The 230,686-nt window shown below is 48.7% G+C and carries 219 protein-coding genes, 6 tRNA genes, 1 other RNA gene, 1 pseudogene and 1 riboswitch (1 of these 228 cut by a window edge); of the genes and pseudogenes, 147 read left to right on the top strand and 80 right to left on the bottom strand.

Annotated elements, in window-relative coordinates:
- A protein-coding gene (locus tag G441_RS0106910; protein ID WP_026375672.1) for a GGDEF domain-containing protein crosses the window boundary here: on the bottom strand, nt 1–834 show its 5' portion. Its footprint begins 57 nt before the window's first position; the window shows 834 of its 891 coding nt (coding positions 1–834); it begins with the start codon at nt 832–834; its stop codon lies beyond the left edge, outside the window.
- Between the two features lie 114 nt (nt 835–948).
- Here G441_RS0106910 and G441_RS0106905 point away from each other — a divergent pair, with 114 nt between their 5' ends.
- Both G441_RS0106905 and G441_RS0106900 read left to right on the top strand, forming a co-directional pair.
- Complete coding sequence (locus G441_RS0106905; protein WP_026375671.1) at nt 949–2,919, top strand: monovalent cation:proton antiporter family protein; 1,971 nt, start codon at nt 949–951, stop codon at nt 2,917–2,919.
- 1 nt (nt 2,920) lies between these two features.
- Complete coding sequence (locus G441_RS0106900; RefSeq protein ID WP_026375670.1) at nt 2,921–3,298, top strand: VOC family protein; 378 nt, start codon at nt 2,921–2,923, stop codon at nt 3,296–3,298.
- 7 nt (nt 3,299–3,305) lie between these two features.
- On the opposite strand, the gene G441_RS0106895 is transcribed toward G441_RS0106900, so the two are convergent.
- On the bottom strand, nt 3,306–3,539 hold the full coding sequence (locus tag G441_RS0106895) for a hypothetical protein (RefSeq protein WP_026375669.1): 234 nt from the start codon (nt 3,537–3,539) through the stop codon (nt 3,306–3,308).
- A gap of 195 nt (nt 3,540–3,734) precedes the next feature.
- Between G441_RS0106895 and tadA the strand changes: the two genes are divergently transcribed.
- Entirely contained in the window at nt 3,735–4,250 is a 516-nt protein-coding gene (gene tadA / locus G441_RS0106890; protein ID WP_034474650.1) for a tRNA adenosine(34) deaminase TadA, read from the top strand.
- Here tadA and G441_RS19825 read toward each other — a convergent pair.
- Both G441_RS19825 and mltF read right to left on the bottom strand, forming a co-directional pair.
- Nucleotides 4,247–4,399 (bottom strand): hypothetical protein, encoded by a 153-nt coding sequence (locus tag G441_RS19825; protein WP_169726056.1) that lies wholly within the window; start codon nt 4,397–4,399, stop codon nt 4,247–4,249. The two genes, tadA and G441_RS19825, sit on opposite strands and share 4 nt — an antisense overlap.
- A gap of 122 nt (nt 4,400–4,521) precedes the next feature.
- Complete coding sequence (gene mltF / locus G441_RS0106880; protein ID WP_084407291.1) at nt 4,522–5,925, bottom strand: membrane-bound lytic murein transglycosylase MltF; 1,404 nt, start codon at nt 5,923–5,925, stop codon at nt 4,522–4,524.
- A 170-nt stretch (nt 5,926–6,095) separates the two neighbouring features.
- Here mltF and purL point away from each other — a divergent pair, with 170 nt between their 5' ends.
- Entirely contained in the window at nt 6,096–9,989 is a 3,894-nt protein-coding gene (purL, locus tag G441_RS0106875; protein ID WP_026375666.1) for a phosphoribosylformylglycinamidine synthase, read from the top strand.
- A gap of 222 nt (nt 9,990–10,211) precedes the next feature.
- A complete protein-coding gene (locus G441_RS19820; protein WP_169726055.1) occupies nt 10,212–10,379 on the top strand; it encodes a hypothetical protein in 168 nt (55 codons plus the stop codon).
- Here G441_RS19820 and smrA read toward each other — a convergent pair.
- Entirely contained in the window at nt 10,351–10,938 is a 588-nt protein-coding gene (gene smrA / locus G441_RS0106870) for a DNA endonuclease SmrA (protein WP_026375665.1), read from the bottom strand. The two genes, G441_RS19820 and smrA, sit on opposite strands and share 29 nt — an antisense overlap.
- 75 nt (nt 10,939–11,013) lie before the next feature.
- Between smrA and G441_RS0106865 the strand changes: the two genes are divergently transcribed.
- The 5 genes from G441_RS0106865 (at nt 11,014) to G441_RS0106845 (ending at nt 17,578) form a co-directional block, all read left to right on the top strand.
- On the top strand, nt 11,014–12,921 hold the full coding sequence (locus G441_RS0106865; protein ID WP_034474649.1) for a M1 family metallopeptidase: 1,908 nt from the start codon (nt 11,014–11,016) through the stop codon (nt 12,919–12,921).
- A 36-nt stretch (nt 12,922–12,957) separates the two neighbouring features.
- Complete coding sequence (locus G441_RS0106860) at nt 12,958–14,799, top strand: M2 family metallopeptidase (RefSeq protein WP_026375663.1); 1,842 nt, start codon at nt 12,958–12,960, stop codon at nt 14,797–14,799.
- 113 nt (nt 14,800–14,912) lie between these two features.
- Nucleotides 14,913–15,341: an IS200/IS605 family transposase gene (gene tnpA, locus G441_RS19505; protein WP_026375662.1), complete on the top strand. Its 429-nt coding sequence runs from the start codon at nt 14,913–14,915 to the stop codon at nt 15,339–15,341.
- Between the two features lie 195 nt (nt 15,342–15,536).
- The gene (locus tag G441_RS0106850) at nt 15,537–16,739 is read left to right on the top strand and encodes an NHL repeat-containing protein (RefSeq protein WP_026375661.1); all 1,203 of its coding nucleotides are present in this window, start codon (nt 15,537–15,539) and stop codon (nt 16,737–16,739) included.
- Entirely contained in the window at nt 16,739–17,578 is an 840-nt protein-coding gene (locus tag G441_RS0106845; RefSeq protein WP_240485094.1) for a sulfite exporter TauE/SafE family protein, read from the top strand. The genes G441_RS0106850 and G441_RS0106845 overlap by 1 nt, the downstream gene beginning before the upstream one ends.
- Before the next feature lie 13 nt (nt 17,579–17,591).
- Here G441_RS0106845 and G441_RS0106840 read toward each other — a convergent pair.
- Together G441_RS0106840 and G441_RS0106835 are read right to left on the bottom strand one after the other, a co-directional pair.
- Nucleotides 17,592–17,667 (bottom strand) — tRNA-Arg (locus tag G441_RS0106840).
- A 46-nt stretch (nt 17,668–17,713) separates the two neighbouring features.
- The gene (locus G441_RS0106835; protein WP_051275396.1) at nt 17,714–18,952 is read right to left on the bottom strand and encodes a flagellar assembly protein T N-terminal domain-containing protein; all 1,239 of its coding nucleotides are present in this window, start codon (nt 18,950–18,952) and stop codon (nt 17,714–17,716) included.
- A 142-nt stretch (nt 18,953–19,094) separates the two neighbouring features.
- On the opposite strand from G441_RS0106835, the gene G441_RS0106830 reads away from it, so the two are divergent.
- On the top strand, nt 19,095–19,544 hold the full coding sequence (locus tag G441_RS0106830) for an LPP20 family lipoprotein (protein WP_084407296.1): 450 nt from the start codon (nt 19,095–19,097) through the stop codon (nt 19,542–19,544).
- A 25-nt stretch (nt 19,545–19,569) separates the two neighbouring features.
- Here G441_RS0106830 and G441_RS0106825 read toward each other — a convergent pair whose 3' ends face one another.
- From G441_RS0106825 to flgA, 3 genes are all read right to left on the bottom strand, one after another.
- Nucleotides 19,570–19,995 carry a flagella synthesis protein FlgN gene (locus G441_RS0106825; RefSeq protein WP_026375657.1) on the bottom strand — a complete coding sequence of 142 codons (426 nt, stop codon included), beginning with the start codon at nt 19,993–19,995 and terminating at the stop codon, nt 19,570–19,572.
- A 54-nt stretch (nt 19,996–20,049) separates the two neighbouring features.
- Nucleotides 20,050–20,379 carry a flagellar biosynthesis anti-sigma factor FlgM gene (flgM, locus tag G441_RS0106820; RefSeq protein ID WP_026375656.1) on the bottom strand — a complete coding sequence of 110 codons (330 nt, stop codon included), beginning with the start codon at nt 20,377–20,379 and terminating at the stop codon, nt 20,050–20,052.
- Nucleotides 20,380–20,498: 119 nt separating this feature from the next.
- A complete protein-coding gene (flgA, locus tag G441_RS0106815) occupies nt 20,499–21,233 on the bottom strand; it encodes a flagellar basal body P-ring formation chaperone FlgA (protein WP_026375655.1) in 735 nt (244 codons plus the stop codon).
- 187 nt (nt 21,234–21,420) lie between these two features.
- Between flgA and G441_RS0106810 the strand changes: the two genes are divergently transcribed.
- The 13 genes from G441_RS0106810 (at nt 21,421) to flgL (ending at nt 34,059) form a co-directional block, all read left to right on the top strand.
- The gene (locus tag G441_RS0106810; protein ID WP_026375654.1) at nt 21,421–22,341 is read left to right on the top strand and encodes a chemotaxis protein CheV; all 921 of its coding nucleotides are present in this window, start codon (nt 21,421–21,423) and stop codon (nt 22,339–22,341) included.
- Nucleotides 22,342–22,362: 21 nt separating this feature from the next.
- Entirely contained in the window at nt 22,363–23,208 is an 846-nt protein-coding gene (locus tag G441_RS0106805) for a CheR family methyltransferase (RefSeq protein ID WP_051275414.1), read from the top strand.
- A 97-nt stretch (nt 23,209–23,305) separates the two neighbouring features.
- On the top strand, nt 23,306–23,710 hold the full coding sequence (flgB, locus tag G441_RS0106800; RefSeq protein WP_026375652.1) for a flagellar basal body rod protein FlgB: 405 nt from the start codon (nt 23,306–23,308) through the stop codon (nt 23,708–23,710).
- Nucleotides 23,707–24,129: a flagellar basal body rod protein FlgC gene (gene flgC / locus G441_RS0106795; RefSeq protein WP_026375651.1), complete on the top strand. Its 423-nt coding sequence runs from the start codon at nt 23,707–23,709 to the stop codon at nt 24,127–24,129. Before flgB ends, flgC begins: the two co-directional genes overlap by 4 nt.
- A gap of 15 nt (nt 24,130–24,144) precedes the next feature.
- Nucleotides 24,145–24,828, top strand: coding sequence for a flagellar hook assembly protein FlgD (locus G441_RS0106790; RefSeq protein ID WP_026375650.1), 684 nt, complete (start codon nt 24,145–24,147; stop codon nt 24,826–24,828).
- 15 nt (nt 24,829–24,843) lie between these two features.
- Nucleotides 24,844–26,223 carry a flagellar hook protein FlgE gene (gene flgE, locus G441_RS0106785; protein ID WP_026375649.1) on the top strand — a complete coding sequence of 460 codons (1,380 nt, stop codon included), beginning with the start codon at nt 24,844–24,846 and terminating at the stop codon, nt 26,221–26,223.
- Nucleotides 26,224–26,345: 122 nt separating this feature from the next.
- The gene (gene flgF / locus G441_RS0106780) at nt 26,346–27,089 is read left to right on the top strand and encodes a flagellar basal-body rod protein FlgF (protein WP_026375648.1); all 744 of its coding nucleotides are present in this window, start codon (nt 26,346–26,348) and stop codon (nt 27,087–27,089) included.
- A gap of 33 nt (nt 27,090–27,122) precedes the next feature.
- Nucleotides 27,123–27,911 (top strand): flagellar basal-body rod protein FlgG, encoded by a 789-nt coding sequence (flgG, locus tag G441_RS0106775; RefSeq protein WP_026375647.1) that lies wholly within the window; start codon nt 27,123–27,125, stop codon nt 27,909–27,911.
- Nucleotides 27,912–27,933: 22 nt separating this feature from the next.
- A complete protein-coding gene (gene flgH / locus G441_RS0106770) occupies nt 27,934–28,623 on the top strand; it encodes a flagellar basal body L-ring protein FlgH (protein ID WP_034474684.1) in 690 nt (229 codons plus the stop codon).
- A gap of 20 nt (nt 28,624–28,643) precedes the next feature.
- Nucleotides 28,644–29,738, top strand: a complete 1,095-nt coding sequence (locus G441_RS0106765; RefSeq protein ID WP_026375645.1) for a flagellar basal body P-ring protein FlgI — start codon at nt 28,644–28,646, stop codon at nt 29,736–29,738.
- Nucleotides 29,738–30,703, top strand: a complete 966-nt coding sequence (flgJ, locus tag G441_RS0106760) for a flagellar assembly peptidoglycan hydrolase FlgJ (RefSeq protein ID WP_034474644.1) — start codon at nt 29,738–29,740, stop codon at nt 30,701–30,703. The genes G441_RS0106765 and flgJ overlap by 1 nt, the downstream gene beginning before the upstream one ends.
- Nucleotides 30,700–32,829, top strand: a complete 2,130-nt coding sequence (gene flgK / locus G441_RS0106755) for a flagellar hook-associated protein FlgK (protein WP_026375643.1) — start codon at nt 30,700–30,702, stop codon at nt 32,827–32,829. Before flgJ ends, flgK begins: the two co-directional genes overlap by 4 nt.
- 6 nt (nt 32,830–32,835) lie before the next feature.
- Nucleotides 32,836–34,059: a flagellar hook-associated protein FlgL gene (flgL, locus tag G441_RS0106750; RefSeq protein WP_026375642.1), complete on the top strand. Its 1,224-nt coding sequence runs from the start codon at nt 32,836–32,838 to the stop codon at nt 34,057–34,059.
- Here flgL and G441_RS0106745 read toward each other — a convergent pair.
- Nucleotides 34,046–35,005, bottom strand: coding sequence for a hypothetical protein (locus G441_RS0106745; protein WP_026375641.1), 960 nt, complete (start codon nt 35,003–35,005; stop codon nt 34,046–34,048). The genes flgL and G441_RS0106745 overlap by 14 nt on opposite strands.
- Before the next feature lie 260 nt (nt 35,006–35,265).
- Between G441_RS0106745 and G441_RS0106740 the strand changes: the two genes are divergently transcribed.
- From G441_RS0106740 to G441_RS19225, 26 genes are all read left to right on the top strand, one after another.
- Entirely contained in the window at nt 35,266–36,090 is an 825-nt protein-coding gene (locus G441_RS0106740; protein WP_026375640.1) for a flagellin N-terminal helical domain-containing protein, read from the top strand.
- 365 nt (nt 36,091–36,455) lie between these two features.
- The gene (locus G441_RS0106730) at nt 36,456–37,283 is read left to right on the top strand and encodes a flagellin N-terminal helical domain-containing protein (RefSeq protein ID WP_026375638.1); all 828 of its coding nucleotides are present in this window, start codon (nt 36,456–36,458) and stop codon (nt 37,281–37,283) included.
- A gap of 484 nt (nt 37,284–37,767) precedes the next feature.
- A complete protein-coding gene (locus tag G441_RS0106725) occupies nt 37,768–38,595 on the top strand; it encodes a flagellin N-terminal helical domain-containing protein (RefSeq protein ID WP_026375637.1) in 828 nt (275 codons plus the stop codon).
- 667 nt (nt 38,596–39,262) lie between these two features.
- The gene (locus G441_RS0106720; protein WP_026375636.1) at nt 39,263–40,087 is read left to right on the top strand and encodes a flagellin N-terminal helical domain-containing protein; all 825 of its coding nucleotides are present in this window, start codon (nt 39,263–39,265) and stop codon (nt 40,085–40,087) included.
- 98 nt (nt 40,088–40,185) lie between these two features.
- A complete protein-coding gene (locus G441_RS0106715; RefSeq protein WP_026375635.1) occupies nt 40,186–40,617 on the top strand; it encodes a flagellar protein FlaG in 432 nt (143 codons plus the stop codon).
- Nucleotides 40,618–40,638: 21 nt separating this feature from the next.
- Nucleotides 40,639–42,084, top strand: a complete 1,446-nt coding sequence (fliD, locus tag G441_RS0106710) for a flagellar filament capping protein FliD (protein WP_026375634.1) — start codon at nt 40,639–40,641, stop codon at nt 42,082–42,084.
- A gap of 15 nt (nt 42,085–42,099) precedes the next feature.
- Nucleotides 42,100–42,531 (top strand): flagellar export chaperone FliS, encoded by a 432-nt coding sequence (gene fliS / locus G441_RS0106705; RefSeq protein ID WP_026375633.1) that lies wholly within the window; start codon nt 42,100–42,102, stop codon nt 42,529–42,531.
- Nucleotides 42,528–42,857, top strand: a complete 330-nt coding sequence (locus tag G441_RS0106700) for a hypothetical protein (RefSeq protein ID WP_026375632.1) — start codon at nt 42,528–42,530, stop codon at nt 42,855–42,857. Before fliS ends, G441_RS0106700 begins: the two co-directional genes overlap by 4 nt.
- Nucleotides 42,847–46,365: a 6-hydroxymethylpterin diphosphokinase MptE-like protein gene (locus tag G441_RS18135; protein ID WP_051275394.1), complete on the top strand. Its 3,519-nt coding sequence runs from the start codon at nt 42,847–42,849 to the stop codon at nt 46,363–46,365. Before G441_RS0106700 ends, G441_RS18135 begins: the two co-directional genes overlap by 11 nt.
- A complete protein-coding gene (gene pseB / locus G441_RS0106690; protein WP_026375631.1) occupies nt 46,358–47,356 on the top strand; it encodes a UDP-N-acetylglucosamine 4,6-dehydratase (inverting) in 999 nt (332 codons plus the stop codon). Before G441_RS18135 ends, pseB begins: the two co-directional genes overlap by 8 nt.
- Nucleotides 47,353–48,498, top strand: coding sequence for a UDP-4-amino-4,6-dideoxy-N-acetyl-beta-L-altrosamine transaminase (gene pseC / locus G441_RS0106685; RefSeq protein WP_026375630.1), 1,146 nt, complete (start codon nt 47,353–47,355; stop codon nt 48,496–48,498). Before pseB ends, pseC begins: the two co-directional genes overlap by 4 nt.
- Complete coding sequence (gene pseF, locus G441_RS0106680) at nt 48,495–49,196, top strand: pseudaminic acid cytidylyltransferase (protein ID WP_026375629.1); 702 nt, start codon at nt 48,495–48,497, stop codon at nt 49,194–49,196. Before pseC ends, pseF begins: the two co-directional genes overlap by 4 nt.
- Nucleotides 49,189–50,142 carry a glycosyltransferase family 9 protein gene (locus G441_RS18130; protein ID WP_051275393.1) on the top strand — a complete coding sequence of 318 codons (954 nt, stop codon included), beginning with the start codon at nt 49,189–49,191 and terminating at the stop codon, nt 50,140–50,142. The genes pseF and G441_RS18130 overlap by 8 nt, the downstream gene beginning before the upstream one ends.
- The gene (pseI, locus tag G441_RS0106670; RefSeq protein WP_051275392.1) at nt 50,139–51,194 is read left to right on the top strand and encodes a pseudaminic acid synthase; all 1,056 of its coding nucleotides are present in this window, start codon (nt 50,139–50,141) and stop codon (nt 51,192–51,194) included. Before G441_RS18130 ends, pseI begins: the two co-directional genes overlap by 4 nt.
- Nucleotides 51,195–51,200: 6 nt before the next feature.
- Complete coding sequence (gene pseG, locus G441_RS18125) at nt 51,201–52,235, top strand: UDP-2,4-diacetamido-2,4,6-trideoxy-beta-L-altropyranose hydrolase (RefSeq protein ID WP_156896299.1); 1,035 nt, start codon at nt 51,201–51,203, stop codon at nt 52,233–52,235.
- Entirely contained in the window at nt 52,228–52,794 is a 567-nt protein-coding gene (locus G441_RS0106660; RefSeq protein WP_026375627.1) for a GNAT family N-acetyltransferase, read from the top strand. Before pseG ends, G441_RS0106660 begins: the two co-directional genes overlap by 8 nt.
- Nucleotides 52,791–53,030 (top strand): acyl carrier protein, encoded by a 240-nt coding sequence (locus tag G441_RS0106655; protein ID WP_026375626.1) that lies wholly within the window; start codon nt 52,791–52,793, stop codon nt 53,028–53,030. The genes G441_RS0106660 and G441_RS0106655 overlap by 4 nt, the downstream gene beginning before the upstream one ends.
- Nucleotides 53,030–53,758, top strand: coding sequence for an SDR family NAD(P)-dependent oxidoreductase (locus G441_RS0106650; protein ID WP_026375625.1), 729 nt, complete (start codon nt 53,030–53,032; stop codon nt 53,756–53,758). Before G441_RS0106655 ends, G441_RS0106650 begins: the two co-directional genes overlap by 1 nt.
- A gap of 9 nt (nt 53,759–53,767) precedes the next feature.
- The gene (locus G441_RS18120; protein ID WP_034474642.1) at nt 53,768–55,135 is read left to right on the top strand and encodes an AMP-binding protein; all 1,368 of its coding nucleotides are present in this window, start codon (nt 53,768–53,770) and stop codon (nt 55,133–55,135) included.
- Nucleotides 55,132–56,232, top strand: coding sequence for a LuxE/PaaK family acyltransferase (locus tag G441_RS0106640; protein ID WP_051275391.1), 1,101 nt, complete (start codon nt 55,132–55,134; stop codon nt 56,230–56,232). The genes G441_RS18120 and G441_RS0106640 overlap by 4 nt, the downstream gene beginning before the upstream one ends.
- Complete coding sequence (locus tag G441_RS0106635) at nt 56,229–57,392, top strand: acyl-CoA reductase (protein ID WP_026375623.1); 1,164 nt, start codon at nt 56,229–56,231, stop codon at nt 57,390–57,392. The genes G441_RS0106640 and G441_RS0106635 overlap by 4 nt, the downstream gene beginning before the upstream one ends.
- Nucleotides 57,338–59,512: an HAD family hydrolase gene (locus tag G441_RS0106630; RefSeq protein WP_084407290.1), complete on the top strand. Its 2,175-nt coding sequence runs from the start codon at nt 57,338–57,340 to the stop codon at nt 59,510–59,512. The genes G441_RS0106635 and G441_RS0106630 overlap by 55 nt, the downstream gene beginning before the upstream one ends.
- A gap of 37 nt (nt 59,513–59,549) precedes the next feature.
- Nucleotides 59,550–60,683 carry a glycosyltransferase gene (locus G441_RS19230; protein WP_026375621.1) on the top strand — a complete coding sequence of 378 codons (1,134 nt, stop codon included), beginning with the start codon at nt 59,550–59,552 and terminating at the stop codon, nt 60,681–60,683.
- Nucleotides 60,683–62,134: a hypothetical protein gene (locus G441_RS0106620; protein WP_026375620.1), complete on the top strand. Its 1,452-nt coding sequence runs from the start codon at nt 60,683–60,685 to the stop codon at nt 62,132–62,134. Before G441_RS19230 ends, G441_RS0106620 begins: the two co-directional genes overlap by 1 nt.
- Before the next feature lie 77 nt (nt 62,135–62,211).
- Nucleotides 62,212–62,967, top strand: coding sequence for a phytanoyl-CoA dioxygenase family protein (locus G441_RS0106615; RefSeq protein WP_026375619.1), 756 nt, complete (start codon nt 62,212–62,214; stop codon nt 62,965–62,967).
- 25 nt (nt 62,968–62,992) lie between these two features.
- Nucleotides 62,993–63,967, top strand: a complete 975-nt coding sequence (locus G441_RS19225) for a GSCFA domain-containing protein (RefSeq protein ID WP_169726054.1) — start codon at nt 62,993–62,995, stop codon at nt 63,965–63,967.
- Nucleotides 63,968–63,982: 15 nt separating this feature from the next.
- On the opposite strand, the gene G441_RS0106605 is transcribed toward G441_RS19225, so the two are convergent.
- From G441_RS0106605 to G441_RS0106545, 13 genes are all read right to left on the bottom strand, one after another.
- The gene (locus G441_RS0106605; protein WP_026375617.1) at nt 63,983–64,771 is read right to left on the bottom strand and encodes a class I SAM-dependent methyltransferase; all 789 of its coding nucleotides are present in this window, start codon (nt 64,769–64,771) and stop codon (nt 63,983–63,985) included.
- Entirely contained in the window at nt 64,768–66,060 is a 1,293-nt protein-coding gene (locus tag G441_RS0106600) for a hypothetical protein (RefSeq protein ID WP_026375616.1), read from the bottom strand. The genes G441_RS0106605 and G441_RS0106600 overlap by 4 nt, the downstream gene beginning before the upstream one ends.
- A 65-nt stretch (nt 66,061–66,125) precedes the next feature.
- On the bottom strand, nt 66,126–66,911 hold the full coding sequence (locus tag G441_RS18105; protein WP_051275390.1) for an HpcH/HpaI aldolase family protein: 786 nt from the start codon (nt 66,909–66,911) through the stop codon (nt 66,126–66,128).
- A gap of 31 nt (nt 66,912–66,942) precedes the next feature.
- The gene (locus G441_RS0106590) at nt 66,943–67,704 is read right to left on the bottom strand and encodes a 3-deoxy-manno-octulosonate cytidylyltransferase (protein ID WP_026375615.1); all 762 of its coding nucleotides are present in this window, start codon (nt 67,702–67,704) and stop codon (nt 66,943–66,945) included.
- Nucleotides 67,701–68,384 carry an FkbM family methyltransferase gene (locus G441_RS0106585; RefSeq protein ID WP_034474640.1) on the bottom strand — a complete coding sequence of 228 codons (684 nt, stop codon included), beginning with the start codon at nt 68,382–68,384 and terminating at the stop codon, nt 67,701–67,703. The genes G441_RS0106590 and G441_RS0106585 overlap by 4 nt, the downstream gene beginning before the upstream one ends.
- Nucleotides 68,381–69,193 carry a hypothetical protein gene (locus tag G441_RS0106580; RefSeq protein ID WP_026375613.1) on the bottom strand — a complete coding sequence of 271 codons (813 nt, stop codon included), beginning with the start codon at nt 69,191–69,193 and terminating at the stop codon, nt 68,381–68,383. Before G441_RS0106580 ends, G441_RS0106585 begins: the two co-directional genes overlap by 4 nt.
- Nucleotides 69,186–69,992, bottom strand: a complete 807-nt coding sequence (locus G441_RS0106575; protein ID WP_026375612.1) for an HAD family hydrolase — start codon at nt 69,990–69,992, stop codon at nt 69,186–69,188. The genes G441_RS0106580 and G441_RS0106575 overlap by 8 nt, the downstream gene beginning before the upstream one ends.
- Complete coding sequence (locus G441_RS18100; protein ID WP_338028391.1) at nt 69,989–70,594, bottom strand: fumarylacetoacetate hydrolase family protein; 606 nt, start codon at nt 70,592–70,594, stop codon at nt 69,989–69,991. Before G441_RS18100 ends, G441_RS0106575 begins: the two co-directional genes overlap by 4 nt.
- 23 nt (nt 70,595–70,617) lie before the next feature.
- On the bottom strand, nt 70,618–71,595 hold the full coding sequence (locus tag G441_RS0106565; protein WP_026375611.1) for a phosphoglycerate dehydrogenase: 978 nt from the start codon (nt 71,593–71,595) through the stop codon (nt 70,618–70,620).
- Between the two features lie 68 nt (nt 71,596–71,663).
- Nucleotides 71,664–72,179 carry a D-glycero-alpha-D-manno-heptose-1,7-bisphosphate 7-phosphatase gene (locus G441_RS0106560; RefSeq protein ID WP_026375610.1) on the bottom strand — a complete coding sequence of 172 codons (516 nt, stop codon included), beginning with the start codon at nt 72,177–72,179 and terminating at the stop codon, nt 71,664–71,666.
- Nucleotides 72,172–72,888 (bottom strand): acylneuraminate cytidylyltransferase family protein, encoded by a 717-nt coding sequence (locus tag G441_RS0106555; protein WP_026375609.1) that lies wholly within the window; start codon nt 72,886–72,888, stop codon nt 72,172–72,174. The genes G441_RS0106560 and G441_RS0106555 overlap by 8 nt, the downstream gene beginning before the upstream one ends.
- Nucleotides 72,885–73,826, bottom strand: coding sequence for a dihydrodipicolinate synthase family protein (locus G441_RS0106550; RefSeq protein ID WP_026375608.1), 942 nt, complete (start codon nt 73,824–73,826; stop codon nt 72,885–72,887). Before G441_RS0106550 ends, G441_RS0106555 begins: the two co-directional genes overlap by 4 nt.
- Nucleotides 73,823–75,340, bottom strand: a complete 1,518-nt coding sequence (locus G441_RS0106545; RefSeq protein ID WP_026375607.1) for an N-acetylneuraminate synthase family protein — start codon at nt 75,338–75,340, stop codon at nt 73,823–73,825. The genes G441_RS0106550 and G441_RS0106545 overlap by 4 nt, the downstream gene beginning before the upstream one ends.
- A gap of 430 nt (nt 75,341–75,770) precedes the next feature.
- Between G441_RS0106545 and G441_RS0106540 the strand changes: the two genes are divergently transcribed.
- Nucleotides 75,771–76,571 (top strand): flagellin N-terminal helical domain-containing protein, encoded by an 801-nt coding sequence (locus G441_RS0106540; protein ID WP_026375606.1) that lies wholly within the window; start codon nt 75,771–75,773, stop codon nt 76,569–76,571.
- Nucleotides 76,572–76,612: 41 nt separating this feature from the next.
- Here G441_RS0106540 and G441_RS0106535 read toward each other — a convergent pair whose 3' ends face one another.
- The gene (locus G441_RS0106535) at nt 76,613–77,926 is read right to left on the bottom strand and encodes an IS4 family transposase (protein ID WP_026375605.1); all 1,314 of its coding nucleotides are present in this window, start codon (nt 77,924–77,926) and stop codon (nt 76,613–76,615) included.
- A gap of 289 nt (nt 77,927–78,215) precedes the next feature.
- Between G441_RS0106535 and G441_RS0106530 the strand changes: the two genes are divergently transcribed.
- The 35 genes from G441_RS0106530 to G441_RS0106360 all read left to right on the top strand — a co-directional run bounded on the left by G441_RS0106530 (nt 78,216) and on the right by G441_RS0106360 (nt 114,336).
- Complete coding sequence (locus tag G441_RS0106530; protein ID WP_026375604.1) at nt 78,216–79,652, top strand: sigma-54 dependent transcriptional regulator; 1,437 nt, start codon at nt 78,216–78,218, stop codon at nt 79,650–79,652.
- Nucleotides 79,653–79,808: 156 nt separating this feature from the next.
- Nucleotides 79,809–80,990: a sensor histidine kinase gene (locus G441_RS18095; RefSeq protein WP_051275388.1), complete on the top strand. Its 1,182-nt coding sequence runs from the start codon at nt 79,809–79,811 to the stop codon at nt 80,988–80,990.
- Entirely contained in the window at nt 80,990–82,336 is a 1,347-nt protein-coding gene (locus tag G441_RS0106520) for a sigma-54-dependent transcriptional regulator (RefSeq protein WP_026375603.1), read from the top strand. Before G441_RS18095 ends, G441_RS0106520 begins: the two co-directional genes overlap by 1 nt.
- Before the next feature lie 182 nt (nt 82,337–82,518).
- Entirely contained in the window at nt 82,519–82,854 is a 336-nt protein-coding gene (gene fliE / locus G441_RS0106515; RefSeq protein ID WP_026375602.1) for a flagellar hook-basal body complex protein FliE, read from the top strand.
- A gap of 19 nt (nt 82,855–82,873) precedes the next feature.
- On the top strand, nt 82,874–84,574 hold the full coding sequence (fliF, locus tag G441_RS0106510; RefSeq protein WP_026375601.1) for a flagellar basal-body MS-ring/collar protein FliF: 1,701 nt from the start codon (nt 82,874–82,876) through the stop codon (nt 84,572–84,574).
- A gap of 11 nt (nt 84,575–84,585) precedes the next feature.
- Nucleotides 84,586–85,626, top strand: coding sequence for a flagellar motor switch protein FliG (gene fliG / locus G441_RS0106505; RefSeq protein WP_026375600.1), 1,041 nt, complete (start codon nt 84,586–84,588; stop codon nt 85,624–85,626).
- 41 nt (nt 85,627–85,667) lie between these two features.
- Nucleotides 85,668–86,435: a flagellar assembly protein FliH gene (fliH, locus tag G441_RS0106500; RefSeq protein WP_026375599.1), complete on the top strand. Its 768-nt coding sequence runs from the start codon at nt 85,668–85,670 to the stop codon at nt 86,433–86,435.
- Nucleotides 86,436–86,443: 8 nt separating this feature from the next.
- Nucleotides 86,444–87,775 carry a flagellar protein export ATPase FliI gene (gene fliI / locus G441_RS0106495; protein ID WP_026375598.1) on the top strand — a complete coding sequence of 444 codons (1,332 nt, stop codon included), beginning with the start codon at nt 86,444–86,446 and terminating at the stop codon, nt 87,773–87,775.
- Between the two features lie 3 nt (nt 87,776–87,778).
- Nucleotides 87,779–88,213: a flagellar export protein FliJ gene (gene fliJ / locus G441_RS0106490; protein ID WP_026375597.1), complete on the top strand. Its 435-nt coding sequence runs from the start codon at nt 87,779–87,781 to the stop codon at nt 88,211–88,213.
- A gap of 119 nt (nt 88,214–88,332) precedes the next feature.
- Complete coding sequence (locus G441_RS19220; RefSeq protein ID WP_026375596.1) at nt 88,333–90,507, top strand: flagellar hook-length control protein FliK; 2,175 nt, start codon at nt 88,333–88,335, stop codon at nt 90,505–90,507.
- An 82-nt stretch (nt 90,508–90,589) separates the two neighbouring features.
- Nucleotides 90,590–91,117 (top strand): flagellar basal body-associated protein FliL, encoded by a 528-nt coding sequence (gene fliL, locus G441_RS0106480; protein ID WP_026375595.1) that lies wholly within the window; start codon nt 90,590–90,592, stop codon nt 91,115–91,117.
- Nucleotides 91,118–91,133: 16 nt separating this feature from the next.
- Complete coding sequence (gene fliM / locus G441_RS0106475; RefSeq protein ID WP_026375594.1) at nt 91,134–92,201, top strand: flagellar motor switch protein FliM; 1,068 nt, start codon at nt 91,134–91,136, stop codon at nt 92,199–92,201.
- 52 nt (nt 92,202–92,253) lie between these two features.
- Complete coding sequence (gene fliN / locus G441_RS0106470) at nt 92,254–92,676, top strand: flagellar motor switch protein FliN (RefSeq protein WP_026375593.1); 423 nt, start codon at nt 92,254–92,256, stop codon at nt 92,674–92,676.
- Complete coding sequence (gene fliO / locus G441_RS0106465) at nt 92,636–93,121, top strand: flagellar biosynthetic protein FliO (RefSeq protein WP_084407289.1); 486 nt, start codon at nt 92,636–92,638, stop codon at nt 93,119–93,121. Before fliN ends, fliO begins: the two co-directional genes overlap by 41 nt.
- The gene (gene fliP / locus G441_RS0106460; protein ID WP_026375591.1) at nt 93,118–93,873 is read left to right on the top strand and encodes a flagellar type III secretion system pore protein FliP; all 756 of its coding nucleotides are present in this window, start codon (nt 93,118–93,120) and stop codon (nt 93,871–93,873) included. Before fliO ends, fliP begins: the two co-directional genes overlap by 4 nt.
- A 10-nt stretch (nt 93,874–93,883) precedes the next feature.
- Nucleotides 93,884–94,153, top strand: a complete 270-nt coding sequence (gene fliQ / locus G441_RS0106455) for a flagellar biosynthesis protein FliQ (RefSeq protein ID WP_026375590.1) — start codon at nt 93,884–93,886, stop codon at nt 94,151–94,153.
- A gap of 48 nt (nt 94,154–94,201) precedes the next feature.
- A complete protein-coding gene (fliR, locus tag G441_RS0106450; protein ID WP_051275412.1) occupies nt 94,202–94,939 on the top strand; it encodes a flagellar biosynthetic protein FliR in 738 nt (245 codons plus the stop codon).
- A gap of 12 nt (nt 94,940–94,951) precedes the next feature.
- Nucleotides 94,952–96,079 (top strand): flagellar biosynthesis protein FlhB, encoded by a 1,128-nt coding sequence (gene flhB, locus G441_RS0106445; RefSeq protein WP_026375588.1) that lies wholly within the window; start codon nt 94,952–94,954, stop codon nt 96,077–96,079.
- A gap of 75 nt (nt 96,080–96,154) precedes the next feature.
- A complete protein-coding gene (flhA, locus tag G441_RS0106440) occupies nt 96,155–98,254 on the top strand; it encodes a flagellar biosynthesis protein FlhA (RefSeq protein WP_026375587.1) in 2,100 nt (699 codons plus the stop codon).
- A 34-nt stretch (nt 98,255–98,288) separates the two neighbouring features.
- The gene (gene flhF / locus G441_RS0106435) at nt 98,289–99,713 is read left to right on the top strand and encodes a flagellar biosynthesis GTPase FlhF (RefSeq protein WP_026375586.1); all 1,425 of its coding nucleotides are present in this window, start codon (nt 98,289–98,291) and stop codon (nt 99,711–99,713) included.
- Nucleotides 99,710–100,576 carry a MinD/ParA family protein gene (locus tag G441_RS0106430; RefSeq protein ID WP_026375585.1) on the top strand — a complete coding sequence of 289 codons (867 nt, stop codon included), beginning with the start codon at nt 99,710–99,712 and terminating at the stop codon, nt 100,574–100,576. Before flhF ends, G441_RS0106430 begins: the two co-directional genes overlap by 4 nt.
- On the top strand, nt 100,573–101,301 hold the full coding sequence (locus tag G441_RS0106425) for an RNA polymerase sigma factor FliA (RefSeq protein WP_026375584.1): 729 nt from the start codon (nt 100,573–100,575) through the stop codon (nt 101,299–101,301). The genes G441_RS0106430 and G441_RS0106425 overlap by 4 nt, the downstream gene beginning before the upstream one ends.
- A 40-nt stretch (nt 101,302–101,341) precedes the next feature.
- Nucleotides 101,342–101,725, top strand: a complete 384-nt coding sequence (cheY, locus tag G441_RS0106420; RefSeq protein ID WP_026375583.1) for a chemotaxis response regulator CheY — start codon at nt 101,342–101,344, stop codon at nt 101,723–101,725.
- A gap of 35 nt (nt 101,726–101,760) precedes the next feature.
- Nucleotides 101,761–102,507, top strand: coding sequence for a protein phosphatase CheZ (locus tag G441_RS0106415; RefSeq protein ID WP_026375582.1), 747 nt, complete (start codon nt 101,761–101,763; stop codon nt 102,505–102,507).
- Nucleotides 102,508–102,520: 13 nt separating this feature from the next.
- On the top strand, nt 102,521–104,779 hold the full coding sequence (locus G441_RS0106410) for a chemotaxis protein CheA (RefSeq protein ID WP_026375581.1): 2,259 nt from the start codon (nt 102,521–102,523) through the stop codon (nt 104,777–104,779).
- An 8-nt stretch (nt 104,780–104,787) separates the two neighbouring features.
- A complete protein-coding gene (locus G441_RS0106405) occupies nt 104,788–105,924 on the top strand; it encodes a protein-glutamate methylesterase/protein-glutamine glutaminase (protein ID WP_026375580.1) in 1,137 nt (378 codons plus the stop codon).
- A gap of 45 nt (nt 105,925–105,969) precedes the next feature.
- The gene (locus G441_RS0106400) at nt 105,970–106,743 is read left to right on the top strand and encodes a ParA family protein (protein WP_026375579.1); all 774 of its coding nucleotides are present in this window, start codon (nt 105,970–105,972) and stop codon (nt 106,741–106,743) included.
- Nucleotides 106,740–107,462 carry a chemotaxis protein CheW gene (locus G441_RS0106395; protein ID WP_026375578.1) on the top strand — a complete coding sequence of 241 codons (723 nt, stop codon included), beginning with the start codon at nt 106,740–106,742 and terminating at the stop codon, nt 107,460–107,462. The genes G441_RS0106400 and G441_RS0106395 overlap by 4 nt, the downstream gene beginning before the upstream one ends.
- Before the next feature lie 26 nt (nt 107,463–107,488).
- Nucleotides 107,489–107,983, top strand: a complete 495-nt coding sequence (locus tag G441_RS0106390) for a chemotaxis protein CheW (protein ID WP_026375577.1) — start codon at nt 107,489–107,491, stop codon at nt 107,981–107,983.
- Nucleotides 107,984–108,075: 92 nt separating this feature from the next.
- The gene (locus tag G441_RS18085; RefSeq protein ID WP_084407288.1) at nt 108,076–108,516 is read left to right on the top strand and encodes a DUF2802 domain-containing protein; all 441 of its coding nucleotides are present in this window, start codon (nt 108,076–108,078) and stop codon (nt 108,514–108,516) included.
- Between the two features lie 111 nt (nt 108,517–108,627).
- Nucleotides 108,628–109,554, top strand: a complete 927-nt coding sequence (gene metA / locus G441_RS0106380) for a homoserine O-acetyltransferase MetA (RefSeq protein ID WP_026375576.1) — start codon at nt 108,628–108,630, stop codon at nt 109,552–109,554.
- A gap of 29 nt (nt 109,555–109,583) precedes the next feature.
- Complete coding sequence (locus tag G441_RS0106375; RefSeq protein WP_026375575.1) at nt 109,584–110,639, top strand: homocysteine S-methyltransferase family protein; 1,056 nt, start codon at nt 109,584–109,586, stop codon at nt 110,637–110,639.
- 12 nt (nt 110,640–110,651) lie between these two features.
- Entirely contained in the window at nt 110,652–113,273 is a 2,622-nt protein-coding gene (gene metH / locus G441_RS0106370) for a methionine synthase (protein WP_026375574.1), read from the top strand.
- Between the two features lie 9 nt (nt 113,274–113,282).
- Nucleotides 113,283–113,771 carry a WbuC family cupin fold metalloprotein gene (locus tag G441_RS0106365; RefSeq protein WP_026375573.1) on the top strand — a complete coding sequence of 163 codons (489 nt, stop codon included), beginning with the start codon at nt 113,283–113,285 and terminating at the stop codon, nt 113,769–113,771.
- A complete protein-coding gene (locus G441_RS0106360) occupies nt 113,752–114,336 on the top strand; it encodes a DUF938 domain-containing protein (protein ID WP_026375572.1) in 585 nt (194 codons plus the stop codon). Before G441_RS0106365 ends, G441_RS0106360 begins: the two co-directional genes overlap by 20 nt.
- Here the strand turns inward: G441_RS0106360 and G441_RS0106355 are convergent.
- Nucleotides 114,316–115,482, bottom strand: a complete 1,167-nt coding sequence (locus G441_RS0106355; RefSeq protein WP_026375571.1) for a GNAT family N-acetyltransferase — start codon at nt 115,480–115,482, stop codon at nt 114,316–114,318. The genes G441_RS0106360 and G441_RS0106355 overlap by 21 nt on opposite strands.
- A 35-nt stretch (nt 115,483–115,517) precedes the next feature.
- Between G441_RS0106355 and G441_RS0106350 the strand changes: the two genes are divergently transcribed.
- The 5 genes from G441_RS0106350 (at nt 115,518) to G441_RS0106330 (ending at nt 119,423) form a co-directional block, all read left to right on the top strand.
- Entirely contained in the window at nt 115,518–115,967 is a 450-nt protein-coding gene (locus tag G441_RS0106350; protein ID WP_026375570.1) for a regulatory protein RecX, read from the top strand.
- A gap of 182 nt (nt 115,968–116,149) precedes the next feature.
- Entirely contained in the window at nt 116,150–118,747 is a 2,598-nt protein-coding gene (alaS, locus tag G441_RS0106345) for an alanine--tRNA ligase (protein ID WP_026375569.1), read from the top strand.
- A gap of 124 nt (nt 118,748–118,871) precedes the next feature.
- The gene (gene csrA / locus G441_RS0106340; RefSeq protein ID WP_026375568.1) at nt 118,872–119,090 is read left to right on the top strand and encodes a carbon storage regulator CsrA; all 219 of its coding nucleotides are present in this window, start codon (nt 118,872–118,874) and stop codon (nt 119,088–119,090) included.
- A 153-nt stretch (nt 119,091–119,243) separates the two neighbouring features.
- A tRNA-Ser gene (locus G441_RS0106335) sits at nt 119,244–119,334 on the top strand.
- Nucleotides 119,335–119,346: 12 nt separating this feature from the next.
- A tRNA-Arg gene (locus G441_RS0106330) sits at nt 119,347–119,423 on the top strand.
- 213 nt (nt 119,424–119,636) lie between these two features.
- Here G441_RS0106330 and G441_RS20005 read toward each other — a convergent pair.
- Nucleotides 119,637–119,759, bottom strand: coding sequence for a hypothetical protein (locus tag G441_RS20005; protein WP_276201938.1), 123 nt, complete (start codon nt 119,757–119,759; stop codon nt 119,637–119,639).
- A gap of 50 nt (nt 119,760–119,809) precedes the next feature.
- A complete protein-coding gene (locus G441_RS20000; RefSeq protein WP_276201938.1) occupies nt 119,810–119,932 on the bottom strand; it encodes a hypothetical protein in 123 nt (40 codons plus the stop codon).
- A gap of 182 nt (nt 119,933–120,114) precedes the next feature.
- On the opposite strand from G441_RS20000, the gene G441_RS0106315 reads away from it, so the two are divergent.
- The 5 genes from G441_RS0106315 to G441_RS0106295 are packed head-to-tail and all read left to right on the top strand — an operon-like array spanning nt 120,115 to nt 124,438.
- Nucleotides 120,115–120,390, top strand: a complete 276-nt coding sequence (locus tag G441_RS0106315; protein WP_026375567.1) for an OadG family protein — start codon at nt 120,115–120,117, stop codon at nt 120,388–120,390.
- Between the two features lie 21 nt (nt 120,391–120,411).
- Complete coding sequence (gene oadA / locus G441_RS0106310; protein ID WP_026375566.1) at nt 120,412–122,205, top strand: sodium-extruding oxaloacetate decarboxylase subunit alpha; 1,794 nt, start codon at nt 120,412–120,414, stop codon at nt 122,203–122,205.
- A 6-nt stretch (nt 122,206–122,211) separates the two neighbouring features.
- The gene (locus G441_RS0106305; protein ID WP_026375565.1) at nt 122,212–123,339 is read left to right on the top strand and encodes a sodium ion-translocating decarboxylase subunit beta; all 1,128 of its coding nucleotides are present in this window, start codon (nt 122,212–122,214) and stop codon (nt 123,337–123,339) included.
- 39 nt (nt 123,340–123,378) lie between these two features.
- Nucleotides 123,379–124,215, top strand: a complete 837-nt coding sequence (locus tag G441_RS0106300) for an alpha/beta fold hydrolase (RefSeq protein WP_026375564.1) — start codon at nt 123,379–123,381, stop codon at nt 124,213–124,215.
- Between the two features lie 13 nt (nt 124,216–124,228).
- Nucleotides 124,229–124,438, top strand: a complete 210-nt coding sequence (locus G441_RS0106295; RefSeq protein WP_026375563.1) for a DUF7661 family protein — start codon at nt 124,229–124,231, stop codon at nt 124,436–124,438.
- A gap of 27 nt (nt 124,439–124,465) precedes the next feature.
- Here the strand turns inward: G441_RS0106295 and G441_RS0106290 are convergent, their stop codons facing one another.
- Genes G441_RS0106290 through pspF form a run of 6 tightly spaced genes read right to left on the bottom strand, consistent with a single transcriptional unit; the run spans nt 124,466 to nt 130,875 of the window.
- Nucleotides 124,466–125,248, bottom strand: coding sequence for an ATP-binding cassette domain-containing protein (locus tag G441_RS0106290; RefSeq protein ID WP_026375562.1), 783 nt, complete (start codon nt 125,246–125,248; stop codon nt 124,466–124,468).
- A complete protein-coding gene (locus tag G441_RS0106285) occupies nt 125,245–126,240 on the bottom strand; it encodes an oligopeptide/dipeptide ABC transporter ATP-binding protein (RefSeq protein ID WP_026375561.1) in 996 nt (331 codons plus the stop codon). Before G441_RS0106285 ends, G441_RS0106290 begins: the two co-directional genes overlap by 4 nt.
- Nucleotides 126,240–127,133 carry an ABC transporter permease subunit gene (locus G441_RS0106280; RefSeq protein WP_026375560.1) on the bottom strand — a complete coding sequence of 298 codons (894 nt, stop codon included), beginning with the start codon at nt 127,131–127,133 and terminating at the stop codon, nt 126,240–126,242. Before G441_RS0106280 ends, G441_RS0106285 begins: the two co-directional genes overlap by 1 nt.
- A complete protein-coding gene (locus G441_RS0106275) occupies nt 127,120–128,151 on the bottom strand; it encodes an ABC transporter permease (RefSeq protein WP_026375559.1) in 1,032 nt (343 codons plus the stop codon). Before G441_RS0106275 ends, G441_RS0106280 begins: the two co-directional genes overlap by 14 nt.
- Nucleotides 128,148–129,797, bottom strand: a complete 1,650-nt coding sequence (gene sapA, locus G441_RS0106270; RefSeq protein ID WP_051275411.1) for an ABC transporter substrate-binding protein SapA — start codon at nt 129,795–129,797, stop codon at nt 128,148–128,150. The genes G441_RS0106275 and sapA overlap by 4 nt, the downstream gene beginning before the upstream one ends.
- Nucleotides 129,790–130,875 (bottom strand): phage shock protein operon transcriptional activator, encoded by a 1,086-nt coding sequence (pspF, locus tag G441_RS0106265; protein WP_026375557.1) that lies wholly within the window; start codon nt 130,873–130,875, stop codon nt 129,790–129,792. The genes sapA and pspF overlap by 8 nt, the downstream gene beginning before the upstream one ends.
- Nucleotides 130,876–131,077: 202 nt before the next feature.
- On the opposite strand from pspF, the gene pspA reads away from it, so the two are divergent.
- The 5 genes from pspA (at nt 131,078) to maiA (ending at nt 134,882) form a co-directional block, all read left to right on the top strand.
- Nucleotides 131,078–131,758, top strand: coding sequence for a phage shock protein PspA (gene pspA / locus G441_RS0106260; protein WP_026375556.1), 681 nt, complete (start codon nt 131,078–131,080; stop codon nt 131,756–131,758).
- Nucleotides 131,759–131,806: 48 nt separating this feature from the next.
- A complete protein-coding gene (gene pspB, locus G441_RS0106255; RefSeq protein ID WP_026375555.1) occupies nt 131,807–132,046 on the top strand; it encodes an envelope stress response membrane protein PspB in 240 nt (79 codons plus the stop codon).
- Entirely contained in the window at nt 132,043–132,489 is a 447-nt protein-coding gene (gene pspC, locus G441_RS0106250) for an envelope stress response membrane protein PspC (RefSeq protein WP_026375554.1), read from the top strand. The genes pspB and pspC overlap by 4 nt, the downstream gene beginning before the upstream one ends.
- A 163-nt stretch (nt 132,490–132,652) precedes the next feature.
- Nucleotides 132,653–134,209 carry a transcriptional regulator TyrR gene (tyrR, locus tag G441_RS0106245; protein ID WP_026375553.1) on the top strand — a complete coding sequence of 519 codons (1,557 nt, stop codon included), beginning with the start codon at nt 132,653–132,655 and terminating at the stop codon, nt 134,207–134,209.
- Between the two features lie 19 nt (nt 134,210–134,228).
- The gene (gene maiA / locus G441_RS0106240) at nt 134,229–134,882 is read left to right on the top strand and encodes a maleylacetoacetate isomerase (protein ID WP_026375552.1); all 654 of its coding nucleotides are present in this window, start codon (nt 134,229–134,231) and stop codon (nt 134,880–134,882) included.
- A gap of 11 nt (nt 134,883–134,893) precedes the next feature.
- Here maiA and G441_RS0106235 read toward each other — a convergent pair whose 3' ends face one another.
- The gene (locus G441_RS0106235; RefSeq protein WP_026375551.1) at nt 134,894–135,361 is read right to left on the bottom strand and encodes an Lrp/AsnC family transcriptional regulator; all 468 of its coding nucleotides are present in this window, start codon (nt 135,359–135,361) and stop codon (nt 134,894–134,896) included.
- A 209-nt stretch (nt 135,362–135,570) separates the two neighbouring features.
- On the opposite strand from G441_RS0106235, the gene G441_RS0106230 reads away from it, so the two are divergent.
- Both G441_RS0106230 and ffs read left to right on the top strand, forming a co-directional pair.
- Nucleotides 135,571–136,626 (top strand): Glu/Leu/Phe/Val dehydrogenase dimerization domain-containing protein, encoded by a 1,056-nt coding sequence (locus G441_RS0106230; protein WP_026375550.1) that lies wholly within the window; start codon nt 135,571–135,573, stop codon nt 136,624–136,626.
- Nucleotides 136,627–136,722: 96 nt separating this feature from the next.
- An RNA gene (gene ffs / locus G441_RS19500) (signal recognition particle sRNA small type) lies at nt 136,723–136,819 on the top strand.
- Between the two features lie 22 nt (nt 136,820–136,841).
- On the opposite strand, the gene G441_RS0106225 is transcribed toward ffs, so the two are convergent.
- A complete protein-coding gene (locus tag G441_RS0106225; protein WP_026375549.1) occupies nt 136,842–137,099 on the bottom strand; it encodes a late competence development ComFB family protein in 258 nt (85 codons plus the stop codon).
- Nucleotides 137,100–137,221: 122 nt separating this feature from the next.
- Between G441_RS0106225 and G441_RS0106220 the strand changes: the two genes are divergently transcribed.
- The 10 genes from G441_RS0106220 (at nt 137,222) to G441_RS0106175 (ending at nt 149,351) form a co-directional block, all read left to right on the top strand.
- A complete protein-coding gene (locus G441_RS0106220) occupies nt 137,222–138,319 on the top strand; it encodes a tryptophan 2,3-dioxygenase family protein (RefSeq protein ID WP_026375548.1) in 1,098 nt (365 codons plus the stop codon).
- Nucleotides 138,320–138,530: 211 nt separating this feature from the next.
- Nucleotides 138,531–141,386: a TonB-dependent receptor domain-containing protein gene (locus G441_RS0106215; RefSeq protein ID WP_026375547.1), complete on the top strand. Its 2,856-nt coding sequence runs from the start codon at nt 138,531–138,533 to the stop codon at nt 141,384–141,386.
- A gap of 60 nt (nt 141,387–141,446) precedes the next feature.
- Entirely contained in the window at nt 141,447–142,367 is a 921-nt protein-coding gene (locus tag G441_RS0106210) for a class I SAM-dependent methyltransferase (RefSeq protein WP_026375546.1), read from the top strand.
- A 2-nt stretch (nt 142,368–142,369) separates the two neighbouring features.
- On the top strand, nt 142,370–144,166 hold the full coding sequence (locus G441_RS19215) for a tetratricopeptide repeat protein (RefSeq protein WP_026375545.1): 1,797 nt from the start codon (nt 142,370–142,372) through the stop codon (nt 144,164–144,166).
- A gap of 242 nt (nt 144,167–144,408) precedes the next feature.
- The gene (locus G441_RS0106200; protein WP_026375544.1) at nt 144,409–145,173 is read left to right on the top strand and encodes a DUF3450 domain-containing protein; all 765 of its coding nucleotides are present in this window, start codon (nt 144,409–144,411) and stop codon (nt 145,171–145,173) included.
- A gap of 6 nt (nt 145,174–145,179) precedes the next feature.
- Entirely contained in the window at nt 145,180–146,538 is a 1,359-nt protein-coding gene (locus G441_RS0106195) for a MotA/TolQ/ExbB proton channel family protein (protein ID WP_026375543.1), read from the top strand.
- A 1-nt stretch (nt 146,539) separates the two neighbouring features.
- The gene (locus tag G441_RS0106190; protein WP_026375542.1) at nt 146,540–147,064 is read left to right on the top strand and encodes a MotA/TolQ/ExbB proton channel family protein; all 525 of its coding nucleotides are present in this window, start codon (nt 146,540–146,542) and stop codon (nt 147,062–147,064) included.
- A gap of 12 nt (nt 147,065–147,076) precedes the next feature.
- A complete protein-coding gene (locus tag G441_RS0106185) occupies nt 147,077–147,475 on the top strand; it encodes an ExbD/TolR family protein (RefSeq protein WP_026375541.1) in 399 nt (132 codons plus the stop codon).
- A 2-nt stretch (nt 147,476–147,477) separates the two neighbouring features.
- Nucleotides 147,478–148,092: an energy transducer TonB gene (locus G441_RS0106180; RefSeq protein ID WP_026375540.1), complete on the top strand. Its 615-nt coding sequence runs from the start codon at nt 147,478–147,480 to the stop codon at nt 148,090–148,092.
- A complete protein-coding gene (locus G441_RS0106175; RefSeq protein ID WP_026375539.1) occupies nt 148,092–149,351 on the top strand; it encodes a hypothetical protein in 1,260 nt (419 codons plus the stop codon). Before G441_RS0106180 ends, G441_RS0106175 begins: the two co-directional genes overlap by 1 nt.
- Nucleotides 149,352–149,377: 26 nt before the next feature.
- Here G441_RS0106175 and G441_RS0106170 read toward each other — a convergent pair whose 3' ends face one another.
- The gene (locus G441_RS0106170) at nt 149,378–151,510 is read right to left on the bottom strand and encodes a tRNA(Met) cytidine acetyltransferase TmcA domain-containing protein (protein WP_026375538.1); all 2,133 of its coding nucleotides are present in this window, start codon (nt 151,508–151,510) and stop codon (nt 149,378–149,380) included.
- 81 nt (nt 151,511–151,591) lie between these two features.
- Between G441_RS0106170 and G441_RS0106165 the strand changes: the two genes are divergently transcribed.
- Nucleotides 151,592–152,005 carry an acyl-CoA thioesterase gene (locus G441_RS0106165; RefSeq protein WP_026375537.1) on the top strand — a complete coding sequence of 138 codons (414 nt, stop codon included), beginning with the start codon at nt 151,592–151,594 and terminating at the stop codon, nt 152,003–152,005.
- A 6-nt stretch (nt 152,006–152,011) separates the two neighbouring features.
- On the opposite strand, the gene G441_RS0106160 is transcribed toward G441_RS0106165, so the two are convergent.
- Nucleotides 152,012–153,703: a tetratricopeptide repeat-containing sulfotransferase family protein gene (locus tag G441_RS0106160; protein ID WP_026375536.1), complete on the bottom strand. Its 1,692-nt coding sequence runs from the start codon at nt 153,701–153,703 to the stop codon at nt 152,012–152,014.
- Nucleotides 153,704–153,836: 133 nt separating this feature from the next.
- On the opposite strand from G441_RS0106160, the gene G441_RS0106155 reads away from it, so the two are divergent.
- From G441_RS0106155 to rimI, 9 genes are all read left to right on the top strand, one after another.
- Entirely contained in the window at nt 153,837–154,319 is a 483-nt protein-coding gene (locus G441_RS0106155) for an RNA polymerase sigma factor (protein ID WP_026375535.1), read from the top strand.
- A gap of 6 nt (nt 154,320–154,325) precedes the next feature.
- Nucleotides 154,326–154,907, top strand: a complete 582-nt coding sequence (locus G441_RS0106150; protein WP_026375534.1) for a hypothetical protein — start codon at nt 154,326–154,328, stop codon at nt 154,905–154,907.
- A 27-nt stretch (nt 154,908–154,934) separates the two neighbouring features.
- Nucleotides 154,935–155,044, top strand: a riboswitch (TPP riboswitch).
- A 49-nt stretch (nt 155,045–155,093) separates the two neighbouring features.
- Nucleotides 155,094–157,157, top strand: a complete 2,064-nt coding sequence (locus tag G441_RS0106145) for a TonB-dependent receptor (RefSeq protein WP_026375533.1) — start codon at nt 155,094–155,096, stop codon at nt 157,155–157,157.
- A gap of 11 nt (nt 157,158–157,168) precedes the next feature.
- On the top strand, nt 157,169–157,417 hold the full coding sequence (locus tag G441_RS0106140; RefSeq protein ID WP_026375532.1) for a YkoF family thiamine/hydroxymethylpyrimidine-binding protein: 249 nt from the start codon (nt 157,169–157,171) through the stop codon (nt 157,415–157,417).
- 11 nt (nt 157,418–157,428) lie between these two features.
- Entirely contained in the window at nt 157,429–158,022 is a 594-nt protein-coding gene (gene pnuC, locus G441_RS0106135) for a nicotinamide riboside transporter PnuC (protein ID WP_034474637.1), read from the top strand.
- Between the two features lie 7 nt (nt 158,023–158,029).
- Nucleotides 158,030–158,809 (top strand): phosphotransferase, encoded by a 780-nt coding sequence (locus G441_RS0106130; RefSeq protein ID WP_026375530.1) that lies wholly within the window; start codon nt 158,030–158,032, stop codon nt 158,807–158,809.
- A gap of 90 nt (nt 158,810–158,899) precedes the next feature.
- Nucleotides 158,900–158,976 (top strand) — tRNA-Trp (locus tag G441_RS0106125).
- Nucleotides 158,977–159,029: 53 nt separating this feature from the next.
- Nucleotides 159,030–159,404: a DNA polymerase III subunit psi gene (locus G441_RS0106120; protein ID WP_034474636.1), complete on the top strand. Its 375-nt coding sequence runs from the start codon at nt 159,030–159,032 to the stop codon at nt 159,402–159,404.
- On the top strand, nt 159,401–159,859 hold the full coding sequence (gene rimI / locus G441_RS0106115) for a ribosomal protein S18-alanine N-acetyltransferase (protein WP_026375528.1): 459 nt from the start codon (nt 159,401–159,403) through the stop codon (nt 159,857–159,859). The genes G441_RS0106120 and rimI overlap by 4 nt, the downstream gene beginning before the upstream one ends.
- 9 nt (nt 159,860–159,868) lie before the next feature.
- Here the strand turns inward: rimI and G441_RS0106110 are convergent, their stop codons facing one another.
- Nucleotides 159,869–160,105, bottom strand: a complete 237-nt coding sequence (locus G441_RS0106110; protein ID WP_026375527.1) for a helix-turn-helix domain-containing protein — start codon at nt 160,103–160,105, stop codon at nt 159,869–159,871.
- 204 nt (nt 160,106–160,309) lie between these two features.
- Between G441_RS0106110 and prfC the strand changes: the two genes are divergently transcribed.
- The 4 genes from prfC (at nt 160,310) to lysS (ending at nt 166,429) form a co-directional block, all read left to right on the top strand.
- Nucleotides 160,310–161,890 (top strand): peptide chain release factor 3, encoded by a 1,581-nt coding sequence (gene prfC / locus G441_RS0106105; protein WP_026375526.1) that lies wholly within the window; start codon nt 160,310–160,312, stop codon nt 161,888–161,890.
- Between the two features lie 14 nt (nt 161,891–161,904).
- Nucleotides 161,905–163,641 carry an arginine--tRNA ligase gene (gene argS / locus G441_RS0106100; RefSeq protein WP_026375525.1) on the top strand — a complete coding sequence of 579 codons (1,737 nt, stop codon included), beginning with the start codon at nt 161,905–161,907 and terminating at the stop codon, nt 163,639–163,641.
- A 127-nt stretch (nt 163,642–163,768) separates the two neighbouring features.
- Nucleotides 163,769–164,867 (top strand): peptide chain release factor 2 gene (gene prfB, locus G441_RS0106095; protein ID WP_156896298.1). Its coding sequence is split into 2 segments (ribosomal slippage): nt 163,769–163,843 and nt 163,845–164,867, totalling 1,098 coding nucleotides; the frame shifts between segments, so codons are not numbered across the junction.
- Between the two features lie 20 nt (nt 164,868–164,887).
- Nucleotides 164,888–166,429, top strand: coding sequence for a lysine--tRNA ligase (lysS, locus tag G441_RS0106090; RefSeq protein WP_026375523.1), 1,542 nt, complete (start codon nt 164,888–164,890; stop codon nt 166,427–166,429).
- Here the strand turns inward: lysS and G441_RS0106085 are convergent.
- Genes G441_RS0106085 through G441_RS0106075 form a run of 3 tightly spaced genes read right to left on the bottom strand, consistent with a single transcriptional unit; the run spans nt 166,426 to nt 168,604 of the window.
- Nucleotides 166,426–167,331: a ketopantoate reductase family protein gene (locus G441_RS0106085; protein WP_026375522.1), complete on the bottom strand. Its 906-nt coding sequence runs from the start codon at nt 167,329–167,331 to the stop codon at nt 166,426–166,428. The two genes, lysS and G441_RS0106085, sit on opposite strands and share 4 nt — an antisense overlap.
- A complete protein-coding gene (locus G441_RS0106080) occupies nt 167,325–168,041 on the bottom strand; it encodes a TIGR01621 family pseudouridine synthase (protein ID WP_205622162.1) in 717 nt (238 codons plus the stop codon). Before G441_RS0106080 ends, G441_RS0106085 begins: the two co-directional genes overlap by 7 nt.
- Complete coding sequence (locus tag G441_RS0106075; protein WP_026375520.1) at nt 168,038–168,604, bottom strand: Hpt domain-containing protein; 567 nt, start codon at nt 168,602–168,604, stop codon at nt 168,038–168,040. The genes G441_RS0106080 and G441_RS0106075 overlap by 4 nt, the downstream gene beginning before the upstream one ends.
- A gap of 159 nt (nt 168,605–168,763) precedes the next feature.
- On the opposite strand from G441_RS0106075, the gene G441_RS0106070 reads away from it, so the two are divergent.
- The 3 genes from G441_RS0106070 (at nt 168,764) to G441_RS0106060 (ending at nt 174,040) form a co-directional block, all read left to right on the top strand.
- Nucleotides 168,764–171,589, top strand: a complete 2,826-nt coding sequence (locus tag G441_RS0106070; RefSeq protein WP_420806146.1) for a M16 family metallopeptidase — start codon at nt 168,764–168,766, stop codon at nt 171,587–171,589.
- 105 nt (nt 171,590–171,694) lie between these two features.
- Nucleotides 171,695–173,308 (top strand): glutamate--cysteine ligase, encoded by a 1,614-nt coding sequence (gene gshA, locus G441_RS0106065; protein WP_026375518.1) that lies wholly within the window; start codon nt 171,695–171,697, stop codon nt 173,306–173,308.
- 87 nt (nt 173,309–173,395) lie between these two features.
- Entirely contained in the window at nt 173,396–174,040 is a 645-nt protein-coding gene (locus G441_RS0106060) for a transglycosylase SLT domain-containing protein (RefSeq protein WP_026375517.1), read from the top strand.
- A gap of 41 nt (nt 174,041–174,081) precedes the next feature.
- On the opposite strand, the gene G441_RS0106055 is transcribed toward G441_RS0106060, so the two are convergent.
- The gene (locus G441_RS0106055) at nt 174,082–175,305 is read right to left on the bottom strand and encodes an FAD-dependent oxidoreductase (RefSeq protein ID WP_026375516.1); all 1,224 of its coding nucleotides are present in this window, start codon (nt 175,303–175,305) and stop codon (nt 174,082–174,084) included.
- A gap of 96 nt (nt 175,306–175,401) precedes the next feature.
- Nucleotides 175,402–175,938 carry an endonuclease SmrB gene (smrB, locus tag G441_RS0106050; RefSeq protein WP_026375515.1) on the bottom strand — a complete coding sequence of 179 codons (537 nt, stop codon included), beginning with the start codon at nt 175,936–175,938 and terminating at the stop codon, nt 175,402–175,404.
- Nucleotides 175,939–176,091: 153 nt separating this feature from the next.
- Here smrB and prmB point away from each other — a divergent pair, with 153 nt between their 5' ends.
- Genes prmB through G441_RS19210 form a run of 4 tightly spaced genes read left to right on the top strand, consistent with a single transcriptional unit; the run spans nt 176,092 to nt 180,305 of the window.
- On the top strand, nt 176,092–177,018 hold the full coding sequence (gene prmB / locus G441_RS0106045) for a 50S ribosomal protein L3 N(5)-glutamine methyltransferase (RefSeq protein WP_026375514.1): 927 nt from the start codon (nt 176,092–176,094) through the stop codon (nt 177,016–177,018).
- 24 nt (nt 177,019–177,042) lie between these two features.
- Entirely contained in the window at nt 177,043–178,140 is a 1,098-nt protein-coding gene (gene aroC / locus G441_RS0106040; RefSeq protein WP_026375513.1) for a chorismate synthase, read from the top strand.
- A 30-nt stretch (nt 178,141–178,170) separates the two neighbouring features.
- On the top strand, nt 178,171–179,343 hold the full coding sequence (locus G441_RS0106035; RefSeq protein WP_026375512.1) for an MFS transporter: 1,173 nt from the start codon (nt 178,171–178,173) through the stop codon (nt 179,341–179,343).
- A 59-nt stretch (nt 179,344–179,402) separates the two neighbouring features.
- The gene (locus G441_RS19210; RefSeq protein ID WP_169726053.1) at nt 179,403–180,305 is read left to right on the top strand and encodes a TolB family protein; all 903 of its coding nucleotides are present in this window, start codon (nt 179,403–179,405) and stop codon (nt 180,303–180,305) included.
- Here G441_RS19210 and G441_RS0106025 read toward each other — a convergent pair whose 3' ends face one another.
- The 4 genes from G441_RS0106025 to G441_RS0106010 all read right to left on the bottom strand — a co-directional run bounded on the left by G441_RS0106025 (nt 180,306) and on the right by G441_RS0106010 (nt 185,804).
- Nucleotides 180,306–181,832, bottom strand: a complete 1,527-nt coding sequence (locus G441_RS0106025) for a SpoVR family protein (RefSeq protein WP_026375511.1) — start codon at nt 181,830–181,832, stop codon at nt 180,306–180,308. It lies immediately after the preceding gene.
- Complete coding sequence (locus G441_RS0106020) at nt 181,832–183,118, bottom strand: YeaH/YhbH family protein (RefSeq protein ID WP_026375510.1); 1,287 nt, start codon at nt 183,116–183,118, stop codon at nt 181,832–181,834. Before G441_RS0106020 ends, G441_RS0106025 begins: the two co-directional genes overlap by 1 nt.
- A gap of 18 nt (nt 183,119–183,136) precedes the next feature.
- Entirely contained in the window at nt 183,137–185,059 is a 1,923-nt protein-coding gene (locus G441_RS0106015; RefSeq protein WP_026375509.1) for a PrkA family serine protein kinase, read from the bottom strand.
- 160 nt (nt 185,060–185,219) lie between these two features.
- Nucleotides 185,220–185,804, bottom strand: coding sequence for a superoxide dismutase (locus tag G441_RS0106010; protein ID WP_026375508.1), 585 nt, complete (start codon nt 185,802–185,804; stop codon nt 185,220–185,222).
- Between the two features lie 264 nt (nt 185,805–186,068).
- On the opposite strand from G441_RS0106010, the gene G441_RS0106005 reads away from it, so the two are divergent.
- A complete protein-coding gene (locus G441_RS0106005; protein WP_026375507.1) occupies nt 186,069–186,407 on the top strand; it encodes a Grx4 family monothiol glutaredoxin in 339 nt (112 codons plus the stop codon).
- A 69-nt stretch (nt 186,408–186,476) separates the two neighbouring features.
- Here G441_RS0106005 and G441_RS0106000 read toward each other — a convergent pair whose 3' ends face one another.
- Nucleotides 186,477–186,671, bottom strand: a complete 195-nt coding sequence (locus G441_RS0106000; RefSeq protein ID WP_026375506.1) for a (2Fe-2S)-binding protein — start codon at nt 186,669–186,671, stop codon at nt 186,477–186,479.
- Between the two features lie 214 nt (nt 186,672–186,885).
- Between G441_RS0106000 and G441_RS0105995 the strand changes: the two genes are divergently transcribed.
- Nucleotides 186,886–187,491 (top strand): peroxiredoxin, encoded by a 606-nt coding sequence (locus tag G441_RS0105995; protein WP_026375505.1) that lies wholly within the window; start codon nt 186,886–186,888, stop codon nt 187,489–187,491.
- Nucleotides 187,492–187,543: 52 nt separating this feature from the next.
- On the opposite strand, the gene rnt is transcribed toward G441_RS0105995, so the two are convergent.
- Complete coding sequence (gene rnt / locus G441_RS0105990) at nt 187,544–188,158, bottom strand: ribonuclease T (protein WP_240485093.1); 615 nt, start codon at nt 188,156–188,158, stop codon at nt 187,544–187,546.
- 166 nt (nt 188,159–188,324) lie between these two features.
- Between rnt and G441_RS0105985 the strand changes: the two genes are divergently transcribed.
- Entirely contained in the window at nt 188,325–189,200 is an 876-nt protein-coding gene (locus G441_RS0105985; protein WP_051275410.1) for a flagellar protein MotY, read from the top strand.
- Here G441_RS0105985 and glpQ read toward each other — a convergent pair.
- The 4 genes and pseudogenes from glpQ to G441_RS18070 form a co-directional block, all read right to left on the bottom strand.
- On the bottom strand, nt 189,197–190,180 hold the full coding sequence (gene glpQ / locus G441_RS0105980) for a glycerophosphodiester phosphodiesterase (protein ID WP_026375502.1): 984 nt from the start codon (nt 190,178–190,180) through the stop codon (nt 189,197–189,199). The genes G441_RS0105985 and glpQ overlap by 4 nt on opposite strands.
- A gap of 5 nt (nt 190,181–190,185) precedes the next feature.
- Complete coding sequence (gloA, locus tag G441_RS0105975) at nt 190,186–190,572, bottom strand: lactoylglutathione lyase (protein ID WP_026375501.1); 387 nt, start codon at nt 190,570–190,572, stop codon at nt 190,186–190,188.
- Between the two features lie 98 nt (nt 190,573–190,670).
- Nucleotides 190,671–191,903, bottom strand: coding sequence for a sodium:proton antiporter NhaD (gene nhaD / locus G441_RS0105970; RefSeq protein ID WP_205622161.1), 1,233 nt, complete (start codon nt 191,901–191,903; stop codon nt 190,671–190,673).
- Between the two features lie 129 nt (nt 191,904–192,032).
- A pseudogene (locus G441_RS18070) lies at nt 192,033–192,293 on the bottom strand (endonuclease III); the annotation flags it as partial.
- Between the two features lie 264 nt (nt 192,294–192,557).
- Between G441_RS18070 and G441_RS19205 the strand changes: the two are divergent.
- Nucleotides 192,558–194,003 carry an alpha/beta hydrolase-fold protein gene (locus G441_RS19205; protein WP_051275384.1) on the top strand — a complete coding sequence of 482 codons (1,446 nt, stop codon included), beginning with the start codon at nt 192,558–192,560 and terminating at the stop codon, nt 194,001–194,003.
- A 47-nt stretch (nt 194,004–194,050) separates the two neighbouring features.
- Here the strand turns inward: G441_RS19205 and nth are convergent, their stop codons facing one another.
- From nth to G441_RS0105915, 9 genes are all read right to left on the bottom strand, one after another.
- Nucleotides 194,051–194,683, bottom strand: a complete 633-nt coding sequence (gene nth, locus G441_RS0105955; protein ID WP_026375498.1) for an endonuclease III — start codon at nt 194,681–194,683, stop codon at nt 194,051–194,053.
- Nucleotides 194,684–194,697: 14 nt separating this feature from the next.
- Complete coding sequence (locus G441_RS0105950; RefSeq protein WP_034474633.1) at nt 194,698–195,402, bottom strand: electron transport complex subunit E; 705 nt, start codon at nt 195,400–195,402, stop codon at nt 194,698–194,700.
- Entirely contained in the window at nt 195,392–196,054 is a 663-nt protein-coding gene (gene rsxG, locus G441_RS0105945) for an electron transport complex subunit RsxG (RefSeq protein WP_026375496.1), read from the bottom strand. Before rsxG ends, G441_RS0105950 begins: the two co-directional genes overlap by 11 nt.
- Nucleotides 196,051–197,130 (bottom strand): electron transport complex subunit RsxD, encoded by a 1,080-nt coding sequence (gene rsxD, locus G441_RS0105940; RefSeq protein ID WP_026375495.1) that lies wholly within the window; start codon nt 197,128–197,130, stop codon nt 196,051–196,053. Before rsxD ends, rsxG begins: the two co-directional genes overlap by 4 nt.
- Nucleotides 197,127–199,160 carry an electron transport complex subunit RsxC gene (gene rsxC, locus G441_RS18060; protein WP_034474662.1) on the bottom strand — a complete coding sequence of 678 codons (2,034 nt, stop codon included), beginning with the start codon at nt 199,158–199,160 and terminating at the stop codon, nt 197,127–197,129. Before rsxC ends, rsxD begins: the two co-directional genes overlap by 4 nt.
- Before the next feature lies 1 nt (nt 199,161).
- The gene (gene rsxB, locus G441_RS0105930; protein WP_026375494.1) at nt 199,162–199,728 is read right to left on the bottom strand and encodes an electron transport complex subunit RsxB; all 567 of its coding nucleotides are present in this window, start codon (nt 199,726–199,728) and stop codon (nt 199,162–199,164) included.
- Nucleotides 199,728–200,309 carry an electron transport complex subunit RsxA gene (rsxA, locus tag G441_RS0105925; RefSeq protein WP_026375493.1) on the bottom strand — a complete coding sequence of 194 codons (582 nt, stop codon included), beginning with the start codon at nt 200,307–200,309 and terminating at the stop codon, nt 199,728–199,730. Before rsxA ends, rsxB begins: the two co-directional genes overlap by 1 nt.
- 136 nt (nt 200,310–200,445) lie before the next feature.
- Nucleotides 200,446–200,522: transfer RNA gene (locus G441_RS0105920), tRNA-Asn, on the bottom strand.
- A 25-nt stretch (nt 200,523–200,547) separates the two neighbouring features.
- A tRNA-Asn gene (locus G441_RS0105915) sits at nt 200,548–200,624 on the bottom strand.
- 897 nt (nt 200,625–201,521) lie between these two features.
- Here G441_RS0105915 and G441_RS0105910 point away from each other — a divergent pair.
- From G441_RS0105910 to G441_RS0105900, 3 genes are all read left to right on the top strand, one after another.
- Entirely contained in the window at nt 201,522–202,937 is a 1,416-nt protein-coding gene (locus G441_RS0105910) for an MATE family efflux transporter (RefSeq protein ID WP_026375492.1), read from the top strand.
- Nucleotides 202,937–204,949: an excinuclease ABC subunit UvrB gene (gene uvrB / locus G441_RS0105905; protein WP_026375491.1), complete on the top strand. Its 2,013-nt coding sequence runs from the start codon at nt 202,937–202,939 to the stop codon at nt 204,947–204,949. The genes G441_RS0105910 and uvrB overlap by 1 nt, the downstream gene beginning before the upstream one ends.
- A gap of 127 nt (nt 204,950–205,076) precedes the next feature.
- Nucleotides 205,077–206,000: a LysR family transcriptional regulator gene (locus G441_RS0105900; protein ID WP_026375490.1), complete on the top strand. Its 924-nt coding sequence runs from the start codon at nt 205,077–205,079 to the stop codon at nt 205,998–206,000.
- Nucleotides 206,001–206,006: 6 nt separating this feature from the next.
- Here the strand turns inward: G441_RS0105900 and queC are convergent, their stop codons facing one another.
- Nucleotides 206,007–206,663 (bottom strand): 7-cyano-7-deazaguanine synthase QueC, encoded by a 657-nt coding sequence (queC, locus tag G441_RS0105895; RefSeq protein ID WP_026375489.1) that lies wholly within the window; start codon nt 206,661–206,663, stop codon nt 206,007–206,009.
- A 100-nt stretch (nt 206,664–206,763) separates the two neighbouring features.
- Between queC and queE the strand changes: the two genes are divergently transcribed.
- The 3 genes from queE to G441_RS0105880 are packed head-to-tail and all read left to right on the top strand — an operon-like array spanning nt 206,764 to nt 208,740.
- Nucleotides 206,764–207,444 carry a 7-carboxy-7-deazaguanine synthase QueE gene (queE, locus tag G441_RS0105890; RefSeq protein ID WP_026375488.1) on the top strand — a complete coding sequence of 227 codons (681 nt, stop codon included), beginning with the start codon at nt 206,764–206,766 and terminating at the stop codon, nt 207,442–207,444.
- A gap of 1 nt (nt 207,445) precedes the next feature.
- On the top strand, nt 207,446–207,880 hold the full coding sequence (locus tag G441_RS0105885; protein ID WP_026375487.1) for a hypothetical protein: 435 nt from the start codon (nt 207,446–207,448) through the stop codon (nt 207,878–207,880).
- Nucleotides 207,877–208,740 (top strand): type 2 periplasmic-binding domain-containing protein, encoded by an 864-nt coding sequence (locus tag G441_RS0105880; protein ID WP_034474630.1) that lies wholly within the window; start codon nt 207,877–207,879, stop codon nt 208,738–208,740. Before G441_RS0105885 ends, G441_RS0105880 begins: the two co-directional genes overlap by 4 nt.
- 113 nt (nt 208,741–208,853) lie before the next feature.
- Here the strand turns inward: G441_RS0105880 and asnB are convergent, their stop codons facing one another.
- The 15 genes from asnB to G441_RS0105805 form a co-directional block, all read right to left on the bottom strand.
- The gene (gene asnB / locus G441_RS0105875) at nt 208,854–210,521 is read right to left on the bottom strand and encodes an asparagine synthase B (protein ID WP_026375485.1); all 1,668 of its coding nucleotides are present in this window, start codon (nt 210,519–210,521) and stop codon (nt 208,854–208,856) included.
- Between the two features lie 220 nt (nt 210,522–210,741).
- Nucleotides 210,742–212,466, bottom strand: coding sequence for an SLC13 family permease (locus tag G441_RS0105870; protein WP_026375484.1), 1,725 nt, complete (start codon nt 212,464–212,466; stop codon nt 210,742–210,744).
- A gap of 32 nt (nt 212,467–212,498) precedes the next feature.
- Nucleotides 212,499–213,908, bottom strand: a complete 1,410-nt coding sequence (gene cysN / locus G441_RS0105865) for a sulfate adenylyltransferase subunit CysN (protein ID WP_026375483.1) — start codon at nt 213,906–213,908, stop codon at nt 212,499–212,501.
- Nucleotides 213,905–214,699 carry a 3'(2'),5'-bisphosphate nucleotidase CysQ gene (gene cysQ / locus G441_RS0105860; protein WP_034474629.1) on the bottom strand — a complete coding sequence of 265 codons (795 nt, stop codon included), beginning with the start codon at nt 214,697–214,699 and terminating at the stop codon, nt 213,905–213,907. The genes cysN and cysQ overlap by 4 nt, the downstream gene beginning before the upstream one ends.
- Nucleotides 214,699–215,295 (bottom strand): adenylyl-sulfate kinase, encoded by a 597-nt coding sequence (gene cysC / locus G441_RS0105855; protein WP_026375481.1) that lies wholly within the window; start codon nt 215,293–215,295, stop codon nt 214,699–214,701. The genes cysQ and cysC overlap by 1 nt, the downstream gene beginning before the upstream one ends.
- Nucleotides 215,295–216,209, bottom strand: coding sequence for a sulfate adenylyltransferase subunit CysD (gene cysD / locus G441_RS0105850; RefSeq protein ID WP_026375480.1), 915 nt, complete (start codon nt 216,207–216,209; stop codon nt 215,295–215,297). The genes cysC and cysD overlap by 1 nt, the downstream gene beginning before the upstream one ends.
- A gap of 105 nt (nt 216,210–216,314) precedes the next feature.
- Complete coding sequence (gene putP / locus G441_RS0105845; RefSeq protein ID WP_026375479.1) at nt 216,315–217,841, bottom strand: sodium/proline symporter PutP; 1,527 nt, start codon at nt 217,839–217,841, stop codon at nt 216,315–216,317.
- 92 nt (nt 217,842–217,933) lie between these two features.
- Nucleotides 217,934–218,641 carry a DUF3379 family protein gene (locus tag G441_RS0105840; RefSeq protein WP_026375478.1) on the bottom strand — a complete coding sequence of 236 codons (708 nt, stop codon included), beginning with the start codon at nt 218,639–218,641 and terminating at the stop codon, nt 217,934–217,936.
- Entirely contained in the window at nt 218,634–219,146 is a 513-nt protein-coding gene (locus tag G441_RS0105835; protein WP_240485092.1) for a sigma-70 family RNA polymerase sigma factor, read from the bottom strand. Before G441_RS0105835 ends, G441_RS0105840 begins: the two co-directional genes overlap by 8 nt.
- A 110-nt stretch (nt 219,147–219,256) precedes the next feature.
- Nucleotides 219,257–220,948 (bottom strand): BatD family protein, encoded by a 1,692-nt coding sequence (locus G441_RS0105830; RefSeq protein WP_034474625.1) that lies wholly within the window; start codon nt 220,946–220,948, stop codon nt 219,257–219,259.
- On the bottom strand, nt 220,948–222,771 hold the full coding sequence (locus tag G441_RS0105825; RefSeq protein ID WP_026375475.1) for a vWA domain-containing protein: 1,824 nt from the start codon (nt 222,769–222,771) through the stop codon (nt 220,948–220,950). Before G441_RS0105825 ends, G441_RS0105830 begins: the two co-directional genes overlap by 1 nt.
- Complete coding sequence (locus tag G441_RS0105820; protein ID WP_026375474.1) at nt 222,764–223,783, bottom strand: vWA domain-containing protein; 1,020 nt, start codon at nt 223,781–223,783, stop codon at nt 222,764–222,766. Before G441_RS0105820 ends, G441_RS0105825 begins: the two co-directional genes overlap by 8 nt.
- A complete protein-coding gene (locus tag G441_RS18055) occupies nt 223,776–224,267 on the bottom strand; it encodes a DUF4381 domain-containing protein (protein ID WP_051275383.1) in 492 nt (163 codons plus the stop codon). The genes G441_RS0105820 and G441_RS18055 overlap by 8 nt, the downstream gene beginning before the upstream one ends.
- Before the next feature lie 2 nt (nt 224,268–224,269).
- A complete protein-coding gene (locus tag G441_RS0105810; protein ID WP_026375473.1) occupies nt 224,270–225,229 on the bottom strand; it encodes a DUF58 domain-containing protein in 960 nt (319 codons plus the stop codon).
- A gap of 15 nt (nt 225,230–225,244) precedes the next feature.
- A complete protein-coding gene (locus G441_RS0105805; protein ID WP_026375472.1) occupies nt 225,245–226,201 on the bottom strand; it encodes an AAA family ATPase in 957 nt (318 codons plus the stop codon).
- Nucleotides 226,202–226,544: 343 nt separating this feature from the next.
- Between G441_RS0105805 and fadI the strand changes: the two genes are divergently transcribed.
- From fadI to G441_RS0105790, 3 genes are all read left to right on the top strand, one after another.
- The gene (fadI, locus tag G441_RS0105800; protein WP_026375471.1) at nt 226,545–227,855 is read left to right on the top strand and encodes an acetyl-CoA C-acyltransferase FadI; all 1,311 of its coding nucleotides are present in this window, start codon (nt 226,545–226,547) and stop codon (nt 227,853–227,855) included.
- 1 nt (nt 227,856) lies between these two features.
- The gene (gene fadJ / locus G441_RS0105795; RefSeq protein WP_026375470.1) at nt 227,857–230,001 is read left to right on the top strand and encodes a fatty acid oxidation complex subunit alpha FadJ; all 2,145 of its coding nucleotides are present in this window, start codon (nt 227,857–227,859) and stop codon (nt 229,999–230,001) included.
- A gap of 156 nt (nt 230,002–230,157) precedes the next feature.
- A complete protein-coding gene (locus G441_RS0105790) occupies nt 230,158–230,355 on the top strand; it encodes a hypothetical protein (protein WP_026375469.1) in 198 nt (65 codons plus the stop codon).
- A gap of 56 nt (nt 230,356–230,411) precedes the next feature.
- On the opposite strand, the gene G441_RS0105785 is transcribed toward G441_RS0105790, so the two are convergent.
- The coding region (locus G441_RS0105785; protein ID WP_026375468.1) for an integrase core domain-containing protein at nt 230,412–230,686 on the bottom strand (275 nt) is incomplete at its 5' end.

The following is a 230,686-nucleotide window of genomic DNA, read 5'->3' as shown; positions in this document are numbered from 1 at the left end:
CGCGCGCTCAAACAAAGAGCATGCGTCATCCTCTGCGTCCGCAATGGTGCTACCGATACTGCACGAGATAAAGTGTTTGTTTAGGATAGGTGACTGTCCCATTGCATGTGTGATGCGTCTTGATATCAGCGCATTTGTCTCAACTGTGCTACCCGGCAGCAAACAGCAAAATTCATCGCCACCAAAACGGAATGCATAATCAGCCTCACGCAGACAGTCACGCAGAACGTTTGCCATTGCGACCAGCACCTGATCGCCTTCCTGATGCCCAAAGGTATCGTTTACTGCTTTGAATTTATCCAGATCAATCACCAGAATGCCTAGACTCTGGCGCTGTCGTTCACACAGGCTGAGCATATGTGTCAGTGTCTCTTCATAGCCACTGCGGTTACCCAGTCCGGTCAGCATGTCTCTGGTCGCAGCCTGCCTCGCGTGATGATAGGCAAGGGCATGCTGTAATGCCTGCGCAAAGTGAGCATGAAGTTGCTGTAATATCTGCTGATGGCGATACCCCAGGTCCTGTTCAAAATGGTATGTCACTGATGCCACGGCTCCACCTTCCGGCCCGCAGGTGAGAGTAAATGGATAGTCCAGCCCTTCAACTTCCCCGATGGAAAATTTTCCCTGCTGGTATTGCACAGTCAAACTGGCCAGAGGGACATATTGACGCATGGACTCATAGCACAGTGTGCATAGTTTTCTAAGCTCAATAGTCGATAGCATAACGCTTAAGAAACCATTGGCCTGAGCATCGGTTAATGTGTATTGATCGGTATTGAGATCAAAAAAGCCCGGCTCGACTGTGCTATCGTAGTTGTGAACAGAGTAATCCAATGCTTTCTCCCGCCAAATTCTTGGCACCAGACGATGCCTATCGCTATTGTCAGGGGATAATGCAAATGGCGTGCCGACACGTTTTCTAAAATCTGAAACGACCTGAAGGATAACATGACCAGCGTATTCACCAGTTTTGTCGCGCTGATGGCCACCGCCGTGCTGATGGTATGGCTGTTTCGTCGTCTCAATCTTCCCGCTATTCTCGCGTATCTTGTATCTGGCGTGTTATTAGGCCCGGATTTACTGTCTGTATTTACTCACCCTGAAGACATGCACTTAATCGCTGAAATTGGCATTGTGTTTCTGCTGTTTTCACTGGGACTTGAGTTCTCACTGCCGAAAATGATTGCCATGCGACATCTGGTATTTGGTGTCGGCCTTGGACAAATGCTCCTAACTACCGGTTTTTTCATGCTAATCGCCATGTTAGCCGGATTACCACTTGCTCAAGCCTTTGTCATTGGCGGCATGTTAGCGCTGTCGTCAACGGCTATTGTGATTAAACAAGCGGGAGAATTAGGCATCATCAATACACCCCGCTCGCAGATGGCAGTGAGTATTCTGTTGTTTCAGGATCTGGCCGTGGTGCCGTTTCTGATAGTTATTCCACTGCTGGCTGATGGCAACGACGGTAGCCTGCTAGCCGCAATAAGTATTGCAACGCTGAAAGGTGTTCTGGTCGTTGTGATACTGATGTCGATTGGTAAATGGCTGCTGCCTCGGGTCTTTATCGAAGTGGCTAACACTCGTACCGACGAATTATTTGTCTTGACCACCATCGTTGTCGCGTTGCTGGCTGCCGGCCTGACTTATGCATTTGGCCTCTCGATGGCACTTGGCGCGTTTTTGGCAGGTATGATGCTCAGTGAAAGTCAGTATCGTCATCAACTAGAAGCGGATATTCGCCCTTTCAGAGATATTCTGATGGGATTGTTTTTTGCCACGGTGGGCATGCAGCTGCAACTAGACGTGCTCTTAGGACAGTTCCATTGGGTTGTAATGGGATTGCTGGTGTTACTGGTGGTCAAGGTTCTGCTCGTCAGATTTGCGGCCTGGCTGGTTAAAGCACCTGCTACTGATGCCTGGGCAACAGGCTTTAAGGTGTGTCAGATGGGCGAGTTTAGTTTTGTGATTGGCGCGCTGGCTGTCGACACTCAGGTGCTGACCTCGTCCCAGGTGTCGCTACTGGTGAGCATTGGTGTGTTAAGTATGGCGGTGACGCCAAGTTTAATCACACACAGCCTCAAACTGGCAAAGCACGTGGTTAAGCAGCCTGAGCCTGACGCGACACCACCACTGCAAGACGGCACTGGCAAGACGCTCGATAATCATGTGCTTATTCTTGGCTTTGGTCGGGTTGGTCAGTCTGTTGCGCGCATGCTGCATCTGGAGAATATTCACTATGCCGCAATTGATGCTGACCCGGTGCGGGTGTTAGAAAGCCGAAATGCAGGCGAGCAGGTATTTTTTGGTGACGCTGGCAAAAAAGATATTCTGCATAGCGCGGGTATAGCGTCGGCGCGGTTGGTGCTGATAACGTTCGATCAGACCGATAAAGTGGTGACGGTGATCAATACCATAAAGTCGATCAATGATGCGTTGCCAGTGGTGGTCAGAACCCGCAAAGATTATCAGTTAGAGCAGATATACGACGCCGGGGCAGTGCAGGTTGTACCTGAGATTCTGGAGGGAAGCCTGATGCTGGTCTCACAGGTACTACACTATTCGGGCGTGCCTATGTCGCGGATTTTAAAACGCGTCAGAGATGAACGAAAAGGACATTACGGACATATGCATGGCTTTTATCCGGGAGAAACCACGGAAATCAGCTATGGCACACGCGACAAACTGGAATTTATGCACGCCGTTGCTATCACCGACGATGCGTTTGCGAAAAATAAATCATTGCAACAATTGGATTTACTTAGCCGTCGTATATTTGTGAAAGAGATCCGTCGCGGCAGTGATGTCATTGATGCGGCAGACACGGAAACAGTGTTACAAACGGGCGATATATTGGTGATATCCGGGAAACCGCGTCGCATCGAGCGAGTCGAACGGTTTTTATTAGAGGGCGATTAGTATGACAACTCCCGCTATTCAACGTATCGGACAGATTGCGATTACCGTAAGCGATGTTAGCCAAGCGCTTGGTTTTTATGAAGGGATCCTCGGACTTACATTACTATTTCAGCCCTCCGACGAGTTAGCTTTCCTGCAATGCGACAGCGTAAGGATAATGCTAAGCACCCCTCAGGGAGCAGGTGAGGTCGGTAAAAATTCGATCACGTATTTCGTTACCACCGCGGTAGAGAGTGTCTATGAAAATGCCATACATTCAGGTGCCACCCCGGAGCGTGAACCGCAGCTCACGGCAAAAATGTCAGACCATGAGCTGTGGATAGGTTTTATTAGAGACCCTGATGGAAACCTTATTGGTTTAATGGAAGAAAAGCGTTAGCGTGTCTTCAAGCAACGCGGTCGTTTTCCAAATCGTCAAATTTTTTCTTTAAATCGTATTTTTCGTCGGTGACGATTTTTTCCAGTATTTCAATACGTTCTTGCAAGGCATCAATGTGACGCTGCATGGCCTCTGTCTGCTGCAGATATTCCGCATCGTGTTTGTTTTTTTTCCTGCCTCCAGTCACTTGTACAATTGCCCAGGCGATAATGGCGACGATAGCAACGGGTGTCCAACTCATGATGGGTTCCTTATTTTGTGTTTAAAACCCTTATTCACTTAAGTGTAAGGTGTTATTCGACTTTTGACTTGCAATTTAACTGCCAAAATTAAAAGTCATATAAAACATATGGTTACGCTTGGTGAGAATGATAAACCTGACACTTAGTGGGCAATTTCGTAAAATCTTGCGGTTTTTCACTAAGTGTCTCAGTTAATGAACGTTGCAGACGAAGACCAAAAATGGATGCGGCATGCGATGGAACTGGCGCAACAGGCTGCCGAAGTAGGCGAGGTGCCGGTAGGAGCTGTGGTGGTGTACAATGGTGAGATGATTGGCCAGGGGTTCAATCACCCCATTGGTCGTCACGATCCGTCTGCGCATGCCGAAATGTTGGCGTTGAGAGATGCTGCTGTTCGGGTTGGTAATTATCGTCTGCTCGGTGCGACGCTCTACGTAACGCTAGAGCCCTGTCCTATGTGTGCGGGATTATTGGTGCATAGCCGTATCCAGCGGTTAGTCTTTGGTGCGAGCGATGCAAAAACGGGTGCCATTGAGAGTGCAATGCGACTGCTTGAACACCCCTCGCATAATCACAAAGTGGAGGTGATGGGCGGTGTTCTGGCAGAGCAATGTGGAAAGTTACTGAGTGACTTCTTTCGTGCCCGTCGTGCGCAGATAAAAGCCGAAAAAGCGCTGCGAAAACAGCCTGACGGTTTACAGGGTGACTAGCAGGCTTTAGCCCACTGTTCAGACAGTTCAAGTAGCTGCTGTTGACGTCTGCGCTGTTGTATTTTCTGATGTAAACGCTTAAGCATAAGGCGTCTACGGGTTGGGTTATTATTCAGTCTTTGTTGCCTGACTGTCGGTCGTCGTTTCATTCTCACTCCTTGTTGTCGTGTTTTTATTAGACCTGCTAATGTACCGTATTTGTTCAACACTTCCGTGAATTAATTGTGACAGTGAGTAACAAATTCAATAGAGAGGTAAGTAATAAATACGCTTAGTCAGTCGCTTCAATTGACGCTGGCTGTTCGAGCTGCTCGGGGTTTTCATCCAGCCACACCAGGGTGTCATAGTAGCGACGTATGTTATCTACGTAGGTAACGGCCTCATCGCCCCTGGCGTAACCATAGCGTGTGGTGCGGTAATGTTTTTTCTGTCTCAACAATGGTAGATGCTGTTTCACATCTATCCACATGTCCGGGTTGCCGCCGTAGCGTTGAGTCAGTACTCGCGCGTCTTCGAGGTGACCCAGGCCGATGTTGTACGCGGCCATCGCCAGCCATATTCTGTCGGGGGCTTCAATTCGATCGGGAATACGTCTTAGCAGACTGGCAAAATACTCTGCACCGCCTCGAATGCTTTGTTCTGCGTCCAAACGTGAGGTCACATCCCAGTCTTTGGCGGTTGCCAGTGTCAGCATCATCATGCCTCGTACCCCCGTCGGTGATTTTGCTCTGGGGTCCCAATGACTTTCCTGGTAACTCATCGCGGCAATAAGCCGCCAGTCCAAATCCTGTGCGTAAGCCTGAAACAGTGCTTTGTATTCCGGCAAAACCGTTTTGGCGGCTTTAATAAATTCACGGGTATCGACGTAATTGAACTGTCGAATATGCCCAAAGTACTTGTCCTCTAATGCAGCCAATTGGCCATTATTCTGAATAATACCGAAGTATTCGACCAACGCGGCAAGCAACGCGTCGTTATGGTCGTCACTGAGCATCCAGGCTACGCCCTGCTCAGGGGCAATGGTAAAGCCAATACTAAGGTCGGGATAACGTCGTCTCATTACCGCGAGTATATTAGAGTCAGCAATGGTGTAGTCCAACTCACCGGTCGCTACCAGTTCCAGCAATTCCTCGGGGTCCATATTTTCGGTTTCACGCCAGTTCAATGAGCTCAATTCTGACTGATGACTCCGCAGAGTCTCTGCGTGACTACTCTCGGCCACTACGATGAGTTCACCCGTGAGGTCTTCAACCCGACGCGGACGATCAGCTCCCTGCTTGAATACCAATTTCTGGCTGACGTCCTGGTAGGCAGGCCCGAAGCGATACTGTTGCTGTCGTTCTGGTGTCATCGAAATACCGGCGGCAACTAAATCAATATGTCCGTTTTGCACCTGTGGAAACAGTTCGCCAAGATTGTAATAAGCAAAGACTTCCAGTCGCACACCAAGATAATCCGCAAACCCTGCAGCGAGTTCGTACTCAAACCCTTCTGGACCTGTCGCACCATTGTAATAGGTGCTGCGGCCAAACTGTGTGCCGACTTTCAATACGCCAGTATCGATGATCCGCTGTAGGTGATTTTGTTGTGAAGGCGTTGTGCACGCAACGAGCGCACCGACGCTAATCATCAGCGTAAAAATAAGGCGTTTAGATGAGGGGAGCGAAAACTTCATGTCGCCATTGTGAACAAATCTTTGAAAATACGCTAGTCCATCGCTGCATCGCACGAGCAAATCGACTATGGCGTTGTCCCAACACCGTGTTTTGCTCTATAATCCGCGGCCTGAATCGTCCTTCACCTTCGATGACCCGCCTGCGGTTGTCATAACCCGGTACATTGCACATGTTAGTTCTTCGCGGCGCACCTGCTCTTACTGAATTTTCTCATAAACAACTCCAGCAAAAACTGCAGCAGCTTGGCATCCCAGCTGACGATTTGTTTGCGGAATACATGCATTTTGTTGATGTGGCGTCGCCGCTGAGTGAGCAGCAACACAACGTTCTGGAAAAGTTACTAACCTACGGCCCGAAGATGACAAGTGGCGACCCGAAAGGCTCGTTGCTATTGGTTACGCCTCGCCCAGGGACAATATCTCCCTGGTCTTCAAAAGCGACGGATATCGCGCATATATGCGGTCTGGCAAATATTAATAGAATCGAACGGGGTGTTGCTTATTACCTGCCGCTCTCAGAGCAGCATGATGAGTCCACGTTTAAAAAGATCTGTGCGTTGATACACGATCGCATGACCGAGTCAGTCTTTACGGACAGTCGCGATGCACAACAACTTTTCCATGCCAGCGAAGCCAACAGGTTCAGCAGCGTGGATATCCTCGGTGGGGGCAAGGCAGCACTGGAAGAGGCGAACAGCCGTCTCGGCCTGGCATTAGCAGATGATGAAATTGACTATCTGGTCACAAGTTTTAGCACGCTAAATCGCAACCCTAATGATGTTGAACTGTATATGTTCGCTCAGGCTAACTCCGAACATTGCCGTCACAAAATTTTCAATGCCGATTGGACAATTGATGGCGCTCTACAGCCTAAATCGTTGTTCAAAATGATTAAGAACACCTATGAGCATTGCAGTGATTACGTGCACTCAGCATATAAAGACAATGCCGCAGTGATGGAAGGTCACGCAGCAGGCCGTTTCTTTCCGTCGCCGGATACCCTTGAATATCGCTATCACTGTGAAGACATCGACATTCTGATGAAGGTTGAAACCCATAACCACCCGACCGCAATCTCTCCATTCCCGGGAGCGGCAACCGGCTCCGGCGGTGAAATACGTGATGAAGGCGCAACCGGACGAGGTGCCAAGCCTAAAGCCGGGTTGGTCGGTTTTAGCGTCTCTAACCTCAATATCCCCGGTTTCGAACAGCCTTGGGAACAGCCCTACGGTAAACCGGACCGCATAGTCAGTGCGTTAGACATTATGTTAGATGGTCCGTTGGGAGGGGCTGCGTTCAATAATGAATTTGGGCGTCCGGCGCTGCTAGGGTACTTCAGAACCTATGAGCAGCAGGTGAACAGTTTTAATGGTGTCGAAGTCCGTGGCTACCATAAGCCTATTATGTTGGCTGGAGGTATCGGTAATATCCGTAAGCAGCATACTCAAAAGGGAGAGATTACGGTCGGTGCAAAGCTGATTGTACTGGGCGGCCCGGCGATGAATATCGGCCTGGGTGGTGGTGCAGCGTCATCAATGACATCAGGCCAGTCAAGTGAAGATTTAGATTTTGCGTCAGTACAGCGTGATAACCCCGAGATAGAACGCCGCTGCCAGGAAGTGATTGATAAATGCTGGCAAATGGGCGAGAACAATCCTATTCAGTTTATACATGATGTCGGTGCAGGCGGACTTTCCAATGCCTTCCCGGAACTGGTCAACGATGGCGGTCGTGGCGGCGTGTTCGAACTTCGTAATGTGCCAAATGATGAGCCAGGCATGACACCATTGGAGATCTGGTGTAACGAGTCTCAGGAACGCTATGTGCTTTCTGTGGCACCAGAAAACCTGGACCTGTTTGAATCGATATGTGCCCGCGAGCGTGCGCCTTTCGCGGTTATTGGCGAAGCGACCGAACAGCGCCACCTTAGTCTGACGGATGCGCAGTTTGATAATAAACCTATCGATATGCCGCTCGATGTCTTGCTGGGCAAACCGCCAAAAATGCATCGTCAGGTTGAATCGGCCTCGGCGCAGGGGGATACGTTGGACCTAAGCAATGTCGATATTGACGAGGCCGCGGAAAGGATTTTGCGTCTACCTGCGGTGGCGGAAAAAACGTTTCTGATCACCATTGGTGACCGCTCGGTAACAGGTATGGTATGCCGTGACCAGATGGTTGGCCCTTGGCAGATCCCTGTCGCCGATGTCGCCGTAACGGCTGCCGCATTTGATACCTATCACGGCGAAGCAATGTCGATGGGCGAGCGCACGCCGGTTGCCCTGTTAAATCATGCTGCTTCAGCCAGGCTTGCCGTGGGTGAAGCACTGACTAATATTGCGGCTGCCAGCATTGGCGATATCAAGCGTATAAAATTGTCTGCCAACTGGATGGCCGCGGCTGGTCATCCCGGAGAAGATGCAGGTTTATATGAAGCGGTTAAAGCCGTAGGGGAGGAGCTGTGTCCCGCATTGGATCTGACCATACCGGTTGGTAAAGATTCAATGTCAATGAAAACACGCTGGCAGGATGGCGACCAGGACAAATCTGTCACTGCACCCTTGTCACTGGTTATTTCTGCGTTTGGTGCGGTAAAGGATATCCGCAAAACCCTGACGCCGCAGCTTCGCACTGACAAAGGCGATACCAGTTTATTATTGATCGACCTAGGGCAGGCTAAGAATCGTATGGGGGCGAGTTGCCTTGCTCAAGTTTATCAGCAGCTTGGTACGGACACGCCGGATGTGGATAGTCCTGCTGTTCTGCGTGGGTTTTATGAGGTGATTCAATCGCTTAACGCAGATGGGAAATTGCTTGCTTACCACGACCGCTCAGATGGTGGCTTGTTTGTCACTGTGGTTGAAATGGCATTTGCCGGACATGTTGGTCTCAACATCAACCTTGATACCTGTCATGGTGACAATTTATCGGTCTTGTTTAACGAAGAGCTCGGTGCCGTTGTGCAGGTACGTAATGAAGATCTTCAGGCGGTACTCGATAGGTTAAATAGCCATGGCCTGAGTGCGATGACGCATCAAATAGGTTCGCCGACAGATGACGATACGATTACATTTACTCGTGGTGGCCAGACTGTATTGAGCAGTACTCGAGCACACTGGCGTAAGGTGTGGGCAGAGACCACCTATCACATGCAGGCGTTACGTGATAATCCAGAGTGTGCAGAGCAGGAGTTTGCTGCCAAGCAGGATGTCAACGATCCTGGTCTTAGCGCATCCCTCACCTTTGACCCCGCAGAGGATATTGCGGCGCCCTATATCGCCAAAGGCGTTGCACCGAAAATTGCAATACTGCGTGAACAGGGCGTGAATTCTCACGTTGAGATGGCCGCAGCATTCGATCGCGCTGGTTTTTCCGCCATTGATGTACACATGAGCGATGTTCTTGCCGGGCGCGTTACGCTGGATCACTTCCAGGCACTGGTGGCTTGTGGTGGTTTTTCCTACGGCGATGTATTAGGTGCCGGTGAGGGTTGGGCAAAGTCGATTTTATTCAATGACAGGGTCAGAGAGCAGTTCGCTGAATTTTTTGCCCGTCCCGATACGTTATCTCTCGGTGTGTGTAATGGTTGCCAGATGATGTCAAACCTGAAGTCGCTTATCCCGGGTGCTGACCATTGGCCACATTTCGTGAACAATCTGTCCGCTCGCTTTGAAGCACGGGTAGCACTGGTTGAAGTGGCTGACTCTCCATCCCTGGTGTTGCAAGGTATGCAAGGCTCAATCATGCCAATTGCGGTAAGTCACGGCGAGGGGCGCGCCGAATTTGCCGATTCGGCACAACGCAAAACGCTCGGTAATAACAAGCAAATCGCGCTGCAGTATGTTGATAATTATCATCGCGTTACAGAGCAGTACCCCGCCAACCCGAACGGAACTCAGGATGGTATCACTGGACTCACATCTGTGGATGGTCGCGCTACCATTATGATGCCGCACCCAGAGCGTGTATTCAGGACAGTGGCTAACAGCTGGCATCCGGATGAATGGGGAGAAGATAGCCCTTGGATGCGCATGTTCAGAAACGCCCGTAAAGCGCTGAGCTAATGACCATTTTACCCGATAAACTGACGTCAAGGATTTGACGTCTGTAGGTAAATATTTGAGCACTTGACTTGTCAAGTGCTTTTTTTGTATTTAATATCAACACCTTCAACCGGTCATCCGACCATGGACGCGTTGCAAGCAAGAATAAATGGGTAGAGAGCAGCGACGAATTTTCGACGCGCGCTTTAACTAAAAACAATAAAAAAAGACAAGAGAGTTAGCATGCACCGTTCATCACGTGGGTTTGGCCTTACCGGAGTGGCCATTGCCGTTATCGTCATGATTATTACTGCAGTATTCAGTACGTCTGCAAAGTCATCATCACATATCGAGTTCGAAAAGTTGATTGCCTCTAGTGGCGTTACCGCTTGCTGTGAAGTTCGCGATTAAGCAGTTTTTCTTCACTGCTCTTTTTCAGTAATACATACACTGCGCCATAGCCGCCGTGGATCTTGAGCGCACTATGAAATGCGATAACGGCATCCATTTGCCGTAGCCAACGATTCACGTAGCTTTTCATGAAACCTGCGAAGGGTTTACTGTTTATCCCTAAACCGTGGCGAATCAACAATGTTCGCACACCTTTTTTGTGACATTGGTTGATGGTGTCAAACACCTGTTGTCTGGCTTGCTCAAAAGAAAGCGATTGTAGATTGAGAGTCGAATCAATCTGATACTTCCCTAAGCGCAGGTTTTTAAATACGCCATGCTGTACGCCATCTTTCTTAAAACTCAACTCATCCATGGGATCGACAGGTGTAACCGCTTCGACACTTAAAAAGTTGGGATCTTTATTATGTAATCGCTGCGCGGATTCACGTCTGCGTCTGGCCGTCTCTTCATCCATTTGGCTGCTGCGTATGGTGACTTTTGGGTCGTCCTGACGCAGAGGTTTCACGTCCCCCATCTCCTGCCAGAAGAGGTCACGTTCACTTGTACTATTGGCCATACACGCGTCCTTTAGTGGTAACTTAACCGACGTTTACCTGTTACTATGAGCGAATAATAACAAAAGGATCACCTCATGCGCTTTCCCCTTTTATTTTTTATTACCGTGTTTACTTTGCAAGCGTGCCAGCCATCAACCCAATCCGTTTCAGAACAAACGCAAGCGGCCGCTGATGGGGCTGATGCTGAGCAAGTATCAAACAGCGATTCGTTTTATTACAGCAATGATTATCATTCGTTTGCCAACCCTGAGCAGGTATTGGTGACACACTTGGACTGGGACGTTACAGTTGATTTTGATGCGCGTAAATTGCAAGCCGTTGCACATCTGCAATACGAAAAGGTAGATCCAGCAGCAACAACTCTGATTGTTGATACGCGAGCACTGCAGGTGTCAAAAATCGAGGCAAACGACCAGCAGCTCGATTTTACGCTGGCAGAGCCCGATGAAAATTTAGGGACGGCATTGCACATTTCATTGCCTGAACAGGGCAGTGTTGTGTCAATCCATTACAGCACATCGCCAGATGCCTCGGGCGTACAGTGGCTGACGCCGGAGCAGACGGCCAGTAAAACATCGCCGTTTTTGTTCACCCAGGCACAGGCTATTCACGCACGCAGCTTTATTCCGATACAGGACTCGCCTGGTGTAAGGATTACCTACTCCGCGACGGTAAGAACGCCGGAAAACTTACTTGCGGTGATGAGCGCAAGAAACGAGCCTGATACTGCGCGTGACGGCGTTTATGAGTTCACTATGCCACAGCCCATTCCTTCTTATTTGATCGCACTGGCGGTTGGTAATCTGGAATTTAAAGCCATGGGGGAGCGTACCGGGGTTTATGCTGAGCCGCCTTTGCTTGACGCTGCGGCGAAGGAGTTTGAAGACACAGAAGCAATGTTGATAGCGACCGAAAATAAGTACGGGGCGTACGCATGGGAACGCTATGACTTGCTTATTTTACCACCATCCTTTCCGTTTGGAGGAATGGAAAATCCGCGCCTCTCATTTATTACGCCGACCGTCATTGCCGGTGATAAAAGCCTGGTGGCATTGATTGCCCACGAGCTTGCTCATTCCTGGTCTGGCAATACGGTAACGAATGCCACATGGCGGGATCTGTGGTTAAACGAAGGTTTTACCACTTATCTAACCTACCGAATTATGGAAATGATATATGGTGAAGACCGTTACCGTATGGAAGCCGTACTTGGCATGCAGGATCTGCAACAGGATCTACAGACATTGTCGGCAGGCGATCAGATCATGGCCATAGACTTACGCGGGCGCGATGCGGATGACGTATTCAGTAATATCCCGTATGAAAAAGGCGCGCTGTTTTTGCGGGACCTGGAGCAAACGGTTGGTCGTGAGGCGTTTGATCAGTTTTTATTGGAATACTTTGATGCCTTTGCCTTCAAAAGCATCACCACTGACCAGTTTCTTGACTACCTGCAACAAACGCTCGCCGCTCAGTACCCTGACAAGGTCGACATGCAGCGCATAGAGCAGTGGATATTGAAGCCTGGCTTGCCGGCCAATGTGCCGGTCGTTGAATCAGATGCATTTTCCAGCATTGATCATCAGCGACAGCAATTTTTGCAGGGCGAAATCAGAGCCGCAGATATTAAGGTAGGCAACTGGACGTATCATCAATGGAATTATTTCCTGCGCGGTCTTCCTGAGTCATTGAGTATCGACCAAATGAGTGCGCTTGATAGCGCATTTAACCTGACGCAAGTCAGCAATAATGAAATTGCGCATACATGGCTGTTACTGGCCATTCAGAAACAGTATCAACCTGCTTATGAACGCCTGTATAACTACCTGACCGGCATCGGTCGTAACAAATTAGTCAGGCCGCTGTATGCTGAATTAGCGAAGACGGAGCAGGGCAAAGCGTTTGCAAAACGCGCCTTTGAAGAAGCGAAATCGGGTTACCATCCACTGACAATCAAAGCCAATCAGGACTTTGTTAATTAGAATAAAAATAACACGCAGAAGTAAGTGAGGAAAAATATGAGTCATTCAAAAACGGTGTCGGCGCTTTGTACTGCAGTCGCGCTTGCCATCACAGGTTGTGCGCAGGAACAGGCGCAACAAGCACCTGCAACGATAGCCTCTGAGGCCCAGTCGCTGACGGCGCAGGATGCTAAAAACTTCGTCGAAGAAGCCCAGTCAGAACTGGCAAAATTGCAGTATCCAGCAGCGCAAGCAGCCTGGGTGTATCAAACGTATATCAATCAGGACTCCGCGGCGGTCAGCGCCTATTTATCAGAGAAGTTAACCAGCCGCGCATCTGAGCTGGCGAAACAGGCCGCGACGTTCAATGACGTCGATGTAGATGCAGACACACGGCGTAAACTGGACTTAATGCGTTATGGTTTGGTCCTGCCAGCACCGCAGGATCCTGCCAAATCCGAGCGGCTTGCCGAGCTCGGTGCTGAGCTTGAAGGTTTATATGGAAGCGGGCGTTATTGTCGAGATGATAACACCTGCTGGCGCCTGACCGACATGTCGGCCAAGATGGCCACTGAACGTGATGCAGACTTACTACTGGAAATGTGGCAGGGATGGCGTGAGGTCTCTGTGCCGATGAAAGCGCTGTACGAAGAGCAGGTGACACTGGCCAATCAGGGAGCACAGGAGCTTGGTTTTGGCGATGTCAGTGATATCTGGCGTGGCAGCTATGACATGCCTGCCGATGATTTTGGCAATGAGCTAGACAGACTGTGGGGGCAGGTAAAACCCTTCTACGATGCTCTGCATTGTCATGTCAGGGCCGAGTTAGGCGAGCATTATGGGGAAGACGTGGTTCCACAGGATAAACCCATTCCTGCGCATCTGTTGGGCAATATGTGGGCACAGACCTGGGGAAATATCTATGACCTGGTTAAGCCTGAGCAGGAGCTGGATGTTATCGACGTTACTCAGGCATTGGCCGAGCACGATTATGATGAGATTAAAATGGTCAGGCAGGCCGAGTCATTCTTCTCATCACTTGGCTTTGAGCCGCTACCAGAGACGTTTTGGCAGCGCAGTCAGTTCCAACAGCCTGCCGATCGTGACGTCGTCTGTCATGCATCCGCATGGAATATAGATAGTAAAGACGACCTACGCATTAAAATGTGTATTCAGAAAACCGGTGAAGAGTTTGCCACTATTCACCATGAACTGGGTCATAACTACTATCAACGCGCTTACAATACGTTACCGATGTTGTATCAGGGGTCAGCGAATGATGGTTTTCACGAGGCCATAGGCGACACTATTTCACTGTCTATTACGCCCAAGTATTTACAACAGATTGGGCTGGTCGACAGTGTGCCTGATGCGTCAAATGACATTGGTATGCTGCTTAAGCTGGCTCTGGACAAAATTGCGTTTGTGCCCTTTGGCTTGCTTGTAGACCAGTGGCGTTGGAAGGTGTTTTCAGGTGAAATTTCACCTGCTGATTACAACAAAGCATGGTGGGAATTACGTGAAAAGTATCAGGGCGTTATGGCGCCGATAGAGCGTGATGCGGATGCGTTTGATCCTGGTGCTAAATACCACGTGCCAGCGAATACTCCCTATACGCGCTACTTCCTGGCGCATATTCTGCAGTTCCAATTCCATCGCGCCTTGTGCGAAATTGCCGGTGATGATGGCCCGGTTCACCGCTGCTCTATTTACGGCAGCGAAAAGGCGGGTAACGCGCTGAATGCCATGCTGGAAATGGGCATGAGTCAACCTTGGCAGAATGCACTGGAGACCATGACGGGCAGTCGCCAGATGGACGCGACGGCGATCCTTGATTATTTTGCACCGTTAAAAGACTGGCTTGATGAGCAAAATCAAAACCGCCAGTGTGGCTGGTAAGTCAAATAAAGGCGCTGTTATTCAGCGCCTTTTTTACGTAGACGGTCGCGTAGCGACAGAACACCACGGGTTTACCCGTGGATGAATGAGTCCGACGACTGTATGCTGCTGCTATGGAAGTCAGAGTCTCATCACATGGTTTATACCGACTTCAGTATCACGTAGTTTGGGTCACCAAATACAGGCGTCGGATACTGAAGCCTTTCGTTGTGGAGTATTTGCGCAAGGTGTTGCCGAAGCTGCTGCGAAGTATGCCCGGCGTAACGATAGAGCAGATGGGCTTTGATAATGATCACATGCACTTAGTGATGGTCATACCCCCCAAGTATTCTATCGCGGAGGTGATGGGTGAGCTCAAAGCCCGCTCTGCGTCAAATATGAGAAAAACGTTCAATTGGCTGTCCAAGGTTTATTGGAAAGAGAACGTTGTGTGGTCGACGGGCTACTTTGTTAGCAGCGTAGGCTTAGACGAGCACACAATACGTAACTACGTTGAGCATCAAGGTCGAAAGGATTCAGGTCAGCTCCGAATGGAGCTGTAGCGGTAAGAACCCCGGGCATGCCCGGGGGAATCTATATCGGTTTGTGAACACAGTGCGGATTGGCGACGTATTGTGTTGGGTAATAAAATTCCGTCGCAGAAATTCGCTAATTAATCGTAATGTTTTGCAACATATTGGGGGCGTGCATAGCATACTGCTCCTGGTTTTTGGTAATCGTAAAAAGGAGTGGATGCAATGCACCGCATCAGTAAACTTGCGTGTCTGGCAATAGCCTTTTCAGGAACGGCTTTTGCTGAGACTAAAGTCGATTCAACACCGGCGCTCATTGACGTGCCAACCTATAAGAATTCCGACCAGCCTATGCCTAGATTTGCGGTCGATGCCAGTTGGCCAACGTTGCCTGAAACCTGGTTATTGGGACAGACCAGCGGTCTGTCGGTAGACAAATACGATCACATCTGGATCCTGCAGCGCCCCAACTCTCTGGGAGGGTTAGATAAAGGGTTAGTTGCTGATCCGCCCACGGCTGTGTGCTGCGAACCCGCGCCACATATTATTCGTTTTAAACCAGATGGCACCGTGGACAAAGCATGGGGTGGGCCATCTCACGCACCTGACATTGACGGTGTTAACCAGTGGCCAGTCAATGTCCATGGACTTTACGTCGACAGTAAGGATAGCGTGTGGATTGCAGGAAACGGCAAAGATGACCATGTCGTTCTCAACTTTACCTTTGACGGTGAATTTCTCAATGCCATCGGTAAGCGCGGCGATACACGCGGTAACATGGACACCTCAACACTGGGTAATCCATCAGATATTTACCACGACCCAATGCATGATGAGGTGGTCATTTCCGACGGCTATATCAATGCGCGTCTGGCCTCATTTGCGACAGACAATCGTCAGGCAACCCATATCCTCGGTGCATATGGTAACCAACCAACCGGGCCCGTAAGAGAAGGGGATTTCGATCAGTCTCAGGCGGCTCAGCCTCAGCAGCAAGGGGTTGACGTTGAAAATCCGCTTTTCGGAAATATTGTGCATTGTGTGAACCAGGCATCGGATGGATTAATCTACGTATGTGACCGACGCAATAACCGTGTACAGATTTTCAAACGAGGTGTCGATGGTGAAATAGCCTTTGCGGAAAACCTGGTAGTGCGGGGCGAAACTGGCGGTTTGGGCACCGCCACAGACGTGGCGTTTTCACCGGATGAGAAGTATTTATATGTTGCCGATATGATGAATGGCAGAGTCTGGATATATCTTCGTGATTCGTTAACCCTGCTTGGCTCTTTTGGTAGAAATGGCCGCTATCCCGGTCAGTTTACCTGGCTGCATAGCGTCGATACCGATAGTCACGGGAACATATATACCACCGAGGTGAATACTGGACGTAGGGTTCAGAAATTCAGCTTCTTAGGTGTTTATTAGTGACATTGTTAACTGCTGATGTGCTTTGGCTGCTTGCGGCGATGCTGGCGGCCGGCGCATTTGCCGGTCTTACCGCCGGTCTGTTTGGCGTCGGTGGTGGATTTGTTGTCGTGCCCGTTCTGCTGTTCATCTTTGAACGAGCCGGAGTGGACGCGAGTATCGCAGTGCACCTGGCGATTGGCACGTCATTGGCGACAATTATTTTTACGTCTTTGCGCGCCATGCGTTCGCATGCCAAACGAGGCTCGGTAGATTTCGCTGTGTTGAAAGGGTGGGCGCTGTGGATTGTCGCCGGGGTTCTGATTGGTTTGGTGATCGCCGCTGATGCACCGGCATCGGCGTTGATAGGGATATTCGGGACAGGTGTACTCATACTGTCATTGCACTTCCTGTTCCCTCACTGGCTGGCAGACAAGCGCGTCAGCCGTGATATGCCGCAAGGCGGAATAAAGGTCCTGATAGCCACGTTTCTGGGCGCAGTATCGGCCTTATTGGGGATCGGTGGCGGTACGATTGCGGTGTTGACGATGACCATGTCAGGTCGGCCGATTCATCAAGCCGTTGGTACGGCGTCGGGTTTTGGCGCACTTATCGCCATTCCCGGCACACTCGGTTTTATCTTTATCGGTTGGAATGCGCTAAATCTGCCACTCGCGTCGATTGGCTATGTAAATCTCATTGGCTGGTTAGGTATCAGTGCTATCGCTTTGCTGACGGCACCGCTGGGAGCAAGACTGGCCCACGCATTAAACCCCGATAAACTTAAACGGGCGTTTGGTGTGTACTTGTTACTGGTAGGCGGGGTGATGCTGCAGAAGAGTCTTGGGTTCTCGTTCTAACACTTTATTAGACTGGCGTCCCCACCGCGACTCGAACGCAGATCTAAAGCTTAGGAGGCTCTTGTTTTATCCAGTTAAACTATGGGGACTGACCGCGCGGTAGATTATTACCTAGCAAACGGTGCAATAAAACCCCTAACGTCTGGCGACGTAGTCGTTTGGCTGAATATTGCCCAATAACATACCATCAGCAGGGACAACTGTTGCACTATCAGTAAAGGCGCTTGTAACAACAAGTGGGGTTGGTGCCAATACGTACTGCTGATGTCGATTGCCAAGTGGGTCATAAAACTGGTGCATTTGAAACAGCGTCAGTTCATCGCCTTCCTGTACGCCCTGGCTGGTGCCAATATTGACATGTAAGGTGTTATTTTCCACCATGATGACTTTTCCGAAAGCGGGCATGCAGCTAATGTTTTCATCGACTTTCTGCATGACATCCTGAAGCATTTCACTGATTAGGGTGCCATAGGATGATTTCCAGAATCTGGCACTGTTGGTATCGACCTGCTCTCTGTAGTCAAAGTCCCATGTTGTACTATCAGCGAAGGTCTGTTCAAACACTATGGCACCGGTAAGGCCATCCATTAACGCCACATTCAGCGCAAAATGCCGAACATAGTTGTCACCCTGCCAGAATTGCCATGCGGAACTTTGTTCTTGTTCAAGGCTAAGGTCGGCAATATACGCAGCTAATACAAACTGGCTATTTGTTTTGTTCGCCAGCATCACACTCTGCTGTGCGTTTGTTAAGGTTTGCCACTGCAGGTAATAAGGTTCAACCTGCTTTATCCGGCCATGGTTGCTGTATTGAACAAATTCGTCCTGCATTAACATAGCAAGCGACCTGCCAAGATGATGTATGCCGCCTGCGGCAGCCTGTTGCCGGTTGCGAATCGGATACCAGGTAGTCACGATAGACTTTTGATAATCTGATGCGTCGCACTGAGAGCTCTGTGGGAATATATCTGCCCTGATCGTGACCGTCACGACATCACCGCTATAGACCTCATCAATCAATTCCAATTGATTCACTTCACCTGTGGCGCGGATTTCTAGTCTGTCATTGCGCAACAGACCGTTTGTCATTTGTTGAACACTTTTAACGCTCGCACCGGCGAACAACAACGCTTGCTTTATGGCTTCGCGGGTGGCCTGCTGGCGAGCCAGTTGTTTATTGCCCTGGTCAATCACTGCCTGCCCTGACGCCTCAAACCAAACGGCGTACAGGGGCAAACTGTACAAGGTGCCGAGCAACATCAATATGTGGCAAATTTTTGCAATCACAGGATCATTACCCTCTTTCTTTATCCGGTTACGTAGCAAGCTGTCAGAATACTGACGCGAAAAAAACGTGTATGTCTGGTTTAGCATTTTTTATACCAGTCATGTGGTTTAAAAGAGGAAACCGCGAGAAGCAACGTTGTGGATCGTTATTTGCTTAGCATCCCACTAGCTAAGAACAACTGATTGGTTTATGACGCTGATGAACATGAAAATGACATCTTCACTCCGTATGGCGAGTCTCACCTTTGTGCTACTAATGTTGAGCGCATGCTCAAGCATATTCGACAAACAGGTTGAATGGGAAACCGTGGAGCCGGAGCACTACCCTGTGTTACATGCTGTTGGATACGCACCTATTGACGCACAGCATGGTAGTAACGAAAGCAGCAAAGCGCTGATGGCAATCAAAGCATCAAAATTGGATGCTTACAGGGAATTGACCGAACAGGTGTATGGACAACGGGTGGATGGCAACCAGTCGCTTGCCAGTCTGGTGTTGACTAATACGGAATTGAAGGCGTCAGTGGAAGGTGTAATACGCGGGGCTCGCGTCATTAAAACATATCCAGTAGGAGAAGATACCTATGCCACTGAGCTAGAACTTGATTTCGCTCGCGTGTATGACATCTATTTGTCAACGTCTAAACCAAAGCGGATCAAGCAAGTTCGTTATTACTAAGAGCAGGTGAAAATTTCTCTCAGCGTCAGGCGCTAACGCCTTTTCCGGGGCTACCCGGTCTGGGCTTGCCTGATTTGTCATAAGTGAGCGATTCTTTTGCTCGCAACTCAATTAATGTATTGCGCAAATGTTCAAGCTTCAGCTGCCCCTGTTCTATGGCAGTAGTGTTTATTTCCGTACGGAATTTGCATTGTTCAAGAAGATCTCTTGCCTCAGAAATGTATTGCTCGGCTTCTGGGTCAATCGGTTTGTCTGGGGATGATGAGAAAAGCTGGTTTATCTTTTCGTCGGTTTCGCGAATTTTGTCGAGCAGGACTTCTTTGTTTTTGACCAGGGTCAGGAGCGCTTCTGCGTCCCGACCACTGATAAGATGCAATTCAGTTTCAAGTAACTCTTTTAGGTCGCTCAGATGCTCAGTTTGCGTCTTTGCTGCCTGTACCAGCTCTTTCATAGTGAATATTGAGGTAATTCCTGTTAGCCGGCTAATATTGCAATGGATGAGATGTTAGCGCTTGACGCCAAAAATCTCCGCTTCCAGCTTGGCAATTTTCTTAGCCAGTGCTTCAGGGTTAACACGATATTCACCATTCTGAATGGCTTTTTTGAGTTTATCCACTTTTTCTTGATTAACCGGTGCATCCGAGCCTTTCTTTTGCACCTGATTTAGCTGCTGAGCAGACTGCGTCAAGGAAACAGAATCCTGTCTGGGCGCCTGCGTCTGCGCTGCTTGTGTGCTCTTGGCAGCTGCTTGTTGAGCCTGCTGCTGATTGAGCTTTTGATTGTCGACGGGAGGTTTATTGATGTTCCCGCCGTTATTGATATTGTTTACCATAATTTTTTCACTACCAGAATTACCTCAACTAGTGTATCGGCATGGTGTTAACAGACTTTAGCAAATTTTTTTATTTGACTCACTAAATGTTTGGTTGCGTTGAGGAGTGGTGAAAGCTTACGCTAGATATTAACAGAGACTTCGCCACTGCTAGCCACTTTTGCATGTACCAGTTTGTTTGAGCGTAGGTTCCTGACACGAATTGTTTCGCCCAGATTACCATCCTGTTCAGCCACACCGCTGGTTTTGATATTCAGACCTCCAGTCTCTGCACTGATAACAACACTGTCGCCTTTGCAGACGAAACATAGCATTGCAGGTGACAACGCCTGGCCTGGGCGAACTCTGCGCTTTATGCGCGCGCCAATCAGCGAACTAACATCATCAAAGGTGCTGGTCCGCAACTGTCTTTTGTCAATATCGGCGAGCTGCAGATTATCTGCAGTTAATATGGCACCTGGACTGAGCACATCGGCAATAATCACAACTTGCTGAGTGCGGGTGATTCGTACAGGAATAAACAGATACCAGTCGGAGCTGAGGCAATCTGCTCTGACACTGATATTAGATTGCGTGCTCAGTTCAGTCATGGGGGTGAGCTCAACACCGGCTGGGCAATCTGGTATGTCGATTCGTTCATCAATTGGTGAGACATCAACAGCGACGGTTTCTCCGCTGTCGCGAATGATGGCGTCGCTAATGTATTGTTCAACCTGCTGTTGCAGTGCTTGGTGGTCAAGTTTTTGTGCTTGAGTTGTGCTCGCAAATGCCGATACTGGAACCACTGTAAGTGACGTGATGGCACAAAGTGCATTGAGTATTTGCCGAGTGAGTAATTTACTGGTTAAACTTTTCATATCACTTATCACCATATTGTCTATGCTTTAGTCAGATGGTTGCCGGTTATGCTGCCTGTTGTGCGTCAAAAAACTGACGACTGCCAGGGTAAACATAATTAATCCGGCTATAAGCGCCTGTTTTAGCGCATGTTGTGCTATAACAACGCAACAAGCGTGCCGAATATAATCAGTTCAGAGGTGAGATATGTCAGGTATCATGGATTCAGTTAATCAACGAACGCAGCTGGTGGGTCAGAACCGCCTTGAATTACTGCTGTTCCGCCTGAATGGACGCCAGCGCTTTGGTATTAACGTATTTAAAGTGCGAGAAGTATTGCAATGTCCGCAACTCACCTCAATGCCGAAGCTTAACCGCCTGGTGCGTGGAGTAGCCCATATTCGTGGTCAAACTATCTCAGTCATCGATCTGAGCATGGCTACCGGTGGCAAACGCATCGAAGATTTAAGTACAGCATTTATCATTATCGCTGAGTACAATCGCAGCGTGCAGGGCTTTCTGGTGGGGGCTGTCGAGCGGATCGTCAATACCAATTGGGATGCCATCATGCCGCCGCCTCAGGGCACCGGACGTGCAAGCTACCTGACGGCAGTGACAGAAATCGATAATGAGCTTATCGAGATTCTGGATGTTGAAAAGATCCTCAATGAAATCTCTCCGCTTAACACCGATGTCAGTGAAGACGTTGCGGGCACACTCTCCGTGGCTGGCAGTGAAGATAAGATTATTTTCATTGCCGACGATTCATCTGTTGCCCGTGGTCAGGTTAAAAAGGCTCTGACCACGCTAGGGCTGGAAATCGAAATGGCGAAGAACGGCCTGGAAGCATTAAACCGACTTAAAGAATTAGCTGCGCCTACTGGCGATGTGACAGATAAAGTGGGGGTGTTGGTATCGGATATCGAAATGCCAGAGATGGATGGCTACACGCTTACCGCAGAGATTAAAAATACGCCAGAGTTGAAAAATTTGCATGTCATTTTGCATACCTCTCTAAGCGGTGTGTTTAATCAGGCCATGGTACAAAAAGTTGGGGCGGATGACTTTATCGCAAAGTTTCATCCAGATGAACTGGCTACCGCTGTTCAAAAATGGCTGGGTGACTAACGGGCAGGAGTGTCATTGGTTGTGAATACTGTTGCGGACAAAGAAGTGTCCGCCGATGCGTACCTTAAGTTCAGCCAATTCCTTGAACAACAATGCGGCATCGTGCTGGGCTTAAATAAGCAATATTTGGTGCGTAGCCGCCTATCTCCACTGCTCAATCGGTTCGGCTTTCGACGCATGAACGATCTGATTGACAAAGCCGTGGGTCATACGGATCGGCAGCTTAGACAAGCGGTTATCGATGCGATGACAACCAATGAAACACTGTGGTTCAGAGACAACTATCCGTTCGACCTGTTGAAACAGAGCTTGTTTGAGGAATTGTCCAAGCGCAATCGTAAGATTCGGATTTGGAGCGCCGCTTGCTCGTCAGGACAAGAGCCTTATTCGATTGCGATGGCTGCCTATGAATATAAACAGACCAACCCGGGAGCATTCAGAGCCGGGCTCGAGATTGTCGCAACCGATCTGTCAGCAGATATGCTGCAGCGATGTCAACACGCCGAGTACGATACGTTGTCGATGGTCCGAGGACTGTCTGAAGAGCGAAAGAAACGGTTTTTTGAGCCAGCATCCGACGGCATGATGCGGGTCATAAAGCCGATTCGAGACATGGTAGCTTTCAGCCAGATAAACCTGATGGACAGCTACAGTTCGTTAGGTAGGTTTGACATGGTTTTTTGCCGCAATGTGCTGATTTACTTTTCTGCTGAGTTGAAAAAACAGATACTGCAACAAATTGCCGCTGCGCTGCAAAATGACGGCATTCTGTTCCTTGGCGCGTCTGAGTCCATCTCCTCCGTCAGCGAACAATTCAGTATGGTAAGGTGCAGTCCCGGCCTTTACTACGTGAAGAAAAATCAATAAAAACAATGTGTTAATAAATCCTTTCAGAAGATACTCTTGATATCCAATTAAGACTGGCACAGGCATTGCTAAATATCCTTCGTCACAGGAGGAAAACATGGCAATCAGTCTCGACAAACTTGTTGGATTTCATCACAAAGCGTTGACCATCCGCACTGAACGTATGGAAGTCATCGCGGGCAATCTGGCTAATGCCAATACGCCTGGCTATAAAGCCAAAGACATTGATTTCCAGAAAGCTATGGCATCTGCACGAACAGAGCAATCGCAGTCGTTGAGCCGCACCCATGAGAAGCATTTTGCCGGCAGAACCCAACCTGGTTTTGAGGCGGACTACCGCGTGCCAGACCAGCCCGACACCGGCGACGGTAACACCGTAGACGCACAGACTGAACGTAACGCATTTCTCGACAACGGCATGCGCTATCAAGCTGGATTGCAATTCCTGAATGGCAAAATTAAAGGTATGAAAAAAGCACTTAGCGGAGGGCAAGGGCAATGAGTTTGTTTAACGTTATGGAAATTTCTTCCACGGGTATGCGTGCCGAGAGTGTGCGTCTGAACACTACTGCCAGCAATATTGCCAACGCGAACAGTGTTAGCAGCAGTTACGAGCAAACCTACAAGGCTCGTCACCCCGTCTTTGCTGCGGAGTTGCAGCGTGCAACAGATAATCAGATGGCCGGTGCAGGTGTGAAAGTGCTGGGTATTGTCGAATCGCAGAAGCCCCTGCAGATTGAGTATGCACCGGGTAATCCCATGGCCGATGAAAACGGATACATCTATAAACCCAACGTTAATATCGTTGAGGAAATGGCGGACATGATGTCAGCCTCTAAAGCATATGAAACCAATATACAGGTTGCCGATACCACTAAACGTATTTTTAGACGCGTGTTGCAACTTGGTCAGGGTCAATAATCGAGGGTTAGGCGGATGACGCAGGTACAAAACAACGGTCTCGCCCGTGATCTCTACTGGCAGCCCGAGAGCACGCCGGTCGATGACGGTAGCAATCAGAAGTTATCCCAGGAAGATTTCTTTGCGCTGTTGACCGAACAACTTTCTAATCAGGATCCGACCAAACCGGTAGACAACGATCAGATGGTATCGCAGATGACGCAGTTCACTACTGCCGATGGCATCACGCAGTTGAATGAGCAATTCAAATCGTTTGCAACATCAATGACGTCTAATCAGGCGTTACAGGCATCCAGTCTGATTGGTCAGAACGTTCTGATTGCCGGTGATGTGGCACACATGAGTGAAGCGGGAGAAGGCGTGTCTGGAGTGATCATCAGTGACTCGTCTGTGCAAAACCTGGAAATCACGGTTGAAAATCAACGTGGTGAAATCGTTAAAGTGATCAAAGCCGGCACACAGCCTGCGGGCAACATTGAATTCAATTGGGATGGCACAGATGCATACGGCAATGCTATGCCGCCCGGCAACTACGTAGTGAAAACAAACGGCAATGTGAAGGGCGAAGAAACATCTTTGCCAATAGCCGTCAATCGTCACGTTGCCAGTGTGAGCCTGGCCGGTAGCCAGGGAATAGTTTTGAACCTTCAGGGTGACAAGAGCGTGATGCTGAATGATGTCATCCAAATAAGCGGTTAACAGGAGAGAGTAGCGATGTCTTTTAACATAGCATTAAGTGGTGTATCCGCCGCACAAAAAGATCTGGACGTCACAGCGAATAATATCGCCAATGTGAATACGGTAGGTTTTAAAGAATCACGGGCTGAATTCGGCGATGTGTTTGCCGCTTCTCTACTAGCTGGTGGTCGCACCAAAGTAGGTGACGGTGTCCTTACTCAAGATGTAGCCCAGCAATTTAGCCAGGGTAGTTTGCAGTTCACCAATAATTCACTGGATTTGGCGATTACCGGCAATGGCTTTTTCGCTACTACGCCGGACCTGGCATCCAGAGAGTTCAGCTATACTCGAGCTGGTCAGTTTAAGCTAAATGAAGACAACTTTGTGGTGAATTCAAACGGCGATTATCTGATGGGATTTCCGGTAAATGATGACGGCACCTCAGCTTCAGTGGCACTGAGTACGACCGTACCAGTGCGTATTCCAGACTCATCTGGTTCGCCACAACAAACGACAGAAGTGTCACCGCGCTTCAATCTGCCAGCCGGTGATGAGGCAAAGGATTTGGACCTGTTTGCGCCAAATGATCCGCTGACGTACAACGCTGCAACGTCTATCACTGTATATGACTCACTGGGTGATTCCCATGTCCTTACCTATTATTTTATAAAAGATGACGCAGCAACCAATGAATGGGTTGCCGTTACTTATGTGGATGATCAGCCACTCGCGACGAGCGGTGACACTGTGGGTACACCTCCAACAACCGGGCCCAACGTCGTCGGTGAGACTGCGCTTGCGGCAGGCGTTCCTGGTTTCCGTCTAACGTTCAGCTCTGGCGGGGATTTCTTAGGTATTGAAAACTCTGACGGCACCTCTAGCCCTCTTGGTGATGTGACAAGCGAAGCGCTTGGCGCAGGTATACTTATTAATGGTTCTGACCCAACACAGACCTTGACCACTAATTTTGCTCTGGATGCGACGAATGCAACACCCGAAGAGCCAACTCAGTTTGCCTCAGCCTTCGAAGTGACATCGCTTGAACAGGATGGTCTGCCAGTCGGGCGACTAACAGGGATTGATATTGGGCCTGACGGTTTAGTACGAGCGACGTTCTCTAACGGTACATCAGAGCCTGTAGTCAGGGTCGCGTTGGCACGTTTTTCAAACGAACAGGGTCTAACGCAGCAGAGTAATACCCAGTGGAAAGAGAGTATTTTGTCTGGTGAAGCGCTGGCCGGAGAGGCGACTACCGGAACATTTGGTGATATCAATTCATCAGCACTGGAGCAGGCAAATGTGAACCTGACCACTGAATTGATAGATATGATTATTGCTCAGCGTAATTTCCAGGCTAACTCGCGAGCGCTGGAGGTAAATAATCAGCTTAATCAGACTGTTCTGAATATCCGATAGAACAGTTAGTTATCTCTCTATGTGAAAGGTCGCTACTGCGACCTTTTTTCTTAATATCATGTTGTATCTGGCAAGGTTATTGCAGTCCTTTATGTAACGTTAATAACTGTCAATTGATTGTCATGGATAAACTGCTTTATATCGCTGCCAGTGGTGCCAAACAGGATTTGTTGGGAACTACCATCCGAGCGAATAATCTAGCCAATGCACAAACCATTGGCTTTAAAGCCCAGCTTGAACAAACACGCGCGATGCCAGCATTTGGTGATGGCTTACCTACGCGAGTTTTTTCAATGACGGAAAGTCCGACCAATAATTACGAAGGCGGCCCGATGGTGCGCACCGACCGCGAGCTGGATGTTGCCATTCAGGGTGATGGCTGGTTTGCGGTGCAGGATAAACAGGGTAACGAAGCCTACACGAGACGAGGCGGTTTTCAGCTTAGTGAAGATGGCATGCTGGAAGACGGGTTAGGCAATCCAGTGCTTGGTGGGGCCGGTCCCATCTTTCTTCCCCAGCCAGTATCTAATGTCAATATCGCCACCGACGGCACTATTTCCATACGCCCGCTAGGCGCGCCTGAGACTGTTTTGGCCGAAGTTGGACAGTTAAAAATGGTCAATCCTGATCCGGCCAACATGACGCGTGGTCTGGATGGCTTATACCGGATGGAAGACGGCAGTCTGGCCAATGAGGACGTCAATGTGCGTCTTCAGACCGGCATGCTGGAGGGCAGCAACGTCAATGCTGTTGACGAAATGGTCAATATGATTCATCTGCAGCGTCACTATGAAATGCAAATTAAGCTAATGAAAAAAGCGGACACGTTGGTGATGCGCAGCAACATGTTATTGCGCATTTTGTAACGCAGTAACAAAAACGGTTATAGGAGTACTCTTATGCATTCAGCGTTATGGATCAGTAAGACAGGTCTTGATGCGGCACAAACCGATGTGTCTGTCATCTCTAACAATCTGGCCAATGCCAGCACGGTAGGGTTTAAGAAAGATCGGGCGATTTTTGAAGATCTTCTCTATCAAAACATCAATCAACCGGGTGGACGGTCTTCTGCAGATACGGAGTTACCATCAGGCTTGATGATTGGTGCGGGTTCTAAGGTTGTTGCCACGCAGAAATCCCACACTCAGGGTAACATGCTCACCACGGATAATGCCCTCGATTTGTCTATTCAGGGTAAAGGCTATTTCGAAATTCAGTTGCCTGATGGGACCCCGGCATATACCCGAAATGGTCAATTTACGCTGAATGAAGAAGGGCAAATTGTCACGCCAGGCGCAGGTTTTCTGCTTCAACCTACGATCACCATCCCTGAAGATGCACAACAAATTACCATTTCTCAGGAAGGTGAAGTGTCCGTGTCGATTCGTGGCCAGGTTGAACCCCAACAGCTTGGGCAAATTAATATTGCTGACTTTATTAATCCTACCGGCCTGCAACCGATGGGACAAAATCTTTATATCGAAACTGCAGTAAGCGGTGCGCCTATTCAGGGGATCCCAGGTTTAGAGGGGTTGGGCTCGATCGTCCAGGGCGCACTTGAGACTTCAAACGTCAATGTGACCGAAGAACTCGTCAATCTGATTGAAAGTCAGCGTTTGTACGAGATGAACTCCAAAGTGATTTCATCCGTCGACCAAATGCTTGGACAGGTTATCCAACAGCTCTAATTTGGGGGCGATCGTGACTATGATGACTAACGTGATACGGATAATAGGGCTCGGGCTAGTAACCTTGATCAGTGGGTGCATGAGCACAGCTCAGCAAGGCCCCTCGCCCAACGATCCCTTTTACGCGCCAGCCATTCCTGATTTGCCGCGGCAAAAAATTGCCGAGGACGGTTCGCTTTTTCAGTCTGATATGGCAAACAGCCTGTATTCTGACGTCAAAGCCCGTCGAATCGGTGACATTATAACGGTCAACTTGCGCGAGAATACAACAGCATCAAAATCGGCCGGCACCTCGACCAGTCGCGATACGTCAGTAGATCTGCAGCCAATCACTGGGCTTGGTGGACTGCCTATCAACATCGGCAATGATTCTGTGCAACTGGGCATTGAATCCAGTAATGACTATAGCGGTGACGCGGCAGCTAATCAGAGCAATAACCTGTTCGGTAACATTTCCGTCACCGTCATTGATGTATTGCCGAATCAAAATTTGCTAATTCGCGGAGAAAAATGGATCACGCTGAACAACGGGGATGAATATATTCGTCTGACCGGTGTTATCAGGCCGCAGGACGTCAGCCCCAGTAACGAAATTTTATCCAGCAAAGTCGCCAATGCGCGCATCGAATACAGTGGCACCGGCAGTTTTGCTCAAGCGCAGCAAAAAGGCTGGTTGGCACGCTTCTTCTCGTCTGAATGGTGGCCGTTGTGAGTAGAAAACAAGCACTTAGCATTTTTGTCGTTTTCAATCTGCTGCTGGCATCCACAGCCTTTGCCCAGCGGATTAAAGACGTCGCAACGATTCAGGGCGTGAGAGACAACCAACTGGTTGGCTATGGGCTGGTTGTGGGCCTGCCGGGAACCGGAGAGCAGAGCCCTTTCACCGAACAAAGCTTTCGTACTATGTTGGCGAACTTCGGTATTGCCCTGGATCCGAATCAAAAGCCGAAGATATCCAATGTTGCAGCGGTTGCTGTGCATGCAAAGTTGCCACCATTTGTAAAACCGGGGCAGCGTATTGACGTAACGGTGTCCTCAGTAGGCGAAGCGGAAAGTCTGGTGGGGGGCACCCTGCTACAGACCATGCTGAAAGGCCTTGATGGCAATGTGTACGCCGTTGCGCAAGGTTCACTGGTCGTCAGTGGTTTTGGCGCTGAGGGCGGTGACGGCTCGCGGGTGATTGTGAACACGCCGACAGTAGGTCGTATCGCAAACGGCGCGCTGGTGGAGCGTGCGGTGCCGAGCGGCTTCATGCAGAATGACTTTCTCACGCTGAACCTTAACTACCCAGACTTTTCCACGGCAAAGGCACTTGCCGATACGATTAATCTGCGTCTTGGCGCCGATCCAAACAAAGGAATGGCCATTGCGACACCGATTGATGCTGCGTCAATCCGCGTATCAGCGCCGCGAGACGTAGGCCAGCGCGTTGGGTTTTTGGCGACGCTGGAAAATTTTGAATTCACTCCGGCGAAAGCGTCGGCCAGAGTGGTCATTAACAGTCGTACAGGCACCATCGTCATTGGTCAGGATGTAAGGCTACTGCCCGCTGCCATTACACATGGCGGTTTGACTGTCACCATTTCTGAAAACCAGACCGTGTCTCAGCCTAGTGCACTTGCCGAGGGAGACACGGTGGTCACGACCCAGTCAATTATTGATGTCAATCTGGATGATACTCGAATGTTTAAGTTTGATCCGGGGATCACATTGGATCAACTCGTGCGTGCGGTCAATGAAGTAGGCGCTGCTCCCGGCGACCTGATGGCAATACTCGAGGCTCTGCGTGAAGCAGGCGCGTTGCAAGGCGAATTGGTGATTATCTGATGGATAGCGATCTGCAAAGCGGTCATATCAAAAGTCAGCTAGAGATGACTCGCAACTATCATGATCTGGGCAGTGTAGACAAACTCCGTCAGGCTGCGTTGAGTGGTGATAAAGGGGCTCTCAGGGAGGCTGCGCAGCAATTTGAAGCAGTATTCGTCAATATGCTGCTCAAATCTATGCGTAAAGCTCAAGACGCGCTGGCAGATGAAGACAGTCCGTTTAATAGTGAACAGGTTAAGTTTTATCGCGACATGCACGACCAACAGCTTGCCACTGATTTATCCTCTAAAGGATCGCTGGGTCTGGCTGACATTATTGTGCAGCAGTTAAGTCATGACAAAGATGGGTACCTGCCTGCTACGGCAATTCGTAATGATGCAAACCTTGCTGATATCAGGCATCGTCGAACTGAATTATCTCCACTAGATGGCGTTGAAAGGCAGATTCAACGCTCAAAAACAGTTACACAGCCTGGCATCAAACAGGCGGCATTTGAAGAACCACAACATTTTGTCAATGCGCTCTACCCTATCGCCGAGAAAGTCGGCCAACAATATGGGCTGGACGCGAAGGCAATGATTGCCCAGGCGGCGGTCGAGACGGGGTGGGGGCGCTATCTCATTCATGACGGTCAGGGCAATAACAGCCACAACCTGTTTGGTATCAAAGCGGACAACCGCTGGCAGGGTGAAAAAGTCGTGGTTGATACGCTCGAATATCAGGGCGGTATTGCCAATCGTCAGCGTGCACCTTTCAGAGCGTACGGATCCTTTTTGGAGTCGATGCGTGACTATGCGCAATTTATTACTGGCAGCCAGCGCTATGAACAGGCGTTAGAGAATGCCGGTGATGCGCAAAAGTATGTTGAGTCACTTCAGCAAGCCGGTTACGCCACCGATCCTAATTATGCGAGTAAAATTAAGACCATTCTTAATGGTGCATTAATGCGAGGGCTGACTGAATGATCAAGTCCGCAGATCTGTTCTCCATTGCGACTAGCGGTCTGAATGCCAGTAACAGGCTTCTGGATACTGCCAGTAACAACATTGCCAACGTCAACACCGAAGGTTACGTGCGAGAGCGTACCACCTTTACCAGTCAGCTTTCCGGCGGCGTCGATGGTGGGGTCACCGAACGCATCATCAGTACCTTTGCCCAAAATCAGCTGCGTCGGGATACCACACAGCTTGGCGAATACACTGCCTATTACAATAACGCTTCGCGCCTGGATGACTTACTGGCAAGCGAAGCGAACGGCTTATCGACGGGGATGAGCCGATTTTTTAGCGCGATACAAACTGCAAATGACGACCCTACAAACCGCGCGGCGCGAAGCCTGGTGATTGGCGAGGCAGAGAACCTGTTAAGTCAGATGACTTCGCTTGATAGCTTTATGGCTGTGCGCGAAAAAGAGCTGAATCTGGAAATGGATGCGCTCATAGACAGGGCGAACTCATTGATCAGTACCATTGCCGAGCTGAATAACTCTATAAAAACCGTGCGCGGGGCCAATCGCGACGAAGTGCCGGGCGCGCTGATGAATGAGCGAGATAGTGCCATTTTGGAATTAGCCAGTCTCGTTTCAATTGAAACCCGTCCCAGTGGCAATAATGATGGTTCAGTACTGGTAAATTTAACAAGTGGCGAGTCTCTAGTATTGCAGGATGGCAGTTTCAACGCATTTCAGCAAAGCGGCGATCCAGACCTCAATTTTAAAACCCTGCAGCTGCGCAGCAGCGGCAAGCCAACGACGATAAATCTTGATGAAGGCAACGTCGGTGGTGAACTCGGCGGATTATATCGCTACCGAAACGAAATTCTGGCACCCAATCGTCGTGAGCTGGGACAGCTTGCTTTTTCCTTCGCAGAAGAGATTAACCGACAAAACAGACTCGGCATGGATTTGGACCAACAGCTGGGCAGTAACCTTTTCCGTCTGCCAGAATTTCAGTCTCTAAACTATGCGGACAACAGTGATGCAACGTTAATTGTCAACGGCCGTATAGAAGAAGGAGAGGGTAATCAGATCACTAGTGCAGATTTGCAAATTACCATTGACGCTGTCACTGCAGGTGCACCACCTACGGTTGACATCACGGTTGCCCTTCTTAATGCGGATGGTTCACAGGTGTTGGACGCAAATGGCACTGCCATTACCCAGACGTATACGGGCGTTGACGCTGCCTCTGGTTCGTTTACCCCCGTGTTAGGTGGCGTTGAGATAGAATTACCAGATGGTACCGGTTATGCAGTGGGTGACCAGTTTTTATTGCAGCCAACTCGCAACACTATAGATAAACTTGCGATGGCCACCACCCGTCCGGAAGACCTGGCGATGGCCTCTCCTTTGCGTATTGACCCTTCACTTAATAATCTGGGAGATGCGGCGTTAATCGGCACCTCTGTGACCAATACAACGGTGGATAACACCTTCGCAGACTCCGCGGCATCCGCGTTTAATGGCAGCGGTGGTATACACGGTCCAGGCGCAGCGCCAGGCGGTGGTGTAGGCGCTCCTGCAGAGATACGCTTTACCGCGGCCGATGAATTTGAAGTTCGAGACAGTGCTGGCACGGTGATCACCACCGTGAGTGGTGTGACTAATCTGAATAACCTGATGTCACAGGCAGCGGCTACTGGTGGCTGGCCCGCAGCGTTTAGCGGGCTGGATAACTATCCGGGATTTGACTTTAGTTTACAGGGCTCGCCCCGAGCGGGAGACAGCTTCTCGATTGGCTATAATACCGATGGATTGGACGATAACCGCAACGGGCTGGGGCTATCAGCGCTTCATGAGCAGGCAACCGTGCTGTCGAGTAACAATGGTTCAACAGCCCGGGTAAGCTTTTTTGAAGCCTATGCCGATATAGTGGGAGAGGTTGGCGAAAAGACTGCGTCTGCCGAAATATCATTGCGTGCATCAGAGGCGATGGAAGTGCAATCCCGAGACTGGTTTGAGTCTATTTCCGGTGTAAGCCTGGACGAGGAAGCGGCGAACCTTGTTCGTTATCAGCAAACGTATGCAGCAGCAGCGCGTATCCTGACAACAGCACGAGAATTGTTCGACACCATACTGGCAGCAGCGAGGTAATAATACGTGAGAGTATCAACGGGCCAATTATTTGACAGGAACATTCAATCCATAATGGATAACCAGTCTGGCTTGTCTAATATTCAGCAGCAGTTGGCAACCGGTAAGAAATTGCTGCGCCCTTCTGATGATCCCGTAGGCGCTACAAAGGTTGTAAGACTGACCGAGGAGCTTGCACAGCTTAAGCAGTATCAGCGTAATAACGACTTACTGCGTAATAGTCTTGAAGAGCAGGAAGCGGTACTGCGGAATATCAATAACGCGGTGAGTCGCGCCAGAACGCTCGCTATTCAGGCGGGTAATGGTGTGTATTCTGATGAGGATAGACGAGCCATCAGCATCGAAGTTGCACAGATAAGAGATGAAGTGTTCGACTTAATGAATGCGCAAAACGCCAACGGAGAGTATATCTTTGCAGGTTTTCAATCTAATTCTCAGGCATTTGCATTTAACCCATCAGCGTCAGGTAAAAAGTACACCTTTGACGGTGATACCGGAAATAACGAAATTCAGGTGTCTAATACGGTCAGCCTGGGGGCAACAACGTCAGGGTTTGAGATATTTGAAAATGTGCTGGCGCGGCTGGATGCACCGATTACGGCAAGCACAGGAGTGACCAGCGCCAGTGTCAAAGTTACCCAGCAGGACAAATTCGATCAGTTTCACAACAATAATTATGACGCTATCACGGCGGCAAATAATCAGTTCAGAGCCACGATTCTTGCTGGTAATCAGGTACAAATTACCAATGTTGCATCGGGAGCAGTACTTGCCACACAGGATTTTCAGTCTGGGCAGCCGTTCAGCTTTAACGGTTTGAGCTTTACGATTGAAGGCGCAGTTGGCAACACTGTGGACTTCACCCTGTCTACACCTGAAAAGAAAAACGTTGCAGAAACCCTAAACGACCTTGTTAACGTGTTGACCAACAACTTTCCGGGTCAGCAGAATTTCGATGATGGCCTGGCAGACGCTCTGGTGGGCATGGACAATGCACTAGTAGCCATTCAGAACGAAACGTCATCCATTGGTGGACGTCTGAATGTAGCCGAATCCATCTATGAAGCGAATCTGGATATTGAAATCGCCAATAAAAAGTCGCTCTCTACCATTCAGGATGTTGATTACGCTGAGGCGTCCGCTGAGTTTTCTAAACAGGAAACCGCATTAAATGCTGCGCTGGCCACTTTTCCACAGATATCTAATCTGTCGCTGTTTAATTATATTTAATCAGGTTGAGCAACGTATCACGCTGGTAACTGGCCAGATATATACTGGATTTGTGGTCCTCATGAGACGAGTAATAGCTTATCCAGATTTTATCTCCAATAGAGACGATCCCCGGATAGCTATTGTCCCCTGATGAGGGCAATGTATCGATAATACCAACAGTGCGTGCTGCTATGTTAAGTTCATAGAGTACTGTGCGAGGGCCTTTCCTCTGCCAGTCTCTGCCGACCACAATCGCTTGACGATCGCTAAGTGGGTAAATCACCGGGCAGCCAATGTAAGTACCAAGATCGTGCCATTGCCAGCGCTGATAGGGAGGTGCAGCAATCCCTAACTTTGCGGACCCCGTATCAGCATCTCGCCTGACCAGCGCAATCATAGTTCCCTTTGCGTCGAACATAATGTCACTTTCATTAGGATAGCCCACGCCATGGGTCGCTAACCCTAGCAGATCGCGTTTTTCACACTCAAAGGTACGCCTGGGGTCGCCAGCGAACAGGTGTAATGATTCATCTGTCGCGCAATATGCCAGGCCATATGCCCGACCCTTGTAAAATCTCTGACGCCACAGCCAGTGAAATGGCGCTCCAAAAAAACGAGGCGATGACCAGCTTTGTCCAGTCCTACTGAACCAATTAATGTTGCGACTGACGCGCTTACCAGTTTGACGGTCTTTCAGTCTTGCGTATGCATACAGCAGCAGTTTTCCGTCAGGCGTAACGGTAAGCTTGGGATCACGAAGATCGGTATTAGGCATGTGTAGTCTGCCGTGGCTAAGTATTTCGCCGCATTGATCCAGGCACAGTATCCGAATGGTGCCATCTTCGCTGATGTGCGTTCGCGCTTCCCTAAAGCAGCAGAATAGGTTGCCTTGATAAAAACACAGATCGGTAAAGGCATTGTGGGCCGCCTTTGACCATAGACGGGTGACTTTTTTTATACGCATTCAGGGCACCTCATAAATATCTAAAAACTTTTATTTGTCAATACATTACTCCTATCTTCCAGCCCCTATCAAGATGTCTCGTTTAGTTATTCGGCAAATTTTTGTTAAAGGGAATTTGAAAAGCGTCGATAAATTTATTCGAGAGAGCCAGTAACAGTCATTTGTTACGACAAATCACTGTTTCTATTAGTGTTTTGAACCTCCGCCTTTGGTTTGGCGGATGCCAGCGAGTGCTGGGCTGAGAGTGTAGGAGAGATACCATGAGTGTATTCGTCAATACCAATGTGTCTGCGATCAATGCGCAGCGTCAACTGTTTGATTCATCAAACGCATTAAGTGTTTCATTCGAACGTTTATCATCAGGATTCCGTATCAATCGTGCAGCAGATGACGCTGCAGGTTTACAGATCTCTGACCGCCTTACTACCCAAATCCAGGGCCTGAATCAAGCTGTTCGCAACGCAAATGATGCGATTTCGCTGGTACAAACGGCGGAGGGGGCGTTGGCTGAAACAACAAATTCGCTACAACGTATTCGTCAGCTTGCTGTGCAGTCTCAGAACGGCATTAACAGCTCCGCTGACCGCACCGCTCTGCAGCAGGAGGTGACAGCGTTAATATCTGAGCTGTCGAGGATTGGTGCTGATACACAGTTCGGCGGAACTAATATTTTGAGTGGAACATATTCGTCAAAATTTTTGGTCGGCGCTAACGCCGGTCAAAATATCTCGGTGAATCTATCTCGGCCGGGCGGCTTTGGTGCCTCTGGCCTGAGTGTTGGAACCGTTGATGTATCCACCGCTGGAGGTGCAAGTGCTGCATTAGCTACTCTGGATACTGCGATTTCTGCGGTAGGAGCACAACGTGCCGAACTGGGTGCGTTGCAGAACCGATTCCAGTCGACCATACGAAATCTGTCGAACATCTCTGAGAATGTTTCAGGCGCTCGTTCACGTATTCGTGATACTGATTTTGCAGTGGAAACCGCAAACCTGACCCGTAACCAGATTGTTCAGCAGGCGTCACTGACGGTCCTTTCACAGGCCAATCAGCGTCCACAGTCTGCACTACAGCTGCTGGGATAATCAGTAAACTATTCTCTGCTTTCAGGCGCCAGGAGGTAGTGAGAAACATGGTCGTCTGAAAACAGAATGTGAGAGTTTCGCTCACTCTCTCCTAACGTAGAGCGGTTGGCCGAAGTCATGCTTCGGCCTTTTTATTTTCTATATATTACAAACACTTAAAATATTTATCCAAAATCTCCTAAAGAATTTCTGTAGTTCTATCGATAAATTTAACAAAGGCACTGTGCGAAGAATAGAAAAAGCAAGGCACAGGCTGAATAGCGGCAGCGAAGAATAATAAAAGCAAGGCCAGCCGTGTACCGATAGACGTCAATAAAACCAATAATATGTCATCGGTTGTTGCATAAATCGTTAGGAGTAAAAACATGTCATTGTTCGTCAACACGAATGTGTCGGCGTTGAATGCTACGCGTCAGTTGTTCACTTCAAATAACAACCTGAGCACAGCGTTCGAGCGCTTGTCATCCGGCTTCCGTATCAACGGAGCCAAAGACGATGCAGCCGGCCTGCAAATATCTAACCGCCTGACTACTCAGGTAAATGGTCTCAACATGGCAGTGCGTAATGCCAACGACGGAATTTCACTATCGCAAACCGTCGAAGGAGCACTCGCCGAAACCACCAACGCGTTACAGCGTATTAGGGTCCTTGCAGTACAAGCCCAGAACGGGATTAACGGCTCTGCTGACCGACTTGCACTGCAAAAAGAAGTGGCGGCACTCAAGGAAGAAATAAGCAGAATTGCCACGACTACACAGTTTGGGGGCGTGGACGTTCTAACCGGCGTATACAGCTCAGCATTCCTGGTAGGTGCAAATCCTGGTCAAACCATTAGTGTTAATATCTCTAGAACAGGTGGTTACGGCGCCTCAGGTTTGGGTGTCGGTCAGGTCTCTGTGGAGACTGTAGCCGAAGCGTCTAGAGCTATGTCGCTAGTACTCGGTGCGATCTCCATTATTGATGCGAAACGCGCTGACCTGGGTGCGATTCAAAACCGCTTTCAGTCTACTATCCGCAACCTTAGTAGTATTGCTGAAAACGTATCGGCGGCAAGATCGCGCATACGTGACACCGATTTTGCCGTCGAAACGGCAGAACTGACCCGTTGGCAGATCGTTCAACAGGCCAGTATTACAGTGCTGGGTCAGGCTAATCAGCGTCCGCAATCAGCACTGCAGCTTCTGCAGGGCTAACAGACTGAGGTAACAATGAAAAATCAGACGCAACTCTGTGGGGCAGGCTGTGAGCTGAGAGAAATGACAAGATAAAAAAATCGGTCGGATTGCAAAATGTGGGGGCAGGCTGCAACCGACCGAGAGAACGACAAGTTTTAGCACAAGACAGGTTACGACAATAAAGCTATAACGCAGCGAACCAGGCTTTTTTGTTATCGTGCAATATAAGCGCTCAGGCCTTTTTGCATGATAACAGCCGACTGACGGAACTAACGCCAGGAGGTAGTGAGAGGTATTGAGGTTTGGCCATCAATTCCGCTCGTCGGCTCGAGCTTTCGCCCACTCTAGTATAGCGTTTGCCGGCAACGTGCCTCAGCAAAACTACCAGTCAGAATCCTGACTAGCACAATAGGGTTAGCACGTATCGTGCCAACTTAATGTTAATGACGCAGTGAACGGCATACAAAAATAATAACTTGCCGCAGCTGGTTAGGAGAATGATATGAGTTTATTCGTTAATACCAATGTGTCGTCGTTGAATGCAACGCGGCAATTATTTACCTCTAATAACAATTTAAGTACCGCCTTTGAGCGATTGTCCTCCGGTTTTCGTATCAATGGTGCTAAAGATGACGCGGCGGGTCTGCAGATATCAAACCGTCTGACAACGCAAATCAATGGTCTAAACATGGCGGTTAGAAATGCCAACGATGGTATTTCATTGGCGCAAACCGTAGAAGGTGCGCTGGCGGAGACGACCAATGCCCTGCAACGTATAAGAGTGCTCGCCGTGCAGGCTCAGAACGGCATTAATGGGTCAACAGACCGGTTAGCTTTGCAGAAGGAGGTTGCGGCGCTTAAATCCGAAATCAGCCGTATTGCCTCAACTACCCAATTTGGTGGCGTTGATGTGCTTACTGGGGGATACAGCTCAGCCTTCTTGGTTGGTGCTAATCCGGGACAAACGATTAGTGTGAATATTTCTCGCGCCGGCGGTTTTGGTGCGTCAGGCCTCAGCATTGCCGATCTCTCGGTTGCAACGGTTGGGCAAGCATCTGCCGCGATGGTGGCGGTGTCTGAGGCAATCTCCGTAATTGATGCCAAACGAGCCGACTTAGGTGCTGTTCAAAATCGATTCCAATCAACAATTCGAAACCTGAGCAGTATCTCCGAGAACGTATCGGCGGCAAGATCGCGCATACGTGACACGGACTTTGCCGTTGAAACGGCAGAATTAACCCGCTGGCAGATCATACAGCAGGCGAGTATTACTGTCTTGGGACAGGCAAATCAGCGTCCACAGTCAGCACTGCAACTATTACAAGGATAATGAAATCTAGAGGGTAGGAGATGAGAGGCCGACCCAAGACCCTGCAAAAATGTAGGGTGCCAACGCCAGGGAAGGCGTTATACTATGGCGAGAGGGAAAACGCCGACTAACAAGGCCGAGAGTGTAGAAGTATGGTTGAGAGGCCAGTATTCATTCTGCAACCCTGCCAGCCGGACAGAAACTTTATTTGCTCGTTCTCCTAACGTGAGCAAGTTGGTCGGGTCATTTGACCCGGCCTTTTTTATGCTCGCCGTTTACGCACAGAAAGTAAAGCATTTTGCGTGCCAATATTTTAAATTTATTTTCCGCCGTCAAATATCCGCCAAGTCATCTTGCTACTCGTATCCGTTACCGACGAACCCCTTTATCTTTATGCTTTGCATCACTGCCCGCATTGCGTCAATTCGTTGACGAAATGTTTTTCTAAAAAAATTAAAAAAAATTCTAAAGATTGTTTAGTCGCTGTCGATACCTTTAGCTGAGAGGAATTTTATCCGTTGCTTTTACAGCGTGTGAGAGCGCAAGCGACGGGGTCGACTTTGAAGTCAGGTAGAGGTGCCGGTCTTCAAAAAATGAGGCAACCGACGTGGTCATGCCACTGACGTTGAAAAGAGGCGAACTGCTCGATGGTGTTAAGAAGCCAGAGTCAGTTCTCAGGAGGTATATTATGTCTTTATTTGTAAACACTAATGTTTCGTCATTGAATGCGCAGCGTCAGCTGTTTAATTCAGGACAAGCATTAAATACATCTTTCGAGAGATTGTCATCTGGCTTCCGTATCAACCGTGCTGCGGATGATGCCGCTGGTCTGCAAATCTCTGATCGTTTGACAACACAGTTCCAGGGTTTGAATCAGGCGGTTAGAAACGCTAATGATGCAATTTCACTGGTGCAAACTGCTGAAGGTGCATTATCGGAAACTACCAGTTCGCTGCAGCGTATTCGCCAACTGGCCGTGCAGTCACAGAATGGAATTAACAGTTCTGCTGACCGGACGGCTCTCCAACAGGAAGTGGACGCACTAGTTTCTGAACTGTCAAGAATTGGTACTGATACTCAGTTTGGTGGCACAGACATTCTTACCGGTAGTTATTCTGCAAAATTCCTGGTTGGTGCAAATGCTAACCAGAACATTTCTGTAAATCTATCGCGTCCGGGTGGCTTTGGTGCTTCTGGTTTGTCTGTAGGTACCGTTGATATTTCTACCGCTGGCGGTGCAAGTGCCGCTCTGGCAACAATTGATACCGCTATTTCTGCAGTCGGTGCGCAGCGTGCTGAACTTGGTGCATTGCAGAACCGGTTCCAGTCAACCATCCGTAACTTAAGCAACGTTGCTGAAAACGTAGCGGGTGCACGTTCGCAGATCCGTGACACTGACTTCGCAACAGAAACGGCTGAACTGACCCGTAACCAGATCGTTCAGCAGGCGTCACTGTCCGTATTAAGTCAGGCTAACCAGCGTCCACAGTCGGCGTTGTCATTGCTTGGATAAGTTCAATAACGCGTGACAACCTCAAAAGAGGTTAACTATGCTATTGGATGGCTACTATACTATTGGTAGCCATCCGCTCGTTTTAGTGGAGGTGAAAGATGGACATAGATTTTTCACAGATTGGCCAGAATGTTGCAGCGCAAGTGGCAGCGCAAAATGCGTCGCAGAATACTTCGCGAAGTGAGCAGCCTGAAAAGATGACTGCTCAGACTGGCGACAATAATGAGCAAAAAAGTAGTCAAGGCCCGCAAAATGTAGCCGATATAGTAACAGAGCGTAATGTTTCTGACGGCGAAATTGAAACGGCCGTGGCAGATATAAGCGACTTTGTTCAAGCACAGAACAGGCAGCTTTCGTTTTCAATAGATGAGGACAGCCGCCGCTCAGTGGTTAAAGTGACCGACTCTGAATCCGGTGAGGTGATAAGACAAATACCTTCAGAAGAAGTGTTGGCCTTATCTGAACGGATTAAAGAGTTGCAGTCGGATGTTGGTGCAGCAGTGGGAGTACTGTTTAACCGACAAGCGTAATTATTATTGTAGGGGTTCGTCATGACCATTCAGTCATTAGGTGTTGGATCAGGGCTCGCGTTAGATGACCTGGTCACTCAGCTCATTCAGGCAGAGAGAAAGCCCAAGGAAGATCGTCTGAACGCGCGAGAGGAAACACTTGATAACACGATATCTGGGCTAGGCAAGCTCAAGTCGAAATTAGAAGACTTTCTTGATTCCGTGGACGAACTCAGAAACGATTCGAACCTACAGGGTCGTGAACCGACCATTACTAACCCCGATGAAAATACCGAACCGTTTACCGCCGAAGCCTCTAATAGCGCGGTAAAAGGCGACTATGAGATTGCCGTAACCAAGCTTGCAAGTGGTAGTCGCTTTGAAACTGCAGATGGCGCGTTTGCCAGTAATACATCAGAAGTGCTCAGTACGGGCGACGGAAATGGTAACCTTACTTTCTCTATCGGTGCGACAGGTGATACCTTTTCTATCGCCGTGACAGAAGGCATGACACTACAGCAAGTTCGCAATGCGGTGAATAACGCGACCGATAACTTTGGCGTAAACGCCAGTATCATTAACACTGGCACTGTTGGTGGCGGGGCTAAGCTTGTTTTTACGTCTTCAACTACTGGCACTGGCAACGATTTATCGGTTACGAACGATAATGCTGCTCTGGATCCGGTATCGACCAATCTTACTACTGCGAAAAACGCGCAGAATGCGCAAGCCATCATTGACGGTATCGTTGTGGAAAGCGAGACCAATACCTTTGAAAACACTATCGAAAATGTTTCTTTCGAAGCGCAAGATATTTCCATTCAGGGCGCAAACGGGGTGTTAGCACCGGACGGCAATAATTACGAAACGTCCACGCTTAGTATCGGTTTTGATAAAGAAGGATTAGATAAAAAAATCCGCGATTTCGTTGACGACTTCAATAGCTTGTCTAAAGAAATCGCCAGTTTAACGCGATACGGTACGACAGAACTTGAAGAGGATGGTGTATTAGCGGGTGATTCGCTCGTTAGGGGAATCCAGTCCGGTTTAGCGAATATTATCAGTTCTAGCAATGACAACTCTGCGCTGGGCAGTTTGTTCGCTATTGGTGTTGAATTAAACTCGGACGGTGAACTTGAAATCAGCAATACAGATTTTGGACTCGGAACGGGTGAATCTCGACTCAAAGACGCGCTAGAAGATAACTTCGATGATGTTGCCGCACTTTTCACGGACAATGATAAAGGAATCGCTTCACGCCTTTATGAATACGTACGAGAGTTTACTCGGTTCAGTGGCATATTGTCTGTGCGAGAACGTTCTGCCAAAGACGACAAAGATCAACTCGCCTCAGAACGAGAACAGTTTGAGCTTCGTATGTTGAGTTATGAACAGTTATTAAAAGATAAATACACCAACTTAGACCAAACGGTAGCAAGGTTAAACCAGACCGGTAACGCGCTTTTCGCTTCATTAAATGGTTTGTAAGAGGACGATAATTCCATGTCATTAAAAGGTATTCAGGCTTACAAAAACGGCAACCTCAAGCAGCAGATAGCCTCTGCCGATCCGCATAAACTCACGCTCATGTTGATGCAAGGCGCACTCGACCGTATGGCCTACGCAAAAGGCTGCATTGAGCGAAAAGACTTTGAGACAAAAGCCGAGCATATGTCAAGAGCTTCGGCTATCCTTATGAATCTCAGAGATACATTGGACTTTGAAGTTGAAAGTGAAGTAACAGATAACTTGTTTGCACTTTACGATTATATGATACAGCGTCTTACAGATGCTAGCATTCAGAATAACTTGAACATAATGGATGAAGTTATTAATCTATTATCACCAATAAAACATGCTTGGGAGCAAATTCCTGAGGACGCAAAGCAACAAGCCTATGAAGCCCAAAGGCAGAGAAAGCAAGCCGCTGTGTGAATTCCAGAAATCTTCAGCTGAACCACCCTCACACTCCTGATACGCTTCGGACGCTAAATAGCGAGTTGCTCTCATTGCTCGATGCTGATGTGCTGGACGAAGCGAAACTTTTAGCTGTCGTTACTGAACGTGACGATTTCATCAAAACTTACCTTGCTGCAGTCGACGACGTTGAGTGCAAAGACTTCGTAAAATGTGAGCTAATAACAAACAAAAAAATCACTGAGGTGGTATGTTCCTTGCGTAAAGAATCACTTTCCAAAATTTACGACCTCATAAAGGGCCGCAAAGCAGTAGAAAAATATAAGAAAAAAAATGTTGAATAGCATTAGCTCACATCTAGCAGATGAAGAAGAACAGCAAAGATTAGACCTGAAACTTGCTCAGCAGATTGAAAAGCTTAGGAAGATTAATTTAAATGCTTTTCAACGTTATATTCCTTCACTCATTGACTCTTTAGAAAACTCGAAAAGTAGAGAGTTGTCATTATTTATCAATAAGTTTGAACAAGTAAATATTGTTAATGTCGGGACTGGACGACCTCTTTATGGCCTACATCCTGATGAGGAGATAGCGAAGCACGTTGCTCTATTTTTGAGAGATATGCGTCCTCAAGGGTTTAGTGAAAGCGATGTTGTTTGTGATGCCGACACTAAAAAAGTTGACCTTCTTGTGATAATGGGAATCGGGTTGGGTCAGCACATATATGCATTACTTGAAGAAATGACACCTTCTATCGTGATTATCTATGAACCTGAGTATCAATATTTCGGATGTTCTTTTCTAGGGAACAACTGGAGAGAGATCCTTGATTTTGCTTATAAAAATCAGATAAAGATTTTTTTTCAGTTGGGAAAAGATGGAAGGGATATTATATCGGATATTGAAAAGTTGAAAAGTCAATTTGGCATTTCTTCATATAGCATCTACAAGCATTATAACCATCCGGTTTTCGATTCTATAACAAAGCAGTTTACTCATTTAAGTTATGAAAAATTGAAAAAAACGGGTTTTTCAACTCTTCATCAGAGTTATGTAGAGGATGCAATAACTCGATGGATGCCGCCAAATGATAAAAGTGAGTACAGCGAGGTTGATAAGAATAAAAGATTTGAAAAAAGCCTTAAAGCTTTCAAAAAGTACTTCCCAGAAATTCACGCTGAATTTAAGGAGTACGTTCCACAAAAATGGTTCCCTGTTGTTGGTACTAATGGTGAAATAAACGTTTTCAATGCGAAGAATAACGTTTTTTTATACTCGGATTCTCCTGTAGAAGACTGTAATCTGAGTTATCAGCAATTCTGCAAGAATCCGAATAAGGACGGTCTGGTACTTGCCTATGAGGGAGAAAAACTGAAACACTATGAGCATTATAAGTTTCTGAAGTCCACTCAAGCGTTATTAGACTCTGATGAGGAGGGCGAGGCTGCGCTGCCCAAAGGTTCTATCAAGGCCATTATCGTGTTTGGCGTTGGTGTTGGCTATCAAATTGAGAAGCTCATACTGGGAAGAGATGTACAAAATATTTTCATTTGTGAGCCAAATAGAGATTTTTTCTACTGTTCACTTTTTTCTATAGACTGGAGCAAAATCCTAAAAAGTGTCGATAAGAAAAAGTTTAGGATGTACATAAATATTGGTGATGACGGTACTCATTTATTCCGCGACCTTCTCTCTCAGTTTTATTCTATTGGGCCTTATATCTTAAGCGAAACCTTCTTCTTCCAAACTTATTACAATGCAAAATTAACTGACGCGATCCGTCAGCTGAGGGAGCAGCTTCAAGTCGTGATATCAATGGGGGAGTATTTCGATCACGCTCGTTACGGTATCGCCCACACGTTAAAAAGTCTTGCTGCGTGTACGCCATATCTCAGGAATAATGCAGAACGTTATCTGACTCAAGTCCAAAAGGAGACGCCGGTATTCATTGTGGGTAATGGACCATCTTTAGATTACACAATTGAAGCATTGTTAGAATACAAGGACAGAGCAATAATTGTTTCGTGCGGAACCGCTCTTGATGCTCTTTACAGAGCAGGAATAAAACCGGATTTTCATGCCGAAATTGAGCAAAATCGTTCGACATTCGACTGGGTCTCTCGAGTCGGAGACTTTGACTTCTTAAAAAGTCTCAGTGTCATTTCCTGCAATGGCCTGCATCCTGACACCATGGGGTTGTTCAATGATGTCTATCTGTCGTTTAAAGAAGGTGAGTCATCCACTGTATCCACGCTAAATGTCTTAGGTGACCAAACATTCCACACGCTTAAATATGCATTCCCCACGGTATCAAACTTTGCCTTCAATCTTTTTTGCCAGCTTGGTTTTTCAGAAATTTATCTGTTTGGTGTGGACTTGGGTTTTAGAGAGGAGTCCTATCACCATAGCAAGAACTCCGGGTATTACAGTAGCTCAGGTGATCCCATCTATGATTATTCCCAAGCATCTAATAATGCTATTAAGGCAGTGGGTAATTTTGGCGGCGAGCTGTATACAAAGTATGAATTTAAGGTATCAAAAGAGATTATTGAGCAGTCCATAAAAAATTACAGCTTAGATTGCTATAACGTAAGTGACGGAGTGAAAATCCGTGGAGCAACGCCGTTAAGGGATGAAAATTTGCTTATTCTTTGTTCTGAAGAGCAAAAAATCGATACAGTTGCAGCGATTAAGGAGCAGGCCTATCAGAGGGTAGATGGAGAGGCATTTAAACGAAAGTTTGATGGCAAATATTCAGGTGAAGTGATATGCCAGGAAATCGAAGGATTGATAGTCAACGCGCAGAAAGCGTCAGACTATGAGATATCGCTCGACCAATTGGTAGAAGAAAACAAACGTAAAATATTTTCCTCTTATGAGAGAGGTAATTCGCTTTTATTTTACTATCTCTACGGGACAACAAACTATGCCAATGTGATATTAACCAGGCTGGCACGTAAGGAAAAGGACGTCACTTCTCCCGGCAATTTGAAGACCGTCAGGGAGGAAATTCTGACTGAATGGCGCAACACACTAGGGAAAATAAGATATCTGGTGACCGAGAGGCAGTATGAACTAGAGTCTTCTACTGCCTTCTCAGGAAAAAGTATCTATTCTATTCTGCGATACAAATTACACGAAAAAACATTGAACGTTGTGTCTTCCCATTCGGACTTCAATGACGCGATGCGCACTATCGTGTCTTTAAACACGCCGGGTGTTAACGTCACTTTTCACGACCCTCAACGTGGTCATTCGTTAAAAGCGGCCTTGATTAGCGGTCCAACTATAGTTTATTCAGGCGATGCAGTGACCTACTTGAGCGAAAATCGTCACGTTTTCAGTGAGCTAGAAGCGCAAGGTGGTTTCCCATGCATCATTATTGAACCGTCACCCCTTAATAAAGCTGAAGTGACTAATGTCCCGCGTAAGGCGACTATATTTTGTTGCTATTTGGGTGCTTCTGGAAATGAAAGCGTGTTGGAGGACAACTGGCTGGATATCGCAACATTCAGCTACTTTTATTCATTAGAAACGCTTAGCTTTGATATTCTGTTAATGAAGTACACATTTAGTGACGCTGTCCAGAACCGGTCTTTTGAGCTCGTCAACTCGCAAAAACGGGAAGACATATACGACTGCGGTTGGTGTATTGGCTTGAGCCAGGGTAAGCAAAGCAGTCATAGTGATTATTTATTAGAAAACGGACTTAGGATAAAAACATTCGAAGATGATAAATCTGTTGATAGTTATTTAGTAAAAAGTATCCTGCCAGAACAAGAGTTTCAAGAAAGAAAGAAAAAGCAGATGGAAAGATACTCAAATTATATCAATGGTATCAGAAATGTTTGATGGACGTACGCTTTTAGTCACTGGTGGTACAGGCTCATTTGGGTATCGTTTCGTTTCGCAATGCCTGCGTTTGTGTAATCCAAAGAAAATTATTGTTTACTCCAGAGATGAGTTAAAACAGTTTGAAATGCAACAGCAGTTTACACATCCTGCTATGCGTTATTTTCTCGGCGACGTTCGCGATAAGCATCGTCTTAAAGCGGCGATGCGTGATGTAGACTTCGTTGTCCATGCTGCCGCATTAAAACAGGTTCCTGCGGCAGAATATAATCCTAACGAATGTATCAAGACCAATATTAATGGTGCACAAAACGTTATTGATGCATGCATTGAAAATGGCGTGAAACGTGTCATTGCATTGAGTACCGATAAGGCGGCCAATCCGGTCAATCTGTACGGTGCTACAAAGCTGGCATCAGACAAGTTGTTCGTGGCAGCGAATAACATTTCTGGTGCAGGAGGGACGCGCTTTGCAGTCGTCCGGTATGGTAATGTCGTCGGTTCCAGAGGTTCTGTTGTACCATTCTACAGGCAACTCCTGAAGCAGGGAAAAACACCGCTTCCGGTTACACACGAAGGCATGACGAGATTTTGGATCACCCTTGATCAGGGGGTCGACTTCGTGGTCAAAAATTTTCAACGTATGCATGGTGGAGAAATTTTTGTCCCAAAAATCCCCTCTATACGGATTCTTGACCTTGTCGAAGCCATGAGTGGAGTCCGGGAACACGACATTATCGGTATACGGCCTGGCGAAAAACTTCATGAAGTGATGTTACCAGAAGAAATGGCGCACCATTCTCTGGAGTTTGAGGATCATTACGTGATTACTCCGGCCATTAAATTTTTCGATAAATCAATTAGTTATAATGTAAATAAATTGAACGAAACGGGCAAGCCCGTTGGTGATAAATTTGAATACAACTCTGGTACGAACCCTCATTTTTTGACAGTGCGAGAGTTGCAAGAGCTGGACCGCCTTACGCTATGATCCCGTACGGAAAACACGATATCGACGACAGTGATATTGAAGCGGTCGTCGATGTTTTACGGCATCAGTTCTTAACTCAGGGTCAGCAAGTCCCGGCGTTTGAGAAGGCATTGTGCGACTATACTGAGGCCAGACACGCGGTTGCGGTAAATAGCGGCACCTCAGGCTTACACGTTGCCTGTCTCGCAGCAGGATTGACAAAAGGTGACCTCGGCTGGACAGTGCCGGTTTCTTTTGCTGCATCTGCTAACTGTATTCTTTACTGTGGCGCAGATGTTGATTTTGTTGATATTGACCCTGCAACACGGAATATCTGTACGCAAGCTCTGCGTAAAAAACTCAACACTGCCGCACAGCAGAATCGGTTGCCGCGCGTCTTGGTCGTTGTGCACTTTACGGGCGCAAGCTGTGATATGAAAGCGATCCGAGCGCTGACGGAGCCTTATGGCATCATCGTCATTGAAGATGCTGCACACGCGCTTGGCGGAAGGCACGACGGAGACAAAATTGGTCGTTGCCGGTATTCAGATATGGCGGTAATGAGCTTCCACCCGGTGAAGTCTATTACAACTGCTGAAGGTGGTGCCGTGCTGACCAACGACGATAACCTGGCTTACCGCTGCAACCTGTTTGCGAAGCACGGAATCACCCGAGACCCTTCGCTTATGCAGGGAGAAAGTCATGGCCCCTGGTACTATCAGCAACTTGAGCTCGGCTATAATTACCGGCTAAGTGACTTACACGCTGCACTGGGCCTGTCGCAATTAGCAAAGTTAGACAATTTCGTCGCAAAGCGAAGAGAGCTGGCGGCGAAATATCTGTCGGAGCTAACGGAACTTCCACTAGCGTTACCCCAAATTTCGTCGTTGCATGAAAGTGCTTGGCATTTGTTTATGATTGAAGTGACCCGACATGACCGTGGCCAGGTGTTTGAGCGGCTGCAACAGCGAGGAATAGGGGGAAATGTGCACTATATCCCTATTCATTTGCATCCATACTACCGTAATCTCGGATTTACTGAGGGTGACTTTCCCGCCGCGGAGCAATTTTATCGGCGTGCCATCACTATTCCTTTATTTTCTTCGTTGACTGCCGATGAACAAACCAGAGTGGTTAAGGTGTTAACTGAGGTTTTAGCGTGAATCTGGCTATCATTCCAGCTCGCGGCGGCAGCAAGCGCATCCCTGGCAAAAATATCAGATCTTTTGCAGGCAAACCGATGATTGCCTACTCGATCGATGTTGCGTTGGAGAGCGGTCTGTTTGAGCATGTCTGGGTGAGCACCGACAGTGAGGAGATTGCCAATGTTGCCTTACAATACGGTGCTGACGTTCCTTTTATCCGTCCAGAGGCACTGTCCGATGACTATATAGGAACATACCCCGTAGTTAACCACGCAATTTCTTATGCCAACTCTGTTGGCATAGACCCTAAATTCACCTGTTGTATTTACGCTACAGCGCCTTTAATACAGCGAAAATACCTAATTGAAGGGTTTGAGCGCTTACGAAGTGAGCCTGATATGGACTTTGCTTTCTCTGTAACCAGTTTTGCCTTTCCAATACAACGTGCCATCAGACTGAGTGGCAAAGGCGTCCGCCCCTTTGAACCTGGCAATATGGCAAAACGTTCACAAGATTTAGAAGAAGCATATCATGATGCCGGACAGTTTTACTGGGGCTACTCAAAGTCATTTATCAATAACAAAAGCACATTTTCAGAGCAGAGCATCCCAATCATTTTGCCACGCCACCTCGTGCAGGACATTGATACCGCAGAAGATTGGCAGCGCGCTGAATTAATGTTTCACGCCTACATGCAAGGAGTAAAGTGTGAGTGACAGAAGCGGTGTTCTGATCATTCGAATGTTGGAAGTGGGTGATGTGCTGAGTATTGCAGTGCCACTCATACGCGAGTTGAAAAAACGGGGCGAAAGCCAGATCACGCTATTGACTCACGGCAGAGGCGCTGAACTTGTCAGTCTCGCCGAACCTGATGTGGTCACCAAGACACTGGAGAGAGAAGTCTGGCCTGACCATATTCTGTCAGCGATGGAAGCCTTTCTCGGGGCAGCTGAGGACATAATAGGGCTGGGATACCAGCGCATCATCAATCTGGATACCGCGTTTATGCCGTGCTTTCTGGCCAGGTTCTTAAAAGATGCCGGGGAGCCTGTTGAAGGTAACCTGATCAGCAAATCGATCGATAGCGTGCTGACAGAAATACAACAGCAGACATTGTCTGCTGATTACGTTAACAACGTCGATCACTATCTACAATCAACCTGGTTCGGCATGTTGCGCTGGCTAACCCCCTGGTGGCAGGCAGACACGGCACCAGAGGGGGGCTATCCGGAGTTTTATCTGAAGCAGTGCTGTGGTTTTAATTCGATTGACGTAGACATGCACATAGGCGAGCCAGGTGAACCGGATAACCGGACAAGACAGGTTGTTCTGGCCTTAGGTAAGCCAGGTGACATGGAATATTACGAACAACAGCAGGACCTTGCGGAAAAGCTTCGCGCAAGCGGTATCCCTGTCGTGTTCAGTGACGATGCTACACCGTTCAGCGAAACGCTGACATGCCTGCGTCACAGCGGCTTGCTGGTCACCACGCCTTCTGTCCACTATTGGCTGGCTGACGCGGTTAACTGCCCATCTGTGTTAATTTGCACTGCAAGCGATCCAAGAATGCTGATGCCTGACTTCGGCAACGCACCGGGGCATGTGCCGTCGGCTGATGAATTGGCTAACAGCATCATTGAATTACTTGGGGAGCTGCATTGAAAACAATCCAAATCGCTCAGCGCCACATCAATGCAACAACCACGCCGTTGATTATCGCAGAGCTGAGCGGTAATCACGGCCAGAGTCTGAGCCTTGCAAAGGAAATGGTGCATGCCGCCGCACAGGCCGGTGCGGGCGCAATAAAACTGCAAACCTACACCGCTGACAGTATGACCCTGAATTCCGATTCTGATGATTTCGTAATCAGGGAAAAAGACAGCCTGTGGTACGGCGAGTCACTCCACGCCCTATATGCCAAAGCGGCGACGCCCTATGAATGGCATGAGGAACTCTTTGCTCTCGCCAATCGCCTGGGCATGTTAGCCTTCAGCTCGCCGTTTGATGAACATGCCGTACATTTTCTCGACGGCCTGAATGTGCCCTGTTTCAAGATTGCGTCTTTTGAGCTGACCGATTTACCGTTAGTAAGGGCCGCCGCAGCGACCGGTAAGCCCTTGATTATCTCGACGGGTATGGCGACGTACGAAGAGATTGAGGAATCTGTCAGGGCAGCAAGGGAAGCCGGTGCCACAGATATCATTTTGCTCAAGTGCACCAGTACTTACCCCGCAGAACCAGCCAACACTCATTTAATGACGATTCCGCACATGCGTGAGGCATTCGGCTGCCAGGTCGGATTGTCTGATCACACGCAAGGTATCGGTGCTGCAGTCGCCTCGGTGGCGCTGGGGGCAACGGTGATCGAAAAACACTTCGTGCTTGATCGTAACGCCGGCGGCGTTGATGCTGCGTTTTCACTTGAGCCTGACGAGTTGCAGTTGTTATGCACAGAGGTTCACCGTGCCTGGCAGGCACTGGGTCAGGTGACTTATGGTGGCAGCAAGGCAGAAGAAAAAGCCAAACAATACCGTCGCAGCATTTACGTCAGCCATCCCATCAAGGCCGGTGAGAGGCTGTCAGAAAAGAACCTGAAAATTGTTCGTCCTGCCCACGGTCTCGAGCCCAGGTACTGGGAGCGTGTCCTTAGGGCTGTTGCAGTGCAGGATTTGCCACCCGGTACGGCACTGGATTGGCAGCACTTTAAGGAGTAGCGCTGCGTGCTGGCAATATTCAGGGTGGAGGGCAATCATCGAATCGGGCTTGGGCATTTGATGCGATGTCAGGCCCTGGCCCAAACATTGGCTATTTATGACATTGCCAGTGTTTTCGTTGTTAGCCAGCAAACGGCAAAGCTGGCTCGCCAGCGCCATGACTGGGTTGGACAGCTTTCAGTGTTGAGTGATGTTGATGAGGAGATGGTGTCACTCGCGGCTTTGATTGATAAGCAGTCGGATGTATTTGTTGTGTTAGATGGCTATCAGTTTTCAGCCGATTACCGTTCACAACTGAAATCGCTGACCCCTGTGCTGGTGTTATTTGATGACAATAATAACGCTGGCAGGCTTTATGCAGATGTGATCATCAACGGCAGTGACGCAGCACAAGACCTCGGATATCAGCAGTCTGAACCGCAAGCAACATTATGTCTTGGCGGTCAGTACCGCGTGCTGCGCAGAGAGTTTATTCAACCCCCCATGCCAGAATGGCCGCAGCGTCGCGGCCTGCTGATAGCCATGGGAGGCAGTGATGTTGCCAACCTCACGATGCCGTTACTGCATCACCTCGAATCAGCCGGATTTGAGGCGCCGGTGAGAGTATTGACCGGGGCTGCCTATCCTTATCTGAACCGATTACAGGAATTTCTCGCATACACAGGCCTGGCTGTGCAGCATATTCATGACTGTCAGCATATGGCGGATATGATGGTGCAGGCGAGGCTTGCTGTCTCTGCGGCAGGATCGACACAGTTTGAGCTGCTGGCTTGTCACACACCGAGTATTCTGGTTACTGTTGCGGAAAATCAGCTAGCGGCTACCGAAAAAGCGGCAAGTCAGGGTTGGTGCGATGTTATCGACGTAATAAAAACGATGCCTGTTGAAACACTGTGTGACCGCGTGATGACCCTCTGGCGCGATCAGGAAAGGCTGACCGAGATGCACAGACAGGCCATCAGGCATGCTGTGCCCAATGGCGCAGACAACGTGGTGGCGGCTATCATAAACCGGGTCAGGAGGAGCAGTCCTGATGCTTGAGGGTTACCAGGTTGAACTGATACCTGTGGCCGATGGTGATCTGGAGCAGGTTCGACAGTGGCGTAACCAAAAAGACGTTCGACAGTTTATGCTCAACGAAGAACTGATCAGCCAGGAACAGCAACAAGCCTGGTTTAATCGTATTAAGGATGACCCGGCACAGCGTCACTTCGTCATCCGCTTCAGACAACAGGGTATCGGCGTGATTAACATTAAAGCCGTTGGTTCGGGCGAAACGCTGGAAACTGCGATCTGCATTGAGCCTGGACTGTATATAGCAGAGCCCCGCTACCGTGACAATTTACTGGCTTTTGCGCCGACGCTGCTGATCAATGATTACTGTTTTGAAGTTCTGGGCGTCACGTCGCTCAGAGCGGTGGTTAAAAAGCACAATGAAGCGGCACTGCGCTACAATGCCAGGCTGGGCTACAGCCAAACCGAAGGTGTTAGCCCGTCTACAGATGTGGTAGAACTTAGACTGAGCAGAGAAAACTATAATAATAGCGTGGCGGCCCTGAAAGCCTTGCTGTCCCGCCCAACGAAAAGAACATCATCATGACTAACCAAGAGATTCTGACAGACGCTTTCTGTACTGCACTGGGTATCGACGCCGGGCAGGTAACCGATGAGTTGACTTACAACACCATCCCGCAATGGGACTCAACTGCCCATATGCTCCTGATTGCTGAGCTGGAGAACCGCTTTAATGTGATGCTGGATACGGACGATATAATAGACATGAGTTCGGTTGCTAAAGCCAGGGAGATCCTAGCTAACTATGATATCCAGTTTTAATGCTTGAACATAAATCGATTCTGATCACGGGTGCCAATGGCGGTATCGGACAGTCTGTTGCCACGGTCTGCCATCTGCTTGGGGCGACCGTATTGCTGGCAGGGCGCGACGACAGTGCATTGCAAACCCTGGCGGAGCGACTGGGCGATAACGCGATCCCCATGTGCTACGACCTTTGTGATGAGAAACAGGTCAGGGAAGCCTTCAGCCACATTCAGCAGCACCTTGGACTCCTGGATGGGTTGGTATGTGCCGCTGGGGCGATGCTTGATGCACCGCTTGCCATGACCCGTGGCGATGACCTTCAATCGCAATGGCAAATTAACGCAGCGTCTGTATTCCTGCATGCTCAGCTCGCCAGCCGCCTGATGTCGCGTAATAAGCGGGGCTGCATCATCACGCTGGGCTCCGTCGTTGCAGAGCAGGGCAGCAGTGGCCAGAGTGCCTACGCAATGACCAAATCTGCGCTGGGCGGACTGACTCGCTCACTGGCCAAAGAGCTGGCACCTGTGAATATCCGGGTCAATTGTGTTGCCCCGGGCTTCATCGAAACCCCGATGACCGCCTCTTACAGCGGCGAGAAGCGCCGGGCAGTGCTGGATAAGATTGGCCTGAAGCGACCTGGTCTGCCGAAAGAGGTAGCCGATCTCATCAGTTTTCTACTGTCAGACCATGCTGCTTATATTACCGGGCAGACCATAGGCATCGATGGTGGTATAAGTTTGTAGGGTGACATAATGAAACATGCATTCTACGACCTCGAACAGCACGCGGAACGCACCGCATTGCGAGATGGGAAACACAGTATTACGTACGCCAGCCTCGCACAGCACGCAGACAAACTCGTTGCGCCGCTAGGGCAGGGAAAGAAACTGGTATTCATACTCATGAGTAATGACGTGAACTGCATTGCCGCGTATCTGGGGTGTCTGAGGAACGGGCATTGTGCACTGTTACTGGCAGCGGATATTGGCAATGATAAGCTTGCTTCATTAACTTCGCGTTATAAACCCGATGCGGTTATGACCAGCGAGAGGCTGACGCTTTGCGAGAATGTTCACAGAATTTCACCACCGGATTCACTCGCGCTGCTGCTCAGTACCTCTGGTTCAACAGGCAGTGCCAAACTGGTCGCCCTGAGCCTGACGAATCTGAGTACCAATGCAGAATCTATTGTCGCCTCATTACCAATAAAAAACAGTGATGTCGCAATCACAATGTTGCCGTTGAATTATTCCTACGGTTTATCGGTACTGAATACCCATTTGCTGGTCGGAGCGGCGATTGTGGTAACCAAGGCAACAGTGATGCAACGTGACTTCTGGACTCAGGTAGAAACACACAAAGTCACATCACTGGCTGGTGTACCACATAGCTATCAACTGCTTGACAGGCTGCGGTTCTTCAATAATGACTGGCCTACTATTCGTTATATTACGCAGGCAGGCGGAAAGTTACCCCGCCATATCGCAGAACATATTGCCAACTGGGCAAATCAATATGATAAAGCCTTTTTCATCATGTACGGTCAGACCGAGGCGACTGCTCGAATAGCCTGTCTTGATTGGCCCGGGGCACTCAAAAAGCCAAACGCAATCGGCAAGGCTATACCTGGTGGCCTTTTGCAGTTGCGAGATGATGACGGTAGCGTCATACAAGCTTGTGATAAGGAAGGCGAGTTGTTTTATTCAGGCCCAAACGTCATGCTCGGTTATATTGAAAGTCTGGATGATTTCTCGAGCCTGTCATCAATGCACTGGCTGGCAACGGGCGATCTCGCGAAGATGGATGCACAGGGTGATTTCACCATTACAGGGCGCAAGAAACGTTTTCTGAAGTTGTTTGGTGAACGCTTGTCTCTAGATGAAGTCGAACATTGGCTGCATTCGCAAAGTATTGCGGCAGTCTGCATAGGAAGTGATGCTGAACTGGGGGTGCTGGTGGTATCTGATGAAGTCAGTAATGCGTTAATCATGCAGGTGGCTGAATTTTGCGGTATCCATCATTCGGTAATTAAGGTTTGCAAGATCCCGGAAATTCCTAGGTTGCAAAACGGCAAAGTAGATTATTCCGCCGCTCAACGATTGCTGGAGTACAGCGAATGACCGACTACCAGAACTTTCAATCCCACTATGAACGCCTTCTGCAGATGCCGGTATTTGGTATCAACCAACAGGAAAAATGGGCCAAATTATCACCCATATTCGAATGGCTGCACCAGCATCATCGCGCTCATTGTGCTGCTTATGCGAATATCACCAGTTCAGCTCCTGCACATTTTAGCTCATTGGAAAACGTGCCTTTTCTTGCGGTAAAGCTGTTCAAGCTAATGTCGCTCTCCAGTACACCGACGCAAAATGTATTTCGAACGCTGCATTCGTCAGGAACAACCGGACAAACACCTGCAACGATCACCCTTGATAAAGAAACCAGTGCCAGACAATCGAAAACGCTGGTAAAAGTGCTGCAGGAGAGCCTGGGGAGGCAGCGTTTACCTATGCTGATCATTGATAGTCCGGTAACCGTAAAACCGGGAAGTTCCTTCACTGCGAGGGCTGCGGGTATTCAGGGACTTTCTTTCTTTGGGCGTGACCACACCTACGCGCTGGACGAGCAAATGCAACCAAACTGGCAGGTTATTGAGGCTTTCCACGATAAGTATCATGACCAACCAGTGCTGCTGTTTGGTTTTACTTTTATGGTCTGGCAGTATTTTGTAAAGGCATTTCAGCAAAGTAGCGGAAAGCCCGCGTTTGAACGTGGCATTCTGTTGCACAGTGGAGGTTGGAAAAAGCTTGAATCAGAAAAGGTTGACAATGACACCTTTAAAAACACAGTTGCCGAACTTTTCGGGATTCACCAGGTTATTAACTTTTATGGTATGGCTGAGCAAGTAGGTAGTATATTTACCGAATGTGAAGCAGGCCATCTTCATTGCCCACTATTTTCAGACATCATAGTCAGAGACCCTTACACGATGAAGCCCTGCGGATCCAACCAGCAGGGACTGCTCCAGTGTGTTTCGGTACTGCCGACGAGCTATCCGGGCCACAGTATTTTGACCGAAGATCTGGGACGACTTTTGGGAGAAGATGACTGCCGCTGCGGCAGGAAAGGCCGCTATTTCGCGATTGATGGCCGGTTGCCACAAACGGAAGTAAGGGGGTGTAGTGATACCTTTATGGCGGGAGATGCAGTGTGATTTTAGATGTGCTCTCACCACAAAATGGTGAGTTGGAAGGGTGGCAAAAAGCATCCTTGCTTACGCCTTTTTGTGACGAAATTATTACGTTTTTACACGCCTTTTCTGACCGTTTACTTGGCGAACAACAATACAAAGCCTTTCCCGAACTGGTCGCGCTTGGCTTTTGGCTGAGAGAACGACACATACGATCCTTTTATGAGCAGCTTAATGGCTTGCATAAGCCTTTGGGGCAGGTTGTTCACTTTGCGCCAGCCAACGTGGATACCATGTTCGTTTACAGTTGGGTATGCAGCCTGTTGATGGGTAACAAAAACATTGTCAGACTCTCTTCAAAAGACTCTGCTTTAAAGCAAACACTTATTTCAGTCCTGAATAGCGTGCTCGCTGTAAAGGCATTTCGTCATATTGCAGCGGCTAATTTGTTTGTCAGTTTCAGCCATCACTCCGAGTGGTCGCAAAAGCTCAGCGCGATTGCCGATGCCAGAGTCATATGGGGAGGCGATGACAGTGTCCAGCAGATCAGGGCATATCCAATACCGCCCACTTGCAGAGATATTACCTTTGCGGATAAGTATTCTGCAGCGATCGTGAATGGCAATCAGTTGAAGAGTCATGCTGATACGGTTTCTCTTGCAGAGCATTTATGGAGAGATACCAAGCCGTACATGCAACAAGCTTGCTCCTCGCCCCGGGTTATTTTCTGGCTTGGCGATCAAAGCCAACAAATACCCCTATTGAACAGTCTCAATGAGCGAGCTAAGGACTTTCAGGCATTAAACCAACTCAATCAGCATGTGGTGACAGGGCAATGGCTGCGAGCACAGTGTTCACAAGCTAACGTATTGATAGAGTCTGCAATTTGCGCCGTCTCTGTGTCCCGTTTAAGCAGGGCATACCTCGATATGCATATGGGAGGAGGGTTGTTTTATATCAGGCATATTGATGATATCGAGCAGATAGCGTCGGAGCTTGACAGCAAGTGTCAAACACTCTGCTATGCGGGTATAGAGAAAGGCGCTCTGATAAAGGTTCTGGCAAATCCGTCGATAACCGGAGTAGATCGGGTCGTCCCAGTGGGTCAGGCGCTCGATTTTGAAACAACATGGGACGGAATATCATTGATACATGCGCTATCCCGACAGATTGTCGTTCGCTGAGTAAAGAGGGCGGTAAAGTGGGAGCCGGGGAAAATTTTGTTCAGATTCAGACGCTGCAGCAATTGCACCATGATGACGTGGTGTTCAATACAAAAACCAAGATCCTTTCCCTGGACTTTTTCGATACGTTAGTAAAGCGAAAACGAGCAGAGTCATGGATTATTCGCGAGGCTTTTTTTACAGTTAACCAACAATTATCCAACCCCCTCACATGGGAACAGTTTTGGCTTCTAAGAGAGCAAGCCTACGCAGAAACAGGCCGCACCAACGGGCGTTTCGATGCTGCACAGGAAGTGACGCTTCACACATGGTATTCAGCGTTATTTCGAATAGCTGGCTGCCAGAGTCATGACGCCGTCGCAGCGAGATTTTGCACACTACTCGAAAATGCGGAAAGAGAAAACCTTGAGCTCAACGATGGGGCAAGAAAACTGTTGCTTAAGGCACGTGAAGCAGGCCACCGCATCATCTTATTGAGTGACACCTATTATGACGATAATGCGTTTGCGGGCTTTCTATCACATCTTGGCATCTCTGCCCTCATCGATGCTATTTATCTGTCCTGCGAATTGGGCTTAAATAAAGCCAGCGGGAGATTGTTTCATCATGTCTTGCGAAAAGAACAGATTCCCGCGTCTGCGTTCGTCCATATTGGTGATAATCCCAATGCAGACATTCGGCAGGCTCAGAAAAACCAGATAACAGCTATTCACCTGTCGCCTGACCAGCCTGACAGGCAGTATTCCCGTGATGAACAAAAACAGGCCTTGATTGAATTTGGCAGAAGCAACGTCGCTCCCCTTATTGCCGCCTTTTGTCGTTGGTTACACGCTAATACACCCGCCAATGTTAAGCTGGTGTTTCTCGCGCGAGACGGTTTCTTAGCCTATTCGGCATATCAGTCTCTCTACCCCCAGGCCAACGCCAGCTATGCCTACATAAATCGTGTAGTTTCCAACCAACTCTCGGTTTGCGCTCTGGACAAAAACACTATCAGCTTTGTCCTGCGAAGATACCGGGCCGATGGGCTGTCGGCACTGGTTAAGGCCTTTGGCTTGTTTGACAGTCCTTTCAGTGCGGCACTGACTGCGTTTTGCGAAAAGAATGGATTCAGCATGGAGCATTTGTTAGATGAAGCCTGCAGTGAAAAAATTTGTGGCGATGGCGAATTGAAAAGCACGTTCGCTAGCTCCTTGGAGGTCAGACGGAGCCAGTCGATCCGCTATCTTGAGAACATTTTCTCTCCCGACACTCTAGAATGCTGTCTAGTTGATGTCGGTTGGCGGGGTTCAATTTTTCAGTCCCTTGCGCAACAGTTCCCATGTATCCGGTCGGTCAGACTACTGTGCCTGACCGAGGAACCCCAGCGAGGATTGCAAGGCGCGGTCAATACTTTGGATAACCCAAGTCTGACACAGGCTATGAGTGAGTATCGTGATATTCTGGAATGGCTTATGAGTGAACAGGTCGGTGCGATTAAATATATCGATGGTGACTGTTTACCTGTATTTCAGCCTCAGGAAAATGTAAGCCAATGGGCTAAGACAACTGTGCAGCAAGGTATCAGAGAAGGCATTGTAGGTTTGAAAACTGAGGCAGAGAGTGGGCGTGAGCAAACTCTATCCGTCACTGTTGAACAATGGCTGTCAGCTCTGAAGGGTTGCAGTCCCGCATTTTATGCAGCGATACAGTCTGTTGATACAGAAATGGGGATTGATGGTAAGTCTCAAGTGAGTTTTGCGGATTTGCTGAGGAATCATGGGGGCTCGCCAAAAGGCGGACTTGTGGCTTCACAAAAAGCAATGGAAAAGCAAGCCCTTATTGGTCAGGTTCTGGATCTTGTAGACCGGTTGACTGATTGTCGTCAACTGGTGCTGTACGGTGCCGGTAGCGGTTTTAACTTTATCTTACCGTTTGTAAAAGACAGAGTCGCATGGATAGTGGATATAAATCGTCAACTGCACGGAAAATACATAGACGGTATATTGGTCAAAGGCACCGACAGCCTTGAACAGGCCACTGACACCATACTGGTCACTGTTATAGGCAGGAAAAACCAGGTAGCCCCCTTTCTGGTTGGCGTCCGTGCTGATGTACTGTTTCTGGAAGACTTTTTATAACAGAGGCTAAGCCGTGAATGTATTGATTTGTTACCGCATGAATGAGCATTCTAAAAATACGGCGGGCATCTTTTCCAAAATGCTAGGGCAGGCATCAGCATTCGCTGAACTTGGACACTCAGTCAGAGCGATTTATATGAGCCTGAACAGAATAGTATTATCCGAGGTTTCAGCACAAGCCAACCTTAATCCCATTGAGTCTTTTGGGCCTGTTGAAAAACAGGGAGAGTCTGAGGCATTTTGGAGACTGGCACAGAAGCTGGCCTCAGTAAAACTGTGGAGCCCGCAATTATTGTTTTGTCGCTATGATTTCATGTTTGAAGGCGATGCATTTTTGAACTTTCTGGGAGCGCAAAGACACCGGGTTACGCTATCAGTAGTTGAATTCCCCACCTTTCCCTATGAAAAAGAGATCCGCGATCTCCGGTTGAGAGCCATTGATCAAAGCCATGCGAAACAGATTGGTAAATATACAGATTACGTGTGCTCATGGAATCCGGCTGAAGAAATATATAATGTGCCCAATATCCGTTTTGACAACAAGATAAGGATCGTTGATAAAAATATCAGCCAAAGCAAGGCCCCTCTGATTGCTGAAGACGGTGTTATTCGTATGTTATCTGTTGCCAATATCATGTTTTGGCATGGTTTTGACAGATTACTCAAGGGGATCGCTAATTACATTCAGAAATCGCGAGCGGTGCCCATTGAGCTGACAATTGTTGGGGCTGGAGAAGGCTTGGTTGAACTACAGACCTTAACGCAAGCGTTGGGGTTGCAGAATATAGTCAGCTTCGAGGGCTTCAAACCTGAAAGTGACTTAAAGCCCTACTTTGATGCGGCAAGCGTTTGCATTGGTAGCCTCGGCCTGCACCGTATCGGAATATCGGAGAACAGTACGTTAAAGATCCGTAATTACATAGCAAACGGTCTTCCGGTCGTTATGTCCAGCAAAGACCGCGATTTATCGGAGTTTGACTGGATACACTTTGAAGGGCCAGATGACACAGATATCGACGTAGCTGCTGTGGTTGAGTTTGTTCAGCAAGCGAACCAGCACCCTCATATCAGGAGAGATATAAGGCGTTTTGCTCGCCAGCACCTGACCTGGATAAACTTTGCTAGAGCAATTTGTCAGTTAAGTACTCCCGCCAAATTGAGCGACCAGTAATGAAGATCAACAATGAAATGGTACTGGGCGTTATTGCTGAGCTGGAGCAAAGATTGCCTGTTGATCAGTATGAATTATTTGGCATAAAGGTTTGGCCCTATATTCGAACTTCGCTGAAGTTCAAGTTTGATTCGTATGCGGCTGTGGCGGCAAAGAGTCAGCGCCCCGATTTTTCAAAGCCGGCCCGATATTCCCGCGTGCAGTTGTTAAAAACGCTGTTTCAATGTGCGACCAGGTTTCCGCTATTGTCGTTACTCAGGAGTCGCAAAACAGACGTTGTCTTTTTGTCTCCGACATACTTCAATCTTGAACTGGAGGGAGAATATGTCGATAGGATTACTGTCGGGATAGAAAAGCGGTTGCAAGAGGAAGGGGTGAAGTGTGCTTACCTTAAGTATGAAGTCTTCTCTGCAAAGCAATCTCCTTTTGGCAGCGATATCACTTCGTTAACGTATGGATTGAACGAATTGTGCCGTTACTTTATCTCGCGTCAGCGGGACAAGGTGCCCTCCATTGCCTTTGTTGACGATATCAATGATCAATTACGTGCGATGGGATCACCTGTGATACTGGAACACCACAAGGTGTTTTTTGAGTTTAAGCGGCTTATCTGGCTGGCAAGGAGCTTCAGTACGATTTTGTTTTTTTTCCATGCTAAACGGGTGATCATTCCTGTGTATTATAACTATGTTGGGTTAGCAATGTGCCTTGCATGTAAATGGCGAGGCACTGAATCTATTGAATATCAGCATGGCGCACAGAGTCGATTTCACGTTACCTACAATGACTGGAACACGATTCCCTCCAATGGGTATGAGTTGCTTCCTGATACTTTCTGGGTCTGGGGTGAGACAAACCGGCAACGGATTGAGCGCTGGGCCAAAAGGCAAGGAGCGGACGTGTTTGTGACGGGAAATGCCTGGCTGGATTACCAGCAAAAAATGTTGAACCTTCCATCCCAACCACCCCCGTTGAAGGCCGCAAAGCAGCAAGGAAAACGTGTCGCGGTGCTCTGTTTGCAAAGATTTCCTGAGCACTACAAGTCCTTTGTTTCTGATGCAATTTTTGCCAGCGATGGATGGTTATGGGTAGTAAAAGAGCATCCCGCCTATCCCCTGGACAAAGATTCAACAGAGCGTTTTTTTGGTCAGGGAATACAGCAGGATAAGGTGATCATTGAGCGCAGTGTTGATACTTACACGTTGCTCCGTTATGCGAATGTCTGTGTGACAGCTTTCTCAAGTGTCGCATTTGAAAGTGAGTACTATGGTGTTCCATCGATCTTGTTTCATCGCGATGGCTATGAAGGGCACTCTGACTATATTGACCGGGAAGCTGGTATTCGTAGAGCGACCAATGTTGACGAGTTGCTCGATAACCTGCATAAGCTGGATGGTTACAAGCCGGGTAAGAATACTTACATTCGCGGATTTTTTGCGTTGCCACAGTAAACTTATGGTGTTTATCGACGCATAAAGCTGGGTGAATTGCTGCCGATAACCTTACCAAACAGACAAAATTGTTAACTATGAATAGCATCCCTGAGTACTCTCAACACTGCCCTGGCCCGGAACGCATTGCTGAACTGGTAAAACAGCACGGTATCTGTGTCATGCATTCTCATTGCCGTAATGTGGCGACGATGCACGCTGAAGCAAGGGAGCTCCTTGATGACTTCAAAAAATCATCATGGCTGAGAGACTATGCGTTTGGTGAGCTTGCGTCTGTGATTATGGAGGATGAGTCTGTCCGAGAGGCCTATCACAAGCGTTATCCTGCGCTCTGGGACTACTTTTCACAACCTGACTTTAGAAGGATTTTCAGCTTTTTTGGCTTGCCGTCCGAGCGATTCTTTAAACATTTATACATCAGCCACGACTTTGAAAGCCAAAAAGGCATGGCCAGAAACGGCTACCTTCATTTCGATCGAAACTGGACGCTGAAGTTTATGCTTTATCTGTCTGATGTTGAGGAAGGAGCAGGGCCGTTCAACGTCGTTCCTGGCAGCCATAAGCTGGGTAAAAAGCTGAGAGAGCAGGGTTGGAAGTCTTTCCGAGGGTATCAGAACATACCTAATCGAATCGGAACAGATATTGACATGCGTGTTGATGATGCTGTTCCAATCCTCGGCAAAGCAGGCACATTAATTGTTTTTGATACCGATATTTTTCATTTTGGCGGGGTCGTTGAAGCGGGTAAATCCCGTCTGATTGCTCGCTCCCACAGCTTTATTCCGGTGGCTGACGTAGAGAGGCGCTGGGAAGAAATTCACGCCGCACCATAAGCTTTTTTTGTTCGGAGAGATGCAAATGACCCAGTCTGGTGAACCAAAGAACGCGCTGGTAAGAGGCAACGGCACGCAACTGAATTTGCAGAGAGTGCCTGATAGTCTTCACGCCGCCGCCAAGAAAGGGACTTATCAGCGCTCTGTTCCCTACCCGGAAGCGTCAATCATTGATGATTTTGCCGCTGAGCCGTTTATCGGCAGAGGCACCAGGATAGCAACGATCGGAAGTTGTTTTGCACAGGAGTTGTCTGGGTGGTTGACGCGCAATGACTACAATTGCTTACCAAACCACTGGGGGGTGGTTTACACGCCCAAAAGTATCGAGCAAATAATCAGATTGTCATTTGAAGATTGGCACCAAGAACTTGCCGAGCCATTCTGGGTGATGAACGGTCACTATTATTTTCCCTACATAAAGGCTGCTGACCACAGTGGGCCATTGCTGCTTGGCGATAGTGAAAACACCGCGACTGACCAATTAATACGTTATATCGACACCAGTCGCGACGCGTTGAGTCATGTCGATGTATTGGTGTTGACTCTGGGATTGACAGAGCTGTGGAGAAACAAGCAGGATTTATCCGCGTTTTTTGCGATTCCTTATCCTGACGTCTATCAGCCTGAACATCATGAATTTTACAGTATGACGTTTGATGACGTGATGTCATCGCTGCAATATTCTATTGAAACATTGCGCAAGGTGAACCCCGGCATCAATATTCTGCTTTCCGTGTCGCCTATTCCCTTAAGTGTCACATTCCGGGATAGGCTTGGTCCTTATGTCGCAACGCAGTTCTCAAAATCCCTTTTACACACAGCGGCCCTTACCACTGTGCACAAGTATAGCCATGTGCACTACATGCCAAGTTACGAAATTGTTCGCAACAAGCCCGTAGAGTATTACAGTGAGGACGGCCGACATGTAACAAAAGAGTGTGTGGGCCAGGTGATGGCAGCATTTAACAAACTTTACGTAGAACCTGATGGAGTGAAGTAGCTGGGGAAAGCTGTCTCAGCTTTCCCATTTTGTTATCGGCTCAACAGGAAATTCTGGTTTGGTTAACAGCATGACCATCGCAGATGGTTTGTCTTCAAACTCAGTTAGCGTCACAAGATCTACATTAAAGCCCGCGTGATAAGCTGCCGTGTAATATTCACACTTGCGATAAAAAACATCCGTCCTCTCACTGTTCTTTGTGGTATTGCCAATACCAAAATCTTTAATTTCTTCATTATATCGATGATAGAAATCGTTTGGTGTTGAGTCAGACATAAAAGGCTCTTGCGAGACCACATGTCCACCCGGCTTGAGGCTCTTGTAGATTTGCTGCAAAGTGAAGTACAGATTTGTGGCGTGATGCAAAGCGCCCATTGCAAACACAAAGTCATAGGCGCTGGCTACTCTGATATCGTTAAAACTACCCAGTATCAGCTTTATTTTTGTTAGGTCAGTTTCGGTGGCTTGCAGAGTTACCGGGATCAGCTTGGTGACCGCATGTTCGGTACATTCCATAACAGATAATGAAGAAATGTGAGGTGCATACGTATCCATTAAGTATGCAGAACACCACGCATCCCCCGCGCCCACTTCCAGAATATCTCCTTTGGGAGTGAGATTATTCTTATCCAGGATAGTGTTGATTGCATCAATACGGAATTTTCGTTGAGTGAATAACGTTTGCTTATCCACGACATGTTCTGCTCTGATCTCATGCAGACGTTCATGTAAGTCTTTTTCAAAAGGCTTCAATAAAGGATCTGTACCAGGCGACCAGTCTTCATAGGTCAGTAAGGTGTTCATAGTCCTTGCTCCATAATTAAATCGTAGAGTCGTGTTGCCGCTTCTTCGGGAGAGAGCAATACTGCGTTTCGCTCGACAAAGTCAACCGCAGCTTTTTGAGAAAATTGCATGGCATCAAAGTCATCAAAAGACGCAAAATAGTGCGGACAATGAGCCAATTGTTTTTTAAATTCTGTGTTGCATGAGATTGACCGTTCATCGAACACAAAAAACGATTCCGTGCTTTTGTCCAGGCTTTCGATCATGGAGGTGCTCGGATAGGTTGTGATGATCCGGTAATGGTTTTGGTACTGCCCTTCGGTCGTATTAATATCGCCAGATTCTAAAGGGACGTGACTGCCAAGTTCAGTGAGAATTCTCTGGAAGAAGTCAACATCGACTGATTTACATCGCAGCACAACAGAGCTACCCAGCTTATCCATATTGTCATGAATCGATTTGATAATATCTGACAAATAATCATCGCTAAAGGAGGAGTTTTCTCCGTAATACATGGCACAGGGCATTGTTCTGCTGCTGCGCTGGGGTAATACAATCAGTGTCGAGGCTACCTCCGGCTCAGCCGTTTTTACCTGTTTACGTTTCCTGTAGAAGCACCCAAAAACTGATAGTTTATCGACGGGAATGTTGGCGTTCTGTGGTGACCAGCTCAGATATTTGGTGCATATACTGGCCTCAAAGGCAACCTGATGAAAATAGCTGATAAAACTGTGCAGAAAGCCGGGCTGATTGATATAAAGTCGGGTTCCTTTATCTACGGCAGAAGCGACAAAGAGACTCATTAGGGTAGAGTGGTACAGACCGTGTGCGTTAGTTAAGAATATTTTTGGAAACCGTAACTGATCAATACATTTGTGCAGTTCAGCGTCAAACAGCGTGGCAGTGAATCGGTCACACTCATAGAGTGACGTGTCGATCTCGGGCGCTACCTGTCTGGAGAAAAAATCAAAATCTTCTGGCAACCAGTCTTTGAGATAGTTGGCCGGTTTTTGCAATTCTTCGACGTCGCTTGTGCGGCTGAACGCCGCTTTATAGTCCGGATGGCGATGAAAAAAGTGCAGTGAGACGACATCTTTGGTTGATGCGATTTTGGCAATCTCCTCGCTCACATCGGGCTCCTGACGAGGATATTTGATCAGCACATCCCGAATATGCCCGATGCCACGGGTTTGTCGATAGTGCTTGAACAACAGCTCGCTAAGCGGCATAAAAAAAACGTGAAAGTAATATTTGTCGGATTTTTTCCATCCCGCTTTTTTATTTAAGTACTGGCCGATTACAGATGACATGCTTTGGATCCTGGCATGGGTGTCACGCTGCCAGAGACTCCAGTCTGTCTGTGTGTGAAGTAGCCTCAATCCAATGTTCCCTTGAATGTCTTTAGCTTGGCAATATCTTCGGTATAAGCCCTCTTTATTGTGTAGCTGTCTGCTGCATAAGCGATAAACCTGAAACCGAGCGAAAGCAGGTTTTGGGCGTAGTCTATTGAGTTTGCGAAAGACCCGGGTGCTGCACTACCTTCATTGATCCAGGAAACGCATTGCCGTTGCATTTCCATCACGTCAGGGTGGTCTATCTGTCCGGCTAGACCTACGGATTGGGAAATGTCATATATACCGGTGTAAATCAGATCCAGTCCTTTTACCTTGGCGATGTCTTTCAAATTGGCAATGCCTTCATTACCCTCTACCAGCACGCCCACCAGCGTTTCCTGATTTTCGCGTTGAAGACTTGCCGAAAGTCCCTCATGAGTGAATTGATGATTACGAGTATAAGGCGATAATCCTCTGCTCCCCTCAGGCGCGTAACGGCAGGCGCTAACCACACGTTCAGCCTCGGCAACCGTCGAAACATGGGGAACCATAATCGCACGGCAGCCTGTCTCCAGCGCCCGTAATATATTTTGCGACTCACCATTTGATAGCCTCACGATTGCCTGCGTGCTGGTTACCTCGCACGCTCTCACCATGTGTTCAATCGTTTCGTACGACATCGCACCATGTTCCATATCCAAAATGATATAGTCGAGGGGGGTTGTACCCAGGGCTTCAACGAGCATGGCCGAGCCGGTCATTGACCAGGTGCCAAAAACCGTGTCCCCTTTTCTGAGTCTTCCCAATAAGTGATTTTGTCGATACATTGGTTGCCTGTTCTTTATCGTAATGATTGTCTTAAAACCCAAAGCGCTGGAAAATGTCGTCGTTTTCCATCAGCGTTTCGACCTGCTCTCTATCTGCATCTGTATCAACTGACTTACTGATAAAAGGACTTGGTACCATTCTGACCTTAAAGCCGTGTTGTATGGCGCGGAGCATTTCTATCGATTCCTGAAGTTCAAGAGGTGTGGCAGTAAGTTCGTGGTTAAATTTCTTCATGAAATGCCATCGAAACGGCATGATACAGACCTGCTTCCACCAATCTGTCCTCTGCTCCTCATGTGCAATAGAAGGGATTGGAGAACGAGACATGTATATCGCGTTCATCTGCAAATCACACACCACCTTAATCTCGCCGGGATCTTGCCATTCTTCCTCGGTCAGGGGAGCAATGAGGTTGGAGACAAATACATCCGGATGTTCAAGAAGTGGTTGTATCGCCATATCAATCATTTCCGGGTTCACCAACGGCTCGTCACCCTGCACCACAACGACAATATCGTTATCGTCAAGACCTAATTGTTCTGCTGCCACGGCGACCCGTAAACCCGGTCGGCTGATGTCGGGAGCAGTCATTACAACGTGTGCACCGATTGCCTCGGCATGCTCCTGAATTTCTGGATCACAGGCGGCAATAAATGTCTGATCAGCATACCTGCTCAGCGAACATCGCCGATAAACATGCTCTAACATGGTTTTGCCGTGTATATTACACAGCGGTTTGCCCGGGAAACGGGTAGAACCGAGGCGGGCAGGAATCCCAACTACTACTTTCAAGAGAATCTCCGATACACAGCTTCGACCCAGTCAGTCCTGAAATTGGCTGGGTTTTTTGATAGTTTTAATATGTCCCAAAGCTGGAAATGTTGTCTTATTTGTTCTTCTATTGCATAGAAAGAAGACCTTCTGCTGTAAAAATCAAACAAACCTATTTCGACAATGATGGTGTTGATATATGGCAGGTAATCTGAAAAGCCGCTGAGTACATCAACTTCGGCACCCTGAACGTCAACCTTTAGAATATCGATGTGGTTTATGTGTTGTTTTCGCGCCATGTCACTGCCGGTAAACACGTCTACGTCAATCGCGGTGTTTTCAGCATGTTTTGCATACCCGAGGCTATCAGATGAATCCCGGTTGATTTCAAGTAACGAGCTTAAATGTGATATTGATTGTACGTAAAACTTGGCTTTTCCTGTTGTTTTGCCTAATGCACATTTATGAAGATGAATGTTTGTCAGTGTTTCAAGATGTGCCCAGCTGTCCGGATTAGGCTCGAAACAATGGATATCACATGCAGGGAACAGTGATCGGAAAAATTCAACTGATTCACCTTTGTGTGCACCGACATCGAATATGACCGGCTTGTCACAGCTGACGAGGTTGTTAAAGTAGGCTTGTTGATTAAACGAAGATGCATATTCTGCGTTCCTTTGATCGGATTGGCCGCACTTCATGAAACTCTCCAAGCGTCAAATCTGTGAGCCAGAGCATTTTTTTGCTCCATACCCAATTGGTTCATGAAATATCTATCGCTTTCAAAGTATTCAAAGAAAAGGTCAGATTGGAAGTCCTGCTTGTAGCTATCCTCGATTTTTTCAACACGTGAAAACGTCGATTTCAGTAGATTTTCGATTTCTACATAGTAAGGCTGACAGACATTGTCTACTGGTTCTTGTACACTGCCTAGCCCTAATTTTGCCCTTAGCATATTGATATAGCTGTAATTCTCATAACGTTTGGTGTAATAGGCATCATCAATGGCGATGGTCGCCCGTGAAGCGCATATTTCAGTAAATTGTGATATTTCAAGCGTCAGATGCTCTAACGTATGCCACGAATCGAAGAACCCGAATACGGGAGTAATATTTAATTCTCTCATTACCGGCAGGCCAACATGAGGGTTTGTACTGTCAAACGCGACAAAGCGCCAAATTTTGTGAACATCTACGCCCAAGACCCGGCCGATTGCATCGGAAGCAACAGAGCGCAAGTACGCGCCTTTACTGGCGTTGGTGTCCCAAGAGTACATGGTGCCACCGTACAGCGCGCAATGCAGAAACAGAGCAAGTGAACTTGCACCAGAGCCAGTTTCGACAAGAGAACTGCCGGAGTCCCGATAGGGTTCCAGAGCTCGGAAGATCGCGACGCATTCAGAATCTGGAATGCCATTTGCCCACCTCGGCAACAACCTCTTGACGAATATCAGAAACTCCTCGGGCGAGCGTCGGATGTCTTCCTGGGACCCGAAATTAAAATCATACATGGTGGTTACTCCGAAGGTTGTCTGACAGCGAAGCATTAAGGATTGCAATGTTTTGCGATGCCTTGATGAATAATTCAAGAGAAATGCCGGGGACATTCTGTTTGCTTGCTAATACACGGTGTTCAGGAGTGACGTAGCCCCACTCGGCTAATAAAACCGCAAATCCAGTTTTCGCTGGCGGGATCAAATGGTTGATGTTGTCATCCAAGAAAAGGATATCGGATGGGTCGATCCCCGTATTTTTGTGAATCAACTCCAGACACGCGAGTTTGTCTTTCGCTGCATTTTTATCATAAATGTGTTCAGGTTGGATTGGGACACCAAGATAATTGAAGATATCTATGACAGATGCGCCGTCTTTGCCCGTGACCACGAATACATGACATTGCCTGTACACATTTTCGATGGCGCCTTTTATCCCTTCGTACATGGTGTTTAGTGACATCCAATAAGTGAAGTTCTGACGTTTCAGCCGCTCTCGCTGAGCAAAAAATATGTTACCAAATTTATGTTTATCCTGAACTGACAGAGAGCAGATAAGGGTGTCGTAGTCTCGTTGTGTTTTAACGAGACCCGCCTCTTTTCGCGAGAGACAAAAATATTCGTCCATACTCCGAACGTATTTTCTGACCGGTTTAAATATATGCTGAAAGGCTTCTGGAATACTCTCCAGGTTAGACACACACTTTTCCGGATTTCCGGAATAGATTTGCAAGGCGTTAAAGCAGACCAACATGCATTCATCAGTGCTGTCTACAATGACACCATCGACATCAAATACAAACACGCGGCGGGTCATTTAAATACCGTCTCCAAGCTTCCTAAATGCTCTATTTCGCATCGATATATATCCCCAGGTTGAATAAATAGCCTGTCTCTTACGCGAGGAGGGGCCCCCGTAAGTACAATGTCTCCAGCTTCCAGCGTCATCCACTGACTTAATTCAGAAACGATCTTGGCTGGATTCCAAATCATATCGCTGAGCACTGCAGAGCGCAGTAATTCGCCATTGTGGAAAGCCGTGATTTTCTGTTCATCGGGCTGGAAACAGTCGTCGTAGAAGGGAAGAATTGGACAAAAACCATCCGCAGACTTGCTTCTTGCAAGGTGATGGTCGCGACCATCAGGGTCGTCACAGGTTACATCATTGGCCAGGGTATAGCCGGCGATGTATTGTGACGCCGCGTCCTGAGCAACACGATAAACAGGTTTGCCTATTACAATGGCCAGTTCTGGTTCTCCCCATGTCCGTAACCCAATATCGATCTTGACCTCATGATTGCTAGGATTGAACGCGTTGTTCGCTTTAATAAACACTAACGGAGACATGCCAGAGCTCTGCCCATCGCGAGAGTAGTTTTCTGCAACACAGACTATCTTATTAGGTGAGCGTAGTGCCAAAGTCGCCAAATTGATTTTTCCGCTTAAAGGGCTTCCTGTACATCATATTCGCTTTGGGGAACTGGGTGTTTAAGCGCTTTACCCTCTACGAACCTTACAGCCTCTTCCGTCGCTTCTTGTTCCATCCTCGTGCGACAGTCCACAGACATGGACCCCATATGTGCAGTTAAAAGGCAATTTGGTAGATCTGCGAGGGGGCCTACGTAAGGCTCTTTTTCGAAAACGTCAATCGCTGCGCCACTGAGATGTCCTGATTTCATCACGTCGAACAGATCCTGCTCATTGATTATGCCCCCCCTTGATGCATTAATGATTGACGCATCCTCTTTCATATACATCAGATCGCGTTTGGTAATCATGTTGTGGGTCAACGGCGTGAGTGGGACATGCAATGTGATCAGGTCGGATTCTTTATACAACGTCTCCTTCGCTACCCATTCGATTTTATGAAGCCGCGTCAATTCGGGATCCGGCTTGATATCATTAACTAAAATACGCGGTGTTCCAAAGCACTTAAGTCGTCTTAATACTCTGGTCCCTATCCGCCCAAGACCTATAATTCCAATCGTAGAATCGGCTATCCGTTTACCAAAATGTCTTGTCCATTCGCCACTATGAATCTGGTGATTAGATAAGGGCACATGCCTTAGAAGCGAGATTAACAAACCGATGGTAAGCTCTGCCACCGCTGGCGCAGGTGCATCTGGCGTATAAGCAACTTTAATCCTTCTTCTTCTGGCCTCGTGTAAATCCACATTATCCAGCCCGATTCCAACACGTGAGATAAGTTTGAGGTTTTTTGCATTATCCATCACATTGGCGGTGATAGGCTCCGTACCCGCGATCAAAATGTCAAAGTCGGAGATCATGTCAGCAAGCTCTTGTTCGGTAATTTTTCTGCCTAGCGGATTTATCTGGTAAGCAATACCGGCGCCTTTTAACAGCTCCAGAGGAAAACCGTCCTTTTCTGCAAACGGGATCGTCGTAATTAATGCTTTCATGTCCTGACACTCACTTAAAAAAACAGTGCGACTCCTTTTTATCGACCTTGCCTTAATTAACTTTAAATTTACTGGACCTTGTCGGCCAGTGCATCGGTGAGCAATGCGCAGAGATTTGTACCATCAAACAGAATGCCATGCATACCCGCACGTGTTGCCGCATCAATGTCGGTTTGTTTGTCTCCAACCATCAACACTCTCGCTGGTTGCAGTTCCCACTTGATACACAATTGGGATAGCAATCCCGGGTTCGGCTTGCGGCAACCACATGCAAGGGGGTCGTGTGGAGGATAAGGAAAGTGAGGGCAATAGGCAATATCGTCAATCCATGCATTGTGCTCACTGAGACGCTTCTTGAGTAACCAGTGAAAGTCATGCATGTCTTTTGTGGTATACAGCTGCTTGCCGATGCCTCCCTGATTGGTCGCGATAAAGACCAACATACCTAGCGCATTACACATCGCCACAGCTTCGGCAGCACCAGGCATAAAAGCGAAATCAGAATGTTTATATGTCCAATTAACGTCTACGGTAAGTGTGTCATCCCTATCGAAAACTACCGCATCAAACTGACGGTTACGCATCAGGTTTCCGCAATAGCTTTAACATTGCACCTGCTAATACAAAGTCTTCCTCGCCATCAATATCAACGGAGTATTGACTTGGCATCAAGTATGCGACACAACCGTAATATATTGATGGCCTGTTCTCTCTTAATAGTGAAACAGGAAGAACGTTTATACTGCCGTTAGTATGGTAGTAGGTTATTTGATCCTGACTTTGTGTATTGCCTGTTAGCATGGGAGAGTTGTCAAATAGTGGTTGCCACTCCCCATTCTGTTGATGCTGAAAAGCGAATGACACATGGAAGTCATACTCGCACGCTGCAAAGACGCCCTTTCCCGTTTCTGACATCAGTGAAATGGCGTCATCAATATGGTGTGGCTGCCGCAAAGGACAGGTAGGCAACAGCTGCACTACAATATCATCGCTTTCAAGTGCAAACTTTTCCAGTAAGTCGTTTTTCAGGTAGTCAAAAATTTTGCTTTTGGCACTGGCGTCCCGTTGTGAGCGTATATCAATAATGAGCGGCTTTGACGATGTCTCACAAATGCGCTTGGCAATCTCAGCATATTCTTGCGAATCGGTGCTGAATATTATTTTGTCTATGCCGTCACTTTGCATTGCCGCTTCTAACGTCCATGCAATTAATGGTTTTCCTTCAAGATTCTTTATGTTTTTGTCTTTCAGGCGAGTGGAGCCACTTCTCGCTGGGATAAATGCATAGATCACTTATATGCCTTCCAATCACGATTAAACTTTTCTATCCAGGCTGTGACATCGGTATATTGCTCGTCATTGAGCGCCTTTAGGGGAAGCCTCTCGCTGCGACTCATGAAGCCCGCCGCCTCCAAAGCCGCCTTGTTTACTCTGTGCCAACCGTATTTTTTTACGACCTCTTCCCAGAACGGATCGTCCAGGGTCGCCGTAAAGTGTTCTAGCGCGGCGGCATCACCGCCAGTAAAGAGATCCCAGTACGTAAAACCATAAGCTGGGTCAAGCATAGAAATGCTATTCAGATAAGCTTTAAGACCGTGTTCCTTCAACGCGTTGAAATAACGTTTTCGACCAGCGAATATAAATCGAAATCTGGGTTCAAGTTGGAGGGCTTCGATAGCATAGTCGATATCCTTGGTGTCCTCTTTGATAGCAATGATATCTTCGATTTCAGCCAGGTCGTGCAGCAGAGAAATTGGCCAAGTCATATTACTGGAGTTGTAGCCAGACAAAAACGGCATTTCGTGGATAAGCAATGGCATATTGAGCTGATCTGACAGGTAGGCATAATGGTCAACAATCTGCTCATTGCTGAAGTACTTTTCACGCACAATGGATGCAAAGATATCTGCACCAGCTTGCTTGGCTGCCAACCCCATTTCGGCAGACAGGGTGGTGGGGCCGTGAATACAATCCGAAACAATTGCAATAGCGTCGGGATGCTTTTTTATACTCCGGATCGCAGCTTCATTCAGTTCAAATATTTCTCGTTCACGCAGTTGCGAGTATCTAGAATTGTACGGCATAACATAAAAAACTTTAGCGCCGCGCGCTGCCATGAAATCAATGTGTTTTTCGATTGACTGGAAATCCAGTCTGAGTTCATCGTCGAAGCCTGTGAATACGGTAAATATTGGCCCAGTCAGCTGGCTTTTTAATTGTTCATACTTCATATCATTTCCACATATGACTTGCGTTTTTCTGTTTTGTTGATTTTTTCATCTGTGTAATAAGAGTCATCCGATGTACTCTGCGTTGAGATCTCTTCGATGACCGCCCCGGTTGTTGATGAGAAAGCGTGGCGCTGCCCCGGGTTAATTTGCACGACATCTCCCACATTAAGAAGTGTTTCAGTATCGTCCAGGATTAAACAAACCTGTCCTGACAGCACAATAAAGGTTTCGTGCTTGATTTTGTGGAACTGCTCTGGATGCGATTGCCCGGGAAATAAGAACAAAAGTTTTTTGCAATAGTTGGCGTTGTTGAGGATCGTCACCATGCATAACCCAGTGCAATCGAATTCATCGAGCCCGTAATGGTGAGATATTTCCAGTCGTGCCTTTTGAGGGATAATCAAACTGTTTTCGCTCACCAATTGCCTGATCTTATTCCGAATATTCAATACTTTCTGACGCTCATCATGGATTTTCATTCGGGCATAGGGAAGGGCTTCGTCTTGGGCAATCGGCTCAATCAATTCGATTTGCTTGAATTTTGATATATCGTTAGCAACCAGAGCGTCTTCTTGTGCTGGAATGGCAAAATAGAACTCGTCTTCGCCGATAACCGTGCCGCTCGGTGCGTCATTTTTCAAAAAGACGCCACGCTTTAAGGGACGCAGCGATTTATTCTCTTCGTCAAGATTTAATCTTCGTCCCTCAACAGTGCCGTAGACTGTCAGTGCTTTTGTAAGGCTTTCGAGCCATGCTTCTGTTTGTTTCAGGTCCGTAGAGTAGAGATTTTGTTCATAATTTTCAGTTGGAAGTGCAACATGCTTTTCGAAAATCCTGGCGCCGGCACCTACAGCTACAGCCACCGCTGCGGTCTCGCTGGGATCTTCATGTGTGCTGAAGCCAATCGTTAAATGCGGATATCGGCGCTTGAGCTCTTGAATCATTGCGACATTTAGGTTATCTGCCGACGTTGGATACATTCCTACACAATAAAGAAGTGCAGCTTCGATATCCCGATGTGCAAAAAACGCCGCGACATTTGAAATATCATCATCAGAACAGCCTGCAACGGAGGCGATGACGGGCTTGTTGGCTTTCGATACCTCTTCCAATAGCGGCCAGTCAGTAAACGAACAACTGGCAATTTTTATTACATCAAATTCATCTCGAACCACCTTCTTGACCGACTTTTCATCAAAAGGCGTACAAATCCTGATGAAACCGTATTCGTCGAGCTCACTGTTTAACGCGCGCCATTCTGTGTCAGTTAATCGTGTCTGTTCAAATCGTTTGATGTATTTCAGCGAGCTACCCTTATGTGCTCGGTGAATAAAGGTATCGAGGTCGCGGTACTGGAACTTAAAAGCAAAATCGAGTTGTGTTTCGTAATTTCGTTTGAGCGCACCATAGGCTTTTATTATATTGAGGCCGTGCTCAAAATCGCCCATATGGTTGTTAGCCATCTCGAAAATGACTAGGGGTTTTATAAGGTGCGAGAGATTCAGGTTAGTCATGCTTTTCACGTCTTCGTTAACATAGTAATAGTTGGGTAGGTATCAAAGGCCGTTAAACTTGAAGGCATATTCTACGGTGCCCAAGTCATGTTTAATAGTCTTTGGTACTGGTTATTGACAGCCACGATGCAATCTCTGTTAACGATACCAATCTCTGTTAACGATACAATAATCTCGTGTAGTCGGTTTCTTAGTGAAAGCAATGTTTGGACCTATATGTTTCTTAGTAGATTATATTGTTATCGACAAATATTTGTTGACTCTTAAGTCCTATTGCAAAGTATTATTCACACCCTTGTCCTTAAATAAGATAACACTGTTATATTATTTCTCATGACCGTATAGGATTTTATTACATGGACAACCAACTCTCCGATTACTTTTTGAACAGGTTTGCGTTATACTTGTTGCCTGGTGATAGGAGGCTCACATGATTAATTTCAACACAGATAACAATTCGTTGCTGTTGCAACAGATTCAACAAAAGCGTGATTCGCTGTTTGAGCGCCTTGCGTCCGCTCGCAAGGTAAATAGTGCATCAGACGATGCTGCTGGTTTACAGATAATTAATCGCCTTACTTCCCAAGTCGAAGGTAATCGTCAGGCGATATCCAATGCCTACGATGGTATTTCTCTGGCCCAGACGGCCGAAGGCGGCCTCTCGGGTATCAATAGCGATGTAAATAGAATTCGTGAACTGTCTGTGCAAGCCGGTAACGGTTTGCTAAACGATGCAGACCGTCGCGCTATTCAAGCTGAAATTTCTCAGCTGCAGGAAAATATCTCCCAAACCGTTGAACAGACCACCTTCGCAGGTCGCCCGCTACTCAATGGCGAGGGCAGTATTGATTTTCAGGTAGGTGCTAACGCAGGCCAACAAATCAGTGTGAACACGCAGGATATTGCTGCAGGCCTTAGCGATATTTTAAGCGTAGATGTTAGCACGGCCCAGGGTGCCCAAGACGCGCTGTCTGTTGCTGATGATGCGCAGGCTTTCGTGAGCTCGGCTCGCTCCGAGCTCGGCGCGACACAGAATCAATTTGAAAGCGCCGCACGTAATCTGGCGCAGACCGACGTGAATACCGCGGCGGCACGTAGTCGTATTCAGGATACAGACTACGCACAGGCAGCCTCTGATAGCGCAGCCGCATCAGTGCAAAGTCAGGCATCCATTGCGGTGCAGGCCCAGGCCAACCAACAGCAAGGACAGGTGCTGTCATTACTCGGCTAATATTTTTGTCTCCAATAATACGGCCTTGAGCCTGATGCCGTTCACTTAAGGTGAGCGGCATTTTTCGTTCTGGCAACCGGGTATCGATTTTTAGATACTTTCAATACCCTGGGATAACTTCGTTCTCGCTTCCCTTCCAACTTAAACTGACTCGCATTTCTTTCGATATCCAACACCAGTTTAGGGACGTTTCCCGGGGCATAAATCGGCATCTGAGTCAGTTTGTAGATAATGTGAGATGACGCATCTCTGAAGCTTAATTGATTGGGGAATACGCCCTTCAATGACTTGGCCATCAACACCATTTTGTAGCGGATAAGGTTGTAGGCAAGCAGTAAACCCCATAGCTCTTGATTAATCAGCTCAGGCAGATTACTGCGCAGTGTGAATCGACTCTCAAGCAGATGCTGTTTCATCTCCCTGTACCCCATTTCAATCTCCCAACGGTGGGCATACAAGTCCACAATCTCAGCCCCCGGATAAGCAAGAGGGTCAACCATGGAGGTCAGGATGTGCACCTCTTTGCCTTTCACTCGACGCGTGACCAGCCTGGCTTCTAGTGCCTGTGGTAAGTCCGGACGTTTCTTCCTGGACTGAGGAGATGTGCTAAGACTCACCAGTTTGTCTTGCTTTCCCAGACTCCTGACAACCTCATATTGAGCCCCTTTTCTCAACGGTAATAGCCAGTGCGTATTCACGCCTTGTTTCTGCCAGTCATGTAGCAGCCCAAGAGAGTAAAATCCTTTATCAAACAATGTCAGACTGTTATCGGGGATCCGTGGCACAAGCTGATTAGCCAGATTCATCTCATTGACCTCAACACTGTCGATAAGTAAATGACTACTCAACTCCATCAGACATACCATGCGTACCTGAGGGTAGCCGGACTCACCGGCCTTGTTTGCTGTGCGCGCGAATGATGCACTGTTCTCTTTGCTGTCAGGTGTACGCCAGACAACACCATCAACACCGTAGAGATTTAACCCCCACCAATGGGGATGCTCTGCACGTTCGTGCCAGGTCTTAGCGGTACGATAGAAGACGTCTTTCACTACGTCACTACCTAGCTTTTTCCGAGCCTGAGTGAAGGCACTGCGGGCGACATAATCAACCTCTTGAGGTAAGACGATATCCAGTTTGTTAATCAACTGGCGGACTGATTCGGTCCGGAAAAGCGCCATTCCAATCACTGCCCATATCATGGCGTCCATCGGCAGTTTGCGCTTGCGTAGTGTTGCTACGCCATTGGCGTCCAAACAGGATTGAATGATATCCGGCTCTAACACATCTGCCAGGCTATGAAATTCAGTAAGACGTGAAATTGATGTGCGTGCTAGCGCTTCTGACAGTTCCATTAAAAAATCCGATACCAGTTACCTGATATCGGATTTTGATCTGTTGAAATGATCGGCCAACCGATCGCTAAATTATTTCTTAACTGATCGGCATTAGGCCTTGAGCCGCCTTTTTCATGCTTCGCCGTGGCAAAATTAGGGGGCTCGATACGAATATTGTCGAATCAGTTATTGCCAAGTCCCCATTAGCCATTACAATCAACTACATAAGGTTGTCATTCTGTTCACAGAATGGCGATTTTAACGCGCAAAATGCTACAACAATAATGACATATAATGCGGGGAATTAATGAACCATATTCTGATTATCAGCGACAACGAGACGCGTAAGCAGAATCTACAGACGGTCATTCAGTTTCTCGGCGAGCAATGCCTGAGTTTGCCTTTTTCGTCTGCGTTAGAGCAGCTCAAACGGACGCAGCCCAATGCCAGTGTCCTCATTGACGGTGAAAACCCAGAGCTTGCAAAAGATGTAAGCGCGCGCTTCCCGTCATTGCCATTTGTGCTCATCGGTACATTATCAGCGCTCAGTGAAAAACCTGCCAATATTGTCAGCAACGTGCTAGAGCCTGTGACTTATACCGACCTCACTCAATCACTGCACCGTTGTCAGGAATATTCTAAACGGCAGCCTATGCGCGCCAGCAATGCGCAAAACAAGACCAGACTGTTTCGCAGTCTGGTCGGAAAGAGCGACCAGATTCAGGCGGTCAGGCAGCTGATTGAGCAGGTTGCGCCGACGGATGCGAACGTGTTGGTATTGGGCGAGTCTGGCACCGGTAAGGAAGTCGTGGCGCGCAATGTGCATTATCTTTCTGAGCGTCGTGATGGTCCGTTTATTCCGGTTAATTGCGGCGCAATACCCGGCGAACTATTAGAAAGCGAGCTGTTTGGCCATGAAAAAGGGTCATTTACCGGAGCAGTCAACAGTCGCAAAGGACGTTTTGAACTTGCCGAAGGCGGCACGCTATTTCTGGATGAGATTGGCGATATGCCATTACAAATGCAGGTCAAACTGCTGCGCGTACTGCAGGAGAGAACATACGAGCGGGTCGGTGGTAATAAGGCAATACAGTGTAATGTCAGAGTGATCGCTGCCACACACCGTAACCTTGAGGATATGATCAGCGATGGTGGCTTTCGTGAAGACCTCTATTATCGCCTGAATGTCTTCCCAATAGATTCACCTGCCTTGCGTGAACGCAAAGAAGATATCCCACTGCTCCTGCAAGAACTGGTGACTCGTATTGAAGGCGAGCACGAGCGCAGTGTCAGATTTACTGACGATGCGATCGCATCATTGATGGAACACCCGTGGCCTGGCAATGTGCGTGAATTATCTAATTTGGTTGAGCGCCTGACGATCCTGTTTCCGGGGCAAATCGTCGATGTTCAGGACCTTCCAGAGAAATACCGGCACCTTGATTTTCAGCCTTACGAGCCTGATTACCCAGAGGAGCTGCTTGAACGTGAAGCACTCAATGCGTTGTTTGCTGGCAGTGATGACGACGATGAGCAGAGCGAGTCGGATGCGCCTGCAGCAATGACATCGTTACCACCAGAGGGCGTTAACCTCAAAGAGTACTTATCAGACCTGGAAATCAACATGATCACTCAGGCGTTAGAGCAGCAGGATTGGGTTGTGGCCCGTGCTGCTGACGTGCTTGGTATGCGCAGGACAACGCTGGTTGAAAAGATGCGCAAATACAACCTTTCTCGCGATTAACGTTTCTCAAAACCTCTGAAAATGCCGGTTTTTTGACGTTAACCACCATCATGAAAACCTATAACGCATTGAAATAAAATAAGTTTTATTTTGGCACGTCATATGCTTTGTCTCATGTGAAGAACACTATGTTCAGTTTTTTGACACGAGGTGATTATGACGTTCGACAGCGCATATGCAGGAGTTGATGATACTCAATACGAGTCGTTACATCGACCACAGCAGCAGGCATGTGACGCCACCACAGAACACCCTTCTCAATCTGATGACCTAAACGCTTTGCAGAAGCAGTCAACACGCCTGCAACATCTGCTAAGAGTCATGCCGGCCGGCGTGATTGTATTGGACGGCAAAGGCATTGTGCGGCAGGTCAATGAACAGGCGATTGAACTATTGGGGGAACCTCTGCAAGGGCAACTGTGGCGAACCATTATCGTGCGTGCATTTAAACCACGCGCAGATGACGGTCACGAGGTATCGCTGCGTGATGGGCGTCGGGTCAAACTATCTATTACACCGCTGATGGACGAGCCAGGACAATTAATCGTGTTAACTGACCTAACAGAAACGCGGCAACTGCAAGACCGAATCAGTCACATGCAACGGCTGTCGGCACTGGGCAGAATGGTCGCGTCCCTGGCTCATCAGATAAGAACGCCACTGTCATCAGCGATGCTGTATGCCGCGAATTTGAAAAGTACAGGCAACGATGCCGATATGCGCGATAAATTCAGTAGCAAACTGATTGATCGCTTGCAGGACCTTGAAACGCAGGTCAACGACATGCTGCTGTTCGCGAAAAGTGGTGAGCAACAGGTTGTTGAGCCACTTAATGTCGAATCATTACTGCATAGTACCTGCGCGGCGATGGACAGTATTGCAAGCGCGCATCAGGCAGAGATTTCCGTCAAGATAGACACTGATATGGATTCGCCGCCGGTCGTAATCGCTAATCACACAGCCTTATCTGGTGCGATTCAAAACCTGCTGCACAATGGTTTGCAGCTGGGACAGTCACCCCCCTGTGTAACACTGGTGCTTCAGAGCAATCAGCAATCCATATTTATACATGTTGAGGACAACGGTCCAGGCATTGCAATAGATGATACCAACCAGCTTTTTGAACCTTTCTTCACCACACGTACGCAGGGAACGGGTCTAGGCCTTGCAGTGGTAAGACAGGTTGCACGCTCACATGGTGGAGATGTGCGGGCCATGAATATGAAAAACGGTGGTGCGCGTTTTACCATCGAACTACCCCGGCATAGCGGCGACAGTCAGCCAGATGTCCATGCCAACCCAACGCACAGCGAAGAACTAGTAGGGGGAAATGCATAATGAGTCATGTAACCACAGTATTGATTGTTGAAGACGATCATGGTCTGCGTGAAGCGCTGGTCGATACGTTAACGCTAGGCAAATATCGTATTATTGAGGCGGAGAATGCTGAGCAGGCGATGATCAAATTATCTGGTCATGTGATTGACGTGGTGATATCCGATATACAAATGGGTGAAATGTCAGGTCTGACGCTTCTTCGCAGCATTAAGAAAAAATACCCTAACATGCCCGTGTTGCTGATGACGGCATACGCAACGATCGACGATGCAGTCAAAGCGATGCGAGATGGCGCAACAGATTACCTGTCTAAACCCTTTGCTCCAGAAGTGTTGTTAAACCTCGTCGAGCGTTATGCGCCGGCACGCCAGATACAGTCCTGTACGCCAGTCGCAGCAGATCCTGGTAGTCTTGAAATGCTATCTCTAGCCCGCAAAGTGGCCAAATCAGACGCCACCGTCATGGTGCTTGGACCCAGTGGTTCAGGTAAAGAGGTGTTGTCGCGATACATTCACGATCAGTCAATGCGCGCTAAACAGGATTTTGTCGCAATCAACTGCGCGGCTATCCCGGAAAATATGCTTGAGGCAACACTGTTTGGATACGAAAAGGGAGCCTTTACCGGTGCGTTACAGGCCTGCCCCGGAAAATTTGAACAGGCGCAGGGCGGCACACTTCTGCTCGACGAAATTACCGAAATGGATTTAGCCTTACAGGCAAAGTTATTAAGGGTCCTGCAGGAAAAGGAAGTGGAGCGTTTGGGCAGTCGTAAAACTATCGCACTTAATGTGCGCGTTATTGCAACCAGTAACCGTGATTTGAAGCAGGCTGTCGAAGAAGGCAAGTTCCGGGAAGATCTTTATTATCGCCTCAACGTATTTCCGATCACGTGGCGTCCACTATGCGAACGTCCAGGCGACATTATTCCATTAGTTGAACACATGATTGAGCGACACATTGGCGCGTTTGGTAAACCGAAGCCAACGTTAACCGCCTCGGCGCGCAACAAACTATTGCAACATCCATGGCCGGGTAACGTGCGAGAACTGGAAAATGTTATTCAGCGCGCGCTTATCCTGCATGAAGACGATGTTATCGACAGCACCGATCTGATGCTCGAAAACATGAGTGCTGAGTCACTATCAGCCTACTCAGACGACAGTGTCGAAGATAACAGCATGCTAGGCTCTGAACTGCGTCAGCAGGAGCATCAAATTATCCTGGATACCTTGAAGGTATGTAACGGTAAGCGTAAAGACGTTGCCGAACGTCTTGGGATCAGTCCTCGAACGCTCAGATATAAACTCGCCAGAATGCGTGAAGTGGGTATTGATATCCCTGCCTGATACCAACACCTTGTAAGCCACCCTAGGAGGTGGCTTTTTTATTCGTCAAGAAAATGACAGAAGCAATATCTCTCACTGTAAATAATTTATAACCTATTGATAGATATAAGAAATAAAATTCTGGTATTGAATTTGCTGAAGATCGTTCAGTACACATTAGGTTTGTTAACCGAGGAAAGATGATGGATATAAAAGCCAATTCTCTGTATCAGGAAATGCAGTCCATGATGGCGCAAACGCGCATGGATATGCCAGAGATGCCAGTCAATCAGCTTCAACAGATCAATCCTTCGTCGCAAAACTTCGCTGACATGCTGTCGCAGGCGGTGAATACGGTTAACTCAATGCAGCTTGAATCTAAAGATGCTCAACAGCGTTTTGATATGGGTGACAAATCAATGAGCCTGGCCGACGTCATGGTAATGAAAGAAAAATCCGGTATTGCTTTCGAAGCAACCTTGCAGGTGCGCAATAAAGTTCTCGAAGCGTACAAGCAAATCATGAACATGCCAGTGTAATTGAGAAGAGGGCAGCAAGGTGGCAGAGGCAACAAGTACAGAACTGGCAATTGCTAATAACGCAGGCAACGAGTCGGGCTCTGAACCAGAACAAAAATCAGGATTCATGGACTCACTTGGCAGCGTCGATATGATGCGTCAGGTATCGCTGGTTATCGCACTGGTCATCTGTGTTGCCATTGCTATCTTTATCGTCATTTGGGCGCAAGAACCAAATTATCGCCCCCTGGCAGAAATGCAAACGCAGGAACTTATTGAAACCCTGGACTATTTTGACCAGAACCAAATTGAGTATGTTCTGGAAGGCAATATTGTCTCGGTCAGGGCCGATCAATATCAGGATATCAAACTGGGGCTGGCCCGACAGGGTCTTAATCAGGATGCCTCAGAGGGTTCGGAAATCATTTTGCAGGACATGGGCTTTGGTGTCAGTCAGCGACTCGAGATGGAGAGACTGAAACACGCCAGAGAGCAAATGATCAGCCGCACCATTGAAGAGATGAATGCAGTTAGCCGTGCGCGAGTGCTACTGGCGTTGCCTAAAGAAAATGTCTTTGCCCGTCGCGAGAAAAAGGCCAGTGCTACCGTGGTGATCACATCACGTAAGGGCACGGTTTTATCGGGCGAAGAAGTGGATGCGGTGGTCGATATCGTGGCGTCAGCAGTACAGGGTATGGAGCCTGACAGGGTTACCGTGACCGATAGTAACGGACGGTTACTTAACTCTGGCTCACAGGATTCGATGTCTGCACGGTCCAGAAAAGAGTATGAGATTGAGAAGAAGCGCGAAGCAGAATATCTCGAAAAAATTGACTCTATTCTCATTCCGGTATTGGGGTTGGGCAACTATACCGCGCAGGCTGATGTGACGATGGACTTTACATCCGTTGAGCAAACTCAGCGCCGCTATAATCCGGACCTGCCTGCGGTGCGCAGTGAAATGATTGTCGAAGAAAACAGCGTTGGCGCAGTGGTCGCTGGAGTACCGGGTGCGCTGACCAACCAACCTCCACTGGATGCCAATATTCCAGAGCGTGCTAGTGGCAGCAATCAACAGCAAGCCACACCGGGACGTAATAGTAAAGAAGAGACACGTAACTACGAGCTCGATACGACCATAAGCCATACCAAACAGCAGACCGGCGTTATCCGTCGTTTGAGTGTATCTGTGGCGGTTGACTATGTGCAGTCTACCGATGCTGATGGCAACGCCACATCAGCGCCACGCTCGCAACAGGAACTACTAAACATTCGACGTTTGTTGCAAGGGGGCATCGGTTTTGATGTTACCCGTGGTGATAGTCTGGAAGTGGTCAGCATTCCATTCAGCCGACTGGATGTTGACCTGGAGCCCGAAGTTCCATGGTATGAACATCCTCAGCTGATGCCGCTGGCTAAACTTGGCGGCGCCGTAGCGATCATTATTGTATTGATTCTGGCTGTCATCAGACCCATGCTGAGAAAACTGATCTATCCTGAAGATACTACCCAATCAGATGACTTTGATGCAGATAGCTCATTGGATCTTGGCGATGAAACGATATCCATGCTCAGTCAGGAGTTTGACGAGGGTCAGGTTGGATTTGCCGCAGATGGTTCGCTGATGCTGCCCGATCTGCATCAGGATGAGGATGTGTTAAAAGCAGTACGAGCGCTTGTCGCCAATGAACCAGAACTGTCAGCTCAGGTCGTTAAGGGCTGGCTGATGATGGATGAGTAAGAGGACTTGGTATGGCCGGTGAACTGGTAGAAGCAGAAGAGCAGGGTTACGACGTCGGTAAATTAGAAGGCGTCGAGAAAGCCGCCATCTTGTTGCTGAGTTTGTCAGAAGAAGACGCTGCACAGATCCTTAAGCACCTGGAGCCTAAACAGGTTCAGAAACTCGGTGCCGCGATGGCGACTGTAGATGATATGACGCAGTCGAAAATTACCGCAGTACACAAAAACTTTATCGAAGAAATACAGAATTACAGCACCATCGGCTTCCAGAGCCAGGAATTCGTCAAGCGTGCCTTGACGGCGGCCCTGGGCGAGGACAAAGCCGCCAACCTGATTGACCAAATCCTGATGGGTAGCGGCGCAAAAGGACTGGATTCACTGAAATGGATGGATTCAAAACAGGTGGCGTCGATCATTCGCAACGAACACCCGCAAATCCAGACTATCGTGATGTCGTACCTGGATCCGGAACAGTCTGCCCAGATCCTGTCGCAGTTCCCGGAAAAAGTACGTTTGGACTTGATGATGCGTGTCGCGAACCTCGAAGAGGTGCAACCAGCAGCATTGCAGGAGTTAAACGAAATTATGGAGAAACAGTTTGCCGGTCAGGCGGGTACACAGGCAGCCAAGATGGGGGGCCTGAAGTCTGCGGCCGACATTATGAACTACCTGGACACCAATATCGAAGGGCAGCTGATGGATGCGATCCGCGAGCAGGACGAAGAGATGAGTCAGCAGATCCAGGACCTGATGTTTGTGTTCGACAACCTTGCAGACGTCGACGACCGCGCTATACAGGCTATCCTGCGCGAAGTGCAACAAGATTCGCTGCTTAAAGCCATTAAAGGCGCCGACGATTCGCTGAAAGAAAAAATTACCAAGAATATGTCTAAACGTGCCGCAGAAATGCTTCTGGATGACCTTGAAGCGCTGGGTCCAGTGCGTATCAGTGAAGTCGAAACTGCACAGAAAGAAATTCTTTCAGTGGCAAGACGTCTGGCTGATGCGGGTGAAATTATGCTCGGCGGCGGTGGCGGTGAGGAATTCCTGTGATCGCCCTCATTTATATTCTTTAGAGATCAGGTGGTAGTGCGGTGTCTTCCTCGTCTGAACAAAAAAGCAAAGTTGTTGCGTGGCAATATCCATTCGTGGAGAGCGCTGATGCACAAGATGACTCGCGCACCAATGCGTTCAATAAGCGTTCTGATTGGAAATATGAGCCACCCGAGGAAGAAGTCGAACCCGTTCCCCCCACTGCAGAGGAAATTGAGGCGATTAGACAGGCCGCCCATGAGGAAGGGTTTGCCGAAGGTAAGCAAACCGGTTATCAGGAAGGTCTGCAAAACGGTCACAAGGAAGGGTTTGATCAAGGTCATCAGGAAGGACTGGAAAATGGCTATGCGGAAGGTTTCGAAAAAGGCAGTGAAGATGTGCAGGCTCGTGTATCACAATGGCAGGACATGCTGGATACCTTGCACCAACCATTGCAACACCTTGAGCGCGATGTTCAGCGCGAACTGGTTGAACTGGCCGTCGTACTCGCTCGTTCAGTCATCAATGTTGAAGTCCAGCATAACAGTGAAATTTTGTTGCAGGCATTAAGTGAAGGATTAAAAGCACTGCCAGTGAACGAAACCCTGTATCAGATCCATCTGCACCCCGACGATCTTGCATTGGTAAATGCGCACTTCAGTGAAGAAGAGATTGAAAAGCATCACTGGCAGTTTATTGAATCACCGAATATGTCTAGAGGTGGCTGCGATATCACTACCCAGAACAATGCTGTTGATGTATCAATAGAGCGACGCTGCCGCGAAGTCCTGGACAAGTTCCTGCTCGAGCAGGGATTGAAAACGAAGTAGAGAATGCCATGCTCAAACTGGCCGATAACATCCGACGGTTGCAAAAGCAGGTACCCAGTGCACACGCTGTGACGGCCGGTAAGTTAGTGCGTGGCATTGGCCTGACACTGGAAGCCGTAGGCTGTCAATTACCGGTAGGCAGTCAGTGTTTGGTGCAAACCATTGACGGCCAGATCGAAGCCGAAGTGGTGGGCTTTGCTGAACATATTACCTACTTAATGCCTACCGAAGCGGTGAAGGGCATTGTCCCTGGCTCCCGTGTACAGCCGCTCAATCGTGAGCAAGGCATAGGTGTCGGCATGGATCTACTGGGTCGAGTGGTAGATGGCAACGGGTTGCCGCTGGATGGTCTTGGACCAATTAACATCGAAAAGCGTGTACCGCTCAGTGCGCAGCCTATGAATCCTTTGCTAAGAAAACCAATCGAGCAGCCGGTTGACGTTGGCGTGCGTGCCATTAATTCAATGATTACAGTAGGTTCAGGGCAGCGTATGGGACTGTTCGCTGGCTCTGGCGTGGGTAAAAGTGTATTGCTGGGCATGATGACACGCGGTACCAGTGCCGACGTAGTTGTCGTTGGTCTGGTAGGTGAACGTGGACGAGAAGTAAAAGAGTTCATTCAGGATATTCTGGGTGAAGAAGACCGTAAGAAAGCGGTGGTTGTGGCATCGCCTGCAGACAACTCGCCGTTAATGCGTCTGAAAGGCTGTGAGACGGCAGTGACCATCGCTGAGTATTTTAGAGATCAGGGTCTGAACGTATTATTACTCATTGACTCATTGACCCGCTACGCCATGGCGCAACGCGAGATAGCGCTGGCAGTCGGTGAACCTCCTGCTACGAAAGGCTATCCACCTTCGGTGTTTGCCCGCTTGCCGGCATTAGTAGAGCGTGCTGGCAATGGTGGCCCTGGACAAGGCTCGATTACGGCGTTTTACACGGTACTTACTGAAGGTGACGATTTACAAGATCCAATTGCAGATGCCGCCAGGGCTATTTTGGATGGCCATATCGTGCTTTCCAGGGCGCTGGCCGATGCTGGTCATTATCCGGCGATTGATATCGAAGCGTCTATCAGCAGGGTAATGCCGATGGTAGTCAGCGAAGAGCATCTGCAAAAATCCCGTCGCATCCGTCAGGTGTATTCCCGCTACCAGCAAAATCGTGACCTGATTACGTTAGGAGCGTATACCAAAGGCTCTGATCCTCGTATTGATCTGGCGATCAAGGCGGAACCTGTCATCAACGCGCTCTTACAGCAAGGCATGCGGCAGGTGATCCCATATGATGAAAGTCTGGCTTCTATGATACAGCTGGCAAATGGGTTAGGAACGGAATAAGCCATGTCGGTAAAACAACTGCGTACGGCATTGGATTGGGAGCGGGATAAAGAACAGCAATTGGCCCGCCAATTCCAACTGGCGCAACAGCAAAGCCAGGCTGAACAACACAAGCTTTCCAGCCTTGAACAATATCGCCTTGAATATCTGACTATGACCCAGAACCGAGCCGCAGATGGTGTCAGAGCCACGCATTTTTCTCAGCATCAGTCATTTATCGGCAAACTTGATAAAGCCTGCGAACAGCAGGTGTTGGTCATCAACCGGGTGAACATGGTTACCGAACAACGTAAACAGCAGTGGTTAGCGCAACAGCGCAAGCGTAAAGCGCTCGAGGCCGTGTTAGAAAAGCGTGAAGCGCAACATTTGAGTTATTTGGACAGACAGGAACAGGCCATGATGGATGAACTGGCACTGCAAAAGTTTCTGCGGAAATAATGTGAATAGAAAATATGGAACGGACTTTGCTCTGTTAATCACAACAATATGGTGTGAATTAACCAATACGGCGAAATTACAGGCTTATCAAGCCAGGTAACGCCAAGAGGAAGCCGAGTATGATGCAACAACTTGCCACCCAAAAACCTGAAGTTGCCGCCTTGCCGATTGACGTGCCCGCGACTGCATCTGCACAGACAGGCAATCAGGGTGATGCGTTTGCGTCCCTGATGAGGGAGCAACAAGGTAAGCAGGCGTCAGACGGCAAGCCCTCTTCGGCATCCGGTGAATTAAAAAAGGTAGGCACCAACACCCCCCCAACTCAGGATAAAGCAACCCATCCGCCTCGTGAAAGCGAAGTGCAAGACGATACTGATGTAGTCATAGCTAAAGGCAAAAATGACGGGGCAGAACATGACCAAAAGGCGTTATCCGAAAAAGCGGACCTTGGGGACGATGCAAAGTCGCCTCAGCCTGACGAAAATGGTCATACCCTGCCTGCAAATACTCACGGCGATGAAGAACATCAAAAACCAGCAACATTGCAGGGTGCTTACGATGATCTGATCACCCAAGTTGATGAAACTCTCATTGAAGCAAATGAAGATGGCGTTGACTGGGTTAACCTTGTAGAGAAAGTACAGAAAATCACTGAATTATCAGTCACCCCGAAGGCAAAAACGACAGAGCCTGTCGAAACGGAGAAAGAAATTGCCCCCGGATATTTTATCACGCCGATAAAAGAAAGGCTGGATGACGTTCAGCCAGATTCTGGTAAGTCAGAAGCAGACGCGGGTACCGCTGAGCTTATGCGCCAGTTGGCTGCATTAATGAAATCGGGTAACAGCGGGGATGAAAGCAGTCAGTTGACAGAGCAATCAACTGATACGCCGTCGAAGAGTATGATCGCCCGTTCAGTGAAGGATGCGTTGGCAGCAATGTCGAGCGACGAGGCAACTATCACATCGGTTGCAGCGTCTGGTGATGAAGCATCGAAACAAGACAGCATTGCCACAATTGTGAGTGCAATGCTTGATGCATTGCGCAAGGAACAACATAACGCAGCCGAGTCTGATGACAGCACCGTGCAATTGCAGCCAGGTACTGACACTGAAACGCAAATCAGTGGTGACGTGAGTGTCAGCGAAAATATTTTGCAAACCATGGTGTCGGGTGCGACTGCAGTGAAACCGGCTGGTGCGCAAGATATGTCAGCTTTACCCCCGCTTGAGGCCGCAAAGCAAACAGATAACGAGACCATCACACCAGTTGATATGAGTGAGTTGGACAATCAATTAATGGCTGATGTCCTTACCGATATGGTTGCACAGCGTATAACGAAAGATGAGCAACCGGCTAAGCCATCAGATGTGCTTACCACACCTACCGACATAACACGTAAATCAGACTCGTCTGGCACAACGGAGTCGGCTGCCGGGACGAATAACGAGCTGGTGGTATTAGCCAACTTGTCTGAGTCTGGGCTAGAGAAAGCGGTGAACAATATCGCCAGCAGACTTCTGCCAGACTCTGCTGATAAAAATGCGTTTGTGGCAGCGTTGCAAGCAGGCGTGAAGGAATTTAAAGCACAGCTTGAGCAGGGGCGGGAGCCCGGTATAGATTTGAAACAGCTGGTCAGTCAGGCTACTGAAAAGGTGTCAGCAGAGACCGCCCAGGCGCTGATGCAACCGGCAATAGATAAACGCATTCAGGAATCTGCACAGGTCCTTAACTTTGCTCAGCAAGCAGTGCGCACAGCTGACGCGCAAACTGAGGTGGCAGCGAATATCCGATTGTCTGAAGTGAATCAGTTACAGAGCGAATCATCTCGTGCAGCGCTGAACAGCCAGCAAGCTGTCGACAAAGCGATCAATATCACCAAGTCCGAAGGACATCAGCAACTGGCTGAAAAAGTCCGCTGGATGGTTAACTCGCGTGTACAACAGGCTGATATTCGAATTGATCCGCCAGAACTTGGTGCCATGAAAATAAAAGTTAATCTATCAGGCGAGGCTGCCAGCATTAGCTTTACCGTGCAGTCCGTTCAGGCCAGAGATGCATTAGAACAAGCCATACCGCGACTGCGTGACATGTTATCCGAGCAGGGTATTGAGCTGGGGCAGTCAGACATTCAGCATCAGCAGCAGGGACACAGTGAAACGGACGCTGATGGCGGTCAGTTTGCCGGTCAGTCGGGTGACAGGCAAAGCGAAGATAGTGAAGACATCAACGTAGTCAGTCACCAACAACGCATCGTGAACGGCAGAGTAGGCGGCATCGATTACTATGTGTAAACGAATCATCAACAATGACGCTTGGCTATTGTTGATGCTCAGTCAATAATAGCGCTATCGGATTACGTGCAAAGAGAACAATATGGCTGAAGAAGAATTACAAATGGAAGAAGGCGGCAAAAAAGGCAAGATGATGATTGTCATCATCGCGCTTGTTGTCGTCCTGGCAGGCGGTGGAGCAGCCTTGTTCTTTCTGGGTGGCGAAGAAGCGCCTATTGAAGAGGATTTTGCCAGCGCAACAGGGGCGCCATCTGCTGCACCAAGCAGTAGCAGTGAACCTGCGCGCGTAGGCACGGCACTGTATGTGGCGATGCCCAGGCCATTTCAGTTTAACGTACCAGGAGCAGGCAGGGACCGATTGGTACAGATTAAGGTACAGCTTATGGTGCGTGGCAGCGACAACGAGGAAGTTGCCAAGCAGCATATTCCCGCTATCGAAGGTACGCTGTTGCAGGTATTTAGCGCGGCTAATGCGGATGACTTAGTGACAGAAGCGGGGAAAGCGGCTTTGCGCGATCAGTCAACCCGTGAGGTGCAACGACGGCTACAAGAACTTGCCGGTGCGCAGGTGGTCGAAAAAGTATTGTTTACCGGTTTTGTAATGCAATGATAGAGAGAGTGACAGCGTGAGCGATCTGTTATCCCAAGACGAAATTGATGCCCTGCTACACGGCGTTGATGACGTTGAAGAAGAAGATGTCGAAACGTCCGACGCCGACAGCTCTGCGCTGGAATATGACTTTTCCTCGCAGGACAGGATCGTGCGCGGCAGAATGCCGACGCTGGAGATCGTCAATGAACGCTTTGCCAGACACATGCGCATCAGTTTGTTCAATATGATGCGTCGCTCTGCCGAAGTGTCTATCAATGGCATCCAGATGATCAAGTTCGGTGAATATATTCACACGCTGTTTGTACCGACCAGTCTCAACATGGTGCGCTTTCGCCCACTGAAAGGTACGGGCCTGATTACCATGGAGGCGCGACTGGTCTTTATTCTGGTGGATAACTTCTTTGGCGGTGACGGCCGCTATCACGCGAAAATTGAAGGGCGGGAATTTACACCGACTGAACGACGCATAATCCAGATGCTGCTCAAACTTATTTTTGAGGACTATAAAGAAGCCTGGGCGCCGGTTATGGATGTGTCATTCGAATATCTGGATTCAGAAGTGAATCCAGCCATGGCCAACATTGTCAGTCCCACTGAAGTCGTGGTGATCAGTTCTTTTCATATCGAGCTTGATGGTGGTGGCGGTGACTTCCATGTGTCGTTGCCGTACTCCATGTTGGAGCCGATACGTGAGCTACTCGACGCGGGTGTGCAAAGCGATAAAGAAGATACCGACCTGCGCTGGAGTAAAGCGCTGCGCGATGAAATGCTCGATGTCAACGTGGCGTTGTCGACCCATATGTTGGATATCGAAGTGCCGCTGTCAAAAGTGATGGAATTCAAGGCAGGCGACATTATTCCTATTGATATGCCGGAAACCATCACAGTATTGATCGAAGATTTACCTACGTTCAGGGCGAAGTTGGGACGTTCACGGGATAACATTGCGCTGAAAATTACTGAGAAAATTCCACGACCTCAGTCGGTTAAATCTGAATTACAACTGTTAACGAAGGGCGGCCGCAGAATCGATAGCGACGCTGAATTAAGTGTACTGGAAGAGGATCTGGAAGACCTGTGACGAAGCAGTGCGGCTACGTTTACTGGTGTGACACTCTGCCGAGGAGAGAGAAATGAGCGAACAAGATGACATGGACGATTGGGCAGCCGCAATGGCTGAGCAAGAGGAAGCGGAACAAGGTGCCGATGATGTTGATATGGGCGCATCCGATCTTGATGTACAGAAAGCCGAACTGGATGAACTGTCTGAAGATCAACCTATTACGCAGGAAGAAAAGCGTAAACTAGACACCATTCTGGATATTCCTGTCACCATTTCGATGGAGGTTGGGAGAAGTCAGATTAGCATCCGCAATCTATTACAGCTGAACCAGGGTTCAGTGGTGGAATTAGATCGGGTAGCGGGCGAGCCATTAGATGTTTTAGTAAATGGCACGTTGATTGCTCATGGAGAAGTAGTAGTGGTCAACGACAAGTTCGGTATTCGGTTAACGGATGTTATTAGTCAAATCGAAAGAATCAAAAAACTCAGATAGAAAAAACGCTTTAAAATCAGGAGGCTGGGGTCTCCTTGCGCTCCTGATTTTCCCTTCATTTGCGGCTCTAGCAGAGCCCCAAAGCCTCTCCAGTCCAACCTCAATAGTGTCAATTTTTTTGTCTTTATTGCTGGTTGTGGGCGTTGTTTTCATGCTGGCGTTTCTAATGCGTCGGTTTAATGTCACTCCAACGGGCAATAGCAAAATGAAAGTGGTGGCATCCATGATGGCCGGCCATAAAGAACGCATTGTCGTGTTACAGGTAGGTGACCAGCAACATCTGGTGGGGATCACGGCGCACAACATCTCTCACCTGGCGACGCTGGATGAGAATCTTAAAGACGATTCTGTTGCTATGGCATCTCCTTTCAAAGACAAGCTGGTGCAGGCGATGGCGGGCAAACTCAACCCTGCCGTGCAAAATAAAGAGGGAGACGCACAGTGAACAAACTGCTCGTGACCTTACTTTTCCTCAGCGGTCTTTTGTTAAGCGCCGATGTCAGCGCTGCACCTGGCATTCAGGCATTGACGGTGACGACCAATGCGGATGGAACCCAAGATTACACTATGACCTTGCAGGTCCTGTTCATTATGACAGCGCTGAGTCTGCTGCCGGCGTTTGTCATCATGATGACCTCGTTTACTCGTATTATCGTGGTACTGTCAATTTTACGTCAGGCAATAGGTCTGCAGCAGTCACCCTCTAACCAGATATTGATAGGCGTTACGTTGTTTTTATCCATGTTCATTATGGCCCCGGTATTTGAGGAAATTAATGAACGTGCTTTGCAGCCTTATCTAAATGAAGAAATTACCTCGCTAGAGGCTTATGAGCAGGCGAAAGGACCTATGCGTGCATTCATGCTGGCACAGACGCGGGTCACCGATCTCGAAACCTTCGTGAAAATCGGTGGCTATGAAGGGCAGTTTGATGATCCAGCTGATGTGCCAATGAATATTCTGATCCCCGCATTTGTGACCAGTGAGCTTAAAACTGCGTTTCAAATCGGCTTTATGTTGTTTATTCCGTTCCTGATCCTGGATTTGGTCGTCGCATCAGTACTGATGGCAATGGGCATGATGATGCTGTCGCCTATGATCGTATCGTTACCCTTTAAATTGATGCTGTTTGTTCTGGTGGATGGGTGGAGCCTGATTTTTGGCACCCTGGCGGGAAGCTTTGGTATGGGGGTCTAGGGGAACAGTCATGTCACCAGAAGTCTTTGTCGAAATCCTGCGCGAGGCCATGCAAATGGTGATCATCCTGGTCTCCGCCATTATTCTGCCGAGCCTATTTGTGGGGCTGATTGTGGCGGTGTTCCAGGCTGCCACCTCCATTAACGAACAGACCATGAGCTTCCTGCCCCGCCTGATTGTCACGTTACTGGCGTTGAGCTGGGGTGGGCACTGGCTGGTGCAGAAATTAATGGATTTCACCTTCACGATGGTGGAGCAAATCCCTCAGGTGGTCGGTTAATTTACTGTGAATATCGCGCTTGATACCGTCAATCAGTTTCTGGTCGACATGATGCTGCCATTTATGCGCATCAGCGGCTTGTTTGCAGCAATGGTGGGCATCAGTGCCAAAACCGTCTCTCCACCGATCAGAGCCCTACTGGCATTGGGTTTAACGCTGGTGATAATCCCCGCAATTCCTCCCGTCAAGGTGCCTGAGTTGTTTAATGCCGGGACCTTTGTGATCGCAATCCAGCAGTTGATCATTGGTCTGGCAATCGGCTTTATCTCCAGCATGGTGCTTAACACATTTGTACTAGCGGGTCAGGTTGTAGCGATGCAAACCGGTCTTGGCTTTGCGTCAATTGTCGATCCGGTTAACGGCATTAACGTGCCTGCAGTAGGTCAGTTTTATCTGATTCTGGCGACGCTACTATTTTGGACATTCGACGGTCATCTGGCCATGATCCAGATGATCGCAATGAGCTTTGAAGCCTTCCCCATCGGCGAGGCATGGTGGACAGGCGAACAATTTGAGTCTCTGGCGTTGTGGGCCGGTTGGATGTTTGTGGCAGCCGTGACTATTTCACTGGCGCCTATCGTATCGTTATTGATCGTTAATCTTGCTTTCGGCGTCATGACTAAAGCAGCGCCGCAGCTGAATATCTTCAGCATTGGTTTCTCGATTGCACAAATCATGGGGTTGGTGATCATTTGGGTCACCATGGGTAACTTTGCTAACCACTTTGAAGACCAGTGGTTACGCGCACAGCAATTCATGTGTGAATTGCTCTACGTGTGCAGTTAAGGGAGCGTCGTCATGGCTGATGCACATGAAAAGACCGAAGAACCCACTGGGAAAAAGATTGAGGAGGCCCGCAAAAAGGGCCAGATCGCCCGTTCCCGCGAACTGTCTACCACGCTGGTACTGATCGGTAGCGCGCTGTCTTTGTTGCTGTTTGGCGAAATGCTCGGGGAGGCCATGTTCGCCGTTATGCAGCGCACGTTTATATTATCCCGGGATGAAACCTATGATGTTAACCATGCGTTTCAGGCCATGGGCTATGTCATAGAGCTGGTGTCAGTACCTGTCATTCTTTTACTGATTGTATCGCTGGTTGCCGGAGTGTACGGCAGCATTGCGTTAGGCGGCTATAACTTTACCTGGGAAGGCGCTGCGCCAAAAGCAAATAAGCTCAGTCCGATAGCGGGCTTTAAACGAATGTTTGGCACCAATGGTCTGGTCGAACTGCTCAAAGCGATTGGTAAATTTGTGATCATATCGGCAATGGCATTACTGGCGCTGAACTTGTTTCAGGACGAAGCTTTGCACCTGGACGTCGAACTGTACCCATTGAACATTTTTCACGCTCTGGAAATGATCGCCTGGGCATTTCTGCTGATGTGCTGCGGCATGATCCCCATCGCGCTGATAGACGTCCCCTATCAGAGTTACAAACACAATAAAGAAATGAAAATGACTAAGCAGGAGGTCAAGGACGAGCGCAAGAATTCCGAAGGCGACCCGCAGGTTAAGGGACGGATAAGACGCTTGCAGTACCAGGCTGCGGCGAAACGCATGATGCAGGAAGTGCCTAAGGCAGATGTGGTCGTTACCAACCCGACTCACTTTGCTGTGGCGCTGAAATACGATCAAAATGGTGACAGCGCGCCGATTCTGGTGGCCAAAGGCGTCGATGAAATGGCGATGCATATCAGAAAAATCGCAGGCGCACACGATGTGCCTATTGTTGAGTCTCCCATGCTGGCCCGGGCGATTTATTATTCAACAGAAGCTGATTTCCCTATACCTGAAAAGCTGTTCATGGCAGTCGCTCAGGTCCTTGCCTATGTCTATCAGCATAAAGCGTTCAAGCAGGGAAGAGGCAAACGACCTAAACCACTGCGCAAAGACTTACCTATTCCAAACGACATGCGCACAGACTGACCTGACACTCGCGCAAGTTGGCAAAGTTGTTGCAAACCAATCGTTAGATTCAGTTAAACGTCAAAAATTTGTTGTATGCAGCTTGCCGGCTATTTTAATCGCGTTGACAAAACCCAGTGGCAATCCATGGCGAAAGGCATGGGCGTACCACTGGTGTTACTGGCCATTCTCGGTATGGTGGTGTTGCCACTGCCCGCTGTACTTCTGGATATTCTGTTCAGCTTTAACATTGCCCTGTCGCTGGTGGTTATTCTGGTCGCGGTATTTACCCGCAGGCCAATCGACTTTGGCATATTCCCACTAGTCCTGCTGATTGCGACGGTATTGCGACTTGCGCTTAACGTAGCCTCGACCCGTGTTGTTCTGCTCGAAGGTCATGAAGGTGGTGACGCAGCTGGGAAAGTGATCCAGGCGTTCGGTGAGGTGGTGATTGGCGGTAATTACGCAGTGGGTATCGTCGTGTTTGCGATTCTGCTAATCATTAACTTCAAAGTAGTGACGGCCGGTGCTGGACGTATTTCCGAGGTAAGCGCCCGATTTACCCTAGATGCCATGCCCGGTAAACAAATGGCCATCGATGCGGATCTCAATGCTGGTTATATCGATCAGGACGAAGCACGAAAACGTCGTGAGGAAATCACCTCTGAAGCGGATTTTTACGGCTCAATGGACGGTGCGTCAAAGTTTGTAAAAGGTGACGCGGTTGCTGGCTTGTTTATCATGCTTATTAATATCGTAGGTGGCCTATTCATCGGCATGATCCAGCACGACCTGGCGTTCGGTCAGGCGATTGAGATTTATACTATTCTGACCATCGGTGATGGTCTGGTCGCGCAAATCCCTTCATTACTGCTGTCCGTGGCAACCGCTATCATCGTGACCCGTGAAAACGATGATCAGGAGATGGGCTTTGAGCTAACCAAACAACTGGCGGACAAACGTGCCCTGTATGTGACTGCGGCATTATTGTTTGTAATGGGCATTGTGCCTGGCATGCCGCACTTTGCATTCTTAACGTTTGCTGTGTTGGTTGGCGGCTATGCTTACCTGCGTGATTATCTTCAGGCGCGACGTGATGCCATGCCTGAAGTCGTTGAAGACTCGCCGGAACTAACGGCGCAACCAGCCGAAGTGAAAGAGCTCGGCTGGGATGATGTGCAGCATGTCGATACCATCGGTCTTGAAGTGGGGTATCGATTGATTCCGCTCGTTGACCGCGCGCAAGGTGGTGAGCTATTGACTCGCATCAAAGGTGTACGTAAGAAGCTTTCACAGGAATTAGGGTTTCTTATCCCGCCGGTGCACATCCGTGACAACCTTGACCTGGATCCCAACGCCTACACCATCGCCATGCTCGGCGTGACGATTGGTGACGCTGAAATAGCCCATGATAATGAGCTGGCCATCAACCCAGGACAAGTGTTTGGCAAGCTGGATGGACGTCCAACCAAAGATCCCGCCTTTGGCCTCGACGCCGTGTGGATTAAACCGGGTCAGCGTGAACATGCACAAACCCTTGGCTATACCGTGGTCGACGCGGCCACTGTGGTCGCGACGCATTTGAGCCAATTACTCACCAACAATGCGTATCAGCTGTTAGGACACGAGGAAGTACAGCAACTGTTGGATATGCTTGCCAAGCAGAGTCCCAAGTTAGTGGAAGGGCTGGTACCAGACATCCTGCCGCTCAGTACGGTGGTAAAAGTATTGCAGACACTTCTGTATGAAGGTGTGCCTATTCGCGACATGCGCACGATTGTGCAGACCCTGAGTGAATATGGGCCGAAGAGTCAGGACCCAGACGTATTGGTATCTGCCGTCAGAATCGCGCTTAAGCGTCTGATCATGCAAGAAATCAATGGAGGTAAGCAGGAAATTCCTGTCATTACTTTGGCGCCAGAACTGGAACAAATGTTGCACCAGTCACTGCAAGCCGGTGGCGAAGATGGCGCAGGTATAGAGCCAGGACTGGCCGAAAAGATGCAGCAATCATTAAACGAAGCAAGTCAACAACAGGAATTGGCCGGCGAACCAGCAGTATTATTGACATCTGGCATGTTACGTCCGGTATTGAGCCGCTTCCTGAAACATGCTGTTCAGGGATTACATGTCCTGTCATATCAGGAAATCCCGGATGACAAGCAGATAAGAATTGTTAGTGCAGTCGGTCAATAAAATGACACTGCAATATGAAGCTTGAGGTGAACAAGTGAAAATTAGACGCTTTTACGGTAAAGACATGCGCGAAGCACTGCGATTGGTGCGCGAAGAACTCGGTAGCGAAGCGGTGATCATGTCGACCAAAAAACTCAAAGATGGCTTGGAGCTTGTTGCTGCCTATGATCGTGACACGGTGCCACAGAAAAGTGATGTGGCTGAAAGCAAAAACCGCGCTACACCAACATCGACACCGACCTTGAGCGAGATTATTGGTGACGATGGTCCTGATTCACTTAAGGCACTGCTTGAACAACAGGCCGCCGCCAATGCCAAATCGAATAGCGAGCAAGAGCAACCGAAGGCACCTTCACCCAAGATGCGCCCAGAGCAGGCCGCTAAATCTGCGCAAAACGTCAGTGAGGATTCACGGCAGCGTCCTTCGTCTGAGCAAACCTATACTCAAGCGGCTGACAGAAATACCAGCACACCGGCCAATCCGTATTTTGACGCGCCACAGCCTCGCCAAAAAAGCGACACTGTGACGGCGAGTACAACGCTGGAAGAGCTGAAGGATGAGATCAGTTCGCTGCGCAATGTTCTGCAGTTTCAGGTATCCGGTCTACTTGAGCAGGACAAGCGTCGCCGACACCCTTTGCATGGCTATCTCAGCGACAGATTGCAGGATATGGGTATTACTCGAAGCTTAGCAGAACAGATCGTGACGTTTGCCCCTGAAAGTGCTGACGAACGTCGGGCCTGGTTGTTTATACTCAAGTTGCTGGCTAATCGCCTGCGCATAGATAGCCAGGATATGTTAAGCAGTAAAGGCGTAGTGGCTTTGCTTGGTGCGACAGGCTCCGGTAAAACCACGACCGCCGCGAAGCTTGCTGCCCGGTACGCGCAAAAATATGGCGCCGATCAGGTCGCGCTCGTGACTATTGATGGTTATCGCATTGCCGCTTATGAACAACTTGCCACCTATGCTCGAATTATTGGTTGCAGCGTCAAGAAGGCGCAGCACGCAGACGAACTGGCAGATGCGTTGTATCATTTACGGCATAAGCGCATGGTGATAATCGACAGTGCCGGTTTCAGTCAACGGGATGAGAGACTGGTGCGGCAGTTGGATAATATTGACCAACTGGCAGGAAGTGCGATAAGTAAGTATGTGTTGATGCCAGCCACTGCTCAGCATAAAGTATTGCATCAGACTCTGCATGCTTATAAAAATGTACAGTTGAGTGGCTGTATTCTGACCAAACTGGACGAGTGCTATAGCCTCGGTGAAGCGTTGAGTGTCGTTATCGATAAGGGCTTGCCGGTAGGTTACATCACCAATGGTCAGAAGGTTCCTGAAGATTTGCGCCGAGCCGATGCAAAATTTTTAGTATCAACCGCAGCAAAGCTTTATAAAAAATATGGTTTAGCCCATACTACAACTCAGCATGAAGTAAACTCAGCACTTGCAGTATGATCGAGGACCAGGCGAGCAGCTTACGAAGAATGAATCAATCTCGGTTAGTTAAAGTCATCGCCGTAACCGGCGGCAAAGGCGGTGTTGGTAAAACCAATATCACCTTAAACACGGCAATCTCAATGGCCAAGCAGGGCAAACGAGTGATGGTACTCGATGCCGACCTGGGCCTGGCAAACGTTGACGTGTTATTGGGGTTACGGGTAGAGAAAAACCTGTCTCACGTGTTGTCTGGCGAGGCGACGCTGGATGAGGTGTTGGTGCACGGGCCACACGGCATTCTGATAGCGCCAGCGTCATCTGGCACGCAGTCCATGACCGAACTAAGTCCAACCGAGCATGCCGGTCTGATTCGCGCGTTCAGTGAATTACAAACTCCTATTGACGTATTAATCGTCGACACCGCAGCCGGTATCAGCGATATGGTGCTGAGCTTTTCTCGAGCTTCTCAAGACATCATGGTAGTGGTATGCGACGAACCAACATCGCTAACGGATGCCTACGCGCTGATTAAAATACTGAATCGCGAATACGGGGTGTTCAGATTTAAAATTGTTGCAAACATGGTCCGCAACGTGCGCGAGGGACAGGAATTATTTAATAAATTATCCAAAGTTACCGGACGCTTTCTCGATGTGGCATTGGAGCTTGTTGCGACAGTTCCCTACGATGAAAATATTCGCAAGGCGGTGAGGAAGCAAAAAGCGATTGTCGATGCATTTCCCGCATCACCAGCGGCCATGGCAATTAAAGGACTGGCTAAAGAAGCCATGCACTGGCCAGTACCGACTCAGCCAGGCGGCCATCTGGAGTTTTTCCTTGAGCAACTGGTTACCAAAAAGGCAGCAGGTGGTAACGGGTGACGAGCAAAGCAACGGCATACCAACAATCTGTTAATAAAGCCGAGTTAGTCGAGCGCCACGCGCCGCTTGTAAAACGCATTGCCCACCATTTAATGGCACGTTTGCCGGCCAGTGTTATTGTCGATGACTTGATTCAATCTGGCATGATAGGTCTATTGGAGGCGGCGAAGAATTTCGATGGGTCGAAAGGTGCGAGCTTTGAAACCTTTGCAGGTATTCGCATCCGCGGTGCTATGCTCGACGAAATTCGTAAAGGTGACTGGACACCTCGTTCGGTGCATAAAAATGGCCGCGCTATTATGGAAGCTATCGACTTGGTCGAAAAAGAAACCGGTCGGGATGCCCGTGATGTTGAAGTAGCGAAAAAACTGAATGTCAGTTTGGACAGTTATCACCAGATGCTCAATGAGGTCAATGCCGGTAAAATAATGGGTATTGAAGACCTTGGCGTATCCGAGGACGTGATCAGCACTGATGCCAACAGGGGCAGTGATGCGCCCTTTGAAGACTTAATGGAAGGAGAATTCCAAAAAGCGCTGGCACATGCTATTACTACATTACCTGAGCGTGAAGCGATTGTTTTGTCGCTATATTACGATGAAGAGCTAAACTTACGTGAAATAGGCGAAGTGCTTGAGGTGAGTGAGTCAAGAGTAAGCCAGATTCATAGTCAGGCCATGTTGAAATTAAAGTCGCGCATGCAGTCATGGCGCGCGGTAGAGTAATAATCATAACGATATTAACCGATCCTCATCGGAGGCAGTTTTGGATAAAAATATGAAAATTCTCGTTGTCGACGACTTTTCGACAATGAGACGAATCATAAAAAACTTGTTAAAAGATCTTGGCTTTTCCAACATTCAGGAAGCTGATGACGGCAGTACTGCGCTACCTATGTTACAGCAAGGGGATTTTGACTTTGTGGTGACAGACTGGAATATGCCAGGGATGCAGGGCATAGATCTGTTGCGTGCGATTCGGTCAGATGACAGCCTGAAGCACATCCCGGTGTTGATGGTCACCGCGGAAGCGAAAAAGGAACAAATCGTTGCGGCTGCGCAGGCCGGCGTAAATGGATATGTCGTCAAGCCATTTACAGCGGCAACTCTGAAAGAAAAGCTGGACAAAATCTTTGAGCGACTAGGCTGATTCAGTCCGTTCCCGCTTTGTTAAGGAGAAGCTGAATGACAGCCACAAACACGCCACCTATATCATTAGAGGAAGCGCGGCAGCTCGTTGAATGTCTGGAAGCAGGTGACAACGACGGTGCGAAAGCCATCATGGATGCGGTGGCGATGAAGGAATCCGTCGAACTGTTCGCCGAAGTAGGTAAGTTGACCCGTCAGCTGCATGATTCGTTGAACAGCTTTCAACTTGATTCACGTATTACCGATTTGGCCACCGAAGATATACCGGACGCCCAGAGCCGTCTTACATACGTTATTGAAGAGACGGAGAAGGCGGCTAACACGACGATGGACGCCGTCGAGTCAAGTATGCCAATTGCTGAGAATTTACACGCTGAAATCAGCAAGATTTTGCCTGAATGGAAAAAGTTAATGAACAGGCAGATTGAATTTGGCGAATTCAAATCCCTTTGCTATGACTTAGACAAGCTTTTGGAGAGTGCGTCTGAGGACACATCAAAACTCACGTCACTGCTGACGGAAGTATTGATGGCGCAGGGTTATCAAGATTTGACCGGACAGGTAATCAGACGGGTTATCGAACTGGTTAAGGAAGTCGAAGACAGTTTGGTGAACATGCTGACAATGTTCGGGGAACCGGAAGTGTCGGAAAAAACTCACAAATCTTCGAAAAAGACCGATACAGTTGAAGCAGAAGGTCCGATTATTGACGCTGAAGGTCGAGATGACGTTGTCACCGGCCAGGATGATGTTGATGATCTCTTGTCCAGCCTAGGGTTTTAGGGGGAACAGTTCGATGTCGTTTGATGTTGACGAGGATATATTACAGGATTTCCTGGTCGAAGCCGGGGAAATTCTAGAAACATTACAAGAACAACTCGTCGATCTGGAGAACAATCCGGAGGATTCCGACCTGCTCAACGCCATATTCCGTGGCTATCACACGGTTAAAGGTGGGGCAGGGTTTTTATCCCTGACTGAGCTGGTCGAGATTTGTCATGGCGCAGAAAACGTTTTCGATGTGATGCGTAATGGACAGCGGACACTTACGCCTGAGCTAATGGACGTGATCCTGCAGGCCACCGATGTGGTGGTCGACATGTTCCAGAAAGTCAAAGCGAGAGATCCTTTGGAGCCTGCCTCCCCGGAGCTCATCGATATCCTGCATAAACTGAGTAAGCCTGAAAAGCCTGACGAAAAGATTTTTGAGTCTGACGCTGCGCCAGCGCCTACTCCTGCCCCAGAGCCAGAACCTGAGTTAGAGATTGAGGAGCCTGCACAAAACGCTACTGCAGAATCAACTGATGGTTCCTTGGAAGAGATAACAGAAGATGAGTTTGAGGCACTGTTAGATGAGCTGCACGGTTCCGGTGCCCCCGGCAAGAATGACAGCGCGACAGCGACGCCCGCTGCATCGGCAGCTGAAGGTAGTAGCAGCGAAAGTACTTCTGATAGTAGTGAAGACATAACAGACGATGAGTTTGAAGCGCTGCTCGATGAATTGCACGGTAAAGGGCAATTTAATGAGAAGTCTGCAGCGGCCGAGGCTCCACCTGCACAGCAGGAAACCGACGACAGTGACGATGAAGATATCACTGACGATGAATTTGAGGCGTTGTTAGACCAATTACACGGTCAGGGCAAGGGCCCAAGCGTCAAAGAGACTGGCGCAGCAACGCCAACGCCGGCAGCGAGTCAGGACAGTGCCAAGAGTGATACGCCAAAACCTGCGCCTACTCCCGCACCTGCACCAACACCTGCTGCCGCGCCAGCACCTGCACCAACGCCAGCACCGGCTGCAGCAAAAGCTGAGGCGCCTGCGCCCGCAGCAGCGACTAAGAAAGAAGACAAGCGACCTGCTGCTCCGCAACAGGGTGAAACAACCGTACGCGTTGATACCAAGCGTCTTGACCAGATCATGAATATGGTTGGCGAATTGGTACTGGTCCGTAACCGCTTGTTGAGTCTCGGTATCAATATTAACGATGAAAGCATGTCCAAGGCGATTGCCAATCTGGATGTGGTTACCGGAGATTTGCAGGGCGCGGTGATGAAAACCCGTATGCAGCCGATCAAGAAAGTGTTTGGCAGATTCCCCAGAGTTGTTCGAGATCTGGCCCGCAGTCTTAAAAAAGAAATTACCCTGGAACTCGAGGGGGAAGAGACCGACCTGGATAAGAACCTGGTTGAGGCTCTGGCCGACCCATTGGTGCACTTAGTCCGCAATTCAGTTGATCATGGCATTGAAATGCCAGACGAACGTGTTGCCTCGGGTAAGCCTAAAATGGGTACCGTGAAACTCGCAGCATCTCAGGAAGGTGATCACATCCTGTTAACCATCGAAGATGATGGTAAAGGCATGGATCCGGAAAAACTGAAAGACATTGCCATTAGTCGCGGTGTGCTAGACGCTGACGCTGCAGCACGAATGTCTGACGTTGAAGCCTTTAATCTGATCTTCGCGCCAGGCTTCTCCACCAAAACGGAAATCAGTGATATTTCCGGACGCGGTGTGGGTATGGACGTGGTCAAGACCAAGATTAATCAGCTAAATGGTTCAGTGAGCATTGACTCGCAGCTTGGCAAAGGCACGCGTCTGGACATAAAAGTACCACTCACGCTGGCTATCTTGCCGACGCTGATGATTATTGTTGGTAAACAGACCTTTGCTCTGCCACTAGGCGCGGTAAATGAAATAATCAACATGGATCTTAGCAAGACCAATACGGTTGATGGACAGCTCACCATGATCGTCAGGTCGAAAGCAATACCGTTGTTTTATCTGCGCGAATGGCTGTCCAAAGAAAAAGTCGTTGAGAAAGATAAAGGGCATGTTGTGGTTGTGCAAATCGGCACGCAGCAGGTCGGTTTCGTGGTAGATGCTCTGATTGGGCAGGAAGAAGTGGTGATCAAGCCTCTCGATGCATTATTACAGGGAACACCAGGCATGGCAGGGGCAACGATCACCAGTGATGGTGGCATTGCGCTCATTATCGATGTGCCGAGTCTGTTAAAGCGGTACGCAAAAAAAGCCCTTAATAGCCGGAAAACTTAGTAAATCAGATGACCTATAAGGTATTGGTAGTAGACGACTCATCCTTTTTTCGCCGTCGTGTGTCGCAAATACTGCAGCAAGACCCGCAAATAGAGGTCGTCGGCGATGCCAGAGATGGTAAGGAAGCCATAGCCAAAGCTGAATCATTAGACCCTGACGTTGTGACTATGGACGTTGAGATGCCGGTATTAGATGGCATTTCAGCAGTCAGAGCGATCATGGCGAAACGTCCGGTCCCTATCTTGATGTTTTCGTCACTTACTCACGAGGGAGCGCGCGCCACGCTTGATGCGCTAGATGCTGGGGCGATGGACTTTTTACCTAAAAAGTTTGAGGACATTGCCCAGGACAGACAGGAAGCCGTAGAAGCCCTACGTACCAAGGTTAAGACCCTTGCCCGGCGTAAGTCTGGTATGCGTTTTCGCTCTATGGGAACAGGACTCTCCCGCTCAACGACCGACACTGGCACAACGGCTAAAACCCGTTTGTTTTTTCGCGGCAGCAGCGGTCTTGCACCAAAAGCAGAAAACGAGTCAATCAGTCGTCAGATCACCCGACGTTCAGGAAAACAATACAAACTTCTGGCTATCGGTACGTCAACTGGGGGGCCGGTTGCACTGCAAAAAATATTAGTTGAGTTACCCGCACATTTTCCTATGCCTATCGTGCTCGTTCAGCATATGCCAGGGACCTTCACCAGCGCATTCGCACAGCGCCTGAACGGCTTGTGTAAAATCAACGTAAAAGAGGCCGAGCATGGTGAAAGACTCACGTCTGGTACTGCCTATCTCGCCCCTGGTGGCAAACAAATGTTTATAGAAGGCAATGCGGGCCACGCAACGGTGCGCATAAGCGATCCATCAGGTGCTGATAACACAACATATAAACCGAGCGTTGATTTGACTTTCACCTCACTAGCACAAGTGTTTGGTGGTGATGTACTTGGGGTGATATTGACCGGTATGGGCGCAGATGGTCGCGAGGGATGCCGCGCAATGAAGGCGAAAGGTGCCAGAATCTGGGCACAGGACGAGCAGTCCAGTGTGGTTTATGGCATGCCTCAGGCTGTGGCGGCTGCCAACCTGACGGATGCAATACTGGCACTGGACGATATAGCAGGTAGTCTCAAAACCGAATTGTTGTAGTTCCCTTTTGCACAGTTAAGGGCTTCACGCGACAGAGTATTAAATGTGAAAATCTGGGCTATCGCGAATCAAAAAGGTGGCGTGGGTAAAACCACCACCACGGTGACACTGGGCGGCTTGCTTGCGCAGCAGGGCAAGCGTGTGCTGCTAATAGATACCGATCCTCATGCTTCACTTAGCTATTATTTTGGTATCGATTCTGAACAGTTGTCGGTCAGCGTCTATGATGTGTTTGTTGCCGATAAGCTCAATGCGGATGTGGTGCTGGATTGTCTGTGCCCATCGCGTCTTGACTCGCTGTTTATCCTGCCTGCAACCATGGCACTGGCTACGCTGGACCGCAGCATGGGAATGCAGAATGGTAAAGGGTTAATACTCAAAAATGCGCTGAAATTTGTACAACAAGAATTTGACTATGTACTGATGGATTGCCCGCCGGTATTGGGCGTATTGATGGTTAATGCGGTCGCTGCCTGCGAACGCATTCTGGTGCCGGTGCAAACAGAATTTCTGGCATTAAAAGGGTTGGACAGGATGATGCATACGCTGGAAATTATGGAAAAAACGCAGAAGCGTCGCTTCGATGTCACCATCATTCCTACCATGTTTGATAAACGGGTTAATGCTGCCATTGATGCCCATAATGTGCTGCTTGAACAATATGGCCAGCAAGTATGGGATGGCGTCATTCCAGTCGATACCAGGTTCAGAGACGCCAGCCAGGCACAGACGCCGGCATCGGTCTATAGTCCTCGAGCCAGAGGCGTATATGCCTATGCTAAATTACTCAAAACACTGCAACAGGAGACGACTAAATGAGTAAGGGTGGCGCTTTCGCTAAAGAAGGTCTGATGGAAGACTATCTGTCGTCTTTGCTTGATGAGGGGCCTGAAACGCTTGAGAAAGACCCCGTTGCTAAGCTTATTGAGTCTGTTCCACTGCAGGTTGAGATAGAGCAGCCGGACGTTATCGAGCCAGTACAACCACAAGTAACGACTAAAGATATTGCAGAAGCTGTCGACAAGGTTAATGAGGAACAGCAGGCAGCGGAGGCACATCACGTCGCATCGGCATCCTTACAGGAAACGCTGGATGATGAATTTCAGGCCTTGTTTTTTGATGTTGCAGGCTTAACACTGGCTGTACCTCTGATTACCTTGGGCGGTATTCACAACCTTGAAAAGGTTAACCCATTGATAGGTAAGCCAGATTGGTTCATGGGTGTGATGATTCACCGGGATGAAAAATTGACCTCAGTGGACACTGCCCGATGGGTGATGCCAGAAAAATATACCGAAAAACTGGCAGAAAGCTTAAATTATCAATATCTTATTATGTTAGGGAACAGTGCTTGGGGCCTCGCTTGTGAAAAGCTCATCAATACTGTGGTTCTCAACAAAGATGAAGTTAAGTGGCGAGAGGCGCATGGTAAGCGTCCGTGGCTGGCAGGATTGGTAAAAGATAAAATGTGCGCCTTGGTCGATGTTGATCAGATGATATCGATGTTAGAGCAGGGCCTGGGTAGTAACGATTTGTAGCTTAGGCTTGCTAGGGAGCAATCCAAATGAGTGAAGAAAGAAGTTCAAACAACGCTGCTGTCGACAGTAATGATGAAGTACTGCAGTGGGTAACCTATCGTCTTGGTGAAGAGACCTACGGCATCAACGTTATGCAGGTTCAGGAAGTGCTTCGTCATACTGAGATCGCTCCGGTTCCCGGTGCGCCTGATTATGTGCTGGGTATTATCAACTTGCGCGGCAACGTGGTGACGGTTATCGATACGCGTGCACGCTTTGGACTGCCGCCCACCGACATTACTGATAATACACGTATTGTCATTATCGAATCAGATGAGCAGGTGGTCGGTATACTGGTTGATAGCGTGGCCGAGGTGGTTTATTTACGCTCGTCTGAAATAGACAGCGCACCCAATGTCGGCACAGAAGAAAGTGCGAAATTTATACAGGGCGTAAGCAACCGAGATGGAGAGTTGTTGATTCTGGTTGACCTGAACAAACTGCTTACCGACGAAGAGTGGGACGAAATAAGCAGTATCTAGCGTGTCGTTAAGCACCACGACGCAGAGCATACGCCTCGCATATTATCGCGGGGCGTTTTTGTATGTTTCTTAAGCTATGTAAGGAGTAAGACTTGGCCGTTTGGGACCTAGCGATAATCGTCGGGCTAGTTGTACTTGCAGTGTGGAACCTTATTCAGGGATTTATTTTTCGACGTCGATTGCATGCACATCGCCGTGAGACATTGCAGGCGCTGAATGTTGTCGATGAGCAGTTACTCGCGATACAGCGCAGTACAGAGGCGTTGCGAGAACAACTGACGTCGTTACGTGCAGCGTCGTCAGGTATCGACGAACATATCGCCCCGCTGCAAACAAAATTGCAGGAACTGCAGTCCGACCTGCGACGCATCGAAGCCAGGCAGCAAGATTTAGACGAGCGTGATCCGGAAACCAAAATGTATCGCAAAGCCAGCAAGATGGTCGCAGCAGGCGCCGATATTGAAGATATCATGCAGGAATGTGAGCTTCCGCGCGCTGAAGTGGAGCTTTTACTCAGTCTGAATAAATCGTAGCAAGCACATTCATTTTAAAATGTACGTTTAGACGTCTAGACGTAAATAACTTGACATTCTGGCTGCCTCAGGCACCATGAGCATTACGTTATTTGCCCTGCCGACGTTGATATGCCGATACGAATTCCCTCAGAACTCCCTGCCCAGGATATTTTGCACCGCGAGAACATCTTCGCGATGGATATGCAGCGTGCGGCAACCCAGGATATTCGTCCCCTTGAAGTAGGCATTCTCAATCTCATGCCAAATAAAATCGAGACGGAAGTACAGCTACTGCGGTTGCTGAGTAATACCCCATTACAGATCAACATTGACCTTATCCGTATTGATGATCAGGCGCCTAAAAATACCCCTAAGGCGCATATGGATGCGTTCTATCATCATTTCGAAGATATTGCTGATAAGCGATATGATGGACTGATCATTACCGGAGCGCCGTTAGCTCACCTGGATTATGAGCAAGTCAAATACTGGGACAGAATGCGCGCCGTAATGACCTGGGCAAGGCGCCATGTACAATCTACGCTTTATCTTTGTTGGGCAACGCATGCGGCGATGTACCACTTTTATGGCATTCAGCGCACACTGCGAGAAGAAAAGCTCTCTGGCGTCTATGCGCATCATGTTACGGAACCCCACAATGAGTTAGTCAGGGGCTTCGACAGCGTCGTGTATGCTCCTCATTCTCGATATGGTGAGATCAGTGTGGCGCAATACGAATCTGTTCCTGGTATGCGAGTGTTAGTGGGTTCTGAACAAACAGGCGCTTACATTATCGCCTCAGATGACCGTAGAATGGTGTGTATAACGGGCCACCCCGAATATGATCCGGACACATTGGCACAGGAATACAGCCGTGATCTTGCCGCAGGACTTGCACCGCAGATCCCCTGTCATTATTTTCCTGATAATGACCCGGACCAGTCGCCGATGGTCACCTGGCGTGCACACGGGACGTTGTTGTTTACCAACTGGCTGAATTACTATGTATACCAGGAAACGCCATACGATCTGGATACACTTCGTCCATCATCCTGATAAACATCCTGAAGCAATAGAGGTATTTCGTGACTGACAACAGTTTATCGGTTCTGCAACACGCCGCTGCACAGCGTATTTTAATACTAGACGGTGCGATGGGGACCATGATCCAGCGGCATAAACTCGACGAGCAGGATTATCGTGGTCAGCAGTTTGCTGACTGGCATTGCGATGTAAAAGGCAATAACGACTTACTGGCGATTACACAGCCGCACATTATCGAGCAAATTCATCTGGATTACCTGAATGCCGGCGCCGACATTATTGAAACCAACACTTTCAATGCCAACAGTATTTCTATGGCTGATTACGATATGCAATCTCTGGCCAGGGAGATAAACCTTGCCGCTGCCAAGGTTGCCCGCAGTGCGGCTGATAAAGTGACCAGACAAACCCCGGATAAGCCTCGCTTTGTGGCGGGAGTGCTAGGACCGACCAATCGAACCGCGTCGATTTCTCCTGATGTTAACGATCCGGGCAAACGCAATGTGACCTTTGATCAGCTGGTCGAGTCATATCAGGAAGCCTGTCATGCACTGATAGATGGCCAAGTGGACATTATATTAATCGAGACCATTTTCGATACACTGAACGCCAAGGCCGCCGCTTTTGCCGTCGATATGGTATTCGAAGAGAAGGGAGTTACCTTGCCTGTCATGATCTCAGGCACCATTACTGATGCGTCTGGACGTACCCTGTCTGGACAAACTGCAGAGGCGTTTTACTACTCAATGCGACATGTTAAACCCTTTTCGTTCGGCTTGAACTGTGCACTGGGTCCCGACCTGCTCAGACAGTATGTCGAAGAAATTGCCAACGTGGCTGAATGCCTGGTTTCAGCTCACCCCAACGCAGGCTTACCGAACGAATTTGGTGAATATGACATGCAGGGTGAGGAAATGGCTGACCACATTGGCGAGTGGGCACAATCCGGATTGGTCAACATTGTTGGAGGCTGCTGTGGGAGTACACCAGAGCACATCGCAGCTATCGCCAGACGGGTTGAACATGTTGCTCCGCGCCCGCTTAAAGCCCAGGATGTTAAAATGCGTCTGGCTGGTCTAGAACCCTTTGTGCACTAGGAGAAGAGATCAGTGAGCGAGCAGATTGCAACATTTATCAACATTGGTGAGCGGACTAACGTAACCGGCTCTGCCAAATTCAAACGGCTGATCCTCGAAGGTGATTACGAAACCGCGCTGGATGTTGCCAGGCAGCAGGTGGAAAACGGTGCACAAATTATTGATATCAACATGGACGAGGCCATGTTGGACTCTGAAGCAGCAATGGTCAGATTTCTCAACCTGATTGCCTCTGAGCCAGATATATCCCGTGTCCCTATTATGATTGATTCGTCTAAATGGTCAGTCATTGAGGCCGGTCTGAAGTGTATTCAAGGCAAGGCCATAGTGAATTCAATCAGCCTTAAAGAAGGTGAAGCGCCGTTCATCGAGCAGGCCCGCAAAATCAAACGGTACGGGGCGGCGACAGTGGTAATGGCGTTTGACGAGAAAGGTCAGGCTGAGACGGCAGATCGCAAATTCGCCATTTGTGAGCGCAGTTATAAAATTCTCACCGAACAAGTAGGCTTTGCTCCCGAAGATATTATCTTTGACCCGAACATTTTTGCCGTAGCAACGGGTATCGAAGAGCACAATAACTATGCGGTCGACTTTATTGAAGCCACCCGTCGTATCCGTGAACATCTCCCCTATGCCCACGTATCAGGCGGCCTGTCAAATATCTCATTCTCATTTCGAGGAAATAACCCGGTGCGAGAAGCCATGCACTCGGTGTTTCTGTATCACGCTATCCGTGCCGGTCTGGATATGGCTATCGTTAATGCCGGTCAGTTGGAAGTCTATGACGAAATTCCTATTGAGCTGCGTGATGCTGTAGAGGATGTGATCTTAAATCGCCGCGACGATGCCACAGAGCGGCTGCTCGATATTGCCCCGAAATATCAGGGGGATGGCAAGGTTGCGGCCAGAGAAGATCTTCAGTGGCGCGATGCACCGGTAGCCAAGCGCCTCGAACATGCTTTGGTAAAAGGTATCACGGACTTTATTGAAGAGGATACTGAGCAGGCCAGGCAGGAAGCGGCTAAGCCACTTGACGTGATTGAAGGGCCACTGATGGACGGCATGAACGTCGTCGGCGATCTGTTTGGCGAGGGCAAAATGTTTTTGCCGCAGGTGGTAAAGTCGGCGCGGGTGATGAAAAAAGCGGTAGCTTATCTGCAGCCTTATATTGAGCGCGAGAAAGAAGCGGGATCGAGTAACGGCAAAGTGCTACTCGCCACCGTTAAAGGTGATGTCCATGACATCGGCAAGAACATTGTTGGCGTCGTATTACAGTGTAATAACTTTGAAATTATCGACATGGGCGTGATGGTGCCCTGTGCGCAAATTCTGCAGACGGCAAAGGAGCACAATGTCGATATTATTGGTCTATCCGGGCTTATCACCCCATCACTGGATGAAATGGTACATGTTGCAAAAGAAATGCAACGCCTGGACTTTGACGTACCGCTGTTAATTGGCGGCGCCACCACATCGAAAGCCCATACTGCTGTCAAAATTGAGCCTCATTATGAAGGTCCTGTGGTTTACGTCGCCAATGCCAGCCGTGCTGTAGGCGTTTGTCAGAAGCTTCTGTCGCCGACCCAAAAGCAGGCCTACGTAGAGGATATTGCGCGTGATTATGAGCGCGCCCGTGAGCAGCACGCTAAGAAGCGACCTCGCACTGCACCGGTGAGTCTGTCGCAGGCTCGTGACAATGCGTTCACCTGCGACTGGGCAGATTATTCGCCCCCGGTGCCCAAAAGACTTGGTGTCATACCCGTGTCCGTAGCGCTGTCGGAGTTGATTGATTACATCGACTGGACGCCATTCTTCCTGACCTGGTCCCTGGCCGGGAAATATCCTCGTATCCTTGATGACGAGGTGGTGGGCGAGCAGGCTAAACAGCTATTTGATGACGCGCAGGCAATGCTAAAGGAAATATGTGCTAACGGTAAGTTGCAGGCAAAGGGCGTATGTGGGCTGTTCCCTGCCAATAGCATTGGCGACGACATTGTCATTTACGGTGATGAGTCCCGCGAAAATGTCATTGCTACCAGTCATCATTTGCGCCAGCAAACTGAAAAGCCGAACGGGCCGAACTATTGCCTGAGCGACTTTGTTTGCCCGCAGCGATTTGGTAAAGCTGATTACATTGGTGCATTTGCGGTCACCGCTGGAGTGGGTGAAGACGAACTGGCAGCGCATTATGAATCCAGTGGTGATGACTACAATGCCATTATGGTGAAAGCGATTGCTGACAGGCTGGCGGAAGCCTTCGCTGAGTATTTACATGAACGGGTGCGCAAGGAATTCTGGGCATATGCCGATGATGAAGTGCTCGATAATGAACAACTTATCGCAGAAAAGTATCAAGGTATCAGACCCGCGCCGGGGTACGCCGCCTGTCCGGAACATACCGAAAAGGGGACCATCTGGTCATTACTCGATGCACAACAGCATACTGGTATGAAGTTGACCGAGAGCTATGCCATGTGGCCCGGCGCCTCAGTCTCCGGTTGGTATTTTTCACATCCTCAGTCGCGCTATTTTGCAGTTGCAAAAATTCAACAGGATCAGCTTCAGGATTACGCTTCTCGCAAAGGATGGGAGCTCGATGAGGCTGCGCGCTGGCTGGCGCCAAATCTTGACTAGGAGTGCAGCGTGAAAAGGTTTGATAGTCATTTTTTCCAGCATCTCAGTGAACAATCAGTGAGCAGTTCAAGACGGCGTTCAAATGCTAATGTGCATACTGACTATCAGGACCCTATACAGCGTTTGTTTATCACTATTCAGCCTGACTCCTATGTATGCCCACATCGGCATACGGAAGCGGATAAGTGGGAATGTTTCATCATCATTGACGGTGCGCTAAGTATTCTGTTATTCGATGATGAGGGGAGTGTTACCGAGCGTATCGAACTACGCGCAGACAGCGCTAAACGTGGCGTTGAAATTCCGCAGGGAGTTTGGCATGCGGTAGTGCCAGGAGAAAATCCGTCGACGTTTTTTGAAGTCAAGCCTGGTCCCTACATGCAAATGTCCGATAAAGACTTTGCTGCGTGGGCTCCCAGGGAAGGCGATGCGGCTGCACAGCAGTATCTCCACACCCTAAAATCAGCAAAGGTAGGTGATGTCCCTCGCGCGATTTAGTCAGGCTTGCGAAAATAACAAGCAGCCGATCATTGAACAATTAAAGGTGTATTTTTCGACACTTAGCAAAGTGCTGGAAATAGGCAGTGGCACTGGACAACATGCCGTTTATTTTGCGCCCGAGCTAGCGCATCTGAGTTGGCATACCAGTGACAGGGTAAACAATCACGACAGCATTAATGCCTGGTTGGCACAGTACCCCAGTGCAAACCTCTATCCTCCACTGGAGTTCAATGTAGGGGTTAACCCGTGGCCGCTGAACGATGTAGACGGTGTATTTACCGCGAATACTGCGCATATCATGCAGCCTGACGAAGTTGAGTTAATGATGTCACTGGTTGCGCAATCATTGCCATCAGGGGGCGTGATGTGCCAATACGGCCCGTTCACATTTGACGGTCGTTTTACCAGTGACAGTAATCGTGCTTTTGATGCGCAGTTGAGAGCGCAGGGGTACGGTGGTCTGGTCGATGTGTCATCACTGAAAAAATGGGCAAGTCCAATGAAGCTTGCCGAATGTATTGATATGCCAGCGAACAATCAGTTACTTGTTTGGCGCAACTAGCGCTACGTCCGAACGAAATGGTAGCAACCCGTCAGCATCGACTTTGTAATGCGTCAATGCTTCTGTTTCCTGATCAAGAAAGTGGCCAACGGCATCATGAAACCTGTCATCGAAAAGCTTGTGACTGGACAGGCACTGCGTCGGCTCAAAACCTCTAAGTATTTTATGTTCGCCCTGCGTGCCGGGGTTGAAGAAGGCCAGATTTTTCTCGATAGCGAATTCAATCCCTTGATAATAACAGCACTCAAAGTGCAAGCCGTTAATATCCTGTAGCGCTCCCCAATAGCGACCATACAATCCCTGCCTGTCAAACAGAAACAGTGCACAACCTGCTACGCCAGCATCGTTATGGGCCTTTGCCAGCAAAAGATGATGCGATAATTTGTCTAACAATTGCATGAAAAATGCGCGGTTCAGATAGCCTGTGTGACCGCTGCGTTTCAGGTAAGTTTGTTGATAACACAGGTAAAAATCCTGCATATCCTGCTCACCAATAGCAGTACCGGAAAGACGCTCAATCCTGACGTGTTGGGCTGCAACGTGACGACGCTCTTTTAGGATGTTTTTGCGCTTTCTCGATGCAAATAAGCCAACAAAGTCACTAAATGTTGAATAGCCACGATTATACCATACAAACTGTATACTCTGACGACTCAGATAGCCTTTATTTATCAGTGAGTTAGCCAGATCTGGGGGTAAAAATAGCCAGTGCATGGATGAATAATCCGAGTTCGCACAATGGGACTTGATTGCAGTGTCAACAGCATTGACAATGTCCGCCTCGTTGATCTCTGGCAGACACAACAATCTGCTTGATGTCACGGGCGTAAAGGGGACTGCGCTAACCAGTTTAGGGTAATACGGTAGACCGTGTCGATGATAGGCATTTGCCCAGGCATGGTCAAACACGTATTCTCCGTAGCTATGCTGTTTTACGTACAGCGGCACGGCAGCAACTAACTGCTGTTGGTCGAACACCAGCGCATGGTTGGGTAGCCAGCCACTGCTGCCTCCTACGCAGCCGGTTCTCTCAAGTGCTTGCAGGAAAGCATGTTGCAAAAAAGGGCACTGTGTACCAGAAAGTGCATCCCATGCGTCAGGACTGACAGATTCGATATCGGATGAAAATTCAACGCGTAAGGACATGCAGCTTTATAACAGGATGAAAACTACGTTTTACTATGACAGACAACGACGACAAGATCATTGCTGATACGCTGAGCCGTTTACAAAGTAAGCGTGAACACAGCCGTCATGAACTACTGAATAAGCTGTTAGCCAGAGGTTTAGATGCATCCCGCTGCCTCAAAAAAGTTGAGGAATATAGCCAGAGTGGCTGGCAGTGTGATGAACGATTTGCTGAGTCGCTGCTCAGGAACAGATTACGCAAGGGACAGGGAGAGTTGCGTATTCGCGCAGAGCTTAAAGAGCATCAGATAAGCGATGAGATTGTCAGTCGCGTGGTGAGCGAACAGCAAGTCGACTGGTTTGAACTGGCCAAACAAACGCTGCATAAGAAATTTGGAGAGAAGCCAGCGGAAAACTGGTTAGAGAAACAGAAACGGCACCGCTTTTTGCAATATCGAGGCTTTAATTATGAGCACATTCGATACGCTGAAGAGCAGCAGTGATATATTCACAAAATAAACAATAATACCTCAAGCTAAGGTGCATAGAGCCTTAACATTACGGGCCGTTACATGTTATCTTCTCGCGCTTATCACATGATGTGCAAACGCTTCACAAGGCGTTCGGAGCTGTGTTACGCGGCGACGGCTCGTCTTTTATTATTAGCTTTAAGTCAGGACACTCCATGATCAAAACAACTGCCGAAATCAGACGCACGTTTTTGGATTACTTTGCCAGCCATGGTCACCAGGTGGTGAGCAGTTCTTCGCTGGTTCCCGCAGATGATCCTACGTTGTTATTCACTAACGCAGGTATGAATCAGTTTAAGGATGTTTTTCTGGGCAGTGAAAAGCGTAGCTACACAAAAGCAGTGTCCTCACAACGATGCGTGCGCGCCGGCGGTAAGCATAATGACCTTGAAAATGTTGGGTACACTGCCCGGCACCACACTTTCTTTGAGATGCTGGGTAACTTTAGCTTCGGTGATTATTTCAAGCGCGAAGCAATTACCTTCTCCTGGGACTTTCTGACTAAGCAGTTACAGCTACCGGAAAGTAAACTGCTGGTGACGATTTACTCAGAAGATGACGAAGCGTTTGATATCTGGCACCAGGAAATTGGTTTGCCGGCGGAAAAGATCATTCGTATTTCCACCAGTGATAACTTCTGGTCGATGGGTGATACAGGTCCGTGTGGACCTTGCTCGGAAATTTTTTACGATCATGGTGAGCATATATGGGGAGGCCCTCCTGGCTCACCTGAAGAAGATGGCGACCGGTTCATAGAGATATGGAACCTGGTATTCATGCAGTTCAATAAACAAGCTGATGGCACGATGGAGCCACTGCCTGCGCCGTCCATCGATACCGGCATGGGACTTGAACGTATTTCTGCCATACTGCAAGGCGTCCACAGCAACTATGAGATTGATTTATTCCAGTCGCTGATTAAATCTGCTGCACAAATCACCGGTGCCAGCGACCTTGAAGATAAATCTTTACGGGTGATCGCCGACCACATTCGTTCATGTGCATTTTTGATCTGCGACGGCGTGATGCCATCTAATGAAGGCCGCGGGTATGTACTGCGGCGCATCATTCGTCGTGCGGTACGCCACGGCTATAAATTGGGCTGCGAGGAAGTCTTTTTCTACAAACTGGTTGCGGCACTGGCGCAGACCATGGGCGATGCCTACCCGGAACTGGTTGAACAACAACCGGTAGTAGAAAAGGTATTGCGTATAGAGGAAGAACAATTTTCTCGTACATTGTCTCGCGGCATGACACTGCTTACGCAAGCACTTGACGAGCTCGATGGCAAGCAGATCCCGGGTGACATCGTATTTAAGCTTTATGACACCTATGGCTTCCCATCTGATCTGACCGCAGACGTGGCCAGGGAGCAAGGGTTTACTATTGACCATCCCGGTTTTGAGGCTGCGATGCAGGAACAGCGAAACCGAGCTCAGCAAGCCAGCCAGTTTGGCGCCGATTACAATGCCGCCATGAAGTCAGAGCACAGTAGCGATTTTACTGGCTATGAGCATGAACAAGGCAACGCACAAGTTATTGAATTATTCAAAGACGGTAAGCGGGTTGAGCAATTGCAGGCTGGTGAGGAAGGCGTAGTCATACTTAATGAAACACCGTTTTATGCCGAATCTGGTGGCCAGGTTGGCGACACCGGAGTGCTAAAAGTAGCGAATGGCGAATTTGTCGTGACTGATACGGTGAAGCTTGGCAATGCAATAGCGCACAAGGGTAAAGCAGTGGCAGATGTTGCAGTAGGGAATGCTGCGGATGCTATTATTGATAAGGACAGACGTCAGGCTATCCGTCTCAATCACAGTGCAACGCACCTGCTACATGCGGCATTGAAAAAGGTGTTAGGTAGCCACGTTAACCAGAAGGGCTCGCTGGTCGATGAGGAAAAGTTACGTTTCGACTTTTCACACTTTGAGGCAGTCACGGAACAGCAGGTCACCGACATCGAGAAAATGGTAAACGAGCAAATTCGTGCAAACACGCCATTACAGACTACACTGATGGAACTGGAAGAAGCAAAAGCGTCTGGTGCCGTCGCGTTATTTGGTGAAAAGTACGACGAGAAAGTACGTGTCGTATCAATGGGGGATTTCTCTGTAGAACTCTGTGGCGGTACACACGTAACCCGTACTGGTGATATCGGGTTGTTCAAAATTACCACCGAGGGTGGAATAGCGTCAGGTGTGAGGCGTATTGAAGCAGTGACCGGTGCCGTCGCACTGGCTGATGCGCAGTTCAGGCAGGCTACACTGAAGCAGGCTGCCGGATTGCTGAAAGCCGAAGAAAGCCAGCTGCTCGAACGTTTGCGAGCGCAAATGGATGCGACCAAGCAACTGGAAAAAGAGTTACATAGCCTGAAGCAGGCAATGGCATCTAAAGAAAGTGCAGATGTCATGTCGAACGTTATCGACATCAAAGGTGTCAAAACCTTAGTGGCACAGTTGCAGGGCGTGGAAAGCAAAGCGCTGCGCGGCATGATGGATGACATAAAGAACCGAATTGGTTCAGGCGTCGTAGTACTTGGCGTCGCATCAGACGGCAAAGTGGGCTTGATAGCCGGTGTCACTAATGATCTGACCAGCAAAGTGAAAGCGGGTGAACTGGTCAATCACGTGGCAGCACAGGTCGGAGGTAAAGGTGGCGGTCGCCCCGATATGGCGCAGGCAGGCGGTAGTCAGCCAGAAAACCTCGCCACCGCACTGGCGTCGGTTGAAAACTGGCTGAAAGAGCGCATATAGAGATTAAGGCTGGTTGTTTGCGTAAGTGACAGCGTAGACAGGGAATGGCCGGACGTGGGCGCAGGGTCGTGCTTGAGTCCACACCTAAGCGAGGGATGACAATTAATGGTAAAGGAGCAATAACATGCTAATTTTAACCCGTCGTGTGGGCGAAACTCTCATGGTTGGTGACGACGTCACCGTAACTGTGCTGGGGGTCAAAGGAAATCAGGTACGAATTGGCGTGAATGCGCCAAAAGAAGTGTCGGTACACCGTGAAGAGATTTACATGCGGATTCAGGCTGAGAAAAACTCTCAGTTAGCGGCGCATGAGCAGGCTGCTCAGCAAGACGATAACGACTAGTTCGATGTGGAAAAGGCTGATATTTATCAGCCTTTTTTGTTTCTTGCGTCGAGAAATAGCACTAACTGAATAAAATCCCGGCAGACAGACGGGCTGGCAGCAAAAAACCGTTGACTTTAAATAGTCAATCATTAAACTTCCGCCCCACATTTAGGAGAGGTGGGTGAGTGGCTGAAACCAGTTCCCTGCTAAGGAACCATACGTATTGCGCGTATCGAGGGTTCGAATCCCTCCGTCTCCGCCATTTTTTTACAGCGCGTGTGTAGCTCAGCTGGATAGAGTACCTGGCTACGAACCAGGCGGTCGGAGGTTCGAATCCTTCCACACGCGCCATATAACAAAAACGCCCCGGCATCGTCCGGGGCGTTTTTGTTATACCTGCCGTTTAGGGGTGAGAAGCTCCTCAGGTTCGACAATTTTTCCGGGAGAAAAATTGAACAGCCGCAGGCTGGCCCGCAGGGCGCGAGACAGGAGAGGCTCGCGTAATCCTTCCACGAATGTCTCTTGGTAGTTCTTTTTTTTTCGGCATCGTCCGGGGCGTTTTTGTTATACCTGCCGTTTAGGGGTGAGAAGCTCCTCAGGTTCGACAATTTTTCCGGGAGAAAAATTGAACAGTGGCAGGCTGGCCCGCAGGGCGCGAGACAGGACTGTCTCGCGTAATCCTTCCACGAATGTCTCTTGATAGTTCTGTTTTTCCGGCATCGTCCGGGGCGTTTTTGTTATACCTGCCGTTTAGGGGTGAGAAGCTCCTCAGGTTCGACAATTTTTCCGGGAGAAAAATTGAACAGTGGCAGGCTGGCCCGCAGGGCGCGAGACAGGACTGTCTCGCGTAATCCTTCCACGAATGTCTCTTGATAGTTCTGTTTTTCCGGCATCGTCCGGGGCGTTTTTGTTATACCTGCCGTTTAGGGGTGAGAAGCTCCTCAGGTTCCACTCTTTATGACGTTTTCACTTATCTGCGTTATTGTTTTCCCGAATCCTACGTGATACTTATGAAACCTTGTCCATTCACATGGAATTTGCGATGGAATCAGCCCAGGTTATCAACCTTCTTTTAGAAGCGGCAGCGTTACTCGCTGTCGGTATGACAGTGGTGTTCATTTTTTTGACCGTTCTGATTGCGTCTGTGCACGCGCTTTCTGCATTCTGTCAGCGGTTTTCCGGCGCGGCTGAACAGCAACCATCGCCGTCTGTCGTCTCCCGTCAACAAAGTGCAAATGGCACGTCCGCTACAGTCGATGACAGCGACGTGGTCGCCGCAATCAGCGCCGCTATACACCAACACCGTCACCGCCAATAACATTCCCGAAAGGAGCTTTACATGTCGAACCCGTTAGCCATTACCGAACTGGTATTACGCGATGCCCATCAATCGTTGCTTGCTACTCGTATGCGCATCGACGACATGCTACCCATTGCTGAAACGCTGGATAAGGCGGGTTACTGGTCTGTAGAGTCCTGGGGTGGGGCAACCTTTGATGCCTGTATTCGGTATTTAGGCGAGGATCCCTGGGAACGAATCAGGTTGTTGAAGCAAGCGATGCCCAATACTAAGCAGCAAATGCTGCTCAGAGGACAGAATCTGCTTGGTTATCGTCACTATGCTGATGACGTAGTCGAAAGGTTCGTTGAGCGCGCCCATGCCAACGGAGTCGATGTGTTCCGCATCTTCGATGCGATGAACGATGTCAGAAATCTGCAAACGGCCATCCGTGCAGCCCTCGCCGTTGGTGCTCATGCTCAGGGGACACTGGCATATACTGTGAGTCCTGTGCATTCACTTGATTTCTGGCTCACTATGGCCAAACAGTTGGAAGACATGGGTGTACACTCTATTTGCATCAAGGATATGGCAGGGCTGTTAAAACCGTACGAATGTGAAACCCTGATCAGCAGCCTGAAGCAAACGGTATCAGTGCCTATCGCAATGCAATGCCATGCCACAACGGGCCTGAGTACTGCGACCTATCAGAAAGCCATAGATGCAGGTATCGATATGTTGGATACCGCAATCTCACCAATGAGCATGACCTATGGACACACAGCGACAGAAACCATCGCGGCAATCGTTGAAGGAACAGACAGAGATACGGGACTGGATACGCAGGCACTGATGGACATTGCTAGTCACTTCAGAGAAGTACGTAAAAAGTACGCTAAGTTTGAGGGTAGCCTAAAAGGGGTAGATGCCCGCATTCTTACCGCGCAGGTGCCAGGTGGCATGCTGACCAATATGGAAAACCAGCTGCGTGAACAGGGCGCTGAATCACGTCTTGAAGAGGTGTTGCTGGAAATTCCCAAGGTGCGTGAAGATCTTGGCTTTATTCCCCTCGTCACGCCAACATCACAAATTGTTGGCAGTCAGGCGGTGCTGAATGTGCTCACTGGTGAACGATATAAAAGCATCACCAAAGAAACTGCCGGCGTGTTAAAAGGTGAATATGGTGCAACGGCTGCCCCTGTAAACAGTGAATTACAAGCTCGTGTGCTGGGCGATGATGACGCGATCACCTGCCGCCCCGCCGACCTTATCGAACCAGAAATGGATACATTACAGAATGACCTGATGGCGTTGGCCAAAGAAAAAAGCATCCAATTGGCACAGGATACTGTCGATGATGTGTTGACCTTTGCGCTATTCCCGCAGGTCGGACTGAAATTTTTGCAGCACCGTGGCGATGCTGATGCCTTTGAACCAGCTCCCAGTCAGTCTGCGCCTTCTGAACCAAAAACTGAAGCCACAGACTCATCAGCGGCACCATCATCATCTGGACCTGCCCGCTATTCGGTGCGTGTGAATGGCAAGGTATACGATGTGGAAGTGGCTGACAGTGGCCAGTTAACCAGCGTTGAAGCAGCACCAGCATCGCCAGCTCAGCAACCCGTTTCGTCATCTACTCAGAGTGAATCACTCAATGCACCCTTGGCAGGCAATATTATCAAAGTCCTCGTCAATGCTGGAGACAGTGTCAGTCGCGGAGATGTGGTTCTCATCATGGAAGCGATGAAAATGGAGACGGAAGTGCGGGCCACGGCTGATGGGGTGGTATCACAAGTGCTCGTAAAACAGGGTGACAGCGTGCAGTCAGGACAAAGTCTGTTGGCCTTGGGATAAACAGATATGGAAAAACTTAACGTACTGTGGCAAAGCACGGCGCTGGCGCATTTTGAAACCGGTCAAATGATCATGATGCTGGTGGGGGCAGGGTTGCTGTACCTCGCCATTGTAAAGAAATTTGAGCCTTTACTGCTGCTGCCGATTGGTTTTGGCGCATTATTGACAAACATCCCTTTGGCCGGCTTCAGTGAAGCGGGTGGGGTGTTGTATTACATTTATAAAGTTGGGGTCGACACCGGCGTCTTTCCGCTGCTGATTTTCATGGGCGTTGGTGCGATGACGGATTTTGGTGCGCTGATCGCCAATCCGAAAATGTTGTTGCTCGGCGCTGCAGCCCAGTTTGGGATCTTTGCCACGCTGTTCGGCGCTATTTTGCTGAATTTTATTCCTGGCTTTGACTTCACCCTGCAGGACGCCTCAGCTATTGCCATCATTGGTGGAGCGGATGGCCCCACCGCCATCTTCCTTGCGTCTCGATTAGCGCCTGAGTTACTGGGCGCCATTGCCGTTGCAGCCTATTCTTACATGGCACTGGTTCCTATCATCCAGCCTCCGATTATGAAAGCCCTGACCAGTAAAGAAGAGCGGCAAATAGAAATGGCACAGTTACGCACGGTGTCCAAACGGGAAAAGATCCTGTTTCCTTTGGCAGTCCTGTTTTTAACCATATTGTTCTTACCTACCGCCACGCCTCTGGTTGGTATGTTCTGCCTCGGAAACCTGATGAAGGAAAGTGGCGTGGTTGACCGACTTAGCAACACGGCACAGAACGAACTGATCAATATCGTTACGATTTTTCTCGGTCTGGCGGTGGGATCAAAGCTATCTGCACATGAGTTTCTTACCGTGGAAACGCTGGGTATTCTGGTGTTAGGAGCGGTCGCGTTTTCTATTGGCACCGCCTCTGGGGTGCTAATGGCCAAGTTGATGAATCGTATATCTGGCGGTATCAATCCACTCATCGGTGCAGCAGGAGTATCAGCCGTGCCGATGGCAGCCCGCGTGGTTAATAAAGTAGGATTAGAGGCAAATCCACACAACTTCTTACTGATGCAGGCAATGGGACCGAACGTAGCGGGTGTTCTCGGCTCTGCAGTAGCTGCTGGCATATTACTGGCGCTGGTCGGCTAGTATAGTCATACATAAACGTTGTAGTAGTAGAGAGAATAAATGATTAACTGGAGAATCCTGCCTTGCTTTTGTGCGCTGTTGCTGTTTGCAGGCAACAGCGTCGCCCTCACAGAGATCAAGGTAGAAATTGGCAAGTTTACTGTTGACGATTACAACCTGTCTTACACCTGTGCAGGTCAGGGTGCACCCAATGTGTTTCTTGAACCTCCGTCAGGTTTAAGGGCCGAGGATGCCTTTGCAAAAATTTTTCTGGACGTCGCCAGGACCAATAAGATTTGTTTTTATGAGAGGCTCGGCTTTGCAGACAGTGACGATGTACCCGAAGGCCTGAATCAGACCGCTAAAGACTACAGCCACGAACTACATGAGCTGATTAAACTCAAAGCCGACTCACAGAAGTTGGTATTGGTGGGTTATTCCTTTGGCGGACTGGTCATGCGTTACTACGCTGCACAACATCCCGAACGGGTCGCTTCAATGCTGCTGATTGATGCAGCACACGAGGACTGGATCCAGGACATGAAAAAAGCCATGAGTCCGGATGACTGGCAAAAAATGCAGGGCATTCTGGATTGGTTTCAGGACAACTTGGGACACAATTATTGGGACAGTCAGTTTGACGTATCCGGCACCAAGTTACCGGAAGATTTAGAAATCAGAATTATCTCCAGGGGACTGCCTCACGAAACAATTAGGCAAGCAGGTGTGTCAGAACAAGGGATCAGAATTTACAACGAGCTGCATGATAAGTACCAGGATGAACAACTTAAATTGAGTTCAAATACTCAGCGCGTTTTTGCCAAGAAGAGTACGCACCTGCTGGTTGATTCTGAGCCGCATGTCGTGATGGAACAGTTGTCAGGATTGCTGAACTAGCGAATAGAGCAAGATGAAACTAGATGTATTTGGCAGACACGTCGAAGTGTCGAAAAGAGATGGTGCATGGACGGTATTTTATCTTGGAGACGAAGGTAAGAAACGGCCTGCTGCTGATATCAGGATCCCTGACAGCATAGGTGAAGATGAGGTGATAGCATTTATCGATGACCTTTGCCATGAATGGGCCAGTCCAGACAAGCCGAGCGTGTTGTCGCTGTAGTGAGCAAGCACGGTCTTGCCCAACACATTAAAAATTAGGCATCAATGACTGATGTGATGCGACCAGGCGTTGCGTGTATTCACTGCGCGGCCAGTTAAATACCGTCTCCGTTTTTCCAGTTTCAATGACCATGCCGTGCTGTAATACCAGCATACGGTCGCTGATGTGTCTGACTATACCCAGATTGTGGCTGATAAATATGAAACCCAAACCAAGGTCACGTTGTAGCTTCATAATCAAATTAACGGTTTGCGAGCGTACCGATGGGTCAAGCGCAGCGAAAGGTTCATCTGCAACAATCACCTCAGGCTCCATGATAAGCGCGCGTGCCAGGGCAACGCGCTGACGCTGGCCGTCTGATAGCATGTGTCGGTAGAAGTATTTATGATCTCTTAGCATACCGACTTGTCTCAACGTGTCGTCAACTTTCTGTATACGTTCGCGCTCGTTTAACGTGGTGTTTAATCGCAAGGGCTCCTGCAGCATAGAGCCTACCGTAATGCCAGGATTGAGGGATTCGTTGCTATTCTGGAAAATCATCCTGATTTTCATATTGTGCTCGGCGTGCCCTCCGAGCACACATGCCTCGCCGTTCAGCTTGATAGTGCCAGATGTAGGCGTTATCGCGCCAACGAGCAAATTGGCCAGTACCGACTTGCCAGAGCCATTTTCGCCAATGATTGCCAGCGTTTCACCGCGATTTAAATCAAATTCTATTGGCCCAAAATGCTCAATTTGTGCCTTATCCAACCAGTTCTTGCGGTGTTTTTGGGTCAGCGTGAGATTGCGTACGGATAACAGCGGCGTCATAACTTGTCCCTGTGCAGCGGGTAATGGCAACTGTAGTAGTGTTCATGAATTCTGCGCACAGCCGGTACCTTAACACACTCTTTCTGGGCGCGAGGACAGCGTGGGCCAAGACGACAGCCAATCGGCAGGTGTTGCAGCGTCGGTATAGTGCCGTCTAGTGCAGACAGGTCTGATTTAACCGGTAGCTCTTTTCTGAAGCTGGGGGCACTATCTAAAAGCGCCTTGGTGTAAGGGTGTAATGGGCGCTTCCGCAGCTGCTTCATTTTGCCGCTTTCAACCGTCTGACCGCAATATAACACCGTCATAGTATTCGCCATGCTGGAGATTGCCAGTAAGTCGTGACTGATAAACAAAATAGACAGCTCTTTGGTTTGATTCATTCGGGTTAACAGCTTGAGCAGTTGAACCTTGGTTGTCGCTTCCATTCCACGGGTCGGATCATCAGCGATCAGCAGCTCAGGTTCACTGACTAACGCCATGGCGATCATCATTTTATGGTTAACATCCCGCGCCACTTCATGGGGAAACTTTTGTAAACAGTCCTGATGGTCTTTTATACCTACTTTATGCAGCACTTTTGAAGCCAGTGCTTTTCGCTCGGCGTTTCGTTGCCAGAACCATTTACCCGCTAATAAGTGCGCCGGAATGCTCTCTTCAAGCTGGTCGCCAAGGGTGGCCGATGGGTCGAGAGATGCCTGAGGATTCTGGAATACAACGGCAATTTCTTTGCGCATGATCTTGCGGCGCTGTTCGGCGTTCATACTCAAAAGACTTTCGCCTTTCCAGCTTAATCGGTCGGCTGTCAGCCGCCAGTTATCAGGAACTGAGCCTACAATCGCGCGCACAATCAGACTTTTTCCCGAACCCGATTCGCCAACTAATGCCCGCACCTCGCCTTTCTCTAATGTCAGGTTGATACGATCGAGCGCTTTCACCCAGCCTACCGGGGTGTCGATTTCAAGGGTAAGATTTTTAATATCCAGCATTGGCATTAGCTGCTCATCCTCTTTCTTACCGCAGAGCGCAGACCATCGCCAACCAGGTTCACTGCTAATACCATCAGGAAAATACATATGCCGGGTATCGCCAGGTTCCACGGTGCAATATAAGCCACTTCAAGGCCTGCTGACAGCATGACACCAAGCTCTGGTAAGGGTGGCTGCGCACCCAGTCCAAGAAAGCCCAGTGCGGTAATATCCAGTAGTGCAGTGGACAATGCAAATGTCGCCTGTACGACCAGCAGTTCAATCATATTGGGTAAAATAGACTGGAAAAACAGAAACGATTTGCCGGCGCCGTCAAGGCGTGCTGCAAGTACATATTCTTTTTTCATTTCATCACGCACAAAGTCTCGTGTGCCATGCACGAACTGCGGAATAAGTGCCAGGGTGATGGCCCACATACTGTTTACCAAACCCGTACCGAGCATGGCGACAATGACGATGGCAATGAGCAGCGTGGGTATTGCCATGAGCGAGTCCAGCAGGTGGTTCAGGATGCTTGAGCGAACACCTTTTGTCATGCCCGCTACCGCGCCAAGGCTTACACCCACTATCATGGCAATAATCACCAGCAATATACTGATGCCAAAGGTTACCTGACAGCCGTAAATCACCCTCGATAACATGTCTCGGCCAACGGCGTCGGTACCGAATAAGTGCGCAATAGTACCGCTGTCAAACCAGGCGGGCGGCACAAGCAGAGAATTGGTATTCTGCTCGACAGGATCGTATGGCGCGAGAAACGGGCCAATCACGGCAGTCAGTGAAAAGAAAATCAACAGGATAAGTCCTGTCATGGCGATATGACTTTGTTTAAACGTGCGCCACGTGTGTTGCCACGGGGACGGGAAAAACTCCTCGTCGTAAAGGTTAAATCGTGCCACGTTCGTTCTTATCCCTGGTTGGGTCGAGGAGACGGGTGATCAACTCGATTGACACTGTCAGTATGACAACAAAGCTCGATACCGCTAGCATGCCTGCGCGGATTGCTGGATAGTCACGCTGATAAATTGCCTGAATTAACCAATTGCCAATACCCGGCCATGAAAATATTGTTTCAATGACCATGGCATTGGTAATCAGCGTGGTAATTTGTGCGGCAATCAACGGTAGTATCGGCAGTAAAGTGTTGCGCACGCCGTGTTTCCACAAAATTTGGTTATTGGTCAGGCCTCTGGAACGTGCCGCGATAATGTAGCCTTTGCTCATCACATCAATAATAGAGCGTCTGGCCAGACGCACCGTAATCGCCGTGTTGATCAGTGCGATACTGATGGTTGGCAATACCAGATGACGAAACGCATCATTTAATGCCGCAGACTTATTCTGAATGTCTGAAAGCAGAATATCGATAACAATAAAGCCGGTCTGATGTGGCACGTCAAACAGCAGGTTTATTCGACCTGACAGGGGCAACCAGCCAAGTTGCAGGCAAAATATCAGGATGAGGATAAGGGCCAGCCAGAAAGCCGGTATCGAATAACTGAACACACTCAATGACAACACGGTGTAATCGGTGCCAGTGTAGTGCTTCAGACCCGCGATAAAGCCCAGTGGGATGCCGACGATCAGCGACAGTAAAAATGCGTACGCACAGAGCTCAAGGGTGGCAGGCAATGCCAAGGTGATCTCGTCGTAAAGGGGTAAACCTGAGCTGAAACTGACTCCCCAGTCGCCAGAAAACACCAGTTGCATATAATGCCAGTATTGTACGAAAAGGTTGTGCTCGGTGGCGTATTTTTCTGCAAGGAACCGCTCGGTCTGTGGCGTAGCCTCTTGTATCCCTGACAGGTTGGTCAGTGGGTCGCCTGGAAACCAATATGCCAGGGCGAACGATACCACGCTGAGTACCAGCAGGGTGAGTACCATTAGATTCAGGTAGCGAAGCGCATATCGAATCACTGCATTTTCCTCACGCCAGCAAAGCGCGTCGCGCCAAATGGATTAATCACCAGACCGTTGAGTTCGCTGCGGTGAGCCTGATAGCGAAGCGCGTGGGCAATAGGCACCAGAGGGAGCTGTTCAGACAGCAGTTGATTGGCCTGAGCGTAAATCGCTTTTCTGGTCTCGATGTCGGTCACTTTGAGAGCCTGGTTGATGATGTCATCGTATTCTGGCGAGCACCACATCGCCCGGTTTGTCCCTGATTCTATCGCTGCGCACGTTAACAGGGGACGGTAGAAGTTATCCGGGTCTCCGTTGTCAGCTGACCAGCCGATCAGTACTGAGTCATGGTGGCCCTCAGCAAGACGCTGACGAAACGACGTCCAGTCATAGCTAACGATGTTGGCCTGTACATCAATCTCAGACAAATATTGCTGAATAAGCTCGGCCATCTTGGTTGCATTTGGATTATAGGCGCGCTCTACCGGCATCGCCCACAGGTTCATTTCAAAGCCAGGCTCAACGCCATGGGCATCCAACAGGTTTCGGGCAAGAACGGGATTGTAAGCGGTATCCTGTGCATCAACCTGATAGGCCCAGGAGGCCGCGGGAACCAGTGTTTTAGCACGCGATGCGCTACCAAAATATACCGCTTCTAACAGCGTGTTCTTATCAATCGCCATCGCCAGTGCACGACGCACAGCGGGGTTATCAAAGGGGGGTTTTAAGGTATTAAATGCCCAAAACCCAATATTCAACCCTGGCTTCTCCTCAAGTTGCATATCGGGGCGCTGACGGATGATTTCCAATTCGGATTGTGCCGGTAGCGCGATCGCATCACACTCACCTGTCATGAGCTTGGCCAGACGCAAAGAACTGGAAGGCGTAATATCGAAAATCAAATGTTCCGCACTGTCAATGCCTTTCCAGTACTCGCCATGGCGCTTGTAGCGAATAAATCTGTCTTTCCTGAACTCCTGAAATACAAAGGGGCCTGTGCCAATCGGCTGGCTATCCAATAACTCCGGCGTACCACTTTGCATCAGCATGTTGGCATATTCTTCAGACAGCATTACTGCGAAATCTGTCGCCAGGTTGGCGAGGAATGAACTGTCCGGTTGATACAGTGTAATTTCAACCCGATAGCCGTTAATCTTCTCTACACTTTTTATCGATTCAGGCAGACCAAGGCTCATGAAATAGGGGTACTGTGCATCGGAAACCTGATGATAAGGGTGATCTTCCAAACGCCAGCGATTGATCGAAAACAGCACATCGTCAGCGTTAAAATAACGGCTGGGTGAAAAGTAATCGGTTGAATGAAATGAAACCTGTTTACGCAACTGGAACGTATATGTCAGACCATCTTCACTGATCAGCCAGCTGCTTGCCAGGCCCGGTACTATGCGACCAGACTCAACGTCGTAATCCAGAAGTCGGTCGTAAATTTGATGTGACGTTGCATCCGAGGTGGTGCCTGAGGTATCCAACTGCGGATTAAAGTGAAGCGGGCTACCTTCGGAGCAGTAAATCACTCCAGCCTGGTTAATATCAGTGGTATGTTGATTGCCACACCCTAGCGTAAATAACGCCAGCCCGGCAATGACAGCGTGTTGACGCAGTCTCTCTAGCGGATAGTTAAGCAGATAAAACGGGTTATTCATCTTCAGCACTGCCATCCAGCAGATTATATTTTTTTAGGTAGCCCCGTAATTGATGGTAGGTGAGTTCTAGCTTTTCTGCGGTTTTCTTCTGGTTAAACTGACTATCGGCGAGCGCCTGCTTAATAAGATCTATCTCGAAATCCTGAGATAATTGTTTCAGATTGACCGGGAATTCAAATTGTTGTTCAAAGCCTGAATCGCTGCGCACTTCTTTCTCAGTCGGCGCGGGTGCTGGCGCCGGGGCGCTGGAAGTGGGTGTCACACGGTCATGGGTTTTGATTCTTGATGTAGGGCGATACGCTGACTCGAAGGGATCGAGAATAATCTCATGCACTGGTACGTGGGGATTATTGCAGCGGTATACTGCCCGCTCTACGACGTTTTTCAGCTCACGAATATTGCCCGGCCAATGATAGTCCAGCAGTGTTCGCTTGGCTTTTTCAGTAAATCCACTGAACAGCTCCATTTCCAACTCGCGAGCCATGTTGATGGCGAAATGTTCAGCCAGGATAAGGATATCGTCCAGTCGCTCGCGCAGCGGTGGCAGGGTGATAACATCGAATGCCAGCCTATCCAGCAAATCAGCACGAAACTCACCGTTATCCGCCAAGGTCGGCAAATCTTCATTGGTGGCAGCAACGAGCCGGACATCAACTTTAATACTTCGCGAACCGCCCACCCGCTCAAATTCACCATATTCGATCACGCGCAGCAGTTTTTCCTGGATAAGTCCTGATGTATTGGCCAACTCATCCAGAAACAGTGTGCCATTGTGCGCTACTTCAAAGCGGCCTTCGCGACGCTTACTTGCACCGGTAAATGCGCCGGCTTCGTAACCAAACAGTTCAGATTCAAGCAGGCTTTCATTCAGCGCTGCACAGTTCAGTTTCAGGTAATTCTGGTCCCAGCGTTTTGACAGGTAATGTAGTCGTGCGGCGACCAGTTCTTTACCTGTGCCGCGCTCTCCAATTATCAGGACTGGCTTATTCAGTGGCGCTATCTGGGATATCTGTTCGAGCACTTCCAGAAAGCTGTTTGATTGACCAATAAGGTTGTCCTGCTGACGGAATCTGCTCATGGATAGCTCGTATGTTGGTCGAAATGACTAAATAATGGTTGATATGCTAAGACTAAATCTGATGCCTTGCAAACACATTAATTAAAAACTCAATAAAAACATAAAGTTAATCGACGTGACGTATTGGCCTGGTATTTGAATGTGTTAATCCAGAAGTGCAATTTGCACAATACTTTAATCAATACGAGAAGAGGTAAAGACAATGGGTATATTCTCGCGTTTTACAGACATTGTGAATTCAAACATTAATTCACTGCTGGATAAGGCTGAAGATCCAGAAAAAATGGTTCGCCTGATCATTCAGGAAATGGAAGATACATTGGTTGAAGTGCGTTCAGCATCTGCTAAAACCATTGCCAACAAAAAAGATATTGCGGCGCAGATCGCCAAGTTTGAAGCTGAATCAAAGGATTGGCAGGCTAAAGCCGAGCTGGCGCTGAGTAAAGACAGAGAAGATCTGGCTCGAGCGGCATTGCAGGAAAAGAAAAAATGCAGTGAGTCCGCTGAAGTGCTGACCAAAGAGTTAGCGCTGGTTGAAGAGCAAATCAGCAAGCTGCAGGATGAGATTGGGCAACTTCAGGAGAAACTGGCTGACGCCAAAACCCGTCAAAAAGCCATTATCATGCGTCAGAAGACTGCCAGCTCTCGTCTGGAAGTGAAGAAAAGCCTTGATAGCACCAAAGTCGACGCGGCGATGGGACGTTTCGAGCAATATGAAAGAAAGATCGATGATCTTGAGTCTCAGGTAGAGGCTTATGATTTGGGTAAGAAAACCCTGGCTGATGAATTTGCTGAGCTGGAGTCGGATGACAAAATCAGCGACGAACTGGAAGCATTGAAGAAGAAAGTGCAAGGCAAAAGCAGCAAGGCTAAAAGTAAGTAACAGCGCTGTCTCGCACAGTAGTTTACCGCATAAAGAAGGAGACAGAACGTGGATGAAAGTATTATAGGCATTATTGTTGCGCCGATTGTTATTTTCATGATTTTCGTCGCGCCGATTTGGTTAATTCTGCATTATCGAAGTAAGAAGCATATGAGTCAGGGACTGTCTGACGATGACTATCGAACGCTTCAGGAACTTGCTGATAGAGCAGAAGTCATGGCTGACCGCATTCATACCCTGGAGGCAATTCTGGATGCTGAGTCATCTGACTGGAGGAGTAAGGTATGAGCGAACGAAAAACGTTATATCGGGACCCCTCTCGGGCCAGGATAGCCGGAGTATGCGCCGGCGTAGCGGAATACTTTGGCCTTGAAGTCTGGCTAGTCCGTATCCTGACGGTAACAGGGTTCTTTTTGCTGGCCGGCCCTTTTGTCCTGGTTACCTATGTTGCTGCGTGGTTTATTCTGGATAAGAAACCCGGCGCACATAAAACAAGTTTTGCCAATCATGGCAGACCAAAAGCGAGTATGGTTGATGCCAGTGACGATGCTGATGATGACGATCGCCGCGTAGAGGTTAAAGCCAGAGTGTGGCAAGCGGGCGAGCCGCCTAAACAGGCATTTATGGATATTAAACATCGTTACAATACGATTGAAAGACGTCTCAGAAAACTGGAAACGTATGTCACCTCGAAAGAGTATCAGTTGAATCGTGAGATAAGTAAGTTGTAATCCACAGTGCGATAATACCTCTCTCTAGTAAGGCGGCCATTGGCCGCCTTATTCATTTCTCGCCGTAAGCAGGCAGTAATTTTAAAAAACCTTTGCACTCTTTTATTGGCTCTGTCGTATTAGTGTCATAAAATCTTTACAAATTTCTTTTTAAAGGTCGGCTATGCGCTTAGAAATAAGCTGTCAGGACAGACTCGGTATTGCTCAGGACGTATTAGACATACTGGTCAACCATGCTATCGACTTGCGTGGTATCGAAATTGACAGAGTGGGAAAGATTTTTCTTAACTTTCCCAACATCGAGTTCAAAGACTTTCAGCACCTGATGCCGGAAATACGCAGGTTAGAAGGCATTGAAGATGTGAAAACTACGCCTTTTATGCCGATTGAGCGTGATAAAAATCAGCTCCAGGCACTACTACAGACCCTGCCAGACCCAGTCTTTTCGCTGGATACCAAAGGTCGTGTGCTGCTGGTAAACGATGCGGTGCTATCAAGTCTGGAGTTGCGGCTGGATGATGTACTTAATCGAGAGATTGGTGAACTGGTCAGTGGATTTAATTTTGTTCGCTGGCTGGAAAATAATGAAGTGCTCGCCCAGACCCACCGGGTAAAATTTATTCAGCAGGACTACCTCGCTGACATTTTACCGGTAACGGTTACTGAGGGTGACCATGAGAAAATTATCGCCGGAGCAGTGGTATTGCTGAAATCTGAGTCGAGATTGGGGCAGCAAATCAGCGCATTCCATCAGACTAATCAGGATAGCTTTTCGCAGTTTACGGCCGCCAGCAGTGCGATGCGCAAAGTCATCAAAGAAGCCAAACACATGTCGGCGCTTGACGCTCCTATGCTCGTTTTTGGTGAAACTGGTACCGGTAAAACTTATTTGGCTAAAGCCTGTCATCAGGCCAGTCGCCGTGCAGACAAACCTTGTGTTGTGCTGCCATGTAATGCAATGGAAGCATCCATCATTGCACGCCAGCTGTTCGGTCAGCACTGTTCTTCAATCACGTCAGAGAATGCGTCTACTGGTGCACTTGAGCGTGCCAATGAAGGTACACTTATTCTGCAGGAAGTGGGAGAGTTGCCAGCAGAGACGCAACAGCAATTGTTAGCGTTCATTCGCACTGGCACCTATTGCAAGCTGGGTTCAAGCGACGAAAGGCGTGCAGATGTTCGGCTAATCTGCACCAGCAGCCAGGATTTGACGCGACTGACCGAAGAGGGAAAATTTAATGAACAGCTGTTTTACCAGCTGAATGTGCTTAGCTTGCTCGTCCCGCCTCTTCGCGACAGGCGTCAGGATGTCGTGTCAGTAGCAGAGCGATTGATTAAGTTGCACAGCGCTAATCTTGGCCGGCGACCGCCCAAGCTGAATCGGAGCTGTGTGGAATTTCTGCAAACCTACCCTTGGCCGGGCAACGTGAAGCAATTAGAAAATGCGCTGTACAGAGCGCTGTCACTTGTGGATGGCAATGAAATCTCCAAAGATAATCTGCAAGTTCCGCAGTGTTCAGGTGAAGTCAGTTTTGTCGATGAAAACTTTGAAGGAACGCTGGATCAGGAAGTTAAACGATTCGAGAAGGAGCTATTGCGAAAGCTTTATCCGAGCTACCCGAGCACCAGACAGCTGGCCAAAAAATTAGGCCTGAGTCATACCGCCATCGCTAATAAACTGCGTGAATACGGGATTAGCAAAAAAACCATCAAATTGTAGTGAAGGTTGGACAATAACAATGAGTATAAAACTATTCAGCTACTGGCGCTCAAGCGCCAGCTATCGCGTCAGGATCGCGCTTAATCTTAAACAGCTTGATTATCATATTGAGCCTGTTCATCTGGTTAAAGAGGGAGGGCAGCAACACAGTGAGGCTTATGGCGGTATTAACCCGTCTCATTTGGTGCCGACTTTTTTCGACGAAGACGAAGACGTTATCCTCAATCAATCGCTGGCTATTATCGAGTATGTAGACGAAAAGCATCCTCAGCCGGTTAAGTTAATCCCTGAGCATAAACTCGAACGGGCCAGAGTCCGAGCGCTGAGTTATGACTTAGCCTGCGATATACAGCCACTGGCAAACCTGCGCGTATTGCAACATATCGGTAACCGATTCGATGCCACTCAAGAGGATAAAGCGGAGTGGGCAAAGCATTGGATAACAACGGGGTTTAAAGCGGTAGAAAAGCGTTTGCAGAATACCGCCGGTGATTATTGCTTTGGTTTTGACGTGACCATGGCCGATGTGTGTCTGGTGCCGCAATACTTTAATGCAAAACGATTCAACGTTGATTTACAGGCTTTCCCGACAATTCAGCGTGTGTGCGAAAACTGTCAGGAACTTGATGCGTTTATAAGGGCGCAGCCTGAAAATCAGCCAGACGCAGAATAACCCACGGGCCCTTACTGATTTTTAATTGGCAGGGCCGTGGTATTTTTGACCTGCTTGAGTGCAAACGTTGAACTAAGGTGATCAACCAATGGAAGGTGGGTCAACTTTGATTTAAGCAGATGCTCATACTCTTCGATGCTCTCTACAATCACCTTCAGAAGATAATCTTTTTCACCACTGGTTGTGTGACATTCAACGATTTCATTGATGCTTTGCACCGCTTTCTCGAAGTCGTTTAACGAATCCCCATCATGGTTTTTAAGCGTCACATAAATAAACACTGATACGCCCAGGTTAAGCTTCTTATGATCCAGCAGGGTCACTTTCTGACGAATGATCCCTTCACTTTCCATTTTTTTGACCCGTCGCCAGCATGGCGTATGTGACAAACCAACCCGCTGACTGAGCTCGGCCATGGATACGGTTGCATCGTGTTGCAAGACACGGAGAATTTCACGATCAAACTTGTCGAGTTTCATTACTTTGCAAAAGGAGTGAACGAACCGTTAGCATGCTGAAATTCTTTGCCTATTTCAATCTTAATTTCTAGGATGTTTATCCTAGAAAACTGGGTTCGCGTACAACATCGTTTCCACCTTTGTCAGTCTGTTCAAAACTATGCAAGACACGTCCTCGCGACTCTGAGCTAATATGTCGCTCTATATTAATCACTCTATCGGAAATCCCTATGTCAGTGTTCGAGCATGCTGAGTTTGATAATCACGAGCAAATTTCTTTCTATAACGATGAAGAAACGGGTCTCAAAGCGATTATTGCCGTGCACAATACCAACCTCGGCCCGTCTTTGGGTGGGTGCAGAATGTGGCCTTACGCTGACAGTGCAGAAGCATTGAATGACGTGCTCAGATTATCCAGAGGGATGACGTACAAATCAGCGATTTCCGAGCTGAAGCTGGGAGGCGGGAAATCCGTCATTATCGGCGATCCCCGTAAGCACAAAACAGACGATATGATGCGCGCTATGGGGCGATTCGTCGAAAGTTTTGCCGGTCGCTATATCATTGCGGAAGATTCTGGTATTTCCGTACACGACCTCAAATGTGCAGCGCAGAATACCGCGCACGTTTCGGGTATTGAGGCTAAATACTCATGGGACGGTAGTGAGGCTGACGGTAATCCTGCACCCTCTACTTCGTATGGGGTATTTGTGGGCCTGAAAAGTGCCGTTCGCTATGCACTCAATACTGACCTAAAAGGTCTCACCGTTGCCATTCAGGGGCTCGGTCATGTGGGCCTGCGTTTAGCCAGACACCTGCATAGAGAGGGCGCGAACTTGATTGTGACGGACATTTATCCGGATAATTTACATATCGCGGAAAAGGAGCTTGGTGCGCAGGTCGTCAAGCCTGACGAAATTTTTTCGGTTCAGGCCGATGTTTTTGCGCCATGTGCACTCGGGGCTGTATTAAATAATGACACATTGCCACAGTTAAAGGCCAAGGTGGTCGCCGGCGCGGCAAATAACCAGCTTGCCCACCGTGAAATTGGTTTGCAACTGGCCGAGAAAGGCATTCTTTACGCACCGGACTATGTGATCAATGCCGGCGGCGTCATCGATATCTATCACCAGCGCATGCTAAGTTCATCTGAAGCACTGAAAGCCCATCTTGAGCGCATTGGCGATAATCTGACAGAGATTTTTACCCGCGCGGAACAACAGCAGTTGTCGACCAGTCAGGTGGCCGATCAAATTGCAGAAGAAAGGTTTTCTAATAACGTCTGATAGGTCTAGTCGGCATTGGTCGCGGCGCCTTGCATAATCGACACCGTTTCGTCATAATGCGCGCCGCGCTGAACAAGCGCGAGTTTCTATGGTGGGCTCTGGTCCCCCCGCAATGATACTTTGTGAACCCGGTCAGGCCCGGAAGGGAGCAGCCGCAGCAAACGACTCATGTGCCGGGGTGTGGCTGGAGTCCGCCACCCAACACCCTACATTATTTATTTGTCATTCAGATACTTGATAGCCTTGTCTACCGCTTCAATTACGTTCATTTCCATTTGATGCCGTTCGTTTTGTGGTAGGTAAAACGCCATGTCGACTTCAAATCGGATATAGCGCGGTGGCACCTGATTGAGGGCAAGGCAGCATAAGTCGGCCAGATAATCAGCATCTTTTGTTTTACTAAGTCCTAAAGCCTCAATTCTTTCCAAAACCAGATGTTCATAGTAATTGTGGATATCGTCGTCCAGTTTCATGTGTACCCCATAGTTTCCGACACGCTCACGATTTTCACTCAAGCGTAGCGTAATGCAGTTAATTTACCAATCACTGTAATGATAGACTCTAGCCGAATTTGTTCGCGTACTGTGTAAATAATATGAAAAAAAACATTACTCCCGTTTATTACGGCGATTACCTGCAGCTCGACAGGTTACTGAGCGCTCAGCGACCTGAAAGCAGCAAATATGGTGAAACGGCCCACGACGAAACCTTGTTTATCATTGTGCATCAGGCTTACGAACTGTGGTTTAAGCAAATCCTGCATGAACTGAACAGCGTCATTGATGTCTTTGCGCGTACCGAGGTGAAAGACCAGGAGCTGACCACGGTGGTACACCGCTTAAAGCGAGTGATATCCATACAACAGCTGCTTAACGACCAAATTAGCATTATGGAAACCATGACGCCGCAGGACTTTCTGGAATTTCGAGACTATCTGGTGCCCGCGTCAGGGTTCCAGAGCATTCAATTTAAAATGCTGGAAATAAAGCTCGGGTTGCGCCGTGAATTGCGCATTGATTTTGATAAGCAGTCTTTCTACAACCGCTTGCATGATGATGACCGACAGTTTCTGGAAAACCTGGAGCGAAAGCCCAGTCTGTTTAATCTGGTAGAGAAGTGGCTCGAGCGGATGCCGCTGCTGGAGTTTGAAGACTTTAATTTCTGGGCGTTGTATGAAAAGGCCACCACAGAAATGTTGCAACAGGATCAGCACACCATTGAAACTAACCCTACGCTTACTGAGCAGGAAAAACGCACAGAGCTGAAGGAGTTAGAGGCAACGCGGCAGAGTTTTGCAGCACTGCTCGATGAAGATACCTATCGACAGGTTGTGCAAGGGCAGGGCATACGGCTATCGCAGCGTGCCATGTTATCTGCACTATTTATAAATCAATACAGTGAAGAGCCCGTATTCAATTTACCCTTTCAATTTATTACGGCATTAACCGAAATTGATGAGAAACTGACGATTTGGCGCTATCGACACGCCATGATGGTGCAGCGAATGCTTGGCACAAAAATTGGCACCGGCGGCTCTTCAGGACACGAATACCTTAAGCGCACAACGGAAACCAACCGGATATTCAAAGACTTTTTTGATATGGCGACCTTCCTGTTGCCTAAATCGGCATTACCGGTTCTGCCTGACACGGTTAAAAAGCGGTTGGGTTTCTTTTTAACGGAAGCGCACTAGGCAAAATGCGGTTGTAAATTAATGTTTACAACCGTGCGCCATGTTCCATGAACATAAGATGAACCATTACGAAAACGGCTGATACAACCAGTTGACCCGCGCTTGTGTCTATGGTTATTATCGTCGCTGAGGTTCACTACCTTAAATATAAAAAGCCGCTTTAGCGGTTAATAACACACACTAAACATTTAGTGGTCCAGGGAGACAATACATGTTTACAAACTCAAAGCTGGCTAAGTCAGTACGCTTAGCTTGTGCCTTTGGTGCGGCATCTACTATTGGTTTCGTAGCACCAGCAGCAGCTCAAGAAGCGGCAGCTGATGAAGAAGCAGTAGAAAAGATCCAGGTTACTGGTTCTCGTATCCGTAAAGCGGAATTCGCATCTAACGCACCTATCGCCACTGTTGGCGCTGAGCAGTTCGAATTAACTGCTACCGTTAACACCGAATCACTTCTTAACACTCTGCCTCAGGTTATCCCAGGTCTGGACCGTACGTCTAACAACCCTGGTAACGGTACTGCTACTGTTGACCTGCGTGGTTTGGGTACTAACCGTACGTTGGTTCTGATCAACGGTACACGTGCTGTTCCTACCACTTCTGGCGGTACAGTAGATATTAACTCTATCCCAACTGCGCTGATTAAAGACGTAGAAGTACTGACTGGTGGTGCATCAGCAGTATACGGTTCTGACGCTGTTGCGGGTGTTGTTAACTTCATCCTGAAAGACGACTTTGAAGGCGTTCAGGCGCAAACCAGTTACGAAGTAACTGAAGAAGGCGATGCGTCTATCTGGAATGCTGACCTGACTATCGGCGGAAACTTCGCTGACGGTAAAGGTAACGTTGTATTCAACATGTCATACACTGACCGTGATGACCTGTTCCAGGGCGATCGTCACTTCTCAAGCTATGCGGCATTCGACGATGGCGAAGGCGGTTTCATCCCAGGTGGTTCATCAGGTGTTCCTGGTACAGCTATCCTGAACGGCATGTTCGTTACCTTTAACGAAGACGGCTCTGCACGTCCATTCGTGACTGGCGGCGACAACAACGACTTCTACAACTACGCACCGGTTAACTACATTCAGTTGCCTCAAGAGCGTCACCAGATCACAGCAATCGGTAATTATGAAATTACTGACAACGCTGAAGTCTACGGTCGTGCGATGTTCACAGACAGCCGCGTACCACAGCAGCTGGCTGCAACACCTATCTTCCAGACTGCAACCTTCAGCCTGGATAACAACCCGTTCCTGCCTGTTGCGACTCAGCAGCAAATCTCTGATGCAATCGGTGACGGTGTAGACACTGATGGCGACGGCATTGATGATACAGCGACTGCGTTCCTGCGTCGTCGTATGATCGAAGTGGGTGAGCGTCGTTCAGAAGACTCTTTCAACAGCTATCAGTTCCAGATGGGTGTGAAAGGTTTCATCGAAGACAGCTCTTGGTCTTATGACGTTTACTACCAGACTGGTAAAGTTGAAAACTCTTCAGTACAGCTGGGTAACATCAACCGTGGTCGCTTCAACCAATCTCTGTTGCTGGCCTCTGAAGGCGGTAACGTAATCGTTGATGCAAACGGTAACCCTTCATGTGCTAACCCAAGTGCAAACGGCGGTACGGTTGGCTGTGCGCCAATGAACCTGTTCGGTCCTGGTAACATTTCTGCGCAAGCAGCTGAGTTCCTGCGCACTGCAGTAGCGTCACAGGCGCTGTTCAACCAGAAAATGTTTGCTGCCAGCTTGGCAGGTGACACTGAAGGTTGGTTCGAACTGCCTGGCGGTCCTATCGGTCTTGCATTCGGTTACGAAAACCGTGACGAAGACTTCGAATTCCTGCCTTCACAAGACTTGGCAGCAGGTACTATCGCTGGCTTTAACGGCGCACCTGGCCTTGCTGGTGGGTACGACGTGTCAGAATGGTTTGTTGAAGCATACCTGCCAATCCTGGAAGGTGTTGAGTTCGCTGACCTGCTTGACCTTGAACTGGCATACCGTTCTGCTGACTACTCAACTGCGGGTAGCGTAGAAAGTTATAAGATTGCGGGTTCTTGGGCACCAGTTGAATCATTCCGTATCCGTGCGGGCTTCAACACTGCGGTACGTGCGCCAAACATCGGCGAACTGTTCGCTCCTGAGAGCGAAGGCTTCCCAGGTGCAGCTGACCCATGTTCTGCATCAGGTGTGACTGATAACTCAGCTCGCGTACGTGACCTGTGTATCGCAACTGGTGTTCCTGCATCAGAGGTATTCACTAACTCAATCGACCCTGCATCTGGCCAGGTTCGTGCATTGGGTGGTGGTAACCCTAACCTGAAAGAAGAAGAAGCAGAAACGCTGACAGTTGGTTTCGTTTATGACGTAACTGAAGAGTTCAGCTTCAGCTTGGATTACTTCGACATCGAAATTGAAGATGCGGTATCTGGTGCTGGTACTAACAACATCCTGAACCTGTGTTATAACGACCCAGTGAACGGTGGTGTAGGTTCAGCTTACTGTAATGCAGTACAGCGTCGTGCCAACGGTACTATCGACTTCGTTCGTGACGGTTCTGTAAACGCAGCATCTATCACACTGACTGGTTGGGACTTGATTGCAAGCTACAACACAGAAATGTGGGGCGGCGATGTGTCTGTTGATTACCTCGGTACTGTTACAGACGAGTCTAACTTCGAAGCCTTCCCTGGCGCAGGCGTTATTGAGTGTGCGGGTAACTTCGGTCTGAACTGTGGCGAACCTACGCCAGAGTACAAGCACCGCATGACCTTTAAGTACGGCACTGACGACTACCGCGTACAGCTGTTGTGGCGTCACGTTGGTGAAGTTAATGATGATGACGATGGTACAGACTTCTCTGTTGAGAAGATCGACGGCGAGAACTACTTCGACCTGTCTGGTACTTACTACATCAACGACAACTACCGCGTAACTGCGGGTATTGATAACCTGTTCGACACTGAGCCACCGCTTATCGGTGACAACCAGGAGCAGGCTAACACCTACCCAGCGACTTACGATGTATTCGGTCGTACATACTACGTGAACTTCGCTGCAACTTTCTAAGTTGACGAAGTTGTAATAAAAAGGTGAGCCTGGCTCACCTTTTTTTTTGAATGAAATAACATGCAACAACAAAAAAACTGGTCTGAATACTGGCAAAAAGAAGGCGAGGGCGGGGACGTCTTTGTCACCGCGGATGGCTCAAAACAGCTGCAGTTACAGGCGTTTTGGCAGAAGATTTTCGAACACCATAAACCCACAAGCGTGCTTGATATAGCGAGTGGTGCTGGCGCGGTTTTTTCAAACCTTGAGTCAACTGAGCAATACCACCTCGTGGCAACAGATATATCCGTTGACGCATTAGTCAGACAGCGTCAGCGCGTTGATGGTGTGCAGACCGTGGTCTGCGACGCGGCAAATATTTCACTGGGCAATGCGCAGTTTGACTTGGTCGTTAGTCAGTTCGGTATTGAATATGCGGGTCCTGAGGCGTTTTCAGAAACTGCACGGTTGTTAAAGCCTGCAGGCAGTCTGACACTACTGTGTCATTTCATGGGTGGCTATATTGTCAGTAGTGCGTTAAAGCAGGAGTTGGCGGGTGCTCAGCTATGTCAACAGACCGGGTTTATCGAAAAAGCGAAACAACTCGTTGTCGCAATGTCCACGGGCGAAAAGCGCACAGTGCATCAGGCAATGGATGTGTTTACAGAGGTTGAGCCAGTATTGGCAAAATATTGTGCGAAAGTTCCTGAGGGTATCCATTCGCACTTATATAACGGTTTCAAACAGCTGATGATCAAGCGTCAGCATTATGATCAGCAGGATATTATCAGTTGGCTTGAAAACGTGCAGGGAGAGGTTGATAAGTGTATCTTAAGGCTGTCAGAAATGTGTCAGGCTGCTCTCACACAGCAACACATCGATGACATAAAACAGAGATTAACCAATGCCGGCTTGCGTGATATTCAGGCTGAGCCGTTTTATTTGCCCAAATACCAATTACCCGTAGCTTGGCATATTCATGCCAAAGGCTCTAAAAAATAAACATGAACCTCTTACAACAAGGGCTTGCCGCCCACCAACAGAAAAACTATGACGTCGCCGAGTCATGCTATTTATCCTATCTCAAGCAGCGACCCCATGACTTTTCTGCATTGCAGCTGCTAGGTGCATTGCGCGCTGCACAAGGCAACGTAAAAGAGGCAATCACACTTTGCCGTAAGTCGCTAAAGATTCAACCGAAGCAGCCGAACGTGCACAACAATCTGGCAAATTATCTGAAACAGTCCGGGTTAACGGATGATGCACAGCAACATTATCGCGCCGCGCTTGCGCTTAAATCTGACTACCATGATGCGCGTAAAAACCTCATTAAATTACTTATCGAACAAAGCGCCTTTGATGTGGCGAACAAAGAGCTGGTCACTGCTCAAGCGGCTGGATTACCACAGGTAGACGTTGTACGCCTACAGGCACGCTGCTGCACCAGTGAAAATAAGCTAGACGAAGCGATTACACTGTATGAACGTGCCATACAACTTGGCGATAATCAGCCTCAGACCTGGCATGATCTGGCTTTGGCCTTACGCACCAACGGTCAACCCGCTAAAGCACTCGACTATTATCAGGCGCTGTTAAAAGCAGGCGTGAATGATTATGCCTTATTCCATAATGTCGCCAATGCGTATTCCGACCTTGGCAAATTAGAACAGGCCATTGGTTACTATCAACAGGCGATAGCGCTGCAGCCTCAATATGTTGATGCCCACATCAATTTGAGTGAACTGATGTGGGAGGTGGGAAAGCCAGAGCACATGTTTGATGAATTTCGCACCGCCATTGCACAATATCCCGATGACCTTGAACTCAGGGTTGCCTATATCGACAGGCTATTGAGGCTTAAACATCTTGATACAGCATGGCAGGAAATTCAGTCATTGGGCGCAAATTTTAGTCAGTTCACCGCATACCAGGACGTGCGAGCACGATTGTTAAAAGCGCGGGGTGAAATGGATAGCGCAGTACAGGCACATAAGCGAGTGCTTAATGCTGGCGACAGCACTGTGCAACAACGCACAAACGCAGCCGAAACCCTGATGCAGAACGGCAACTACACGGATGCACTCAGGGCGATTGAAGCACAGCTGTCAACAAACTCTCACGACCAGATGTTGTTATCGTTACGGGATCTGTGCTGGCGAGCGCTGGGCATGAATCATGACATTATTAACTCAGCCCATGATAATTTGGTGCGCGAATACTACATCGAGATACCGCCTGAATTCCCTTCTCGTGTAGCGTTTTGTAATACTCTGGCCGACTATTTAACATCCTTGCATACGGGGACGCAGCAACCGTTGCAACAAACACTGCACGGCGGCACGCAAACCCGAGGCAACCTGTTTGACAATCCGCACCCACTTATTCAACAAGTCATTGCGGCATTCAGGCAGTGTATTAATCGTTATATTGATGATATACAACACCTTGACGAACCTTACCCAGGCTTCAAACAAGTCAGTGATTATCGCTTTTCAGGCTCCTGGTCCGTGCGCCTGAAAAAGAGTGGTTATCATAACAACCATGTGCATCCCATGGGGTGGCTGAGCTCAGCGTTTTATGTGCAACTACCGTCCGTTACTGCCGGACAGGACCGCCAGGGTTGGTTTAAAGTAGGTGAACCTAATATTGCCCTCAACCCGCCTTTGCCTGCACTGCGATATGTGCAGCCTGAAGTGGGTAAACTAGTTCTCTTTCCGTCTTATATCTGGCATGGAACCCAGCCCTTTGACAGCGATGAAGTCCGCACAACCATTGCCTATGATGTAGAAAAAATCATCTAGGTGGTCTGATGACGTTAAATTACGTAACAATTATTAACCAATTGTTAAAAGCCGGCGGGGCGCAAGCTTGACAATTTAGCCGTATCCGTGTGACCATTCGGCGTTCACAGCGATAGCCCTGCTTGCTTTTCGCTGATTTCCATATACATATAACGTAAACGTTTTTTAAGCCCCTTGCCCTTGGAACTTTCTGCTGCGGTGAGGATTCAAAACTAAAATACTGGTTGGGAACTATGTCCAAAATGAGCAAGAGAACTCTTATTGCTTCTACCATGACAGCCGCATTGGCACTCGGTAGTAGTGCAGTCGTCTCTGCAGATCCGCTAAACGACCTACACAATGAAAGCGCCAAAACGCATGCTGATGCGAAGCGCTCTCAGCAAAAAATCAATTCTCTGTTTGAGCAGTCTCAAGAGTTGTTGGCTGAGTACCGCGCGGTTGTAGACGAGACAGAAAACCTGAAAGTCTACAACGACTATCTGCAGACCCTGGTTGAAGATCAGCAGCGTGGCATCGACTCTCTGCAGCGTCAAATTGACAACATTGAAGGCGTTAAGCGTGGTGTTGTTCCATTGATGTTCAGAATGATTGATGCGTTGGAAGAATTCATCCGTTTGGACGTTCCAATTAATTTGACTGAGCGTCTTGAAAGGGTTGAACGTCTTCGTGACATCATGGGCAACTCAAACGTGACTACGTCTGAGCAGTTCCGCCAGGTGATCGAAGCGTACCAAATCGAAAACGAGTACGGCACGAAGATCAGCGCTAACCAGGGCAAGCTGGAGATCAACGGTACTGAGGTAACGGTTGACTTCTTTAACCTTGGCCGTACGGCATTGCTGGCCCTGTCTCTGGACCAGGCGAATGCTTGGCGTTGGGACAACGGTGCACGTCAGTGGGAACCTCTGGGTGATGAATACGTGAGCTCGGTTGTTACCGCAGTCCGTATGGCACGTAACCAGGTACCTTTCGACCTGATCAAGCTACCTATTCCAGCAGCGGAGTAATCGTCAATGAAAAATATGCTAAAAACAGTATTGACCGCAGCTTCATTGTCTATTCTGGCGACTGCTGCGAATGCACAACAGGCTTCCAGCCTGCAAGAACTTCTGGACCAGGTTAAGAATAACCGCGTTTCTGAAGCTCGTATCAATCAACAGCGTGAAGCGGAATTCACATCTGCTCGCGCAGACAAACAAGCGCTTCTGCGTAAAGCACAAGCTGACTTGAAAGCTGAGCAAGACCGCGGTGACCGTCTGGCTAAAGCGTTCTCAGACAACGAAGTGAAGCTGGCTGAAAAAGAAGCAGAACTGCAGCAGGCAACCGGTACGCTAGGTGAAATGTTCGGTGTGGTTCGTCAGGCCTCTGCTGAAGCATACGGACGTATCTCTACGTCTATCGTCAGTGCAGAGTTCCCAGGGCGTGGTGAATTCCTGCAGCGTATGTCTGAAGAATCTAAAGGTCTGCCAAGCATTTCTGAGCTTGAAGATCTGTGGTTTGCATTGCAGACAGAAATGACCGAATCAGGTCGTATTTCTCGCTTCCAGGCTGAAGTTATTGACCTAACTGGCGGTACTGCAATGCAGGACGTTGTCCGTGTTGGTACGTTCAACCTGGTAGGTGAACAAGGTTACCTCATTTACGATGATCAGAACGAACAGATCCAGCCTCTGGGTCGTCAGCCTGATTCACACTTTGTCGCCTCTGCTGGCGATTTGCGTGGAGCGAACTCAGGAGTAGTGCCGTTCTATGTAGACCCTTCTCGTGGCGCCATCCTTGGTCTGTTGAAGCAAAAAGCGACAATGGCTGAGCGTTATCACGCAGGTGGTTATGTGGGTTATACCATCACCGGAATGCTCGCGATTGGTCTGTTGATTGGTTTCTATAAACTACTCACGCTGACTCTGGTAAGCGGTAAAATCCGTAGCCAGCTGAACAATACTGGCAACCCTTCAGACAGCAACCCTCTGGGTCGTATTCTTAAGGTCTATCATGAGAACAAAGGCGCAGATGCTGAAAACCTCGAATTGAAACTTGATGAAGCTATTCTGCGCGAATTGCCGCGCATTGAAGCGGGTATCAACATCATTAAGATTTTCGCAGCTATCGCCCCACTGCTTGGTCTGTTGGGTACGGTACTGGGTATGATCATGACGTTCCAGCAAATTACCCTGTTCGGTACGGGTGACCCTCGTCTGATGGCAGGTAGTATTTCAATGGCACTGGTAACGACTGCACAAGGTATTATCGCAGCACTACCGTTGATTCTGATGCACAGCATCGTGGCGTCGCGCAGCAAGTCTATTGTCCATATTCTGGACGAGCAGACTGCTGGTATCATCGCGTCACACGCTGAGACGGAGAAGGCTTAATATGCTATACCTGATAGAACTTTGGGAATCTGTCAGGGACTTTATCGCTACCGGTGGCGACGTCTTGTATGTCGTCGCTGCCGCGCTCTTCTTCATGTGGGTCTTGATGATAGAGCGCTACTGGTATCTGACGTCGGTGTTTCCAAAAATCCGCAAGAAAATTGTGGACGACTGGGACGCCCGCAAAGATACCACTTCATGGTACGCGCATAGGATCCGTGACGCATGGATTTCAGAGGCCTCAGTTGGCCTGTCAGCACGTATGTTGCTGATTAAAACCTTGGTCGCCATGTGTCCACTAATCGGCTTGCTTGGTACGGTCACTGGTATGATTTCAGTGTTTGAAACCATGGCAACACAAGGCACTGGTAATGCCCGATTAATGGCTGCTGGTATATCTATGGCAACGATCCCGACAATGGCGGGAATGGTTGCAGCCCTTTCAGGGGTATTCTTTAGTTCTCGCCTTGAAGCCAAGGTGAAAATTGCTAAAGAAAAGCTGGTTGATAGCCTGCCTCACCACTAGAGAGAGTAAAGTATGGCTCGTAAAAACAGAGAAGAAGGTGAAGACGCCACTATCGATATGACACCGATGCTGGACATCGTGTTCATCATGTTGATCTTCTTTATTGTAACGACCGTTTTTGTAAAAGAAGCCGGTATTCAGGTTAACAAGCCTGACGGTACCATGGCGGTTATGCACAAAAACGCGAACATCTTTGTGGCGATTACTGAAGACGGCAGCATCTGGATGGATAAGCGCGAAATCAAAGTAGACAGCGTCAGGGCAAATCTTGAGCGCCTTATGGCAGAGCAGCCTACTGATTACGTGATTATTCAGGCAGACACCAAGTCTAAGCACGGAATAGTGGTTGAGGTGATGGACCAGGTTAAAGCAGCCGGCATCGACCGCATTTCTGTCGCGGTAAGGAGTTAATTATGGTGCGTTTTATCATATCTATACTCGTTGGCGCTGCTATTGCATTCGGTTTGTTCGTGGTGATGGCGAAGCTCATCTCCAATTCAAACCGTCCTGCAGACGAAGTACCACCGACACCCGTTATTGATATCGTCATGGCGGAACCGGAAGACTCGACGCAGACACGTACACGTGTTCCACCACCACCACCACCACCACCACAGCAGCCACCTAAAATGCAGCCTTCTGAACCAGAAACTGCTGAACCTGATGCAGGCGGTGTAAACTTTAACATGCCTGCCGTCGATGTTGGTGGCGTAGGCGTTGATATTGGTGCGGTAGGCGCGATGCAACGCGATGGTGACGCTACACCCATCGTTCGTATTGAACCCCGCTACCCAATCGAAGCTGCTCGTGATGGTAAGGAAGGATGGGTGCGCCTGTCGTTCACTATCAATGAAGCGGGTGGTGTAGATGATGTTGAAGTTATTGATGCTGACCCCAAACGTATTTTCGACCGTGAAGCGAAGCGCGCACTGCGTAAGTGGAAGTACAAGCCGAAAATTGTTGATGGGAAGCCTCAGAAACAACCCGGTATGACCGTTCAACTTGATTTTAAATTGGACCAAGGATAATGAGTAGAATCGTAAAAAAAGTCGTTGCTGCGGCGACATTATCTGCGGCTACTTTACTGCCTTACCAGGCGTTTGCTCAGTCTGCAGCTGTGGTCTGTCCCGGCTACGAGAAGGGCAAAACGCAAATCGTTGGTGAGCGTGTTGGTCGAAAGGTTCAGACAGCATTCGAAGCCTATAACAATGATCAGATTGCAGAGTCAGTAGAAATTCTTAAGGACATTAACCCTAAGGGTGGATACGACAAAGCGTTCGTTGACCGTTTCTTGGGTAATATATTGGCGTCAATGGACGGCCGTGGTGAAGAGGCGTTCAATTACCTCACTTCTGCGGTGTCAGAGAATCTCTTAAATGATACTGACCAGGCGTCCACGCTAAGATTGCTTGGTGATCTGAGCATGCAGGAGAAGAAGTACACGGAAGCCATTAAATGGTATGACCAATGGATGACTTACACGTGTAAATCTGACCCTGATGTTTACACACGTATCACGCAGGCATATTACGAAACAGGTCAGTTGGACAAGATGGTTGAGCCAGCGGACAAAGCTATCGCACTTTATGAGGAGCCTAATAAGAACCCTTATGTGTTAAAGCTTACATCGTACTATGAGCGCAAGATGTATCCCCAGACGGTTGACGTTGCCGAGACACTTGTTAAGTTATTTCCGGATAACAAGCAGTGGTGGACTCAGTTAGGCTTCTTCTACATGCTGGTTGAAGATTTTGCGAAAGCCTTATCGACGTTTGAAATCTCGTACAATAATGGCTATTTGACCAAGGAATCTGAAATTAAGGCACTTGCTCAGCTCTACGCCACTATGGAAATTCCGCATAAATCAGCAATGATTCAGGAAAAGTACATGAAGGAAGGGTTGATTAAGCGTGATGAGGCGAGCTTAGCTGCACTAGCGAACACGCTACATCAGGCCCGAGATCATAAAAAAGCAGCCATGTACTATGGCGAAGCCGCGAAGGTAAGCTCTGACCCAGAACACTATCGCAAGCAAGGCGTGCTATTACTTGCCGCTGAAGACTATGATGGTGCTCAGGAAGCGTTGAAGAAGGCGCTGGAGCGTGGTGTGGAAGACGAAGGTCGTGTTCACATTGCGTTGATGGAAGCTTATTTCTATGACGGTGATTTCCGCAACGCCTACGTACACGTACGTGAAGCGAGAAAAGATCGTTCAACCCGGCAGAGTGCCAATGCCTGGGAGCCTTACATTAAAGAGAAGGCCAAGAACCGAGGCATTACCATCTAAACAAAAGGCTCCTGAGGGAGCCTTTTTTATTGGTCCACAAGCAGACTTTTTATAGACTGACGAATCTTTTCTGCTAACTGCTTCTTACCGGTGAATTGATAGCGACTCACCAATTCTGTGTCAGACCATTGCTGTAGTGAAAAGCGAGCCAATAGTAATGCGTCACTCTCCTCAATACTCTTCACTGACGCAGAACAATCTAATAGATAATTGGCTAAATCTACTTTTATGTTGTGCACAGGCCGATAGCCATGTATTGCATCACGTAATTTACCGATTACGTTATCCTCAAGAACAGCGTTTGATTTCATGTTGCGCATAAGAGCCAGAAGAAGCGATCCGTCAATGTGTCGTAGAGACGTTGAGCTGTAGTAAATCAGACTCTGATATCCATTTGCCTGCATCTTACAGATGATGTCTTGTGTATTGTCATTTATTGCTTTGGCTATCAAAAGATTATGCTCACCACTTGCGTTGTCTCGCTTGAGCCCAAGACGAAGCGGAACGAAATCATTGTTCGTCCAAAAGTTTAGTAAAGACGTCGTAATGCCAAATGAACTGGTTATCATGTCCAGGTCATGTGCACGACAGAAATCTCCTGCATAAGACAATAGATCTGTCGCGAATCCTTGGCGACGGTACTGCTCATTGACAGCAATGCGCACGACTCTGAGAACGCTTTTTGTTGCTACGTCAACGCGTGCAAGTTCACTCGCCATCATTTGCAGACTCAGGTGTCCACGTGCTCGTCGTTTCCCTGAAGCAACATCTGACGCAATATTCGCCAGTTGTTCATTTCCTTCTGTGACACACAGCATGACACCACACACCAGACGACCCTTTATTGTCACGAACAGAGTATGGTCGGGTGCATCTAAAATTCTTAGCAGATCGTCCGGAGATGTTTGGTAGTGCGCGTTGATAAGCAAGCCAAAGCACTGTTGTAGCAGAGTAGGGTGTTGTATCAACTCCGAGGGCGTGACGGTACGTGTACCATCAACAATGATGTTATCAAGACATGAATGCTCGGGCGCGTTCTGCAGGAAGATGCGTGACAGCAGGGTCTCAACTGGGTCGTCAATATACCAACGGATCGGCTGTGACAGCTGTAGCGTTTTTATATGTGTTGTCTGTTGTTCAAGAAAAGCCAGAAATTTAAGCACAAAGCCTCTGCCACTGCCTTCATAACCAACGGTGGTGGTACTAAAAATGACTCGGCAAAAGCGCTTGCTGAAGGTTTTAAGCTGCTGTTGTGTGAGCGCTGCAGCTTCATCGACCAATAAAATCGTGTCGTTCACTCTCGATGTGGTTTGCTGTTCACAATGCTCTAGTAATGCATCAGGAGCGACAAAACGAAGATGATGTTCTCCGCAGTCTACGCGGTTGGTCAGTCGGTTTGAATTGACACCCTGGCTGACAAGCGCGTCAAACAGCGCCTGCACCGACTGCCGGGACGGTGCTGTTATTACCACCTTAAAACATTGCAGAAGCTGCTCCGCAACCAACCCCAGTGCGTATGATTTTCCGCGGCCTCGCTCTGCCAGTAACACGCCGACCGCCTGTTTATAACGTTGTATATGAGCACTAAGCTGTCGTACCGCTTCTTTCTGCTCATTTGTTCTAAATGGCGCATCAGCAGGCTTGGGTATGTCAGGTGCGCCAGGTAGAGGAAGACGACAGGTATCGCGAGTGATAAAGGCTGTCATATCGTGTTGCGCTATATTACGCCATACCCATGTGACAAACTCGCTTCGCGGTTTAGCCTGTACACCGAAACTAAGAGACAGGTGACGATGCTGCAACGGCCACTCTTCCAATGCGGGCACCAGTAATACGAAAAGGCCACCGTGTCTGACTAAGCCGGCATAGCCAAGTAGTGCATTAGGCTTGATTTCATCAAAGGCATCAACAATAACGCAGTCACATTCCTGACCCAGATAATCGCTATATTGACGTTGCGACACCGTGTCTGAGTGAGCCGCATCCTCACTGACCAGAATGTGGCGTGAGGTCTGACTCTGTTTGAGGAAACTTCGCACGCAATCAGCATGCTCAGCCACCCATTTCCTGTCACCCGCAATTAACAGTAGCTGCCGATGCCCCTGGTGCTGGCTCCGGCGCTGCAACCACTGTGTCAATTCGCTGGTGTGGGATGTCATGTTTGTCGTTAGCTTATTTACTGACTCTTTGTGTACACTGTTATACTTAACAACTGACCGAAGATAAACCGGGTAATACTGATGCGCTTTCTTTCTCGCCGACTGGTTATGCCAGAAGATCTCAATTATGCAGGCTCACTTTTCGGTGGCCGCGCACTGGAATGGATCGATGAAGAGGCAGCGATATATGCAATCTGCCAATTAGAGAGCAATTGCCTGGTGACCAAACATATTGGTGAAATCAGCTTTGAAGCTCCAGCATTGCAGGGTGATGTAGTTGAGTTCGGACTCGCTACCAAGGCGGTAGGAAGAACGTCTATCACCGTGACCTGTCTGGTCCGAAATAAGGCCACCAAGCGAACTATCTGTCTTGCCGACGATATCGTATTCGTCAAAGTTGATCCACAGACGCGGGAGCCTGTTGCACATGGCAAAACAAAAGACTCGCTGGAAGCACAAACCAAAGAAGAGCTAAAGACACTTAACATGCTTTAACGTCGACTAGTCGTTTGCGATCAGCGTTTTGTAGTGCTGGTATTTACCGATTGAGCCGGTATTAATTTTTTGCCGGCTAGACAGCATGCTGAAATTCTTTGCTGCACTGTCACGCCTGTCTTTATCAAGGAAGTCAGGCTCAAAGCGTAACGATAATGCCGCAAAAATGGGTTCGATCGCCTGCGGTGACTGCACGAAGCGCTCATACTCAATATCGATGATGTTTACGCCCGCATGCCGCCACTGTTCAACGGCATCTTGATGCCAGGAAAGGTAATGTAGCGCATCATCATATCGTCTTGCGTAGTCAAATTGCGGATTAAAGTCCTGCATCAATATCGATAGGGCGGTATCAGGCAGCGAACGTGACACATTGATAAACAGGGCGTTTGGATAAATACGTGCCAGCAGACCGGCCACCACTATGTGATGGGGCGTCTTATCAACAAGGATACGATGCCCCTTTTCTATGTGGTTTCGCAGCCCATTAAGGTCTGCCAGTTTCAACTGGGCAAGCAGATCTGCCACCGCTGTTGATTGATTCTGTCCTTCAGCCAGTGGCAATAAATGCGGTAACAGCGCGCCTCTTTCTTCCAGCGAAAACACGTCCGGATGTGCGCACAGCACACTTTGAATAAGGGTCGATCCCGTGCGTGGCGCGCCAATAACATACACCGGCGAAAAGCCACTATCGGGGCGTTCAATATCTACGGTTTCATGATAAAGCCTGAGCGCTCCGTTTAACCATTGCGTATAGCGCTCGGGTCGGTATGAAGGCGGATTGTGATAGAGCGAATTGGCCAGTTGACACGATTGCCAAGCCTGTGGATAGTCGCCCTCAATATCATAAGCGTACGCCAGTGCGTAAGCCAGGTGACGCCGCTGCGGTAACGAGTAGCACTGCGCGTCTTCTGCGCTTTTACGTGCAGCCGCTTTATCGACATCAACACCCAGTCGTAAACCCAGTGCCATTAATTCAGGATCATTTACCAGCTCATCTGGTAGCGATGTCAGCATTTTCACAGCCTGGTCTTTCTCGCCCATTATCAAATGCAGGTTGATTTTATGGCGGGTCAGCAGCGCTGAAGCATTTACCGGTACTGACATAGTGTCTAACAGGGTCATGGCCTGTGCATAGTCTTGCTGCTGCATGGCAATATCGAATTGCAGCAGCATGTCATCGTCATTCCAGTGTTGTTTGTGTACGTCACTATGAATAACAGACGCTGCGTCTTGTAACTGGCCCATTTCAATCTGCAGGCGCGCCAGTGTGCGGCGATGCCTGGCAGAGGGACTATGTTTTACAAGACTATGTGCCAGAGGTAACGCCTCCGCCGGATTGCCTAACATAAGCAGCGCATCAATCAGGCTGCTTAGCACAACCGGGTGATCGCCCAGCATCTGTCGTGCTTTCTGTAAAAGCGGCAGGGCATTACCAGGCTGCTGATTGTCCAGCAGGGCTTTAGCATAGTTAAGCGTCCATTGAGGGTGTTCAGGCTCAAGGGTGACGGCTTTTTGCATGCATGCCAGCGCCTCCTGGGGCGCCCGACCACGAATGCAATGGCCATACAGAGACAAAGCTGCGGGATTATCAGGCTGCTGGTTCAGTACTTGTTTAAATAATGCTACAGCGTTTGACAGATCTTTTCGCTGCATAGCATCAACTGCGTTCTCTAGCAGATTTTCTATACGCGTCATGACGTTAGCAGTAAGTAAATTGGCGCATTGTACCGTAAACTAAAAAAATGTGTGGGGCGATGTAAGAAATGCTCACTTTTCCTCACCAATAGTACATAACCGTTTACGACAAAGAAGCAGGAGCTACGCCACATTGCCTTTAACTGCACAATGTCAGCAGCAATTTGAACAGTGGATGTCATCTCATCAGGGGCTGATTTATAAAGTCATTCGCGCCTATACGAGCACACGGGCGGATCAGGACGATTTGTATCAGGACATCGCTGCCCAGATATGGCGTTCAATGGCGAGCTTTAAAGGACAGTCAAAGGTGTCAACCTGGATGTATAAGGTCGCGCTATTTACTGCCATGAATTGGAGTAAGCAGCATCAAAAGCACGGTGTGGCTGACGACAATGTCGATCCGGTTGAGTTATCTGCGCCATCCTCAGGCAACGACAAGCTTGATTGGTTATATGCACAGTTGCACACACTTAACGAAGTCGATCGCTCAATATTGCTGCTCACGTTGGATGGTTTTGACTACGCCCAACTGGCGAACATTTTGGGCATGACGGCAAATGCGGTTGGCGTAAGACTGAATCGTATCAAGAAACGTCTGGCACAAAGCACGTAGGAGACAATGATGGATTTTAATCAGTTACAACAGGCATGGGATCAGCAGGACACCGGTGCTTCATTTGACTTTGATACCGCCGAATTAGACAGACAAGTCGCCAGACAGCAACGCAGAGCGCTGCGCACCACCACTTGCATGGAGCTCGGCTATATTGGATGTATGCTGGCACTTGGTGGCTTTGCTGTTATCGACGGGGTGGCCAATAAGCAATGGTATCAATTCGTCCCCGCTGCCCTGTTTGTGTTACTTGCGTTGTATATGTTGTTTGACAGAAAACGCAGGCATGCACTGATACACACCAGCACAGAAAGTGTGAAAGAGGATTTACAGGTCGCTATCCAAACCCTTGAACACCAGATAGCAAGACAGCGTCGCGCGTGGCTTTGGTTTGGCATGCCATTTGTAAGCGTCGCATTGTGGCAGGCAGGTTTTTCAGCAGCAGGCAAACCTTTATGGGTATACGCCCTGGCTATTGCTGCACTGGCCGGTCTAACCTGGCTGATGATAAAAGAAACAGAATGGAAGCTGATCCCACAGCGGGACAAACTTATCGCATTAGCACACTTACTTGAAGAGAGGTGTTAACAGGTCATAGCCATCCTGTTACACTCCATCCCCACCAAGGGGTGCTGCCCGAAAACGATGGCGGCTGAGACTCAGGCAATGAGAACCCTTTACCTGATCCGGATAATACCGGCGTAGGGATGGTTATTTATTTCCATTTTCTAGCCGCAAACCGGGTCTTTTCTATGTCTATGAAGAGATCCAATAATGAAGTACACCACGACTCTATTCGCTGCCGCACTGGTTGCACAGTCAAGCGTAAGTATTGCGCAAAATGAACCCATCGAACGCGTTGTCGTCACGTCAGATTTTCGCGCTGCCTCGATAGATGACATACCTTCCAGTATCAGCGTTATCTCTACCGGACAGATAGAGCAACGGGATGCTCAGCATCTGCAGGACATACTAAATCTGGCCGCAAACCTGAATTTCAGCACGGGCGCATCGCGAGGACGATTCGTGCAAATTCGGGGAATTGGAGAACGCAGCCAGTTTGCTGAGCCAATTAATCCGTCGGTCGCGTTTATCGTCGATGAATTGGATTTTTCAGGCACGCTGGGCATGGCCACTTTGTTTGATGCCGAGCAAATAGAAATACTACGCGGTCCTGTTGCCACAGAGTTCGGTGCCGGCGCGATGGCCGGAGCCATAAAACTGAAGACCGCAGAGCCTACCTCATCGGCAGCCGGACGGTTCGAAGCGGGTTGGGCACAATACAATACGTATGATGTTGGCGCTGCCTATGGCAATGGTATCAGTGAGAACTGGTCATTCAGAGCAGCATTGCATCAGCAGCGCAGTGATGGCTTCATACGTAATACCTTCCTCGAGCGCGACGATACCAATGGTATTGATGAGCTGACAGGGCGGCTCAAACTCCGATATCAGCCCCATGCTCGCTACACAATGGATATCAATCTACAACTGTTTGACAGTGACAACGGTTATGATGCGTTTTCACTGGATAATGACCGCAACACGCGCTCTGATGAACCCGGATTCGATCGACAGCAAACCCGTTCTGTGTCGCTAAAGTCAGTCAGTAATCTAGAGAATATCGACCTTGAAGTGATTGCTGGTGGCAGCCGAACTGAGCTTGAATACGGTTATGATGAAGACTGGACTTACGAGGGATTTCATCCGTTTGGTTACACCTCCACGGATGTTTATCTGCGTGACCGAGATCAACAAAGCCTTGATCTGAGGTTTTTGTCGAATGACAAGTCGGCACTGCTGTCAGGTGCTACCGACTGGACGCTGGGACTATATTATCAATCTATCGATGAAGATTTACTGCGACAGTACACATTTGCTGAAGGTGACTATCAGTACCGTTATGAGCCTACCAGTATCGCCGCATATTTGAATACAGACTCCCGTCTTTCAGAGCATTTGCGCCTGGCAATGGGGGTGCGCGTTGAACGTTTTGAGCAGGCGTTCAGTGATAATGCAGGTATTGATACACGTTTCGACGATACATATGTCGGTGGCAAACTGTCACTTTCTTACACTGAAGTACAGCGAACCTGGTATGCCACTATTGCCCGTGGCTATAAGGCGGGTGGCTTTAATCAGGACAACCGACTGCTGAATGACGATCGCTTTTTTCAGGCGGAGTACAACTGGAACTATGAACTGGGTGTAAAAGCGCGTTTCCCGACACACGACGCCGGGCTGCGAGTTGCGATGTTTTATATGGACAGGGATGATAGTCAGGTGAGCAGCTTTGCAGTGCAGCAACGCGAAGATGGCAGTGCATCGTTTATCGACTTTATTACCAATACCGATGTGGGCATCAATAAAGGTGTTGAAGTCGAATTCAGCTGGCAGGTTAACGATAACTGGCTACTTGGTGTGAACGCTGGCTGGCTTGACGCCAAAAACGCTGCTTATGATCTTGGCGATGGCACCCGTGTTGACGCGCGTCAGCAGGCGCAGGCCCCACGGTATACCATCTCAGCCTATTCTCATCTTGCTCTGACAGATTGGTTAAGCTGGTCGGTAAATATTGATGGCAAAGACAACTATTACTTCTCTGATGGACATGATGAACAGGCGCCATCATCGGTATTGGTGCACAGTTCAGTGGCCATTGACTGGCAGGAATGGCAGTGGCGTATATGGGTCAGAAATGTATTTAATGAAGAGTACTTTACCCGCGGTTTCGGTGGTTTTAGTAACGACCCCAGAGACGAGTACGCGTTTGCTGAACCTTATTACCAATTGGGTGATCCCCGGCAGGTTGGGGTCTCTTTACAGTATCAGTTTTAAACGGTGTGAACATGAAACTCGTAGCGGAAATCTCTCTGTATCCTCTAGCTGAAAACTACATAGGGCCCATCAAGGACTTTATCCATCGCTTAAACCAATACGACACTATCGATGTTATTACCACTGGCACAAGCACAACGGTGAGTGGTGAATATCAGCATGTATGGGAAATCCTTGGCAAAGAGATGCAGGCAACCCATCAGGAGGTAGGACAGGCGGTGTTGGTGTGTAAGTTTCTTAATGGCGACTGCATGGACTGACGTTGACGCATATGAACCTGTTTGAACAAATCTGGCAGCAGTTTGCCGGTCAGTCACTATTAGAACTGATGGCAGTGATACTGGCATTGATGTACGTCTGGCTGGCTGCTCGCAAAAACATGCTGTGTTGGCTTTGCGCATTTGTCAGCTCGACGATTTTTGCCATGCTGTTCTGGCAGTATGGACTGCCTTTCCAAAGTGCCTTAAACGTGTATTACGTCGTGATGGCCGTATATGGCTTCTGGCAATGGCAGCGACGGAACAGCGAAGAGACGTTTACTCGTCGTTTGAGCTGGCGTCTACATGGCTTGGTGATTATCGTGTTGGCATGTGCGGCGTGGCTCGTTGGCACGCTGGCGGCGCCATTTTTTACTGAGCAATGGATAATGCTGGATGCAGCGATTACCGTCTTCAGTGTCTTTACGACGGTACTGGTTGCGCACCGGGTGTGGGAAAATTGGCTATACTGGTTGGTCATTAACAGTGCCGCCGTGTGGCTTTATGCACAGACCGGTTTGTATCTAACCGCAATGCTGTTCGTGTGCTACATCGGCTTCTCCGTTTATGGTCTCATTCACTGGCGACAAGATATCAGGGAGTCTTAAGGAAAGGATGCAAACTCAAATACAATACATCGCCAGCCTGCCAATGTTCTCACAGCACGCAAAGATTGACGCTGTCCCCGCTGGCATTGTTAACGATGCATATAAAGTCACAGAAAATGATCAGACGTTTATGGTGAAGTTTTTGCCGCATAAAGATGTGGGACAGACGCCTCGCACAGACATTTTTGCCATGCAAAAAGAACTTGCCAAACGGGACCTGGCAGTTGAACCCGTTTATTACGACGACACTCAGGATATATGGGTTGAACACTGGTGCGTCCACCCTGTTTTTAGCGCCAGTGACGTTGTAGATGAAGATGGCATAATGCAATTAGCAAAGGTGTCGTCGACGCTGCATAATCTGAAGTTAGATGCGCCACAGATCGATATTGTCGGAGCATGGCGGCGTTATCTGGATAAAGTACCTCAGGCTCGCCGTGCAGAACTCAGCGTTCAGGTTGACGCATTTGAGGCTAAAATGCGACGTTATGCCACGCAGCATTTAGCCCTTTGTCATCACGATCTATCGATTGGGCACCTGACCCGACCCCCACATACCGTCATTTTTGACTGGGAATATGCAGGGGTCAATAATCGCTATTTTGACCTTGCCTCAACCATCCTGATCAATCAAATGAATGGTCAATGCGCAGAACAGTTTATCCAGCACTATGCCGCATATCATGGCGACGATGTCAGCGATGTGCGTAATCAGATTGCGCTGCTTGAACCTTGTGTATCCTTGACGTATTTATTATGGATGATGGCAGAACCACACCGGGCCTGATGGTCAGAATAGACGAATGATGCCGTGTTTGTGGAGAGTGAAAAGCACTTTACCTTTACCTTTGCTTCAGTATAATGCTGCCTGCTCTGCAGGGGTGTAGTTCGAATTGGTAGAACAGCGGTCTCCAAAACCGATGGTTGGGGGTTCGAGTCCCTCCACCCCTGCCACTTTTCTTTCGCCAGGTTGTTGGAAAACATTCATCCTGTGATACATTCCTGACATGTCGCGATCAAACTCTCTTACTTCATACCAAAAAGCCATTCTGACAGAAATGGGTATTGTGCCGTGGATCCGACGCCATCAGGACGGCGACACTCAGCATACAGAGCCGCAGCATCAGCAAAATGAGGCACCACAAGAAGGTGTCAATATTCATATCTCGGCGAAGCCCCATCCTTTGCTAAAGGATGTGCTGCAGGCGATAGGGTGGGACGCCGTTGAAGTGCAATTTTGCGCCGACGAACCGCTCAAGTTTACTTGGCAGCAAGGTGACGACATGTCGGTTCAACAAAATCTGCTGGTCACGCCGTCACTGAATTCATTGACCAACGCTGAAGCGAAAAAATCGCTGTGGAAGCTGCTGCAAACGCTATGAGCAATAGGCTTGTTGCACTGAATGATGATAATGCGGCTCGGGCCTATCAAATTCATCGAGACGGCCATCCCGTTCCCTGGTCTGCTGGAGTGTTTAGCAGCTGTTTAACCGGTCAGTATTTCGCCTTTGCACTGTATGAAGCCGACAACATGCTTGGTTATTTTATTGGTTTACAGGTCCTTGATGAACTGACATTGATGGATATCGCCGTAAAGCCAGAGTGGCGTGGTATGGGCAAAGGTAGTGCCTTATTGGAGAGTTTTCTGACCCAGTGCACACTGCGTAACGCCAGCAAGGTCTGGCTTGAGGTCAGGTCTTCAAACGTGGCTGCGATCGAGCTTTACAAACATGCAGGCTTTAAGGTTCAGGAAATCAGGAAGGGGTACTATCAGCGTAACGATAAAGCCGAAGATGCCATTGTGATGTGTCTATCTTTGGCGCATGACGCTTCATAAATGACTTTTCTATTTACTGTGTGATTGCGCGCCATTACGTTTGATGGCCATGTCGACAAATCTGGCAGAATCGACATTGCAGCCCATGCACATCGCAATAAACTGATTCATACTCGGGCTACCAATATTTTTTTCCCAATTTTCATAGGTTTTGCGTGTTTTGACGCCGGCGAGCCTGGCCATTTTTACCGTCGTCAAACCTGCTTCTAATCGCATATCACGCAAATCGGCGCCGCTGATGTACATTACTCATTTTCCTTTTGACGATGGTTCGAAAAATATAGGCTACCGTGGATAAATTGCAAACAATGGTGACAATTACCTGCAGTCTCTCACTGACGCCTCCGCATCGTCATAAATGCCGTTCTGGCATTCAAATTCAGTGCATATCCATGTACAATTCGCGCCCTTGAATTTGACCACTCTTTGAGCGCAACACAGACCTTAAGCATGGCATACCAGCAGGAAGTTAGTAAAAGACGCACATTTGCGATCATTTCGCACCCGGATGCGGGTAAAACAACGATCACCGAAAAGGTACTTTTGTTCGGTAAGGCGTTGCAGACCGCTGGCACGGTGAAAGGCAGGGGGTCAAATCAACACGCCAAATCCGACTGGATGGAAATGGAGAAGGAGCGTGGCATATCAGTGACCACGTCTGTAATGCAATTTCCTTATGCTGATAAGCTGGTCAACCTGCTCGACACGCCCGGACACGAGGACTTTTCCGAAGATACGTACCGCACGTTAACTGCGGTCGACTCTTGTCTGATGGTAATCGACGCGGCGAAAGGTGTTGAGGACAGGACCCGCAAACTGATGGAAGTCACTCGCCTGCGTGATACGCCAATCATCACCTTTATGAACAAGCTCGACCGTGATATCCGCGATCCAATGGAACTGCTGGATGAGGTGGAGACAGAACTGAATATTTTGTGTGCACCGGTGACCTGGCCAATCGGATGTGGGAAGGAGTTCAAAGGGGTTTATCACCTGCATCGTGATGAAACTATCCTCTATCAGTCTGGTCAGGGTCACACTATTCAGGACGTGCGCATCATCAAGGGGATTGATAACCCCGAGCTGGAAACGGCAATTGGCAGTAGCCTGACCGAACAATTGCGTGAAGAACTGGAATTGGTGCAGGGTGCATCCAATGAATTTGATCAGGAACTTTTCCTGGCCGGTGAGCTGACCCCCGTCTATTTTGGTACTGCACTGGGTAACTTCGGTGTCGATCACATGCTAGACGGTCTGGTGCAGTGGGCACCGGCACCGCAAGGCAGAGATACTGATGCAGACCCGGTAGACGCCAGTCAGGAATCGTTTAGTGGTTTTGTATTTAAGATACAGGCCAATATGGATCCAAAGCACCGTGACCGTGTCGCGTTTTGCCGAATCGTATCAGGGAAGTATGAAAAAGGCATGAAGATGCATCAGACGCGCACCGGTAAGGACGTCAGAATATCAGATGCACTGACGTTTCTGGCCGGCGACAGATCGTTACTTCAGGAAGCCTATGCCGGAGATATCATTGGCTTGCACAATCACGGCAGTATCCAGATTGGTGATACCTTTACGTCGGGCGAACACTTTCGCTTTACCGGTATCCCCAATTTCGCACCAGAATTATTTAAGCGTATACGACTCAGAGACCCACTCAAACAGAAGCAGCTGCTGAAAGGCTTGATTCAGCTTTCTGAAGAAGGTGCCGTGCAGGTATTCAGACCGCTGGCGAACAATGACCTCATCGTCGGTGCGGTGGGTGTACTGCAGTTTGATGTGGTGGTCGCACGACTGAAATCCGAATACAAAGTGGATGCCATTTACGAGTCAGTCAATGTCAGCACCGCTCGCTGGGTATATAGCAGTGACGCGAAAAAGCTGGATGAATTCAGACGCAAAGCCGAACAGAATCTGGCCCTGGATGGCGGGGATAACCTGACCTATATTGCGCCTACAATGGTTAATCTTTCTCTGGCCCAGGAACGCTATCCTGACATCCAATTTGCCAAGACACGCGAACATTAAGAGCGAACACTATCATGAACATGCACGCATTGTTGCTTGACCGCTTTTCCGAAGCCCTGAAGAAAATTGGTGCGGACGAAAACGCCCCGGTGCCAATTAGCCGCAGTACCAAGCCCGAGTTTGGTGATTATCAGTTTAATGGTGCGATGGCACTGGCGAAAATGTTGAAACAAAACCCGCGCAACATCGCCACACAAATTGTCGACGCGGTGGAACTTGATGATGTTGCCAGTAAAGTCGACATTGCCGGACCGGGCTTCATCAATATTCATATATCCCCTGAGTGGTTAGGCAACGCAGTGCGGGACATTGCTTCATCACCACGATTGGCAATACATCCACAAGCTGCACAGACCGTCGTGGTTGACTATTCAGCGCCAAATTTGGCCAAAGAAATGCACGTTGGGCATCTTCGCAGCACCATCATTGGTGATGCCGTGGTGAAAACCCTTGAATTCCTGGGTCACAATGTCGTTCGGCAAAACCATATGGGCGACTGGGGCACACAGTTTGGTATGTTGCTGGCGCACCTGAGCGATAAACTGGCCGCCCAGGAAGTAGCGGAAACCGCACTATCCGATCTGGAACAATTTTATCGCGAAGCGAAAGTAAGATTTGATGGAGAGCAGGGGTTTGCAGATCGTGCGCGAGATTACGTGGTGAAGTTACAAAGTGGCGATGAACAGTGCCTGAAGCTATGGCACCAATTTATCGATATCTCTATTGCTCATAGCGAAGAGGTGTACGAAAAGCTCCACGTCACCTTGCGCCGCAAAGATATTATGGGTGAGAGCGCCTATAACGACGACCTTGCCAATGTCATTGAAGCGCTTAAATCGCAGGGACTTGCCGTTGAAGATCAGGGTGCACAGGTGGTGTTTTTACCGGAATTAGCCGACAAAGAAGGCAAGCCTGCCGCTTACATTGTGCAAAAATCGGGCGGGGGCTACCTTTACTCTACGACGGATCTGGCTGCTATTCGTCATCGCTGTGGTACGCTGGGTGCTGATCGCACACTGATCTTTACCGATGCCAGACAGGCACTGCATTTTAAGCAGACCGAACTGGTAGCGCGCAAGGCAGGCTTCATGCGTGATGACCAGAGTTATGAACACAGTCCGTTTGGCATGATGCTGGGTAAAGATGGTAAGCCATTCAAAACTCGCACGGGTGGAACCATTAAGCTCGCTGAATTGCTGGATGAAGCAGTGCAGCGCGCGACGACCCTGCTTGCCGCCCGTGATAATGCGATGTCAGACGAGCAGCGCGCGGATGTGGCCAAAAAGGTCGGTATCGGTGCAGTGAAATACGCGGATTTAAGTAAAAACCGCACCACTGACTATATCTTCGATTGGGATACGATGCTGAGCTTTGAAGGTAATACAGCCCCTTATCTGCAGTATGCCTATACCCGCGTAAAGAGCATCTTGCGTAAAGCGGGAGAGCACAGTTCAAGCAAATCAGAGTCGATCGCGCTGCAACAGCCTGCTGAGATTGCACTGTCGATGAAGCTGGTGCAGTACGAAGACGCCTTGCTTTCTGTTGCCCGCGATGCAACACCTCACGTGTTATGCAGTTACCTGTATGACCTGGCCAGTGCCTTCATGTCGTTTTACGAAGCCTGCCCAATCCTCAAAGCCGGTATTGACGAGACGGTGAAGCAAAGTCGTCTGACACTGGCGACGGTAACCGCCCATACCTTGAAACACGGTCTCGACCTGCTCGGCATTGAGACCATGGAACACATGTAAACAGCATGCTGCACTTTGCCGTCAGACAGGATGGTAAAGTGCGCTTTTTCAGCGCTATCGGGGCCTGTCATTAACACCGCTTTTCCGGTAAAATCCGGCCTCTTTTTGATACAACTTTGACGCATTTATGTTTGAAATAAACCCCGTTCAACAGGCTTTGCAAGACGTTAGGCAGCGCACTGAGCTGCTTAGGGGGTATCTTTGACTATGATACCAAACGCGAACGTTTAGAAGAGGTCAGTCGCGAGCTGGAAAGCCCGGACGTCTGGAATGAGCCTGAGCGCGCACAGAGTCTTGGTAAAGAAAAAGTCGCGCTTGAAAAAGTGGTAGAGACGATTGACCAGCTGACTCAGGGCAGCGAGGACGTCGAAGGCCTGTTAGAGCTTGCGGTTGAAGCAGAAGATCAGGAGACCTTCGACGACGCGCAAAATGAGTTAAACGACCTGCTTGAAAAGCTCGAGCAGCTCGAATTTCAGCGCATGTTCTCAGGCCCAAACGATGAAAATGATGCGTATCTCGATATCCAGGCAGGCTCAGGTGGAACCGAAGCGCAGGACTGGGCCAATATGTTGCTGCGCATGTACCTGCGCTGGGGTGAAGCACATGGTTTCAAAACCGAGCTGATAGAAGTGTCTGACGGCGAAGTGGCGGGCATAAAAAGTGCAACCATCCGCTTTGCCGGCGAATATGCCTTCGGCTGGTTGCGCACGGAAACAGGCGTACACAGACTGGTTCGCAAGTCACCGTTCGATTCAGGTAACCGTCGACACACTTCGTTCGCATCGGCGTTCGCTTATCCTGAAATTAACGACGACATTGAGATTGAAATCGATCCGTCTGATTTACGTATTGATACCTATCGGGCGTCCGGCGCCGGTGGCCAGCACGTTAACCGAACCGATTCGGCAGTGCGTATTACGCACGAACCCACAGGGATCGTAGTGCAATGTCAGAATGACCGCTCACAGCACAAAAATAAAGATCAGGCCATGAAGCAGTTGAAGGCCAAGCTGTATGAATTTGAACTGCAGAAACAAAACGAAGAAAAACAGGCAATGGAAGATAACAAATCGGACATTGGCTGGGGCAGTCAGATCCGAAGCTATGTGCTGGATGACTCCCGCATTAAAGATTTACGTACCGGCGTCGAAACCCGAAATACCCAGGCCGTCCTGGACGGCGATCTCGATAAATTTATTCAAGCCAGCCTGAAATCAGGCCTGTAACGTTTTAAAGCAGGACCAGCATGACTGACCAAACACAAGACGAAAATAAGTTAATTGCCGAGCGTCGTGGAAAGCTCGCGCAAATCCGTGAAAACTGCAGTGCGAATGGTTTCCCAAATGGCTTTAGACGGAAATTCTACGCGCAGGGCTTGCAGGATGACTTTTCCGATAAGGATAAAGAGGCGCTACAGGAACTGGGCAAAATCGTGAGCATTGCTGGCCGTGTCATGGCCAAACGCGGACCCTTTCTATTGCTTCAGGATATGACAGGTCGCATCCAGGCATATGCGTCGAAAGATACTCAGAAAGATATCAAGGCTCGCTACGGTAGCCTCGATATTGGCGACATCATTGGCGTCGAAGGACAACTGCACAAATCAGGCAAAGGCGATTTGTATGTTGATATGGCGCACTATGAATTGCTGACTAAATCGTTGCGTCCACTGCCAGAAAAGTTTCACGGCCTGGCCGATCAGGAAACCAAGTACCGCCAGCGATATGTCGATTTGATTACTAATCCGCAGACCCGCGAAACCTTTAAAGTACGCAGTCAGATCGTGAATGGTATTCGTAACTATCTTGCTCAGCGTGACTATATGGAAGTGGAAACGCCGATGTTGCAGGTCATCCCCGGCGGTGCGACGGCAAAACCTTTTGTTACTCACCACAATGCCATGGACATCAGCATGTTCCTGCGCATTGCGCCTGAGCTTTATCTTAAGCGTCTGGTTGTCGGTGGCTTCGAGCGGGTGTTTGAAATTAACCGCAACTTCCGTAATGAAGGTCTGTCAACGCGACATAATCCGGAATTCACTATGCTGGAGTTTTATCAGGCCTATGCTGATTATCAGGATCTGATGGACTTGACCGAAGACATGCTACGCACGTTGGCTGAGGAAGTGCTTGGCACGACGGTGATCACCAACACTGTTGAAGACGCGGATGGTAATGTGCTGGAAGAGAAAATCTATGACTTTGGACAGCCTTTCCAGCGCCTGACTATGTCAGAAGCCATTTTGAAATACTGGCCCGAGGCCAATGAAGCGGCGATCAACGACCCAGAGAATCATTTGCCAGAACTTAAAGCCATGGCTAAATCTTTGCACATTAAAGAGCCTGAAGTGGAAGGTATCTGGGGTGCGGGTAAATATCTGTGTGAAATATTTGAGGCAACCGCTGAAGAAAAACTCGATCAGCCTACTTTCATTACCGCTTACCCATGGGAAGTCTCTCCACTGGCGCGACGCAATGATAAAGACCCCTTCGTAACGGACCGTTTTGAGTTTTTTGTTGGCGGTCGTGAGCTGGCAAACGGTTTTTCGGAGTTGAACGACCCGGAAGATCAGGCGGCGCGATTCCGCAAACAGGTGGAAGAGAAGGAAGCCGGTGATGATGAGGCTATGCACTTTGATGAGGACTACATCAGAGCGTTGGAATATGGCTTGCCGCCTACCGCTGGTGAAGGCATTGGTATTGACCGTCTAGTGATGCTGTTTACTAACAGCCCCACAATCAAAGATGTCATCCTGTTCCCGCACATGAAACCGGAGAGCCGTGACTAACGGTAGTGGCTTTCCTGTCGGTGAATAGCCGTAACGAGCTTTTGATGATCAGGCACCGCCATGCGGTGCCTTTTTGCTTCCCGAACGATGAAACCGTTGATGAAATCTATCTCGGTGCGTCGTTTGTGGGCCAGATCCTGATGCATGGACGAGTAGTTGTTCGCTGTAAGTTGCGCGACCTCGGTTACATAACCCTGTAACGCGGCAGTACTAACTGGGTAGCCAAGGGCGTTAAACACATTGCTCGTCTGCTCGCATAAATGCTGAATGGATTGCGAATAATGCGCATCGCAAAGTGCCCCGTTCTTAACATTGTTCAGCGCTGTTAACGGGTTAATCACCGCGTTCACGGAAAGCTTTTTCAACATTATCCACAGCACATCTTGGTGCCAGTTGCATGGTGGTAAAAGCGAATTTAACATCTGCAAAAGCTTGTCCTGTATAGTCAGCTGCGGATTGGCCAGCCAGCCTGCATCAGTCTGTCCGCTGCCCGTCATTGTCACTGTTTGTGCCGATGTTTTTAGGGCTGCGTAGCTGGTCGTTGCACCCACGATGGGGTTGTCAGGGCACAGTTGCTGCACAACTTCATGGGGGCCGATACCGTTATGCAGGAGGACAATGGCGGTGTGAGGACGCAGGTGTGCGTTGATGTCGCAAATAGCCTGTTCAACCTGATAGGCTTTGGTCGGCACAATGACCACATCCAATCTGCTCAGCTGATTGTTTGTCGCGATGGGTAACGTAAAGGATTGCGCAGCTAAATCGCTACGTGACAGGGCGATATGTCCGTTGGTGTTATTGCGTTCCCGACGAGGAATTACCACACAATTGAGTCCGGCCAGTGCTGCCTGAGTTGCCAGTAAACTGCCAATGGCTCCGGTGCCAACGATGCCGATCAGCATGCCGGTGCACCCGTATTAAGCTTCGGCCATTTCAACTCCCACGGGGAGTGCCACTCACTCGGTATGTTGAGCGACCGAAAATGGTCACCGGTATTGGGCATAAGCACAATCTCCACACGCATATCATGATAATAAAAATTAAGCGCATAGGCATGCAGATACATGCGATCGGCAGCGATTCCTTTGTATCGCCTGTCACCGACTATAGGACTGCTATTGCTTTTCATTGCCACGCGCAATTGGTGGGTTTTGCCGGATAAAGGACGTAGCAGCATTTTTCGATATGCCGTTGTATCGGTGGCGTCTGCTCCGGCTGAAAAAAACTGGGTAATAGCGGATGGCGTTGTCGATGGTGTGAGGATCCAACTGCCATCGCGGGATTTTTTCATGTCTCCTTTGATGGCGCCCTGTTTTTTCTTGCCTTTTTTTGCGCACAAGGCCAGATAGTATTTATTGATCTGATGCTGATGGAACAACTGGCCAAAGTACGCTGCGGTCTCGGCATTTTTAGCCAGTATCAGAAGTCCTGACGTGTCTTTATCCAGCCTGTGACACAAATACAGAGGCATATCACCATTCTGTGTACGTAACAGACTTACAACGCCAGGTTGCGTCTCGCTATCATGCACGGACACCCCGGCAGGTTTGTCGATAACAATAAAATCCTGGTGTTCAAAAGAGTAAGGAATGCGTTCGGGGGAATTTTTCACAACTCATCGAGCAAGGTGGCCGCGGTATTATAATCCAGGTCATTTATCGCTATTTCAAGACGCTGCTTTTGTGCTGCGCTACCGGGCAGTTGGGTCATTAGCGACCTCACTTTTTCTGCGGTGATAAATTCGTGCCGCTCAAGCATGTTTTTGAGTTCACGCTTTGCTGACGCATGATCATTGCTCTGCGAGGTCGACACTGATGGTGGTGGGGGAGCGTCTCCTGCAGTCAACTGACGTATTTCATTAAGCGTAGATGCCATAACCTGATCAAACTCATCCTTTCTGGCGTTGATGTCCTGGTTGGTTTTGATCGCGTCTTCCAACGTCTTAGCGGCAACATGTAAACGCTTCAAGCCAAGGTTCCCAGCCACGCCCTTGATGGTATGCACCAGTGCTTTTGCTGACGCCGCATCAACATTGGGTAACTGTTGCCCCAATCTGACCGACACATCCTTATAGTCTTGAGAGAAACGGGTGAATAATTGATCGACTAACGCACGATTACCACTCAGTTGTGACAATGCAAAGGACATATCAATCAAAGGTAGATTTTCAGACATGAGGCTCTCAGTGTGCAATTGCCCGTCGTTTTAGTATGACCACACGACGATGACGATTTATCCAGCCCGCTAACAGTTCGTTACTATTTTTGGGGATGATGTTCCGGTAGTTATCAGGGTAGACTAATCACATTGTGTAAATCAATGGATCTGTAAATAGTGAATCGTTTTGTATTACTCATTGTCAGTGCGCTGGTGGTGACGTTAACCGCCTGTTCAGTGCAGACACCTACGCAGATTGCGGCACGAGTTGGCGATGCTGAATCGTTATCACTGCCCTATATCAGCTATCAGTTGGACAATGGTTTAACGGTTATTTTGCATCAGGATACCTCAGATCCTCTGGTTCATGTGGATGTTACCTATCACGTTGGCTCAGCGCGGGAGGAGCCGGGCAAGTCAGGTTTTGCGCATTTTTTTGAGCACATGATGTTTCAGGGCTCAAAAAATGTTGCCGATGAAGAGCACTTCAGACTGATTACTGAGGCCGGTGGTGACATGAACGGCACCACCAATTCCGATCGAACGAATTATTATCAAACCGTTCCTGCCAATCAGCTCGAGAAAGTATTGTGGCTGGAGGCGGATCGTATGGGGTTCTTGCTTGATGCCGTGACGCAAAAGAAGTTTGAAAACCAGCGAGAAACCGTAAAAAACGAACGTGGCCAGAATGTTGACAATCAGCCCTATGGGCTGCGTGATGAGAAAGTCGCAGAGGCGTTATATCCGTTAAATCACCCCTATTCCTGGCCTACTATTGGCTATATCGACGATCTGAACCGGGTCAACGTGAATGACTTAAAAGCGTTTTTTAAGCGCTGGTATGGACCGAACAATGCGGTGTTAACCATTGGTGGGGACATTGATATCGACACAACCAAACGGTGGGTTGCAAAGTATTTTGCACCTATCCCTCGTGGCCCCGAGGTGTCAGACCTGCCCAAGCAGCCTGTGAACCTTACCGAGGACCGGCAGATTACGCTAGAGGACGCGGTGCATCTACCGCTGATTCAGGTGACCTTCCCGACCGTTTATGCCAGACATGAAGATGAAGCCGCGCTGGACGTACTGGCTGATATTCTCGGCGGCGGCAAAACATCGTTATTTTATAAAAATCTGGTGAAAACTGGCGATGCCGTGCAGGCGCTGGTCAATCATCCTTGCCGTGAGCTGGCCTGCGAATTTCAAATGCTGGCACTGGCAAACCCGGCAAAGGATCCAAGTCTCGCCCACTTGCGCGAAAAGTTTTCTCAGACGCTGGATGAGTTTGAACAGCGTGGTGTCAATCAGGACGATTTGAATCGCACAAAAACCAGCATCGAAACCTCAACCATTTATGGCCTGCAAAGTGTCGCAGGGAAAGTGTCCAGTCTGGCATACAATCAGGTATTCGCCGGTCAACCCGATATGGTGCAGTTTGATCTGGCCCGCTATCGCGCTGTCACCGCAGAAGATGTGATGCGCGTTTACCGTACCTACGTGAAAGGCAAGCATAGCGTCACCTTAAGTATCGTACCGCACGGCCAGACCCAACTAGCTGCTGCTCCGACAAACTTTACGCCTCCGCGTAGAGAGCTAAATAACGAGCAGCCCATGACTGCAGAGGTGCAACCGGTCGAGATAGACGATGATTTTGACCGCAGCATCGTGCCTATGGCTGGACCTAATCCTGCAGTGACATTACCGGAACTATGGCATGCCACGCTAGAAAATGGCATTGCCGTGACGGGCACACTGAGTACTGAAACGCCAACAACCAGTATTACGCTGAGCATGGAAGGCGGCCCCTTATTAGATCCTGTCGATAAAGCGGGACTCGCGAGTTTGACTGCGCTCATGATGAATGAGTCGACGACCGCTCGTCGTGGCGAAGACATGAGTAATGCACTGGCGTTGCTTGGTAGTCGCGTGAGGTTTAGTGCCAATGGGCGGTTTATACAAGTGCGTGTCAGTAGTCTCACCAAACACCTGGATGAAACGCTGACGTTAATGGACGAAATGCTGTTTTCGCCCGCATTTGATCAGCAAGAGTTTAACCGGCTAAAACAACAAATGTTGCAAAGCATGCAGCAACAGGCCAATGATCCCTCTTACCTGGCAAACAGGGCCCGCGATCGAGTGATGTTTGGTGAAAATAACCGCGTTAGCCTACCCGATACAGGTACCATTAAGACGTTGCAGACGATTACCCTGGATGACGTAAAGCAGTTTTATCATCAGTATGTCAGTCCGTCGCGGGCATCGATAGTCGTGGTCGGTGACACGGCCAAACACAACGTACTGGAAAAGCTGACGTTTCTGGGTGCATGGCAGGGTCTGGATTACGTCATACCAGAATTCAACACCTTCCCGCAGTATAGCCAGTCCAGTATCTATCTGGTTGATAAGCCTGATGCCGCGCAGAGCGTTGTTAAGCTGGTAAAGCGTGATATCCCGTTCGATGCGACTGGCGAACACTTTATGAGTAAACTGATGAACTTTCCGCTAGGCGGGATGTTTAACAGCCGTATTAATCTCAATCTGCGCGAAGACAAAGGCTACACCTATGGCGCATACAGCCGTTTTAATGCAGGAAAAACCTTGGGTGTATTTGAGGCCGGTGCCGAGTTAAATAAAGACAAAACCCTTGAGGGCATCAACGAAATTCTGGCCGAAATCAATCGCTACCAACAAAGCGGACCAACAGGCGAAGAGCTGGTGTTATTACGTAATGCGTATACTCAGGCAGATGCGTTAAATTACGAAACGCCGTGGGCCAAGGCGGGTTTTATTCGTCAGCTGATGGTGTTTGGCCTTGACGCGGATTTCCCTCGCCAGCAGCAACGCATTATACGTTCTGTTACACGTGATCAACTCACTGAACTGGCACAGCGCAAACTCGATACACAGACGATGCAAATCATTGTCGTTGGTGACAAGAGCGAATTATTACCTACGCTTGAACAATTAAATCGTCCCATCGAGGTTATGCAACTTGAGCTATAATGCCCACAAAAGCGTATATCTATCTGGCTGCACTTTCCGTGGCCCTCTTGAAATAAACGCGATGGCATCCACAATGATGGATGGCACAAACACTTGGACGCAGTTTTGAACGCACATCATAACCAACGCTTCGCTGATCGCCTGGCATTATTGTCCGGCAGTGAAGCGGCTCAGGCGCTTATCGATATTCGTCATGGCGTAGAGCGTGAAACGCTCAGGATCAACCCCAACGGAAAGCTGGCCACCACGCCGCATCCTCAGGCTCTGGGATCTGCGCTAACGCATGACAGCATTACCACGGATTTTTCTGAGTCGTTGCTGGAATTTATTACGCCGCCGGAAAGGGACCCGATTGTCACTCTGTCGCAACTTTCCGATATTCACAAATACACCATTGAATCGCTTGGTGATGAGCGTTTGTGGCCAATGTCGATGCCCTGTTACATCAGCAATGATGATGCGATTCCCATTGCTTATTTTGGTACGTCCAACGTAGCCAAGATGAAACAGCTGTATAGAGTTGGGCTGCGCAATCGTTATGGCAGCATGATGCAGGCTATTGCTGGTGTGCATTTCAATTTTTCTCTGCCGAAGACATTCTGGCAAAGATGGCTGCCCATGCTTGGTGAAACAGGGGATAAGCAGGGTATATCGGCTGCCTACTTTTCACTGATTCGTAACTACCGGCGTCTGTGCTGGTTAGTACCCTATCTTTATGGCGCCTCTCCAGCGCTATGTAGCTCTTTTATACAGGGACGACAAACCGACAAATCATTCGAAAAAATAGGTAAGGGCACCATTTACCTGCCCTATGCAACCTCATTGCGAATGAGTGATCTAGGCTATACCAATAGTGCCCAGTCGACACTTAACATTTGCTACAACCATATCGATACTTATATTGCGTCGCTGCGCCGAGCGATTGCTACTCCCTCTTCGCAATACAGTAAATTGGGTGTCAAGCGTGACGGTGAATACCAGCAACTCAATGCGAATGTGTTGCAGATTGAGAATGAACTGTATTCCCCTATACGTCCTAAACAGCCGACCCGAAGCATGGAGAAGCCAACAGATGCACTTGCCGAGCGCGGCGTCGAGTATATTGAAGTGCGTGCGCTGGACGTTAATCCGTTTGCACCGCTGGGCGTAGAACTGAATCAATTCTATTTCCTTGATGTGTTTTTGCTCTACTGCGCGATTAAACCTAGTCCCAGTTTCGATTTATCTGGCTACCGACAAACTGAGCATAATTTGACCACGGTTGTTGAACGCGGACGTCGTCCCGGTTTGATGCTGGAAGATGAAGGCCGGGCCGTATCATTACAGGATTGGGCACGAGAGCTATTCGATGACTTCTATCAGGTGGCCAGACTGCTGGATGATGTTAACCAGAACGATCGCTACAGCAAGGCAGTCAGTATCGAATGGAACAAAGTATTAGATGCGAATAAAACGCCATCAGGCATGCTGCTTGAGCATTTACTCAAACACAACCTGGATAATGGCGCTTATGGCGTAGAGCTGGCTGAAAAGTACCGGCAACAATGGCTAAGCAATGACTACAAGCTGTCTGATCGGCAGCACTTCGCTGAGGCCGCGCGACAGTCAATCGCGGCGCAGAGGGAGATAGAGGCGTCGGATAACGTTGATTTTGAAAACTTCCTGACCGATTATTTCGCCGACCTGAGCCAGTATGCGGATACCGAAAAAGCCGGTTAAAAAAATGCCTGGCGGGCGCCAGGCATAAACAAGTTCCAGGGAAAACACACATTACAACTACTAGAACACAATGTGTATGAGTCGCTGATGAGTGAAAAGTTCACAAAAAATAAACATTTTTTAAAAAAATTTTTCCAGATAGCGTTGTTATCCACATTGCTGTCCTCTTGTGCGGTGACACCTCCACGAAACGCCGACAATATCTGTGACATTTTTGAAGAAAAAGACGACTGGTATGATGCCGCCGCTGACATGCGCGATAATTGGGGCGTGCCTATTCACGTGCCGATGGCGATGATGTATCAGGAAAGCTCATTCCGTGCCGATGCGCTGCCGCCCCGTGATTATGTTTTTTTTGGTCTGATCCCCTGGGGTAGGGTTAGTACGGCATACGGATATTCACAGGCTAAAACACTGACCTGGGAAGACTATATTCGTGAAACCGGTAACGGTGGTGCAGACCGTGATGATTTCGAAGACGCGATAGATTTCATGGGCTGGTTTATCAGCAAAACCTACTCAGTAAACGGTGTGTCAAAGTGGGACGCTTACGCCCAGTACCTCAATTATCACGAGGGTTGGGGAGGCTTCAAGCGTGGTACCTATAACAAGAAAAAGTGGTTGGTCAATGTCGCCAAGAAGGTCAATGATAGGGCCTACCGCTACGCCACTCAGCTTAAATCCTGTGAAGATGATCTTGAACGAAGCTGGTTTTTCGACTGGTTTAGCTAGGTGCGCTTATTGTTAACATTGGCATAGATTGGCGGGCGGCCCTAAATAACTTGCCTATCCTGCACGGTCGCCTTACTTTCAAGACTGAGTTGTTCGATCACTGTGCCTCGCTGTAACACCCTGTCAGTCACATATCGGCCGACTGCCGGACCATGTTTAAATCCATGACCAGAGCCTCCACCCACCACATAGGTGTTGTTCAGACCAGGATGGAGATCAATGACAAAATCACCATTCGAGCTATTTTCATACTGACATACTCGACTTTCGAGTAACGGTTGATTCGCAATACCTGGAAAGCGCTCTGCGAGAAATAAACGGGTTTGCTGTATTACTTCGTCGTGCACATGACGATTCACTTTACTTGGATCCACTCGCGTTCCGTGGGTGTCATTGGCCACCTTAAAGCCTCTACCTTCGATATCTGGGAGACCATAGTAAGGTAAGGTCGCCCACGTCGGTAACTTGCCAGTAACTTCACGACTGGCCTGGAAATACAAAATTTCCTGACGAGTGACAAATAACCTATTTGCCATTGCCTCTGGACATACTTTGTCTAACCAGGGACCACAGGCAATAATAAAATTTTCCGCCTGAATGCGCCCAATGCCGTTGCCATGCTTATATTCAATCTCTGTCAATGCCCCTTGACGTGACCGGGTTGAATCTATCGGAGAAACCGTACCCTGAAAAATGTGTACACCGGCCTGTGCCGCTTTAACGGCTAATGTCTGCACGCCACGTCTCGCCATCAGTCCACCGGCATTGGGCTCTAGGATGCCACGTTCACCATCCTTGACCTTCATTACGGGATAGTTGTTGCGTAATTGCTTGGTATTCAGCGCTTTAAATGGGATACCAAACTTTTTTAATACCGCTTTACTGGCCATGACATACGGATCGTCCTCTTGGTGAACCATTAGCATACCAATGGGATGAAACAGTGGCAGGCTGGAAGCCTCAGAGAGCTTCTTCCAGGCAGCTAGCGACCGATGAGACCACTCTGTATAGAGTTCAGAGTCACCATAACCCGTTCGGGTTACCCGGCTTTCTCCACCGGATGAGGACCCTGAATGTCCAGGCGTGGACTGGTCAATCACCGCCACAGACAGCCCAGCCTGACGAAGATACCAGGCGCTCCACATGCCAAATACTCCGGCACCGACGACAACTGCATCGAACTTGTGTTGTTGCGCAGAAAATGACCAGTTAGGCGTTAGCAAGGGAGTCATCGCCAACGCCTTCAGAACGTGCCTTCTATCCATGCCAGCTCGAAGACCTTGAAAGTTTAAAAGTTAAACAGTAGGTCAGGGCGGCAATTTGTGCAATGACTGGCCGTTATAAACGTTGCAGCCTGCGCACTAGATCTGCTGGGCAATCAACACCAGTAATGCACCTTTACCGCCCCACTCCAGCGGGGCCTGATGAAAACCAAGTACATCGGGGTGTTGTACCAGCCAGTTGGGCACGGCTGATTTTAAAATTTTTGATCCTATGCCGTGCACAATACACACGCAGTGACAGTGTTCTTTTTTGGCGGCATAGATAAGTTCCGCCACTTCAGCTTTTGCAGTTTCCCGGTTCAGGCCGTGCAGATCCAGGATCAAATCTGGCGGGTATTCGCCCCTTCTCAGGCGTTTTACTTCGTGGCTCGACTCTCCGGGTTTGACGAAGCGCAGGGGGCCTTGTTCATCAAAATGGGCTTCATACTGATCGGAAAATTGGAAAGCTGCGTGACTTTGTTTGGTGCTGTCAGCCCGTTGTTTGTTTTTTTTGTGACTATCAGAGCGTGGTGCTTTATTGTTCCGCCACGGAGGCAGGGTGTCCTGCTTGATTGGGGAAACATCGGCAAATAATGCCTGAAAAGTCGATGCTGATTTGTCCTTTTCAGTGCCCATTACTTCTACACACTCATTTCTTCGTACCAAAACAGGTGTGGTAGTGTAACAAAAATTGCTCAAGGTGAGGATTTTCCTTGCTGTGCTCTGCCTCGCAAGGTATGTTTTGCAGCCTCACCCGAGTCCCCGTTTTCAACAGATAAAGTAAGGTAAATGAGTCAACACCCGTATCAAAATATAGCCGTTAATGAATTGCTGACAGGCCTGGATATGGTGCGCTGGGCGGCGTCTGAGTTTCATCGGGCTGAGCTGTTCTTTGGTCACGGTACCAACAACGCCTGGGAAGAGGCACAAGCGTTGCTGATGCACATCCTTAATCTGCCTTACCAATGGATCGCTGATACGCAGTGCAAAGTACTCGATGCCAGATTGACCGAGCAGGAGCGTTGTGATGTGGCACAGATGGTATGGCAAAGAGTTAGTGAGCGAGTGCCGCTGCCTTATATCACTCATCAGGCGTGGTTTTGTGGTTTGCCATTCTATGTCGATGAGCGAGTGTTAATTCCACGTTCGCCTATCGCCGAACTCATTAACAACGGTTTCTCTGACTATCTCGAAGAGACGCCAGCAAGGATTATGGATCTTTGCACTGGCGGAGCCTGCATCGCCATTGCGCTGGCCTACCAGTTTACTGACGCGCAAGTCGATGCGTTGGACATTAGCAGCGATGCTCTGGATGTGGCCGAAATCAACATTTCTCAGCATGGCTTGTCGGAGCGTGTGGTGCCAATCCAATCCGATCTGTTTTCAGCCGTCGATGGACAACGTTATGATTTGATCGTCAGCAATCCACCCTATGTCGACGCTGAGGATATGGCAGATTTGCCAGATGAATTTACCCATGAACCAGAATTGGCGCTGGCAGCAGGTGATGATGGTCTGGACCTGGTGGAGACTATCCTGCGTCAGGCGCCTGCGCATTTAACCGATCATGGCTGGTTGTTCGTCGAAGTCGGCAACAGCATGGTGCACTTTGCACAACGTTTTCCTGGGCTGAATGTCACCTGGGTAAACTTTACGCATGGCGGTGACGGCGTATTTGCCGTTGACCACAAAACACTGAGCGATTACTTTTCATAATCTAGCAAACAGGACAGAAGCAACATGGCTGGCAACACCTTCGGCAAACTCTTTACCGTCACCACTTTCGGCGAAAGCCACGGCGTGGCAATCGGCGGTGTCGTTGATGGCTGTCCGCCGGGGCTTGAATTAGATGAAGCTGCATTGCAAGTCGACCTTGACCGTCGTAAACCGGGAACGTCTCGCTATACCACGGCACGACGGGAAGATGATGAAGTACAAATCCTGTCAGGCGTATTTGAAGGCAAAACCACAGGCACCAGTATCGGTTTGCTGATAAAGAATAAAGATCAGCGCAGTCAGGATTATTCAAAAATTAAAGATACGTTTCGCCCTGGCCACGCCGACTACACATATCAGCAAAAGTATGGCTTCCGTGACTATCGTGGTGGCGGTCGATCGTCTGCGCGAGAAACTGCTATTCGCGTCGCCGCTGGCGGCATTGCCAAACAGTACCTGGCAAAGCATTGTGGCATTCATATCTATGGTTACCTGTCGCAGCTTGGCCCTATCGTGATGGATAACGTTGTCCCGAGTAGCATAAACGACAACCCCTTTTTCTGTCCGGATCCCGCCAGGCTAGACGAGCTTGACGCCTATATGCGTGACCTGAAAAAACAGGGCGATTCGATCGGCGCCAAGGTGTCTGTTGTTGCTACCGGCGTGCCGGTCGGACTGGGTGAACCTGTTTTTGACCGCCTCGATGCTGACATCGCCCATGCGATGATGGGGATCAACGCAGTGAAAGGCGTGGAAATGGGCGATGGCTTTGCAGTGGTAACGCAGAAGGGCAGTGAGCACAGGGATGCGTTAACGCCGTCAGGTTTCAAAAGTAACCGTTCTGGCGGTGTTCTTGGCGGCATATCCAGTGGACAGGACATCGTCGCTCATCTGGCCCTCAAGCCAACCTCAAGTATTACGGTACCGGGTGAAACCATAGACGTGCGCGGTGAGTCGGCTGAAGTGATCACCCGCGGGCGTCATGACCCCTGTGTCGGCATTCGCGCTGTGCCCATCGCTGAGGCAATGCTGGCCCTGGTATTGATGGATCACCTGCTCAGACATCGCGGACAGAATGCGAACGTGAACAGCAGCACGCCAGTGATCCCTGGCAGTGTGTAACGCCCTAGATTTACAACATCAGTGAACAATGTGAGCTCATTCAGGGCCGCGCAGGCACCGTTGCTACTTGGCCTTACCTATCTGTTTTATTTCGGCCAGCTCGGTGTCATCGTGCCATATCTGGGCATTTTCCTGGATGGCCGCGGCTTTACCTCACAGCAGATTGGCGAACTGTTTGCCATTATCACCGTGGCGCGTATTTTTGGTCCGACCCTGTGGGCAACCCTGGCAGACAAAAGCGGTCGCGGTTTGCAGGTATTGCAATTCGGCTGCTTTCTGTCGGTCGCCTGTTTTTCACTGGTGTTCGTATTGCATGGCTTCTGGGGGATCACGCTGGCTTTTGCCTTGATGATGATGTTCTGGACGGCGATTTTGCCGCAGATGGAAGTCATCACATTGAACACGGTCAGAGGAGATGCCAACCGTTATAGCCGTATTCGCCTGTGGGGAAGTATTGGCTTTGTATTACTGACTGTACTGACGGGACAGATGATTGACTGGTACTCATCTGAAGTCCCTATCGTCGTGTCCTTTTTCGTCCTGCTTTCACTGTTTTTAGTCTCTTTGACACTGCTTGAACCAAAGCCTGATTCCCACTCAAAGAGTTCAGGTGGCTCGATGCTGAGTCAGGCGATGAAACCAGTGTTTGTGTTGTTTTTACTCTCCACGGTGCTGCTGCAGATAAGTTTTGGTCCTTTCTATGGCTTTTTCGCTCTATACATGCGTGATTTAGGACTTAGCGGCCAGCAAACCGGCTTATTGATTGCGTTGGGCGTGGTTGCCGAGGTGTTTATTTTTATTATCGCCGGCCGGCTGATTGGGCGTTTTGGTGTCAAGGCTATGCTCATTATTAGCCTGCTACTTACCGCATTCCGTTGGTTTGCATTGGCTTATCTGGCGCACAGTACACTTTGGGTAGTGCTCAGCCAGCTGCTGCACGCGTTTAGTTTTGGTATGACGCATGCGGCGTCAATGCACTTTATTCACCAGCACTTTGACACCCAATATCAAAGCCGGGGTCAGGCGATATATGTCAGTATTGGCTTCGGCGTAGGTGGTGCAATTGGTAACTATCTGGCTGGGGTGTTCTGGCAGCAGGGGGCAGGCGCAACCTTTGCGTTTATGGCTGCGGCGATCGTTGCTAGTCTGGCCGCCCTGTTACTTGTGCCAGTGCGCAAAACATCCATGTCAGGTCATGTTTGATGTGACGGCGAGGTTTCTGCATACTGGCTATTCAACATGATTGGTTAATGGAAAATAACATGTGGCGCAATGCTCTTCGGTCCTTCACGTTTTCAGCTCTTGCAATATCCAGTTCATTACAAGCGCAGGTGCCCGGCAGTGACATCCTGCTGGCCAGTATTTCGGTTGGCTCTGATAACATTGAAGTGAGCGCTATAAAACGCCTGACCGATCGCACGCAATATGACAATCAACCGTACTTTCTAGCCGACGGCAAATCGCTTTATTACACCGCCGCAATTGAATCAGATTCATCATCTCAGATGGATATCATGGCATTCGACTTGAACACAGGGGACGCGGTGAATCTGACCAACTCGGCGCAAAGCGAATATTCACCAACGCCGCTTCCCACAGGAAATGGTTTCAGCACGATTCACGTTGATAAAGACGGTAAGCAGTGGCTTTGGGCATACGAGAACAATGGTGAATCACGGGGCAAGTTGTTGGACGCAGAGCCGGTGGGATACCACGCCTGGGTTGATGAAAAACGGGTCATCATGTTTGTGCTCGGCGAGCCACATACGCTGCAAATGGGCAACCTGGACAGTAACACAAGCCGCGTCGTCGCAGCAGACATCGGTCCCAGCCTGTATGCCATTCCTGGTTCAACAAACATGAGTTTTACGCAACGTTTGGGCTCGGGAGAGCAGGCAGCATGGTGGCTAATGTCATACAATCCTGCTGATGATAGCGTCACAAAGCTTATTCAGATGCCCGCCAATGTGACTTACTATACATGGCTGACGGATGGTAGCGTATTGCTAGCGCAGGGTAGTAAACTGTATCGCTGGCAATCAGCATCGACGCAACAGTGGCGCGAAGTAGCCGATCTCACTGATGCATGTGGGGCAGGGATAACCCGACTTGCCGCTAACCAGCAAATGTCGCAGCTGGCATTGGTTTGTAGTCGCAGCGAGTAGTTAAATTTGCAGCGAAGACTGGATCACGGCGTCGGGGCAAGCGCCTATCAGTTCAATATGTTTGTCGTTGGTTTGCTGTTCGAGCCTGACATCAAAACCCCATAGCCGATGCAAATGTTTAAGCACTTCATCTTTGCTGTCAGCCAGCGGTATCCCGTGTTGTGGAATGTAGCGCAGCGTTAGCGAACGATCTCCCCGCAAATCGACATTATAGACCTGAATGTTTGGCTCAATATTGCTCAGATTGTATTGCGCCGAGAGCTTTTCGCGGATCATGCGATACCCCTGCTCATCGTGAATAGCGCTGATCTCGAGAAATTGCTTGGCGTCATCATCTTCAATGGCAAACAATTTAAAGTCACGCATTAACTTGGGCGACAAAAACTGTGAGATAAAACTTTCATCCTTAAAATTACGCATTGCCCAGTGCACCGTTTCCAACCAGTCCTTTCCGGCAATATCCGGCATCCAATAGCGGTCTTCTTCGCTGGGAGACTGGCAGATCCGCTTGATATCCATAAACATATTAAATCCCAACGCATAGGGATTAATGCCCGAATAATAGGGACTGTTGTAGGGTGGCTGGGCTACAACATTGGTGTGACTGTGCAAAAACTCCATGATGAAGCGATCGGTCACTTTACCTTCATCATACAAATGATTGAGCAGGTGATAGTGCCAAAAACAGGCCCAGCCCTCATTCATGACCTGAGTTTGCTTTTGAGGATAAAAATACTGTGACACTTTGCGAACGATGCGCACCAACTCTCGCTGCCAGGGCTCCAGTAAAGGCGCGTTTTTTTCAATAAAATACAGCAAATTCTCTTGTGGCTCGGCAGGAAAGCGCGCTTGTTGTTGCTGCGCCTGATCGCTGGTACGGGGCACAGTGCGCCATAAATCATTGACCTGCGATTGCAGATAACGCTCTCTGTCTTTTTGACGTTCCCGTTCCTCCTGCAGGGAAATCTTCTGCGGACGTTTGTAACGATCAACACCGAAATTCATCAACGCATGACAGGAGTCAAGGGTATTCTCAACCTCAGTGACACCATACTTCTGTTCACACCTGGCGACATAATTTTTGGCGAATACCAGATAGTCGATGATTGAGCTGGCGTCCGTCCAGGTTTCAAACAGATAGTTGTTTTTAAAAAATGAATTGTGCCCATAACAGGCATGCGCCATCACCAGCGCCTGCATGGTGATGGTATTTTCTTCCATCAGATAGGCAATGCAGGGGTTAGAGTTGATGACAATTTCATAGGCCAGACCCATCTGACCACGGCGATAATTTTGTTCAGTGGAGATAAACTTTTTGCCAAAAGACCAGTGTGAATAGTTGATTGGCATGCCGATACTGGCGTAAGCATCCATCATTTGTTCAGCGGTAATGATTTCGATTTGATTGGGATACGTATCCAGGCCGTAATGCTTGGCAACGCGGTCAATTTCGCGTTCATATTCGGCTAACAACTCGAACGTCCAGTCAGGCCCATCGCTTAATGGTGTGACCGCTTTTTTAGCCATTAAGGATTCTCTCCACGTCTATGAGGGACTTTTTCAAAAAGCTCCCTGAATACCGGGTAAATGTCTTCAACCTGACGAATGTGTTTCATAGCGAAATTGTCATTACTCTGTGCAACACGCTCGTACTCTCGCCACAGGCTCTGGTGCTGTCTTTCGGTAATTTCAATATAAGCGTAGTAACGACAGGCGGGTAATAATCTCGATTCTAAAAGTTTGCCGCACTGCGGTGAGTCATCTGCCCAGTTATCACCATCGGAGGCCTGTGCGGCGTATATGTTCCAGTCACCTGACGAGTAACGCTCGAGGATAATGTCATTCATCAGTTTTAGAGCGCTTGAGACGATCGTACCGCCAGTCTCCTGCGAATAGAAAAACTCCTGCTCATCCACTTCTTTGGCCTGGGTATGATGTCGAATATATACAACGTCAACGTTTTTGTAGGTGCGGCTTAAAAACAGGTATAACAAAATATAAAACCGCTTCGCCATATCCTTGGTGGCCTGATCCATAGAGCCGGATACATCCATCAGACAAAACATGACCGCCTTGCTGGTCGGTAATGGTCGCCGCTCGTAATTTCTGAATCGTAAATCAAAGGTATCAATGAAAGGAACCGCTGCTATTTGGGCCTTGAGAGCAGCAATCTGCTGCTCAAGTTCAGCGATTTCAATTGGGTGATCGTGGGTGTCATCGCGCAATTCACAGAGCGACTGCTCGAGCTCCTTTAGTCTGGCTTTTTTTCCAGCCGTAAGAGCAATACGCCGGGCCACCGAGCCTTTTAATGAACGTACAATATCTAAATTGCTGGGCACACCGTCAGACTTGTAGCCTGCCCGGTGTGTTTCCCACTGGATCACCTTATCGAACTGGTTTTTTTTCAGGTTAGGCAGAGCAAGATCTTCAAACAGCAGGTCGAGGTACTCATCTTTGGATATTTCAAACATGAACTCATCCTGACCTTCTCCTTCGTTACTGGCGTCTCCATCACCACTGCCTGAGCCACCGTTTTGCTCAGGCCGCTTTATTTTATCTCCTTTGGCAAACTGGTCGTTACCTGGATGCACCATTTCTCGCTTACCGCCTTTACCGGTATGAAAAATGGGCTCTGATATATCCCGGGTTGGAATACTGACCTTTTCTCCACTGTCAACGTCGGTGACACTGCGCTGACTTATCGCGTCTGACACGGCGCGCTTGATCTGCTGCTTGTAGCGACGCAAAAAACGCTGTCGGTTGACAGTGCTTTTGCCTTTGCTGTTCAGGCGCCGGTCGATAAAGTGTGACATAGACTACTGCCGTGCTGCTCAGGACGCCTTGCGAACCCGCAAGTACCATTCGCACAATAATCTCACCTGCTTTTGCGTGTAGCCTTTTTCCATCATGCGTTTAACGAAGTCGTCATGCTTTTTCTTATCTTCCGCTGAGCCTTTGGTATTGAATGAAATGACGGGCAGCAAATCCTCTGTATTGCTGAACATTTTCTTCTCAATGACAGTCCGCAATTTCTCGTAGCTCGTCCAGGCTGGATTTTTACCACCGTTGTTGGCTCTTGCCCGCAGCACAAAGTTGACGATTTCGTTTCTGAAATCCTTGGGATTACTGATGCCGGCAGGCTTCTCGGTTTTTTCCAGTTCAGCGTTAAGTGCTTCACGATTGAACAGTTGTCCGGTTTCAGGATCCCGATACTCCTGGTCCTGGATCCAGAAGTCGGCATAGGTCACATAGCGATCGAATAAGTTCTGGCCATATTCCGAGTAGGATTCCAGGTAGGCGGTTTGAATCTCCTTGCCGATAAATTCCACATATTTGGGGATCAGGTAGCCTTTCAAAAATTCTTTATAACGGTCAGCCATCTCGGCAGGAAACTGCTCACGCTCAATCTGCTGTTCCAACACATAAAAAAGATGGACAGGGTTGGCAGCGACTTCCTGATGGTCAAAATTAAACACCCGGGATAGGATTTTGAATGCAAACCGCGTACTCAAGCCGTTCATGCCTTCATCTACACCCGCATAGTCACGGTATTCCTGATAAGACTTGGCTTTGGGATCGGTATCTTTAAGACTTTCGCCGTTATAGACCCGCATTTTCGAGTATACGCTGGAGTTTTCTGGCTCTTTCAATCGCGATAAGACACTGAACTGGGCTAATACTTCCAGTGTATCAGGAGCACAGGGTGCACCAGATAACTCACTGCTTTCCAGCAGCTTACGGTAAATCCTGATCTCTTCTGAGACCCTCAGACAGTAGGGCACTTTGACAATATACACCCGGTCCAAAAAGGCTTCGTTATTCTTATTGTTTCTGAATGACTGCCACTCTGATTCATTTGAGTGGGCTAGTATCAGACCGTCAAATGGCAGTGCTGAGAAACCTTCAGTAGGGTTGTAATTGCCCTCCTGCGTGGCGGTCAGAAGAGGATGTAATACCTTAATCGGTGCTTTGAACATCTCAACAAATTCCATCAGTCCCTGATTGGCCTTGCACAGTGAACCTGAATAACTATACGCATCGGGATCGTTTTGGGCGAATTGTTCAAGTCTGCGTATATCCACTTTACCGACCAGTGCCGAGATATCCTGATTATTCTCATCACCGGGTTCGGTTTTTGCGATGGCCATCTGGTCCAGTATCGACGGATACACTTTGACGACTTTAAACTGGCTGATGTCGCCATTGTATTCATGTAGCCGCTTTCTGACCCACGGTGACATGATTGGCTTCAGATATCGCTTGGGAATGCCGTATTCTTTTTGCAGAATATCGCCATCCTCATTAGCATCAAACAGGCAAAAAGGATGGTCGTTGACAGGCGATCCCTTAAGCACATAGATAGGCACGGTCTGCATTAACTCTTTGAGCTTTTCAGCCATGGACGACTTGCCGCCACCGACCGGCCCAAGTAAATACAGAATCTGTTTCTTCTCCTCCAGACCCTGTGCAGCATGTCGCAAATACGCCACGATTTGCTCAATGCTTTCTTCCATCCCGTAGAATTCATTAAATGCGGGGTAACGTGCGATCACACGATTGGAAAATAGGCGACTTAATGCGGGGTCTTGCGAGGTATCGACCATTTGTGGCTCTCCAATGGCCGTTAATAGTCGTTCTGCCGCATTGGCGTAGGCGCCACTGTCCTCTCGGCAAAGGTCTAAAAATTCCTGAATGCTATATTCTTCTTCTTTATGTGCTTCGTAACGCTCTCTGTAATGCTCAAAAATGCCCATCAAAACTCTCCAGGGTAATAAAACCAGAAACCCTACATAAAGCTTAGACCCTAATTCGGCACAGTGTGTTGCAAGATTTTTATTTTTTACGACTTATCGTTGAGGCTATAAACAAAAACACCCGGCCAGGGCCGGGTGTTGCACAGTCTAGCGGGGCAAATTATGCTGCGAAATTTTCCGCGGCAAAGTCCCAGTTGACCAGTGACCAGAAACCTTCCATATACTTCGGACGCAGATTTCTATAATCGATGTAGTAGGCGTGCTCCCACAGGTCAACGGTCATCAGCGGCGTTACGCCTTCATCAGTCAGTGGGGTCGCTGCATTGCTGGTGTTCACGATGTCCAGACCACCGTCAGCGGTTTTGACCAGCCAGGTCCAGCTTGAACCAAAGTTGTTAACCGCTTTGTCATTGAACGCCGCTTTGAATTCATCAAACGAGCCCCACTTAGCGTTGATGGCATCTGCCAGTGCGCCAGTAGGCTCGCCGCCACCGTTGGGGCTCAGGCTGTTCCAGTAAAACGTGTGATTCCAAATTTGTGCAGCATTATTGAAAACACCACCTTCAGAATTCTTAACGACCTCTTCGAGACTCATGTTGGCCATGTCCGTCCCTTCAACCAGACCGTTCAGTTTGGTGACGTAGGTTGCATGGTGCTTACCGTAGTGGAATTCGAGAGTTTCAGCCGAAATGTGAGGCTCTAGTGCGTTCTTTTCATAGGGTAGAGCAGGTAGTTCAAATGCCATGTTGTGTCTCCATTTTTGATCGTCACATATTTACGTAGCTTGTCGACCAAACAGGCGCAACAATGCGCCATTGATCGGCTATAGCTGAAAGATATGCGGTTTGATCGGAAAAAACCAATGCCGAGTAGATAAAATACCGTAATAAGTAATGGCTTAACGACATTTCAGATCACTTGTCGCCTTGCACGGGCAATGATACCTTGAAATTTCTCCGTATGGCCCAAATGATCCCAACACATTCGTTTTATATGAGAGCGCTCTTACATGGATACACTTGACCGAATAAAGCAGCAGATAGAAGAGAATCCGATTCTGTTATATATGAAAGGATCGCCGAAGATGCCTAACTGCGGCTTTTCTGCTCAGGCTGCGCAGGCACTCATGTCCTGCGGCGAGGCCTTTGCGTATGTTGATATTTTACAGAATCCTGACATTCGGGCGGAACTGCCGAAGTATGCGGATTGGCCAACGTTTCCACAGCTGTGGGTTGAGGGTGAATTGATTGGTGGTTGTGACATCATCCTGGAGATGTTTCAACAGGGAGAACTGCAACCCCTAATAAAGGAGACGGCGGCCAAAACCAAGCCCGCGGACGACGAATAAGCACTTAACAAATAACAAGAGCGCCGCAGGCGCTCTTTTCACATTTCATATCTACTCGGCAGACGTTAGCTAGCCAACGTCTTTAAACAGTGATTCATCGACAATCGTATCGTCGATAATTTGCTGTGCCATCTGAATGCACTTTCCGCACTGTGAGCCGAGCTGCAGTTGTTGACGCAGTTGACGCACATTACCCACGCCCGATTCTTTCACTGCGCGAGCAATTTGTTTATCGGTCACACCGTAACACATGCAAACGTACATACTGGCCCCTGAAAAAGTAGATGCAAATGATAATAATTGTTATTTAGATAAATTCAAGCAAAAATTTAATCAATTGTGATTTTTTCGAGGTGTCGCTTGTTTTTCATTAATCCGTACCTATATTCCAAGCGTAGTATTACAGGTGTGTCGTGCCGGATTCTGAGACAAAACACACCGATAAAAACCTAACTAACAAATCATTTTGGAGAATCAAATGAGCGTACTCGTAGGTCGTCCTGCCCCGGACTTCACTGCCGCTGCAGTGCTTGGAAACGGTGAAATAGTTGATAGCTTCACTCTGTCAGAAGCCACCAAAGGAAAGAAAACGGTCATCTTCTTTTATCCTCTGGACTTTACATTCGTTTGTCCGTCAGAGCTGATAGCATTCGATAAGCGATTTGAAGAATTCCAGAAACGTGGTGTTGAAGTTATCGGTGTGTCTATCGATTCTCAATTTAGTCATAACGCATGGCGCAACACGGCAATCAATGATGGCGGTATCGGTCAGGTTAAATACACCCTGGTTGCCGACGTTAAGCATGAAATCTGTCAGGCGTACGACGTAGAGCATCCTACAGACGGCGTTGCGTTCCGCGGTTCGTTCCTGATCGATGAAGAGGGCGTAGTACGTCATCAAGTAGTTAATGACCTGCCACTCGGCCGTAACGTAGACGAAATGCTGCGTATGGTTGATGCGCTGCAGTTCCACCAGGAGCATGGTGAGGTGTGTCCTGCTGGCTGGCAACAAGGCCAATCAGGTATGGACGCATCACCTGAAGGTGTGGCGAAGTACCTGTCAGAAAATTCAGAGAGCCTGTAACTCTCCTTTCGTTTTCAAAGCCGCCTGCGGGCGGCTTTTTTATTGCCTGAATTCAACTCGCTGGTGGCCAACCACCCAGGGTGCGCCACTTGTTGACAATATGACAGAACAGCTCGGCTGTACGCTGCGCATCGTATAAGGCAGAGTGGGCCTCGCGCTGATCAAACGCAATGTCAGCCGCTTCGCATGCTTTCACCAATACTGTCTGTCCCAATGCCAGTCCAGCTAAAGTCGTCGTATCAAATGACACAAACGGGTGGAAAGGTGTGCGCTTTACGTCAGAGCGCTGACATGCCGCATTGATGAAACCCTGATCGAACGACGCGTTATGTGCAACGATGACCGAACGCTGGCATTCTGCTTTTTTTTGCGCCTTGCGGACCCCTTTGCACAACTCCTTCATGGCATCCTGTTCACTTATCGCGCCCCGCAGTGCACAGTGCGGGTCGATACCATTGAATTCCAACGCGGCAGGTTCAAGGTTAGCCCCTGCAAACGGCTCAATATGATAATGAAAGGTCTGATCAGGCTCCAACTCTCCGTTCGGGAGCATTTTGACCGTCACTGCTGCGACCTCAAGTAAGGCATCGGTTGTGGCATTAAAGCCCGCTGTCTCGACGTCAATAATGACCGGAAAGTAACCTCGAAAACGTTGATTCAATGCCAAAATACACGGTACTCGCTAAAGTTGTATAAACTGGCGTGGAGTATATCAGTGTCGAGTAGCAAAATCAGGACAACCAACGATGATTGACGAAGGTGCATCGTTGGACTTTAAAAATGTGTTTTGTGGCCGATAATACCTGCATACAGTTGGGGATTTACAAATAATGATGATACGCAAATTATGGGTCGCCGTTGCATTTGCCAGCCTGTCATCCAGTATGGCTTCGCACGCCAGCCTGCGACAATACCACTCTGAAATACCGTCTTCTGACTGGCGGGTAGAAACCAGTAACCGCCTGCAGTGCACGCTAGCCCATGCGATCCCCGGCTATGGCACGGCACTGTTTACCAGCATGGCCTCCAAGCAGCTGAACATGGAATTTGAGTTGGATATGCTGCGCCTGCCAAAAAACCGAGGCGTTGCAGCGGTATATTCGGTGCCTCCATCGTGGATGCCTGGCAAGCCGCAAAAGCGTCTTGATGATATGACGATTCGTGCGCAGTACAATGGCGATCTGCCTGAGGACACTGCCTGGACGGTGCTTTCTGAGCTGGAGAAGGGGTATCAACCTACGGTTTACTATCAGGACTGGTACAACGAATTTGATAAGGTTGCCGTAAGTCTTCACGCCAGTAATTTTATGGAGCCTTATCACGCGTTTGTCGACTGCGTCGCTAATTTATTGCCGTACAGCTTTGAAGATATTGCCTACACGGTACTGTCCTACAAAAAGAACAGTGTCGAGCTGAGCAAATACTCTCAACGCCGTCTGGCAATGATTGGCGAATATCTTAAAGAGGATAGTGAGCTTGAATTAGTGCTGCTGGATGGTTACACCGATAGCTATGGCGGCCGTTGGAACAATGAGCAGTTATCCATCAGGCGAGCTACCCAGATCAAAGACTACTTCAGCCGTATGGGGGTTGCGCCAGACAGAATTGAGGTCACAGGACATGGTGAAAAACGTCATGTGGCGCCTAATTCAAACGACATGTCACGGGCTAAAAACCGTCGCGTGGTAATCAGGATGGCGAAATCCTAACGCATGCCATGTGCTTGCTGATAGGCCAATACGCGGTCACTGAAGTCAGTAAAAATGCCGTCAACCTTTACGACATTTAGCAGAGTGTGCATGGCATGTTGCGGACTCACGCCGTCGGGTAAATCATCAACTCTAAACGTGTAGGGGTGGACCAGTAAGCCAGCTTTACGTGCGTCGTTCATAAGTGACGTTTGCTCAGTCGTTGATAAGTCTACCAACTGAGGGATCCAGGGTCCGATTCCCTGGGCGAATTCAGCGATCCTGGCCAGGCCGTCAGGCTTGATAAGTTGTTCATAATCGGTATCGGATTCCTGCCACTCGTTTTCGCCAATCAGTTGGATAAGTTTCACCTTTGCATTCAGTTTTTCTCGCCAGCGTCGCAGCTCGGTAAAGTCAAAGCATTGGATAAATATAGGCAGGGAGGCATCATCAAGTTGATACTGGCGTAATACTTCCAGCACGATGCTGCTGATATCAGCATCTTGTTTTTGGTGCCACGCCGGGGCCTTGATTTCCGCATACAGACCCACGTTTTTGCCTGTCATTCGATTCAATTCATTGACGAGCTGAATATGCTCTTCAAATGTGGCAATACGAAAGTCTCCCCGCGCCTGAAAACGCGATGGGTAGACCTGCTGGCCATTTTGCTTTTGGCGTTCATGCAGACGAAGCTGCTTGAGTTCATCCAGGGTAAAGTCAATCACATAATAGCGACCATCGTCTCGTTTTCGTTCGGGAAAACGACGTTCGACATCTGTAACGGTGCCAAGGTGGATGTCATGCAAGACAACCGGCACCTTGTCTTTTGACAAAACGATGTCCTGTTCAATGTAGTCAGCACCTGTACCGTAAGCGAGGGCTGCTGCGGCAATGCTGTGTTCCGGGAGGTAGCCTGACGCACCGCGGTGCGCGATAACCAATGCCTGACAGTATGCTCTACTAGAAAAGATGAATAGCAGCAGTAATGCCGCAATCCGCATTTATGTCAGCCTTTGCGTTCAATAAGTTCGATCGCGTAACCATCAGGATCGCGTACAAAAGCAATGACTGTCTTGCCGCCAAGTACCGGCCCTGGCTTGCGATACACATCGCCGCCGTTCTGTTCAATTTGCTCGCACAGCCCGTAAATGTCTTCGACGCCAATGGCGATGTGGCCATAGGCATTTCCCATATCGTACTCGCTGGTGTCCCAGTTATACGTCAGCTCCAACACGGCTTGCTCTGATTCAGGTCCGTAACCCACAAACGCCAGGGTATAGCGGTACTGTTCGTTATCTGCCTGGCGCAATAAGGTCATGCCCATGACCTTAGTGTAAAACTCTACCGAGCGATCTAAATCGCCGACTCGTAGCATGGTGTGAAGAATGCGCATAAAAGCTCCTCAATGATTGTCTGTGTGTTACTACAATTCGTAAATTTAACAAAGGCAGATCACAGGCAACGGGTTTCTATTGATATCAGGCTGAATGACTACAACATAAATACCGTTAGCCAGTAGCCAACGGAGTAGGCCAGTAATAAACGAAACGACATTCTCAGGTAACTCATGAAGTTAAGTTCTTTTACTTTGCTCATCGCAATAATACCGGCAGCAGAGCCGATAACAAGCAGAGAGCCTCCTACGCCTACCGCGTAGGTCATCGATAACCATTCAGTGGCAGTGAGGTTTACGTTTGCTTTTAACACGGCGGCTGTCAACGGAACGTTATCTATCAGTGCCGATGCGATACCTAACAGATAATTTGCCACAGAGGTTGGTAGGTACTGATAGAGCAGCGCAATGTCGTCTAGCACATGTAGTACTTTCAATGCGCCAACAATTAATAAAATTCCCAAGAAAAACAGCAACGTGTCGAACTCAATTTCACGAATATAGTTGAGCACATTCGGGTTGGTCTTAGGCTTATGCATAAAATGACCGCACAGAAACATCAGACTTAAACCGAATAAAAAAGTCAGCACTGGCGGCACATTAAACAACACGTTAAAGGTTAGTGTCGCTATGATGGTCAGTAAAAAAATCACTGCGATCAGCTTATCAGCAGCGTGTATTGGTTTTTTCTCCGTGTTTAATACAACCAGCTCAGACATATTTGAAGACAGTAACAATGCCAGAGTAAGGACACCTGCAATGGCGGGCAGAATGAGTTGTAAGAGACTCAGAATGGTGACCTTGTCAGCCAGGAAGATCATTAACGTAGTGACATCGCCGGTAATAAGAGATACGCCGCCACTGTTAACCGCAAACACTACCAGTACGGCATACTTAAGCTGCTTACGGACCGAGATACGTAACTGTGTAATGACCGCCACGGAGACCAGCGTGGCGGTCACGTTGTCAGCCAATGACGAAAATAAAAATGCGGCAAGGCCCAGAAAAATAAGTAGTTTACGTTCCGTTATTTGACTGGGTAATACGCGTTGCACCAGACTGGATATGAAGCCTTTACCATTCAGATAGGCAACAAATGTCATCGCTGACATCAAAAACAGCCATAGGGACGCAATCTCCAATAAATTTTCGTTCAGGTTTTCCGTTATTTGATGGCTGTCAAAACCGGAATCGGGATAAATATAAAAAATAAGCCAACACAGGCTGCCTAAAAATAAGGTGCTTTTCGCTTTATTAATGTGAATTTTCTCTTCAAGCACCACCAACAGCAGAGCAAGGATAGAGAGGCTAACAATGAGAGTTTGTATCATTTGATTGGCTTTCTAGTGCAGTTGAGAAACCGCAATGATATTTTCTGCAGTGCACGCAGGCCGCTAAACAGCGATCGTGAAAAGGCTACCACGCGGAAAATGCAGAGGAGTTGTTAAGTGGCGCGCAGTTTACTCTGTTTTTTGTTTAAATTCACAGAGATCTTCAATAATACATGAGCCGCACCGGGGCTTGCGTGCAACGCAGGTATAGCGTCCGTGTAAGATTAGCCAATGGTGTACGTCGACCTTAAACTCTTTGGGGACAACCTTGAGTAGCTTTTCTTCCACTTTATCGACGTTCTTACCCATAGCAAACTTAGTACGGTTAGATACGCGGAAAATGTGAGTATCAACAGCAATGGTGGGCCAGCCAAAAGATAATGAAAGTAGATATTTCAAGTATTAGGTAGATATGTATGTTACCTATCGTTGATTGGAAGTAAAACAAAGTCTGTTTAAGTAAAAATAGTCCAATTTTTTAACTGTGTTAGTCATCAACTTTGAACTTACTTAAAAATGCAGACGATAAAATGTTGATGACTTAACACGTTAGCATGGCTTTTATTCTTTTATTCTTTTATTTAAATTATTTTAAAACTTTCTGCGATAACGCATCGACTATGTGTTTATAAAATTTAAGAAACTGGAAGATATATGTATATAGTAAAAGTTGCTCTATTTGTTTTAATTCTTGTTAACATTGATTGCAATGCTGATGAAATAAATATCACTCCACAAGGTGATTACTCCATAGCATCAGAATTTTTAATTCACTCAAATGTTCTTAATGAAGAGAGAACCTTTTTTATATCCTTACCTGATAGTTATAATAAAAGTGACACAACTTATCCTGTATTAATTCTTTTGGATGGCGCACAAAACCTGGAACATGCTGTAGCAAGTTCCAGAATGTTATCCAAATGGAAAGGAATACCAGAAACCATTATTGTTGCGATCCCAAGTAAAACGAGGGTTAAAGATTTTACCCCTACTCAAGATTTAAATTATTCAAAAGAAAGTGGAGGGGCGGTTAAGTTTTCAGACTTTATAGAAAAAGAAGTAATGGAGTATGTTGATAAACATTACAGAACTCATCAATTTAGAATACTTGAAGGGCACTCTTTAGGAGGATTATTTTCTGCGCATCAATTCTTAATTGGGAATAGCTTTTTCAATGCCTATATTATCATTTCGCCTGCTTTGTGGTGGGATGACTATCACTTAATTCGTAGATTGGAAAATACAGAGCAATTTAAAGTTGGCGCTAATATTCCTATTTATTTTGGTATCGGTGAATTAGATGGGTATGGAATGAAACAAGAACTGAAGCAATTTTATGATGCTCTTATAAACAAAGGGGGGTCTAAAGATGTATATGCTCATCAACACTATTTGGAAGAAGGGCATATGTCAGTTACTTTACAATCGGTTTATGATGGTTTACAGCATGTTTTCAAGGGCGCAATATTTCATGAAGCGTTATGGTCTGAATTTAGTTCGGATGATTTTATAAAGTTTATTCAAAGAACAAAGCGAGTTTATGGCTCTAGTGTTACCCAAACAGGTGAACTTTTTAGCCAGTTATCTCAGTATCTTATAAATAAGGGCGATTTTGTCGGTGCAATTACTGTGCTCAAAGCCAATATTGAGTCCTATCCTGAATATGCATTTAATCATGAAGCATTGGCTGATGTTTACGTATTAAATGACCAGGCTAAACTGGCAATAGAACAATATAAAGAAGCTGTAAAATATGCCAGAACCTCAAATTCTTTTGGCGATGGGGTTGCAAAGAGATATGAAGCGGCAATTGAGCTTTTAGAAAACCCAATAGTACATAAATTGGCAACATTAAAACTATTCTCAGGTTGTTATGTATCAGAATCGGATCCTAGCTCAATATTTAAATTTTATTTAAAAGAAAATAATCTAATTGGAGCCAGAAAAGAGTGGCTTGATTTTAAATTGTTTGCGGACACTCAGAATAGTTTTTTTATGCGAACACAGCCCAAGTTAAGATTTGAATTTGACAAAAATACAGTTAATGTTTTTGCTTATGGTCAGGTCTACAAGTATCGAAAAGAGAGTTGTGCAAAATAAGTAACTGTCTGACATTGGTAAATTGCAGGGATGCAATTCTTCAAAAGCTATTCAGTCTTATCTTTAAACTCACATAAGTCTTCAATAATGCAACTACCGCACTTTGGTTTACGTGCCACACAGGTATAGCGGCCATGCAGGATGAGCCAGTGATGTACATCGACTTTAAACTCTTTAGGTACGACTTTCTCAAGCTTTTGCTCTACGGCAACAACATCCTTACCCATTGCGAACTTGGTGCGGTTTGATACACGGAAAATATGCGTGTCGACAGCGATGGTAGGCCAGCCAAACGCCGTATTGAGCACAACATTAGCCGTTTTTCGGCCCACTCCCGGCAGCGCTTCAAGTGCCTCACGACTTTCCGGTACTTCACCGCCATGCTTATCCAGCAAAATTTGACTGAGCTTAACCACATTATTTGCTTTGGAGTTGAACAGCCCAATTGTCTTGATGTATTCCTTTAAACCTTCCACACCCAAATCGACAATGGCCTGCGGAGTATTGGCAACAGGAAACAGCTTATCGGTCGCCTTATTTACGCTCACATCAGTAGCCTGTGCAGAAAGTGTCACCGCGACCAGCAATTCAAATGGCGTAGAAAATTTCAGCTCTGTGGTCGGGTGTGGATTCGCCTCTCGGAGGCGAGTCAGGATTTCGAGGCGTTTTTGTTTATTCATGGCGATGCTAAGGATTAGTTACTCTCTGTCGTGACTCTGGCCCGTGTGACGGTCTTTTCAGGTTGTTGTTGGGCAAACATTTTTTCGATACGGTTATCCAGTGCATTTTTTAGTGCAATCAGTAGCCCCATACCAAGAAATGCGCCAGGCGGCAGGATCGCCAGCAAAAAAGCGCTATCGGCATGATAAACGGAAACGGTGAGCACGGAGGCCCAGTCCCCAAACAGCCTGTCGGCTCCGGCCAGCAAGGTGCCGTAACCCAACACTTCACGCAGTGCGCCAAGCAACACTAGCACGCTGGTAAAACCTAAGCCCATCATTAGTCCATCAAACGCGGCATAATGAACTGGGTTTTTAGACGCATAGGCTTCGGCCCGGCCAATAATCGCGCAGTTGGTGACGATCAAAGGAATGAAAATGCCAAGCGCCAGATACAAATCATAGGTAAACGCATTCATCAGCAGCTGGGTGATAGTGACAAATCCAGCAATGACCATCACAAAAATCGGGATACGGATTTCATTGGGGACCAGATTCCTGACCAGCGATACCGTCGTGTTTGAGCCAATCAATACCAGCGTTGTTGCCAGACCCAGGCCTAGTCCGTTAATGGTTGTCGAGGTGACGGCCAGCAGTGGACACAAGCCCAATAGCTGCACCAGCGCGGCGTTGTTCTTCCATAAGCCCTGCCAGCTAAGCTCGCGATATTCATTGTGCATGAGCATTGTCCTCATGATCCGTGTCCAGAGCGCAGTTATTCTCGGCTTGCAGTAGCTCAGACTGATTTTGCTGTCCGAACTGCACAGCTCTGGCTACCGCAGACACGACAGCACGTGGCGTGATGGTTGCTCCCGTGAACTGGTCAAACTGTCCGCCATCTTTTTTGACTGCCCAACGGGAGCGTGACTCATCGCTGTAGCGTTTGCCATTGAAGGCTAAAATCCAGTCGCTGATTGAGGCGTCAATTTTATCACCGAGACCGGGGGTTTCACGGTGAGACAGTACTCTAACGCCCGTTACGGTGCCATCCAAACGGGTGCCCACCAATAAATCAATATCACCACTGTAACCATCCGGCGCTGTGGCTTCTATCGCCATCGCGACATATTCACCATTAACGCTCGCTCTGTATATCCGTCTATTAGCTGACGGCCCTAGTAGCTGTGCGTCAGTCACGATGACGCAGTTGGCCGCAATGTCATTTTCATGCAGGTTGGCAGGAATCACCGTATTCAGTGTTTGACGCAGCTTCGATTGCTGCTGCTGTGTGATGGTACTGTCCGTTGCCAGCGAGGTCAGCACAATCAGCAACGTGGTCAGTATCGCAAAGGCAGCTAATATCGCGCCATTTTTACCAATGTTCCTGATCATCGTCGCGCTCCTTTATTGCTACTGTTGCTACGATGACCATACGTCCTTGGCTGGGTGTAATAATCAATTAATGGTACGGCCATATTCATAATAAGGACCGCAAACGCAATAGCGTCGGGATAGCCTCCCCACTGCCGGATGATATAGACCCAGATACCGATGGCGGCGCCAAATATCAGCCTGCCGTTACGGGTCGTCGAGCCGGATACAGGGTCGGTGACGATGAAAAATGCGCCCAACATGGCCCCGCCGCTGAACAGGTGAAACCAGGGCGAACTGTATTGGTCGCTGTCGAGTAAGTAGAAAAATGACGCTGTTAGTGCCAGTCCGGCTAACATGGAAATCGGCATATGCCAACTGATTACGCGCTGTTGTAATAGAAACAAACCGCCTAGCAAGAAGGCAGCGTTAACGGCAAACCAGCCTATCCCGGTCGCACCGTTGAAAATAGATAATCCAAGCGTTTCCGACACCGTTTTACCCTGTGTCAGCCCGGTTTTTACGGCATCCAATGGGGTTGCCAGCGTCACGCCGTCCACATCGACACGTAGCTGAGAAATGCTGTAGCCTTCAGTGGTGAATCCGCTGAAAATGATGCTGATGGCATCCATCAGGTTATGCGATTGCTCAGCCAGTGACTGCGGTGGTAGCCATGCTGTCATTTGCACCGGGAACGACACCAGCAGCATGACGTACGCTGCCATAGCGGGATTAAATAAGTTAAAGCCCAGGCCACCATACAGTTGCTTGACGACACCGATCGCGAAGACTGTGCCAATCACGGTAATCCACCAGGGGGCGAAGGGTGGAATGCTGACCGCAATCAGTAACGCGGTTAACAGTGCACTGCAATCTTTAACTGCACGCTCAAAGTCTTTTTTCCGTAACTCCAGTATCAGTGCTTCGGTTGCGACGGCGGTGGCACTGGCGATAAGCAGGTGAACCAGTACGCCCATGCCGAAAAACCAGCATTGCATCGCAATGCCCGGCAGTGCGGCATAACACACCATACGCATGATCTGGCCGGTATCACGGTTTACTCGTTGATGAGGAGAACTGGCAAGTGCGAATTTCATGATTGGCTATTTTTCTCTTCTGTGACATCGTCAGAATCAGACGTATTCTGCGCCTGCTGTCTATTGGCCTTTTTTGCTTTAGCCCTGGCTACAGCCGCAGCGATCCTCTGCTGTTTGCTCTCTGCTTGGCGCTGAATGTCTTGCTCACTCTGCTGCTCGTTATTACCAGCTTCATCGCTTTTATGTTGCGCGGGTGTAGTTTTATTGACGTCCTGCCCCTGTTGCTTTTTCGCCTTGGCTCGTGCAACAGCCGCGGCTATCTGACGTTGTTTACGCTGTGCTGCAGACTCCGCATCGTCATTATCGGACTCATGGTTATGCGCAGGAGACGGTTGCACTGTAGCTTCAGGCTTCTTCTCGGCGTCAGTTTGCGCAGCCCGTTTTGCTTTCGCTCTGGCGATAGCCGCGGCAACAGCCGCGTTTTTAGGTTGTGTTTCCGCGACCGGCTCAGTCACATTCTCTGTTTGCTGCTTTTTCGCTTTGGCCCGGGCAATGGCATCGCTGACACGAGCAGATTTGTCAGTGTCTTTATTTTGCATTGCCTGCTTTCGTGCTTCGGCAGCCTTGCGGTGTTTTTCTTCACGGGCCTGTTGTTCGGCTTCCAGTCTTGCTTTGCGCGCCTCAAATCGACGTTTTGCCCGTTCAGCCTTGTCTTTTTCGTCCCGTTGGTTACGAATATCCGCTTTGGCCTGACGATAGTATTGCACTAGCGGAATTTCACTGGGACATACATAGGCACAGGCACCGCATTCAATGCAGTCAAACAGGTTATAGTCCTGTGCTTTATCAAGCTCCGCGGCTTTGCTATGCCAGTAAAGCTGCTGAGGCAGTAATGAAGCAGGGCAGGCATCGGCACAGGCTGAACATCGAATGCATGGCTGTTCGGCGTTATCGTTGCGTACTTCATCGACGGATGGAACCAGCAGGCAGTTGGTAATTTTGACCACAGGTACGCGAGCATCTGTAACAGTAAATCCCATCATTGGGCCACCCATAATGACCCGTGGGGATGCCTGTTTACCTGGTTGGTATTCTGCTACTGACAGCAGATGTTCGACAGGCGTGCCCAGCGGTGCCCAGACATTGTGGGGTTTGTTCAATGCGCCGCCGGTGAGCGTTACCACTCGTTCAACCAGTGGTTTGCCACTGAATATCGCATCGGCGATGGCGAAGCATGTCCCAACATTGTACATGATCACGCCGACATCGATGGGCAAACCCTGACCGGGTACTTCGCGTCCGGTGAGGACCTGAACGAGCTGTTTTTCACCACCGGCAGGGTATTTTGTCGCGACGTCACAGACCAGATAGTTGGACGCATCGCGGCACGCTACGCTAAGTGCATCCAGTGCTTCCGGTTTGTTATCTTCAACGGCGATAATGACATGACGAGGCGCGAGTAGGTGCACCAGTACATCTATTCCCTGACGAATTTGCCAGGCATGTTCACGCATCAGTCGGTCGTCAGAGGTGATATATGGTTCACACTCGACACCGTTAATGACCAGAAACTCAACGTTTTTACCAGGTTGGGCTTTGATATGTGAGGGGAAGCCTGCCCCGCCAAGCCCGCTGATACCCGCGTCACATATGGCTTCGACAACCTGAGCCTTGTCCATTTCCTGATAGTTGCTGAGCGGCTTCAGGTCGATCCACTGGTCTATGCCGTCAGGCTCAATCACGACGCTGAGCTCAGATAATCCAGATGGATGAGCGGCTACCTGTGGTGCAATATCTACCACGGTACCAGAGGTTGATGCATGCACGGGCACAGCAAACGGATGGGCACTGTGCGTGAGAGGCTGTCCTTTTAACACCTTTTGTCCGACTGATACCTGCAGCTCACCTTCTACACCGATGTGCTGCTTTAACGGTATGTACAGCTTGTCAGCCAGTTTCACGCGGGCAATTTCACTCTGGTTCGAAAGCGTTTTATGCTCAGCAGGATGCACACCACCGGGAAAGTCCCAGCGTTTTCCGCGTTTGAGTCGGTCAAAAATGTCTTCAACTGAGAGCGGAGTAATGGCCATGTTACGACACCTGCTTCACTGGGATCTGCTGAAGATGATCCTGTAACCGCCAGCGCCAGGATGCGGTAGTCGTTGTTACCGGTACCATATCAATACAATCAACAGGGCAGGGCTCAACACATAAATCACAGCCTGTACACTCATCTGCCATGACCGTATGCATATGCTTTGCTGCGCCTAGTATGGCGTCTACCGGGCATGCCTGAATACATTTTGTACAACCAATACATTCGTCTTCGCGGATGAATGCAACTTTTTTTACATCTTCTTCGCCATGTGCAGCATCGAGGGGTTTAGGCTCGACACCCATTAAATCAGCCAGTTTTTTAATCGTGGCCTCGCCGCCGGGCGGACATTTGTTAATCTCGTCACCGTCTGCAATGGCCTGTGCATACGGCCTGCATCCAGGGTATCCACACTGCCCACATTGTGTTTGCGGCAGTATGTCATCAATCTGGTTAACTAAGGGGTCAGCCTGCACTTTGAAACGCACGGCAGCAAAGCCCAGTATGGCGCCAAACGCAAGTGCCAAAAGACCAATCGCTAACGGAGCTGACAACACATCCATCACAATTTGACCAACCCTGTAAAGCCCATGAACGCAAGAGACATTAACCCAGCGGTGATCATCGCTATCGATGCCCCTTTAAATGGGGTGGGTACATCTGCTGCGACTAGCCGCTCGCGCATGGCGGCGAACAAGATCAGCACAAGTGAAAACCCGACCGCGGCACCAAAGCCATAAATGATGGATTCAAGCATGGAGTGCTGCTTAGTGATATTTAATAGTGCGACGCCAAGTACGGCGCAGTTAGTCGTGATCAGCGGCAAGAAAATGCCTAAAAGTCGATACAGCGTTGGACTGGTCTTATGCACCACCATTTCCGTAAACTGCACAACAACTGCAATGACAAGGATAAAGCTCAATGTTCTCAGATAAGCGATATCGAGAGGAATAAGCACATAATTTTCAATCAGGTAGCTGGCCAGTGAGGCTAATGTCAGGACAAAAGTCGTTGCCATAGACATGCCTATTGCCGTTTCCAGCTTCCCTGACACCCCCATAAACGGGCACAAGCCAAGGAACTGAACCAGCACGAAATTATTTACCAGCACTGTACTTACGAGTAGAAGAACGAATTCTGTCATGCTAACCAGGATGTGTTGTGACGGACCGGTGTGACGTACCCGCCTATTATCGCCGTTTAGTTTGGTAATAACAACTTGATAAAACTAGGGTTATTGGCAGAAATATGAGGGATTTTCGTGACTATCCGGGCGATAGTGGCTCCCCCTCCCCGACTCGAACGGGGGACCTGCGGATTAACAGTCCGTCGCTCTAACCAACTGAGCTAAGGGGGAAGCGTATCGTCTTCGCGGTGAAAAGTGGCTCCCCCTCCCCGACTCGAACGGGGGACCTGCGGATTAACAGTCCGTCGCTCTAACCAACTGAGCTAAGGGGGACCTGCTTTTCAACGGACGCGAATAATAAAGAGCTGCTGGTATCGTGTCAACACTGTTCAGAATAAATTTTCGTACGCGGCAGGGGATTGATCAATTGCGCATCAGATTGGTTAAAAAGTCGCTTATTTCATTGCTCAGATGGCGGCGTAAAAGGCGCCTGATTTTTCATTACATTTATATTTGATTTTCGTGATCTTTATTGCTTTTCAATATAAATAATTTTTTGACACCTGTATTTGAGTACAGTGTTTAACAAAAATGTAACCTAAGGTTATAGTCGGTAGCGTTAGTGAAAGCTCACATAAATTTTGCCAATTTGTCAGCCACATCCCGCCATTACTGAGCCTTTGCCAGTTATCCACTAAAACTGTGGATAACTTTGTGGAAATTATCACAATGTTATGCGACACAGAGATTAAACTAAAGTCAATAGGCTAATGCGTCCGCTACAACACTATTTTAAAAAAACCAATAAAAACATGCACATAATAATTGCTTGGAAACTATCCTGTTGTTATGACTGAAATTTTAGTTTAGAGATTGCAGTACTGTGTGTTTCTTTTTTGTACTGTTGACAACATGCCAGTAAGTTCATGCCATTCGACCCTTAAACGGGCTCGATTCACTTATAAAAATTCACCTCTGAATCGGGTCTGGAAACATTGTCACGCATGACTTTACAGTGAGAATTGGTATGACAACGGTGTGACAAAATTATGACGCTTATGATGATAGGCAGATAAATTAAATAACGTGAAAAACGGTGTATTTACATATCTTATTACACTGAATGTTGGCACAGTCATGTGCTCTCGCGTAACATTGAAGTCTTTCCTTTTCTTCTGATTCGCACGCTGACATGCCTGTCACAGAATCGCAGCATAAATGAACAGTGGAATGTCTGAGAATCCATCTACACCGCAGAGAAAAAAGCCTTCTGGCACCGATTTATTGAATGGTGATATCAGTCAGACGCTAAAACGTATGACGCTACCCATGATCATGGGCATGATCATGCTCATGACCTTTGGCCTGGTCGATACGTTTTTTGTCAGTTTGCTGGGCACTGAGCAGCTGGCGGCGATCAGTTTTACCTTCCCGGTAACCTTCACCCTTATCAGTCTGAACATTGGCTTGGGCATTGGTACCTCAGCCACTATTGGTCGTTATCTGGGCTCTGGCGATACCTTATTAGCCAAAGAGTTTGCAACCGGTGCGTTAATGTTGTCCACCCTATTGGTTGGCGCGTTGGCAGTGGTTGGAGTAATGACGATCGAGCCTATTTTCCGTTTGTTGGGCGCATCAGACGCGTTACTACCTTATATAAACGATTATATGGTGGTGTGGTATGTGGCCGGCGTATTTCTGGCCCTGCCTATGGTGGGAAATAGCGTCCTCAGGGCATCAGGTGATACTAAAACGCCAAGCATGGTTATGGCCATGGGCGGTGCAATCAATGCGATTCTGGATCCGCTGTTAATCTTTGGTTGGGGGCCCATTCCTGCGATGGGAATACAAGGTGCTGCGATTGCCACGATGATCGCCTGGGGTGTGGGTGTGGTGTATATATTGTCGCTGCTTATCAAGCGTCAGCTGATGTTGCCACGATTACTGACACTGCCTGAAATGCGATTGACCAGCGGTGGCATACTGAAAATCGGTTTACCCGCGGCCGGAGCGAATATGCTCACACCTATTGCCGGAGGCGTTGTGACAGCGCTCGTGGCGTCATATGGACCGGAAGCTGTCGCTGCGTGGGGGGTAGGCAATCGTCTCGAATCCATGGCCAGCATTGTAGTGTTGGCATTGTCTATGAGCCTGCCACCCTTTATCAGCCAGAATTTTGGCGCAAATAAACTGCAGCGCGTGGAGCATGCCTACAAGCAGGTCTTACGCTTTATACTCATCTGGCAGCTTATTATCTATGCGCTGATGTGGCTGTTATCACCCTATATTGCGGCCATCTTTACTGATGATCCTGAAGTTGCTTCGATCATTCGTCTGTTTTTGATGGTTGTGCCGCTTGGTTACGGGCTTCAGGGAGTGATCATTCTCAGCAATTCGTCGTTTAATGCTATGCATAAACCTATGGCGGCGTTGTGGTTAAGTATTCTCAGGTTATTCGTATTTTTTGTGCCTCTGTCCTATGCCGGTAGTGTACTTTTTGACTTGCCTGGGATGTTCTGGGGCGGCGTCATTGCCAACGCCATGACGGCGGCAATTGCCTATATGTGGTTTGTTCGCACCTTAGCCAGAGATGCCGCAACGTCAATGTCATCAGACACAGTGACAGCAGTAAGTGAGAGAGAATAATGGAGCGAGGATTTCGTTTAGCATCCAAGTTCGCACCAGCCGGTGATCAGCCCAAGGCAATTAATGCCCTGGTAGAGGGGCTGGAAGATGGATTGGTTTGTCAGACCCTACTGGGGGTAACCGGCTCAGGTAAAACATTTACCATGGCCAATGTGATCGAACAGGTACAGCGACCAACGTTGATTCTGGCGCATAACAAGACACTCGCTGCACAGTTATACGGCGAGTTCAAAGAATTCTTTCCCGATAATGCTGTCGAGTACTTCGTCTCTTATTACGATTATTATCAGCCCGAAGCCTATGTACCAAGCACCGACACTTTTATTGAGAAAGATGCATCGATAAACGACCACATAGAGCAGATGCGCTTATCTGCCACCAAAGCGCTGATGGAGCGTCGCGACGTGGTGATCATTGCCAGCGTATCCGCTATTTACGGATTGGGCGACCCGCAGTCCTACATGAAAATGCTACTGCATTTGCGCCAGGGTGATTTGATGGACCAGCGCGCGATACTCAGGCGTTTGGCGGAGCTGCAATATAAACGCAATGATTTGGCATTTGAACGCGGCACCTTCAGAGTCCGTGGTGACGTCATCGACATCTTTCCAGCTGACTCTGAAAAGCAGGCTGTCAGAGTAGAACTTTTTGATGAGGAAATCGAAAAAATCAGCTTATTCGACCCTCTCACAGGTGCAGTCGAAAAGAGTGTAGTGCGTGTCACTGTGTTCCCGAAAACCCACTATGTCACGCCAAGGGAAAAAATCCTCAATGCAGTGGAAGACATTAAACTTGAGTTGAAAGAACGTCGCGAGCAGCTCAAGGATAATCATAAACTGGTTGAAGAACAGCGCCTTAGCCAACGTACTCAATTTGATATCGAGATGATGCTGGAGCTTGGCTACTGTTCTGGGATTGAGAACTACTCGCGCTATTTATCCGGACGAGCACCCGGCGAACCGCCTCCGACCTTGTTAGATTATTTTCCTGCCGATGGGCTGATGTTTATTGATGAATCCCACGTCACGGTCTCTCAGGTTGGCGCAATGTACAAAGGCGACAGGTCCAGAAAGGAAACGCTGGTAGAGTTTGGGTTTCGTCTACCCTCTGCGCTGGATAACCGTCCCCTTAAGTTTGAAGAGTTTGAGCGAATCTGTCCGCAAACGATTTATGTCTCGGCAACGCCTGGCAAATATGAACTTGAAAAGTCGTCAGGCGAGGTAGTGGAGCAGGTGGTCAGGCCGACTGGACTACTCGACCCGCAGCTGGAGGTCAGGCCGGTCGCGTCGCAGGTTGACGATGTGCTATCTGAAATACATCTACGAGTGGCCAGCAATGAGCGGGTGTTGATTACCACGCTCACCAAACGAATGGCTGAAGATCTCAGTGAATATCTGAACGAACACGGTGTGAAAGTGCGCTACCTGCATTCTGATATCGATACCGTTGAGCGCATTGAAATTATTCGCGATCTGCGGCTTGGTAAATTTGATGTGTTGGTTGGGATCAACTTGTTGCGAGAAGGATTAGATATGCCAGAGGTGTCACTGGTTGCCATTCTTGATGCCGACAAAGAAGGCTTCCTGCGTGCCGAGCGTTCACTGATCCAGACCATTGGGCGAGCGGCGCGTAACATTAACGGTAAAGCCATTCTGTACGCCGACACCGTGACGCAATCTATGCAGAAAGCGATTGATGAGACTAATCGACGCCGCGAAAAGCAGGCCGCTTACAACGCCGAACATGGCATCACGCCTAAGCAGTTGGTTAAACCTATTACGGATATCATGGATATAGGTGAAGAGGGCGGTTCCAGCAAAGGTATAAAGCTTCGTAAAGTCGCAGATAAAAAAGCCGAATACAAAGCGCTCAGTGCCACGGAATTAATGGCGAAAGTCGCCGAGTTGGAAAAACAAATGTTCACCTATGCTAAAGAACTGGAGTTTGAAAAGGCGGCGGCCACTCGAGATGAAATCGAGCAATTACGGGCCAAAATCGTCGAGCTCTCATAATCTGACTCCCGATATAGGTTAAAAAATAATCAAAAAATTCTGATAATTTCTACTTCATAGGGTGGACGGCTACGACTATCTGGTGTAAAAGTATATACAGACATACCTATAACAATAATGCGCTGCTATGCTAAATCGTCTACAAGAGTCTGATATTAAACTACTTCGTGTATTTTACGCGGTAGCTTCCTGTAATGGTTTCACTGCTGCTGAACCGGTTTTACGTATGCAAAGACCGAATATCTCTGCGGCTATCAAAAAACTGGAAGAGCGTTTGGATTTGGTTCTGTGTCACCGCGGCAGAGGTGGTTTCCAGATGACCAAAGAAGGTGAAGTGGTTTTTCAGGAGACCAAGCGCATTTTTAACGCGTTTGATAACTTTGTGTTTAACCTGAAGAGTCTGCATGATGATTATTCGGGTCACATCACACTGGTGTTGATGGCTGGTTTACCTCTGTCCATGCATCTTGCCGTGAGTAAGGCTGTGAAGAGCACCATGAAAAAATTTGACGATATTCACGTCAATATTCAAACCCGTCTTTACAATGAAGTTGAGCATGTCGCCTTGTCAGGTGAGTGTCACCTGGTGTTATCGACGTACGACATGGTTAAGCCTGAATCCGTCACTTTTCATCCGGTTGGCATTGGCTGTAAAGGACGGTTATATTGTGGTCCTACCCATCCGCTGGCGAAATATCGCGAAGGGTTACCTGGCGATGTGAAGATCGAAGATCACCCGGCCATTGGCATTTCCGGGTTATCCTCTGCCAATTACATTCAAAATGATAAGCGGCTGTCTATCCAAACGTTTTCAGACTCTTATGATGTGTGCATGTCGGCAATCATGACTGGCGAGTATGTTGGTTTATTACCTGACTATATTGCCAAAGAGCAGGGCGCTGGTCTGGGCTTGGTGCCAGTTGGCGGTGGCAATCTGTTTGAATTTGAACATGAGCTGTTCGTCATGAACGGCAAAAACACCCGACTCAATCCGGTATTACGTCACTGTATCCGCGAACTGACCTATTTTGTCGCGGAAAGTCAGAAATAATTAGCGCTATTCATACTCCAGCGGGTCTGTTGCCTGGTTAGCGGTAAAGGCTTCCAGGCGTTCCTGACAAGCCCCACATTTGCCACAGGCTTTTTCACGGCCGTTATAACATGTCCAGGTCTTCGCGTAATCCAGTCCCATCGCCAGACCGTCTCTAAGTATGTCGATTTTATCCTGGTACAGATAGGGTGAGAGGATTTCGACTGACTCATAATTAGCAATGGCACAGACCTGATTCATTTTCTCTACGAACTCCGGACGACAGTCTGGATAAATGGCATGATCGCCAGAATGTGCCCCGTAATACACCTGCGGTGCCCTAATAGAAACCGCGTAGCCAACTGCCAGAGACAGCAAGATCATATTTCGATTGGGCACCACAGTTTGTTTCATGCTCGGCTCTTCATAATGTCCTTCTGGCACATCTACATCATCGGTCAACGCCGATCCCGCGAGCAGGGTATTGATGGCGGTAATATCGACGACTTTATGAGAGATGTTTAATTCGGCACATACTCTGGCTGCATAGTCCAACTCTTTCTTATGACGCTGTCCGTAATTAAAAGATAATGCGAAAAGCTCTAGCCCCTGTTTGTGGGCTTTATGCAAAACGGTAAATGAATCCATTCCGCCTGAGAAAATTACCACTGCCTTTTGTGTCATGTTGAACGCTTCACTATATAATGGGGTCTTTGGCACATTGCCGCGCATTGTAGTGCATTGTCGTCCGCATCCCAATTTTTTCAATTAGTTGAGGTCATTTTTGCCAACGCAGACACTTAAATTTAATGAAGTTTTCCAATCGATACAGGGCGAAGGGGCATTTACTGGCGTACCTTCTATTTTTGTCCGCTTGCAGGGATGCCCCGTTGGTTGTCCCTGGTGCGATACCAAGCATACCTGGGACATTGATCTGGAAAAGCAGCGCACTGTGGAAGACGTGATGAATGAGCAGCAGGAATCGGACTCCTGGTTTGAAAGTTCTGAACAACGCCTGCTCGCACTGTTTGAGGAGCAAGGCTATACCGCCAGGCATGTGGTATTAACCGGCGGTGAACCAGCGATGTACGACTTGACTGTGTTATGTGAACTGCTTGAAAAGTGTGGATACAGTATCCAGATTGAAACCAGCGGCACCTTCGCAGTCAGATGCAGCCCTCAAACCTGGGTCACGTTGTCACCGAAGATCAATATGCGCGGTGGCTACACCATTTTGGATGAGGTGTTAAATAGAGCAAACGAGATAAAACACCCGGTCGCGATGCAAAAGCATATCGATGAACTTGATGAACTGCTTGCCCGTTACAACGGGGAAATCTCACCGCTCATTTATTTACAACCGATCAGTCAGCAAAAACGTGCGACTGAACTGGCTATCAGTACTTGTATCGCACGCAACTGGCGTTTATCGTTACAGACACACAAATACATAGGGATAGAATAACGTGGCAGAGCAAGCGGACATGCACAGCAGGATCGTAGCCTTATTTGAACAGTTCGACAGGGCGATGGATAAGCAAAGTGGCGCGGACGTCGCCGCGCTTTACCACCTGCCCGCTGTCATCATGAATGATGATGAGAAGCTGGTATACACCGACAGGCAGGAACTGGAGCGACGCATAACCAACATTCTCGGGCTGTTCCAACAATCAGGTGTGGTGCATCACCACGGTGAAGTGGCCCACGTGATGAGATTGTCAGAAGCGATCTGGTTCTGCACTGTAGACTGGCAGCTTAAAGACGAACAGCATAACGTAATTGAGCACTGTATGACGTCTCACACGTTACAGCTTAATGGCGAACTACAGATCATTATTTCTGTGATCGATGAAAATATCACGCGCCTGCTAAACGTTGCGGCGCAGCGAGGCAGCACGTGATAAAACTTGTAAAGGTAATCTTTGCGAGTGCGTTGCTCTGTGCGGTGTGCATCTCCGCATACGGCGCAGTATGGAATATTACCTATCCGCGAGCATTATCAGAGTCAGACCAACGCAACGACTATTATTTACAGATCCTGTCATTGGCGTTGGACCAGACTGGTGTCAACTATCGACTTCTTCCTTCAGAGCGGATCATGTTGCAGGGCAGGGCGATACGCAATCTCATTGAAAACCGTGAAATAAATGTCATCTGGAGTATGACTGACGCTCAGCGTGAAAAAGAACTGCTGCCTATTCATATCCCACTTCAGAAAGGGCTCATCGGTTGGCGGGTGTTTCTGGTCAGAGAAGACAGAGTTCAACAATTTGAAGGGATTGAACGACTCGCACAGCTTACACGACTGACCGCCGTGCAGGGCGCTGACTGGCCTGATACTAAAATATTGCAGGCAAACGGTGTCGATGTGGTGACATCGCCGGAATATCACACTCTGTTCGCGATGCTTAACAGTAATCAGGCAGATTACTTTCCCCGTTCGATTGCCGAGGTTGAAGGCGAGCTTGCTGAGAGTAGTCTTACCGAGGGACTGGTAATCGAAAGCCGGCTCAGTTTTAGATACCCAACGGCGATGTATTTTTTCGTCAATCGTTCAAATAAAGTGTTGGCAAGATTGCTTAATGATGGTCTGGAAAAAGCCATTGCCAGTGGCCAGTTCGATGCGCTATTTAACGAGCGTTATCAAGCGATCCTGGAAAATGCGAGATTAAATGACCGCCTCGTATTTGAACTGGATAATCCACTGATGCCTGAGAGCACACCGCTTGACAGAGCGGAACTATGGTATCGGCCTGAATAGATTCAAACGAATAAGCGTCAAACCAACGACAGGCGTTTCGCTTAGTTGGAGTCATTGCGGCGTTATGCCGCAATCTCTACACTTAATTTATCTGCCAGCATTAATGAACGGCGTTACTGCTTACCGTGTACACCGGTCATTGAGCGACCAGACGGGTCAGCATTTTGTTTAAAGCTCTCGTCCCATTCCAGCGCTTCGACCGTGCTACACGCAATCGACTTACCTCCTGGAACACATCGAGCCGCGCTCTCCTGAGGGAAGTAGCCTTCAAATATAGTGCGGTAGAAATATCCCTCTTTTGTGTCAGGCGTGTTCACAGGAAAGCGGAACTCTGCGGTTGCCAGTTGCTGATCGCTGATTTCACCTTCCACAAAGTCGCGGATTGAGTCTATCCACGAATAGCCAACGCCGTCCCCAAACTGTTCTTTCTGACGCCATAGCACTTCTGCGGGCAGCGTATCGCCATCGTCAAAGGCTTTACGCAGGATCCATTTTTCCATTTTGCCGTCGATACACATTTTATCCTTTGGATTCAGGCGCATTGCGACGTCCATAAAGTGTTTGTCGAGGAACGGGACTCGTGCTTCCACACCCCATGCCGAGGTCGCCTTGTTAGCACGTGCACAGTCAAACATATGCAGGCGTTCAAGTTTGCGTACGGTTTCTTCATGGAACTCTCTGGCATTCGGTGCTTTATGGAAATACAGGTATCCGCCAAAAATTTCGTCCGAGCCTTCACCTGACAGCACCATCTTAATGCCCATTGCCTTAATTTTCCGGGTCATCAGGTACATTGGCGTGGCGGCCCTGATGGTGGTGACGTCATAAGTTTCAAGAAAGTAGATCACGTCACGAATAGCATCCAGTCCTTCCTGAATAGTGAAATGGATTTCGTGGTGTACGGTGCCAATCATATCTGCCACTTTCTTGGCAGCGAGTAAATCCGGCGCGCCTTCAAGGCCTACTGCAAACGAGTGAAGACGGGGCCACCATGCATCGGTGCGATCTTCATCTTCAACACGTTTTGCCACATACTTTGCGGCTACAGCAGAAACCAATGAAGAATCCAGACCGCCTGACAGCAGCACTGCATAGGGCACATCTGACATCAGGTGAGATTTAACCGCTTGCTCAAATGCCTGCTTGAGCTCGTTGAGGTCTGAGCTGTTATTTTCAACTGCGTCATAGTCCATCCAATCACGTTGATAGTAGCGCTTTAGCTCGCCGGTTTTGCTCCACAAATAATGCCCTGGCGGAAATTCCTGAACGGTTTTACACACCGGAACCAGTGCTTTCATCTCTGATGCGACATAGAAATTACCATGCTCATCAAACCCAGTGTATAGCGGAATAATACCAATATGGTCGCGGGCAATGAGGTAGGTATCCTGCTCTGCGTCATACAAAATGAAGGCGAACATGCCCTGTAAATCATCTATAAAGTCAACACCGCGCTGTTCGTATAAGGGCAAGATAACTTCACAATCGGATTTGGTTCTGAAGTCGTAAGGCGCCTTGAGTCCTTTTTCCAACGCTTTGTGATTATAAATTTCGCCATTGACGGCAAGTATGTGGTTATTATTCCGGCTGATCAGGGGCTGTGCGCCGGTATCAACGTCTACTATGGCGAGACGTTCGTGACACAATATAGCATTATCATTATTCCAGATGCCGCTCCAATCTGGACCACGATGGCGTAATGATTTAGCTAACTCTAAGGCTTGCGTTCGAAGTTCTGTGACGTCTGTTTTGATGTCCAGAATACCGAAAATACCACACATAAACTGGGTTCTCTCTCATCTTGCTTGGAAATATTTGCTGTCGGCACGATTCTGTCGTGGCTTGCCTACTGGTGGCAATGTGTGCCTGTTTGGCGTGTTGTTATTATTTTTTCGCTGTATCGAATGTGCCAGTCTCAATAAAAATTGCAAGGACAATCTCTATTTATTTCAGCTGAAGTGGAGCATATCGCGACAAACCGGATTGTCGTTGCTCTGAGACTTAAAAATGGACCACGTAAAGCAGGGTGATCACGATGCTTGAGTAGGCAATGGAAATAGGCAGTCCGAACTTTGCAAAGTGCTTAAACTGATAATCGGCGGCGTTAAATACGATTAAGTTGGTCTGATAGCCATAAGGCGATATAAAGCTGGCGCTGGCCGCGAATGCTACAGCCAGGGCAAACGGCATCAAAGGCAGGCCCAGAGCTTCGGTAACACCGAACGCAAACGGGAACATCAGCGCGGCGGCGGCATTATTGGTGACAAACTCTGTAAGTAACAGCGTGGTGATATACACCGTCACCAGCGCCCACAAAGGACTGATACCACTAAGAAGCGGCTTCAGCGTCGTCATCAGCATATCGATCAGACCCGCATCTTCCAACGCCGTCGCCAGGCTGAGCGCGCCTACAATAACGATGATGAGGTTGATCGGCAGATTACGCTTTATCTCAGCGTTAGACACGATACCCAGTACAACGAGCAGCGCAATTAGAAATAACAGTCCGGTAGCCAGTGGAATAACTGAAAACGCGGCCAGACCAATGGTGACGAGAAAACCGGCGATGACGGTCCATTCCTGTGTCGGCGATAGCTTGGTCGCAATGCGCTGCTCAGACAGCACAAAGAAGTTTTTGGTCAGGTTATGACGCTGCGCAAAGTCGGGTCCGGTGGCTAAAAGCAGGAAGTCACCGGCCTGTAATTTGATCTCACCAAGCTTACCTGAGAGCTGTGCACCGTCTCGTCGAATGGCGACCACCGCGGCGTCAAACAGTGCACGAAATCCTAACGCCTTGAGTGTCTGACCGATGACTTGAGCACGATTCGAGACAATCACTTCGGTAAGGTTTTCTTTGAGCAGGCCGTTACTTTCCGCAAACAAGGTCAGGCCTTTGATATGGCTAAGGTTATCGACTTTTTGCACATTACCGCTGAAGATCAGCTTATCATGGGCCTCAATAACCAATTCAGGACTGACAGGACTAATAAGATGGCCGTTGCGGATCACCTCAACCAGAAATAACTCCGGCAGATTACGCAGGTGATTATCCTCCACACTTTTGCCAACCAGTTCGGAGTCTGGTTCGACTTCCGCTTCAATAAAGTAGCGCTGGAAACTGTTCTTCTGTGCCTGGATATCTGGCAATAAAGGGGTCAGCAGAAACATGAGCAGACCGCAGCTCAACCCGGCTATTAAGCCATACAACGTAAAATCCCAGAATGCGAAGCCCGGGTGACCATGGTCGATCAAAAAACTGTCGACGATCAGGTTAGTTGACGTGCCTATTAGCGTAACCGTCCCGCCCAATATGGCCGCATAGGATAATGGGATAAGCAGTTTAGAGGGTGAGTGATGTTGGTTCTGTTTAATCGGTCCAACCAGACTGGCAACAATCGCCGTATTGTTCAACAATGCCGATGAAACAAAGGTTAAGCCAAATATCTTACCAAATGACTGTTTGTAGCCAGCATTGACTAGCGTTCGTCCCAAACGTTTGATAAACGACGTCTTATCTACGGCGTTACTGACCATCAATAACAGCACCAGGGTAATGAGCCCCAGGTTTGTCAGGTTGCCGAGTAATTGTTCAAATGTGAGTTGCTGGCAAAGCAGCAACACCAGAGCAGAGAGTGAAAAGATGTAACTGGGTCGCCGTTCGCTAAAAATCAACGCACCTATCGTGCCGACAAATACCGTCAGCACAATAAGCTGGTTGATAGACAAACTAATGCCATCCATGGACGAGAGCTTCCGTGTTAGATTTTAGTGATGTCGATAGCGTTCCAATGTGGGAAATGCTTACGCACCAGGGCATTGAATTCAACTTCAAATTCGGAATATTCGTGGCTAGCGTTAGATTCCTCATTCTGACTGATTATCATGCCCGCGCCAACCGTACCGTTGGTTAATCTGTCGATCACGATAAATGCACCGGTTGCACGGTTCTTAGTGTACGGATCACAGGCTACTTGATGGTTCAGTTTTAAGTTCACTACCGCAATCTCGTTGAGGTTGAGGTGCACGCCTTGCGTTTGTGCCAGGGTATTGACGTCAATTTTGTGGTCAATATCAGCGACGGATCCCGGCACTATCTGGGTGGCAAACTTAAAGCTGTACTGTTTGTTAGGCATCAGTGCATCGTCTGTCATCCATACCAGATGGGCTTTAAAGCTTTTACCGCACAACGGCAGATTGTCAGATTTTACAATCATGTCGCCTCGTGAGATGTCAATTTCATCTTCCAGCGTCAGGGTGGTCGCCAGAGGTGCGTATGCGTTGTCCTGCTCACCTTCAAAATTGACAATCGACGCTACTTTCGAGGTTTTACCCGAGGGCAGGGTTGTTACCTCATCGCCCTTGTTGATTTGCCCGGATACCACAGTGCCTGCAAAGCCGCGGAAATTGAGGTTGGGGCGATTAACATACTGTACCGGGAAACGAAAATCGTCGGCGTTCTGGTCTTTGTTGACCTCGATGGTTTCCAGCAGTGACATTAACGTGTGGCCTTGATACCAAGGCGTATTAGGGCTTGGGTTTACCACGTTGTCGCCGTCCAGGGCCGAGATGGGGACAAAACGAATGTCCGGAATGTTCAACTGCTTGGCGAACTCCAGATAATCTTCCTGAATCTCCTTATAGACTTTCTCACTGTAGTCCATCAGGTCCATCTTATTGATGGCCACAATCACGTGTTTTATGCCCAGCAACGACACCAGAAATGAATGTCGACGAGTCTGGGTTTTTACGCCACCACGGGCGTCGACCAGAATGATGGCCAGGTCGCAGGTTGACGCGCCCGTTACCATATTGCGTGTGTACTGCTCATGCCCCGGCGTATCAGCGATGATGAACTTGCGCTTTTCTGTTGAGAAATAGCGGTAGGCAACATCGATAGTGATACCTTGCTCACGTTCAGATTGCAGGCCATCAACCAAAAGGGCAAGGTCAACCTTATCACCGGTGGTACCGACCTTTTTACTGTCTTTGGTGATAGCAGCCAGCTGATCTTCATAGATCATTTTAGAGTCATGCAGCAGACGACCGATCAGGGTACTTTTACCATCATCCACTGAGCCACACGTCAAAAAGCGCAGCAGATCTTTTTTCTCGTGTTGGTCCAGGTACGAGAGAATGTCAGTTTGCAGTAATTCGTTTTCGTTGTTCATTTTCCACAGCTCACAAGGAAATAGGGATTCAAAAGGGAGGATTTCTGGTTATAGCGTAGCTCTGGCGCATTTTCGTCCAGCGGATTGTCTGCATCCAACACGGTGACTCGCGCGCCAGCAGCAATCGCTACAGCATGTGCTGCCGCGGTATCCCACTCACTGGTGGGGCCCAGTCTCGGGTAAAGGTGTGCATCGCCACTGGCAACCAGGCAAAGCTTCAACGAACTTCCCATAGCAACCAATTCAGCCTCGCCATCTAAGCTATCCAACAAAGCCTGAATTTCAGGACTCTGATGAGAGCGACTGCCCACAACTTTCCATGTTTCACCGGGCTGGTGAGGTTTTGCACTTATTGGTTTTTCTTCACCGTTGTTGATGACACCGGCGCCATTGTTGGCTGCACCCCAGTAGGTGCGCTCAAGCGCTGGCGCATAGACTACACCCAGTACCGGTGTGCCCTTATCGATAAGTGCGATATTGACGGTAAACTCACCGTTTTTCTTGATGAACTCTTTGGTCCCATCCAGCGGATCAACCAGCCAGTATTGTTGCCAGGCTTGTCGTTCCTGCCAGTCAATCTCACTCGACTCTTCCGATAAAACAGGCAAGTCAGACAAGGCTTGCAGCCCTTTCATGATGACGTTGTGGGCTGCCAGGTCTGCATCGGTCAGTGGACTGGCATCGGATTTTTCATATACCGTGAAGTCCTGCTGATAAATATCCATAATGGCCGCGCCGGCGTTATGGGTAATCGCGATGACCGCATCGATTAGTGCTCGATCAATCTGCATTACACTAATCCCTTTTCTTTTAATTGCTCCAGCAATCGAGTAGCGGTTTGTTCTGCGTTTTCTTCCTGATATTCAAGGTGAACCTCAGGAGACTCCGGTGCCTCGTAGGTGGAATCGATGCCGGTAAAGTCCTTGATGTCGCCACTGCGTGCTTTTTTGTAGAGGCCCTTAGGGTCACGCTGCTCACACACATCCAGTGGCGTATCAACAAACACTTCCACGAACTCGCCTTCGTCGAGTAGTTTACGACAGAACGAACGGTCGGTGCGAAACGGTGAAATAAAGGCGGTAATGACAATTACCCCTGCATCAACGAATAGCTTGGCGACTTCACTGATACGCCGGATATTCTCAACCCGGTCTTTATCAGAAAAACCCAAATCACCACATAACCCGTGGCGAATGTTATCCCCGTCCAGCAGGTAGGTATGCTTTCCCTCTGCTACCAGTTTTTGTTCCAGCAAGTTGGCTACTGTTGATTTACCCGACCCACTCAGGCCTGTAAGCCAGATAACTCTGGGTGTCTGCTTTTTGGCGTCAGCGCGAGCCTGTTTATCGATTTTGTGGCTGTGCCAGACGATATTGTTATCTGCCATTAGAAATATCCTTCCATTTTTTTCTTCTCCATTGACCCGGCTGAGTCGTGATCAATGACACGGCCCTGACGCTCGGATGTTTTGGTCAGCAGCATTTCCTGAATGACTTCAGGCAAGGTTGTCGCATGGGACTCGACCGCACCTGTCAACGGATAGCAGCCCAGGGTGCGGAAGCGAACCGACTTCATCTGCGGCTCTTCTCCTGGCTCCAATGGCATGCGGTCATCGTCAACCATAATTAATACACCATCGCGCTCAACCACCGGGCGGGGTTTGGCTAGATACAATTCAGGAATTTCGATGTTTTCCATATAGATGTACTGCCAGATATCCAGTTCTGTCCAGTTGGACATGGGGAATACACGGATGCTTTCACCCTTATTAATTTGCGAGTTATAGATATTCCACAGTTCAGGACGCTGGTTTTTAGGATCCCAACGATGATTCTCATCGCGGAAACTGTAAACCCGCTCTTTGGCTCGAGACTTTTCTTCGTCGCGGCGTGCGCCACCAAAGGCAGCATCAAATTTGTACTTATTTAACGCCTGTTTGAGTGCTACCGTCTTCATAATATCGGTGTGTTTGGCACTGCCATGCGTAAAAGGACCGACGCCCATCTCAACGCCTTCCTGATTTATATGTACCAGCAGGTCAACATTGTAGTCTTCAGCGATACGGTCACGAAATTCGATCATTTCGCGAAATTTCCAGGTGGTATCAACGTGCAGTAAGGGAAACGGAATTTTCCCTGGTGCAAAGGCCTTTCTGGCCAGATGCAATAACACAGATGAATCTTTACCAACGGAATAGAGCATCACTGGGTTATCAAATTCCGCAGCGACTTCGCGGAAAATGTGAATACTCTCAGCTTCCAGTTGTTTTAGGTGCGTCGTAGAGGGCAGCGTGGTGGTCATGGCGACGTTTAATTTCCTGTTATATGCTAAAAAATTCTATACATAGAACAATATCATAAACGTCGCCGGCAGAAGTATCACAATTTGCTATTAGACATATCCTATCTATGCATTTTTTATCGCAACGTGTTTAACCGCATTGTCCACGTCTTCAAATGTGGTTCGTATATCCTGTTCGGGCTGGTTACCCACCAGTGATACCACGACAATGGCAATGGTCGACAAGATCACGCCTGGGATCATTTCATACATCCAGCTACTTAATGAGCCACCATTTACCGTCACCGGTAAATAAATCCAAAGCAGTACCGTTGCCGCACCCACTATCATGCCGGCCAATGCGCCATTTCGGGTCATACGTGACCAGAACAGGCTGCACAATACAAGTGGGCCAAATGCCGCGCCAAAACCCGCCCAGGCGTTACTGACCAGCGACAGGATGGTGCTGCTGCGGTCGTAGGCTAGCGCAATTGCCACCAATGCCACAGCTACCACGGACAGACGACCAAACAATACCAGCTCGCGCTGACTGGCCTGTTTACGCAGGAACATGCGATAGATGTCACCAGTGAGCGAGCTTGATGTCACCAGTAATTGAGAGGAGATGGTACTCATAATTGCCGCCAGAATAGCGGCCAGCAAGAAGCCAGCAATCAGAGGGTGGAACAGTACCTGGGAAAGGTAGATGAAAATGGTTTCGGCATCATCCAGTGCATAGCCGTTTTGTGTGACATAAGCCAGCCCCAACAGGCCGGTAGCCATAGCGCCAGCCAGTGATATGGTCATCCAGCTCATGCCAATGCGGCGCGCAGCAGGAATATCCGCAGGTGAGCGAATCGCCATGAAGCGCACGATAATATGAGGCTGACCAAAATAGCCAAGCCCCCAGGCAAGCAGGGAGGCAATGCCGATAAACGTCAGCGCATCGCCACTGCTGGCGTCGACGAATAAATGTAACAGGTTCTCATTTTGTGCGCTCAACGACTGGCCGAGGGCAGTGATGCTGTCCATTTCAGTTAAGACCACGACGGGCACAAGAATAAGAGAAACAAACATAATGCAGCCCTGTACGAAATCGGTCAGGCTTACCGCCAGAAATCCGCCGAACAGCGTATAGGCAACAACCACACCAGCGGTGACGTAGAGACCCAGTTCATAGCTCACTCCAAATGACGTCTCGAATAGTTTGCCACCGGCGACTACACCTGAAGACGTATACAGCGTAAAGAATACGATGATCACGACCGCAGAAATAAGCCGCAGCATTCGGCTGCCATCATTGAAGCGGTTTTCAAAGTAATCGGGCAGGGTGATCGCATTGCCTGCCATCTCGGTGTAAACACGCAGACGCGGCGCAACCAGCAAATAATTCAGATAAGCGCCTACTGTCAGACCAATGGCTATCCACGCACTGGAAATACCTGACACATACATGGCACCGGGCACACCCATCAACATCCAACCGCTCATGTCAGACGCGCCGGCTGATAACGCGGTGACTTTGGCACTAAGCTGTCTGCCGCCGAGCATGTAACCTTCGACATCGGATTGGGTATTCCGATAGGCGTATAACCCGATAAGCAGCATGACAATGAAATACAGAGATAATGAAATGAGTGTGGCTGTCGCCATAGTCAAAGCCCTTTATTATTGTTATCGGGCAATCGTACCACAGTTGTCAGGATGAGTGGTGCAACCATCCTGATGCCACCGCATCATTGTACTTAGGCTGAAAAGAGCATTTTTTGTCTCAGTTTCTCGCGAAACGGCTCAATAGCTTCACCTTTATCACTGACTATGACTAACTTTGCTTGTTGAAGTGTCACTGTCTGTCCGGCAAATTCCTGATCGGCGAACTGTGCGTCAAGTTCCTGACTTAGTTCAGCGGGCATAACAAATACGGTAAAGCGGCCGCGCTCACCCTCAACCACCAGGTGCAGGGTTTTGACCCGATTTATCGTACAATAGTTGGCAGAGAAAATGCGTCCAATTTCTCCGGCCAAATTACCGCCGAACCTTGCCAACTGTGCATTCACCTGTTGAAGAGGAATGTCACCATTAGCACTTAACTCATAAGAAGTTGAACCATGCACATGGGCTAACACATCGTCCGCCATGCTGTGTGACACCACAGGTTGTATCAGGGTAAACGTCAGGCCAATCGCCAATAAAGCACTGGCAGCCAGTCCCCATACGGTGCGATGTGTTTTCTTTTGCCTGGTAAAGGTTTGCATAGACTGTTTTAAAATCAATTTATCAGCCAGATCTTCCGGTACCGGGACGCGAGCGGCTTGCGCTAATTTATTATCAAGCTGTTTGATATCTTGCCAGAACGCCTGCTTTGCAGGATCGTCCTGCGCTGCCTTTTTAACCGCCTTGTCGCGACAGTCAGGGTCTGCATAAATGGTGCGGCGGAAATTTAAATCATCCATTTTTCACCTCTCTGTCGTTATCAGGGTTTTCCAGGGCCTCTTTGATTTGATTACGAGCGCGGAATAAACGTGTCATAACGGTATTCTTGTTCAAGTCCAGCTGTGCCGCAATTTCCTCGCCGCTGTAACCAAACAGGATCTGTAACATCAAAGGCTCTCGGTATTCTTCACTCAAGCCTGCCATCAGACGGCGCAATTCACGGTGCTCCAGCTCAGTATCGCTGGATAATTGGGTATCACTGACGGCTACCTCATCAATGTCCACGAGATCGAACTGCTTGCGCTCAAATCGTCTGGCATTTTCCCGTCGCAATATGGTGATCAGCCATGATTTTGCGGCCTTGTCGTCTTTCAACGAATCCAGCGATTTCCAGGCACGCAGGAAGGTTTCCTGAACAATGTCTTCAGCCACCGCTTTATCTTTTACCAGCCAGTAAGCATAGCGAAACACATCTGCGTGCAGCGCGTTGACCAATGCTTCATAGCGTTGTTGTCTTGTTGTCATGTTGTTGAGGACCGGGGCAGGTGCTGTTCGCTTTCGTCGTAACGACAATTTATTACATCATGCCGATTACGCAAGAAAGCTGGCGCCAGAATAACGGCACCATTCAGCCATTACTGCGGATAAAGCGGTGCCAGTCCATGATGATGTTTTGGCTGATGAACGGCGCTGGCGCGCAGATTATGCAGTGCGTTTTTTAATTCTTTTACCTGCACATTTGTTGGCTGACTGGCGTATTTGCTTGCCAGCAGACGATTCAGCTGTTGCAGTGCTTGAGCATCATGAATGTCATCAATAAGACGTCCAAGTGGGAGGTGAGGGCGTTCGAACACTACTCCTAACCATTTTTCGATGGCGATAATCATCGCGTCAGCACTTGATGTTTTTAATGCTTTCTCAACACCCGACCAGGCCTGTTTTTCATTGGCAGAGGCAGGTGGTTCTGGGCGGTTTGATGCTGGTGACTTGCGTGAAGTGGCAAACCACAGTGACAAAGTGATTAACCACAATGCCAGCAATACCCAACTGCTAAATGACCACCACGAGTTTGTGATACTGGCCACCGTGTCACTTGAGACAATGGGTGACGTGTCGACGTCTGCTGCCTGAGGTTGTGGTTGGGCAACAGGTGGAGGAGCCGATGTCGCGTTGCTCGCAGGCGCAACGGTAATGCTTCTGGCTGGTACCGTGGCGTATTCGGTTTTCTCGGTGAGGGTATTAAACCACGCGACTTTGACTTCCGGCAAAACAAAAAGACCTGGCTCTGAGGGGATCAGTGCAAGACTTTCCACACGCTGTGCCACCAACATACCGTCTCTGTCCAGCGTTGATGTCGTCGCCTGATCCGGATAGGTTTTGATTGCCGGTGGATAAAGCGCATCCATCGCGGGCAATTGCTCTTCACTCACGCCCAGCGCAGTCAGGGTCAGCGTACGTGTAACAGGTTCACCGACCACAAACTGCTGTGCCTGGTTTGGCCATTCCTCATTTAACTGCACCATTTCGCTGGGTAGCCAGTGGTCGTTAATGGTAGACGGAATGGGCAATACGGTAATCTGCTGCGATGGACCGACCCGGTTGACGTTGCGTGTACGATTGAAAAAGCCGAAAGAGCGACGGTCATTGGCCAGTACTTCACCTTCGAACAGCGGGCCATCGACATTAAATTCGCCGCTTTGCTGTGGCAGAATGGCGAATTGTCGTTCGATTACGCGATAACGTTTGCCATTGATAATGTCTGTGTATTCCCTGTCTTCGCCAAGCTGGCGAATTTCCGCCTGCGCCAGTTGCGGGGCCTGCAGACTGCCGCGCTGTAGCTCTACTGCCAGGTGTAGCTTTACGGTATAGGTGATCTGTTGTTGCAGATACACCTGTGATTTGTCGATATCGGTAGTCACAAAGATATCGCGTCCATCACCATTAGCGTTGTTACTGCTTACCGGTAAAACGGTTAGCTGGATGGGGTCAGTGCTAACGCCCTGTATTGTCAAAGCCGGAATGGTTATCGTGCCCTCTCTGCGCGGGATAAGCGTGGTGGTCCACTGGGTCGAGCGAGTGGTAGAAAAATTAACCATTTTAGTCTGACTACTGACGGCAGTGCGTCCTACTACAAAATCGCTCAGTAACACGGAAGGATCAAAAGCGCTACGGTCTACGTCATCATTCGCAATCACTGTCAGGGTTAGCGACTCGTCGACCATCAGTGGATTTTTGTCAACGCTGGCGGTGACCTCTGTTACCGCGTAAACAAGATTACTGAAAAAAGCGATGGCTGCGCAGGCTGTCAGTATTAATGCGTGTCTCATTACCAGTCTTTCCTCAATTGGGTGGGCAACCGCTCTCGTTGGCGTTGTTGATATTCAAGTTGCATCTTGCGTTGTAACAAATATGCCGGGTCGTCAGGCACTTTGCGTAACAAATTCTGCATGCGTTGCATCTGCTCACGCTGCTCATCAGTCAGCTCTTGTTCTGCCGCCGATTGTGGGGACTCCTGCTGTTGCATCTCGGCATCATCTTGTTGTTGCTGTTCAGCCTGCTCCGCATCCGATTGCTGCTCCTGTTGTTGTCCCTGTTGCTGATTTTGCTGGGACTGGTTCTGCTGTGAAGGATCCTGCTGTTGCGACTGAGACTGCTCGCCGTTTTCGGATTGCTGGTTGTTATTTTGTTGTTGCTCCTGCTGGTCTTGTCCCTGCTGCTGGTCTTGCTGCTGTTGATTCTGCTGGTCCTGTTGCTGCTGTTCATCCTGCTGTTGCTTAAGCTGTTCAAGCAGTTCCTTGTTAGCCTGCGCATCTTCATGACCAGGATCAAGCGCCAACGCCTGATCGTACGCTGCAATGGCCTGTTCGTACTGACCTAGTTTGGCTAAAGCATTGCCCTGATTATACAAACCGTCGGCATTTTGCACCTGACTAAAGGCCTCTAATGCCTGTTCATAGTTTCCTGCTCGATAATGCGCACTGCCTTGCCAGAGTGGATCGTCAAACTGTCGGGCTGCATGATCGAAGTTACCTTGTTCAAATGAACTGATCCCTCTCTGATCGCCGGTTTTCCAAAGTTCATCCCACCACTGTGCTGCGCTCACAGGAGGGGAAGAGAGAGGGAGTAAACAGGTTAAAATGAAACAGGCTAATAGCCCCCGTCTGAATGCATAGGCAGCCAAAGGAAGTAACAACAGTACCAGGTAAGGACCCATTTCCTTCCACTCGTCTCCGACAGGTTGTTGCTCATCGTCACCCGATTCCTTTACGTCTTCACCCCGCCGGTCTCGCTCCAGCAGATAGTCGATATCGGAATCATCAGACTGCAGCGCAACGGCTCTGCCACCAGTTCGTGAGGCTAGCCCGCTGAGCATGCTCATATTGAGCTTAGGCACGACAATAGCGCCACTGGCGTCCTTAAGCAGATCGCCATCTAGCAATCTGATTGGTGCTCCTTGTGCCGTGCCGATAGCGAGGATAGAAAGGGTATAAGGAGAGTCATTAATCAGCTCGACAAGTTCGTCTATTTGTGCAAATTCAACGCCGTCGGTGATCCATATCAAGTCGCCTTGCTGGTAGCCGGCGCTACGTAATAACTCTATCGCCGTCAGTAAGCCACTGTAAGGGTCACTGCCAGCCACGGGCATAATTTCCGGTCTCAGGCTGGGTATCAGTGCCGTCAGGTTTTTCACGTCAGAAGTTAATGGACTGATAGTGAACGCATCGCCAGCGTAGGCAACCAGACCCGTATCTCCCTCACGCATACTGTTGAGCAAATCAATGGCTTTAAAACGTGCACGCGTTAATCTATCGGGTGTGACGTCGGTAGCACGCATTGACATCGACATGTCCATAACGATGACTTTACCTGCCTCAAGCTGATAAACCGGCTGCGGCAATCGCTCCCACGTAGGACCAGCAAGCGCCAGTGTAGCAATGGTCCAGGCGATGCCAATTAATGCCAGCGGAGGACGGGCGGCGCTACTGGCCGTGGCCCGTATCAGATGTTTGTAAAGGTGTGCAGACAATACGCCCTGCCAGCCGCTCTGACGAAAGCTTACATACCGTAACGCCAGTAGAACAAGGAGCAGCGGTAGCAATGCTATCAGCCATTCCGGACGGATAAAGTGAAAGGCCTGCCAGTCAATCATGCTGTGTCTGCCTCCAGGTCTTTTTGATCATCCATGCAGCCTGAGAACCCAGCGGCCGCAGAGCAATGAATACGGTGAGTGCAAGCGCCAGTCCTAGAGGGTAGTAAAATAGTGCTTGTAGCGGGCGCATTTGACGGGTTTCACGGGCAATCGGTTCAAGTTCGTCCAGGGTGAGATAAATTTGTTCCAGCGACTGAGCATCCCGGGCACGAAAATACTGGCCGCCTGTGCTGGTCGCAATGTCGGTGAGCATCTGTTCATCGAGTTCTTGAGACGGATTAACCACCCGTTGTCCGAAGAAGCTCTGCATCAACATGCTATCTGCCCCTACACCAATGGTATAAACCGTCACGTCGTTATTAACCGCCAGCTCCTTAGCCTGCTCTGGGGTAATATTACCTGCAGTATTCTGACCATCGGTGAGCAGAATTAATACGCGGTTAGAATTGTCGTGTTGTTCAAACCGTTTAATCGATAACCCTATGGCGTCACCAATGGCGGTTTGTTCACCGACCAGGCCAATTACCGCTTCATTAAGTAACTGCTCCACCGTATCCCGGTCGTAGGTGAGAGGGGCCTGAAGATAAGCGGTATCTGCAAACAGGATAAGCCCTAATCTGTCGCCGACACGACGCTGTATAAAGTCCGCCAGCACAGACTTAATCATAACGAGGCGATTGACCTGTCGACCATTGACTTCCATATCATCTATTTTCATGCTGCCGGATAAATCTACCGCGATCATCAGATCGCGGCCTTCGCTGGGAATACTAATAGGTTCACCCAACCATTGTGGGCGCGCAGCGGCAAGCACCAGCGCCAGCCAGGCAATAACCGCGAGTATCAGATTAAGTCGGGAACGCCCTCTTTTCCTTTTAACCGACGTCAGCTCAGGAGTTAGCGAAGGCACTCGCAGCGCTGCCGTATCGCCGCGTTGCTTAGCTGGAAGGAGCAGTGCTAGTAAGGGTAAAGGCAACGCCAGTAGCGCCCACCACCAGACAAACTCAAACATAGCGCCTGTCCTTTTCCGCACGACGCGCAATGCTCGTGGTGATGGCGCCTTTAATCCACTCCTCACCAGCGCGCTGAAACGCATCACAATCCGCCTGCCAATTGGGTTGATAAAGACCGACCTGCGCCTGTTTAATGACCGTTGCGAGCGCCTCTTTGTCACGGCCCGTACTGGCCAGAAACGCGGTCCACTCATCGCCATATAAGGCTGATACCCCCGCATCGGGGTAGTAATGCATCGCAACGCGTTTGAGAAGCTGATTAATACGCGTTGCCGCGTCCGGGGCAGACGTATCTATGGCTTGTAATTCAAGCAGTGCTGCGCGCCTGGCACGCAGTAGTTGACGCCGTCTGATGATGAACCACGTTACCGCACCGATGACAATCACGCTAAAACATAATGCTATCCACCAGCCATATGCCAGAGGCCACCAACTGATAGTGTTACCGAGGTGAATGTCGCGCAATTGGGATAATGGATCCATCGTCAGCGCTTTCCCTTCTTGCCAAACTGAACCTGGTCAGCCAAAGGCTTTCCGGCACAAATAGGTAACACACGAACGTTAGCCAGACGTAACTGATGGGCAATGTTTTCAAAATGCTGGCTATGCTGTCTGGCGTAGTCGTCAGACTGTTGTTTATCACCCAGCACAATGCGCTGGTCATTGCGCCCGTCCGTAACCAATACACTCTGTGGCGTTGCCACGTCAGGTAACTGATGCTCAAAAGGATCTGAAATTGAAAACGCGACGACTTCACAATGCCGGGATAGTTGAGTTAGATGTTGTACGCAAATATTATCCAGCTGCGAAAAATCTGACAGGACGTAAACCGTGCTGCCTGGTTTGGCGAGACGCCGCGTACGGGCTAATGCGTCTGCCAGCGAAGTAGAACTTGTTGGTTCTTTATCGCTATCGTCACCGTGAAGCGCCAGCAAACCATGACACAATGCCAGAACAGCGCGATGTCTTGTCTGTGGCTTAAATTCCTTATGCTGATGTTGGTTGAAAATAATGCCGCCGATTCTGTCACCGCGTTTTTGCGCAGCCCAAGCAATCAATGCTGATAAATGTGCGCACTGAACCGACTTGAACAGTAATTGAGTGCCGAACCGCATGCTCTGGCTCAGGTCTGCGACCACGAATACTGGCCGCTCTTTTTCTTCACGAAACAGCTTGGTGTGCGTTTTCCCCGTTCTGGCCGTGACGCGCCAGTCGATAGCACGAATATCGTCACCTGGCTGGTAATGGCGAGCCTCATCAAATTCCATGCCCCGGCCTTTGGTCCGCGTCAGATATGAGCCAGCCAGCTTGGCCTGCACAGTGCGGCGCGGCGCAAGGTCAATGAGCGATGTTTTATTTTGATACTGCAATAACTCGGCGACGTTCAGATTCACGCCGTCACAGTGATGCTCTTCAAGCCATTGCAATAAACTCTGGTCCAGCATTGACAAGATATCTCGTTAGGGCACGGCGACGTTAGATAAAATTGTATCGAGCACCTGATTGCGGTTAATACCTTCCGCTTCTGCCTCGTAGGTAAGTAACAAACGATGACGCAGCACATTATGAAACACTGCCTGAATGTCATCTGGTCCAACAAAATCGCGACCAGACAGCCAGGCATGGGCACGTGCACATCGGTCCAACGATATCGTTGCCCTGGGGCTGGCGCCAAACTCGATCCAGTTTGCCATTTTTGCGTCGAAGCGCTGTGGCTGTCGCGTGGCAATGATCAGCTGTACCAAATACTCCTCCAGTGCGGGTGCAAGGTGAATGCTTAATGCCTGCTGACGTGCCTCAAAAATATCCTGCTGACGCAATGTAGGGGCTGTTGCAGGTGCATGACTAAGGGCTTCGCCACGGGTCAGACGCAATATCTCAAGCTCAGTTTGTGCATTAGGGTAATCAATCTCCAAATGCATCAGGAATCGATCGAGCTGTGCTTCTGGAAGCGGGTAGGTGCCTTCCTGTTCGATTGGGTTTTGCGTGGCCATGACCAGAAATAAATCGGGCAGCTGATAGGTCTTATTGCCAACCGTTATTTGTCGTTCAGCCATCGCCTCCAATAACGCCGATTGCACTTTTGCAGGGGCTCGGTTGATTTCATCGGCCAATACCAAATTATGGAACAACGGCCCTTGCTGAAAAACAAAGCTGCCATTTTCCGGACGATAGATATCCGTACCAGTGAGGTCAGCAGGCAACAGGTCAGGGGTAAACTGCACGCGATGAAAGTCGCCCTCGATACCATTCGCCAGCGCATTCACTGCGCGAGTTTTTGCCAGTCCAGGGGGGCCTTCAACCAATAAGTGACCGTCCGCCAATAAGGCGATAAGTAAGTTTTTCGTTAGCGCCGTCTGGCCAATAACCTGAGAATCTAAATAGGTCTGTAGTTGCGTAAACTGCTCTGCAGCCATGTTGTTATTAATCCTGTTTGCTCAGTGTACTTCTTATCGTGACAATAATTTGTCCTACAATTGAGTCTGCACGTGTGTAAATCAGTAATGCTCTCGGGTTTACTGACACGAAGATACATATAAGGTTCCAAAACAGAATATCAATGTATCACGTAATCGAAACAGGGGATTTTTATTCCACCGCATTGTTTGGTTGATTGGTAGCAAGCCTTTGCTTTTATGTCAGCAATCTGTAGAATCGATGGCTTAACAGGTCAGACCACTTGATAAATGTCGCATGTTAGGCGTTAAGCTGTTTGCTGATTTATCTAAATAAAGACCGCGCAAAACATAGGTTAAATGTATGGTTGCAAAACAAAATGTAAAAACTGCTCAGGGCGATCGCATTGCCATCGTAGCAGGACTCAGAACACCATTCGCCAAGATGGCAACGTATTTCCATGGTGTGCCCGCCGTAGACCTTGGAAAAATGGTCGTCAATGAAATGCTTGTGCGTCATAACCTTGATCCGAAACTTGTGGAACAGGTCGTGTATGGTCAGGTCGTACAAATGCCTGAAGCGCCTAACATTGCGCGGGAGATTGTGTTAGGCACTGGCATGGGCGTGCATGTGGATGCCTATTCTGTGTCTCGTGCATGTGCAACCTCATTCCAGTCTACGGTAAATATTGCGGAGTCCATGCTGACCGGCAACATTGAAATTGGTGTTGCAGGTGGTGCAGATTCAACATCAGTGTCGCCAATTGGTGTGTCGAAAAAGCTGGCCCGCGCGCTGGTTGATTTACAAAAGGCCAAAACGTTAGGCCAGAAATGGGCGATCTTTAAAAAGTTAGGGATTAAAGACTTAATGCCGGTTCCTCCTGCTGTCGCCGAATACTCTACCGGGTTATCGATGGGACAGACGGCTGAACAAATGGCTAAATCCCATCAGATTAGTCGACAAGAGCAAGATAAATTAGCCCACCGCTCACACTCGCTGGCGGCACAGAGCTGGAACGAAGGTAAGCTTGCCAATGAAGTCATGGTGGCCTATGCAGAGCCATTCAAAGGCGCGCTCGACAAAGATAACAACATTCGCTTTGAATCGGATTTGGCTGGGTATGCCAAATTACGTCCGGTATTCGATAAAAAGCACGGCACGGTTACCGCTGCCAACGCCACGCCGTTAACAGATGGTGCGTCTGCGGTATTGATGATGACAGAGTCGCGGGCCAAAGCATTGGGTTATACCCCTCTTGGTTACATTAAAAGTTATGCGTTCGCCGCTATTGATGTCTGGGAAGATATGCTGATGGGGCCGTCCTATGCCACGCCTCTGGCACTTGACCGTGCGGGTATGACGCTCAACGACCTGACGCTGATTGAAATGCATGAAGCGTTTGCTGCGCAAACCCTGGCCAATGTCAAAATGTTTGCCAGTGACAAATTCGCCCAGGAAAAATTGGGCAGAGATAAAGCAACGGGCGAGATTGACATGGATAAGTTTAATGTCATGGGCAGTTCAATTGCCTATGGTCACCCGTTCGCTGCAACCGGCACCAGAATGATCACGCAGATGTTAAACGAATTACAACGACGCGGTGGCGGAACAGGATTACTGACCGCGTGCGCGGCCGGTGGACTGGGTGCGGCAATGATTGTGGAGACAGAATAATATGAGTGACCAACAACAACCGGTAATCGAACAGGGCGCATTTACCCTGACCACTCGGGATGACGGCATTGCAATCCTCAGCATGGACGTGCCCGGTGAGAGTATGAACACCCTCAAACAGGAGTTTGGGGAAGATATTACCAAAGTGCTCGATCACATTGAGGCAGATAAAAGCATTAAAGGACTGGTTCTGACCAGTGGTAAGCCATCATCATTTGTGGCAGGTGCAGATATTTCAATGCTGGCGGCGTGTGAATCGGCGGATCAGGCTGAAGCGCTTTCTAAGGGTGGTCAGGACGTATTTCAGCGTATCGAAGAAATGCGTATCCCGGTGATTGCCGCGATCCACGGACCTGCATTGGGTGGCGGTCTTGAGCTGGCGCTGGCCTGTCATGGCCGCGTGTGCAGTGACGCTTCCATTACGCAATTAGGTTTGCCTGAAGTACAGCTTGGCCTGCTGCCAGGTAGTGGTGGGACACAGCGTTTACCGAGACTTATCGGTATTCAGCAAGCTATGAAAATGATGCTGACTGGTGCCGCGGTGAAGGCCAAGCAGGCGCGTAAATACGGCATAGTGGACGACATGGTGCCACACAGTATCTTGCTTGATGTTGCTATTGAAATGGCCAGTAAAGGCAAACCAAAGCGACGCGAGCGAAAGCTTAGCTTGGTGAATAAGTTTCTGGAAAATACCTCGGCAGGCCGCAACATTCTGTTTAAGCAGGCGAGAAAGCAAACGCTGGCGAAAACCAAGGGGAATTACCCCTCGCCGCCAAAAATTATCGACTGCATTGAAGTTGGACTGTCCAAGGGCATAAAAGCGGGGATGGCAGTCGAAGCCAAACATTTCGGCCAGTTGGTTATGACGCCGGAGTCAAAGCAGCTGCGCAATATTTTCTTTGCCACTACGGAAATGAAAAAAGAAACCGGCGTTGAAAATGTTGAACCTGCAAAAGTGCGTAAAGTGGGGATCCTTGGTGGCGGTCTGATGGGCGGTGGTATTGCCTTCGTCAGTGTCACAAAAGCCGGGGTACTGGCCCGGATCAAGGATATCAATCCACAGGGTATTGCGAATGCAATGAAGTACAGCTATGACCTTTTGAATAAAAAGGTCAAACGACGTTTTATGCTGAAAGCTGAAATGCAGCAGCAGTTATCCAGATTGACAGGTTCACTGGATTACAGCGGCTTTAAAGACACGGACATGGTTATTGAAGCGGTGTTTGAGGATGTTGAGTTGAAACAGAAAATGGTTGCAGATGTGGAACAATACACCACCGAGCAAACCATCTTTGCCTCGAATACCTCGTCAATTCCTATTGGTCAGATCGCAGAGAAAGCGCAGCGTCCTGAGCTTGTGATAGGTCTGCATTACTTTTCGCCAGTCGACAAAATGCCATTGGCGGAAGTTATCGCGACAGACAAGACGTCAGATCAAACCATATCTACCACCGTTGAGTTTGCCAGACGGCAGGGTAAAACGCCGATCGTTGTAAAGGATGGCGCTGGGTTTTATGTAAACCGGATTCTGGCACCCTACATGAATCAGGCTGCCAGCCTCGTATTGTCTGGAGAGCCTATTGAGTACGTCGACAAAGCGCTAGTGAAATTCGGTTTTCCAGTTGGTCCGGTCAAGCTGCTCGATGAGGTGGGCATTGACGTAGGGACAAAGATTATCCCTATTCTGGTCAACCAATTTGGTGACCGGTTTGAAGCACCTGCCGTATTTGAAAAAGTACTTGATGATGGCCGTAAAGGTAAGAAAAACGGCAAGGGCTTTTATGACTATACGGGCAAGAAACCGGGCAAACTTGTTGATGAATCCATCTACTCTTTGCTAGGTATCTCGGTAAATCAGACGTTGTCCGCCACCGAAGTAGCCGAGCGATGTGTATTACTGATGTTGAACGAAGCGGCCATGTGTTTAGAGGAGGGAGTAATCAGAAATGCCAGAGATGGTGATATTGGCGCAATTTTCGGTATCGGATTCCCGCCGTTCCTGGGAGGACCGTTCCGCTACATGGATTCACTCGGCCTCGACAAGGTAGTAGAGCGTCTTGAGCATTACCACCGTTTGCTGGGCGAAAAATATGCCCCTGCGTCAGTGTTGAAGGACATGGCGTCGGAAAAGAAAACATTCTATTAGTAGAGTGTTAAAGATATGTAAAAAATCCGGCTTTTGCCGGATTTTTTCGTTAAAGCCTTAAAAGTACTAGTTAACTCTTAAAAAATGACTATAATATCGCCACTTTGTTTAATCGTTGCGCAAAAAGCAACCGTTGTTGCAGACAGGAAATAGACAGTGATTGCAGTAGTCTTCGCATTTATCGTAAGCAGCACATTTTACTACGTGAATGGTTTCAAGAACGGCCTGAGAGCGAAGCGCTGGGCGATGGCTGGATTAGTATTTGGTCCATTGCTGCTGCCGTTATTTTCGATTCAGAAGCACGTAGCACTGCGTCGCTCGCAAGGGTTCGGTAATATCTACTTGCGCGCCTAGTTCGTCGCCCATATCAGTTATATGACTAGTCCTAAAATAAATTGACACTTTTTAGGTTACGTAAACGCCCGGTGTACTTCATCGGGCGTTTTGTATTTTAAGGCCATATGTGGCCTTTGCTCATTATAGAGCGCTACTGACTCTGCCACCATTTTCTTTGCTTCTTCCAGATCCCTTGGCTTCGTTACTAGGTATTCCATTTTGAGTATTCCGTTTATTCGCTCGGCTAATGCGTTCTGATAACAATCATATCCGTCAGTCATAGAACATATGATTCCATGTTTAATGTGCAGTCGCTGATACTCTTTGGAGCAGTATTGTGCTCCTCTAT

The sequence above is a fragment of the Aestuariibacter salexigens DSM 15300 genome, from assembly GCF_000429145.1.
GTDB classification, from domain to species: Bacteria; Pseudomonadota; Gammaproteobacteria; order Enterobacterales; family Alteromonadaceae; genus Aestuariibacter; species Aestuariibacter salexigens.
Note: the sequence above shows the minus strand (reverse complement) of the source record. Positions and strands in the feature narration are given on the sequence as shown.

Excerpts from the sequence above, each read along its gene's own strand:
- G441_RS0106905 (WP_026375671.1), top strand. The coding sequence starts at position 949 with ATGACCAGCGTATTCACCAGTTTTGTCGCGCTGATGGCCACCGCCGTG.
- G441_RS0106900 (WP_026375670.1), top strand. The coding sequence starts at position 2,921 with ATGACAACTCCCGCTATTCAACGTATCGGACAGATTGCGATTACCGTA.
- G441_RS0106895 (WP_026375669.1), bottom strand. The coding sequence starts at position 3,539 with ATGAGTTGGACACCCGTTGCTATCGTCGCCATTATCGCCTGGGCAATT.
- tadA (WP_034474650.1), top strand. The coding sequence starts at position 3,735 with ATGAACGTTGCAGACGAAGACCAAAAATGGATGCGGCATGCGATGGAA.
- G441_RS19825 (WP_169726056.1), bottom strand. The coding sequence starts at position 4,399 with ATGAAACGACGACCGACAGTCAGGCAACAAAGACTGAATAATAACCCA.
- mltF (WP_084407291.1), bottom strand. The coding sequence starts at position 5,925 with ATGAAGTTTTCGCTCCCCTCATCTAAACGCCTTATTTTTACGCTGATG.
- purL (WP_026375666.1), top strand. The coding sequence starts at position 6,096 with ATGTTAGTTCTTCGCGGCGCACCTGCTCTTACTGAATTTTCTCATAAA.
- G441_RS19820 (WP_169726055.1), top strand. The coding sequence starts at position 10,212 with ATGCACCGTTCATCACGTGGGTTTGGCCTTACCGGAGTGGCCATTGCC.
- smrA (WP_026375665.1), bottom strand. The coding sequence starts at position 10,938 with ATGGCCAATAGTACAAGTGAACGTGACCTCTTCTGGCAGGAGATGGGG.
- G441_RS0106865 (WP_034474649.1), top strand. The coding sequence starts at position 11,014 with ATGCGCTTTCCCCTTTTATTTTTTATTACCGTGTTTACTTTGCAAGCG.
- G441_RS0106860 (WP_026375663.1), top strand. The coding sequence starts at position 12,958 with ATGAGTCATTCAAAAACGGTGTCGGCGCTTTGTACTGCAGTCGCGCTT.
- tnpA (WP_026375662.1), top strand. The coding sequence starts at position 14,913 with ATGGAAGTCAGAGTCTCATCACATGGTTTATACCGACTTCAGTATCAC.
- G441_RS0106850 (WP_026375661.1), top strand. The coding sequence starts at position 15,537 with ATGCACCGCATCAGTAAACTTGCGTGTCTGGCAATAGCCTTTTCAGGA.
- G441_RS0106835 (WP_051275396.1), bottom strand. The coding sequence starts at position 18,952 with ATGCTAAACCAGACATACACGTTTTTTTCGCGTCAGTATTCTGACAGC.
- G441_RS0106830 (WP_084407296.1), top strand. The coding sequence starts at position 19,095 with ATGGCGAGTCTCACCTTTGTGCTACTAATGTTGAGCGCATGCTCAAGC.
- G441_RS0106825 (WP_026375657.1), bottom strand. The coding sequence starts at position 19,995 with ATGAAAGAGCTGGTACAGGCAGCAAAGACGCAAACTGAGCATCTGAGC.
- flgA (WP_026375655.1), bottom strand. The coding sequence starts at position 21,233 with ATGAAAAGTTTAACCAGTAAATTACTCACTCGGCAAATACTCAATGCA.
- G441_RS0106810 (WP_026375654.1), top strand. The coding sequence starts at position 21,421 with ATGTCAGGTATCATGGATTCAGTTAATCAACGAACGCAGCTGGTGGGT.
- flgB (WP_026375652.1), top strand. The coding sequence starts at position 23,306 with ATGGCAATCAGTCTCGACAAACTTGTTGGATTTCATCACAAAGCGTTG.
- flgC (WP_026375651.1), top strand. The coding sequence starts at position 23,707 with ATGAGTTTGTTTAACGTTATGGAAATTTCTTCCACGGGTATGCGTGCC.
- G441_RS0106790 (WP_026375650.1), top strand. The coding sequence starts at position 24,145 with ATGACGCAGGTACAAAACAACGGTCTCGCCCGTGATCTCTACTGGCAG.
- flgE (WP_026375649.1), top strand. The coding sequence starts at position 24,844 with ATGTCTTTTAACATAGCATTAAGTGGTGTATCCGCCGCACAAAAAGAT.
- flgF (WP_026375648.1), top strand. The coding sequence starts at position 26,346 with ATGGATAAACTGCTTTATATCGCTGCCAGTGGTGCCAAACAGGATTTG.
- flgG (WP_026375647.1), top strand. The coding sequence starts at position 27,123 with ATGCATTCAGCGTTATGGATCAGTAAGACAGGTCTTGATGCGGCACAA.
- flgH (WP_034474684.1), top strand. The coding sequence starts at position 27,934 with ATGACTAACGTGATACGGATAATAGGGCTCGGGCTAGTAACCTTGATC.
- flgJ (WP_034474644.1), top strand. The coding sequence starts at position 29,738 with ATGGATAGCGATCTGCAAAGCGGTCATATCAAAAGTCAGCTAGAGATG.
- flgK (WP_026375643.1), top strand. The coding sequence starts at position 30,700 with ATGATCAAGTCCGCAGATCTGTTCTCCATTGCGACTAGCGGTCTGAAT.
- G441_RS0106745 (WP_026375641.1), bottom strand. The coding sequence starts at position 35,005 with ATGCGTATAAAAAAAGTCACCCGTCTATGGTCAAAGGCGGCCCACAAT.
- G441_RS0106740 (WP_026375640.1), top strand. The coding sequence starts at position 35,266 with ATGAGTGTATTCGTCAATACCAATGTGTCTGCGATCAATGCGCAGCGT.
- G441_RS0106730 (WP_026375638.1), top strand. The coding sequence starts at position 36,456 with ATGTCATTGTTCGTCAACACGAATGTGTCGGCGTTGAATGCTACGCGT.
- G441_RS0106725 (WP_026375637.1), top strand. The coding sequence starts at position 37,768 with ATGAGTTTATTCGTTAATACCAATGTGTCGTCGTTGAATGCAACGCGG.
- G441_RS0106720 (WP_026375636.1), top strand. The coding sequence starts at position 39,263 with ATGTCTTTATTTGTAAACACTAATGTTTCGTCATTGAATGCGCAGCGT.
- G441_RS0106715 (WP_026375635.1), top strand. The coding sequence starts at position 40,186 with ATGGACATAGATTTTTCACAGATTGGCCAGAATGTTGCAGCGCAAGTG.
- fliD (WP_026375634.1), top strand. The coding sequence starts at position 40,639 with ATGACCATTCAGTCATTAGGTGTTGGATCAGGGCTCGCGTTAGATGAC.
- fliS (WP_026375633.1), top strand. The coding sequence starts at position 42,100 with ATGTCATTAAAAGGTATTCAGGCTTACAAAAACGGCAACCTCAAGCAG.
- G441_RS18135 (WP_051275394.1), top strand. The coding sequence starts at position 42,847 with ATGTTGAATAGCATTAGCTCACATCTAGCAGATGAAGAAGAACAGCAA.
- pseB (WP_026375631.1), top strand. The coding sequence starts at position 46,358 with ATGTTTGATGGACGTACGCTTTTAGTCACTGGTGGTACAGGCTCATTT.
- pseC (WP_026375630.1), top strand. The coding sequence starts at position 47,353 with ATGATCCCGTACGGAAAACACGATATCGACGACAGTGATATTGAAGCG.
- G441_RS0106660 (WP_026375627.1), top strand. The coding sequence starts at position 52,228 with ATGCTTGAGGGTTACCAGGTTGAACTGATACCTGTGGCCGATGGTGAT.
- G441_RS0106655 (WP_026375626.1), top strand. The coding sequence starts at position 52,791 with ATGACTAACCAAGAGATTCTGACAGACGCTTTCTGTACTGCACTGGGT.
- G441_RS0106650 (WP_026375625.1), top strand. The coding sequence starts at position 53,030 with ATGCTTGAACATAAATCGATTCTGATCACGGGTGCCAATGGCGGTATC.
- G441_RS18120 (WP_034474642.1), top strand. The coding sequence starts at position 53,768 with ATGAAACATGCATTCTACGACCTCGAACAGCACGCGGAACGCACCGCA.
- G441_RS0106640 (WP_051275391.1), top strand. The coding sequence starts at position 55,132 with ATGACCGACTACCAGAACTTTCAATCCCACTATGAACGCCTTCTGCAG.
- G441_RS0106630 (WP_084407290.1), top strand. The coding sequence starts at position 57,338 with ATGGGACGGAATATCATTGATACATGCGCTATCCCGACAGATTGTCGT.
- G441_RS19230 (WP_026375621.1), top strand. The coding sequence starts at position 59,550 with ATGAATGAGCATTCTAAAAATACGGCGGGCATCTTTTCCAAAATGCTA.
- G441_RS0106620 (WP_026375620.1), top strand. The coding sequence starts at position 60,683 with ATGAAGATCAACAATGAAATGGTACTGGGCGTTATTGCTGAGCTGGAG.
- G441_RS0106615 (WP_026375619.1), top strand. The coding sequence starts at position 62,212 with ATGAATAGCATCCCTGAGTACTCTCAACACTGCCCTGGCCCGGAACGC.
- G441_RS19225 (WP_169726054.1), top strand. The coding sequence starts at position 62,993 with ATGACCCAGTCTGGTGAACCAAAGAACGCGCTGGTAAGAGGCAACGGC.
- G441_RS0106605 (WP_026375617.1), bottom strand. The coding sequence starts at position 64,771 with ATGAACACCTTACTGACCTATGAAGACTGGTCGCCTGGTACAGATCCT.
- G441_RS0106600 (WP_026375616.1), bottom strand. The coding sequence starts at position 66,060 with ATGTCATCTGTAATCGGCCAGTACTTAAATAAAAAAGCGGGATGGAAA.
- G441_RS18105 (WP_051275390.1), bottom strand. The coding sequence starts at position 66,911 with ATGTATCGACAAAATCACTTATTGGGAAGACTCAGAAAAGGGGACACG.
- G441_RS0106585 (WP_034474640.1), bottom strand. The coding sequence starts at position 68,384 with ATGAAGTGCGGCCAATCCGATCAAAGGAACGCAGAATATGCATCTTCG.
- G441_RS0106580 (WP_026375613.1), bottom strand. The coding sequence starts at position 69,193 with ATGTATGATTTTAATTTCGGGTCCCAGGAAGACATCCGACGCTCGCCC.
- G441_RS0106575 (WP_026375612.1), bottom strand. The coding sequence starts at position 69,992 with ATGACCCGCCGCGTGTTTGTATTTGATGTCGATGGTGTCATTGTAGAC.
- G441_RS0106565 (WP_026375611.1), bottom strand. The coding sequence starts at position 71,595 with ATGAAAGCATTAATTACGACGATCCCGTTTGCAGAAAAGGACGGTTTT.
- G441_RS0106560 (WP_026375610.1), bottom strand. The coding sequence starts at position 72,179 with ATGCGTAACCGTCAGTTTGATGCGGTAGTTTTCGATAGGGATGACACA.
- G441_RS0106550 (WP_026375608.1), bottom strand. The coding sequence starts at position 73,826 with ATGAAGTATGAACAATTAAAAAGCCAGCTGACTGGGCCAATATTTACC.
- G441_RS0106545 (WP_026375607.1), bottom strand. The coding sequence starts at position 75,340 with ATGACTAACCTGAATCTCTCGCACCTTATAAAACCCCTAGTCATTTTC.
- G441_RS0106540 (WP_026375606.1), top strand. The coding sequence starts at position 75,771 with ATGATTAATTTCAACACAGATAACAATTCGTTGCTGTTGCAACAGATT.
- G441_RS0106535 (WP_026375605.1), bottom strand. The coding sequence starts at position 77,926 with ATGGAACTGTCAGAAGCGCTAGCACGCACATCAATTTCACGTCTTACT.
- G441_RS0106530 (WP_026375604.1), top strand. The coding sequence starts at position 78,216 with ATGAACCATATTCTGATTATCAGCGACAACGAGACGCGTAAGCAGAAT.
- G441_RS18095 (WP_051275388.1), top strand. The coding sequence starts at position 79,809 with ATGACGTTCGACAGCGCATATGCAGGAGTTGATGATACTCAATACGAG.
- G441_RS0106520 (WP_026375603.1), top strand. The coding sequence starts at position 80,990 with ATGAGTCATGTAACCACAGTATTGATTGTTGAAGACGATCATGGTCTG.
- fliE (WP_026375602.1), top strand. The coding sequence starts at position 82,519 with ATGGATATAAAAGCCAATTCTCTGTATCAGGAAATGCAGTCCATGATG.
- fliG (WP_026375600.1), top strand. The coding sequence starts at position 84,586 with ATGGCCGGTGAACTGGTAGAAGCAGAAGAGCAGGGTTACGACGTCGGT.
- fliI (WP_026375598.1), top strand. The coding sequence starts at position 86,444 with ATGCTCAAACTGGCCGATAACATCCGACGGTTGCAAAAGCAGGTACCC.
- fliJ (WP_026375597.1), top strand. The coding sequence starts at position 87,779 with ATGTCGGTAAAACAACTGCGTACGGCATTGGATTGGGAGCGGGATAAA.
- G441_RS19220 (WP_026375596.1), top strand. The coding sequence starts at position 88,333 with ATGATGCAACAACTTGCCACCCAAAAACCTGAAGTTGCCGCCTTGCCG.
- fliL (WP_026375595.1), top strand. The coding sequence starts at position 90,590 with ATGGCTGAAGAAGAATTACAAATGGAAGAAGGCGGCAAAAAAGGCAAG.
- fliN (WP_026375593.1), top strand. The coding sequence starts at position 92,254 with ATGAGCGAACAAGATGACATGGACGATTGGGCAGCCGCAATGGCTGAG.
- fliO (WP_084407289.1), top strand. The coding sequence starts at position 92,636 with ATGTTATTAGTCAAATCGAAAGAATCAAAAAACTCAGATAGAAAAAAC.
- fliQ (WP_026375590.1), top strand. The coding sequence starts at position 93,884 with ATGTCACCAGAAGTCTTTGTCGAAATCCTGCGCGAGGCCATGCAAATG.
- fliR (WP_051275412.1), top strand. The coding sequence starts at position 94,202 with ATGATGCTGCCATTTATGCGCATCAGCGGCTTGTTTGCAGCAATGGTG.
- flhB (WP_026375588.1), top strand. The coding sequence starts at position 94,952 with ATGGCTGATGCACATGAAAAGACCGAAGAACCCACTGGGAAAAAGATT.
- flhA (WP_026375587.1), top strand. The coding sequence starts at position 96,155 with ATGCAGCTTGCCGGCTATTTTAATCGCGTTGACAAAACCCAGTGGCAA.
- G441_RS0106430 (WP_026375585.1), top strand. The coding sequence starts at position 99,710 with ATGATCGAGGACCAGGCGAGCAGCTTACGAAGAATGAATCAATCTCGG.
- G441_RS0106415 (WP_026375582.1), top strand. The coding sequence starts at position 101,761 with ATGACAGCCACAAACACGCCACCTATATCATTAGAGGAAGCGCGGCAG.
- G441_RS0106410 (WP_026375581.1), top strand. The coding sequence starts at position 102,521 with ATGTCGTTTGATGTTGACGAGGATATATTACAGGATTTCCTGGTCGAA.
- G441_RS0106405 (WP_026375580.1), top strand. The coding sequence starts at position 104,788 with ATGACCTATAAGGTATTGGTAGTAGACGACTCATCCTTTTTTCGCCGT.
- G441_RS0106395 (WP_026375578.1), top strand. The coding sequence starts at position 106,740 with ATGAGTAAGGGTGGCGCTTTCGCTAAAGAAGGTCTGATGGAAGACTAT.
- G441_RS0106390 (WP_026375577.1), top strand. The coding sequence starts at position 107,489 with ATGAGTGAAGAAAGAAGTTCAAACAACGCTGCTGTCGACAGTAATGAT.
- metA (WP_026375576.1), top strand. The coding sequence starts at position 108,628 with ATGCCGATACGAATTCCCTCAGAACTCCCTGCCCAGGATATTTTGCAC.
- G441_RS0106360 (WP_026375572.1), top strand. The coding sequence starts at position 113,752 with ATGTCCCTCGCGCGATTTAGTCAGGCTTGCGAAAATAACAAGCAGCCG.
- G441_RS0106355 (WP_026375571.1), bottom strand. The coding sequence starts at position 115,482 with ATGTCCTTACGCGTTGAATTTTCATCCGATATCGAATCTGTCAGTCCT.
- G441_RS0106350 (WP_026375570.1), top strand. The coding sequence starts at position 115,518 with ATGACAGACAACGACGACAAGATCATTGCTGATACGCTGAGCCGTTTA.
- alaS (WP_026375569.1), top strand. The coding sequence starts at position 116,150 with ATGATCAAAACAACTGCCGAAATCAGACGCACGTTTTTGGATTACTTT.
- csrA (WP_026375568.1), top strand. The coding sequence starts at position 118,872 with ATGCTAATTTTAACCCGTCGTGTGGGCGAAACTCTCATGGTTGGTGAC.
- G441_RS0106315 (WP_026375567.1), top strand. The coding sequence starts at position 120,115 with ATGGAATCAGCCCAGGTTATCAACCTTCTTTTAGAAGCGGCAGCGTTA.
- oadA (WP_026375566.1), top strand. The coding sequence starts at position 120,412 with ATGTCGAACCCGTTAGCCATTACCGAACTGGTATTACGCGATGCCCAT.
- G441_RS0106305 (WP_026375565.1), top strand. The coding sequence starts at position 122,212 with ATGGAAAAACTTAACGTACTGTGGCAAAGCACGGCGCTGGCGCATTTT.
- G441_RS0106300 (WP_026375564.1), top strand. The coding sequence starts at position 123,379 with ATGATTAACTGGAGAATCCTGCCTTGCTTTTGTGCGCTGTTGCTGTTT.
- G441_RS0106295 (WP_026375563.1), top strand. The coding sequence starts at position 124,229 with ATGAAACTAGATGTATTTGGCAGACACGTCGAAGTGTCGAAAAGAGAT.
- G441_RS0106290 (WP_026375562.1), bottom strand. The coding sequence starts at position 125,248 with ATGACGCCGCTGTTATCCGTACGCAATCTCACGCTGACCCAAAAACAC.
- G441_RS0106285 (WP_026375561.1), bottom strand. The coding sequence starts at position 126,240 with ATGCCAATGCTGGATATTAAAAATCTTACCCTTGAAATCGACACCCCG.
- sapA (WP_051275411.1), bottom strand. The coding sequence starts at position 129,797 with ATGAATAACCCGTTTTATCTGCTTAACTATCCGCTAGAGAGACTGCGT.
- pspF (WP_026375557.1), bottom strand. The coding sequence starts at position 130,875 with ATGAGCAGATTCCGTCAGCAGGACAACCTTATTGGTCAATCAAACAGC.
- pspA (WP_026375556.1), top strand. The coding sequence starts at position 131,078 with ATGGGTATATTCTCGCGTTTTACAGACATTGTGAATTCAAACATTAAT.
- pspC (WP_026375554.1), top strand. The coding sequence starts at position 132,043 with ATGAGCGAACGAAAAACGTTATATCGGGACCCCTCTCGGGCCAGGATA.
- tyrR (WP_026375553.1), top strand. The coding sequence starts at position 132,653 with ATGCGCTTAGAAATAAGCTGTCAGGACAGACTCGGTATTGCTCAGGAC.
- maiA (WP_026375552.1), top strand. The coding sequence starts at position 134,229 with ATGAGTATAAAACTATTCAGCTACTGGCGCTCAAGCGCCAGCTATCGC.
- G441_RS0106235 (WP_026375551.1), bottom strand. The coding sequence starts at position 135,361 with ATGAAACTCGACAAGTTTGATCGTGAAATTCTCCGTGTCTTGCAACAC.
- G441_RS0106230 (WP_026375550.1), top strand. The coding sequence starts at position 135,571 with ATGTCAGTGTTCGAGCATGCTGAGTTTGATAATCACGAGCAAATTTCT.
- G441_RS0106225 (WP_026375549.1), bottom strand. The coding sequence starts at position 137,099 with ATGAAACTGGACGACGATATCCACAATTACTATGAACATCTGGTTTTG.
- G441_RS0106220 (WP_026375548.1), top strand. The coding sequence starts at position 137,222 with ATGAAAAAAAACATTACTCCCGTTTATTACGGCGATTACCTGCAGCTC.
- G441_RS0106215 (WP_026375547.1), top strand. The coding sequence starts at position 138,531 with ATGTTTACAAACTCAAAGCTGGCTAAGTCAGTACGCTTAGCTTGTGCC.
- G441_RS0106210 (WP_026375546.1), top strand. The coding sequence starts at position 141,447 with ATGCAACAACAAAAAAACTGGTCTGAATACTGGCAAAAAGAAGGCGAG.
- G441_RS19215 (WP_026375545.1), top strand. The coding sequence starts at position 142,370 with ATGAACCTCTTACAACAAGGGCTTGCCGCCCACCAACAGAAAAACTAT.
- G441_RS0106200 (WP_026375544.1), top strand. The coding sequence starts at position 144,409 with ATGAGCAAGAGAACTCTTATTGCTTCTACCATGACAGCCGCATTGGCA.
- G441_RS0106195 (WP_026375543.1), top strand. The coding sequence starts at position 145,180 with ATGAAAAATATGCTAAAAACAGTATTGACCGCAGCTTCATTGTCTATT.
- G441_RS0106190 (WP_026375542.1), top strand. The coding sequence starts at position 146,540 with ATGCTATACCTGATAGAACTTTGGGAATCTGTCAGGGACTTTATCGCT.
- G441_RS0106185 (WP_026375541.1), top strand. The coding sequence starts at position 147,077 with ATGGCTCGTAAAAACAGAGAAGAAGGTGAAGACGCCACTATCGATATG.
- G441_RS0106180 (WP_026375540.1), top strand. The coding sequence starts at position 147,478 with ATGGTGCGTTTTATCATATCTATACTCGTTGGCGCTGCTATTGCATTC.
- G441_RS0106175 (WP_026375539.1), top strand. The coding sequence starts at position 148,092 with ATGAGTAGAATCGTAAAAAAAGTCGTTGCTGCGGCGACATTATCTGCG.
- G441_RS0106170 (WP_026375538.1), bottom strand. The coding sequence starts at position 151,510 with ATGACATCCCACACCAGCGAATTGACACAGTGGTTGCAGCGCCGGAGC.
- G441_RS0106165 (WP_026375537.1), top strand. The coding sequence starts at position 151,592 with ATGCGCTTTCTTTCTCGCCGACTGGTTATGCCAGAAGATCTCAATTAT.
- G441_RS0106160 (WP_026375536.1), bottom strand. The coding sequence starts at position 153,703 with ATGACGCGTATAGAAAATCTGCTAGAGAACGCAGTTGATGCTATGCAG.
- G441_RS0106150 (WP_026375534.1), top strand. The coding sequence starts at position 154,326 with ATGATGGATTTTAATCAGTTACAACAGGCATGGGATCAGCAGGACACC.
- G441_RS0106145 (WP_026375533.1), top strand. The coding sequence starts at position 155,094 with ATGAAGTACACCACGACTCTATTCGCTGCCGCACTGGTTGCACAGTCA.
- G441_RS0106140 (WP_026375532.1), top strand. The coding sequence starts at position 157,169 with ATGAAACTCGTAGCGGAAATCTCTCTGTATCCTCTAGCTGAAAACTAC.
- pnuC (WP_034474637.1), top strand. The coding sequence starts at position 157,429 with ATGAACCTGTTTGAACAAATCTGGCAGCAGTTTGCCGGTCAGTCACTA.
- G441_RS0106130 (WP_026375530.1), top strand. The coding sequence starts at position 158,030 with ATGCAAACTCAAATACAATACATCGCCAGCCTGCCAATGTTCTCACAG.
- G441_RS0106120 (WP_034474636.1), top strand. The coding sequence starts at position 159,030 with ATGTCGCGATCAAACTCTCTTACTTCATACCAAAAAGCCATTCTGACA.
- rimI (WP_026375528.1), top strand. The coding sequence starts at position 159,401 with ATGAGCAATAGGCTTGTTGCACTGAATGATGATAATGCGGCTCGGGCC.
- G441_RS0106110 (WP_026375527.1), bottom strand. The coding sequence starts at position 160,105 with ATGTACATCAGCGGCGCCGATTTGCGTGATATGCGATTAGAAGCAGGT.
- prfC (WP_026375526.1), top strand. The coding sequence starts at position 160,310 with ATGGCATACCAGCAGGAAGTTAGTAAAAGACGCACATTTGCGATCATT.
- argS (WP_026375525.1), top strand. The coding sequence starts at position 161,905 with ATGAACATGCACGCATTGTTGCTTGACCGCTTTTCCGAAGCCCTGAAG.
- lysS (WP_026375523.1), top strand. The coding sequence starts at position 164,888 with ATGACTGACCAAACACAAGACGAAAATAAGTTAATTGCCGAGCGTCGT.
- G441_RS0106085 (WP_026375522.1), bottom strand. The coding sequence starts at position 167,331 with ATGCTGATCGGCATCGTTGGCACCGGAGCCATTGGCAGTTTACTGGCA.
- G441_RS0106075 (WP_026375520.1), bottom strand. The coding sequence starts at position 168,604 with ATGTCTGAAAATCTACCTTTGATTGATATGTCCTTTGCATTGTCACAA.
- G441_RS0106060 (WP_026375517.1), top strand. The coding sequence starts at position 173,396 with ATGAGTGAAAAGTTCACAAAAAATAAACATTTTTTAAAAAAATTTTTC.
- G441_RS0106055 (WP_026375516.1), bottom strand. The coding sequence starts at position 175,305 with ATGGATAGAAGGCACGTTCTGAAGGCGTTGGCGATGACTCCCTTGCTA.
- smrB (WP_026375515.1), bottom strand. The coding sequence starts at position 175,938 with ATGGGCACTGAAAAGGACAAATCAGCATCGACTTTTCAGGCATTATTT.
- prmB (WP_026375514.1), top strand. The coding sequence starts at position 176,092 with ATGAGTCAACACCCGTATCAAAATATAGCCGTTAATGAATTGCTGACA.
- aroC (WP_026375513.1), top strand. The coding sequence starts at position 177,043 with ATGGCTGGCAACACCTTCGGCAAACTCTTTACCGTCACCACTTTCGGC.
- G441_RS19210 (WP_169726053.1), top strand. The coding sequence starts at position 179,403 with ATGTGGCGCAATGCTCTTCGGTCCTTCACGTTTTCAGCTCTTGCAATA.
- G441_RS0106025 (WP_026375511.1), bottom strand. The coding sequence starts at position 181,832 with ATGGCTAAAAAAGCGGTCACACCATTAAGCGATGGGCCTGACTGGACG.
- G441_RS0106020 (WP_026375510.1), bottom strand. The coding sequence starts at position 183,118 with ATGTCACACTTTATCGACCGGCGCCTGAACAGCAAAGGCAAAAGCACT.
- G441_RS0106015 (WP_026375509.1), bottom strand. The coding sequence starts at position 185,059 with ATGGGCATTTTTGAGCATTACAGAGAGCGTTACGAAGCACATAAAGAA.
- G441_RS0106010 (WP_026375508.1), bottom strand. The coding sequence starts at position 185,804 with ATGGCATTTGAACTACCTGCTCTACCCTATGAAAAGAACGCACTAGAG.
- G441_RS0106005 (WP_026375507.1), top strand. The coding sequence starts at position 186,069 with ATGGATACACTTGACCGAATAAAGCAGCAGATAGAAGAGAATCCGATT.
- G441_RS0106000 (WP_026375506.1), bottom strand. The coding sequence starts at position 186,671 with ATGTACGTTTGCATGTGTTACGGTGTGACCGATAAACAAATTGCTCGC.
- G441_RS0105995 (WP_026375505.1), top strand. The coding sequence starts at position 186,886 with ATGAGCGTACTCGTAGGTCGTCCTGCCCCGGACTTCACTGCCGCTGCA.
- G441_RS0105985 (WP_051275410.1), top strand. The coding sequence starts at position 188,325 with ATGATACGCAAATTATGGGTCGCCGTTGCATTTGCCAGCCTGTCATCC.
- glpQ (WP_026375502.1), bottom strand. The coding sequence starts at position 190,180 with ATGCGGATTGCGGCATTACTGCTGCTATTCATCTTTTCTAGTAGAGCA.
- gloA (WP_026375501.1), bottom strand. The coding sequence starts at position 190,572 with ATGCGCATTCTTCACACCATGCTACGAGTCGGCGATTTAGATCGCTCG.
- nhaD (WP_205622161.1), bottom strand. The coding sequence starts at position 191,903 with ATGATACAAACTCTCATTGTTAGCCTCTCTATCCTTGCTCTGCTGTTG.
- G441_RS19205 (WP_051275384.1), top strand. The coding sequence starts at position 192,558 with ATGTATATAGTAAAAGTTGCTCTATTTGTTTTAATTCTTGTTAACATT.
- nth (WP_026375498.1), bottom strand. The coding sequence starts at position 194,683 with ATGAATAAACAAAAACGCCTCGAAATCCTGACTCGCCTCCGAGAGGCG.
- G441_RS0105950 (WP_034474633.1), bottom strand. The coding sequence starts at position 195,402 with ATGCACAATGAATATCGCGAGCTTAGCTGGCAGGGCTTATGGAAGAAC.
- rsxG (WP_026375496.1), bottom strand. The coding sequence starts at position 196,054 with ATGATCAGGAACATTGGTAAAAATGGCGCGATATTAGCTGCCTTTGCG.
- rsxD (WP_026375495.1), bottom strand. The coding sequence starts at position 197,130 with ATGAAATTCGCACTTGCCAGTTCTCCTCATCAACGAGTAAACCGTGAT.
- rsxC (WP_034474662.1), bottom strand. The coding sequence starts at position 199,160 with ATGGCCATTACTCCGCTCTCAGTTGAAGACATTTTTGACCGACTCAAA.
- rsxB (WP_026375494.1), bottom strand. The coding sequence starts at position 199,728 with ATGGATGTGTTGTCAGCTCCGTTAGCGATTGGTCTTTTGGCACTTGCG.
- rsxA (WP_026375493.1), bottom strand. The coding sequence starts at position 200,309 with ATGACAGAATTCGTTCTTCTACTCGTAAGTACAGTGCTGGTAAATAAT.
- G441_RS0105910 (WP_026375492.1), top strand. The coding sequence starts at position 201,522 with ATGTCTGAGAATCCATCTACACCGCAGAGAAAAAAGCCTTCTGGCACC.
- uvrB (WP_026375491.1), top strand. The coding sequence starts at position 202,937 with ATGGAGCGAGGATTTCGTTTAGCATCCAAGTTCGCACCAGCCGGTGAT.
- G441_RS0105900 (WP_026375490.1), top strand. The coding sequence starts at position 205,077 with ATGCTAAATCGTCTACAAGAGTCTGATATTAAACTACTTCGTGTATTT.
- queC (WP_026375489.1), bottom strand. The coding sequence starts at position 206,663 with ATGACACAAAAGGCAGTGGTAATTTTCTCAGGCGGAATGGATTCATTT.
- asnB (WP_026375485.1), bottom strand. The coding sequence starts at position 210,521 with ATGTGTGGTATTTTCGGTATTCTGGACATCAAAACAGACGTCACAGAA.
- cysN (WP_026375483.1), bottom strand. The coding sequence starts at position 213,908 with ATGAACAACGAAAACGAATTACTGCAAACTGACATTCTCTCGTACCTG.
- cysQ (WP_034474629.1), bottom strand. The coding sequence starts at position 214,699 with ATGCAGATTGATCGAGCACTAATCGATGCGGTCATCGCGATTACCCAT.
- cysC (WP_026375481.1), bottom strand. The coding sequence starts at position 215,295 with ATGGCAGATAACAATATCGTCTGGCACAGCCACAAAATCGATAAACAG.
- cysD (WP_026375480.1), bottom strand. The coding sequence starts at position 216,209 with ATGACCACCACGCTGCCCTCTACGACGCACCTAAAACAACTGGAAGCT.
- putP (WP_026375479.1), bottom strand. The coding sequence starts at position 217,841 with ATGGCGACAGCCACACTCATTTCATTATCTCTGTATTTCATTGTCATG.
- G441_RS0105840 (WP_026375478.1), bottom strand. The coding sequence starts at position 218,641 with ATGGATGATTTAAATTTCCGCCGCACCATTTATGCAGACCCTGACTGT.
- G441_RS0105835 (WP_240485092.1), bottom strand. The coding sequence starts at position 219,146 with ATGACAACAAGACAACAACGCTATGAAGCATTGGTCAACGCGCTGCAC.
- G441_RS0105830 (WP_034474625.1), bottom strand. The coding sequence starts at position 220,948 with ATGAGACACGCATTAATACTGACAGCCTGCGCAGCCATCGCTTTTTTC.
- G441_RS0105825 (WP_026375475.1), bottom strand. The coding sequence starts at position 222,771 with ATGATTGACTGGCAGGCCTTTCACTTTATCCGTCCGGAATGGCTGATA.
- G441_RS0105820 (WP_026375474.1), bottom strand. The coding sequence starts at position 223,783 with ATGTTTGAGTTTGTCTGGTGGTGGGCGCTACTGGCGTTGCCTTTACCC.
- G441_RS18055 (WP_051275383.1), bottom strand. The coding sequence starts at position 224,267 with ATGGATCCATTATCCCAATTGCGCGACATTCACCTCGGTAACACTATC.
- G441_RS0105810 (WP_026375473.1), bottom strand. The coding sequence starts at position 225,229 with ATGCTGGACCAGAGTTTATTGCAATGGCTTGAAGAGCATCACTGTGAC.
- G441_RS0105805 (WP_026375472.1), bottom strand. The coding sequence starts at position 226,201 with ATGGCTGCAGAGCAGTTTACGCAACTACAGACCTATTTAGATTCTCAG.
- fadI (WP_026375471.1), top strand. The coding sequence starts at position 226,545 with ATGGTTGCAAAACAAAATGTAAAAACTGCTCAGGGCGATCGCATTGCC.
- fadJ (WP_026375470.1), top strand. The coding sequence starts at position 227,857 with ATGAGTGACCAACAACAACCGGTAATCGAACAGGGCGCATTTACCCTG.